Consider the following 230686-nt stretch of genomic DNA (forward strand, 5'->3'; position numbering starts at 1 on the left):
CATGTGTCAGATTGATGATTGTTTTGGTTAAAACTTAGAGAGAGAATGTCGTTTATGTTACATGTTTGAAAATGGTTAGCAAACGTTCAAACGAGTATAAAAGTAAGGTGTCCAAACAATTTTATCTTGTGCATTTTGTTCATTGACAAAATGATCTGTTCATTGTTATTCATTCTATTTACAATATAGAAATGAAAAAGCGGAGACATAAGTACCGCTTATATCTCCGCCTTCATCATCTTCCAAAATTATTTCACTCTGTACACCGGATATCGTAAATACTCCGGTTCTGCATAAGGTGAATTTTTATAGATAAAATTCAGTTGTGCATCAGCGTTATTTGCGAACGCACTATCAGTTGCTTTTTTCTTATTCAGTGCATCCTGTAACTCTGGATGCTGTTGTAAATAAGCTGCGCCGGTATCTTCAAAAACATAAGGAGAATAGCCTTCTTTTTGTCCGAGTATGGCGTCGAAAAAATTCCAGGCGAAATAAGAATCTCCTGCAGTAGGTTCCAGTGTTTCCATCAAAAAGCGGTTGGCGGTTTGATTCATCGGGATGTAATAATCTCCTTTGCGGAAATGGATGGAATCCATGCTGCTGGTCACTTTAATGTTGGTATGCAGGTAGTGTTTTTCAAATGGTTTGGGATAGGTTTGAAAATCGGCAATGTGGTATACTTCTACATACACGGTGGTATCGTGTGGTAGCGGTTGTAGTTGTACATTATTATTTTTCAGGAGATGGATAACGCTCCACCAGCCCTGTGGTACGATATAGGCGCGGGGCTTCTCTACAAAATTTTCTTCCGTGGAAGTATTGTAGAATTTTACCTGCCGGGTATATGGCTTATTGCGATCGTAGTATAAACGTGGTAGTCCTGAAATAGCGCTGGGCTTATGTCCTGACTCAAATCCGCGGAAGGTGATCAGGCTGTAGGTGTTCATATCTGCCCGCCAGGATAACGGAAATGTTTTTTGTGTGATGGCGGTTTGTTTGGCTTGTTCCCGCAGTTGTTTGATGGTTTCACTGTGGATGGAAGTAAACCGGATGAAGCATTCCATCAGCGCGTAAGTAGCTTTTACGCGGGCGGGATAAGGCTTCAGCATATGTGTTTCCGGTACAAATCCGAAAGTATGGAACAGGGTAGTGTAGCCGGTGGAATAGCGGGGGAGGTCTGCAAATTCTACCCATCCGCTATCGGGTGTTTCGCCGAAATGATTTACATAGGGAACGAGGTCGTAGCCTTTTGTTTTCATCAGGGCGTACAATCCGGGTTCAAATGTTTTATTCATGAATTCGCCCATGGCGCCACCAAGTTTATTATGCTGGGTGGTAAGCAGGGTCATGATATGCTGATAGTCGGCGCCATTGCTGACATGATTATCCACAAATACATCCGGATCGGTGAGGTGATAGATTTGCTGGAATGCCAAAGCGTTCCTGGAATCGGTTTTGATAAAGTCGCGGTTCAGGTCCAGGTTTTGGGCGTTGCCCCGGGAGCCGAAGGCATCGGGACCGTTTTGGTCCACCCGGTACCAGGGGGAGCGGTTGAGCATTCCGCCGATATTATATACAGGGATTACGGCCAGGATGATATTGTCAGGAAGTTTCACTTTACCCAGGGCGATATCGCGGAGGAGCATCATGCTGGCGTCTACGCCATCGGGTTCGCCGGGATGGATGCCGTTATTGATGAGGATAATGCGTTTATTCTTTTTATGGAGGCTTTTAAAGTCGAAATCCTTTTGAGGAGAGTAGGTGACCAGGTGCAGGGGAAAGCCGGCGTCGGTGTTGCCAATGGTTTGGAGGTGAATTTGCGGGAAGCGTTTGGCGAGTAGTTGGTAATATTGGATGACTTCCGGGTAAGTCGCGGTTTCCTGGCCGGCGGTTTTCTCGTAGCGGGTAGTCAGGTCCTGTGCGTAAGATAATAATGGGAGGAGGGTGGTGAGGAGTATAATTATCTTTTTCATTATACGATAGTAAATGGAAAAACAAAAAGCCCTTCCTTTGAGAGGAAGAGCTATAAATATTGTTACTGAAAGAATTAAGCCAGGGCTAAAACGCGCTTAGCCAGCTTGCTTTTCAGATTTGCTGCTTTATTCTTGTGAATAACGTTACGTTTAGCAAGTTTGTCCAGCATAGAAGCTACCTCTGCTAAATCTTTCTCCGCTGTTGCTTTGTCAGTAACCGCTTTCAGGTCACGGATTGCGTTACGAGTAGTTTTACCGTAGTAACGGTTACGCTCATTGCGCTTTCTGCTTTGACGTACGTCTTTTTTCGTTGCTTTATGGTTTGCCATTTTTCAAATTTCAAGTTTCGGACGGCAAAGGTAACTATTTCCCAAATAGAAAACAAACTAAATGTAGTTTTTCCGTCAAAGGGCAAATATAAGCTCCTTTTATCACAGATAATCACTTGATTTTTTCTGATTTTTTCCACCCGGCGTATCGAAAAACGAGCGATATTTGCAATCCCATATATTAATATATTGGGACCAACAGAAAAGTATTTGAACTGAAGATCAGCAAAACTCGTTGTAAATGAAGGACTTCTCATTCGTCACCAACTCACATCCTGCTTACATTGAATCGTTATACCAGGATTTCCGCAAAGATCCCAACTCTGTAGACCCGGATTGGGTTAAATTTTTCGAAGGATTTGATTTTGCAGTATCCAATGTAAACGGTAAAGCGGCAGCATCAGCGCCAGTAGCAGGAGGCAGCACTTCGTTGCCGGTGAGCGACGACCAGTTGGCGAAAGAACTGGGCGTATACCGCCTGATACAGGCGTATCGTAAAAAAGGCCACCTGATTGCCAAAACCAACCCCATCCGTGAAAGAAAAGACAGGAAAGCCAATCTCGATCTGGCCAGCTTTGGATTAGGGGACGCTGATCTCAAAACAGAATTCTTTGCCGGCACCGCTATTGGTGTGGGTAAAGCTACCCTCGAGCAAATTGTTGCCTACCTGAATAAAATCTATGCAGGTTCAGTAGGATTGCAATACACATATATCAACGACCGGGATAAGGCGAAGTGGATGGAGAAAGAGTTTGAGAAGGTGATGTCACAGCCTTTATCATTGGAACAGCGCCGTCGCATTTTACAGAAGCTGAACCAGGGCGTTATTTTCGAAAAATTCCTCCACACCAAATATATCGGACAAAAGCGTTTTGGGCTGGAAGGTGGTGAATCCACTATTCCTGCACTGGATGCGATCATTGATGTAGCTGCAGAATATGGTGTACAGGAATCTGTGATTGGTATGGCGCACCGTGGACGTTTAAACGTACTGGCTAATATCCTGGGTAAAACTTACGAACAGATCTTCAATGAATTTGAAGGCCTTGCCGTACCGGATATGACCATGGGTAGCGGTGACGTGAAATATCACCTCGGCTTCCGTTCCCAGGTAACCACGCCTTCCGGCAAACCTGTTAACCTGCAATTGATGCCTAACCCTTCCCACCTGGAAGTGGTAGACCCTATTGTAGTAGGATTTGCACGTAGTAAAGCAGATGTGATTTACGACAGCGATTATGATAAAATATTGCCTATCCTCATTCACGGTGACGCCGCCGTTGCCGGTCAGGGTATCGTGTATGAAGTAGAGCAAATGAGTAAACTGAAAGGCTACTACGTAGGTGGTACCATTCACTTTGTGATCAACAACCAGATAGGATTTACCACCGACTTTGATGACGCACGCTCTTCAGACTATTGCACCAGCGTAGCTTCTATTGTACAGGCACCGGTATTCCATGTGAATGGTGACGATGCAGAAGCAGTGGTGAAAGTATCCCAGCTGGCTGCCCGTTACCGCCAGGAATTCAATGAAGACGTATTCATTGATATGGTTTGTTACCGCAAACATGGCCACAATGAAGGGGATGAGCCTAAGTTCACCCAGCCTAGTTTGTATGCATTGATTGATAAACATGCTAATCCGCGTGAAGTATATACCCAGTTCCTGCTGAACAACGGTGAACCTGATGCCGCTGCATTAGCCAAGGAAATGGAAAAAAGTTTCTGGGATGATTTGCAGGCACGCCTGGATGAAGTAAAACAACATCCGCTGCCTTATGCTAACCAGAAGCCGGAAGAATGGTGGCAGGCCCTGCGTAAATCTACGCTGCAGGACTTCGACGCTTCTCCGGTTACGGCTATCAAAGAAGACGACTTCAAACGTTTGTTCGATGCCCTGATGAAATGGCCGGATAATTTTGTTCCCCTGCGTAAAGTGAGCAAACTGCTGCAGGACAAGATCAAATTATACCAGGAAGAAGGTAAGGTGGACTGGGCTACCGGTGAACTCCTGGCATACGCCAGCCTCCTGATTGAAGGCAAAGATGTTAGAATGAGCGGAGAAGACGTAAAACGTGGTACTTTCTCTCATCGTCACGCTGTATTGTTTGATGAAAATACCAACGAAACCTACAACCGCCTCAGTCATCTCCAGGAAAAACAAGGCAAATTCAGAATTTATAACTCTTTACTGAGTGAATATGGCGTATTGGGCTTTGAATATGGTTATGCCATGGCCAATCCTAATAGCCTGGTGCTGTGGGAAGCGCAGTATGGTGACTTCGTAAACGGTGCACAAACAGTGATTGATCAGTACATCAGCAGCGCAGAACAGAAATGGACGACGCAGAATGGCCTGGTTATGTTATTACCTCATGGTTATGAAGGTGGTGGACCAGATCACTCCAATGCCCGTCCGGAGCGTTTCTTACAACAGTGTGCAGAAGAAAATATGGTGATCACCAACATTACTACTGCCGCTAACTTCTTCCATGCGTTACGTCGTCAGTTGACCTGGCAGTTCCGTAAGCCATTGATTAACTTCTCTCCAAAGGCGAATCTGCGTCACGTGGGCGCTTATTCTACTACAGAAGAATTTACACAGGGTGGATTCAAGGAAGTGCTGGATGATCCGTTTATCGATGATGCCGCAGTAGTGAAGAAAGTGTTGCTGTGTTCCGGTAAAATGTATTTTGACCTGAGCGATAAGCAAGGTAAAGATGACCGCAAGGATGTAGCGATTGTTCGTCTGGAACAGTTGTATCCACTGCCGGTTAAACAATTGGAAGTAATTGCGCAGAAATACAAAGGCGCTACTTTCTTCTGGGTACAGGAAGAGCCACTGAATATGGGTGCTGCAGCATACCTGCAAATGAACCTGAAGCAGATCAATTATGGAGTTATTAGTCGCAATCCGAGTGCTTCTACTGCTACCGGTTTTGCGAAAGTACACGCACGTGAGCAGCAACAGATTATTGATACGGCTTTTAACATCTAAAAAAAATAAAAGTATAAAACAGTATAACCAGGATTTGCGTTAAGCTAAAGGCTAAAAGCTAACCGGGTATCACCATCAACTGATTAAATATGGTTATCGAAATCAAAGTCCCTACGGTAGGAGAATCTATTAGCGAGGTAACAATTGCAAAGTGGTTGAAGAAAGATGGAGATTATGTGCAGCAGGACGAGGTATTATGTGAAATGGAGTCTGAGAAAGCCACCTTCGAACTGAATGCAGAGAAAGCGGGTGTTCTGAAGATTGCTGCGGCAGCTCAGGAAGGCGCTACTTTGAAAATTGGAGATGTAGCTTGTACCATCGATACCGATGCAGCTGCACCTGCCGGTACGGCAGCGCCAGCAGCAGCTCCGGCAGCACCTGTGGCGGAAGCCGCTCCGGTTGCGGAAGCAGCACCTGCGGTGAACAAAGGGACGATTGAAATGAAAGTGCCTACAGTAGGAGAGTCTATCAGTGAAGTAACACTGGTAAAGTGGATCAAAAATAATGGTGATTATGTAGAGCGTGATGAAGTAGTATGTGAACTGGAATCAGAGAAAGCTACTTTTGAGCTGAATGCAGAAGAAGCAGGTGCATTGATTACCGTAGCCAAAGAAGGCGATACCTTGAAAATCGGCGATGTTGCCTGTAAAATAGATACCAGCGTAGGCAGACCGGCAGGCAAAGCTGCACCAGCAGCAGCACCGGCGGCACAAGCGCCAAAAGCGGCGCCGCAACCACAGCAGGCTCCGGTTACCAACATACCAAATGATCTGAAAGCATCTCCGGTGGCAGCAGCAGTGATTGCTGACAAGCATGTAGACCCATCCAGCATCAAAGGTTCCGGCGCTCATGGTAAAATCATGAAAGATGATGTAATGGCTGCCTTGCAAAATCCAGGTGTAGCTATTGGCCAGGAAATGTTTAGCCGTCAGGAACGTCGCGAAAAGATGAGCAACCTGCGTAAAACAGTTTCCCGCCGCCTGGTGGAAGCTAAAAATACTACGGCTATGCTCACTACCTTCAACGAGGTAGACATGACCGAAATTATGGCGCTGCGTGCCAAATATAAAGAGGTATTCAAGAAACAGCACGACGTGAACCTGGGCTTTATGAGCTTCTTCACCAAAGCATGCTGCTTCGCATTACAGGAGTTCCCGTCTGTAAACGCTTACATTGACGGAGAAGAACTGGTATACCACGATTACTGCGATATTTCCATCGCGGTATCTGCTCCGAAAGGACTGGTAGTACCGGTGATCCGCAATGCAGAAAGCCTGGATATGGCGGGTATTGAAAAGGCAGTAGTAGAACTGGCTACCAAAGCCCGCGATAACAAATTGACCATGCCGGAAATGACCGGTGGTACCTTCACTATCACCAATGGTGGTGTGTTTGGTTCCCTGATGAGTACACCTATCATCAACATTCCACAATCTGCTATCCTGGGTATGCACAAAATTCAGGATCGCCCGATGGCAATTAACGGCCAGGTAGTGATTCGTCCGATGATGTACCTGGCACTGAGCTACGACCACCGTATTATTGACGGTCGTGAATCAGTTAGCTTCCTGGTACGTGTGAAAGAAATGCTGGAAAATCCTGAACAACTGCTGTTCGGTAAAGATCCGCTGAAAGCATTACTGAAACTGTAATCTTATCATTTATAAATGAGAAAGGCCGGTACGATGAGTACCGGCTTTTTTGTGAATCAAAGTGGCATCAGGATTAGCCGTATCTTCGCGTATGACCCGTTGGGAAAATTATTTAGCATCAGCAACAAAGATTATAGGCGCTTACCAGGGTAGCCTGCCATTACACCATTTTCTGAAATCCTTTTTTAAGGAGCATCCCTACATGGGTGGACGCGACCGACGCTGGATTTCGCAACTGGTTTATCATTATTTCCGTTTAGGACATTGGGGTGCCTCGTTGCCCGTTAACGAGCGGGTAATTGCCGGTGCATTGCTGTGTGAAACAGCGCCGAATGATTTCATGGCGGCGGTAAAACCTGAGTGGAATGCCGCTACTACAAAGTCGTTGGAGGAGAAAGCAGCTTTGTTATCAGCGGCATTAAAACCTGGTGATATCTTTCCTTTTTTGGAAGATTTATCAGCAGGAATTGATGCTAACACCTACGCCTATACGATATTGAAGCAGCCACGTTTATTTATTCGTGTTCGTAATAACAAACTGGATAAAGTATTTCAGCTATTGGATAAAGCAGCGGTGGTATACGAAGTGTTTGCGAATAACAGCACAGTAGCGTTGCCGAACGGCACTAAAATAGAAACGATAGTGCCGGAGAAAAGCTGGTATGAAGTACAGGATGCTTCCAGCCAGCAAACCGGTGAATTGTTCAAACCAGTAAAGCAGCAGCGTTGGTGGGATTGTTGTGCTGCCAGTGGCGGGAAATCCATCCTCCTGAAAGATCAGCAGCCAGGTGTGCAATTGCTGGTATCAGATGTGAGGCGCTCCATTCTTGAAAACCTGCAACAACGTTTTGCCGCAGCTGGTGTGAAAAATTACGAAGCGCGGGTAGCGGATCTGACTTCTCCACAGTTCCCGGCTTCTATGGGCAATCAGCAGTTCGACGGCATTATCCTCGATGCGCCGTGCAGTGGCTCCGGCACCTGGGGACGTACACCGGAAAGCATTTCTTTCTTTAAAAAGGAAGAAATAGGCAAATTTCAGCAATTGCAGCAACGTATAGCCCATAACGTAGTCCCGTTTTTAAAGAAGGGAGGTAGTTTGATTTATATCACTTGTTCGGTGTTTAAGCAGGAGAATGAGGAGGTAGTGAAGTATATTGAAAGTATCAGTGATTTGAGGCAACAGGAAGGTGGAGTGATTGCCGGGTATGATAAGGGCGCGGATACGATGTTTGCGGTAAGGATGTCGTAAGCAAAGGTCTGAGTTTGACAATAAGTTTATTCTCGAAGTACGCCGGATAGCATTTTCATCTGAAGTATACTCAAGACGAAGTAATAAAAAAGGGTGAGAAAACTTTCGTCTTCCCACCCTTTCATTTATCTATCTTATGAATTAATCTAAAATCCTATTGGCATAGCGCGCTGAATAATTCCGCCACCTACAACATCATCGCCTTCATAGAAAACGGCTGACTGTCCGGGGGCAATTCCTTTTACGCTTTCATAGAAGCTCACTTTTACCTGGCCATTTTCATTATACAGATTACTGAGTGCACCTTTATCCTTGTAGCGGATTTTGGTGATGGCTTCCATACCTTCCGGGATGGTATCATATTTACCCATATTGATACCGCTTACCATCATGTCGCTTTTCTGCAGCTCATCTTCATTACCAAGTACGACAGTGTTGGTTTCCGGGATAATTTCTGTAACGAACACCGGGCGTCCAAGGGCAATATCAAGCCCTTTACGCTGCCCAACGGTATAGAAAGGGTAACCCTTATGTTTGCCTACGATAGTGCCATCTGCGAGCACAAAATTGCCTCCGTTGACTCTTTCTTCCAGACCTTCTACTTTCCGCTTCAGAAAACCGCGGTAGTCGTTATCGGGTACGAAGCAGATTTCATAGCTTTCTGCTTTTTTAGCGAGTTCTGGATAACCGAAGTCAAAGGCCATCTGGCGGATTTCCGTTTTGCGGTAAGGGCCCAAAGGCAGCAGGGTGCGTGATAATACATCCTGTTGAATACCCCAGAGTACATAGCTCTGGTCTTTGGTGTCGTCAAGTCCTTTGCTGATGACGTAACGGCCGTTGGTATGCTGACGGAGTTGTCCGTAGTGACCAGTGGCAATGAATTCACAGTCCATGGCATCGGCACGTTTCATCAGTGCGCGCCATTTTATATGGGTGTTACAGAGTACACAAGGATTAGGTGTACGTCCTGCAATGTATTCATCAACAAAATTATTTATAACGAAATCACCAAATTCATCGCGGATGTCCAGCACAAAGTGCGGGAATCCATGATGCACCGCGGCGGCGCGGGCATCGTTAAAAGAATCGAGGTTACAGCAGCCGGTTTCCTTTTTACTGGAACCCGCAGATGCATAATCCCAGGTTTTCATGGTGATACCCACCACTTCATACCCCTGTTCATGCAACATCAGCGCTGTAACAGTACTGTCTATACCACCGCTCATGGCTACCAGCACTTTACCATGCTTGCTCATTTGAAAAAGTTTAAGGATGCAAATTTACTGAAATTCCGGCCAACCGCCATCTGCCCATTATTGATACTGACAATGAGCCAATTGATTCTGACTATACCATTGATATCATTTTCACGTCTTTTGGCGATTATTTCCCGAAAACTATAAATTCTTAATTGTGAATTATATATTTATTAGTTTTAGCAACCTTTTAGCATAAAACTATCGTGATGCTACCTATATTAAATAAAGAGTACATATTAAAAAAGCCCCATTCCGGCGTTCATGAAAAAATGTTCAACTTCCCGGAAAAGATCCTGCAATTTGGTACCGGCGTGCTTTTGCGCGGACTGGTCGATTACCTGGTAGACAATGCCAACCGGCAGGGGATTTATGAAGGAAGAATCGTGGTGGTTAAATCTACTGACGGTGATACCACAGAATTTTCCAGCCAGGACAACTTGTTTACCACCCATATTAAGGGAGTTTCCCAGGGAGAACTGGTAGATAACGTGCTGATTAACACTGCAATTAGCCGTGTTTTGCAATCGAATGCAAATTGGCAGGAAATTTTAGATGCGGTGCACCAGCCCGCTTTACAAACGATCATTTCCAATACCACCGAAGTGGGAATTCAGTATTTAGCGGAAAAAATAGGCGAAAATGCCCCTGTTTCTTACCCGGGTAAACTACTGGCGGTGCTATGGGAACGCTATACTTATTTTGAGGGCAGGGCGCACACCGGCTTCGTGATTGTACCTACTGAACTGGTGGTGGATAATGGCCGCTTATTAAAAGATATTGTACTACAACTGGCGGCTTATAATAACATGCCTGCTGCCTTTATAGACTGGATTCATGCGGATAACCATTTCTGCAATTCACTTGTTGACCGTATTGTACCCGGCAAGCCCCGCAACCTGGCGGAAATAGCTACTACTGCCGGTTACACGGATCAATTGTGGATAGAAGTAGAGCCGTATTTATTATGGGCCATAGAAGGAGATGAATATGTTCGTAGCATATTGTCTTTTGTGAAGGGAGATGAAAACATGTTCATCGTTCCTGATATCACCCCGTTTCGTGAGCAGAAGCTGCGCTTACTCAATGGTAGCCATACGGCCGCTGTACCACTGGCTTTCCTGTTGGGGTTGAATACCGTATATGAAGCTATGCAGGACGAATACATGCGTGATTTCTTCCGTGCTGTGGCCTTACAGGAAATACTGCCGACTATTGTGGATACCTGTCCTACCGCTACCGCATTTGCTTCGGATGTGCTGGATCGTTTTGCTAATCCATTTATTGCGCATAAGCTGATCAGCATTACATTCCAGGAAAGCTCCAAAATGAATGCCCGCAACGTACGTACGTTGTTGCGTTACCAGGAGAAATTCAACGCCCTGCCGCCGCATATGTGCCTGGGCTTTGCCGCAATGCTGGTATTCCTGCAGCCGGTAGGAGAAGAGAACGGAAAATACTTTGGGAACAGGGGCACGGAAGAATACGTTATTACCGACGACAACGCCGCTATTTTTGCGGCATGGTGGCAGCAGGATTCCAACATTCATGAAATGGTAGCCGGTATTTGCAGCGACCAGCGTTTATGGGAAACAGACCTGACGGCCATCCCCGGCTTTGCAGCGAAAGTAGCTGATGAGGTAGTGGCCCTGAAAAGTAATGGCGTGAAGGGATACATACAATCACAGCTTTTCAAAAAATAATCATTACCATGAAGACTTTTTTATCTGAAGATTTCTTACTTCAAACGGAAACGGCTAAACGATTATATTTTGATTATGCTGCTTCCATGCCGGTCATTGATTATCACAATCACCTTCCACCGGATGAAATTGCAAATAATAAAACGTTTGAAAATCTCTATGCCATCTGGCTAAAGGGAGATCACTATAAATGGCGGGCTATGCGCGCCAATGGCGTTGCGGAAGAATTTATCACCGGAACCGCCGACGACTATACGAAGTTTCGCCACTGGGCAGCTACAGCACCATATACCATGCGAAACCCTTTGTATCACTGGTCGCACATGGAGTTGAAAAATCCATTTGGCGTTACCTCCCTGCTGAGTGAAAAAACGGCCGAGAAAATATACCAGGATTGTAATGCCCAATTGCCTGGTTTATCTACACAAACTCTATTACAACATTATAAAGTAGATACACTGTGTACCACCGACGATCCTGCAGATTCACTGGAGCATCACCGGGCTATTGCCAGTCGGCCGTTTGGTACGCGCGTATTGCCTACGTTCCGGCCTGACAGGGCCATGGCCGTTGATAAGCCGGAAGCGTTCCAACTGTTTGTACAGCAGTTGTCGGAGGTGGTGAACAAGGATATACAACGATTTGACGACCTGCTGGCAGCCTTGCAAAGCAGGCATACTTATTTCCATGAAGCGGGGTGCCGCCTGAGCGATCACGGATTAAGTACTTTCTATTTTACACCGGCTACCGACAAGGAGCTGGAAACAATTTTCAATAATGCACGTCATGGTATTGCGGCCACACCGCATGAAGATGCGCAGTTTAAAACGGCGGTACTGCTGGCTGTTTGTCGCTGGAACCATGAGCGCGGCTGGGCGCAGCAGTTTCACGTAGGTGCTATCCGCAATAATAACTCTCGGCTGTTAAAGCGTTTGGGTGCTGACGCAGGTGTGGATTCTATCGGCGACTGGCGCGTAGCGGAGGCGATGAGTGCTTTCTTTGACACACTGGACAAGCAGGATCAGTTGGCAAAAACAATAGTATACAACCTGAATCCTTCTTACAATGAAGTTTTTGCTACCATGGTGGGTAACTTCCAGGACGGTACGGTACCCGGTAAAATGCAGTTTGGCTCCGGCTGGTGGTTCCTGGATCAGAAGGATGGCATGGAAAAGCAGATAAACGCGTTGAGCAATATGGGTTTATTGAGTCGCTTTGTAGGTATGTTAACAGATTCCAGAAGTTTTCTATCTTATTCCCGACATGAATATTTTCGCCGTATTTTGTGCAACCTGATTGGCAGGGATGTAGAAAATGGCGAGTTACCAAATGATATTGCCTGGTTGGGGAAAATGGTACAGGACATTTGTTACTATAACGCAAAAGCATATTTTGGATTTTAATGAAGCCGGTAAAAGTTATCACATTCGGAGAAATATTATTGCGCTTGTCGCCAGAGCTGGCGCATAATACGGCCGCAATTTACGTGGGTGGCGCAGAAGCCAATGTAGCGGCGGCGCTGGGCCGGTGGGGCACAGACGTTGCCTATATCAGCAAGGTTCCGGACAATGGATTGTCCAGGGATGTGCTGCAACAACTGAGTCATCGCGGGATTCATACTGACCGTGTATTATGGGGCGGTGCGCGTATTGGTATTTATTACCTGGCGCAGGGCAGTGACCTGAAGCATGCGGAAGTGGTGTACGACCGCGCCTGGTCGTCGTTTAGCCAGATTGTACCGGGCACCGTTAATTGGGACGAGTTGCTGGGTGATGCTGAATGGTTTCACTGGAGTGCTATTACGCCGGCGCTCAACCCGGATGCAGCCGAGGTATGCAAGGAAGTATTGCAGGCCGCTACCCGTAAGGGCATGATTATTTCTACGGATCTGAATTACCGCAGTAAGTTGTGGCAGTACGGGAAGAAGCCGGCAGATGTGATGCCGGAGCTGGTGCAATATTGTGATGTGATTATGGGAAATATCTGGGCAGCCAACAATATGTTGGATACGGCGCTGGATACGGTGGCGCTGGAAGCCAATACCAAGGCGGTTTACCTGCAACAGGCAGAACAGGTAGCGGCGGAAATCACGAACAGGTTCCCTCGTTGTAAGCGGGTAGCTTTTACGTTCCGTTTCAGTCATGCGCCTACGCACAACCTGTATTACGCATTTTACTATCATGCCGGCCAGGTGAGTATTTCACGTGAATATGATACCCATGAGGTAGTAGACAGAGTAGGTAGCGGGGATTGTTTCATGGCAGGGTTGATACATGCACAGTTGCAGGGATTGGATGATCAGGGGATCATTTCTTATGCTGCGGCTGCTGCGTATTCTAAATTTTTTGTGAAGGGGGATTTTAACACCACTTCTGCTGAAGACATAAAAAAACTGATTTAATATGGCACCAGGTACAGATGTAATTATAGCTGCGTTTGAGCAAACCGGGATTATTCCTGTTTTTTATCACGATGATGCGGAAGTATGTTTGCAGGTGTTGCAAGCGTGCTACGATGGTGGATTACGGGTATTTGAATTTACCAGCAGGGGAGAAAATGCGCGTAAAAATTTCGCTATTCTCCGCGATAAGAAGCTGGCGGCGATGCCTGATTTATATCTGGGTATTGGTACCATTAAAAATGCAGCGGATGCTGCAGTATATGCCGGTATGGGCGCTGATTTCATCGTATGTCCTATCACGGATCCTGAAACGGCCGCGTTTTGTAAGTCGGAAAATATATGCTGGATTCCTGGTTGTATGACGCCAACGGAAGTATCGGTAGCAGAAAAAAATGGCGCACAACTGGTGAAGCTGTTTCCGGGTAATGTGCTGGGGCCGGGTTATGTAAGAGCCATTAAGCCACTGTTCCCACAAATTAAATTTATGCCAACGGGTGGGGTAGAACCTACGCAGGTAAGCATGGATAGCTGGTTTGATGCGGGTGTGGTATGCGTGGGAATGGGATCTAATTTATTATCTAAAGCCCTGATTGACAGTAAAGATTGGTCATCCCTGAAAGAGAAAATAGTGCAAACGTTTGCATTTCTCAAGGCGATGAAGTAACTTATGCTCTCTATAAATTCCAATTAGAATGAATTCCACAACTTTAGGTAAGTATCGCTGGCGGGTATGCGCGCTTTTATTTGTAGCCACGACGATCAACTACATCGACCGGCAGATACTGGGGTTATTGAAAACTGATTTATCCACTGAATTTGGCTGGTCGGAGAAAGACTATAGTAACCTGGTGATGGCCTTTTCCGCGTCTTATGCGGTGGGCCTGTTGTTTTTCGGTGCATTGGTAGACAAGATAGGATCCAAGCTGGGTTATACTGTTTCTGTAGTGGTATGGAGCATATCAGCGATGGCGCATGGTTTGGTGCGTTCAACGCTGGGTTTTGGCGTAGTAAGATCCATTTTGGGAATCAGTGAGGCGGGTAACTTTCCTGCGGCGATTAAAGCCACGGCGGAGTGGTTTCCTAAGAAAGAACGGGCATTGGCGACAGGGATTTTTAACTCGGGGTCTAATATAGCTGCCGTAGTAGGGCCATTGATGGTATATTGGCTGGCTAATAACCATGGCTGGAGAAATGCTTTTGTGTGGACGGGCGCCATTGGCTTCATCTGGTTGATTTTCTGGTGGGTGATGTATGAAGTGCCTTCGCGTCATAAGCAATTATCAAAAGCGGAGTTTGATCATATCCATTCTGACCAGGAAGTAGAAGCGGCTCAACCAGTGAAAGTAAAATGGGTGAAGTTATTGGGCATCAGGCAAACATGGGCGTTTGTATTTGGTAAACTGTTGACAGATCCTGTGTGGTGGTTTTTCCTGTTCTGGTTACCGGGATACCTGGAATCAATATTCCATGTGAATATGAAGTCCAACCTGGGCTTACCGATCATTATCATTTATTCTATTTGCAGCTTTGGCAGTATTGGCGGAGGATGGTTATCTTCTCACCTGATCAAAAGCGGGTGGCCGGTGTTCAAAGCACGCAAAGTGTCCATGTTGGTTTTTGCATTATGTGTGTTACCGATTGTTATGATCCAGTATTCCAACAATGTATGGCTGGCGATAGCGCTGATTAGTTTGGCAACGGCAGCACACCAGGCCTGGTCTGCTACTATTTTTACCACGGTGTCTGATATGTTCCCCAAGCGTGCGGTGAGTTCTGTGGTAGGTATTGGTGGTATGGCGGGTTCTATTGGCGGTACTTTATTTCCTATTGTGATAGGTACTATGTTGAATCACTATAAGCTGATCGGGAATATTGGCGTTGGTTATAATATTCTCTTCTCTATCTGCGCAGTGGCTTACCTGGTGGCATGGGGTGTGATGCATTTGTTTGCGCCTAAAATGGAACAGGTACAATTAGATTAATAGTTATTTGTAAGATATAAAAAGAAAACGTCCGGGCAGAAGTCCGGACGTTTGTTTTTATTCTTATGAGTATCAAAAATTAGTCGATGACAGGTGATGTTGCGTTTAGAGCGACACGCCTCTTTTCCAGGGGATGAAATCATCCTGGTTGAGTTGTTCTGCTTTGGTATGCACTTCACCGCTGGCGGTTTTGATCACGTATTCGAGAATTTCTTCTCCCATTTCCGCGATGCTGCGTTCACCGCTGATGATAGTACCGGTATTGATGTCGATAATATCTTTCATACGGGTAGCTAGTTTGGTATTGGTAGCCAGTTTCACAACCGGTGCAATGGGGTTACCAGTAGGGGTACCCAGGCCGGTGGTAAATAGTACTACGTTGGCGCCGGAACCTACTTCAGCAGAGGTAGATTCTACGTCGTTGCCAGGTGTACATAAGAGGTTCAATCCTGGTTTGGTCACATATTCTGTGTAGTCCAGTACGTCTGTTACGGGCGAAGTACCTCCTTTTTTTGCTGCCCCGGCGGATTTGATGGCATCGGTAATGAGGCCGTCTTTAATATTTCCGGGAGAAGGGTTCATGTAAAATCCGGAGCCAACAGATTGCGCCTGGTTTTCATACGCACGCATGATGCGGATAAATTTGTCGGAGGTTTCTTCTGTTTGGCAACGGTTAATGAGTTCCTGCTCCACGCCGCAGAGTTCGGGGAATTCGGAGAGGATGGAGGTGCCGCCTAATGCTACCAGGAGGTCGGAGGTATGTCCTACGGCCGGGTTGGCAGAGATGCCGGAGAATCCATCGGAGCCGCCGCATTCCAGTCCGATCACGAGTTTAGAGAGAGGGCTTGGTTCACGTGTTTGTTTGTTGGCTTCTACCAGTGCCAGGAAAGTATCTTTAATGGCGGCAGATAACATCGCGAATTCTGAGGCGCTCTTTTGTTGTTCGTATACCAATACCGGTTTGTTGAAAGCCGGGTTGAGTTTCTTTAATGATTCCTGCAAAATGGATACTTGTGCATGTTGACAGCCCAGGCTCAGGATGGTAGCACCTGCCACGTTGGAGTGGTGAATATATCCTGCCAGCAGCGCGCATAAAGCGTCGGAGTCCTGGCGGGTACCACCGCAGCCACCTTCATGGGTAAGGAATTTAATACCATCTATGTTAGGAAATACCACATTGCGTTTAGCCGTATCCGTTATAGCATCTGCTTCGTAGTTTTTAACGGCGTCGAGGTTACCACTTTTGTAAAGCGATACGAGGTCGGCCACCTGTTCGTTATATACTTCGGCGGGCGCAAATCCAAGGCCTTTTTCAAAGGCGGTTTTAATCACGGTCACGTTCCTGTTTTCACAGAATACCAGTGGAATCACCAGCCAGTAGTTGCGGGTACCTACCTGTCCATCGCTGCGACGGTAGCCCATAAAGATGCGGTTTTTCCATTTGCTCACATCAGGCGCCTGCCATTCCAGGGAACTATCTTTTTCATGAAATGCGTTGGCATCATGTATTACGTTCTCAGTCGTAATACTTTCACCCTGCAGAATTTTTTTGCTCGCTTTGCCTACCAGTACGCCGTACATGGTAATGGGTGCGCCTTCCCCGATATCTGTGATGAGGAATTTATGTTTAGCAGAAATATTTTGCTGAAGTTGAATGTTATGGCCGTTGAAGGATATATCGGTTCCTGCTGGTAGATCCTGGAGAGCTACCAGTACGTTGTCGTCAGGATGAATTTGTAAATAAGCGTTCATGACTGCTAAAGTAGTAAATATGCTTACTGGTCGATGATACTAAAATATTAATCCATGATGTCATTTTGACTATTTGATAAACCCCCTGAAAACTCAGGTGGTAGCATGTTAGGAATGAATTATAAAATGTTAAATCGCTATCAGCATGAGGCGGTAACAGCCCCTGGTGGATTCATATCTCCCGAAAAAATATTTATGCAAACGTTTGTAATTTTCAATTTATTCAATAAATTTGAATTCAGCAGGTGTCCATCACCAGTGAGCAAATGAGTATTAAAGCTGTAATTAACGTAACAATCAATTAGTTAGGAGTTTTTCAGGCCAAAATTTAAGTAATTCTAAATCTATCACACACAACAGTGAACAATGCGCCATCTTCCAATCATGATGCCATTACTTCATTAATTTAATGCAAACGTTTACATAAAAACACGTGTATGAAAAGACTGCTAGGGGCTTCACTATGCATATGGGGAATATGTGTAGTTCAGACAGCTATTGCCCAGGAAAAAAAATCTATTAAAGGAATCGTTAAAGATGCACAAGGCGCCACCATTCCCGGTGTAACGGTTGGCATAAAGCATTCATCTGTTGGCACCGTTACCAGCGCCGACGGGGTATTCCACTTAAATGCATCCGAAAAAGACACACTGGTACTCAGCTTTATCGGATACGATAAAAAAGAAATTCCTGTTGCCAAACAAACCGACCTGCACATAAAACTGGAGGCTACCGCTACCAGCCTGAATGAAACGGTAGTAGTAGGGTATGGCGTGCAAAAGAAAGTCAACCTCTCCGGCGCTGTAGCCAGCGTGAACTTCGATAAAACCATGCAGGCCCGCCCGGTAACAGACCTTAGCACCGCCCTGAGCGGCATGGCCCCCGGCGTAAGCATCTCACAGGCTTCCGGTCAGCCAGGCCGTGAAACCGCCACCATCCGTGTGAGAGGCGTAGGTACCCTCAACGATGCCAATCCCTTTATCCTCGTAGATGGTATTGAAAGTAATATGAGCGATGTGAACATGGCCGATGTGGAAAGCATTTCCGTACTGAAAGACGCATCAGCGGCCGCTATCTATGGTTCCCGCGCTTCCAACGGCGTTATTCTCATCACTACTAAAAAAGGAAGAAAAGGCAGAACTACCGTATCGTACAACGGCTACTACGGCGTACAGAAAGCGACCAAACTATTTGATATGGTCACTGATTACGCTACGTATATGCAGTTAATGAACCGCATCGCTACAGCAGACAATCCAGCCGCTGCACAGCCGTTTAAACCCGCTACCATCGACTCCTGGAAGAATGCGACCGATAAAACACTGTATCCTAATACCAACTGGATGGATGTACTCTTCGGCCAGGGACAACTCACCGGACATACCGTATCCGTTTCCGGCGGTTCTGATAAGACTACTTATTATATGTCGCTCGACTACCTGCACAATGAAGGTATCATGAAAAATACCAAACAGGACAGGTACATGGTGCGTATCAATGCAGATCATGAAATCAGCAAAAAAATAAAAGTAGGTGCCAACATCGCGCTCACGTGGAAAGACCGCAAAGAGCCACAGGATGTAGGTACCATTCTTACCAATGCTGCCAGTACTACACCCGGTATGACACCTAAGATAGTTGATGCCAGCGGTACCCGCTATGGTGGCCGTAATACAGACGATGAAAACGGACAACTGGATAACCCACTGCAATACGTGGAAACCTGGAACCGTCCTAACCGTCAGCAAAGAACTTTCGCGAAAGTATATGGTGAATGGACTATCCTGGAAGGATTGAAATTCCAGTTGAACGGCGCAGCAGACTTCTTCAACGTGGCACAAAAAAGTTATGCTTTAGCCGGCGCTATCCAGAACAGGTGGAACTTCCAGAAAAATGTGGTTGCACAGCAACTGGATCAGCAACCTGCTACACTGGCACAACTGGATAGTACCAACCTGCACCTGACTTCCTTTGCTACTTTAAACTATACCAAAAACATTGGAACCGATCATCATTTCAATGTACTGGCCGGCGCCAGCCGCGAGTCTATCAAAGGTACCCTGTTTACCGGCAGCATCCAGAACTTCCCCACCAATAATACCTGGGAACTGGGTGCTGGTTTGGAACAACCAAAAGTAGGCGGTACTTCTGATCTCTATACTATTATTTCTTACTTCGGTCGCGTTAACTACGACTATAAAAATAAATACCTGCTGGAGGCCAACCTGCGTAGAGATGGATCTTCCAAGTTCCGTTCCGGCTTGCAGTATGGTACCTATCCTTCCTTCTCTGCTGCCTGGCGTATGCTGGAAGAGCCTTTCCTGAAAGATGCGATCCCTGGTTGGGTAAACAACTTAAAACTGCGTGCTTCCTGGGGTAAGCTGGGTAATGATCGTATCAGACCATTCTCTTACCTGAATTTGTATACTGCGGGACAAAACTATTCCTATGGCGGTACCATTGCAGCGGGATTAGTACCCACTATTATGGCGAACCCGGATATCACCTGGGAGAAAACAACGACTACCAATCTCGGTTTGGATGCAAACCTTTTCCAGGACCATTTCAGTATGAGCTTCGATGTATTTAATCGCCGTACTTCAGATGTATTGGTGCAATTGCCGTTATCTTCTTTATATGGTGGTTTAACTACGCCATTCCAGAATGTAAGCATTGTGGAAAACAAAGGCTGGGAGCTGACCATGACCTACAACAATAAAGCAGGGAATTTCAGTTATGGTATATCCGGTAACGTTAGTAATATCAACAACAAAGTAGTGAAGTTCCGCGGTGATGCCTTCAGCCCGATTGCGGGTGCAGCCATTATCAAAGAAGGCTGGTCTATTGGCTCTTTATACGGTTTCCAGACTGCTGGTATCTTCCAGAGTGATGATGAAGTAAAAGCCTGGGCAGCGCAGCGTAGCGCAGGTTTGAATAAACCAGGTGACCTGAAGTTTATAGATATGAACGGCGATAAAGTAGTGAATGGAAGTGATCGTGTAAACATGGGTAACACCATCCCTAAATGGTATTATGGTCTTAATCTGAATGCAGGTTATAAAGGCTTTGACCTGGCGTTGTTATTCCAGGGCGTAGGTGGTGTAAACCGCTACTACCAGGATAACTGGTATACCACAGGGATCCGCTCCGGACGTGAAATTAACGCCGACTTCCTGAATGCGTGGACACCAGACAATCGCAATACCAATATCCCGCGTCTGACTTCTGCTTCCAATACAGATAATACGCAGGCGAATACTTTCTGGGTACAAAATGCATCGTTTGTACGTTTGAAAAATATACAGTTGTCTTACACCTTTCCAAAGTCAATGTTTAAGAGCACCCTGCAAAGCGTTCGTGTATACGTGAATGCGCAGAATGCCTTTACCTGGACTAAATTCAAAGGATTGGATCCGGAAGTAAGTGATTACACCCAGCCTGGTATTCAATATCCTAATGTGCGTGTGATTACCGGTGGTGTAAACGTGATCTTTTAACTATTAAACTGTAAGAAATGAATAAGATATTAACCGCCATCTGTGCATGCAGTTTATTAGCACTGGGCGCCTGTAAAAAAGATTTCCTGAATGTAACGCCTACAGATAAGGTATCTGACGCCGGTTTCTGGAAAACAGAGAAAGATGCGAATGCCGGTGTAAGCGCTATCTACAATGATTTGCAGAACAATGATATTTATGGTTTGTATGTGTATAACGATGGATTAACACCTTCTGCTTATATCTGGGATGATGGTGGAACAGGCTATGGACCTATTTCGAAAGGTAATATGAATCCTTTCACCTCTTCGGTAGCCAATAAGTTCAAAGCATTGTACAACGGCGTGTATCGTGCAAACCTGGCGCTGGAAAAGCTCCCGGGCGTAACCATGACGGCTTCCACCAATCACCGGTTGATTGCTGAAGCTACTTTCCTGCGTGCCTTGTTCTATTATCAGCTGACTGATTTTTATGGAGATGTACCACTGGTAACTAAAACATTGAAGTTAGGCGATCCTTTGCCGGGTAAGGAAACCAGGGCTAACCTGCTGGCTTTTATCATCAGGGAAGCAGGTGCTGCGGCTGATTCTTTGCCAAAGAGTTATCCTGCAGCATTGGTAGGTCATGCTACACAGGGCGCTGCCTTAACGCTGAAAGCAAAAGCACAGCTGATGGCAAAACAGTATGCCGAAGCTGCTGCTACCTGCCAGGCGATTACCGGGTTGGGATATGATCTCTATACAGATTATAGGAACATGTTTATTGCTACTGCCGCAGAGAATAACGTAGAAGTGATTTTTGATGTGCAGTATGTAGGACCTGGATTGGGCCAGGGTAGCCTGTTAGATAAACGTTTATCTACCCGTAGTTCTTTCTCCAGCGGTTGGAGCAATGTGTATGCTTCTGTTAACCTGGTGAATAATTATGAGATGACCAACGGTAAGTCCATTACTGATCCCACTTCCGGCTACGATCCTGCCAACCCTTATAATAACCGGGACCCAAGGCTGGACTATACGGTGGTACGGCCCGGTGCTACCTGGAAAGGTATTCCTTATGCTAATTTGCGTTTAGATAATGCGGCTACATTTACCGGTTATCTGACCCGGAAGTATGTGTTGGAACTAGATGGTTTTGGTCCGGGTGATTCTCCACTCAACTTCATCATTTTCCGTTATGCAGATGTGTTGCTGATGCTGGCGGAGGCGCAGAATGAAGCAGCAGGTCCGGATGCTACGGTGTATGCAGCTATCAACAAAGTAAGGGCGCGTAAAGGTGTAGATATGCCACCCATACCAGCGGGTAAGTCGAAAGAAGAAATGCGTAATATTATCCGTCATGAGCGCATGATAGAGTTTGCGATGGAAGGCACTTACTATTCCGATATCCGTCGCTGGGGCATTGCTACGCAGTTGATGAACGGACTGGTGGTGACCAACATTGCAGGAACGCAGATAGACAAGATAAATTTCGTGGATGCCTTTAACTTGTGGCCTATTCCACAGGTAGAAATTGATCTGAACAGCAACCTGGTGCAAAATCCAAACTATGTTAAGTAAAGCAATATCCGTGAGAGACTAACCGAAAGATGCCCCCGTTTGCAGCGGGGGCATATCTTTTTTATCTTACTTAAAATAATTATCCTATGTACATTAAAAAGATAGTTGGTATCGTTTTGTTTTGCTCCGGTATAGGGTACTTGCCTGGTGCCCATGCGCAGGAAGGGAAGAAGGAACGCAACTACCTGTACAATGAATATCAGCATCGGGGTGGTGAGGCGGTTTTCAACGGGCTGGCGCAGTGGCGGCAGGAACGTTTGCAGTTCATTACAGATAAAATGGCGGCGCTGCCGGAAGCCACCAAAGCCGCTTTGCTAAAGGAAGCGGATAAAGCAATGTCTTTTACATGGCCCGCTTTGCGGGCAACGTTGTACCTGGAATACCGGGATAACGGGAACCGCAGCAACTTTGAAGCGGCGCAGTCGGAGCGCCGCAGAATGCTTACTTCCCTGGTAGTAGGGGAGCTGGCAGGTGGTCATGGAAAATACCTGCCACAAATTGTGAATGGATTGTGGGCGATACTGGAGGAAAGCACCTGGGTATTGCCGGCGCATGTAGGTGTGCAGAAAGCGGGGACGGGTTTGGCAGATCCTGCGGAGCCCATTGTAGACCTGGTGGCAGGTGAAACGGCAGCTACCCTGAGTTGGGCGCAATTCCTGCTGCATGACGGGCTGGATAAAATATCACCGATGGTGAACAAACGTATTACCTATGAATTGCAGCATCGTATTGTGGAGCCTTACCTGCAACGTAATGATTTCTGGTGGATGGGCTGGAGCGGCCGGCTGGTGAATAACTGGAATATCTGGATCAATACCAATGTATTGCAAATGGCTTTGTTGAGTATAAATGAGACGGATACACGCAGTAAGGTGATTGAGAAAACGATCCGCAGTGCAGACAATTTCGTGAATGGATATCCCGATGACGGTGGTTGCGACGAAGGTCCTACTTACTGGGGACATGCCGGTGGTAAGCTGATAGAGTTTATTACGTTGTTGAACAGTGCATCCGGCCATCAGTTGAACTGGCGCAATAATGAGCTGATTCACCAGATAGGTGCCTACATTTATAAAATGCATGTGGACAGCAGTCGTTTTGTGAATTTCGCAGATGCTTCGGCGATTACCATTCCGCCGCCGCATACGGTGTATTTATATGGCACTGCCTTCCAGGATCCTTTGCTGGTGAAATTTGCAGCGTATTTGTCGCGGTTGGATAACCCGGACAGCATGCAGATTAAATCGCCTTCCCTGGCATTTTTCATTTACAACCTGGAGTACCGGGATGCGTTGCTGGCGGCTACGCCGGCGGCGCCTTATACCGCCGTGAACTGGTTGCCCAATTTGCAGGTACTATCGATGCGTTCGCAGGCAGGCACTGCTAAAGGCCTGTTTTTCGCGGCTTTAGGCGGGCACAATGCGGAGAGTCATAACCACAATGACGTAGGAAATTTTGTGTTGTATATGGATGGCAAACCGGCGTTGATAGATGTAGGGGTAGGTACTTATACAAAACAGACTTTTAGTGCGGACCGGTATAAGCTTTGGTTTATGCAATCGCAGTGGCACAACTGTCCTACGATCAATGGTGTGCAACAACAGGACGGGCGGCAGTTTCAGGCAAAGGCAGTGCAGTTCAGCAACAACAGGCTGAGTATGGATATCGCGGCTGCTTACCCGGCTACGGCGATGGTGCAGTTGTGGAAACGTACTTTCACTTTTAATGCTGCGAAAACATCGTTGGACCTGGCGGAAGAGTGGCAGCTCAAAGAATGGAAGGAGCCCTTCCTGTTGCATTTTATGACTGCTTTACCGGTGGATACCCATTCGGCGGGCAAGGTAGTGTTAAAGGGTATTACTGCTAATTTAACGATGACATATGATCCTGCTTTGTTTGAGGTAACAGAGGAACAACAGGCGGTGACGGATGGGCGTTTATCGCCGGTATGGGGTGATCATGTGACCCGTATAAGCCTGAAGGCGCGTCAGCAGGCGTTGCGTGGACAACATACAGTGAAGTTTGTGATGAGTCGTTGAGCATTACTTTAACATTGGCTGCTTTGCTAAAGCCTGGTGGCAATGGGAAACGCTTGAGGAGAAAGGGATACAGGGCGTATGTATCTCCTGAAAAAATATAAAAACAGGTGGTGAACAGCAAATTTTTAAAATAATGCTTGATTTTTGCAAACGTTTGCATTACTTTAGAGCTTCAGCCATACCTGTATTACGCAAATAACTATTTAACTACATCAAAGTAATTCTACCTTGGAACGCAGAAACTTTATCAAAATAGCGCCATTGGCGGGCCTTGCCGGAGCCATGGCCCCGGGCAAAACACTGGCATCCGCCGTGAATGGAACTGTCGTAAATCCTGCAGCAGCAGCTATACCGGACCGGCAATACCAGGTAAACCTGTTACAGCGTATAGCCCGGCCCGTAGTAGAAAATATGAGCAAGGGTACGTTGAAAAAGAATATGCCCCTGGAGAAAGGCCCGGGATATGGTTTGGCAGTGGAGAAAGTGACTTACCTGGAAGCTTTCGGGCGTTGTATTTCCGGGCTGGCGCCGTGGCTGGCATTGCCGGATGATGATACGGCGGAAGGAAAGGCGCGTAAGCAAATACGGGAGCAGGTATTGCAGGGCATTGTAAATGGTGTAAACCCTTCCTCACCGGACTACCTGAACTTCCGGTCGGAAGCACAGCCGCTGGTTGATGCCGCTTACCTATGTCAAACATTTATGCGTGCGCCGGAAGCCTTGTGGGCTCCGCTGGATAATGCCACCAAAGCCAATGTGATCAAGGAATTGAAAGAGCTGCGACGGATTCGTCCTGCTTATAACAACTGGTTATTATTTGCCGCTATGGTAGAAGCTTTCCTGTTATCTATCGGGGAAGAATATGAACCTATGCGCACCATGGTAGCTACGAAGAAAATACAGGAATGGTATGCAGGCGACGGCTTTTACAGTGATGGTCCGCAGTTTTCGCTGGACTACTATAACGGCTATGTGATACATCCGATGTTTACGGATATGCTGAAAGTGCTGATGAATAAGAACCAGGGCAGCAAGGCAGATTATGATCAGGCGATGAAACGTATGCAACGGTTTGCAGAACTGCAGGAGCGGATGATTGCGCCGGATGGTACTTACCCCGCGCTGGGCCGCTCTATGACTTACCGTACGGCGGCATTTCAGCCGTTAGTACAGCTGGCGCTGCAGCATCAGTTGCCGGAAGCGATTAAACCTGCGCAGGTACGTTGTGCCATGACTGCCATTATGAAAAATATTTTCGAAATGGAAGGCACCTTCGATAAGCAGGGCTGGCTGCAGTTGGGCATTTGCGGGCATCAGCCGGAAGTGGCAGATGTGTATACCTCTACCGGTAGCCTCTACATTTGCACCAATGGTTTCCTGGCACTGGGATTACCTGTTACCGATCCTTTCTGGGCAGATCCAGCCGCAGAATGGACCGCACAAAAAGTATGGTCAGGTAAACCGGTTAAGAAAGATTACCACGTTAACTACTAGCAGCTAGCTGTTAGCTAATGCGGCGGAGGATTATTGTTTTATTATAGTGATTAAAAATTTATTATTAACAGTTGTTGGCGGCGGTGAATATATAAGTATTCGCTGCATTAGCTAAATGCTAATGGCTGACAGCTAAAAGCTCTTTTATGAATACCACGTTTGATTCAAGGTATGCCAGCAGTCCAACAGAAGTGAAGCAAATGGATACTGCGCAGTTGAGACAGGCTTTTCTTATAGAAAATATTTTTGTGGCAGACCAGGTTAGCTGGACCCATACACATTATGATCGTTATCTCACTGGTGGCGCTATGCCTGTGAATGGCCCGGTAGCACTGGTGACCATCGATCTGCTGAAAGCTAATTATTTCCTGGAAAGAAGAGAACTGGGGATAATCAATGTAGGAGGTGCAGGTATAGTGGAAGTGGATGGAGAAACATTTGAACTCGACTATAAAGAAGCATTATATATCGGTAAGGGAAAACAACAGGTGATATTTCGCAGTAAAAACGCGCAGACACCCGCTAAATTTTACCTGAATTCTACGCCGGCGCATCATACTTATCCTACCCGCAAAGTGTCTAAAACAGAGGCGGAAGTAGTGACACTGGGCGCCCTCGAAACCTCTAATCACCGCACCATTAACAAGCTGCTGGTGAACAGCGTACTGGACACCTGCCAGTTGCAAATGGGGATGACGGAGCTGAAGCCCGGCAGCGTATGGAATACAATGCCGGCGCATACACACGACCGCAGAATGGAAGTTTATTTCTATTTTGAAATACCGGAGGGACAATCAGTGTGTCACTTTATGGGACAGCCGCAGGAAAGCCGCCATGTGTGGATGCAGAATGAACAGGCCATTATATCACCGCCATGGTCTATTCACAGCGGTGCAGGCACCAGCAATTATACTTTTATCTGGGGCATGGCCGGAGAGAACCTGGATTATGGAGATATGGATCATTGCAAGATCACGGAACTACGTTAATAACCTCATAATAGCTGCTATCATGATGAAAAAAATTATCGCAGGAGGCTTGCTGGGCTTGTCTGTTCTGCATGCCAGCTTACCGGTTTCTGCTACGGGACCGGCAACGGCCATACAGGCTACTTTCGCTGAGCCCTATACGGCGCAGGCAGTGCGGGCTCAGATGGAAAAGGTGGCGGCCTGGCAGTGGCGGTATATTACCAATAAAGGCTGGAACCATGCGCCTACCGACTGGACCAATGGTGCTATGTACGCCGGTATGTTCTCACTGACACAGGTAACCGAAAATCCGTTTTTTGTTGACCGCCTGGTACAGGTAGGAAAAGATAACCAATGGAATACAGGACCGGATCGTTTTTTTGCAGACGAGTACTGCGTAGGGCAGTTGTATTCGCAATTATATAGTGTGTATAAGGAACCGGTGATGATTGATAAATTCCGCAAACTGGCAGACAGCATTGTAGCAGCGCCACATACGGAATCGCTGGAATGGAAGAATGGTATCCACCACCGCGAATGGGCCTGGTGCGATGCCCTGTTTATGGGCCCGCCGGCATTGGCGTATTTATCCACTGCTACCGGCGATGTACGTTACCTGGAAACAGCGGATAAATTATGGTGGAAAACGACGGACTTCCTGTATAACAAACAGGATAGCCTTTACTATCGCGATGGCAGCTATATCGGGAAGAAGGAAAAAAATGGTACCAATGTATACTGGAGTCGTGGTAACGGTTGGGTAATGGGTGGCCTGGTGCGCATGCTGGACAATATGCCTGCTGGTTATGCCGGGAAACAACGTTTCCAGGAATTGTACAAGCAAATGGCTTATCGCATTGCAGCGCTGCAAACCGCTGATGGTACCTGGCACGCCAGCCTGCTGGATCCGGATAACTATCCTGCCAAAGAAACCAGTGGCACCGGCTTTTACGTGTATGCATTAATGTGGGGTATCAACAATGGCTTGTTGCCGGAGAAAACATTTTTGCCGGTAGTACAAAAAGGATGGGATGCGCTCACCAGTTGTGTACAACCCAGCGGTAAACTGGGCTTTGTGCAGGAAATAGGCGCTGCTCCCGGAAAAGCTACGGCAGACGATACAGAGGTATATGGCGTAGGTGCATACCTGTTAGCCGGCTCTGAACTGATTAAATATGATCTGCGCAAAAATGCCGCTGCTGCTATTGTCATCTCCAATAACACTGGTATTCACCGGGAAGGAGACCTGGTGGAAATTTCTGCTGTGGAGCTGATAAGTAAAATCGTCAGGAAAGCACAACCATCATTTAAAATTATCAATGTGGTTAGTGGGCAGGAAGTTCCTTATCAACTGTTATTTGAAGGTGCTAAAATGGCACAGAAAATATTATTACAGGTAACAGTGCCAGCCGGCGCCCGTATGTATGCTGTTATGGTGGAAGGTACGCCCGCTCCTGTAAAAGCAGCTGCCTATGGCCGTTATGTACCGGAACGTAAGGATGATTATGCCTGGGAAAACGATCGCATGGCGTATCGGATGTATGGCAAAGCATTGGAGCAGGTACCGAAGGAAATGGCTTATGGCATTGATGTATGGGCGAAGCGTACCGATGATATGGTGATTGATACCTGGTATAAACTGGATAACTATCATCACGACAACGGGCAGGGGCTGGACTACTACAGCGTAGGTTTAACGCTGGGAGCCGGTGATACTGCGCCTTACGGCAAAGACACCATCTATTATCCAAAGAATTACCGTCAGTGGAAAAGGCTGGACAATGGTCCGTTACGTACCAGGTTTGCCTTAACGTATGATAGCTGGATGGCGGGTAATATACCCGTTACCGTTACCAAAACTATTTCGCTGGATGCTGGTTCGCAGTTGAACAGGATGGAAATACAGTATAATTTCAAAGGGAAAGATAAGCTTCCGGTGGTGACGGGTATTGTGAAACGTAAGGAACCCGGCGCCGTGTTACTGGACGAGAAAACCGGTGTTATGGGCTATTGGGAGCCTACTCACGGGGAAGACGGTACGTTGGGCACCGGCTGTGTGTTTGCGCGGGAAGTACCGGGTATGAAAACGGATAATGTGCATTTGCTGAGTCCTGGTACGGCGGATAATCAGCAACCCTATGTGTACTACTTTGGAGCAGCGTGGACCAAAGGTGGCCGGATTACTTCGGCGGCAGACTGGTTCAGCTACCTGGAAACATTTGCACAAAAGATCAAACAACCTTTACAGGTGACTATTCAATAATTGTTGGTACCCGGGTGTGTATATTCGGGTACCTGTTAATATTTTTATCATGGATTTATTTCAGTTAAAAGGTAAAACAGCGCTGGTAACTGGTTGTAAGCGTGGCATCGGCAAGGCGATGGCGGTAGCGCTGGCAGCGGCGGGCGCAGATATTATCGGCGTTTCGGCATCGTTGGAGTTGACCGGAAGTGAGGTAGAGCAGGAAGTGAAGGCATTGGGTCGTAGTTTTAAAGCTTACCAGTGCGACTTTTCCAACCGGGCGGCCTTGTATGCATTTATACAGCAACTGGAGCAGGAAGTGCCGGTAGTGGATATCCTGGTAAACAATGCGGGCACTATTTTACGCAAGCCGGCAGCAGAGCACCCGGACGAGTATTGGGATGAGGTGATTAACATCAACCTGAATGCTCAATTTATCCTTACCCGTGAAATTGGTAAAGGAATGATTGCCCGTGGAAATGGAAAGGTTATCTTTACGGCATCTCTTCTCACCTTCCAGGGAGGTATTAATGTGCCGGGATATGCAGCCAGCAAGGGTGCGGTTGGTTCACTGGTGAAAGCGTTTGCCAACGAGTGGGCATCCAGGGGAGTGAATGTGAACGCCATTGCGCCGGGATATATTGCCACCGATAATACGGCTGCACTCCGGGCGGATCAGCAGCGGAGCAGCGCCATACTGGATCGTATTCCGGCAGGGCGCTGGGGACAACCGGAAGATTTTGGAGGCCCCGTAGTGTTCCTGGCATCCAAAGCGGCTGATTATGTACATGGTACTATTCTTACCGTGGATGGTGGCTGGATGGGAAGATAACAGAACATATTACAGCTAATAGTTGCTATACATGAGTAAACAACGTACTGAAAAAACGATCGTGGATATTGCGGAAGAACTGAAGCTCTCCGTATCTACTGTGTCACGCGCACTGAATGACAACCCTAACATCAGCGCACGTACGAAAGACAAGGTAAAGAAGATGGCCCGTAAGCTGGGATATCGTCCCAATGCGCTGGCGGCAGGTTTGCGGAACAATAAGAGCAAAACCATCGGGTTAATAGTACCCCGCATTTCCATGTTTTTTCCGGCGGCTATCAGCACCATTATCCAGAATAAACTGCAGGAACATGGCTATAACCTGATCATTTGCCAGTCGAACGACTCCTATGAGCAGGAAGTAACCCTGGTGAATACACTTTATTCCGCCAGGGTAGATGGCCTGGTGGTATCTACTACTTTATATACCACCGACTTTTCCCATTTCGATGTATTCAAAGACAATAATATTCCGCTGATATTTTTTGACCGGGTGCCCAAAGATTACAATGTAAAAGTAATTAAGGGAGATGACTACCTCGGTGGTCATACCGCTACCACGCACCTGATCGAAAGGGGGTGTAAAGATATTGTGCATATCTCAGGCCCGTTAACCAGCAATTTATACGTAGAAAGAGTAGCCGGTTATAAAAATGCCTTGCAGGAGAATAAACTGGCATTTAAAAAAGCACGTGTTTTCTATCATGAGTTAACGCGTGAAAATGCGTGGCAGACCTGCGAGAAAATTTTCGCGCAAACACCTTACCCGGATGGCGTTTTCGCCTCCAATGATACTACGGCCATCACCATTATGGAATATTGCCGTAAAATAAATGTACGGGTGCCGGAAGACCTGAAAGTAGTAGGTTATTCCAATGACCCGCGTACGGAAATTGTTACACCGCCTGTTACCAGCATAGACCAATATCCTGCTATGATGGGAGAACGAGTGGTCGCTGCTTTAATGGAACTGATCAATACGGCACCTTCCAGTGTACCACGTTATTCACAGGAAATAATACCTATTCAACTGATAGCACGCGAATCTTCTGCCGGTACGGCAAAGACCAGCGCCAAAAAGAAATGATCATTTTATAATCACGTTATTTATGAGAAAGAACCTGTTCTTGACGGTAATGTTATTGCCGGTAATGTTGATGCAAACGTATGCACAATCCGGTAAAGCCGACAAAGCCCTGCTCGCAAAGGCAGATGCAGCGCTGCAATTTGCAGCCAGGCAATATAAATTGATGATGACGCACGTACCGGACAGCTTATTACCACGCACTACCAACACCAAAGATGGCAGCCTGATGACGTCTAACTCCGGCTGGTGGACTTCCGGTTTTTATCCCGGTACCAACTGGTACCTGTATGAATATACCAAAGACCCGGCGTTTAAGGCAGAAGCACTGAAACGCATGGCACTGGTGGAAAAAGAACAGTACAACACCCGCACACATGATCTTGGTTTTATGATGTATTGCCCTTTTGGCAACGCGTTGCGTATTACCAAAGACCCTGCATATAAAGCCATTTTGCTGACCAGCGCAAAGTCATTGTCTACCCGCTTTAATCCTACCATTGGTTGTATTAAATCCTGGGATCATGGAAGCTGGAAATTCCCGGTGATCATCGACAATATGATGAACCTGGAGTTGCTCAACTGGGCCACCCGCGAAACCGGTGATCCACAGTTTGCGAAGATTGCCCGTACACATGCCAATACAACTATTAAGCATCATTTCCGTCCTGATTACAGCTCTTACCATGTGGTAGACTATGATCCGGCAAACGGGTCTGTAATAGCCCGTAAAACGCACCAGGGAGCGGCAGATAGCTCTGCATGGTCCCGTGGCCAGGCCTGGGGTTTATACGGTTATACCATGATGTATCGTGATACCAAAGACAAAGCCTACCTGGATCAGGCACGCCACATTGCGGAGTATATCCTGAGCAATCCTACTATGCCGGCCGACCTGGTGCCTTACTGGGACTATCAGGCGCCTGGTATTCCGAATGCATTGCGCGATGTATCTGCCGCAGCGGTAGCAGCATCTGCGCTGCTGGAGTTGAGTCGCTATACCGATAAAGCAACAGGCAAACGTTACTGGAATGCAGCAGAAAAAATGCTGACCAGTTTATGCAGCCCGGCGTACCTGGCGAAGGAAGGAGAGAACAATGATTTTATATTGATGCACAGTGTGGGTTCTTTGCCACATCAGTCGGAAGTAGATGTGCCACTGACTTATGCCGATTATTATTTTGTAGAAGCGTTGCTGCGTTATAAACAATGGGCGAAGTAATACCGAGATAATTATTTTAAAACGGCGGCAGATATTTCTGTCGCCGTTTTTTATTTGTCTTTTTGAGCATTGCCAGGAAACAGCGGCAGTGGCTTTTGTCCATCTTCCGTGAGCCATTTTTCATATACCAGCCGCACCGGTTGATAATCTTTCGATGCCAGGAATTGTTGCATCCGCAAATTGTTGGCGAGGGTATATCTTACTATTCTCCTGATGCCCTTTTGGATATAGATTTTTTCCAGTTCTTCATTCATGAGCCGGTAAATGCCCTGGCGGCGGAATTCCGCGGCTACATAGCCATCTGATACATAGAGCGTATCGTTTGTATAATCTTCAATCCGGCTTTCATCGGCTTCTTCGAGGTAGGCGAAAATGAATCCGGCGGGCACGTTATCTACATGCGCGAGTAAGCAGGTACCGTCGCACTCCTCCTGCATCTCTATCACATGTTGCATGTAATTGCTGGCAATACTTTCCCAGGAAGCTGTTTTTAGAAAGAAGGATTTTTCGGAGAGATGTAATTGCTCCATCATGCTGCTGATCAACGCGTAGTGATCGCGAATTCGTATAGGCGTAATTGTTACCATGGATGCAATGTGTTAACAGGATGCTACGATAGGAGATTTTTTTCAGCGCAGTAATGCGGTGGTATCCATCTCCCTGAAACTGGTAAAATACTGGCGGGGGAAAAGTTGTTTCCCCGCCAGTATCCTATGTTTAAGCAGGTTTCACCGGACTACCTGTCCAGGTGGTACCAGGTTGTAATTTTTCTCCTTTCATGACAAGTGAGAGTGGTGCGATATTTACATCGTCGCCAATTTCACTGTCGTATAAAATGATGGATCTGGCGCCGATGCTGCTTCTCTTACCAATTTTGATGGCGCCTATTTTCATCACCCTGTCTTCGAATAAGTGTGTTTGCGGACCGCTGTCTTCATTTAGCACGCTGTCATTGCCTATTTCCACCATGTCAAATTCTGTGATATCAGCGGTGTTCAGTATTACACGCCGACCGGTTTTTACGCCAAGCAGGCGGAGTAATACCGGCAGCCACGGTGTGCCTTTCAGGTATTCCAGCAGGAATGGAATAGAGAGTGCTTCGTAGGTAGACGTGATGGCTTCGCTGCGCCATACTTTGGAGGTCCACATAGGGCTTTGCAGTGGTTTATACACACCTATCAATATCCATTTCAGTACTACCGTAAACAGGAAAGCCGGTAACCCCAGGAAGAAGAGGTAATAGAATGGAAACTGCAACAGGATCATCCACCAGGGTTTGTCGGTTAGCAGGTCATGTGCGTATGCAATGAACAGGATACTGCAACAAATCACCACTGTTTCAGGGATGAGTATACGGATAAATTCTACCAAAGCCCTGGCCAGGCGGCGTTGCGGAGAAGGCGTGGTAGTCAGCTCCGGAGGAAAGAAATGACTTTCCTGGCGGCGTGGGAGGGCAATAGCAGGAGAGCCAAACCAGTCGCGCGCCGTGCTTCCCGCCAGTTGCTCTTTCGACGGCGGTGTGGATAATACACCGATGAGCATATTTTCCGGCAGTTCATATCCCTGTGGTATCAGGGCACTGTTGCCCACAAAGCTGGTGTTGTGGATAATTGTTTTTTCAAGAATCAATTGCTGACCACGTACATCGGATTCGCCCAGGGTTACAGCATCTGCAATGAAGGCGCCATCGCCTATTTCCAGTAGCGGATGGGTCACACTGCTGGCAGTGGATACCTCGGTATTCTTACCAATTTTAGCACCCAGTGCACGGAACAGGGAAGAAATATAAACGGTGGCGAAAATGGGATGTATGACAATCAGCGACAGTGACATCAGCTGATCAGCAAACCATTTACGCGCGTAGAAAATGCTGTAAATCGGATAGGTACCGGGTTTGATACCCCATTGTAACAGGCGTGTAAGTACTACTGTTTGTGCAGTAAATAAAATGATATAACTCAGTGCCAGCGCGGGAGTGATCACCATGTAGTTAAAGTTATAATCCGGCGCCGCATTATCCATTTGGTTCAGGGTAATGATGGTGGGCAGCAACGGCAACAACACGGTAAATGGAAATACCAGCAGGAATAAGGAAAAGATGATGCTGTATTTTACGCGGGTGGCTTTGGATACTTCCAAAGGTTGTGGCAGTTCGCTGATACTTTTAGTGACTTTCAGTTCTGCGGGGCTGCCTTGCCATACCTCGCCGGTTTTCGCGTGGCTGTTAGGCGGAAGAAAGCTAAGGTCCTGTAATTCGCTCCAGGCGTCCATGATGGTATTGCCGCCAATGATGGCACTGCTGCCGATGTACGCGTGGTCACCCAGGTGAACGGTGCGTAATTTCAGGAGGCCATCTTCAATGAAAGCGTTGTTGATAACGGCCTGGGAGCTGATACTTACATCGCTGCCGATGGTGACCAGGTCTTCCGCGCCAATGGTCACTGCGCCCAATTGTGCATCCGGCGCTATTTTCACGCCAAGCATCCGGAGATAGGTGGGATACAGGGGAGTACCGTTAAGAAATTGGGAAGGCATGAGTCGTTGGATGGTTTTCACCAGCCACCAGCGGAAATAGTAGGTACCCCATACCGGGTAGTCGCCTTCTTTCATTTTGCCGATCACCAGCCATTTGGTGAGGATGATGAGTGCAGAGAAAGCAGGCGGTAGTAAACAGAACATCACCAACGCTGTGAGGATAGCGTATCCCAGGTGGCTGGTGGCTTGTTCAACATAGTAATAACCGAGATAAGGCAGGTAAATCTGCATGGCAAATAAACCATAAATTACCAGGATGGCAATGGTTTGTGCGCTCCAGCAGGTAAGATGTCGCCACCACGGCACTTTATTAAACACCCGTTTTTCCTGTTGGCCTGCCTGTGGTTGGGCGGCCCAGGTATCTGCCAGTTTTTGCAGCGGGCGGTGTATGTAAATATCTTTGAGAGATGCCTGTGGCACATTGGCCTCCCGCCTCAAACGTGATACCATGGCTGCTGCCAGCAGGGAGTGGCCTCCGAGGTCTGTAAAGAAATCCTGTTGCAGATCAATCTGCCGGTCAGGAAATACTTTAGAGAGAATGATGAGCAGCTTTTCCTGTAAAGGCGCATCCGGATCAATGGCTTCGTGGGTGGCTACCTGCGTAAAGGCAACGGGTACCGGCAGTGCTTTACGGTTTATTTTACCACTGGGCAGGCGGGGCATATCGTCCAATACCTGGATGATACCGGGCACCATATAAGGTGGCAATACTTTGGCGAGATGACTTCTCAGTATAGACTCATCAAAAGGTTGATCATCTTCCTTTACAATATATCCTACCAGTTGATCCTGGTCGTTGCTATCTTTTTTTACGGCTACTGCAGCGGCAGCTACGCCGGCGATGCTATGGAGCTGGTTTTCTATTTCACCCAGTTCAATGCGGTAGCCACGTAGTTTGATCTGGTCGTCGAGGCGGCCCTGGAAATCGATGCTGCCATCGGGTAAGATGATGGCGGCGTCGCCGGTACGGTATAAGCGGCTGCCGGGCAGTTCGGCCATCGTCGCTGGTTTATCCACAAATTTTTCGCGGGTAAGGTCGGGGCGGTCGATATAACCTGCACCCACACCGGGGCCGGAGATCACGAGTTCACCGCGTTCACCAACGGGTAAGATGTCCAGTTTTTCATCTACTACGGCCATGTTGTAATTGGGTAATGGCTGACCGATGGTGATATAATCGCCGGGTTTTAATGCAGCAAAGGTGGCGCTTACGGTAGTTTCCGTAGGGCCGTAACTGTTATAGAACAGGCGGGGAGGTGCGGCCCAGCGGGCCAGTACCTGTGGTGTACAGGCTTCTCCCCCGGCATTGATTAAGCGGAGGGTAGGGATGTTATCGTCCATGATAGCCAGCAGGCTGGGTACGGCATGGAGGACCGTAATTTTTTCGCGGCGCAGTACATCACCCAGCTCATCAATGGCTTTGGCGGTGGTGGCATCGGCTACCCAGAGGGTAGCGCCGTTGAAGTAACTGAGCCAGGTTTCTTCGCACCACATATCGAAGGATACGGAGAAGCCCTGGTATACTTTATCGGTAGATTGAATGTTTAAAACCGTTTGTTCTGCACGGATCAGGTGACAGATTTGCCGGTGGCTGATGGGAATACCTTTGGGTTTGCCGGTACTACCGGATGTATACAGTACATAAGCGAAGTTGTCCGGCCCGGGACCTGCGCTGAGCTGGAAGGTGGTAGTGCTGTCGGGAACCGGGGGTACCGTTAATACAGCGGCTTCCAGTTGCAGCGGTGTTTCGCTGAAACAGGCGGCGGCTTTTACTTCCGTGAGTACTACTTCCACGCGTTCGGCGGGCATTTCCCGGTCCAGCGGTACATAGGCGGCACCTGCCTTGATAATGCCCAGTATGGCTGCATGCAGCTCCAGGCCACGAGGCCACCAGATACCCACTACGCTGCCAGGACCAATTCCCCTGGACTGTAAATCCGCAGCGATTGCATCACTCCAGTGATCCAGTTGTTGATAGGTAAGTGTTTGTTGCTGGAATATCAACGCCGTATGGTGGGCGTGTGCCTTCACCGTTTGTGAAAAAATATCTGCCAGGGTTTCTTCGTGGAGCAAATCTGGCTGTTGGGGCCCCTTAACTATACTGTAAACATTCATAAGTTCGCGTTCCCGTAGGTTCATTGGTGTTTCGTAGCCACAAAGTTACTTTTAAGAATCGGTGTGGCGCCTTAATATACCCTTAAAAAATAGGCTGTCTGGGAAAAATCGCCTATAATCTGAGAAGGTAATATTCATCTTTTCCCGTATGGTAAATGCTACATTACCGGCTGGGCTAATAAACTTTTTCCTTGCTGTCGTAGGTGCATTACTGTTATATAAAACAATCCAATACAGGTTCTTGTTCGTCAGATTTGTTCACTTATTTTATCCAGTACATTTTCCCAGTAAGCTTTCATGCGTTCCCGGTCAGCTTCATTTTGCAGGTGTTCCTGGTGGAAGCTAACCGTGGTTTTTTCTTTTACCGGGATCACCCTTATTTGTAATATAGACGCAGTGGGTTCGTTTTCCCTCTGCCATTTCATGCGAATTACTTTGGTGGTGGTAACAGCGGTAACGGTGATATGGATGCCGTTGGAAGTGGTATAGCTATCGCCTTTCTGAAAAGCAATATTTGCGTTATTATCCAGCCAAACGCCGAGGATAGGAGGGGTGAATAACAGCTCCCATGCCTGGTGGATGCTGATAGGAAAAGTGCGACGGATGCCCATTTCCCAGCCCTGGGAACTGGTAAGTCCTACGGGTGTTTTTTGAGAGGCCATGTTTTTTTAAGTTAAGGTACAGAAAAAGGGAGATATTGGCATATGTAATCTATTGATAATAAGTATTCTTATTACTAATGTGCCGTACTCTTTGAAAAGCTGGATATTTATACGTGAAAATGTAAAATATTTTTTTATTTTTAAGTAAGCTTAGAGAAAGAGTGAAACATTTAACAGGAAATCTGACAAACATCTAATTTAAATCTAACTGGAATACGAAGAACAACTGTATCCAGCGCGTTATCGGGGCAATTCATTATAAGCAGAGCACAAGTATTTTAATTTAAAAGAAGTAAACCAAAATCTGACTGCACATGAGTAAATTATTACGCATGCCCAATTGGTATTCATTACTTATCATCTTATTTGTGGCCTTATACCTCGGGTAAAAGAAATTATTCTCGTCTAACCGGGCATGCGCTTTTCAGTGCGGGTCCTTATTTTCATAAGCAAAAACGGGGCTGTCCTTCACAAGCGGGCAGCCCTTCTTTATGAGCTGAAAGCAGAAGGCAGAAAGCAAAAAGCTATTGAGGCGAATGATTACAGCGTAAAGATATCCGCTGCGGTCATTCGCCTCAATAGCTTTTTGCTTTTTGCTTTCCGCTTTATGCCTTCTGCTCCTGGGCTTGCGCTGCTTCCCACCCTATCATCGCATTTTTGCGGGTGCTGCCCCAATGGTACTGACCATATTCACCGGTAGCTTTGATGACGCGGTGACAGGGAATCAGGAAGGCCACGGGATTTTGGCCTACGGCTGTTCCCACGGCGCGGGAGGCACCAGGGTGTTGGATGTCGGCCGCCAGGCGGGAATAAGTAGTGAGATTACCCATCGGTATTTTCAGCAGGGCTTCCCATACTTTCAACTGGAAGTCGGTTCCTTTTAAGTGCAGTTTTATTTCAGACAGCCGGCTCCAGTCCTGTGTAAAAATATACAGGGTATTTTGCTGGATGAGGTCTACCATCTGCGTGAACTGTGCATGCGGGAATTGTTCTTTCAGCGCCTGCAGGGCTGCTTCGGGGTTGTCGGCAAAAGCCATATGGCAAATACCTTTTGGCGTAGAGGCCACCAGGATATTGCCAAAAGGACTTTCTGCAAAGCTATAGTTGATTTGCAGGGCTTTGCCGCCATTGCGGTATTCGCCGGGTGTCATGCTTTCGATATTAATAAAAAGATCGTGTAATCGCCCGGTACCAGAGAGGCCCGCTTCAAAAGCCGCATCAAATACAGTCACTTTTTCTTCCCTTAATATATTCTTTGCATAATCCAGTGTGAGGTATTGCAGGAACTTCTTAGGAGTAACGCCTGCCCATTCGGAAAATACCCGCTGAAAATGAAACGGGCTCATATGCACGGCTGCTGCCACTTCCTGTAAATTAGGCTGTGTTTTAAAATTGTTTTTGATGTAGTCTATTGCCGTTGCAATTTTATCATAATTGTTCATGGCTGTTAATTTTAAAACAAAGGTAGCTGCAGTAGTATCTCTAAAAAACCCGGTTATTGCTATCTGTGTTTTGCCTGCTGTTCCTGGATTTTTATGCGGGAAGCAGGAATTTAGTTAAATTCGAAATTACGATAATTTCAGCCGATGCTTATGTGTGTACCCAACTGAGCGAATCGCGATGAAATAAAATATCCACATATGAATATGCCAAAATTTGCCACCGCCGCATTGATTTGTTTAGCCGCTTATCTGCCATTACCAGGCTTTGCACAGCAAGCCGATCCACCTGTTTTTTTATTGAAATCAACTGTATTGCAGCAACGTAAAGCGGCTGTTGCGCAACATGATCCGCAGGCCGAAAAAGCACTGGCGGACTTGTTGCAGCAGGCTGGCCGAGCATTGCAGCATGGTCCCTATGCCGTGACACTTAAAAGTAAGGTGCCTCCCAGCGGTGATAAACATGACTACATGAGCGTGGGCCCTTACTGGTGGCCAGACACCACCAAGGCGAACGGGCTGCCGTATATCCGTCGCGATGGGGAAACCAACCCGGAACGCTACGCCGTGAAAGACGACAGCTATTTTAACGCACTATGCGGAGATGTGAAAATACTGGGCCTGGCCTGGTTTTATACTGGTGATGAAAAATATGCTGCCTACGCTGCAAAGCTGCTGCACACCTGGTTCCTGGACCCTAACACCCACATGAATCCTAACCTGAACTATGGACAAGCCATTCCCGGTATCACCGAGGGCAGAGGTATTGGTTTAATAGACACCCATGCAGTGGTAGCCCTGATAGATGGTATGCAGCTGTTGAAAAATTCTCCTGCTTTTCCTGCCGCTGATTTCGCCGGGATACAGGATTGGTTCCGCCGCTTTCTTACCTGGATGCGTACCAGTAAAATAGGGCAGGAAGAACTGGTGGCTAAAAATAACCATGGTACCTGGTATGATGTACAGGCTGTGGCCATTGCCTTGTTTACTGAACAGCCACAACTGGCGAAACAACTATTGCAGGAGCAAACCATGCCACGCATAGACCGTCAGCTGGAAGCTGATGGCCGGCAGCCACTGGAACTGGAACGCACCCTGTCCTGGAATTATTCTTACTTTAACCTCGCCGCTTTTTTTGAACTGGCTACTATGGCAGAACAGGTACAGGTGGACTTGTGGCATTATCAAAGTCCCGGTGGAAAAAGCCTGCGCAAAGCATTTACCTGGATGTTGCCCTTTGCCGCTAACAAGGCCACCTGGCAGTACCAGCAAATTAAACCCATGAACACCGATGCTTATATAACCCTGGCGATGATTGCGGCGGATAAATATCATGACCTGGATTTATCCGCTTTATGGCAGGTACATCCCCAACAGCCGGATTATATTTACCTGCTCACCGGCTGGGGCAGCTGATAGTTTGCGTACAGGGATTCCATTCTTTATTGCCGGAATCCCTGTCATCATTCACCCTTTCTTTTTTTTTCGTGTCATCAGGATGTATCAATGAATCATCATGACAGCGAAACTGAAGTTACTGTTACTACTATTGGCAGCCAGCATGCCGGTATTTGCCGGACAGCAGAACCCGGATAGCGTGCAGGCAGCACGGAAAAGTATTATCAGGCTGGTGGTAGCCAGACTGGAAAGAGATCACTATTCCCCCAAGGAATTGGATGATGCCTACTCAAAGGCAGTATGGAAGCGGTTTATTACGGCCATAGACGATTATCGTTCATTATTCTTACAAAAAGATATTACCCGGTTACAAGCCTACGAAACCACGCTGGATGACGAGTTGCGCCAGGGAGATGTACAGTTTTTCAATGTGGCTTTTCCCCTGTATCAGCAACGGGTAAGGGATATGATCCGCATCACCGACAGCATTTTACAACAACCGGTATCTTTTAAATCCAATGAGCAGGTACTGTTAAACCGCCATGAAGCAGCCTTTCCGGTGAATGAGAAGGACCGGGCCAGCATTTGGGCAAAGCGGCTTACGTATGAAGTATTTAGAAAAATACAGGAGTCTGCGGCCACCGATAGCATTGGGAAATTACCCCTGGCACACCAGGAGCAATTGGCCAGGGCTAAAGTACAGCGCTGGTTTCAACGTTCCTTCAGTAATCTGCTGGTAGCTGCTGCGGAAGATGATAAGTTTGCCTTGTATGTAAATGCCGTAGTATTTGAAATGGATCCGCATACGGCCTATAATCCACCGGCAGATGCGCGGATGCTGCAGGAACAGATGGCCCATCGATATTATGGATTGGGAATGGAATTGGGTATAAAGAATGATGAAGTATTTATTAAGCGTTTAATCAGCGGGGGGGCTGCATTACGCAGTGGACTGGTACAGGAAAATGATAACCTGGTACAGGTAAGTAGTCATCGTGGCGAAATGGTAGAAGTAGCAGGGATGCCGTTGAATGATATCTCCCGCCTGATCCGCGGTGATAAAGGCACTATGGTAAAACTGGTACTCCGTAAAAGCAATGGCCATGAAGCTATGGTAACCATAGAAAGAGGAATTGTGAATGAAGATGAAACCGGCGCCAGAAGTGCCGTGATTCATCAACAACAACAAAAGATCGGGTACATTTATTTGCCTGCTTTTTATGCTGATTTTGAAAGAAAGGATGGAGTGCATTGCGCGGAAGATATTGCCAGGGAAGTGAGGCTGTTACAAAAAGAGCAGGTAAGTGCGATGGTGATGGACCTGCGTAATAATCCCGGTGGTTCCCTGGATGAAGTGGTAAAAATGCTGGGACTCTTTCTGCCGCCGGGTCCCAAGGTACAATTGAGAACGCGGGATGCCGTATCTGTATATAATACGGACTCCACACAACCATGGCTGTATAAAGGACCACTCACTGTATTGATTAATGAGAACAGTGCTTCTGCTGCGGAAATTTTTGCAGCTGCTATCCAGGATTATCATCGTGGTATTGTGATTGGCAGTGCTTCTTCCTATGGAAAAGGTACGGCGCAGGCCACGTTGCCCATGGGTAAAGCCGGTGATCCGGATAAAGGAATTCCTACGCAACTGTTCGGTAGCATCGCATTAACACAGCATAAATTTTATCGTGTTAGCGGGTCTTCCACCCAACTGAAAGGCGTTATTCCGGATATCCTGTTGCCGGGAGTAACGGCTTATCGCAAAGTGCAGGAAAGAGATAATGCTACTGCTTTAGCGTGGGATACTATTCCGCGTACTTTGTATGCAGACATGCACCGGTCGGAGAAAGAGCAGCAATTGATTATGGATGGAAATAACTTATGGAAGAACGACAAAGTATTCACCGGTATATTAGAAAATACCAACTGGATGAAGCAGCACCAGGATGACCCGGTGCCTTTGTCGTTCGATAAATTTAAGTTGCATCAGCAGCAGGTGCAGGCCCACCTGGATACGTTGGGTGAAATATGGAAATTGCCGGCAGGGAAACAACTGACACTAACGGGTACTACTATACTAACAGATAAGATTTTACAGGAGCGTTACGAAAAATGGATGGCATCAACCGGTGAAGATGCTTACCTGTTAAAGACCGTAGAAATTATGCAGCAGATGGACGGCCTCCAATAAAAAATGTTTTAGCATGAATGCGGGCTTTTCTGTTCCTTTTTATATTTTGTGGATATAACGTATCAGATCAACCAGTTTTCATGAATAAAAATCTTCGGGGTTATGGAGGAATATGATAATGATGAGTTGTCGCCCTCCATTGATTCAGCGACCTTTGCCACATTATTCCGCCAGCATTATTCTCATTTATGTACCGTTTCTTTTCGGGTAGTTGGTGATAAAGATATCGCCAAAGATATTGTACAGGATTTCTTTCTTCACTGTTGGAATAAGCGAACCGCATTACCTGTTGTCAGGAATTTCGGCAGTTATGCTTTTCGTTCGGTGCGGAATGCTTCTTTAAATTATCTGCGGCAGTCGGGGTCCGTTTCTTTTGAGTTAACAGATGCAGTGGATGTGGCGGTGCCGCAGGAGGAGGAAGCGCCTCCGCGCGAGGAGCTGCACCGGCGGCTTTGGGAAATTATTGACCAGTTGCCGGAGCAGCGCCGCATTATTTTTTTACTCAGCAACCGGGATGGACTGAAGTATACAGAGATTGCCAGTAAGCTCAATATCTCTGTTAATACTGTTAAAACCCATATCCGGCTGGCATACCAGGTGCTCCGTAAGGAATGTATCTGGTTGATCCGCTGGTTGTTGTTATTTTTTTTGATGAATTAAACAGGGGCGTTCACCCTTTCTTATAAATGAGTGTCTATAACGTATATGGATATGCCGGAAAAAGATATTAACTGGGAAAAACTGCTGCAGCAGTTGGAGAAAGGTGCGGAAGAAGCGCCATTATCTGACGCAGAGGCAGAAGTAGCGAAGCTTTCCGGCGCTGTACATGCCTATTTGCAGGAAGCTGCGCAGGAAGAACAGGAATTCCCCATGGCAGAAGGTTGGGAACGGTTTCAGCGTTCCGTACCGGAAGCAGGTGAGTTACACCCACGGCCCGCATTGAAAAGTGTGCGCTACCTGCGTTGGGGAGTGGCAGCTGCTGTAGCGATTTTATTAACTGTTGCCGGTGTATATTTTTTACACTTACGCCGGGAAACACCTGCCGTAGCTATTGCTAACCTACCCCCCAGTTCAAAGGTACGGTTGTTATTATCCAATGGTAAAGAAGTAGCGCTGGGTAGCGGATCACAGCAGTTGAGAGAAGCGGGTGGTACAATCAATATCAACGATACCATGATTGTATATCAGCAGGGAATAGGGGCTATCAAGGCCGGGGAAGCAAATATACTGGATGTACCACGCGGTCATCAGGCAAAACTGGTGCTGGCAGACGGCACACAGGTATGGGTAAACGCTGACAGCCGGTTAGAATATCCTGCCGCCTTTAATGGCAGTACCCGCGAGGTGAAGATCACCGGGGAAGCCTATTTTGAAGTAGCTGAAAAAGCCACGCAACCCTTTATTGTAAAAGCCGGCGATATGCAGGTAAAAGTATTGGGTACCGCGTTTAATGTGAATACTTACGACCAGCAGATTCATACTACCCTGGCTGCCGGAAAAGTGAGCACCAGCGTGCAAAACCAGGCACTGATATTATTGCCGGGAGAACAAGCCACTTATAGTGCAACTGTACCGGTGCTTAAAAAACAACGGGTAGACACCCGGGTATATACTGCCTGGAAAGATGGAGATATTTATTTTGAAGAAGCCACGCTGAAAGAGATTGTTCATAGCCTGGAGAGGGAATATGACTATACTATTCACTTTGATGACCCTGCCCTGGAGCGCCTGCATTTTACGCTGGATATACGTAAAACAGGCGCCTTACAGGATGTACTGGATAACATTGCCGGTACAACAGGTAAAGTGAAATTCAAAACAATGAACAGGGTAATTATTGTAAGTAAAAAATAAACGCATCATCATCATCTATCAACCATCGAAAAAGCGGACACTGATTCTCGTATAAGCGGATCCGTTTTATTTAAAATCGCTGTACAACAATGAACAGATTATTAAAGCTGACATCAGCCGGAAGGGCTGTGCATGGCGTAGCTATGCCTATTTTGCTGCTACTGTTGTGTCTCTCCCTGTCGCCACATTTATCTGCCCAGAACTTTCCTGCGCTCGATAAGAAATTTACCTACAAGGCGGTGAAAAAGCCGCTGCCTGCGGTGCTGAAAGATATTCGTATACTCGCCGCTGTTAGGTTTACTTACAACGTGGAAGAAGTAGAACAGCAGCCACCTGTTACTATAGATGTAAAGAATACGCCGTTAAGAGAGTTGTTGAAACAGTTATTAGAGAAAACTAACCTGGAGTATAGCACAGGTATGGCGGGCATTATTATTTTCCCAAAAGTACAGCCGGAAGGACAACCGGAACGTAAGGGGTTCTTTTTAAGCGGGCAGGTAACCGATAAGCAGGGCGTAGCTTTGAGCGGCGTTACCATACAGGGAATAGCCTCTAAAGTAGGTACCAACACCACAGAAGACGGGATGTTTTTCCTGGTAGTGGAAGAAGCGGATAAGATCCGTGTTTCCCGGTTGGGCATGAAACCTATGATAGTGGCAGTAAAGAAGGGCGAGTTTGCGAAAATCGCTATGGACTCCGTGATCCAGGAAATCCGGGAAGTTGTGGTGAATGGTTACCAGGTGATTGATAAAAGAATGTCTACCGCCGCTGCCTTTAAGCTGGATGCTGCTGATATCATACAACCGGGACAATCAAGTGTAGATAAGATGTTACAGGGAAAGGTGCCCGGACTGATGATTGTAAATAACTCCGGTAGTCCTAATGCCGTACCTAAAATGAGGATCCGTGGTACTTCTACTTTTATTGGTAATGCGGCGCCGGTGTGGGTTATTGATGGTGTGATCAAAGAAGACCCGGTAGATCTCACGCCTGCTCAATTGAATGAAGCGATGGGTGGTGCACAGGGTGCAAATTTTTCTATCATCGGGAATGCCGTATCCGGCCTTAACCCGTATGATATTGAAAGCATGACTTTCCTGAAAGATGCGGCTGCTACTGCTATCTACGGTATTCGTGCAGCCAATGGCGTTATAGTGATTACAACGAAGAAAGGAAAAAGCGGCCCTGCTCAGTTGTCGTATAATGGTACCTTAACTTTTCAGGCCAGACCTTCTTATGCACAGTATCAACTGATGAATTCCCGGCAGCGTGTGGATCTATCACGGGAACTGATGGCAGATGGCCTTAATAATTACAACGTCCGTAACGTAGGCTATGAAAGCCTGGTGCAGCAGTTTCTGAAAAAACAAATCACCCTGGATGAACTCAATGCCCGTACCGCAGCGATGGAAACCATGAATACGGACTGGTTTGCCCGTTTGTTTCGCCCGGCAGTGAGCAACAACCATTCCCTGAGCCTCACAGGAGGTAACGATAAAACAAATTATTATACCTCTTTTAACTATGCCAACAATGGTGGCGCTGCCAAAGAAGATGGCAATAAGCAGTATAGCGTTTTGTTAAACCTGCACTCCGCCATCACAAAAAGACTCAGCATAGACATCGGCGCCAACGCCAGCTATCTTAGGTCCTCAGGCTATTACAACGTGAATCCGTTTGATTATGCGGTAACGGCTGCGCGCACCATTGATCCGGAACTGTTAATTGACAAAGGTATTTCGGGGTCTTTGCATATGCCGCTTACCTACAACATACAAAATGAAATTAATCAAACTACCAACACCGCCACCACAACCAATACCATGTTAACTGCCGCCCTGCATTACCAGGTGGCTAATGGCTGGAGGTGGACGACCCTACTCAGCGGACAGTTAGGGAGCACAGAAGGCATGCAGGCCGCCTACGATCGTAGCTACCTGGTATCTGAGGCGCGGGGCTATGATTTTGGTGCAGCAGTGAGTGACAGTATCAGAAAGTTATCCGTGTTCCCTTATGGAGGCCTGGCCAATATTAATCATGAAAACCTGGTGGTATTGAATATGCGTAACCAGTTGGAATATAGCTGTAGCCTGTTTGGTGCACGGGATCGTGTATACGTGATGGTGGGAAATGAAATTAAGTCCCTGCAACGTAAAGGGTTTTCTTCTGTAGAGTTGGGATATTTCCCCGACAGAGGCCAGACCTTCTTTTCAGGCGAGTACAATGTAGGTGGCGGCGCAGTGAAAGGCGGTACCTATTATCATACACCGATCATTGTGAATACGCTGAATAATAACATGGGATACTATGCTTCCGCTACTTATTCTTTAATGGGCAAGTATGTGTTGAGTGTAACCGGCCGGGCAGATGGTTCCAACAGGTTTGGGCAATATTCCAATCAACGGTTTTTACCAAACATGGTGTTTTCCGGTAGCTGGGATGCAGGTAGTGAGCCATGGTTGACTGGCAGTCGTATTATCAGCGGACTACGTTTCCATGCTTCCTATGGCACACAAGGGAATGTGGTGGACCAGGTAGGACCACAGCTCATTGCTACTTATCCTTCTTCCCCAATAGACGAAGGCAGTGGAGAATACATTCTGCATACCAAAAGCCTCGCTTATCCCGCACTGCGATGGGAGAAGACGTACCAGTCGAATGCCGGGGTGGAATTGTCGCTGTTTAACGGCCGGGTGAATTTTAACGGGGAAGCCTATATGAAAAAAAGTGTGGACTTACTCGCTACAAAAGAACTGCCTTTTGAATATGGTGTGAACAGCATGTTGGTGAACGCCGGGAATATGACGAATAGCGGGCTTGACTTGTTTTTGCAGGTAGTACCCCTGCGTACCAGTAAAACAGAAATCTCTTTTGATCTTACCTGGTCAAAGAATTATAACAATATCGTTAGCAGTCAATACAGTAATCTGTATACCAACTACCTGGCAGGAACTGCCCTTATTCCGGGTCGTCCTATTAATAGTTTGTGGTCATATCATTACACAGGGCTTGACCACAATACCGGCGTGCCAAAGTTCAATAATACGGGTGTGTATAAAGATGCTACGGCAGATCCGGCCAGCTTCCTGGTATACTCCGGTAGAAAGGACCCGTTGGTGACCATGGGGTTCAATCCCCGTGTGCGTTACGGCGCCTTCACACTTAACATGAATATGTACCTGAGCTACGGCAACTATAAGCGCCTGAATGCTATTTATAACAATGCCTTTATTTCCGGTGGTGCACCATTGCCGGAAAAGAATATGCCGGTTATACTATACCAGAGATGGCGTAAACCCGGTGATGAAGCCTTTACAAATGTTCCCGCTTTTGGTGGCGACAGACCCGTGTTGATCCCCGTTTCGCAATCAGGCGTGAGCCCTTATACGATGTACGATTTGTCAGATATACGCGTAGTGAATGCCAGCTTTTTACGTTGCCGTATCATCAATGTGTTTTACCGGGTACCTCAATCGATATGCCGTAGTGTGTATGTGAAGGGCATCAACCTGGGTGGCGCTATTACCAATCCGTTTACCATTGCCGGCAAAGAGTTAATGGGACAGGATCCTGAAACATTGGGCACCGGTACCACTGCATTACCAGTTACGAAATCCTATTCTTTCACCCTTAATGTTATGTTCTAATGAGAGGGATACAAAAAACAGGAATCATTTTTTTCCTGGTAATGGTAACAGGATTGACTTCCTGCAGAAAATTCCTGGAAGAGAAGTCGCAGACAGATATGACGCCAAAGTCGACAGAAGATTACAGTGAATTATTATTTGGCGATGGTTATCCGTTAGGCAGCACCTTATTGCAGCCGCAGGTGCAGTTTATGGATGACGATGTAGCATGTTATAATAGCCCATTGCTGGCGAATAACCAGCAGGCAGTATTTGGCAATATGCCGGCCTTTACCTGGCAACCGGATTTTTTAGAAGCGGTAGGAAGAAATAATAGCCCGGATGTTGCTGCTTTTAATTCCTGGAGTGCTTACTATAAGCTCATCCTGGGCTGTAATGTGGCATTGCAGGCAGTGGATGGCAGTATTGGCAATGAGGTGGCGAAAAGGTACCTGAAAGGACAGGCCCTGGGGTTGAGAGCATACTATTATTTTATGTTGGTGAATTTATATGGAAGGCCTTACAATGATAGTACAACTACACCTGACAAAAGCCTGGGAGTACCGCTGCGTCTTGATGCCAACTTATATGAAACTTATCCGGCCAGGAATACTGTAGCGGAGGTATACCGGCGTATCAGCCAGGATATCGACAGCGCCTGTATCCTGTTGGATGCAGATAAAATTAATAAAACGCCTTACCGTTTTAACTATATCGCAGCGCACTTCCTGGCATCGAGGGTGGCGTTGTTTATGGAGCAATGGGATAAAGCAGCCGCCCAGGCCAGCATTGTAATGCAGTATCATCCGGCGTTGATGGATCTTCCTTCCATCCAGTTGGAAGAGGGGCAATTTATATTGAATACTGTTACTACAGAAAATATATGGTTGTTTGGCAGCACGGAAGAGCGCAAGTCGTTAGGGGTGAATGCAGCGTATGCTTTTTCTGCGTCTTTGGGTAAGACCTACCAGCCGGGAGATTTGAGGTCTTTTGCCTATTACATGGAGCTGCCGGATTTTCTGAAGCCTGTTTTTGGCATGGACTACGTACAACGGAAGTTTGATCCTAATGTGGAGAATATACGTGGCATGGCATGGCGCAGTGCAGAGATGTATCTCAACCGCGCGGAGGCCAATATCCAGTTGTATAAAACAACGGGTAAGGCCACTGCAGCACAACAGGCACTAACGGATTTGAACACACTGCGTCAGCACCGGTTTGCCCCCTGGGTTTATCAGCCGCTGCAGATGGCCACTGCGGAGGTGATGCTGCAATGGTGCAGGGACGAGCGTCGCAGGGAATTCTTTAATGAAGAAGGACATCGTTGGTTTGATTTGCGGCGGTATGGCATGCCTGCAATGACACATGTGTTTAAACCTTCTATGAGCACGGTTGCCGTGTATCAGTTGAAAGCCAAAGATCCGCAGTACGTGTTGGCAATACCGGGCGTGGTATTACAGCGTAATCCGTCTTTGGTTCAGAATCCACAAAGCACCGGCGTGAGATTGCCGGAGTAATTATCACCATTAATCACTTTCGTATGTCCAGATATATTCGTTTTTTTCGCACTAATGCTTTGTGGCTGTTAGTGTTGCTGACAGGTGTTGTGGCTTGTAAGCGGGAAGCCGTGCCTATGCCATCGGGTGAGAAATATGGCTACCGGCTACCCCAGGGAAATCAGCCGTTTGATGCGGATATCACCGCCTTTTACAAAAAATATCACTGCTATATTTTATATAAATATTCACCGGCAGATTTCAGATATGCGATTGGTACATCTATTAATGATACCTCCTGGCAGCCGGATCCTGCAAACGTTGCACCTGCACTGAGCTTCCTGATGAAGGAATGTTTACAACAATACCCGGATAGTTTTTTACAACAGGTACTGCCCTACCGTATCCTGTTGCCGGAACGGATTGATTCTTTCGTATCACGTAACGGAGATGGTACTTCGAATAACTATGTTGGCAGCAATGGATTTGCAGCTACCGATTATATGATGGCTTTTGGCTGGGCTAACAAACAGTTGCTGCAACAAACACCGGCGCGGTTAAAAGCGCTGCGCGGAGGACTGCACCGGTGCTTATGGAAGCGGGCCTTTAATGCACAGGAACTGGAGATGCCGGATAGTTTTGCATTATATCAGCCGGATTATCTCAACATGGATGAGGAAGCCTACCACGCCGCAGGCCTCGTAACCCGTATTCACAACGCATATATGTTTAATAATCCCTACTGCCTGGGCCAGGACTTTTTGGATTTTATCGGTGTTATTACCAGCACTTCTGCAGAAGAAATGGAAGGCACGCTGCTTTCACCACAGGTGGATGTCAGCGGTTTAATAAGAGTAAAGTACGATGTTATCCGGCGGTATTACCAACGCAAATACAACATTGATCTGCAAGCCATTGGTAACCGGCCCTGAACTGTTTTAAAAAAATATATTTTATGAGATACCGATTAATGTTGTTACTCACCTGTTTATACGCCCAACTCACGGTGGCGGCTACACGCGATGATGCTATGGTGAATGTCAGCGTGACCGTGCAGGGCCTGAATATGTTCAGCATCCGCTACCTGGATGAAGTGAACCCAATTGCTGCCATCAGCATGGCGGAAGGGATGAGCGCTACGAAAGTATGGACCGGCAAACTGAAGATGCCACTGGTACAAGTCATGAATATTAACAATGTACCTGTATTAGTACATCCTGGCGACCAGGTAATCGCGAAGCTGAGCCCACGTCCCTTTAATGAAGGATTGGTGCATTGCGAAAATGCGGTTATTACCGGTACACAGCCGGCGCGTTTGCAGTTGCTGTATAAACTGGATAGTATGTATCGTTTCCGGGATAGTGTGGTGTTGCATACCGACTTCGAATCATTCAGGGCAATGATGGATAAGAAAAACGAGCAGGCCATGCAACTGATTACCAATGCGCATTTAACGGGAAAGGAAGATTTTCCGGTTGCACAGTTGTACCTGAAAATGCTGAAGATGAAGGTGAAGAGCTATTATGCCAGTCGCTATAAAGCAGAGAATGTATATGCCGCTAAAATCCCCGTACAGTTTAAAGCCTGGCTGCAGCAGGAAGCAGAAGTAGATCATCCCTACCTGTCGCGCATTGCGGAGGAGTCAGTTGTGTCCGGATATGTTAGCAGCGCAGTGCCGGGAGATGGTGATGAACGCGTTGCTTATTTGCTGAGTCATTTGTCGGGCGACCGGTTGAAGCACCTGTTGGTTTGGAATGATGTGGTAGGTACCGTACGTTACCACGGCGCCAACGAGCATTTCATGGATGTCTATGAAATGGTACAGAAAGAAGTGCATCATCCTGCTATCAAAGCTTTATACGACTCTATATATCACGCTTATCAGCCGCTTAATTTGGGCCAGCAGGCGTTTGATTTTACACTATATGATTTGCAGGGCAAGCCGGTGCGCTTATCTCAATTCAAAGGAAAAATGGTGGTGCTGGATTTCTGGGCTACCTGGTGTGCTACCTGTATCGCGGAGCTGCCCAACTTTGAACGGTTTGCTGACTCGCTGCATACGGATACCGGTATTGTATTCCTTTCTATTGCCTGGGATGAAGACGTGGTATGGAAGAAATACCTGGACAAACATCCTCAAAGTGAAGCCATTACTTTAAGATTATCTCCCGATGAAAGTGATAAAAACATGCAGGAGTTTGTAAAACATTATCAGTTAACGGGTGTGCCGCGCTATATGATGATTGATGCCGAAGGTAAATTCCTGACAGCCTTTGCGCCACTGCCATCAGATCCGGTCTATAAGGCGTTGCTGGAGATGTGGATGAAAATGAGAAAATAAATTTTATATAATAATCATGTTTATGAAGAGAATAATAGCCCTGTTGGCCATGGGTGTGGCATTACAAACATCCGCACAGAATAAGATAGTCATATCAGGAACCTTACCTGATTTGCCGAATGATACCATGATGCGTTTGTGGACACCATTCCAGGAAGGATATGACTCGACTGTCATTAAAAATCACAGCTTTACTTTTACTAAAACACTTACCAGCGGTAATGGTGGTGTATTTATTATTGCGGTAGGAGATGTGAAAGATGAGAAAAAAGGGACGGTGCTTTTCCTCGAACCAGGAGAAGTGAAAATTACCGGTAAAGGGCCTTTTTTTCAGAATGCTACTTATAGTGGCTCGCAGTTTATCAAAGACTGGGTAGACATCTGCAGCAATATTCTTGATACCGCTGCTGCATTTTCTGAAAAGAGAAAGCTGAAAATGAGGCAGGAAGAAGCGGAGAACGTAGGAGACATGCTTACATCCAACGAACTGCAACCGCAGATCGCGGTGTTTGAAAAGCAGCAGTCAGAATTGGCCAAAGTGTGGATCAGCAAGCATCCTAAATCAACCGTATCTGCCTATCTCTTTGCCAATGTACTGAACAGAACGATGCCAAAAGATGAGTGGCTGGAGTACCTGGGTAAGCAGCCGCTGAATGTACAGCGCGCCGCATCTGTTAACTTCGTGAAAAAATCGATGGGTGTAGGTATGGAAATCGGTACTATTGCACCCGGATTTACTTTGCCGGATGTAAATGGTAAACAGGTGTCGCTGTCTGACTACAAAGGAAAATATGTGCTGATTGATTTCTGGGCCAGCTGGTGCGCTCCCTGTCGGGCACAAAATCCTTATCTGAAGGCAGCCTATGAGAAGTTCAAAGATAAAAACTTCACCATTCTCAGCGTATCTGCAGATGAAAAGAAAGATAAATGGCTGCAGGCAATGGAAGAAGATAAACAACCCTGGACGCAGGTGTGTGATCTGAAAGCCTCTATGAGTCCCGTGGCACTGGATTACCACGTGATAGCTATCCCGGTGAATTACCTGGTAGGACCTGATGGAAAGATTGTGGGTATGGGTTATATGAATGAACGATTAGAACAGAAGCTGGCAGAATTGCTGAAATAGTATTGTCTGTATTTATCCTGGTAAGCCCCGCTACTAAAAAGTAGCGGGGTTCTATTTTTCACTTGTTATTAAAGGCTTAACCTTCTCTTTATTTCCGTACGGGTGAATCCTGACTTTTTGAAAGGATGCGCCTCAGTATTGAATACGTATTTTTCCAATGTAATATCCGGGTTGCCATTAAACAGCAAGTAGAAATATTTCATGGTTTCCGCAAAAAAGAAGGTGGGTAATTCGTTGTTCTGCTTCATGGTGCGTACGTCTGCCACAGAAGAAAACGCAATATCTGTTTTGCAGTATTTCAGCATGTCTTTATAATACTGTTGCCCCATTTTCAGGTATTTCGGATTTTTCGTATAGTTGTGCAGGTACCAGGCAGACTCAATAATCTCCGGATTCAGGTCGTACACCGGGTAAGTGGGTTCTTCCTTTTTATAATCGTAGATCATTGGTTCCAGGCCGTATTTATTCCACAGGCCGTTCCAGGTATCCTGGAAAGTTTCGGCTCTTTTGAAATCACCTGTCAGCGAGATGAGTGCGGGCCAGAATGCATCATATAAAGTAACAGACGATTTGGTTTTTTCTCCGGTATCCATATTTACGTGGCCATACCACACACCGGTGTTAGTTTTTTCCGGAATATATTTATTGATGGCCGCAATGCTCTTATCCCAGATAGGCTTGAGTTGCGGATCTTTAAACAGTAACCAGGTTTTCAGCAGGTATTCAAAGTAAGAATCTGCGCCGGCGCCAATGTAGCTGTTGCGATCTTTCCATTCGCCTGTTTCATTGTTGATCACTTCCCCTACAAGATCTATTTTTGAGCGTTTATTCCAGATATACAGGTTTGCTTTTTTAGCTGCCTGGTAGTATACCGGATTTTTGGTGTAATAGCTTAGGATACCCATTTCAAACATATAGGAGGCAGCTTCTGCTGTGTTGACTTCTGCTCCTTTGGTTTCACCTGTTTTCAGGTTTACCCAGTAGTAGGGGATACCGGTAGGGGAGTTAAATGCTTTCAGCATCCGGTCGCCGAAGTCCTTTGTTTGCGCCAGTATCCGTGGATCCTGGGTATATTCATACATACAAAGCAAACCGCCGAGTACCCGGATATTTACTTCAAATGTTTTTACAAAAATATCTTTATCGAAGCTGACGCTGTCTTTGATATATTGTTCTACTTCTTTGGCAAAATCATCCAGCTTCATCACTTTCATAGTGCTGTAGGCATCAATGGGTGAAATGTGCAGGGATTCTTTATACCAATCGGAATTTGTTTTAGTGAGTGGTAATAACACGTCATGTCCCCAGGCATACTGTTTATAAGCAGTCCAGGATCTTACAAATTCATCTTTTACATTTTGTGCGGTAGGCTCGTTGCTTTGCTGTGCGTATGCGGAACAGTACAGTAAACAGGCAGCAGCGGCGCTCAATAAATACTTCTTCATGTTGTGCGATGTTTTTTTGGTGACGATACCTGCTACAGGTATATCAGCGGATTATTGCCATTGTTGCCACCTCTGCAATGATAAATGCGGTGGTGGATATTGTTGGGATGGGTACGGTTCAGTGACAAGTCGGTACTGAAATAGCGCATGGTGTAGCCGGTGCGGCGGGTATCACTGTTGTTGGCGTTAGCGCCGTGAATGATCCTGGAATCATGCAGCGAGTAATTGCCTTTTTGTAATTCGAACCACACAATTTTGTCTTTCGCTATTTTATCTTTTATTTCTATGTTGAATATTTTATGCTGGTTATTGGCGATTTCCTGGTATTCTGAAAAGCCATTTTGATGAGATCCCGGTAATACGCCCATGCAGCCATTGGCTTTGGTAGCCTGATCAATGGCCAGCCAGATAGTGACAATATTATCGAATTTATCGAAACGACCTTTCCAGTAGGCGCTGTCTTCATGCCAGGGCGTATTCTTACCGGTTCTGGGTTCTTTGCAGATGAAATGGCTGCTCCATAGGCCAATGTTAGGACCAATGATCTTTTCCACTACATCGAGCACTTCATCAGCCAGGAGAAATTCAAATAGCCGGTCATCTTTATGATGGGGAACATCCAGTTCATCGGGTTGTAACTCGCCGCGGTTTTGCAGGTGTTCTTCAAAAATATTGAACAGGCGATTGAATTTATCGTCGCTGAATAGTGGTCTTCCTGGTAGCAGGTAGCCGTTTTCTTTGAAGAAGCTGACTTCCTGTGGTGAAGGTATTTGTGTCATGTTAAAAGATTTTCAGTTAAATAGTTTTTCATAAATAAATTTAGCTCCCACTGTATGGCTACGGGCGCCCTGGTAAATGGTATTGCCGGCAAATAAGGCGTAGGGCCAAATTCGCAGGTAATAGTGATGCTGGTTTTACCCTGTTGGCGGTGATGTTGTACCAGTTGTTTCCACCATTGCATATGTGCCTGTAGTGCCGACTGGAATTCACTGGCGGCGGGGTGTGATACTTGTGGGCCCTGCTCATATCCTACGCGGGCATGGAGGTGTATGCAATGTGGTATCACCTGGTCCATGAAAGCACTTTGTTCTTCGAGCAATGATTCGGATACCACGCACCAATGTGAAAAATCTGCAGTGAGCAATAGTGATGGAAATGCTTCCAGGTATTGCGCGGTGGCAGTGGTACAAAAGCTAAACCTGCCACGATGAATTTCGTGTGCTACCGGTATTCCATATTGCTGTGATAAGCCTGCTGCTGCCTGCAGGAAGGGAAGATTTTGTGCCACGCTATAGTAGTCCTTCCCTGTATGACAGTTCACCAGTAAGGGTTGCAACTGCAGGATCTTTTCCAGTTTAGTGGTATAATCTTCCAACAAGGCGGCAGGTGTAGTGCCTTTCGCATATGGATGTTGTGCCAGCAGTAAAAGGCCATATTGATCACATAACGTGGCGGCTTGTTCATATCCTGCTTTATTGGGATCGATGGCCAGTTCTATGCCATGATACCCAGCTGCTTTAATTTGTTGTAATGCCGTTTCGAGCGGCAGGTGTCCCATTCCCCAGTATGGACAAAAGAATTTTATCTCCATTGAAAATCGTAAAAAAACGCGGTTGTATTGCCCAATAAAAGTAGTGGGAAATACTATGGTAATTACGATGTTTTATTGCTGTATTATGATTAATTGTTACGGTAGGACGACTTTATACAATTGTCTGATGTTGCCGCCTGTATTGAGAAGGGGTGAGGTGATAAATGTCGCGGAATGTTTTGTAAAAATGACCGAGGTTATTGAAGCCACAGTCGCTGCAAATAGTTTTGATAGGTACGTTGGTAATGGATAATTGTTTGGCCGCAAAATTCATACGCAGGGTGGTGACCAGGTCGCTTAAGGTTTTATCATAGTATTTGCGGACCATGCGGTTTACATGATCAATATTGCGGCCGCAGAGTTCTGCAAATCCGCGTGGGCCCTGGCTGAATAATTCGTTGGTGAAAAAGTCCTGTATAGCATTTGATAGCCAACTGGGAATTTGCTGATCATCAGAAACGCTATCGTTGCCATCTACCAGGCGGAAAATGAGCAGTAGCAGGCTATCGAGGTACAGGTGCGACTGTTGGAATTTCCATACACGTTCTGCATTTTGGGAAATAGTTTTTATTAGTGCCATATCCAGCGTGGTTTGATAAGGCAGGAAGTTAGTGGACCAGAAATAGCTGTGACTATCTGCGAAGTAACGGTCACGCAGATGCGAAAGTGTGTCCATGGAGAAGGCCAGGTTCATAATGGTAAGGCCTTGTTTACTCCCTGTAAAGGTGTGTTGGTCATCTGGTCGCATCATCACCAGGTGTCCGGGTTTCAGGGTGGATTTTTGCCCGTTGATCAGGTGCGTGCCACTACCGGCTTCTACCCAGAATATTTCGGCATAGTCATGATTATGCATGGAAAGATCCTGCCGTGAGTGGATTTTTACCCTGGCAAGATGGAAAACCTCCTTGTTGCTAATGAAATGTTTGAGAAGAAATCGCCGCACCATTTATCAAATTAAGCAAATTAATGGCAGAGTGCAAAAGCAGAAAGCAGAAAGCAGAAAGCAAAAAGCTATTGTAGTGGTTGACCATAGCGAATAATTATACGCTTTACTCACTCGCTACAATAGCTTTTTGCTTTCAGCTTTCTGCTACTTCAGCACACCGCTGTGCATCTTGTAGCCAATAACAGGGGTGAATGTGCCAGTAGCAGGATTGAACACCTGTTTGGTTCTGACAATATCATACCATGTTTTTCCTTCTGCACATAGTTCCCAGTACCTTTCTTTCCATACTTCGGTACGGAAAGCATCTTTGTTTAGTCCGGATAGTGGGGCCAGGCCTGCGCGGCTGCGGGGTGCCTGTTTCGTGAATGGTTACGCCAGGTAGTGGTGTGTTGTTTTCATCCATTACAATACCTTTTATTTCACGTAGGTCCGATAACGTTTTGGCACATACGAAAACAGGCAACACGGCCAGTAGTGCGAATGATAGCAGTGTTTTGTAAACAGCTGACTTTTTTCGGTTCATAAAGTGGTGATTAAGCGGATAAATGTTAATGTTTATGCAATACAGTTCTGATCAAGTGATTAGCTTGTCACGTGCGTTGGTGTTGGATAATAAATGGATGTCAGGCCATACTGCTGGCGGAGTGGGCAGGGTTGTTACCTGGTACCTGCTTCATAACGTTGTTGATTTACTTAGCAAAAGTATCCGTTCTGTTTCACGCAATGGCGACGTATTTTTATCATATAATGTACGTTCTTTACGTTTTAACGATGTGCTCAGGGTGAGGTGATAACTGGTGGCGGAAAAAACGCTCCCTGAATAATAACTACCTATTATTCTTTTTTGTAGATTCCCTTCCGGAAGGAAGCATTTATTCTACTTATTTAAACCCATGGTCATGAAAATCAGGAAAAGTTTTATAGTAGTGGCGGCACTATTGGCGGCTGGCACACTATGCTCACTGGCACTACCCCAGGAACCTGAAAAGGCGCAAAATTTGAAAGTATTGCCTAAAAACATCAGTCATGAAGAACTGATTACCGTGATGCGCGGTTTCAATGCGGCACTCGGTGTAAAATGTAATTTCTGTCACGAACCACGGAAAGACGATGCCAAAAAACTGGATTTTGCCAGCGATGCAAATCCGCATAAAGGCACTGCGAGAGACATGATGCGGATGACCAAACGTATCAACAAGAAATTCTTCAAGGCTACCGAAGTAATGGCAGTAAGCTGTTATAGCTGTCATCATGGGGATGAAAAACCCAAGATCAAGCCTGATCCTGCGCCGGAAGGAGCGAAGTAGTTCCTGAGAGCTAAAAGCAGAAAGCAGAAAGCAAAAAGCTATTGCAGCGAATAATTAAAGCGTATAAATATCCGCAATGATCATCCGCTGCAATAGCTTTTTGCTTTCTGCTTTTTGCTTCCACTCATATATTATTTTTTTAATCTATTAGCGCTTGCTCCGGAAAATTCAGTATCTTTGCCCCCGTCTGTTGAGTTAAAAGCATAAAGCACAGAAATATCTATTCTCTCCAGTCCGGAAATCTTTTCTTTACTGCTCTCCTCAATTGTGATAACGCTAAAGATGAAGAAGCGTTATTTTATATTCATTACATCAGATATATCAACATGTTATTTGAGCAATTAGGGCTTATTGAGCCTATTTTAAAAGCAATAAAAAACGAAGGCTATACCACGCCTACTCCCATACAACAGCAATCTATTCCCATTGTACTGGAAGGTAAAGACCTGTTGGGCTGCGCGCAGACAGGCACCGGTAAAACGGCCGCGTTTGCTATCCCCATTTTACAGTTATTATACAATAGCAAGCCAGCCACCCAGGGCTTTAAGCATATTCGTACACTGATCCTGACTCCTACCCGGGAGCTGGCCACACAAATCGATGAGAGCTTTGGTGCCTATGGTAAATACACCGGTTTAAAGCATGATGTGATCTTTGGTGGGGTGCCGCAACACCGTCAGACTATTGCCCTGCGCAACGGTACCGACATCCTGATAGCTACGCCCGGTCGCCTGCTGGACCTGATGAACCAGGGCTATATTTACCTGAGTCACCTGGAAATGTTTGTGCTGGATGAGGCAGACCGCATGCTGGACATGGGTTTTATCAATGATATCAAGAAGGTAATCCGGGAACTGCCGCAACAGCGTCAAACCCTGTTCTTCTCTGCTACCATGCCGCCAAGTATCGCGCAACTGGCCAATTCCTTACTGTATAAGCCTGAAAAAGTGACCATCACGCCGGTATCTACTACCGCTGAAAGAGTGGAGCAATCGGTTTATTTTGTGAAGAAGAAGGATAAGCAGTCGTTGCTGGATCATATTTTGAAAGATAAGCGCATTGAACGTACCATTGTATTCACGCAAACCAAACACGGTGCCGACAGGATTGCCAAAAACCTGAAGAAGCGCAATATCAACGCCGATGCCCTGCATGGGGATAAGTCGCAAGCTTCCCGTCAGAATACCCTGAACAACTTTAAAAACGGTCGTCTCCGTGTATTGGTCGCCACCGATATCGCTGCCAGGGGAATTGATGTGGATGCGTTGGAACACGTGATTAATTATGATTTACCGAATGTTTCCGAAACGTATGTACATCGTATAGGCAGAACCGGTAGAGCAGGTGCAGCGGGCTACGCCCTCTCTTTCTGTGATACTGAAGAAAGACCTTACCTGCACAGCATCAATAAACTTACCCGGCAAGTTATTCCATCGGTGCCGCATCCTTTTGAAGAAGCAGCTATCATGGAAGCCAACGCCGTTAATCCTGATATGCCCAAAGCAGAACCAAGAAGGCCTAAGCCAAGGAATAGAAAGAAAGGACAGGTAGATAAACGGGATAGAACGTTCTAACGAATTTTGCCTGGAAACAGGATTAGACTGATTTTTATTTTAAAAGATAAAGGGAAGATGTAAGCAATTATCTGCTTATATCTTCCCTTTATCTTTTAAATCTTACGTCTGCCCTAATTACTATATTTACGCTCAAATTGTGCGTGTATGGATAATACAATATTTATCGCAGCGGCTCTTAAAGAGGATATTGGCAATGGCGACCACTCTACACTAGCCGCTATAGATAAGGCGGCAAAAGGGAAAGCAGTACTAAAGATAAAACAAGATGGCATACTGGCCGGAATTACACTGGCACAGGAAATATTCCATTATCTCCAACCCGGGGCAACATTTACCTTATACAAAAAAGATGGCGACCACGTACAGAATGGTGAGATAGCATTTGAAGTAGCTACCGATGTGCATACCATACTAATGGCCGAAAGGCTGGTATTGAATTGTATGCAACGCATGAGCGGCGTTGCTACCCTTACCAATCAGTATGTAGAAAAAATAAAGAACTATAAAACCAAAATATTGGATACACGGAAAACTACCCCGTTGTTTCGCGTGTATGAAAAAGAAGCAGTACGCCTAGGCGGCGGCACCAACCTCCGTATGGGCCTCTACGATATGGTGATGCTCAAAGACAATCATATTGATTTTTGCGGCGGCATTGAAAAAGCTATTGAAAAAACGGTAGCCTATCTGCAAACAAATAATTTGGATTTAAAAATAGAAGTAGAGACCCGCAACCTGGATGATGTAAAACGCATATTGAGTGTGGGTAATATACATCGTATCATGCTGGATAATTACGACCTGCCCACGTTAGCCGAAGCTGTGCAATTGATAGGTGGTAAATATGAAACAGAAGCATCAGGCGGCATAAATATAAATACGGTAGCAGACTATGCGGCTACGGGAGTAGATTATATATCGGTAGGTGCAATAATAAACCATGCTGTAAGCATGGACCTTAGTTTAAAAGCGCAATTGGTATAAATGAGCATTATTCAGCAAAAAATAGAAATAAGTATCATCAATCTAATCCTGTAGCCAGACAAAAAATCGCATTATATTACTTCGGCTTTGAGTTTCCCGGCTTTAATAGCTTTCAGAAATTCGCTATAATCTTTCTCTGTCTGATCCGCATAAGCTACTGCAAATTTGCCAATGGCTTCATCTGCGATATCGGATTTTCCGAGGTAGCCACTGATCACATCCCCGGGACCTGTTTTAGCATGAGCCCTGGCTAACACCCTGCCACAGAGACCTGCGTAGGCAGCCATTACCTCTTTATCGAAATGTTCTACATCAGGCGCTATTTTCCGGTCTCTCAACTGGCGTAAATAGAAATGCCTGTTTTCCATGCCGGTGCTCCAGCCCAGGAACATATCGCTGGCTGCCTGCACAAGCCGTTGTCCCTGTACGATACGTTCGCCGTTATGCCGGTATTTACTTTTCTCTGTATAAGCTTCTAAAACGCTGGTTCTGGCTTCTTTTACCTGCATAAACAGCGGTTCATCTTTGGCATTCATCAGCAGGGCAACAAGGCAACGCGTGCCTACACTACCCACGCCCACTACTTTAAGCGCAATATCGATAACACGATATTGGCTGAAAAGAAAACGCCGGTCATCCTGCAGGGTGTCCAGGTATCGCCCGAGGAAATCATGCACCATTTTCTTTTGTTTCACCAGGTCAATAGGATGATAGATGAGCGGATGCTGATCCTGGATTTCGAAGTTACCCAATACACTTTGGGTGATTTTATAAAATACTTTTTCGGGTGTGCTTTTCTGTGCCTTGTCCATGGCGTCTCTCAGCATGGTCTTCACCTTTTCACTGCGCGCTTTGTTGAGCAGGTCCTGCATTTCAAACTTCATGTACCATAGGTCAAGGGTATTCATCTGCGCATATTCTGCCATAGCGGTTCTATAGGCGAGCACCAGGTCTATGGCCATTTGTTTTGCATCTGTTTCGCGCATATTATTATGCCGGGCTGCGAGCACAAAGCTGGTGGCCAGTCGTTTGATATCCCATTCCCAGGGAGCGGGTAATGTTTCATCAAAGTCGTTGGCATCAAAGATAAGGTTACGCTCAGGTGTAGCAAAGCCTCCGAAGTTCATGAGGTGGCAATCGCCCATCGCCTGTACCTGTAGCGACGTATGTGGCAGGCTGGAAAGATCGTGCGCCATAATATCCGCAGTGCCCCGGTAAAAGGCAAACGGGGAAACACTCATCCGGCCGCATCGAATAGGAATCAGGTCTGGTACCCGGTCGTGATTGGAGGCATTGATGGCCTGTAAAATAGTGGGGCGTTTAGGAGATAGGGTAAAGTCGCCCTGGGAGGTCCGGGGCACCTGGTCCCTGATTTTTTTACCCGGGTTGGGGGAGATGATAGCCATATAAAAGATAATTAAGCATCAAACGTAAAACAGGCGGAAGTTGTTTTTAAAAGATACGTTTTTCATCGCATTTTAATGTAAACGATTGCAAAAGTAAGATTTGGTAAATCGGCTTTTTTATTTTAGGTTTGGTTAAGAGACACTAAAATTATTTAACCAAGACAGTATTGAAACGTTACACTTGTTACATGTAATATCAACCAATAGCAGTACGTAATGAAGTTATTTTTTGCGCGATAGAAAATGTTCACTTGTCGTTTTACCTGAATTCCATTTACCATAAAACAAGTACATCATCAACCGGTTGATCTGCAGGAAATTGCTGTAGGTATACTGATCATCGGAAAGTTTTAATTTTTTATCCTTCATTAGTTATCGCTCTTTTTTTACTTGTCTTATTAACAGGAGAGTGCTTTTCATCAAAATTATCACATTATGGATAAGCGCCCTGTTCCTACATGGAAATACCTATTGTCGTAGTAGCACGACAATAAGATTTCGAAAGAAGAGTTACCGGAGCTACTGCATAAGGCACGAGAGAAGAAGGATATGGAGATGCTCACCATCGTGCTGAAAGAGCAGTGGGAGGCTGTTGCTGATAACAGTGACACCGACCAGAATAACAATGCCGCTGCCTGTAACGACAACGGATAAACGTAAAGATATTGCACCTGGTGTAACGGGTGGTATATTGGTGCTGGCAAATGGCCAGAGGATCCCAGAGGGCAGCGTCGCCAATGGATGGCTGTACAGGGGAGCGCCAGGTTACCAACCAGGGGAAAATTTATTTATAATGCCTCCCGCGGGAATAGTGAACAACTATTTAACACGGTAATAACCCCAAGAAGCAAACAGTATCAGCTGGTATTGGCTGATGGAAGCAGTGTTTGGCTAAATGCTGCTTCCTCTGTTCGCTTTCCGGCCGCCTTCTCCGGCGATGCCTGAAGAGTAGAAATCGCCAGTGAATCAACCCTTTTGTTTTTGAAGAATGGTGGCTTTAACGTGATCCTGTTTCACAATGATGCCTCTTTTTCTTTTGCGGAATACCCGGAATCCACGCATGATCCGCGCATTGGATTTATGATCCGGCAGAATGATATGGGGAATAACAGCAACCCGTATCTGACCGTGAAAGTAAATGCCAATGCGGCGGCAGCTTGTTGGGATATACAATAAACGTTGATAGGAGCAAATACATGTTGAGAGCAACCGGGCATGCTAATATTGGTGTGCCCTTTGTTTTTATAGAGGCAGAAGGTTACTTTTGACGTGACTGGGCCCTGTACTATTAGCGTATATGCTTTACAGTTGTACTGCTTCTGTTCAACATTTATCAGGATGATTTCACAAGATAAGATCTATTGGTAGTTCCAAAGAAAGCCGGATGGCCTGGCTATTAATATGATAGATTTTTCGATATATTAACTATATTTGATATGTAAAGGACTATGAAAAAACTTTTCCGTAATTTTAATCGTAAATAACGGAGGACCAATCCATTTAGCCATTACCCTAAACCGATCCTTATGGACCAACAGCATTCTATGGACCACTACTGGCAGCGCCTGCGTGATATAGGATTTACAGAAGAAGCGATTGCGATGTACAAGCAACAGATGGAACAGGCGATCTCACATGATAAAGACTGGAGTGAACAAATGAATACATTCGCTGAGAATATAAAGCAGTTTAATCAAATGTTTTCTGGTGATGATGCAGATGTGAACGATGCGGAGGATGAACCACTGCAGGTGGTGCTGAACCCTGCTACCCGCCTGAATGCGGCGGAGCAGTGGGCAGTGGCTTGTGGCGCTGATATTGCGTTTTTAAACCGTCAGTTCCTCAATGATGTTACTACGGGTATGGATAAATATGTTTGCCGGGAACAGTTGTCGGAGTGGTGGGAAATAGACAGTGCAGAAGAGTTGCATGAAATGATTGCCTGGCTGCAGGAGAGTGGACATCGCATTGAGTACGATATTATATGGCAGGCCATTAATACCGTGTCCATGAAAGAAAGCAAGGCATTTTTGAAGGAGTACATTGCTACTAGTCCATTGGAGCAGGAGGTGGTGATGAAGCGTTTGCGGAATACCCGTGATGCGCTGGACCTGTTCCGGGAAAGAAAGCTGATTGATAAGGATTTACAGCCGGATATGCTGATCTGGGATTTTGGCCGTATCATCAATTTAAGCCGTGCAGGCTATGATGCAGGATATATCAGCTATGAGCAGGCCCTGGAATATATTATGTGGGGTATGCCGCTGATTAAGCGCACCTATAGCTCCTGGAGGCATCTTTCTTTATCGTACCAGTTTGCCCGTTGTGTATGGAATGGCATCGAGATGGCCAGCATTGAGGCCTTGTATAATAATATGGAATACCTGCTGGTGGCGCCGGATAGTCCCTGGAAGGTATTATCATTCAGCAACACCGAGCAGTTATCTTAGTGTGCGGTGATCCTGTTTAGCTCAATATCTTTCAGGTGCGGCAGGAGATGTTTAGGCAGTAAAGGGCTGTCGAAGGCCAGATCTACAGAGGCTTTCTGGAAGTCTTTTACTTTTGTTACCCGATGAAATATTTCAAAGAGCGCAATAGGCTCTTCATTAAAGCTCACACAAGTACTCACGAAGTTCAGTTCATTAATAGCGGGTCCGTTTTTTTTCAGTTTGTCTTCCACATCTTTTATTCTTCCGATGAAATGACGTTGACGGATAAACGTAGTACTGTTCATAATAATGAAGATGTAGTTGGCATAGGAAGTTATTTTGCCATAGTACATATGATTGTCTCTCCCGGTACGCTCCACGAGGTATTCATCTCCTGATTTATAAATTTCCAAGGAAGAGCGCCAGATTCTTTCCGGTTCTTTTTTTCCCGCTTTTAGTGGCAGGTTGCGGTTATAACAATACCAGTATCCTACCAGGTGATCGAGCAGGGCTTCGTTGGTAGCGGCCAGCGGAATATTGATCTTCAGCTCATGAAAGGGGAATAGTTCCGTTGCGTTGTTGATAAAGTCGATGTAGCTGTCGAACCCCAGCACTACCGCAATAATATTGAGTTTGGAAAAGTTGGGGCTGCTGATGGAAGCCAGTGCGGTATTGTTTTTCGCTGCTTTTAATTTACGGATAACGAGGTGTTCGTAAAAGTAATTATCGCCAAAAAAGGGAGGCGGGCTACTGATTTTCTTTTGGCGTTGCTGTTTTTCAATAGCGGTATTGAATTCTGTTACAATAAAGCTCCATTCTGTTTTTGAAACATCTTCCCAACTGAGCTTTTTAAGATATTGATGCGCCATATAATTCATTAAGCGCTCCAGGTTAAGCAATTCTTCCTTACTCATGATAATACGATTATAATACGGAAATAGGTCGCTGTAAGATAGGCAGAATACTTCAGTCTTGTTGCTTTTTCAGACATTTAAATCAACAAAAAAAGCAAACGTATATGATTAAAAACAATGAATTTGTAGCCTTATCGCCGGGCACGCTGCTATGGCAGCAAATTGATGCTTTCCGGATGGATGACCCTGATGCAGTGATTCCCTTTTCTAAAAAGCTGGCCCGGGAAAATCAATGGGATAAAGGGTTTACTCAGAAAGCTATCCAGGAGTATAAGCGATTTATCTACCTCTGTTGTATTTCTCCCACCGGTGCTTCTCCATCGCCAATTGTAGATAAAGTGTGGCACCAGCACCTTTTATATACACAAAATTACTGGGAGGAATTTTGTGAGAAAACGCTCCAGCGAAAAATCCACCACTATCCTTCTTCCGGTGGTGTGGCAGAAAAACAAAAATACCTGGCCTGGGAGGATGATACCCGGCAACAGTACCGGCGATATTTCGGAGAAGATCCACCGGCAGACTACTGGCCCTGTAATACTCCTCCTGCTGTAGTAAAGCGACGCTCCCTGTTTCGCAAATCCTGGTTAACCTTTCTCTTCTTTCTCTTTTCTTTCTTCTTATTTCCCGGCTGTAGTAACGACAGCGCACCGTTTGGAGTGATCATCATGATTGTTTTCTGGGGATTTGTGATTGCCAGGGCTATCAACAGGGATGATAAGCCTGGTCAAAAATCCCAATCCGATAGCAGTAGTGGTGGTAGCTGTGGTAGTAGCTGCAGCAGCGGTAGTAGTTGTGGCAGCAGTTGTGGTAGTGGCTGTGGCGGTGGCTGCGGTGGATGTGGTTCCTGAAAATTTAAAATGAGATCATATGAAACGACTTACTTTAAACCCTGTTGGGGGATATATTTACGCCATTATTGCCGTTTTTTTACCTTTTTTGTATTTGTATAGAGTTACCTGTCAATGGAATCCATTTGTGATACGGGGGCCATTGTTTGTGGCTTTTTATGCGCTGTGCGTGGGCAGTAGTGTAGTGACGCTGTTGGTGTCTCGTTTGTGCCAGTTTCCTGCGGGAGGCTATGTTCCGTTCAGGGGCCTATTTATTTTTATGTTGGGAATAGGACTTGCGAGGCTTTGTCAGGGTATATATCATCAGAAGCCGGTAGGTTACCTGGTGGGGATGCTGATAGCGGAAGTATTCCTCTGGCGGCTGGGAGAGCTGGGATATAAAAGAGAGAGATAGACGGACGTCTATCTCTTCAGGAGTTTAGGAGCTGCAGGGGATTCTCATAGTGTTTACATAGAATAGAATAACATGAGCAGGTAGATTTATGATATCCTCGCTCTTATTATTTAATTTTTTTTTGGAGTGAACGTTGGATAAAAATGCTAGGTTTTCTGACCAGATTGGTGTAATATTATTAAATTAGTTTATGTAAAAGTGACAATGGTAACAACAATGGATGAAAGTATAATGACCGCAAGTTGTTGCGCAACTTCATCCTTGTTTTTATGATTTTCCAAATAAAGATCTTCTCGTCACTGTTAGCCATCTGGTAACAACTCAAAAGTCAGCTTTATCCGGGATCCTTTTAAACTTATTAGATGAAGTGACGCATAAACGCGATGAAAGTGCGGTTGTATCCAACATTGTAAATGGGGTGGGCTATTCGAAGCGGCTGTCAATGTGTAAGTTATAGACTAAAAGTGATATTTGTATAATTATAATATTTTATATGAAAGAGAAAATTCAAATTGATAATGTACTTTTATATTACTTGCCTGTACTTAGTGTAAAAAATTATATATAAGGGATCAATGCTAGCTTTTTTCAGAAGTAAAACCGGTGGAAAATCACCTGATGTTGGCAGGAGATTAATGGAATGGCTTTCATTCTTTTTGTCTGATAGATACAATGCCACCAGTATCCGGGTGTGGGCGCATGTGATCATGTGGCTTTTCATGGCGGTGATGTATTGCTTTATGATAAGGTCCAGCTTTATGGTGTCATTTAGCGTGAGCATTGTTTTTATGATCCGGAATGTGGTGGGTGCCATGTTCTTTTTTTATGTTGGTTTTTACTTTATCATTCCCAGGGTACTGTTGAAAGGATATATATTTCTGGCACTGTTATGTTTTTGCGTACCATTTGTATTCTGGTCGGTGATCAATTACCTGTGTTCGGCGTACATCGTGCGGTTTATGGTAGTGGAAGATGTTTCTCTCCGGGAATTCCTCCAACGGACCGTTGCATCAGGCTGGGCTGGTGTGTTTGAATTTAGCCATTTTCTGAAGATCATCTGGCCGGTGTTAATGACGATAGGCCCCGTTTTATCACTGAAGCTGGTATTGGATGTGATACGGGTTTCCACCCGCACATTGCGGCTGGAAAGAGATAACCTTAACCTGGAGGTGAATTTCCTTCGTTCCCAGTTAAACCCGCATTTTTTGTTCAATACCTTGAATAATATTTATTCATTGTCCATCAGGAATGATGCCCTGGCTTCAGACCTGATCATGCACTTGTCGGAAATGATGCGCTACACCTTGTATGATTCAAATGCGGAAAAGGTGCCATTGAACATGGAGGCAGAATTTCTGCAGAATTATGTGGAACTGGAAAGTGTGCGTTATGGTAAAAATGCCAGCATCCGGTTTGACTGTGATATAGATGGGATGGGAGATCACCTGATTGCTCCTTTACTTATATTTCCATTTGTAGAGAATGCCTTTAAATATTCGCATAGCACCAATTCAGATAAATGTTGGGTACATGCTTCCCTGGTGGTGGAAGAAAAGCAACTGAGATTTGAAATTACGAATAGCAAGGGTGAACAACCGGCGGTCAAAAAAGGACAGGGAGGAATTGGGCTTAGCAATACCCGTAAACGGCTTATTTTGTTATATCCTGACGAGCATACTTTATTTATAGAAAATAATCCCGAATATTACAAAGTTGCCTTGACATTAACGTTGAACTAAAAAATATGGATCAAATAATTACCTGCCTTGTTGTGGATGACGAGCCATTTGCAAGAGACCTGATGGAGAATTACATAGGGCGGGTGCCTTATCTGCGGCCGGTCGCATTTTGTGAGAATGCGTTTGATGCCATCAACGAATTACAACGACAGCCCGTAGACCTGTTGTTTTCAGATATACAGATGCCTAATATCAATGGAATCGAAATGATTCGTTCATTGAGTAATCCGCCGTTTGTTATTTTTACTACTGCTTCAAGAGATCACGCTATTGCGGGTTTCGAACTGGATGCGGTGGATTACCTGGTAAAGCCCATTTCATTTGAAAGATTTCTGAAGGCAGTCAATAAGGCCCGTAATCATATGGGGCAGCGTCAACAGCAACAACCGGCAGTTGTTTCGGAGCCGGTAAAACCTAAAACAGCACCCACTAATCACCTTTTTGTAAAAGACAATAATAAGCTCACTAAGATCCTTTTTGATGATATTTACTACGTGGAGGGGATGAAGGATTACATCAAAATTGTTTGTCGTGACAAGAATATCATAACCTATATGCGAATGAAAGTAATGGAAGACCTGTTGCCGGCAGACCAGTTTATGCGTATTCATAAATCCTATATTATCCGTCTGCAGGCTATTAAATCCATTATGGGAAATACGGTGGAAGTGGTAAACGGGCAAACGGTAATTATCTCCAAATCATCCCGGCAGGAACTTAAAAGATTACTTGGCATCGCCAACTATAATGACGACGACGAGTAACAGTCTCTACCGGCTAATGGCGGCTGTTGGTCGAAAATAAATGTATTTACGTCTAATAAACTATGTGATTTGATATTGATGGCCGAGTTTCGGTAATTGATATCAATCGTCAGTTTTTCTTAAACGGAATTTTATGCAGAAAAATAATATGAATGGCCGCCCGATGTTAACATTAGAAAAGGAAATTATCTCAAAAGCCGACATTGCTACCATTGCAAATATAAATGCCCCGGGCACATCAGACGGCCAGGATACTACGAGTACAGGTGGTATGCCTACTGTCCCACCAACAATTGGGTCTACAGTGTTCACAACAACAAGACCCTAATGGTGAATGTTTACTATTCCTAATTGTTTAACCCTTAGTAAAAATGCAATACAGATGTGCCATAGTAGATGACGAACCATTGGCCTTGGACATACTGGAAAGCTATATCCAACGAACTTCCTATCTGAAACTCGTAAAGAAAGCGTCAGAGTTATCTACTATTGATCGCCTGATCGCTGAAAGAAAAGTGGATGTTGTTTTTCTGGATGTTAACCTGAGAGGTAATGCGCAGGATATTATAACGCAGTTTCTTAAAAAGGACTGCGTTTTTATTCTTGTAACTGCTTACTCCAGCCGCGAAATAAAATCCCTTTGTTGGAAAGAAAAACAAGGGTACCTGGGTAAGCCTGCCAGCTACAAGAAATTTGTAGAGGAAATGGAGCGTGTTATTCCCGGTGTAAAAATAGGTGTTACCTGACATCAGTGAAACCTTTTTTATCTTTATTTAGGCATACTGGCCGGGGAACTACTATTTCCCCGCTAAAATGAAGTATGTTTAAAGGATATGTCCGTGCTAACTACCTGCGGCTTCTACCTGCTTAGGATGCCGCTATTGTCATGTGAAGACGCGATCCGCCTGCATCGCAGGAGTCAAAACCAGGAAGCGTCTTTTACTGCCGCGATTAGAGAAATCTATGCCAGTCCACTGCTACAGGAAGCAGTGTTCCTGGCCAGCCCTGCCCTGCATACAGAGATGATGAAATGGCTGGAACAGCCCGATCACACGCTAAAAATGCCATTGGCATTGTACCGTTACCTGCTGAGAATGACCGCCCGCTGTACACCTTATGGCTTATTTGCCGGCTGTGTTACCGGACGCGTTGTACCAGCACCCTCCCGCTTTTCGCCTGCTGCTGCCAACCGACATAAGGTGACCCGGCTGGATATGGAATATTTATCTGACCTGGTGAATGAACTGGTACAATGGCCCGGATTCCGGGAGCAAATACCATTTTATCCTAATAATAGCCTGTATCCACATGGGCAATCCGCCCGATATTTTGAGTACCAGCTATGTGATAAAAAACGCCGTTATTACCTCAGCGCTTTTACGCAAACCGATTATACCAGGGCCGTACTCCAAACGGCTGCATCTGGTGCCACCATCGCGGCATTGATAGCTACCCTGGAGCAACTGGATATCCCCACCACAGAAGCCCGGATTTTTATTGAATCCCTCATTACCAACCACATCCTGGTAACGGGTTTAACCCCCGCTATCACGCGCCCACATGGCTTGCAGGAACTGGTCCGGGAACTGAGCGTGATTGCCCCTGCATTGGATTGTTTGCCGGCGTTACAGCGCATTGGGGAGCTGTTGCTATGGCAAACTACCGGGGTGGCACATTACCAGGAAATAAGGACGCTGCTGACCGCAAATTTTCCGGAGATCCCCGTGAAAGATCCCGTACAGGTTGACCTTTTCTTTGAACCAGCGGTAGCCGACCTGTCTGACAAAGTGACTACCTTATTATCTCAACAGCTGGAACGCCTGGCGGTGCTGGGAAATCAGCGAACGCCCCAGGATCTGGAAACATTCAAGCAGCAATTTATTCAACAATATGATCAGAGGGAAATCCCGCTGATGCAGGCCTTAGACAGTGAGTCGGGTATAGGCTATGGGGTTATTTCCGGAGATAAGTCCAGTTATACCCCGCTGATCGACGACCTGGTGATGCCCGCCAGCCAGAAGGATGAATCGTTTTACTGGAACGCCCAAACGAAATTTGTACAGGAACAATTCCTGCAGGCCCGGCAACAGCAACGCCGTGTTATCGATCTAACGGATAAGGACCTGGACACATTACGCGATGCCGGTACGCCGGTGTCGCTGCCTCCATATATGACTTTACTGGGCGCGCTCATCGCTACAGATGCTGCTGCATTAGACTGCGGCGACTTCCAGTTGCAGCTTCGTTCTTGTAATGGACCTAATGCCCTGGCCCTGATGGGACGGTTTGCTGCGGGCAATGACACACTGCAGACATATCTGAAGGCATTCGCTGACAGCGAGCAGGCATTGGAAAAAGACCGTATCCTGGCAGAAATAGTACACCTGCCGGAAGGCCGTATTGGGAACGTATTATTACGGCCCAGACTATACGATTATGAAATTCCTTTTTTAGGCAAGTCCGGGGTAGATGAAGCGTTTCAAATACCGGTCAGCGACTTATACGTATCTGTGCGGCATAACAGGGTGATATTACGTTCTGCACGGCTAAACAAAGAAGTATTGCCAAGGCTTACCAGCGCACATAATTATCACCGGGGATTAGCTGTGTACAAATTTCTGGGTGATCTGCAACAGCAGCAATCATTTTCCCTCGGCTGGAACTGGGGGCATCTCAGCACGCAACCATTTTTGCCCAGAGTGGTATACCAGCAAGTGATATTGGAAAGAGCCAGGTGGTATATTTCGCAACCTGTTTTCCAGGAGTTACTCCGGGAATACACACCTGCGGAGGCCATACAGCAGCTAAAGACCCGGTATCATATGCCAGACCTGGTGATGCTGACAGAAGGAGACAATGAGCTCTTGATTCAGCTGAACGATGTATTTGCCGTGATGCTGCTAACCGACAAGCTCAGGAAAGGATCTGTATTATTGTACGAACAGTTGTTTAATGAAGGCAGCCGTTTACTGGCCAATGAAAGCGGCTTTTTTTGCAATGAAGTCATCATACCGTTTTATAATAAAACATATCATCAGCCCCTGTTACCTTTGTTGGCAGCTGAGACCAAACCTGCTGTCAGACGGCATTTCCCGCCGGGAAGCGAATGGCTGTATGCGAAAATTTATTGTGGCGCCAAATGGACGGATAAGCTGTTAATAAAGACATTGCTGCCATTGGTTCATCAGTGGCAGGCGACACAGTTAACCGATTATTGGTTTTTTATTCGCTACCATGATCCGGAACATCATATCCGTATCCGTTTTCATTTGCCGGATTATAAAAAAAGCAGCCCGGTTATTATCCAGCAGTTGCAGGAGGCGCTCTTATCCTTCCTGGATGATGATATTGTGCAAAAGATCCAGTTTGATACGTATACCCGTGAGCTGGAGCGGTATGGTGCAGGTACCATGGTATTTAGCGAGCAATTCTTTTTCCACGACAGTATTGCTGTGAGCCAGTTACTGTTGTTGATTGGTGCTGCAGAAACGAACGAGCGCTGGCTGCTGGCGCTGAAAGGAGCAGATGATCTGTTGACGGAATTTGGCTATACCCCACGCATGAAATGGGAGTTGTTCCGGCAATTACAGCGACAATTTTTTGAAGAGCATCATGGTGATGATAACTTACAATTTCAACTGAATAACAAATACCGCGCAGTTGCGCGGCAAATTGCCCATGTGCTGGATGATAACGGGCATGATTATACGTTACCGGCGGGTGCCGCTGAAATACTATATGCCCGGCGGATGGCTATGAGGGAGCTGGCTGCGCAAATCAGGACGGTTGAGCCACTGGCAGCCACGGCGCTGATGCCGCATTACCTGCATATGTTCCTGAACCGGATGTTTAGCGCCAGCGCCCGACTGCAGGAGCTGGTAATATATCATTACGGGATGAAGTATTATGCGTCGAAAATAGCGAGGGGCTGACGCCGGCCCAGCCATTTATCCAATATTTACGGATTAACTAAAAACCTTGTTATTTTTACAGCATAAGAGAACCCGCTTATTTCATTGAAAACATAATAGCATGAAAACAAAAGTAGTTTTGCTGGGATGCTTGTCTGTGATGACCTTGTCTGCGCCGAGTTTTGCATATACCGGCGACAGCACGGTGCTGCATCATCGTGTCACCGAAGAACCAGGCAATGCAGGCCTGAAGCTGCCGGCAGGTTTTAAAGCCCAGGTAGTGGCAGATAACCTGGGAGGGGCCCGTCACATTGCTGTAACACCGGAGGGCGATATCTATGTAAAAATCCAGTCGTCCAAACCCGGTAAAGCCATTGCCGTAATACATAATGGCGCTGCCAAAACTTTTGGTACCTACAGGGGCACCGGCATGGTGATCAAAGGCAACTACCTCTATGCTTCTTCTGATGAAGAGGTCTATCGTTATAAGCTGAATGATAAACACGAAATTATTAATCCGGAGCATCCGGAAAAAATAGTGACCGGGTTGATTAACCGTCATCAGCACGAGTCTAAATCGCTGGCATTGGATAATGCCGGTAATATCTACGTAAACATTGGTGCTTATTCCAACTCCTGCCAGGTACAGGACAGGGCCAAGGGTTCCAAAGGTATTCCCGGATGTCCGATACTGGACTCTGCTGGCGGCATCTGGCAGTTTAAAGCTGATAAATTAAACCAAACGTATCGTGATGGGGTACGCTATGCCACCGGCTTGCGTAACGTCGTGGGCCTGGATTGGAATACAGAACTGAATCAGTTGTTTGTAATGCAACATGGCCGCGATGGTTTGTATGATATGTTCCCGGAACATTACAACCTGGAACAGGGTAATGAATTGCCGGCGGAATGTATGTATGCTCTGAAAAAAGGCGATGATGCGGGATGGCCGTATATCTACTATGATGGCATCAAACATAAGAAAATGCTGGCCCCTGAATATGGTGGTGATGGTGTTAAAACCGGTGGAGAGAAAGCAATAGATCCGGTGGTTACATTCCCTGCGCATATGGCGCCCAATGGGCTGTTGTTTTATACTGGTCACCAGTTTCCGGAGAAGTATAAAAACGGCGCCTTCGTTGCGTTGCATGGTTCCTGGAACCGTCAGAAAGGACAAAAAGGTTACCTGGTAGCATTTGTACCGTTTAAAAATGGCAAGCCTTCCGGCCCATGGGAAATATTTGCGGATAACTTTGCGGGTGTGGCAAATATACAATCACCCGGACAGGCGAAGCATCGTCCATGTGGACTGGCACAGGGCCCGGATGGTTCCCTGTATGTAACAGATGATGTAAAAGGAACAGTCTATAAAATCAGTTATAGCGGTAAATAACAAGTATGAAAAAAATGATCTTTACAGGTGTTGCACTTTGTGCAACACTTTCTTTTTTATCCGCGCAAACCCCGAAGAAGCCCGGTGGTGGCCAATCGGTCAGCAGGGGGAAGAAAGTGTATGAGCAATACTGTTTAACCTGTCACCAGGTTGACGGCAGTGGTGTACCTCACTTAAACCCACCACTGATAAAGACTTCATTTGTGCTGGGCAACAAAAATAAACTGGTGCAGGTGATATTGAAAGGTATGCAGTCGTCTGAACCTATTGATGATGAGTATTATTCCAATAACATGCCGCCGCATAACTTTCTGAAAGACCAGGAAATAGCGGATGTGTTAACGTATGTGCGGAGTAACTTCGGGAACAAGGCCAGTGCGGTAACAGTAGCGGATGTACAGAAAGCGAGAGCCGGGAAGTAGCCGGAGGTATTGATTATATTTTCATGACCGGGAATATCAGTAGCCTCTTTTTATACGCTTTTTAAAGTAGCGGGCCATCAATACAAAAAATAGGGTAAAGCTGGCAAAAATCACGGTGGCGATGATCAGTCCGGATGTTTCCTCTGGTTTGCCATCTGAGAATACAGCAACCAGTGAAACAATGGCGGCAAGACCTGCAGGTACAGAAAATATGATGGCTAACACCCGTCCAAACTTCAGCCCCGTCATAGAAGTTCTTTCTGTTGGTGCTGCGGGGGCCTGCACAATATATATCTGTGCAGGTGGTGGTGTTGGCGCTTCCGGCTTCACCATGTTCACCGAGGCGTTTGTCTGGTATTTGGAGCCGCAATGGGTACAGGTAACCGTTACCGTAGGATTATTGCCGGCGAGTAGCCAGGCCATTTCATCGATAACCGGTGCAATAAATTCAGCACTTCCACAGTTCGGACACTTCGCTTGTTGACGTTCCATTCACACATATTTGCGAAAAAATAATGTAATATTTTTTGCCATCAAAATATTTTGTGAGATAGATACCGCCGTGCGCCTGCTGTGGCGGCGGATATTGCCCAGCCGGTAGTCATCTCCCTATAATAATATTTTCAAGATCTCCAATCACGGGAAAAGAAAGATTGTCTTTTAAAGTTTATTTAAACTTATAATTTTGTGCTCCGATAAGCGCAACAGCAGGCTATTTAAAAACAAATCCGTGAGTAAAAAGTATTATATTATTGATTTCGACAGCACCTTCACGCAGGTAGAAGCACTGGATGAACTGGCGCGCATTTCGTTGCAGGAGCACCCGGAGCGGGAACAGATCTACAAAAAAATAGAGGATCTGACGAACCTGGCAATGGAAGGAAAATTGTCGTTCCGCGAAAGCCTGGCAGGAAGGGTGCAGTTACTGGAAGCCAATAAAGACCATCTGAAGCAGTTGGTAAAGCATTTAAAAAAACAGGTATCTACCTCTTTTTCCAGGAATAAGCATTTCTTCAAACAGCATGCAGATGATGTACTGATTGTATCCGGTGGTTTTAAAGAGTTTATCACACCAGTGGTACTGCCGTTTCATATCAAAAAAGAAAACATTTACGCCAACACCTTTGTGTTTAACAAGGAAGGAAAAATAGTGGGGTATGATGAAAATAATCCATTATCCAACGAAGGCGGGAAAGTGAAGCTACTGAAGGAACTGCAGCTGCCCGGAGAAATTCATGGTATCGGTGACGGCTACTCGGATTTCCAGTTGAAGGAATCTGGGATGATCAAGAAATTTTATGCGTTTACGGAAAATATAGAACGTAAATCTGTTACAGAGAAAGCGGATCATATCACGCCCAGCCTGGATGAATTCCTGTACCTGAATAACCTGCCCGCTGCTATTTCCTATCCTAAAAACAGGATACAATGCTGGGTAGTAGGCGATGTGCCGGATGCTGCAGTTAAGTACCTGAAGAAAGAAGGCTTTACGGTGAAACATACTGCCAAGCTGGAAGACAAGCAACTGAAAGAAGCTGGTATCATTTTGCTGGGTCATAAGGAAACCATTGCGCCGGAGAAACTGGCTAAGGCTACCCGCCTGAAAGTGATTGGCTACCTGGGCAACAGCAAGAAATATATTTCGCAGGAAACCTGCACCGATATGGGCATTGTTATTTTTGATAACATCAAAAAGGCGGAATCTGTAGCGAAGCGAATCGCCGATTTTATCAATACCGGCGATGCTTTCAAAAGCAGTAACTTCCCGAATATCCAGTTGCCTAAAGTAAAGAACGGGCATCGTTTTGTACATATACACCGCAATGTGCCCGGCATGATGGCAAAGGTAAACCAGGTACTGGCCGATCATTCCACCAATATTGTGTCGCAGTTCCTGATGACCAATGAGCGCATTGGTTATGTGATTACAGACATCAGTGCAGAGTATGATAAAAAAGTATGGCAGGACCTGAAACAAATAAAAGATACCATCAGTTTCCGGGTGTTATATTGAGTATATTTGATAAGTTATAAAGAGAAGGAGCTGTTTCATTTTTTGAGGCAGCTCTTTTTTAAACCGGTATCAACATGTTACTAAGGCTGTGTTTATGGTTACTCTGTGCTGGCGGGTGCTTATCTGCCATGGGACAAACCTATGAACGAACAACGCTCCTTACCAAAATGCCTGCCTTGAAAAAGGAAGTCACTGGCGGATTTACCGTGTTTGTATTTTTATCTCCTGAATGCCCTTTGTGTAAAAACTATAGTGTAGTATTGAAGCAATTGAGTGAGCAATACGCAGGGCAGGTGCGCTTTGCAGGCATTGTGCCGGGAAAGGCTTATTCAATGAAGGATATCCGCCGGTTCCGGAAGCATTACGCCATTCCATTTGCGATATACCGGGACCGCGACAGAGTGGTGAGTACTTACCTGGAGGCCACTGTTACGCCGGAAGTGTTGCTGATAAATAACACGGGCATCGCGCTTTACCGGGGCGCCATCGACAACTGGGTAGTGAATCTCGGTAAAAAAAGACCAGCGGCTACGGAACATTACCTGGCGGCTGCGATCCAACAAAGTTTACAACAACAGCCGGTAGTATTATCCCGTACAACGCCGGTAGGATGTTTAATCAATGATTTCTAGGGTAGCTCTAGTGGCAATGTTTCATCGCCTGGTTCATAAGGCATTGCCAGCATTACAAGGGTGAGCATTTCATCTGTACTTTTCATATCTCCACTTGAATAAATAGTTTGCGGCGGATTAAATGGATTGTTAGGATTTTCCGCGGTATTGTCGTAAGTCCCTTCTACAGTGAGTATGGAGCCACGTGGTATTTTTACCAGGTGTTTAAAACGATAAAGTTCCTGCCATTTAAAATCCCAGTCTGCGATGTTCACCAGCCGGATGGTATCGCCTTGTGGTGTAACCGCATAGGCGGTGAATTTTTTTCCCAGCAGGTGCATATGTGGCCATACATATAGCAACGACTGATCCATCGCCGGGGTAGTTACTTTCACGGTAAATGTTTTCACGCGGTTGGGTTGAATATAAAAGTAGGGATCGATATCTTTTTCACCGATGCCACCGGAGCCGATGCTGATCAGGTTTATTTTACGTTTCACCGGTGTTTTGGTGAAGAAGATATTCAACCCGCTGATATCTTCTTCCGGCCTGCCTTGCGGGGCATAGTGCATAGTGAGGAGGATAGCGCCTTTGCGGGGCATTACCCAGCCCATATCTTTTGGGTAGGACTCGTACGAAGCGCCGGGAATCCATCCGCCGTAATAAATCATGTTTTGCTGTAACGGGCGGTATTGTTCGTTTTTGCGGCGGTCGTCTTCTGTTACGTTGATAAAGTCGTCGCCGGCGTTCGGATCAATTCCCGGAGGGGCTGCGCATACGGCGTAGTTGGCATGGTGTACCAGTTTTTTATTACCGGAAATGAACTCAATAGCTTCCACATTCATGGAATCCGCGAGTTCGAAAGGGATGCGGAATACAACAAATCGTTCGAGGTTATCGCCTTTGATGAGAAAGGGTTTGGGCATTTTCAGCACCAGGTCGGGCTGGCGATGGTATTGGGTGCCGGTGGTAAAGGTGGGGACGTCGTTTACTTTACCGGGCTTACCTTTGGGCGCTTTATTATTTACCCAGTCAGCAATCAGTTGGATATCGGCATCGGAGAGCCTTCTTTCGTTGGCGAAGGAAGTGTAGTGTGCGTCCGGTTTCCAGGGTGGCATGTAGCGGCTTTCCGTTACTTTTTTGATGAAGTTGGCGCGGCGGGCTACGTCTTCATAAGTGATGAGCGGGAAGGGGCCTGATTCACCGGGGCGGTGACAGGGCGTGCAGTTGCGGTGGATAATAGGAGCGATATCATTGTAAAAGGTGGCCTGCTGAGCGAAGCTGGCGAAAGAGAGCAGGAAGAGAATCAGTACCGGGAATATTGTTTTTTTCATATGGCTGTTAAAGAAGCAGGTTTGAGCGGGATAGAAAATATCTGCTCAAACCTGCTGTATGAAATGGATGTCAATGACTATTTTTTATCCCACCAGATCCTGCCGAACATATCGGTTGGTAAACCGAAGTCAGGATCTTTGCGCATGTCGTCGATCGCTTTTGTCCTGTTGGTGTAGTTGAGGTCACCACCCAGCGGGTAGTTGATCACGTATCTGCGTGGCATGTCGAGTGGTTGGCCGTCACCTTTGAGTGCTTCCAGTGCGAGGCTGGTAGTGGTGTTAGGCATACCGGTTCTCTTGATCAGCGCCCAGGCTTCATTAGGCTGTTTGAAGTAAGTGAGATACTGTTGTATCGCTATTTGCTCCAATGCTTTGGCCGGGTTGAAAACGATGTTGGGTTGTTGTTTATAGGCATCGATTTCTGCAGGTTGTACCGGGGAATAATCTGGCAACTGAGCGGCTTTGCCCATACGGTCGTATAACAAAATAGAGGCTTCTATTCCTTTGTTGTACCAGTCAGCGGCAGACTCGGTAGTCATACCTCTGGCGGCCAGTTCGGCGCGCATGAAGCAAACATCGGCATAGGTAATGAGTGGGAAGGAAGTGAAGCCTTTACCACCATTGTATTCTGCCTGAAATAATCTTTGCTGAATTGGAGAGATGGTATCCAGTGTTAGGTCATTGTTGCCGTCTTTGATAACGATGTTGGCAAAGAAGCGTTTTTTATCATCATCTTTACTGGCATCCGGGCTGGCGTATTGACCGTAGTATTGGCGCGGATTCCATACGGCGTTGGCATCTATTTTATTTTGTTGTTTAGCCGCATCGAAATTAACCTGCGTCCAGCTGTTCTTGCGGAAAAATAGACGTAGTCTTGGATCCTGGGTATTCCACAGGAAGTCTACGGTATTTTTTTCACCAGAGAAGCCGGCATCTGGATAAGGGTTCCAGTTACCGCCCTGGGTAAAGCCGGATCCACCAACGAATATCCATTCTTCTGCGGCATTGCTAATAATGCCTACATTATCGGCCAGTACTTCTGCAGCGATGGCTTTTACTTTTTCAGGATCGCGTTTGGTAAGGCGCATCGCCATTTTTAAACGCAGGGTATTAGCCACTTTGATCCATTTCTGAATAGAAGCCTGGTCGCCCTGGAAGTACAGGTCAGAAGGCCCGAGTAATTCCTGTATAGCAGCAGGTGTTGATTTCAGCACCGCTACGGCATCCTTCAGTTCTTTATCAAAAATGGTATATAATTCCTGTTGTGATTGATAAGCCGGCGTGATAGTTCCGCCCTGGCGTGCCTTGATAGCATCCACATAAGCCAGGCTGCCGTTAGGATCTGATACATACCAGGCATAATATACTTTCAATATGCCGGGAATAACACGCATGTAAGCATATTTTTCTTTCTGGCCGGCAGGCATCAGATCTATTCTTTGTTGTGCATCCACCAACAGCGGCGCTACATTGGTATAGAAGTTACCGTAGCGAACATTGGTACCACCTGCGGTGGTAGTAAAGCTAACGCCATTCCCGTTTTTGCGGACAAACTGTTGCGTCCAGTTAGAGATACAGCGGATGTTATCATAAAATGCCTCGAAGTTGTTATCGTGCATTTTAACAGTGGCTGTAGCGATCAACGGTTTGGGAGATATATTTAATATTAGTTTTGGATCGGTATTATACTCTGCCATTTTTTCCCGCTTACAGGAAACCGCAAGCATACCCAGCGCCATTGTTGCAACTGCACAGGACCGGGTGTTATAAAAGTATTTTTTCATTTTCATACTTAATAATTTAAATCAACTTCAATCAGCCAATTGTTTAGAAACTGGCGTTAACAGTAAAGTACATAGTACGTGAAAGTGGTGTGCCACCACCCAGGAAGGCAGCACCAGAACCGCTGGAGATATAATCTTCCGGATTCACCTTGTCAGGCAGGCTATTGTATAAGTACATCAGGTTTCTGCCACCTACTGTTAGTCTTAAACCATTGAATTTAATTTTTGAAGCAAAGCGTGCAGGCAGGTCATAGCTCAGTGACGCATCGCGTAAGCTCACCCAGGATGATTCATGGGCAGATCTTTCGCGGATACCGGCAAACCAGCTGAAGGCGTTGTTATAATAAGCGTATGCACGTAACGGACGTACAATACCTTTGTCATAGGCTTCCTGGTAAGTCATGCCACCTACGTTGTGATTCTGACCATCAATACCCAGTCTTACAGTTCCATCTGCAAAAACACCATCCGGGATAATACCATCTGTACGGGTAACACCTGCCGCATCTTTGAATTCAATACCGCCCAGGTCTTTGGTACGGCCAGGTAATGTATTCTCCAGCATACCCACTTGTGAGCCATAGTTGTAGCTATTTGAGTACACATAGCCACCAAATTTGGAATCCAGCAAGAAGGAAAGAGAGAAAGATTTATAGTTGAAAGTATTTCTCAGGCTTCCCATGAATTTAGGTACAGAAGATCCGATCACTGCTTCTTTGTCGGTAGCATTTGGATTGTCGGTTTGACGTAAGAATACCCCGTTTGCTTTTAACACCGGTTTGCCATTCAGGACGCTGTTTACAGGCTTGCCGTCTGCATCTTTTGCCTGGTAGCGTGCATAACCATAGGCTGCTACCATGGTGCCATATTCGCCGCCACGGATGGCTACCGTACGGATACCATCATCTCCCTCCAGACCTACTTTATCTACGCCGGGTGCAAGATCTATGATTTTGCTACGATTACGGGTATAGTTAAAATATACATCCCAGGAGAAATTTTTATTTTTTACCGGAGACCCATATAATGCCAGTTCAATACCCTGATTTTGTACGTTACCGCTATTAATCAGTGCATTTTCCACGCCTGATTCTGAGGGAACTTTCAAGGCAATGATCTGGTTTTTGGTATTTTGTTTATAGTAGGTCAGATCTGCGCCCAGCCTGTTCTGGAAGAACTTCAGTTCTGTACCGAATTCCATTTTATAGGATCTTTCCGGTTTCAGGTGAAGGTTACCAAGGGTAGAGGATTGAAAGTTATATCTTTCAATGCTGTTACCATAAGGGTCATTGTAATTAGGGTTTGTTACATAAGCACCGGTGTTGGTTGTGTATACGGTGGTACCGTTGCCTGCAATAATATAGGAAGCTCTTAATTTACCATAAGTAACATATTCAGGTAATTTGAAAGCTTCTGTAAATATCCAGGCCAGATCTGCTCCGGGATAGAAGTACGAATAATCTCCGTGCCCATCAGGATATAAGAGCGTAGAGTTCCAGTCGTTACGTCCATAGATATTCAATGTTAACATGTCTTTCCAGGAAACACTACCCTGGAAAAATCCTGATACCGTCTGGTATTTATTGGGAGAGCCTTCTTCTGCATAGGGATCGTCCACTGAGTTGCTCAGGCGATATACCATTGGTATTTTAAGACCATTCCTGGTATAGCCCACGTTGGATTTCGTTTCTGAATTGTTCAGTTCCGCACCTACCTGCAAAAAGAGATCAAACGCATTGATTTGTTTATTGAAATTCAGGTTTCCTTTCAACCGCGTTTGCAGTATTCTTTTAAGCGAAGTATAGTAATAACCGGCAGGACCAGAGAAGGCAGAATCACGGCCCAATTTCATCTGATCGTAGGAAGTAGAATACAGGTTTACGCCGGTGCTGCTTTCAAACGTTAACCAGGGTGTCAGGTTTATTTTTGAAGTCAGGTTACCACGGTAGTTATCTTCAATTTGCCGTTGGTTATCTTTATTCAGTGTAAACCATATGCTGGAGTTACCAACAGGATCGTTCTTATTAATACCACCATTTACAGAGTCGATATAATGATTTCTCCAGTAATCGAGATTATAGTTTCTGGGGATACCAAATGCAAGGTTATAGATCATATTGTTATCACCGCTCGCGTAGTTGGGATTGTAGGCATTACTGCGTACATAGGCTACATTCGCATCTAACAGGATGGATTTGGATAAACGGTGGGTGGCGCGCAGGTTAAAACTGTTGCGTTTGAAATCGTTCTTAGGAGTGGTACCTGCACTACTGTTGTTGGAATAGGAGAAGCGGAAGGTAGTGACTTCATTACCGCCTTCTACTGCCAGGTTAGAGTTGATGAACTTGCCGGTACGATAAAGGCTTAATACGTTTAACGGAACGTTTTTAATGATCATACCGTTGATATCCTTTATCGGTTCTCCCTTCATTTCAGGGCCATAACCAAAGCCATATGTGTTAGGATCTATTCCTTTTATACCATCAGGGCCGGGGGCAATAAAGTTTTCGGGGCTGGTACCTGATCCAAAGCGATTCTGATAAGCGATAGTAGCATATGGTTTATCATATGATTCTGTATGATTAAAAGAAACGCCCAATCCTTTTTTGGAGTAGCCTTTTTTAGAGGTAATCAGGATAACGCCATTAGCGGCTCTGTTACCATATAATGCGGTTACTGCTCCACCTTTCAGTACGGAAATAGAGGCAATATCATCCGGGTTAATATTTTTCAGGATGTTACCAAAATCCTGTTCGCCGCCCCTGTTAGGTAATACTACCTGGTCGTCCATCACAATACCGTCAACTACAATGAGGGGAGTATTTCTGAATGCATCCAGGGAGGAACTTCCCCTGATCAGAAAACGTGGAGTAGCTTGTGGACCGCCATTACCGGGTGTTACCTGTAAGCCGGGTACCAGTCCTTGTAACGCTGCGATAGGATTTACCGAATTGGCACGGGTAATATCTTCTCCTTTGATTTCTGTTACCGCATAGCCGAGAGAACGTTTTTTACGTTCTTCTCCAAAGCCTGTTACTACTACTTCATTCAATTTCGATTCATCTTCCTGCAGCACTATATTCAGGTTATTTCTTCCTTTGGTAGCCGTTTCCGAAGCCGTGAAACCTAATGCACGAAACATTAATACAGCGTCATCTGCCACATTATTTACGGTGAAATTACCGTCCGGGTTAGAGATTGCACCCGTAGCTTTCCCTTTAACGCGAATGGAAACGCCTGGAATAGGACGGCCTTTGGCATCTCTTACGCTACCGGAAACAGATTTGGTAGTGGTATCTGCCATTGCCAGCAGTGTAGCTCTTTCCGGCATTTTCAGTTTTACCAGGATGTTTTTTTCCATGACTACATAGTCCAGTGGTTGTCCCTGGAATATGGCAGTCAGCGCATCATTCAGAGGTGCGTCTTTCATGTTGACATTAACCGGGTTGCCGGCTGCAATGACATTTTTTTTGTAGAGAAAAAGATAGCCTGTTTGCTCTTCAATTTTTTTAAAGGCTTGTTGCAGGGAGAGGCGTTGGCCCGTTAATGTAACCTTTTGGGAAAAGGCGGTTGCACTCACGTGCAGGGCGCCCACCAACAAAAGTATTACAGACAATTTCACAACCATCCATGTTTTAGAGTGTAAAAATGCGGTGCCGCACTTGTTTTGGCACCAAGCGGTAAAAATCATACATTTGATTTTAGGTAAGGAAATATGTGTTTCGCGACGATATTTAATTGCCTGTATAACCGGAGATGCGCTAACATCCCCGGTTTTTTTATTCGGCAACAGTTAATGTTGGTTACTGTTTATAAGGCATACGTTTTTAAGGATGAACAATAGCTTTTGGTTGTACATATCGTTGACACTCCGGGTTAGCGGAGGTATATTTTTGGTTGACAAATATTATATATAAGATTCCTGGTGGGGGAATGCTTTGAATGCGTTTGTTAAGTACTCACTTAGTTATAAATAGTTACCTTATGCCCGTCTACCGAATATTTGATACCGGCGGTATATTCCAGCATTTTTAACACCTGTGAGATGTTGTAATTGCGGGAAATTTTACCGCTGATTTCATCTGTTGCCGGTGTGCCTGCATATACAATTTCCACGTCGTACCATCTGGCAATCTGGCGCATAACGGTGGGCAGATCAACATCCCGGAAGGCGAACTGGTCGTTTTTCCACGCAACGGCTTCCTCTGTGTCCACTGTTTTTACCTGGAGGTTTCCATTGTTTGTGTTGACGTTGGCTTGCTGGCCTGGTGATAAAATAGTTTGTCCATTGTGGCTGCTTACTTTTACTGCTCCTTCCAGCAGGGTGGTCAGGGTCGCTTTCTCATCAGCATAAGCATTGATATTAAAATGAGTACCGAGTACTTCTATGGTGGATTTATTGGTGTGTACGGTAAATGGTTTGGCAGCATTGGCAGTCACTTCAAAGTAGGCTTCTCCGGAAAGCTCTACTGTCCTGGTGTTTCCCACAAAAGCAGTGGGATATTTCAGGGAGCTGGCAGCGTTTAGCCAGGCTTTGGTGCCATCGGGCAGGGTTACCTGGTATTCGCCACCGCGGGGCGTGGTCAGTATGTTATATTGCACTGTTGCATTGGCGGCGGCAGTGCCGTTGTAGGCCAGTTCTCCACTGTTGGTTTGCACGATATTTACATTCCCCTGCCGGGCCAGCGTGCCAGTATGGCTGCTATCCAGTGTAATCCGGGAGCCATCAGCCAGTTGTAACGTAGCTTTGCTAATGCCAGGGGCGATATCGTTTTTTACCTGGCTTTGGCCAGCCAGTTTTACGGGTGCCGGTGTATGGCTGTTTTGCCACCACCAGGCGCCGGCAGCCAGCAATAATACGCCGGTAGTCACTGCGGCTACCATCATGCCTATACGCCGTTGAGGTTTTCGGCTACCAATGGTTACTGCCCTGGTAGCCAGTACCTGTTGCAGTATGGCGGCACTCTCTGCTTCGCTGAAGTGTGGAGCTTCCGGCAGCTGTTCTTCCCAGGTTTCATTCATCAGCTCTTTCACAAGCGCATCGTTTTCCGGCTGCGCCATGAGCGCCATGAGCTCCTGCTTTTCAGCCGGAGTAGCCATTTTGTCGATATACCGATGAAATAATGCGATAAGCCTTTTGTCCTTCATGCTACGTGAATTAGCTGCCGTGTTTATGGTAAAGACACAGCGAATTAAAAAAAGGGGGTATTGCCCCGGAAATTTTTTTTATAATTTATGATAGAAGCATAAAAAAACGGGTGCCAGCAAGGGGGCGTTGATTTTAATAAAGTGGGCAATCGCCTTTACGGAGAGCTGCACGTACTTCTTGACCGTTTCTTTTGAAATGCCCATCTGGTGAGCAATTTCGGCGTGTTTAAGTCCTTCTTTGCGACTCAGCAGGTATACCTGCTGTTGCTGGGGAGGTAGTTGTGCTACTGCACTGTCTATTAAAGAAAAATAATCCGTGTCGGCAGTTGGGATTTCTGTGACCGGCGACGTAGCCGTGCTCACATATTGCCCATATTGAAGATGCTTTTTACGGTCGTTGGCCGATTTGCGCAAGCAGTTAAGCGTATAATTGCGGGTAAGTATAAAAAGATAGGCTGTAAACTTTTCCACAGCGGATAGCTCCTGCCGGTTCATCCATATTTTGATAAAAACGTCCTGCACTATTTCTGCCGTCATTTCCGGGGATTCCGTCAGTGTCATTACAAACGTTCCCAATGGTTGATGATAGGCATTAAACAGGGTGGTAAAAGCCTTTTCATCTCCTCCGGCTACCTGGGCCAGCAATATTGCTTCATTATGAACAGACGTTAGCGCCAATCTTTATGAAATGGTTTTTGATAAATTTAGGAAAAACGATAAAATAGTTCAAAACTGGTTGATAATTGTATCCGGTATGCTTTCGGGGACTAAATATAAAACCTTAATCCGGAATTATCACCCGGCTGTTAATGTAGCGTGGGAGGGAAACGTAGGGGCAATGTTGTTGTACAGGTACATAGAAAAGCCCCCACCGCTATGTGTGGGGGCTGCAAAACAAGGGAAACGATTATTTTTTACCGATATCACAAAGCATATCTGAGTGGATATTCAGCGCAATATTGGTCAGATTATATAAATGTTCGCTGCCCACCAGCCATACGATCTCACAAATTTCCCTTTCTGAATAATATTTGGAGAGCTGTGCAAACGTATCCTGATCCATTTTTTTCTCACGGGTAAGGAGCGTTACATAATCCAGCGCAGCCCTTTCTGCGGCGGAAAAAAGCGGACTGGTGGGGTAATGCTGCAGTGCATCAAATTTGGCTTCATTCATCGATTCCTGTATAACGCTTAGCCGGGCAGCATCCATGCAAAACAGGCAGATGTTCAGGCGGGCCACCTGTTCCCGTATCAGCATCACCGTTTCCCGGGGTAATACCAGCTTTTTATCCAGTTGGGAAACTTTCCCGTAAAACATACCAAAAGCCGCAGGAAGCCTGACTGAGTGCACCTTCAGCGGCATCAGTACTTTACCAAATTGCCTGCGGGTAAAGAAATAAGCGATTTTCATCATCAGCCCTGCGGGCTTCTCTATGGGAGAAAGAAAGGTATCCATGGTGTAAGTGTTTTTAATTGTTATATCCTAATAAGGACTGAACAATTAAAAACTGGACAAAGGAGCCAATAATTTTTTTTAATTATTGTAAGAAGTCGGTTATTTCTGTGATGGTTTGCCTGGCGGTGCGACCTACACCAATAATAGTGGCAGAGGCAAAGCCGGTCCAGGAGCCGTATCCCATGAGCCACAGGCCATCAACAGCTGTAGCACGTGTGCCCTGCGTCTGAATTTTTCCATCGCCTGGTATAATATTTAAGGGCGCCAGGTGGGAGAGGGCAGGCTTATAGCCGGTGCAAAAAATTACCGCATCAGCAGGTTCTTTCCAGCCGCTGCTCCATGCTAATCCTGCTTCATAAAAATGATCGAAAGGAGGAAGTGCATTTTCATAGACGCCTCTTTCACGGGCCTCCTTCACGGAAGGGACCATTACAATTTTGCCAATAGACAAGGGCTGGTAGTCTTTTCCCTGCTGTTGTGCTTTGTATTGTTGGGTAGCAGCGTCAAACAGGTCTTTTCCATCTATATCATCCGGCAGGAACTCCGGTGGCTTGCGGGTGATCCACACCGTTTCGGCTACCTGTGATATTTCTGCCAGGATCTGTGCACCGGAATTGCCTTCGCCTACAATGGCCACCCGCAGGCCGGTAAAAGGCGCCGGCTCCTGGTACTGCGACGCATGTATTAGGGCACCCTGGAAAACGTCCATACCGGGTATTTGCGGCGTATAGGGATTGGTATAAATACCGGTAGCGCTGATCACGGTTTTGGCAAAATAATTTCCCGCGGTAGTGGTGAGCTCAAAAATATCGCCTTCTTTATGTACGGCGGTTACCTTCACTGGTCTGACTACCGGGAAGTGATACCGGGCCTCATATGCTTGCAGGTATTGCAGAAATTCCCCGCGGGTGGGATAATAATGTTGTCCGCCAGGCATTAATACGCCAGGGAGAGAGCTCCATTGCGCCGGAGAAAACAACGCGAGGGATGCCCAGCAATGTTGCCATGCGCCACCTGGTTGTGTTTCACTATCGAGTATAAGGTAATTGAAATTTGTTCTGCGGAGGTAATAAGCCGCTGCCAGGGCGGTTTGGCCGCCACCTATTATGATCACATCGTATATCGTGCTGCCTGCTGTTGTCATATCGCCGAAGTGTTAGGTACTCCTGTGAAGATAAAAACCTTTATGCGGAATGCAGTTCTTTTTATCTCCGGAAAGCGATTATTACCAAATTGTTAACCCATAAAAACGACTAGGAACATTTTAATCCACGAACGTACTCTTTCTGAAAACACCCAAAGCAGGGATATGGATAAACAGTTACTTGAAAAGTATTTTAAAGGAGATTGTACCGAACAGGAAGTCATTACTGTAGAAGGATGGCTGAATGGAGGCGATACCCCATTACTGGACGAGTTTATGATGGAGCAATGGCAGGCTGTGAATGAGCCGGTGGTGATGGCACCAAAAATATACCGGCGCTGGTATGGAGCAGCAGCGGCTGCAGTATTAGGCGCTATTGCGGTTGCCACTTTTTTCTGGCAGCAACAACGTATCGCACCACGCCCGGTAGCCGTGAAATGGGATACCCTGAGTAATAAAACCAGCAACATACAATTATTTACCATGACAGATGGTAGTGAAGTATGGTTAAATGCCCATTCTGCGGTTATCTGTGAACAGCAATACAATAAAACAAAACGGGAGCTGTGGCTGAATGGAGAAGCCTATTTCAAAGTAGTGAAAGATGACCAGCGTCCGTTTTTGGTACATACCGGCAGTATCACTACCACCGTACTCGGTACTTCTTTTAATATTGCTACTGCCAACAAAGCGGATGGCAGCATACAGGTAAGTTTGGTGGAAGGAAAGGTAGCAGTGAGTATGCCTGATAATGCAGATAAAATATTGTTACCCGGCCAGATGCTGCAGTATGCACCAGGGAAAGATCCGCAGTTACTGGCATTTGCGGACAATGAAGTACTGGACTGGAAAAAAGGAAAAATATATTTCGATAATACCCTGTTAGCCGATGCGCTGGCGAAGTTACAGCAGCGCTATGGTTGCAAAATTGTACTGGAAGAAAAACGATTAGCCAGGAAGAAGATCTCAGGTGAATTTAGCCGGGATATGCCATTGGAAAGCATATTATCTACCCTGGAATATGTGCATAACCTTGCATTTGTACAGGCAGATGATAGCACATTCCATGCACGCAGCAAAAAGTAGCATTCATCATTTAAATCAACATAAAAAATAAAGTATCGCCTTATGCAAAAATCTACAAATGGATTTTGTACAGGAAGAAGTGTGTCTTGTCATGTGACCTTTCTGTTAGTTTTATTGACCGGCTTGCTGCCATTGAAAAGCGTGGCGCAGTCTTATAAATCGCTTACCGATAAAGTACAGTTACAATTAGCCAGAACAAATGCCGCCAAGGTGGTGAAGTCGTTGCAGCAACAAACACGGTATACTTTTATTTATGACCCGGAATACCTGCAGCAGTGTGAGTTAAGCGATGTGAGATTTTCCGGGACACCATTAGGCGAAGTATTGAACTATATAGATAATAATGCACCCATTGATATTGAATTGACGAAAGATAATGCCATCACATTCCGAAAAGGCGCCAGCAATAAAGCAGCCAACAGAAATGGCGGACGTATTACCGGGAAGGTGGTGGATAATAAGAATGAACCGCTGCCGGGAGTAACGGTAGCTGTACTGGGAGGGCAAGGAGCGGTAACAAATGTAGACGGTACTTATGATATTGCATTGCCTGCAGGGGTATACAATATTACGTTCAGCTACGTTTCTTTTGAAACGCGTAAGGTAACAGAAGTGACCGTAAAAGAAAACGGCGCTACCCCGCTGAACATCATCCTGAAAAGCAATAGCTCTCACCTGAAAGAAGTGACAGTGACCGCCAATTACCGCAAGGCCTCTATTGAAGGATTGTATGCTATACAGAAAAATAATGCAGCCATCACCGATGGGATCAGTGCTGAACAGATTGCCCGTACACCGGATAAAAACATTGGTGAAGTGTTGAAGCGTGTAAGCGGATTGGCTACTATGGATAACAAGTATGTGGTAGTGCGCGGGCTGAGCGAACGCTATAACCAGGCGGTGTTGAATGGACAGGTAATGCCCAGCACGGAACTGAACAGGAAGAACTTCAGCTTTGATATTATTCCTTCCAATATCGTGGAGAATGTTACCGTGGTGAAAACGATTACACCGGATCGTAGTGCGGAATTTGGAGGTGGCTTGATAGAAGTAAATACACTGGATATCCCTACTACTAATTTTTTGAATGTTGCCGTAGGCGGAAGTTATAATGATAAAACAGTAGGGAAAGATTTTTTGTCTTTGCCGTTGAGTGGGAGTGAGTACAGAGGTAGTGTAAATGATAGCCGGAAGTTATTTGGTACGCTTGACTGGAAAGACAGGGATGATATTATAAAGAAGTATGAGGAATCTGGGAAAACATCTTTCCCATTGGCTAATAACTGGGGGATTACAAGATTTAAAGCGCCGGTATCTCCTAATTTCCAGGCATCAGTGGGACATATCTTCCGTGGTGGCGGTGGCCAGCAATGGGGAATAATAGCCTCCGCCAGTTACCGGAATACGCTGGCTACGCAGGATGCCATATTAGGCCGGGAGGGGTTTAATATCGGCGAGCGTACAGATAGCCTGGATGCCAGGTTATTCAAAGGAAAACGTTATGGCTTTGCTACTAATCTTGGAGGTATGTTTGGCATTGGCTTCCGTACCGAGAAGACCCGGATAGGCTTTCAATCGTTGTATCTCCGTACACTCGATCAGCAACTCGTATTTGGAACCGGACCCAATGCACGTGTTGATCCCGATCATACCCTGGGATATTTTGACAACACCATGCAAACAACTTTATGGCAGAATCAACTGAAGGGCGAGCAATCATTGGGGAACCATGGTATAAAGCTGAAGTGGACAGGCAGCTATTTGAAGCTGGACAGGCAAAAGCCCGATAATCACCAGATGTTGGCAGATTACAGGCAAATAGATGGTGCCGCCTCAAATGATTATAGTATTAAAGGTTATGGTAGTAGTCTTTCTGAAGGCGCTTTACGCTGGTGGAGCCGGGCTATGGAGAACAACTATAATTGGGATGCAGCAGTGTCTGTTCCTTTTAAGTTCAATGCAGGTAAAGTACCGGTTGAAAATACCTTTAAAGGTGGATATGCCGGTTGGGTGAAAGACAGGATGTTTTTTGTGCTGAATACTGCTTCCACATTTGAGAATAAAAATGATAACTACATTCCGCTTTCAACGGCATTTAGCGCAGAGAATAATGTGAAAACAACCGTAAGCCAGTTTGGAGACAATTTTAAACGGAAATCGGCGGCTTTACATGCACTCTTCGCAATGTTCGATCATAAGATCGGCGATAAATTGAGATTGGTATGGGGCGTAAGAACAGAGTTTTATAATCTGAACAAAGTAAATGATGTATTGGATTCTACTTTCAAGCGTTTGAAGCGGGCGCCCGGCGAAGAATTAGACTACACAGATTTGTTGAACAGGGAACCTGATTGGCGTTTCTTCCCATCTGCCAATATTACCTATTCCCTGACGCCTTCCATGAATTTACGTGCCGCCTATTCAACAAGTATTATACGGCCCGATCTGAGGGAGTTATCCAATTTCAGGGAGTATGATTTTGAACTGGGGGGTGAGTATATTGGCGGCCTGATCAAGTCTACTACGATCAAGCATTACGATTTCCGTTATGAGTGGTATCCTGGACCAGGGGAAATTATTTCGGCCTCTTTATTTTATAAAGACCTTGCCTATCCCATGGAAATATTTAAGCAGTTAGATAATAACATTTTTGAGCTGAAGAATAGTAAATCGGCAAAGAATTATGGATTTGAAGTAGAGGTAAGAAAATCACTTTCCTTTATCAGGATACCCGTAATACGCAATATCACTTTATACGGAAATTTTACCTACCTGGATTCGAAAGTGAAGCCAATGGCACTGGATGCGAGATTAACAGATCCGGCTAATCCGTTGAAAGTGGTGGTAACGGAAACGGTTGGTGAAGAAGTACGCCGGCCACAAATGGGTGCCAGCAACTATATGATGAATGCCGGCATCTTTTATGACATGAAGCCGCTTACCATTAGCCTTGTTTATAACAAAGTAACCAACCGCGTTTTTATACCTAATGCCGTGTACTATCAATCTACCATGGAAAAACCATTGGAAGTACTGGATGCACAGGTTGGTGTACGATTATTGAACAATAAAGCCTTGTTGAAATTGAACGTGGCAAATATCCTGAATAATTTCTCTGTCATTTACCAAAATGCTTTTTCAGAAGAGGAGAATAATGCGTTTAAGGAACGAAAAGCAAATCCTACCAAGTCACAATTGAATTACCAGGCGGGAAGAGATATGATGAGTTATAAACTAACACCCGGACGTACTTATAGCGCCACTTTTAGTTATGAATTTTAACAAGGTAGTAACCAGGAGCGGCGACACAAATTTTTTACGCGTAATCAAAAATATATCCTGATCAGGTATTGTTATCCTTCATTATTTATTGATTTGTTTAAACTTAAAAAAAAGCGAAATCCCATGAACAAGAAGCCCTTGGTGGTAACCCTCCTGTCTGCAGCAACTGTGCTGGGCATGATGTTAGGTACTTCCTGCAAAAAAGAACACAACGTAACAAATGATCGCCCGGTTTTGGCTGGTGGCCCTTCTGGTGCTTCCGGTACCTGCGGTGACAGTACTATTACTGGTGTAATTACCAGCAACCTTACGCTGAAAAGCTGTAAAATTTACAAATTAGATGGTCTGGTGTATGTTAACAGCGGTGTAACTGTAACCGTTGAAGCAGGTACTGTGATCAAAGGTATTAAAGGCACTCCTCCTTCCGGTACCAACCCAGGTACTCCAGGTGGTGGACTGATTGTTACAAAAGGAGCGAAGTTGATTGCCGTAGGTACTCCTACCGATCCTATCATCTTTACTTCTAACGAAGCAGTACCTGCTTCCGGTGATTGGGGTGGTATCGTATTGTTAGGTAAAGCACCTACCAACCATCCTGATTCTGTACTGGTAGAAGGTATCACTGGTCTTACGCCTGCCAGCGCTTATTATGGCGGACCTACCAATAACGTTGCTGCCGATAACTCCGGTAAGCTGGTTTATGTAAGAATTGAATATGCTGGTTATGAACTGGCTACTGACAATGAGCTGAACGGTTTAACCCTGGCAGGTGTTGGTAGCGGAACTCAGCTGGATTACATCGAAGTGTACAAATCTAAAGATGATGCATTTGAATTCTTTGGTGGTACTGTGAACGCCAGTCACCTGATCGCTGTTGATCCATTGGATGATATGTTTGATACAGACAACGGCTACAGAGGTACTATCTCTTATGCTATTGGTATTTCTGATCCAAATCGTGCTGATAAGAGCCAGTCTAATGGTTTTGAAAGCGATAACAACGCTACAGGTCTTACCTGGACTCCGTACACTCATCCTACTTACAGCAACGTTACCATCATTGGTCAGCCTACTGCTGCAGCAGCTTCTATTACAAATGGTCTGCCTTCTGGTAATGGTAAATATGGCCGTGGTGCTCACCTGAGAAGAAATGCTGAATTTGCTATCAGCAACTCTATCTTCCTTGGTTTCAACTACGGTATATCTCAGGATACTGCATTGCCTACTATTCAGCCGCCACATACACTGTCTAAATACTGGGCAGGTATCTCTACGCTGAGCACTAACTATGTACATGCATATGTTTATGCGTTCTCTAAAGAGTTTAACAACACTGCATATTCAGCTATCACTCCGTTGGGTACTACCAACAAAGGATATGTGAACGCAAATCCAAATGCCAGCATCCAGTTAGCAAATCCATTCGGTTCTCCCCGTTCTTTCAGCAACTATGTTCCTAATGCACTTTCTCCTGCTAAAACAGCCGGAGCATTTCCTACAGGAAACACTACCTGGGCTAACGGTTGGACAGTATTGTAAGATTTTTTCCCAGATAACGTATAGGAGGGATTCCTCCTATACGTTATTATCTCTAATGAATTTATAAACAGCGTACACGTGAATAAAATGACATTTGCTGCGATGAAATATTTAGTACTTTTCTTTTCTGTTTTGATATTGACGGTTTCCTGTCGTAAAGGAGACTTACCGGAAGCGCATTATTTTGGTAAGGTACACATTGACCTAATGAATCTTCCTAATACCCCTACCGTAATGATGTATTTAGATGGTAAGCCGCTGGATACTATTAAGATCATTGGTGGTACTTCGTTTGACATTCCTGCTAAAGAGAAGGCCAAATTATCTGCCTATGATGCTAAAAGTAAAGAATGGTTGGCGGATACCCTCCTTACTATTGTGCCTAATGGAAAGCAACAATTGAAATTTGCCTATAGTACTTTGTTCGGGCTGAAGGGATTTATAGCAGAAGGAGGTAACTCCACGGTGCCAGCAGATTCTTTAGATGTACGTTTATTCAATAATTTAAGTGCTGCTTTTTATCCCCTCGAATCTTATGATTTATCTTTTCTTTATTTAGATCCTGTTTCCGGCGAAATCATGGAATCCAGCGCGGTGGTGAAAGGCTGGGGACGGAAACAATTGTCTCCGGTATTAAGGTTGAAAGTAGTGGCAGATAATGGAGGTCAGTATACATACGTTGCTCAACTAAGAGACCCGGCTACCGGAGAGGTAGTATCACAGCCGGATGGATCGGTATTTTTTGTGATGACAGGTACTGACCTGGGAGGAAAGACAAGGATCACAACGGTGATCGATGATAATACAGGAAGTATCTCTTTCAATGAAATAGATCTCTGATAAAACCATGCACCCCGCTAAAAAACATATAACCCGTTTACTTCCATACCTCCTGTATGGAATAGGCAGCTTATCCGTTATAGCGGCCGGCTGCAAAAAGAGTGACGAAGTAAAACCACCTTCCTCACCAGACATCAAAATGGAAATGATCCCTGTTTCCGATACCCTCCGCCATGTGATTGCCACCAATACGTTATTGACCGCTAACCATCCCTGGTATATTGATGGTTGGGTGTACGTTACTAATGAGGCCACATTAAGAGTGGAAGCAGGAGCTACTATACATGTATTGCCTTCGGCCGTTAATAAGAAAGATGGCAGCGGCAGCGGTGGATTGATTATCACCCGCGGTGCGCATATTTACGCCTCGGGTACTGCTGACCGGCCCATTGAAATTAATGTGGCGAAGACAACAAAAAATGGCGCCTCCGGTATCATTGTGTTGGGAAAGGCAGCCGTGGAAAAGAAACATATGACACTGGACAACCCCGACGCACCTACGCTCAATCACCTGAGCTATGGCGGTAAAGAGCCGGACGACAGCTCCGGTGTACTGAAACATCTGCATATTAACTACTACCGTATAGCGGGAACAGGATTCATCGGTGGCTTATTGCTGCTGGGAACCGGCAACCGCACCACCGTTGAAGATATTACGTTAGCTCCTTTATCTGTGAAGCAGCCGGTATTGAAATCCGCCAGGTTGCATTAAGAGACACAAATAAATTGGAACCCCTATTTGCACCTTTACGCATATGCCGTTGTTGTTAGCCCCTTTTCCCTTTTTTATTTTGGTAAGATGATCAAACTATTGATGGCCGCCTGGCGGCGCGCATCATATACGTGGATACGTGCCGGTAAGTTGCCTTCCGGTGCGGTGCGGCCATTGCCGGCAATTACGGCCAGTGCTTTTGCCAATAATGGATCTTCTGTATTGCCCAGTGGTAGTAGTGGCTGGCGGCTCATTTCATCTACTGTATATTGGGGAGTAATACCTGCAGTGTAATTGCCGTTGCCATTGGCATTACTCAGGCGGTAAGTAAGTGGATGCATGATCCACGGAATGCGTTTGGGACTACGCATATCATATACAACCACTGCACCTTTATCTTTTCCTACGGTAGTTTCTCCAATCTGTATGACCTGTGTATAGGGTTTGAGGTTATTAATTAATAGCTCTGCGGCGGATACGGTTTGATGGCCGCTGAGAATAAATACCCGGGGTAATTGAAGCTGTGCATTAGCGAGGCTGCCAAAAGGAATGACATCGCCGTTTTCAGGGACCGACAGTGTAGTGGCGAAATCCAGGGTTCTGGTACCCATGCGCCCATTGCCACTGTATTTTACAAAGGTACTGGTGGCAGTGATGGCAGGAGCTGTCATGGCGGTGATCATAGCGGCCGCAGCAAGACTGCCTCCCACATTATAACGCAGGTCAATTACCAGGTCGTTGATGCGGTTGGTTTTAAATTCCTGGAAAGCGGCCAGCAGGTAGTTATTATAGCCGTCTGCAAAAGCATTATAGAAAAGATAGCCTACTTTTTTGTTGCCGCTGTTAATCACTTGTGACGTGTACACCGGGTTTTCTGTTTGCCTGCCCGCCTGCAGCAGTACCAGCGGGCTTTCTGTAATTACATTGCTATTAATGATAGCAGGGGTAATGGTACCGGAAGTAGCTGTGCGCAGTTGTTCGCTGAGGGTGGCACTGTTGGCGGTTGTTAACGGTATTTCATTGATGCGGGTAAAGTAGGTGCCTCTTTTTAATCCGTTGGCGGCGGCATGGGAGCCGGGTATCACCAGCTTGATTACTCCTATGACCCCACCTGTAGCGGATGGCCAGTTGATAATACTAAAGTCTATCCCGTATTTATATAGCATATCGCTTTTGACAGATGCCGGTTCGGCAGGATTATAGATCAGGGAGAATTTATCTTCCGGGCTTTTGATACGATCAAAAAATGCCTGTGTGGCTTGTGTGGCATCTGCCTGTTGTGGTAACTGGTCATTCCACAGGTAAAATAATCGCATGCTGTCCAGTATCCATTGATTGATTTCCTGTTGGGTAACGGGGCCGGTGGGCACGGTGGGGGAATCGTCTTTTTTATGGCAGGCAGCCAGCAGTACAATGATGCACAGTACAAACAAAGTGTTAGGAGGTCTCATGTTTAAAATTTAAGAAAGGTGGCAGACAGGGCTATTTCCGTCTTTCTATATCTACATAAAAATGATGGCTTAATTCTTTCCGGATATATTGAAGGGCAGCGGTGAGGTGATTTTTAACGGTAGCAGGGGAGATGGACAATTCCTCACCTATTTGTTTGTGGCTATAGCCATGGTCGCGGCTTAGGGTGTATACATGACGGCGCTGTTCCGGCATTCTTTCTACCAGTTTTACTAACTGCGAGCTGAATTCTTTTTGAAGAAATACATTTTCACCGCTGCCAGTGCTGTGAGGCTGATCCTGTGCAGCTTGTGAGAGCGCCTTTCTTTCCCGGTACAGTTTACGGCTTTCATCTATCACCAGATGTTTCACATATACAAACAGCAAAGGAAAAATGTCCTGGTCTTTTTTCACCTCGTTGATGTTTTCCCACAAACGAACAAAACATAACTGGGTGATTTCCTGCGCTCTGGAAGCATCGTTGGTTAACTTAAATGCAAACCGGTAAACTTTCGCATTGTTCTCCTCAAATATTTTTTCAAAAAGTGCTTTAGGAGGGCTGTCAGACATAGTTCGTGGTTGTAACATGATCCGGATATAAATATAAGCCGGCTATGTTACACGAATGTTAAGCCGCCTCTTTTTCCGGAAAATGAGCGGGTGATGACAAAGAATTCCACTTTGTTATACCGTACTTTTCCGGCGGCGCCCACCTTGAACTGCTGTGTAGGAAGATGGCCAGCTAAAGATTGTCTAATACTTCTTTATAGCCTCTTCCAACAGGTAGCTGGATGCCGTTTAGTTCTACCATTTCGGCTGTATAGGCGTCAATTTTATGTACGGCTACAATGAACGACCGGTGTATACGTTTGAAGGCATTGGCGGGGAGTAGCGCTTCAATTTCATGTGTACTCATTTTAGAGAGGTATTCATTTTTGAGGGTGACAATTTTTATATATTCCCGCTGGCTTTCAATGTATAAAATCTCTGAGAACAACACTTTTACTTTCCGCTTTTGTACATTCACGAAAATAAAGTCCCTGGCTTCGTCGGGGACTTTTTGCTGTGCAGCATTCACTTTATTGACAGCTGTCAGGAACCGTTCAAATTCAATGGGTTTTAGCAGGTAGTCGGTAACATTCAGGTTGAAGCCTTCTACGGCATATTGGTGATAGGCGGTGGTAACAATCACCGCCGGCGGATTGGCCAGTGTTTTCAGGAAAGCCATTCCTTTGAGTTTAGGTAGATGGATATCTAAAAAAATAAGGTCGGTGGTATGTTGTTGGAGGAATTCGGTAGCAAGGATAGCATCTTTACATACCTTTTGCAATTCCAGGAAGGGCACATCTGAGATATAGTCGCAGAGTACTTTAGCGGCCAGTGGCTCGTCTTCTATAATGATACACTTTATTTTAGACATGATGTGCGAGGTTTATTTTCAGCGTAGCGGTGAATACAAAATCACCGGGTACAATATTGAGTTGATAATCGGTGTACATAAGTTGTAACTGCCGCCGCAGGTTAGCGAGACCAATATTCTCTTTGATGGGTTGCCCACTGGCCGGATCGCCGGTGGAATTTTTTACGATGAATAACAACTGTTTGTTTTTGATGGAGAGATGGATATCCACAAAGGGATGTTCTCTTGTTTCTGATACCCCATGTTTGAAGGCGTTTTCTACCAGTGGGATCAGCAGCAGGGGCGGCAACGATTGTTTCTGATCATCGAGGTCGTAGTTGAAGTTGATGCGTAATGAATCGTCATAGCGCAATTTTTCCAGGGCAATGTAGTCGTCAATAATTTTAAGGTCCTGCTCCACGGCGATGTATGGACCGCTGGTTTCGTATAGCATATACCGTAGTATTTTAGATAACCGCAGGATGGACTCTGGCGCCAGATCCGACTTGTCTCTTGCCAGCGAATAGATATTGTTGAGGGTATTGAATAAAAAATGTGGATTCGTTTGGGACTTCAGGTAGTTCAGCTCGGCCTGTTGACTTTCGATACGTAATTGCTGTGCGGTTTGTTTCAATCTTACATAAGTATAAATATGCCGGATCACGCCAAAAAATATCAGGGAGCCGATGCCATACCCGGTGAGTTGACCGATCCTGGATTCGATAGACATGGATTTGCCCAGCGGGGTGTATATATGCAGGGTTACTCCCAGCGTGCGCCACAGGTAGAATCCCACTGAAAAAATAAACACGTAAGGTAATAAGGAAAGGAAAGAGCGGATCCAGTGTTGCCAGCTTAATTTAGACAGGGTACGTTCAAACAGTTGATAGTTAGCGATGGATAAATAGATAAGCAGCCACACTTCGTTCACTATCTGCAGTGTAAAGTCAGTAGCGTCGTGCGTCATATCCGCCAGCAGGTTTACCAGCAGGAAAGCTGGTATTAGCCATACGTATAGTTTAAATTGGGGAATGTCGGAAAGCTTCTTCATGTGAATGTTTGCTGGGATAAATGTCGATAAATATTTCACATCCTCCTAATCTCTTCCCGTGGTATACGATATACGGTTGTTCGTTTACCAATACCTGTTGTTCGTTGATAACGCGCTATAGCAGTGCCTCTTATTTGCTAACCTTGTACTACAAACAACCAAAAATATGAGCAAGCTAATACAGTTCGGCGAAATAGTAGAGGGATATGATATCCCCGTGCTGAATGAAAGGGAAATCAGGGCCGCTGCAGGCATCCTGTTTCTACTCACCTATACCTCTTTGATGTTTATTCTTTTTGATGGTAATTTTTTATTGGTAAAGTATTTTATTCCCATCTTCCTCCTTGATTTACTGATACGGGTATTTATTAATCCACGGTATTCTCCTGCCTTGATTATAGGGCGTTTCATGGTACGTAATCAAACACCGGAATATGTAGGCGCACGGCAAAAACGGTTTGCCTGGAGTATTGGTATTGTGTTGTCCTCGGTGATGTTTACTTTCCTGGTTATCGTCAATGCTTATAGTCCTATTACAGGTATCGGCTGCCTGATATGCCTGGTGTTCCTGTTTTTTGAAGCGGCATTTGGTATTTGTTTAGGTTGCCTGGTATATCCGCTGTTTTTTAAAGATAAAGTACAGTATTGCCCGGGAGAGATTTGTGATACCAGGCTTAAACAACCTATTCAAAAGATCTCTATAGCACAGTGGGGGGTATTGTTATTGTTTGCGGCGGCGGTATTTTTCTCGCCGCGGGTGTTGCAAAAAACATTCAGTAAAGAGCCACATAATTTATTTAAATCCGAAAAAAACAGGTAAGTATGGAACCACTGTGCTTTACCTGTGGCAGCAGCCTGGAAAATTATTTTGCGGTTTACCGGAAAAATATCCTCGGGTATCAACAGAAATTTGACTCACCGGCTGGAGAACAAACGCTGCTGTATGCCGACTGGACTGCCAGTGGCCGTGCCTATGGGCCTATTGAACGGCATCTGCAGGAGGAGATATTACCTTTCATAGGTAACACACATACCAATACTACGGTAACGGGCACACGAATGTCGGTTGCTTATGCGCAGGCGAAGCAAATTATTAAATCGCATGTGAATGCCGGTGAACAGGACGCTTTGCTTTTTTGCGGGAGTGGTATGACAAGCGCCGTTAATAAGTTGCAGCGTATGCTGGGATTGCGTGCTCCCTGTGAAGAGGAGGAAAGGCCAGTGGTGTTTGTAACACATATGGAGCATCACAGTAACCATTTGAGTTGGCTGGAAACCAATGCTATAGTGGAAATTATTGATGCAGATGAAAATGGAAATGTGAGTTTGCATCATCTCCGCTCTTTATTGGAGCAATTCAAACATTGCCGGAATAAAATGGCGGCGGTAACGGCGTGCTCCAACGTGACTGGTATTTACACGCCTTACCACGATATCGCCGCGCTGATGCATCAATACGGCGGCCGGTGTTTTGTAGACTTTGCCTGCGCGGCGCCTTACTGTACTATTGATATGCATCCTGCGTTGGAAGATGCCTGCCTGGATGCTATTTATTTTTCCCCGCATAAATTCCTGGGGGGGCCTGGTACCCCTGGTGTTTTAATTTTTAATAAGAAGATGTACCAAAGCGGAGTTCCGGATCATCCGGGCGGCGGCACGGTGCTTTACAGTAATCCGTGGCGTGACCGTATTTATACAGCAGATATTGAACAGCGGGAAGATGGTGGCACGCCGCCATTTTTACAGGGCATCAAAGCCGCGATGTGCATACGTTTAAAGGAAGCAATGGGGTTGGATAATATTCTGCAGCGGGAAGCGGAATTACTGGAAATAATTTTTGAAAGAGCTGCAACAATACCGGGATTACACTTGTTGGAACCGCATGCTACACAAAGGGCTGGCGTGGTATCGTTCATCGTGGACGGAGTACCTTATCCGTTAATTGTAAAACTGCTCAACGATAAATTTGGGATCCAGGTGAGAGGTGGTTGCTCTTGTGCCGGTACATACGGGCATTGGTTGTTAGAGGTAGATAAGTCCTCGTCTTATGCCATCAGGACCGCGATTCTTTCCGGAGATTTATCATGTAAGCCGGGCTGGGTGAGGTTATCGGTGCATCCTGTTATGACCAATGCGGAGATTCATTTTATTATGGATGCTATTGAAACAACGATAGCGTATGCCGCAGCATGGGCAGAAGATTATGTATATGACGCTTCTTCCAATGAGTATTACTTTAAGGCAGCAACTGATAACGGGCAGTTAGTGATAGAACGATGGTTTGACCCGGCCACGTGGTAAATTATACGTTAGCGTGCTGCTATTTTGGAAACCTGTCATGTGAAGAATAAAAGTGGGGATCACTTTAACTTGAAAAGCCGGCGCGGTATTTTACGTTATTTGAAACGACGCGCATTCCCATTATAATAAGCAATGGCACGCTGTTTTGATGGAAATGCCTATCCTGAGGTACAATATTCGTAGACCTGATTAATAGCTATTACCTACCTTGCGTTTTATATATATTCTGAACTATGTTTAAACGTATGTTTTCTATACTGGCACTGACTGCCGCCAGTATCTTTGTAAATGCGCAAACAACAGCTCCGGCAGTGACGATTAAAGGGAACGGTTATACGCAAACAACGCCCTTAATGACCTGGGACGAGAGCAATTCGTCTGATCGCCTGATCGGTTTTGGTATCAGGCAGGAAGGTGGGGTGAAAACCAACGTATTACTGTATGGAAAACGGGCCTTTGATTATCGGGCTTCTCTGGATGATTCTGCTACCAGTTATGTGGACCTGGATATACAAATGAGCCGTAAAAACGCCAGTAGTTCCTGGTTAGATAACGACTTTATTCGTTTGAGACGATCTAAGGTGCAACCTACTGCCACTATTAATGGCTTTATACTTGCCTTTGATATCCCGGATTCTATTATAACGGATATGCGTGGCTGGGAGCTGAAACGCTTTTCTAACACCATTCCCGGGAACGAATCCCGTTATACAACTACCAGCAGCAGAGGAGTTCCGGAGAAAGTATCTAAAATGTTTGCAGCTTATTTGCTGAAAATTCCGGCGGGTAAATCCTGGTTCGAACCTGTTGCACCTTTTGCGAAAAACAAGATTCCGCTGACGTCTTTATTTCACCAGTCCCCGGAATATATAAAGGGGGTATTGGGTGCGCCGGTATTAGACACCAATCGGAATGGTACAGTATGGGTACGGCATATTACCAAACATGGCACTTATGAATTAGAGTATAAAGATAACATGGTGGTAAGGATTCGTCTTGTGCCTGCATATCGGTTTTATCCTATACATTATTCCGAGGAAAAGCAGAAATCTCCTTTCGAAACTATACCAAGGCCCGCTGAGATTGACCCATTGGGGAAAAGTTCCTGTCAACATACCGCTCTTTTCCCCAGGCGTTTAAAGATGAGCCCATACATAGGTATGGAGCGGAATGAACAGAGTGAAGATGAAGAAAAAAGACGGTATATAACGCTGGTTGAAGTGAAGGAAGAGTATTAACTGTAGTATAGCAAAAACAAGGAAGGGATAGATTGGGATCTATTCCTTTCCCGTTTTACTTATACCACGGTTACTTTTACGCCCAGATCTTCCATTCGTTTCACCACATGTTCAGAAATGCCACCGTCGGTAATCACTTCATCGATATCTTCCAATCCACAGATCCTGCCGAAGCCCCTTTTGCCAAATTTGCTGGAATCTGCCAGCACTACGGTTTTCTGGGCAGTTGCCATCATTTTCTGATTCAGGTGTGCCTCCATAATATTGGTGGTGCTTAATCCAAATTCCAGGTCAATACCATCTACGCCGAGAAATAGTTTACTGCAGGAGAAGTCTTCCAGGATTTTTTCTGCATAAGGACCTGTTACAGAGGTAGAGCTGTTACGAAGATGTCCGCCGAGTTGTATCACTTCAATTTCCGGCCGGCGTAGCAATTCCAGGGCTACGTTGAGTGCGCCGGTAATAACGGTGAGCTTCCCCTTGGGATGTATATTTTTTGCGAGCGATAATACAGACGTGCCGGAAGCAATAATGATAGCATCGTTGGGAACGATGAGCGCTGCCGCTGTTTGAGCGATCAGGTTTTTTTCTTCCTTACGGATATTTTCTTTTTCGTTGACCGATTTATCAATTGTATAAGGGTTTTGTACGGTGGCGCCTCCATGCGACCGGTACAAAAGTGCTTTGTCTTCCAGCAGCTTGAGATCTTTTCGTATAGTCACACCTGATACATCCAGTTCCTTACACAACTCCAATACATTGACATATCCTTTTTCATGCAGTTTACTCAGGATAAACTTATGACGTTCAGCAATATTGATCATAGACATATCAGCTAAAATTAACGCATTAAAATGGGTCTGCACAGTTTATTTATGAGCCCGTTGTAAATATCGATTAATGGATTCTATATTATTATTTATGGTTTCATTTTAATGTAAGTTTAACGATTTGTTTTTAGTTTATTGGAATATATGAAACAATTTGAAATGATTTATTGTACAATTTTATGTCATTTGTAATGTGTAAGTTATTCATTTATTAACAATATGATAAAATACTTTTCTTTCATTTCCGCTTATCAATCTATTTCTTTGCTTTTTCATTTTATTTTATATTTTGGTTTCGAATTGGTTCTTTTTGTTTTAAAAATGACCGTACTGGAAGTAAATGAAATAAATAATAAGGTAGTTAAGTAATAAAATGAAACGAACGGAATCGGTAAAACAGCTAAAAGCAGCAGGAGATCAGCCATGGGACCTGATCATCATTGGAGGAGGCGCCACAGGCCTGGGGATTGCCATGGACGCTGCTACCAGGAACTACAAAACGCTGTTGCTGGAACAGGCAGATTTTGCGAAAGGTACCTCCAGCCGGAGCACCAAACTGGTGCATGGCGGTGTAAGATACCTGGCGCAGGGCGACATTGCCCTCGTACGGGAAGCCCTATACGAAAGAGGTTTATTACTGAAAAACGCCCCGCACCTGGCGCATAATCAACAGTTCATTATTCCACATTACAGTTGGTGGCAGGGCCCCTTTTATACCATCGGTCTTAAAATATATGATCTGTTATCCGGAAAATTAAGCCTGGGCCGTTCCCATCACATCAGCAGCGCCGAAGTGATCAACCGGCTGCCAACGATTCGTAAAAAAGGGTTGAAAGGCGGCATTGTTTATCATGATGGCCAGTTTGATGATGCCCGCCTGGCAATAGACATTGCCCGCACCGCTGCCGAAAACGGCGCCGTACTGATGAATTACTGCAAAGTGAACGGGTTGCTGAAAACCACGGCAGGCAAGGTAAACGGGGTGCGCGCACAGGACCTCGAAACCGGTGAAACATTTAGCCTGTCCGCCAAAGCCGTGATTAACGCTACCGGGGTGTTTGTAGATGAAGTATTACAACTGGATAATCCCTCCGCTCCTAATATGGTGAAACCCAGTCAGGGGGTACACCTGGTGCTCGACGCCTCTTTCCTGGACAGCAAAAGCGCTATCATGATCCCTAAAACGGATGATGGCCGTGTATTGTTTGCAGTGCCCTGGCATAATAAAGTACTGCTGGGCACTACCGATACACCGCTGGATGAACACAGTCCGGAGCCCATTGCATTGGAAGAAGAAATCAGCTTTATCCTGAACACTGCCGGGAAATATTTATCACGCCCACCTGCCCGGAAAGACGTACTCAGTGTATTTGCAGGGCTGCGCCCACTGGCCGCACCACAAAAGAATACCGGCAGTACCAAGGAAATTTCGCGTAGTCATAAAATACTGGTAGCACCTTCCGGGCTTATTACCATTACCGGTGGTAAATGGACCACCTTCCGCAGAATGGCAGAAGATACCGTGGAACAGGCCATTAAAACCGGCGGACTCACTCCGGCAGCCTGCAAAACAAAAGCACTGCGTATCCACGGATACCAGCAACGCCCTTCCGCACCCGCGCCTTTGGATATATATGGCAGCGATGCCGGTCATCTCCAGGCTTCCATCAGTATGCGCCCGGAACTGGCCGCCACGCTACATCCGCGTTTACCTTATATCAAAGCACAGGTAGTATGGGCGGTACAATATGAAATGGCACAAACCGTGGAAGATATACTGGCACGACGTTTACGTGCACTCTTCCTGGATGCCCAGGCCGCCATTGATATGGCGCCTGCTGTTGCCGCTATTATGGCGGAAGAAATGAATAAAGACGCAGCCTGGCAGGAACAACAGGTGAACAACTTTATACAGGTAGCACAACATTACCTGCTCAACAATGAAAGTATACATCAGCAACTGAAAGTAACTGTATAGCATATACGAAAAAATAGACCACGTAATATCCACGTAATAAAAAAGAGAAACATGATCAAATACGTTATGGCGATGGATCAGGGCACCACCAGCTCCAGGGCCATTATATTCGACCAGGCTGGCACCGTTATTTCCACGGCACAAAAAGAATTTACCCAGCTATTTCCGCAACCCGGCTGGGTAGAACATGATCCGGCAGAAATCTGGAGCAGCCAGATCGGCGTGGCTACAGAAGCTATGGCCAAAGCAGCATTGGAAGGAGGCAACATCGCCGCCATTGGCATCACCAATCAAAGAGAAACTACCCTGGTATGGGATCGTGAAACCGGCAAACCCGTGTACAACGCCATCGTTTGGCAGGATCGTCGTACTGCCGCATTTTGCGACGAACTGAAAGCTGCCGGTCACGAAACCATGGTGCGTGAAAAAACCGGGCTGGTCATCGACGCCTATTTTTCCGGCACTAAAATCAGGTGGATACTGGATAACGTTCCCGGTGCACGGGAACGCGCCAACGAAGGCAAACTGGCCTTTGGTACCGTAGATGCCTGGCTGGTGTGGAACCTCACCCATGGTGAAGTGCACGCCACTGATGTCACCAACGCTTCCCGTACCATGCTGTTTAATATTCACACGCAGCAATGGGATACGGAATTACTGGCATTGCTCAATATACCTGCGTCTATGCTGCCGGCGGTGAAGCAATCCAGCGAAGTATGCGGACAAACAGCCCCCGGTATTTTCGCTGTACAGATCCCTATTGCAGGTATTGCCGGCGATCAGCATGCAGCCCTCTTTGGCCAGATGTGTACTGCACCCGGCATGGTGAAAAACACCTATGGCACCGGTTGTTTTATGCTCATGAACATCGGCAGCAAACCTATTATCAGCAAGAATAATCTCCTCACTACAATTGCCTGGAAAATAAACGGAGAAGTACAATATGCACTGGAAGGCAGCATCTTCATCGCCGGCGCTATTGTGCAGTGGCTACGGGATGGACTCGGCATCATCCGCGCTTCTTCAGAAGTGGAAGCCCTGGCAGCCAGCGTTGCGCAAAACGACGGCGTTTACCTGGTACCTGCGTTTGCCGGTTTAGGCGCGCCGCATTGGGACCAGCACGCACGCGGCACTTTGGTAGGTATGACCCGTGGTACCAATGCAGCACACATTGCCCGCGCTGCCCTGGAAAGTATTGCCTATCAAACAATGGATGTACTGAAAGCCATGGAAGCCGATGCAGGTATCAGCATCCGCGAATTGCGCGTAGATGGCGGCGCTACCGGGAATAACCTGCTGATGCAGTTCCAGGCAGATATCCTGGAATCTACCGTAGTACGCCCCGGTATAACGGAAACGACTGCACTGGGCGCCGCTTATCTCGCAGGACTGGCTACCGGTTACTGGAAAGATATCGCTGCCATCAGCAGCCAGTGGCAAATGGAAAAATCCTTTACACCAACGCTGGCTTCTGAACAACGGACGCTTTGGATCAACGGCTGGAATAAAGCTGTGCATGCAGCTAAATCATGGGCTCACCAATAAATCATCTTTCATTATGTATCCTTATTTAGCAGAATTAATTGGTACTGCCCTGTTACTCCTCCTGGGCAATGGTGTGGTAGCCAATGTGGTGTTACACAACACCAAAGGCAATAACAGCGGATGGATTGTTATTACTACCGGATGGGCGCTGGCGGTATTTGTAGGCGTAGTGTTCGCTGGTCCGTATAGCGGTGCACATCTCAATCCCGCTGTTACCCTGGCTTTGGCCACTGCCGGCAAATTTCCCTGGGGAGATGTACCACTGTTTATTGCCATGCAGTTGCTCGGCGCTATGATCGGTACCAGCCTGGTATGGCTGAACTATAAAGACCATCTCAATAAAACTACCGACATCGGGCTGCAACGCGCTGTGTTTTGTACGGAGCCGGCTATACGAAATCCGCTGCGCAATTTTATTTGTGAAGTTACCGGCACCTTCGTACTGCTGTTTACTATTTTTTATTTCACCGACGCTACTGTGGGCGCGGAGAAAACGCCTATGGGACTGGGTTCCCTCGGTGCTTTGCCCGTAGCTCTGCTGGTATGGTCTATTGGTTTATCGCTGGGTGGCACCACCGGTTATGCTATCAACCCTGCGAGAGATCTGGGGCCACGTATTATGCATGCGCTCTTACCTATCAATGGAAAAGGCCATAGCGATTGGTCATACGCATGGGTACCGGTACTGGGTCCTGTAACCGGCGCTGTACTCGCCGCTGTTTTATATCAGCTGTTAGCTGTTAGTCATTAGCTATTAGTTTCCTGTTTGTAGCATATTTTAAAAATGAACACAATGAAAAATATGAAATCTCTTGGTGCGATAGGATGTGCAGTGGCCCTGTCGGCCATATCCCTCCTTCATGCCTGTAAAACAAGTAAGTCCATCACCACCGCCGGCAATGGCTACCCGGCTTTTTACAAAGTAGGTCACCGCGGCACCCGCGGACTAATGCCGGAAAATACCATCCCTGCCATGTATAAGGGATTAGCTACCGGTGCCAATACCATCGAATTTGATGTGCATATCACGAAAGACGGACAGGTGGTGGTATACCACGATGCTTCCTTTACACCCTCGTATACTACATCTCCCGATGGGAAAGATATACCTGCAGAAAAGCGGGCAGACTATATTTTTTACCAGATGAATTATGCGGATATCCGCCCGTTTATTATCGGCGAGAAATTTTATCCTGCCTACCCGGAACAACAAAAGATGCGCTCTTATGCACCGCTGCTGGGAGAAATGATAGACTCCGTAGAAGCCTATACGAAGGCAAATCATTTGCCGCCGGCTTACTACCTGCTGGAAATTAAATCTTCCGAAAAAACAGACGGAAAAGAGCAACCGGCACCGGAAGAATATATCACTAAATTGATGGCAGTAAAGCAGTTGCAGCCATTAGGCAAACGTTTGCTGGTGCAGTCGTTCGACATGCGCCCGCTACAGGTAATGCACCGCCGCTACCCGGATATTAAGCTCGGCTTCCTTACAGACGACAAAAAGAATGGCTTTGAAGAACACCTACGCCAGTTGGGCTTTACACCGTTTTTTTACAACCCACATTATAAACTGGTAACACCGGAACTCATCGGGAAATGCCACGATAAACATATTCAGATTGTTCCATGGACGATAGATGATGTTACGGAAATGAAACGGCTGAAAGCTATGGGCGTAAACGGTATCATCACCGATTATCCCAACAGGTTACAGGCTGCAGGAATATGACCACTTTTTAATCAACCTACTAACAAAAAACACATATGAAATTGCTTGCACGATTCCGGCTGCTAAAGCCGGCTGTATTCCTGTTGCTATGCATAGGGATCATCGGTAGTAAACCTTTAATGCTTCAGGCGCAGGATCTTCCTGTAAGGGGAAGAGTAACCGGTACCAACGGCACCCCACTCATCGGGGTAAACGTACTGGTGGCCGGTACCAACCGCGGTGCCGCCACAGATGTCAACGGGGCATTCAAACTCAATGCTCCGGCCGGCGCCGTATTAAAACTCTCCTTTATTGGATATCTTCCAAAGGATGTAATAGTTACCGGCAAACCTTTGCAAATAATACTGCAGGAAGATGTACAGAAACTCAATGATGTGGTAGTGGTAGGTTACGGTACACAAAAGAAAGCCTCCCTGACCGGCGCTATCACCACTGTAAAAATGAGTGATAAAGCAGGTCAGCCTATCACGAATGTGAGTAATGCCCTGCATGGCGTACCCGGTGTATTTGCCAACCTCAGTAACAGTCAGCCGGGTGTTGACCGCAGTACCATCCGTATCCGCGGCGTAGGTACACTCAGCGGCAACGATCCGCTGGTGCTGGTAGATGGTATCGAATATTCCATGGATGAACTCAATCCGAACGATATTGAAACCATTACCGTACTGAAAGATGCCGCCGCCGCTATTTACGGCTCCCGTGCCGCCAACGGTGTTATTATTGTGACCACCAAAAAAGGAAAAGGTACTTCACATGTGAACTACAGCTATTTCTACGGTCAACAAAAAGCGACTTACCTCCCGGACGCTATCAATGATCCCATCGTGTATATGCGACTGAAAAATCAGGCGTTGAAAAACGAAGGAAAGGCGGCAGAGTACAGTGATGCCGATATCGCTGAATATGAAGCCGGCATGAAAACAGATCCTTTCACCTATCCTGCAAACGATTGGTATAAGATAGCACTGAAAAATGGTGTGATCCAGAAACATGACCTGAGTGTAGCCGGTAGCGGCGATAAATACCAGTATCGCCTGTCGCTGGGTTACCTCGACAGAGATGGTATTCTCTTTGGTCCCGGTAACCATGAGAAGAAGTATTCTGTAGGCCTGAATGCTACTATGGATGTGAGCAAACGCCTGCGCGCCGGGATCACTTTAGATGGTTATTATCGTAATTATACCACGCCTTTTTATTCCGATAGCTGGGCATATTTAGCACGTACCCTGCCTATTCTGACAGATACCCTGAAAGATGGCCGCTATGGTAATTCATGGATGAGAACTACCGGCCGTAATAACTGGGAAAACCCGCGTATGCTGGCTTTCAACGGGCTGCAGACAAAAGTGGTACAACGCTTTCTGACTACCGTTTTTGCAGAATACAAGCTGCCGTTTGATATCAACTACAACATCAAATTTGGGGTAGATAAATACGACGGTATACTCAGTGGCTTCACTCCACGTATGCAAACCTTTGATCCAAAAACATTGAAGCCGACCAACTGGAATAGCCCGGCTACGGCGCCCAGATCCGCCAAAACGGATTATAACAATATGAATATCCATTTTTATAACACGCTCGATTGGAGGAAATCGTTTGCGAAGCACAATGTCAGTGTAATGGCAGGAGCCAGTTATGATAATATGGATGCTGACTCCTGGGCTGCCAGCATGTATGGCTATCTCGATGGAAGACTGGATGCGTTAAGCGTTGGTACTACGTGGAATGCTACCAGCGGTAATGTTACCCGTGATGTACTGGAATCTTATTTTGGTCGCGCTAACTACGACTACGACGGCAAATATTTAGTGGAAGCCACTTTCCGCTATGATGGTTCCGGCAGGCTGGGTAAGCAAAGCCGTTGGGCATTTTTCCCATCTATATCTGCCGGCTGGCGTATTGATAAGGAAGCTTTCTTCCAATCCGGTTTTGTGAATTTCCTGAAGCTCCGCGCCTCTGCTGGTCAAATGGGTAACCAGGCAGTTGACCTGTACAGCACACAGGCAGCTGTGTTGCTGGGAGAAGACTATAGCTTTGGTGGTGTCCTGAATTCCGGGGCAGCAAAAAAAGCGGATGCAGACTCCTCTCTCAGATGGGAAATCACTACTATCTATAATGCAGGTGTGGATATCAATATCTGGAAAAATCGTTTAGGCTTTACCGTGGATGCCTATCATAAAATGACCAATGGTATTCTTCGTTCCGTGGCATTACCTTCACAAGTGGGAAATCTTACCGGGGCTAAGCAGAACGTAGGCTCCGTGAGAAATATTGGCCTGGAAACCACTGTACAATACAATGATCGTTTCGGTGATCTCGATGTAAATATTTACGGAAGCTTATCGCTGAATAAAAATGAAGTAACCGACCTGCATGGCGAAATTATATATGGTTCCGGTACCATCACCCGTGAGGGATACCCGATTGAATCCTATTACCTGTTGCAGGCAGATGGTATTTTCCAGTCGCAGGACCAGATCGATCACAGTGCGAAACAATCCGCTAACACCAAGCCGGGTTATATCAAATTTAAAGATGCCAAAGAAGATGGTATTATTAATGGAGATGACCGCGTAATTGTTGGCAGCTCTTCCTCTGTTCCTAAAACCACGTACGGTTTTGGCTTCAACCTTGGCTACAAAGGTATCACGCTCACTGCAGCATTTCAGGGCATTGGTGGTATCAAAGCATTACCGGTAGCTAACCTGGCATTCCCTTTCAACAACGGCGCCAACGCTACCTGGGAGTGGACCAGGGATGCCTGGACACCAGACAATCCTAATGCACGCCTGCCGATAGTGACTACCAGCACTGGTAGTATCGATAACTTCCAGCGTTCTACTTTCTGGTTAAGAGATAACTCTTACCTGAGATTGAAGAATATACAACTGGGATATTCACTACCGCAAAGTGTATTGTCGAAAGTGAAAATACAGAAGGTGAACTTTTTTATCAATGCAGAGAACCTGCTGACATTCTCCCGTTACAAGGATTTTGATCCGGAGTCCGTACTGAATCAAACCGATCTGTATTCTTACCCGATGTTGAAAACCTTTAACGGCGGTGTTAACATTACGTTCTAAACCATCAAAGATTATAACATGAAGAAGATATTTCTTTTTATTTCCTGCGCGGGTTTCCTGGCGGCAGGTTGCAACAAAAGCTTGCTGGACACAGCGCCGCATGACCGGTATATGGAGGAAACATTTTGGGAAACACCGGAAGCGGCAGCCGCCGGACTCACAGGTTGTTATTCCGTATTACGCAATGCTGGTGTGTATGGTGGTAAAACTTCCAATAATGCTACTGCCTTATGGGAGGAAACTTTAACTCCCAATGCCTACAATCAAACGGATGCGCTGAGCTTTAACACCATTGCCAGGGGTACGCAGATGTCCAGCACCGGCGGTATTGTCACCAGCCGCTATTCAGATTGTTACGCGGGCATTGGTCGCTGTAATACCTTCCTGGTGAAGGTAGACGAAGTGGCTGCCATTGAGCCTGCTTTAAAAAGAAGAATGAAAGGGGAAGCTTATTTCCTGCGTGCGCTCTATTATTTCATGTTGCAGAACTATTATGGAGCAGTGCCGTTGATATTAGCGCCACCAGATAAAAGTACACAGAAAGACCTGCCACGCACGCCACGTGCGGAAGTAGTGAACCGTGTGCTCATTGACCTCGACAGCGCCGCCAATATCCTGCCACTGAAGTTCACCAGCGCCGCCGATATGGGACGCGCTACCAAAGGTGCCGCCATGGCGTTGAAAGCAAGAGTGCTGTTATATGAAGCCAGTCCACTGCTGAATACCACCGGTGATATTACCAGGTGGAAAGCGGCTGCGGATGCAGCAAAGGCGGTAATAGACCTGCCCGGCACCGGCTATGATCTCTTTGCGGACTACAGGGGATTATTTCTGCAGCCTAATGAAAATAACAAGGAAGTTATTTTCGATGTGCAATACATCTTCCCGCAACAAGGAAGCTCCTTTGACCTGATCTGTTCACAATACAATACTAATGCACCGCTGCTGGATCTGGCCAGGACTTATTACACTAACAAAGGCCTGCCAATCACCGACCCTGCCTCAGGCTATAATCCTGATAGTCCTTACCTGCGTCGTGATCCGCGTTTATACGGCACCTTTACTTATCCCGGCGACATGTACCAGGGCGCCATCATTAAACCTACGCGCTTCGCTATCACCGGATATGGTATGAAGAAATATAGTTTGTATGACAGCATAGCACCACCTAAAGATAAAACCGATCTGAAAGACGGGCAATCTGATATTAATTTTATTGTGTTGAGATATGCTGATATACTGATGATGTATGCAGAAGCACAAAATGAAGTGAGTGGTCCGGATGCTACTATCTTCGCCGCGCTTAACCGTATACGCGATCGCGTGAAAATGCCGCATATTGATGCTACACTCACTAAAGACGCGCTGCGTGCAGAGATCCGTCATGAAAGGCGCGTGGAGTTTGCAGGCGAGGGCTTGTATTACAGTGATATCCGCCGCTGGAAAACAGCGGAAACCATCATGAATGCTACCATCCAGAATTACAGTGGTAAGAACCTGGAAACACGCAGGTTTGATAAAAATCGTGACTACTGGTGGCCTATTCCATTAGGAGAACGTGATTTGAATCCTGCGCTGGAACAGAATACAGGATATTAATTGTTCGTATATAGAAAGCGTGTCTGTGATAACTTCGGTTATGGCAGACGCGCTTTTTTATGCCAGGTATCCGCATCCACCGAAAAACTGGTTAAATACGTATATGTGTTTTTTGATGTAACCACCAGGACCGCTATTCAAAGCATGCATCCTGCGGGCAGGAAAACCTCCCTGCATTGTTTTTTTTCTTTACTTTGTCCATAGAAGCAGCTAATCACATTTCACTTTATGTTCCACGTAAACGAGATAAAGGAATGGCAACGTCGCATTGGCTTATATGATGACGAGGTAGCGTACAGGGAATTGTTCCTGCACTTCTATAAGCCCCTGCTCAGGTTCGCCACGTCTTTTGTAAAGTCTGCCGAAACTGCGGAAGAAGTAGTGTCTGATGTGTTCATCAGCCTGTGGGAACGCCGCCAGCAGTTGGAAAACGTGAATAACTTACAGGTATATCTGTATGTAAGCATAAAGAATACTTCTCTGAAATACCTCCTCAAGCAAAAAAAGCAGTCTGCTATTACCATTGATGAATTATCTGTGGAGCTGGCAAGTCCGCACCAGAACCCGGAACAGTTGCTGCTTACGGCAGAGATGCTCGCCCGCATTGAGACTGCCATCGAAGGACTGCCGCCCCGTTGTAAGATCATTTTTAAACTGATCCGTGAAGACGGCCTGAAGTATAAGGAGATAGCTGAAATCCTGAATGTGTCTGTTAAAACGATCGATAACCAGTTGGCTGTTGCCCTCGCTAAAATAGCCAGGGTATTGAATGTGCAGTTAAAGAAATCGCCCCGCTGATACCCCATCCCAAAAATATTTTTGTTCCCTTTAGTAGATATTGCTTTCAGATGGTACCTATATACTGAGTAGCTATCGAAACGTTATGAATAATAAGCGCATATGGGAACTGATAGGCAGGAAACTGGCCGGAGAAGCGTCTGCAGAAGAACTGCAGGAGCTGGAAGGCTTGTTGCGTGCTTCGCCTGATCTTCATTTTCCCGTGGAAGCCATTGCAGATATCTGGAAAACCACGCCTGATCCAGCGGAAAGGGTGGAAGGAGAGCATGCGCATGCCCGTCTTATCAGTCGTATGCAGGAGAAAGGGATAGCTATTGGTTTACAGGCAGAAGAACAACAGCCAGCTATTTTCCAGCTTGAAACCCGGACAAGAAGTCCCTGGTTGCGTTACCTTGCTGCCGCAGTAATGGTGGGCCTCCTCGTTACAACAGCGATCTGGTGGTGGTGGCCCGGCGGAAAGGCGGCTCATTCTCCCGCTATCAGCGAAGTAACCACCCGTAACGGTTCCCGCACTTCCATACAACTGCCCGATGGCTCCCACGTATGGCTCAACGCCGGCAGTAAACTCACTTACAGCAAAGACTTTGGCAACAACAACCGCGAGGTTACCCTCAGCGGCGAAGCCTTTTTTGATATCGCTAAAAACGCCGACTACGCTTTTATTATTCACACCGCCCGCATGGATGTGAGAGTATTGGGAACCCGGTTTAACCTGAGGGCTTATCCGGGCGATAAAATGACCGAAGCCACACTGCTGCAGGGCAGCATTGAAGCTTCTTCCACCAGCCGTCCTGGTGAACGGATCATCCTGAAACCCATGGAAAAAATCCTTGTATCAGATGACTCCTTACATACAGTAAAAAGGAACGACCCGGTGGTGGCCGTGAAACATCTTACTTATTACGCAGAAAAAGAAGATGCGATCGTAGAAACTTCCTGGATGGAAAATAAACTCGTATTCCAGGACGAGTCTTTCGCATCGCTGGCCGCCCGCATGGAGCGCTGGTATGGAGTAACTATCCGGTTTGCTGATAAAAGAAAAGAAGAGATTCGGTTCACAGGTGTGTTTGCACAGGAAAATATTCAACAGGCGTTGCAGGCATTACAAATGACTGCCGTATTTAATTTTACCATCCACGGTACTGAAATTATTATTAACCAGTAATTATTTCCGTTATGAAAAAAGGAAGCAAATTTAATTCGTCCTGAGCCACTGGTAACTGAAAAGGGAAATGCGCCAACATTTCCCTCCTGAAGCATAACAGGAAGCTTCGCCAATCCTTGAAAACAGCTGGCTTCCATTTTATTACCTCTGAATCTAAAAGTATGAAAAAATCGCTAACAACTGCGAAGCGACCCTCCCATGCCTTCAAAAAAGTCTTATTAATTATGAATTGGACCGCTGTACTGCTGCTGGCAGGTGTGCTCCAGGTAGCTGCCAATGCGAAGGGGCAGGGAACCATTACGCTCCGGCTTAAAGAAACGGAGATCGCCAAAGTGCTCAATAGTATTGAAAAACAAGGCGAATACCGGTTCCTGTATAACAATGCATTGAAAGATATCAGGAAGAAAGTGGATGTGGATGTCACCAACACTCCTCTGGCCGACCTCATGAGCGAAATACTCAACAATACCGACCTGAAATATAAAGTGATCGAAAACAACCTCGTGGTCATCATGGCCAACACCGGGGAATTGCAGGACATCAAGGTTACCGGTAAAGTAACCAGCAAAGATGGAAATATGCCGGTACCCGGTGCTACCATCAGCGTCAAAGGAACCTCCCGCGGAACTGTTACCGGACCAGATGGTACTTACACACTTACTGTTCCGGAAAACGCCACCCTGCAGATCTCCTTTATCGGTTTTGCCAGCCAGGAAATACCGGTCAACAGCCGCTCTGTAATCAATATATCCCTGGTAGAATCAGTGAGCATGGTAGAACAGGTAGTAGTAGTGGGTTATGGCGTACAACGTAAAGTAGATGTTACCGGCGCCATCAGCCAGGTGAAAGGAGAAGAGATTAACAAACAACCCGTTAATAACGCCGTAAGCGCCCTCCAGGGAAAAGTACCCGGGGTCACCATTACTAACATGGGAAAACCCGGCGCCGCGCCTGAAATAAAGATCCGCGGTGTGGGTACGGTACACGGCAGTCCCACTCCTTTATATGTGGTGGATGGTGTATGGTACGATGATATCAACTTCCTCAACCCTGCAGATATCGAAAATATGAGTATCCTGAAAGATGCCTCCAGTGAAGCTATTTACGGGATACGTGCGGCAAACGGCGTGGTGCTCATCACTACTAAAAAAGGAAAACCCGGTAAGCCAGTTGTGAATTATAACGGTTATGTAGGCTATCAGAAAGTAACCAACGAAGTGAAAATGGCTGATGCCAGTCAGTATGCCACACTGGTAAATGAACTACAGGAACGTAACGATAAGGGGCCGCTGTTTGACGATCCTTCGCAGTATGGAAGGGGCACCGACTGGTACCATCAAACCCTGCGGAATGCACTCGTTACCAATCACCAATTATCTATGAGCGGTGGTTCAGAAAAATCTACCTATAATTTCTCGGTAGGCTACCTGCACCAGCAAGGCCTGGTGAATACCAATGATTTCACCCGTTACACTGCCCGTTTACAAAACGACTTCCAGGTATTTGAACCACTGAAAGTGGGTTATACAATTACTGCATCTGCCAATAAATCAAATGATATTCCCGATTTTCTATGGCGCCAGCTGTACAGTGCCGGCCCGGTAGTACCCGTACATTATGCTGATGGTACGTATGGCGATCCAAACGATTATAACCTCGGTGAAGGCGCGAACTTCAACCCACAGGCAACTCTCGACTTTTTCAACCAGGTCACCAAAAAACAAACCGTTACCGGTAGTGTTTATGCCGACCTGCGGTTTGCCAAACACTTTACTTTTCACTCCAGCCTTGGTGGAGAATACAGCGAAAACCTGATGCGCAACTATGTACCCGTATTTACGGCTACTATCGCGCAACGCGCTAACAACAGTAAACTTACCCGCGAAAATACCGATACCCGTAACTGGATCGTAGAAAATACACTCACCTATCAGAATAAATTCAAAGACCACGACCTCAAAGTATTGGTAGGTCAGGGCGCACAACGTTATCAAACCTATAAGCTCACTGCCAGTGCGCCTAACGTACCTAATAACAGTGAAGGAGATATGTACCTGAGATTGGGCAGCACCGATGGCAGGCAAATAACAGATGAAGGAACTGTCTATACTGTGTCGTCGTATTTCGGAAGGATCAATTACTCCTTTAAGAACAGGTACCTGCTCAATACTTCGCTTCGCGCCGATGGCTCCTCCCGTTTCTATGGCGATCAACGCTGGGGTTATTTCCCTTCTGTTGGGGTGGGCTGGGTGATCAGTGAAGAAAGCTTTATGAAGCAACAGCATTTCTTCGATAACCTGAAACTGCGCGGTAGCTGGGGCCAGGTGGGTAACGCGTCTGTTCCTTCCGATATCTCCGTGTTGAAGGTAGCGCAGGACCCTTACCTGACAGCTATCTTCGGAGGTAATGTGAACACGGGCGCCAGCATTAATTCTGTTGTGCCCCGCACTACCTATTGGGAAAGAGGCGTTGGTACAGACATTGGGTTGGAAGCCAGCATGCTCAGTAACCGCCTGTACCTGGAAGCAGGGGTCTACAATCGCAAAACAAAACGTGCCATTTTTGATGTAAATCTCCCGGGGAACCTGGGTACCAACTCCGGTACTATCATCGCCAACCAGGCCGATTTTCAGAACCGTGGCGTTGAACTTGCATTAAGCTGGAAAAGCCAGGTAAAGAAAGACTTTACTTACTCCGTTGGAGGTAACGTTGGGTTTAACGAAAACAAAGTATTAAGCGTGGTGTCTGGTAAAAATCCCATCTATGGCGGTGGCGGCGGCCTCACCAGTGGTGCACTCAGTACACGTACTATGCTCGGCAGACCTATAGGCGAGTTTATAGGTTATATAGTAGATGGAATTTTCCAGACAGATGCGGAAGCAGTAGCTTCTGCACAGCCCAAAGCAAGAGCAGGAGACTTTAAATACAGAGATGTAAGCGGTCCTAAAGGTGTGCCAGATGGCGTTATTGATGCGAACGACCGCGTGCCGCTGGGTAATCCTAATCCCCGCTTCAGCTACGGTATTAATACCTTCTTTGCCTGGAAACAATTTGATCTTACCCTCGATTTTCAGGGCGTTGCAGGGGTGGATGTTTACAATGTAAATCTCGGTGCGCGCTTTGGTAATGAAAATTTCACAAAAGATTTTTATGATAAACGCTGGCATGGACAAGGCACTTCCAATACCTATCCTTCTGCTTTCATCGGCGGCCGCGATAACTACCTGCCCAATTCTTTCTTCGTGGAAAATGGCAGCTACTTCAGGATCAGGAACATACAGTTGGGATATAACTTCCCCGCTGCTATGACGGAAAGATGGGGTATGAAAAACCTGCGCGTATTTGCCAATGCACAAAATGCATTCAACTTCTTCCAATACCGGGGATTTACACCAGAAATTGGCGGCAAGCCAAGGGAAGCCGGTATAGATACCAACGTATACCCGCTCTACGCGACCTACAATTTTGGTGTAAATGTTACTTTCTGATAATAAAGCAGACTTGTTATGAAACGAAATACTCAACTTAATATACAACGTTTAGCCGGTGGCGTTATATTGCCGGTATTACTGGCCATCGCAGGTTGCGGGAAATCTTTTCTCGATGTACCGCCACAGGGACAGCAACCCAGCGAGCAGTTCTGGAAAAATGAAGCAGATGCCACCAAAGCGGTGAATGCTATTTATGCCAACCTCCGCGAATGGAAACAGGTAGGATTTGCCGCCGTTGCTATTGAAAGCCTGGGTTCTGATGACGCCGAAAAAGGAAGTAACGCATCCGATGCCAGCTTCCTCAATAAATACGACGACTTCACTGTAACCGCCACAGAAGGACAAATCCTCGATTTCTGGAAATCACAATACCAGGAAATTAATTTCTGTAACCAGGTACTGGTTAATATTCCTGCCATCACAATGGACGAAGCATTGAAGGCCCGTTACCTGGCAGAAGCTAAATTCGTACGTGCGTATGCGTATTTCCGGCTGGTGCGCGCCTTCGGTGATGTGCCCCTGCGTTTGAAAATAGCCGTGGATGCCAGCGAGTATAATTTACCAAGAACACCAAAGGCAGAAATATGGGCGGCTATTGAAAAGGACCTCACAGAAGCCGAAGCGATATTGCCGCCTGCTTATCCCGCCTCCGAGGCCGGACGTGCCACCAAAGGCGCTGCACTGGCGCTTCATGCAAAAGTGGCCATGTACCTGAAGAAATGGCCGGATGTGCTCAACTATACCAACCAGGTAATGGCACTCGGATATACCCTGTATCCCAACTATGAACAGTTGTTCCGCATCGCCAATGAAAATTCTAAAGAGTCTGTATTTGAAATTCAGTGTCAGCTGATCCTGAATAGTAAAGACGCCTCTAATTCCCAATACTCACAGATACAAGGCGTGAAAGGCGCTGTAGGCGGTGGCTGGGGCTTCAACGTACCCACGCAAAGCCTTGTAAGCGAGTATGAACCCGGTGACCCGCGAAAAGATGCGACCATTATCTTCAGGGGAGAAACCACACCGGAAGGCGATCTGATTGCTCCTACCGGCGATAACCCGATGTTCAACCAGAAATCGTATGTGCCTTTCCGTTTGTTTGTAACCGGTTACACAGAAGGCGCCGATCAGAACGTTCGCGTGATGCGTTATGCGGAAGTGCTGCTGATGAATGCAGAAGCCGCCAACGAACAAGGCAATACAACCCTGGCACTCTCCTCGCTGAACGCTGTAAGAGCCCGCGCCCGTGGTGGCAACACCGCCATTCTTCCGGACGTAACCACTACTGCTAAAGAAGCATTGCGTAATGCGATCTGGCATGAAAGAAGAGTGGAGCTGGCAATGGAAAACGATCGTTACTTTGATGTAATCCGCCAGGGAAGAGCTGCCACCGTGTTTGGGCCCAAAGGCTTTGTAGCCGGAAAGAACGAAGTATGGCCTGTTCCGCAGAATGAAATTGATATCAGCGCAGGTACACTCACTCAAAACCCAGGTTACTAATCTCTAATACTACTACCATGAACTTCAGATATCCATCATACATACTCTTCGCTGCTATCATGCTGTTTGCATCATCCTGCTATAAAAAGTTTGATGCCAACAGCTATAAACCGGCCTTGTCTATAGGTGGCTATACCAGCGCGTCCGAAATAGCTTCAGGCAACCTGGTGGCCTATTGGGGATTTAACGGCAACCTCACCGACAGCGTCTCCAAAACAAACTGCGAAAACAAGGGTACTACTTTCGCTACCGGTATCAAAGGCAGCGCCCTTAAAGGCGCCACCAAAGCATACGCGCTGTTCACACCAGGAACTGCTATCACCGGCCTTAAAGCATTTACTATCACCCTGTGGGTGAATAATCCGCAGAATACAGCCGGTATCGTGGAACTGCTGAACCTCAGCAATACCAAAAGCTTCTGGGGCAATATCGATATCTTCTTTGAAAACGGCAGTACCGACACAAAGGCGGTACTGAAAATGCACATAGCCAGTGCACAGGGAGAAACATGGCTGGGAAATTATGATGTGCAGAATATATGGGACAGGTGGACCAACCTTGCAGTGTCCTACAACGGTGTAGACTCATTTAAAGTATATGTAAACGGATTAAGGATCGCCACACATGTAATGGCCGGAGCCGGCCCAATCCAGTTCCTCAATCCGGGTAAAATGGTGTTTGGTACTTCCCAGTTTCAAACTGTTCCCAGTCTCACTTCTGAAGCTACTTCACAGGACTGGGCCAGCTACCTCACCGGTAGCCTCGATGAAGTGAGAATTTATAACAAAGCATTGGAAGAAGCAGATGTCAGCGCCCTCGTTAAACTGGAAGGGAGGGGTAAATAGTTTTATATGAAATGGATAGCTTGTTTATTATCGATTATAACAGCAGGCTGCAGCAAGAGCGGGGGCGACAATACGTCGCCTCCGCCCGTTACGCCGCCTTCATTCAGCTTTCAGGCGCTGAGCATTGATAGCGTGTCTGCCGGGTTTTCTTATTATGGTACCGGCACACAACCCGTTATCAGGATTTCTTTTTCAGATGCAGTACTGCGTAGCACCGTTGCGGCTGCCTGTTCTTTTGCCGGTAAAAGCGGTGGTAACGTGCCGTACAGTGTAGCATATGAACATGGCGACAGCACCCTTGTGCTGAAGCCCACTACACCGCTGTCTAACCTTACCGCCTATACGATCGAGGCAGGCGCCGGTTTACGGTCGGTGAAGAACGCGAAAATCCAGGCGGCCGTGTCATTGTCGCTGCTGACCGCCATAGACACCACCGATAAGTTCCCCCGGATCTCCGATGATGCACTGCTCACGCTGGTGCAACAGCAAACTTTCAAATACTTCTGGGACTTTGGCCACCCGGTAAGCGGCCTTGCGCGTGAAAGAAACACCAGCGGTGAAACCGTAACTTCCGGTGGCTCCGGGTTTGGTATTATGGCCATCATCACAGGAATAGAGCGCCACTTTATTACCCGCAGCGAGGGACTGGCACGCATACAACAAATAACCACTTTCCTCGGCACAAAGGCGGCGCGTTTTCACGGCGCCTTCCCACACTGGCTCAACGGCAGCACCGGCGCAGCTATTCCCTTCAGCACAAAAGATAACGGCGCCGATTTAGTGGAAACATCCTATCTCATCCAGGGACTTTTAACCGCACGACAGTACTTCAAAAATGCAGATATAACGGAAACGAAGCTACGGGATGATATCAACACTATTTGCAATGCCGTGGAATGGAACTGGTTTAGGAAAGACAATGCAAACGTGTTGTACTGGCACTGGAGCAACGAATATAAGTGGGACATGAATATGCCGGTGAAAGGATGGAATGAATGTCTTATTACTTACATTCTTGCTGCCTCCGCGCAAACACCTGTACCAAAAACTACTTACGACAGCGGCTGGGCAAGCAATGGCGCCATACGCAATAATAATCTCTACTACAATATCAAACTGCCGCTGGGACCCGCTTTGGGCGGCCCCCTGTTTTTCTCGCATTACTCTTTCCTGGGCGTCAATCCCAGGGGATTAAAAGATCCATATGCAGATTATGAAGAACAGGTGGTAAATCATACCCGCATCAACTACGCTTATTGCGTTGCCAACCCGGAAAAGAATTATGGTTATGGCGCTGAGTGCTGGGGGCTCACCGCCAGTGATATCCCCAACGGCTATACGGCAAGCTCGCCCACCAATGATGTAGGCGTAATTGCACCCACTGCTGCGTTGTCGTCTTTTCCATATACTCCGCAGGAATCCATGCGGGCGCTGAAATTCTTTTATTACAAACTGGGCGACAAGATCTGGAAGGAATATGGTTTTACAGACGCATTCTCGCTTCAGCATAGCTGGTTTGCCAACTCATTCCTGGCCATCGATCAGGGACCGGTAATAGTAATGATAGAAAACTACCGCAGCGAATTATTGTGGAACCTGTTGATGAGCTGCCCGGAAATAAAAACCGGTATGCATCACCTGGGCTTTACCAGCCCCCATCTCTAAAAAAAATAAAAATGAAATATATACTGTATATCGGCTGTTTATTTTTCCTGCTGCAGCCGGCAATGGCACAAAAGAAGATTCCTGTTGTCCGCGAAAAAATGTCGGACGAACAATTATTAGAGCTGGTACAAAAACAAACCTTCCGCTACTTCTGGGATTTTGGTCACCCGATATCTGGCATGGCGCGCGAACGCAGCAATAAATCTTTTGATTATGGCGATGAAGTAGTTACCACCGGCGGTACCGGCTTCGGTATAATGGCGATCATCGTGGCCGCGGAACGTAAATGGATCACCCGGGAAGCCGCAGCAGAAAGGCTCCTGAAAATAGTGAACTTCCTCCGGAAAGCGGATAGCTATCATGGCGTGTTCCCGCATTGGCTGAATGGCGCCACCGGGAAAACAATCCCCTTCAGCCGTAAAGATGACGGCGGCGACCTGGTGGAAACATCTTTCCTGTTCCAGGGACTTCTTTGCGCGCGTCAATACTTCAACAACAACACACCAACAGAAACGGATATACGAAATAAGATCAGCTGGACCTGGAACGAAACAGAATGGAACTGGTATACACAGGGCGGTCGTAATGTATTGTACTGGCACTGGAGCCCCAACAATGGCTGGAGCATGAACCACGAAATCAGAGGATGGAACGAATGTTTGATCACCTATGTGCTGGCCGCATCAGCTCCCCGTTACTCCATCGACCCGGAAGTATATCACCAGGGCTGGGTAAATAATATTTATTTCAGAAACGACCGCACCTTTTATGACATCAAACTCCCGCTGGGATTTGATTACGGCGGACCCCTGTTTTTCTCCCAGTACTCTTTCCTCGGTTTAGATCCGCATGGATTGAAAGACCGATACGCCGACTACTGGGAACAAAATTTGCATCATACGCTGATCAACCGGGAACACTGCGTTCGCAATCCAAAAGGATTTAAAGGTTACGGCGCCAACTGTTGGGGACTCACCGCCAGCGATACATATGATGGGTACAATGCTCACTCGCCCGCAAATGATTGGGGCACCATCACACCCACAGCGGCATTATCAGCATTTCCATACACACCTGAATATTCCATGCAGGCATTGAAACATTTTTACTATGACCTGGGTGATAAGATCTGGACAGAATACGGCTTTACCGATGCATTCAACGAAACGAAGCAATGGTACGCCTCTTCACACCTCGCCATTGACCAGGGACCCATTATTGTGATGATAGAAAACTACCGCACCGGGTTGTTGTGGAAGTTGTTTATGAGTTGCCCGGAAATTAAACAAGGACTAAAGAAACTTGATTTTGAAACTACGGTAAAATAGTGATGATGAAAAGATGGATGTATGCACTGTTGATCATGTTCATAAGCATAGATACCAGTGCGCAAACTACCTATTGTAATCCGGTGAATATTGATTACGGCTATTGTCCTATTCCCAACTTTACCACCTGGGGAAAACACCGCGCTACCGCCGATCCGGTGATTGTAAATTACAAAGGCGACTACTACCTGTTTTCCACCAATCAATGGGGATACTGGTGGAGCCCGGATCTGCTCAACTGGCATTTCGTGGAGCGGAAATTCCTGAAGTCGTATCATCATGTATACGATGATCTGTGCGCACCCGCCGCATGGGTGATGGGCGATACTTTGCTGGTGTTCGGATCTACCTACACCAGCGACTTCCCCATCTGGATGAGCACCAATCCCAAAGGAAATGAATGGAAAGAAGCGATCGACTCATTGCAGACAGGCGGCTGGGATCCCGCTTTTTTTGCCGATGACGATGGTCGTTTGTATATGTACAATGGCAGCAGCAACCGGTACCCGTTGTATGGCGTGGAAATGAATCGCAGCACGCTGCAACCAAAAGGTGCCAGGAAAGAAATGTACCTGCTGGAGCCAGACCGCTATGGCTGGCAACGGTTTGGGGAAAATCTTGATAATACATTCCTGGATCCCTTCATTGAAGGCGCATGGATGACAAAACATCACGGAAAATATTACCTGCAATACGGCGCTCCCGGAACAGAGTTCAGTGGTTATGCAGATGGAGTTGTGGTAGGCGATCATCCACTGGGGCCTTTTTCCCCTCAGTCCGACCCTGTTTCGTATAAGCCTGGGGGTTATATCCGTGGGGCGGGTCATGGCGCTACATTCCAGGATAACAAGGGATACTGGTGGCATGTATCTACAATGGTAATTGCTGTGAAAAACAGCTTTGAACGCCGTATCGGTTATTGGCCCGCCGGCTTTGATAAAGAAGATGTGATGTTTTGTAATACATCTTTCGGTGATTACCCGCACTATACCGCCCGCAGTGCCGATACCACCGGTTTTGATAATGCCGGGTTTACTGGCTGGATGCTGCTGAATTATAACAAACCAGTTACCGTATCTTCTGTGCATGGTGGTTATCTTCCCAATAACGCAGTAGATGAAAACATAAAAACATACTGGAGCGCCGCCACGGGCAATAAAGGCGAATGGATACAGACCGATCTCGGGAAAGTAAGCCGTGTAAATGCGGTGCAGGTGAATTATGCGGATCAGGATGCCCCCTTTTTAGGTAAGCAAACGGATATTTATCACCAGTATATACTTTGGTTTTCGGAAGATGGAAAACAGTGGAAGATGCTGGCCGATAAAAGCAAACAGCGGAAAGATGTACCACACGATTATATTGAATTGGCAAAGCCGGTGCAGGCGCGTTATATCAAAATGGAAAACATCCATATGCCCGGTGGAAAATTTGCACTCAGCGGATTAAGGGTATTTGGTAACGGCAACGGCACTGCACCGGACACAGTGAAAGAATTACTGGTGCTTCGCACGGAGAAGGATAAACGAAGTGCATGGATTAAATGGTCGCCGGTAGATAACGCATATGCCTACAATATTTATACCGGTACCTCACCGGATAAATTGTACAGCTGTATCATGGTGCATAACAACAACGATTATTATTTCAAGGGCATGGATAAAAACCATCCTTATTATTTTTGTATAGAAGCCATCAATGAAAACGGTGTATCTGCCAGAACAAAGGTGATAAAAGCAGAATAAGACAAGCTGTATGAAAGATAAACAAGCTCTTTTTAAGAGTACGCTGGTGGCGTATTACGCTTCAAAATAAAAAAACCGGACAACAGGTTGTCCGGTTTTTTTTGAGTGGGCAGGATAGGATTCGAACCTATGAAGTCGTAGACAGCGGATTTACAGTCCGCCCCATTTGGCCGCTCTGGAACCTGCCCAATTATTCAAAGAAAAAGGAATAGAAAAATATCTATTCCTTTTTTAGTCCTTGCGGACCGGACGGGACTCGAACCCGCGACCTCCGCCGTGACAGGGCGGCATTCTAACCAACTGAACTACCGATCCTTACTACAGACAAGCCTTTCAGCCATTCCGTATCCCCCGTTTGGGGTTGCAAATATATAATAATTAATTTCAAATCACCAAATATTTCTACTTTTTATGTTCCAGTAATGCCAGGCGTGCATAGTGATCTGCTAACCGGGTCGTTTCCGGTAACCGGTACTGGGTGCACATTTGAAGTACTATGTTGGTAGCCGTGGGGAGAGAAATTTTATGTCCTACAGAAACAAAAACAGGGTTTATATTATCCTGTGTTCTCAATGCATTGCCGATTTGTTCCGGGTCCATCAACGGTGCAATACTTCCCCTGGCAGCGCCCAGGTCCTGGTATTCACCGCAAAGTTTTGTTTTACCACAACCAATCACCGGCTTATTCAGCGTTACGCCGAAATGTGCTGCCAGCCCAAATCTACGCTGATGTGCAATGCCCTGGCCATCACAAATGATCAGATCGGGTTGTACCGGTAATTTTTCGTAGGCTCGTAACAGTGAGGGCATCTCTCTAAAGGAAAATAACCCGGGGATATAAGGAAAAGTAGCTTCCATACAATGAGAGGCCACCGCTATTACCTGCAACGTAGTATAGTCCAGCAGCACTATGCTGCCGGCAATCAGGTTGGAATCTTTGTCGTATTCCACATCGGCGCCTGCAATAATTTTTATCGGATCAGGCAATATATCTGTGGCGATCACCTGCGATTTTAGTGCTTCCTGTATCGCTATAGCTGCGTCTTCTGTAAGCATTTCCCGAATGATTTATGTCAGGCGACAAAGCTAGCAGAAATTATTATAGTTTGCCGTGTGTGCTGAAAGCTTATATTTGATAACGAATGAAAATCCCCATTTTTTATGGAACCTGTAACTGCCAACCGGCTTCAACAAATTCCAGCGTTGAAGGAGGTACCATTAGAGCAACTGGAGTGGCTCCTGCAACAATCAACCGAAAGGCTCATACCAGAAGGAGAGCTGATGTTCAAAGCCGGAGATCCCGTGGTATCTACTAACATTGTGATCAGTGGAAAGGTGCGTATTTCCGGTAGTATTAACGGACATTACCGGGAACTGGCGGAGCTGAATGACGACAGTATCACCGGATGGCTGCCGTTCTCGCGCGTAAAAAACGCATTGGGAACAGGTGTGTGTTTGAAGGAAACACGTGTCATTTCCTGTCATGCAGATATTCTCAAACAAAATATAGAGCAGCATTATGAGCTCACAGAAGCGCTGGTACATATTATGACCAGCCGTGTGAGAGACAATACTTCCTTCCAGCAGCAGAACGAAAAAATGATGGCGCTGGGAAAGCTGTCTGCCGGCCTCGCCCATGAATTGAATAACCCGGTAGCCGCCATCACGCGCGGTGCGGCGGGTTTATGTGATAATATTACGCATCTCCCGGAAATATTCAGGGAGATGGCCGCCATTTGCCTGTCGGAAGAAGAAGCCGGCGTACTGGTGGAGCAACTGTTGCAGATGCGGGAAAGCCGCCCGGAAAAGGCATTGGGCATGCTGGAATTATCCGATAAAACCACCGCGCTGGAAGACTGGCTGGATAGTAAAAACATCCCTCAGCCGGAAATTGCAGAGGTGTTAGCGGAGTATAACCTGGACGTAGCCACCCTGGAAAAATTCAGTGAACAATTTCCTGAGCGGCAGTTGCCGGTCATTTTCAATTGGCTACAGAGCTCACTGGTGGCTTATCGCATGATCCACGACCTGCAACTATCTGCCAAAAGAATAGCCGACCTGGTTACCTCCGTAAAAAGTTATACTTATATGGACCAGGAGCCGGACCGGCAATTTATAGATATCCACACCGGCTTACGGAATACGCTGGCCATGCTGAACTTTAGAATACGCAAGGGAAATATTGACCTGGTGGAAAATTATGATACTACGCTGCCAAAAATTAAGGCGCTACCCGGGGAACTCAACCAGGTGTGGACTAACCTTGTGGATAACGCTATTGATGCCATGGAAGCCAATAAGAAAGGAAGCCTGGAAATAGCCACCACGCAGGATCGGCAATATGTACATGTAACCATTACAGATAATGGCCCTGGTATTCCAGCCGACATTCAAACAAGAATATTCGAACCATTTTTTACAACGAAAGAAATGGGAAAGGGCACCGGCCTTGGATTAGATGTAGTGATGCAGATCGTAAAACGGCATCATGGTATGGTGAAATCCACCTCAGTTCCGGGGAAAACTACTTTCACCGTTTCCTTTCCCATAGAAAATAATTAATTTAGAAGATATGAGTTTGCCTATAATATTTGCTATTGACGATGATCGACAGGTGCTGAATGCGATTACACAGGACCTGAAAACCTATTACAGAAAATCTTACCGCATTTTAAGTACGCTATCTGCCGAAGAAGCATTGAAAAGCCTGGTGGAACTGAAGAACCGGAATGAAACCGTAGCGCTGTTTATCTCTGACCAGCGCATGCCGGAAATGGAAGGGGTGGATTTTTTACAACAGGCCATCGCTATCTATCCCGCCGCCAAAAGAGTACTGCTCACCGCTTATTCTGATACCAGTGCGGCGATTAAAGCAATTAATGAATTAAGACTGGATTATTACCTGATGAAGCCCTGGGATCCACCGGAAGAAAAATTATACCCGGTGATCAACGATTTGCTGGATGACTGGCAAACTACCTACCGGCCAGAGTTCCAGGGTATCAAAGTGATTGGACGCCCGTATTCCTCCAAGGCTTATCGTATTAAAGAATTCCTGGCCAGCAACCTGATACCTTATCAATCTATAGATGCCGGCGCGGAAGAAGGGAAGGTGCTGATGGATATCAACCAGTTGGACAACGCAGCTTTGCCGGTAGTGATTTTTGAAAATGGTGAGGTGGTATCTTGTCCGGGTATTATTGATATTGCTGCCAGGACGGGTTTGAATCCGACGCTGAAAAATGAAATTTACGATGTGGTGATCATTGGCGCAGGGCCGGCGGGGCTGGCGGCGTCGGTGTATGGGGCTTCAGAAGGACTGAAAACCTTGCTGATAGAGCGGCATGCGCCGGGAGGCCAGGCAGGTACCAGTTCGAGGATCGAGAACTACCTGGGCTTTCCTTCCGGGTTGAGTGGGGCGGAGCTGACCCGTCGTGCCATTACGCAGGCCACGCGGTTTGGAACAGAGTTTTTGTCGCCACAATCGGTGAAAGAAATTAAGCTTAAAGCAGATTATAAAATTGTTTGCCTGGAAAATGGTAAAGAGATCAATACCCGCTCTGTGGTGATTACTACCGGGGTAGATTACCGTAAACTGGAAACCGCCGGGATAGAGCAATTTACAGGTGCCGGTGTTTATTATGGTGCGGCGATGACAGAAGCTGCGTCCTGTAAGGAAAAGAGTGTGTATATTCTCGGTGGGGGTAATTCTGCCGGGCAGGCGGCAGTGTATCTTTCCCGCTTTGCGAAGGAGGTGTTTATTGTGATCCGGAAAAGTGATCTCACGGCTACCATGTCATCTTACCTGATTGATCAGATCAGTGAAATACATAATATTGTTATCCTGAGCAACACGGAAATTGTAGCCGCTACGGGCACGGACAGGCTGGAAGGGTTGAATATAGAAAACCTGCAAACCAAAGAGGTGAAGGCGGTAGCAGCGGATGCGTTGTATATTTTTATTGGTGCCAAACCTTATACGGAGTGGCTGGGTGATCTGATTATAAAAGATGAGAAAGGCTTTGTGCAAACTGGCAGGGAAATGAAGTCGTTCGAATATTTTGGTAAGTTATGGAAGTTGGACAGAGAACCATACCTGCTGGAAACCAGCTGCCCCGGTATATTTGCAGCGGGAGATGTGCGTTCTGGTGCTATGAGCCGGGTGGCATCCGCGGTGGGAGAAGGTTCTATGAGTATTAGTATGGTACATAAATATTTAGCAGAAGTATAAATTGTTTTTTATGTCTGTATGTTCACATCTCGCCGCTATTACGGCGGTTAAAACCAGTGAGGAATACGTATGTGAAGAATGCATAAAGCATGGTGGGGAGTGGGTGCATTTGCGTACCTGCCAGACCTGTGGGGTCACTTTATGCTGTGACGACTCACCCTCCACACATATGACGAAGCATCATCATGCCACCGGGCACCCGGTGGTGGCTTCTGCAGAGCCGGGAGAACAATGGTTGTGGTGTTATATTGATAATGCGTTTGTAGAATATTAACCGGGAGAATATCCTCATACCGGCAACTATCTTGTTATAAAATTTTCGTTATTCGAAAAGTAAATTTATATTGCTATCAGAAAATGACAATATGCACCTGTCATGTAAATAATACGCTTAATCAACCATCAGCATTTTCAATCTTTTTTTAGTCTTTTTTTAGTCAATCAAAATATTAAAACACGTTATTTCAGATACTGTAATTCAATAGTATTATCACTTGTCGAATCATAGCTAAATCGATTTTTAACAGAAGAATCAGCCAGGAATCAGTAAAGTTAATATCCACGTAATATTAGGCAATTACATTTGCAGGACTTGTTATATTCCTTTTATGGCCGCGCATCAGCATTTATTTCTCCAGGATATGTCCGCCACTGTACGTCAGGTGGAGTTTGAAGCATCAGTAGCTACCTATTGGGATAAGCTATTGGGCATTGCGGTGGCCAAAACCAACGCGCATGATGCATTTGACATTGTGCAGGATGTATTGCTTTGTTTGTGGGAGAAGTGGGACGAAGTGCCGAAAGATAAAACACTGGAGTTTTACCTGCTCAACGCCCTGAAGTTCCGGATATTTAAATATTACCGTACCAACGGCCGTTATCAGGCGCACCTGAAAAAGCTGGAAGTATTGCTCAATGATACCCTTGAAGCACCCGGTGCCCTGGCGCAGGAAGAACTGCATGTGCTGAAAGATACTATTATAGCGGAAGCCATGGAGGTATTATCGCCCAGCCAGCGGCAATTATTTGTGTTACGTGTACAACATCATTATTCCTACCAGAAAATAGCTCAACAATTAGGCATAGACCCAGCCTCCGCAAGGGTTTTATATAGCCGCGCCCTGAAACAGGTAAAAGCACACATTAAGGAAAATCCTGCCTTATCTGCCAGCCTCGTATCTGCATTTTTGCTGTTTACAATTTCTTAACATTCGATCGGGTTAACATTTTTCGGTCTCCGGGTATTCATTAGTAGATGGCACCGAAAAAATATCCAAGGGCCCATGCCCTGTTAGAAAAATTTCATGCAGGCAAATGCACACCTGAAGAACTGGCCTTATTAGACAGTTGGTATGACGGTTTGCAAAATATTGAGCCAATGCCTGCGGCAGATGTAAGCCAATACCAGCAACAGTTCCTGGCTAATTTTCGTAGCCGCTTACCAGTTGCTAAAGTGGTATGGTGGAAGAAAGCGGCCGTGAAATGGACTGCTGCTGCAGCGAGTGTATTACTACTGGCAGGCGCCGGATTTGTGTGGCTGCAACACTCCACCGCATCCGGAGATAAGAGTGCAACAGATAAAACATTCCTGGTGACGAATGAAACTAGCGCGGTGAAACTGGTGGTATTACCCGACAGTTCGCATGTATGGCTGAACACTGCTGCGTCGTTGCGCTGGAAAGAAGATTTCAACCGGAAAGTACGTAGCGTACAACTCACCGGGGAAGGTTTCTTTGATGTACAAGGGCAAACAGGCAAGCCTTTCACGATCCATACAAGGGATATGGCGATACAGGTGTTAGGCACACAGTTTAACGTGGAAGCCTATCCTGCTGAAGGATTAACACGCGTATCGCTGGTACAGGGAAAAGTAAAGGTGCGTGTTGGAAAAGAGAATGCTGTACTGAAGCCTGGTTATGCAGCCGCCTATAACAATGGAGAAAAAGGCCTGACGGTTAGCGAAGCAGATGCCGGCAGGGTAGCAGCCTGGAGAGAAGATGCTTTCAGCGCTACTGATTTACCGCTCCACGATGCCTTTGCACGCCTGTGTAATCGCAACGGATACACGGTTCGCTGGGAAAATATGCAGGGCGCAGATAAAAATATTTCTGTCATGTTCAGAAAAGAGGCCTTTACCAAAATGCTCGACAATCTATGTTATATCAGTCGTAAGCGATATCGCATTACCGAAAAACAGGTTACCATTTATTAATACACGTGTGAACACTCCTGAAAAAATCAACACATGAAAATGAAATGTACCATTTCAGATCAGTACTCCCGTAGAAGCGGGCCAACTGCATTCCGCCTTAAAAGATATCTTTTATTGGGATGCGCCCTTTTGCCGGCCACTTTTGGCTATGCACGGCAAAGCGGGTTGAACGAAAAAGTAAAACTGGATATTTCACGCGCCTCGTTGTCACAGGTGCTGACTGCCCTGGGCTCTCAGAGTACTTTTACGTTCAACTACGTAAAACAGGACTTCGATAAAATCATGATCAGTGATTTTAAAACAGACAACATCACGTTAAACGAAGCACTCAACCTGCTCCGGAACAAATCCGGCATTGAGTACAGCGTTAGCGACAAAGCAATCCTGCTGAGAAAAGCAGAGAAAGACCCGGTGGTACAAACCACGCAGGTGGCAGATCATAAAATCAGCGGTAGAATTACTACTGAAAATAAAGAACCTATACCAGGTGTATCTGTATGGGTGAAAGGAACAAAAATTAGAACAGTGACCAATGTTGATGGTCGTTACGAGATCACAGCAGAAAATGAGAAGTCAGTACTGGTGTTCAGCTACGTAGGTTATGAAACCATTGAAACCGTAGTAGGAAACGCAGAAACACTGAACTTCAGCCTCAAAGTAAGCAGCAGCGGATTGAATGAAGTAGTAGTACTGGGTTATGGTACCGCTAAAAAAGGAGACCTGTCTGCCGCCGTATCTGTAGTACCGGATATGAAACAAATTAAGGAGCGCCCGGTAATGGATGTGGCTAACATGATCCAGGGTAAAGTGCCTGGTATTACCGTAACCAGTAATGGTGGCCATACCAGTAATTCGAACAATATCGTGATCCGTGGTATGGGCTCCCGCAGGGATGAAGCAGTGTTGTATGTTGTAGATGGAGTACCAGGAGCGCCTTACAACCCTGCTGATGTTGAGAATATTACTGTGTTAAAGGATGCGGCTTCTGCTGCCGTTTATGGTGCTTATGCCGGTTCTTCTGGTGTAATATTGATCACTACCCGTCAGGCAGCTAAAGGGTTACCTTCTGTTCAATACACCGGTTTTGTTGGTGCGAAACAAGCATGGCGTACTTTGCAGTCGCTCACAGCAGAAGATGAAGCCAAGGTAGCTAACCTCGCCCAAACCAATGCTGGTAACCCATTGCAGGAAGGCTGGGATCCGGTAAAGAATCCTTATGGTGCAGTAACACGTACCAACTGGATGAAGGAAATTTTCCGTACTGGCATGATTCAAAGACATAACATTAGCGTAAACGCCGGTACAGACAAATTTTCTACCCTTTTCCAGGCGCGTTATGAAAATGAAGAGGGTACCCTGTTGAATACCTACAACAAAAACATTTCCCTGAGATTTAATGCGAATTACGAGTTTTCTAAAAACATAAAACTACGTCAGGAAATCTTCTGGAATAATAATGATAACAGGGATGCTGAAACTGCCAGTGGTTATACAGGTGTAATTACCTCCGCTATTTATATGCCCCGCTCTGCCACCCCTTACTATGCAGACGGAACGTTTGGAGGTACAGGCCCAAGAGATGGTGCCTACAATGGTATCTATGGTGACGCGGTGAATCCCGTAGCCACGCTGCTCCGTAACCAACCTTTTAATAAGAAAAATGATCTGCAGTCAGTAACAGAATTTACGATTTCAAATATCGTTCCCGGTCTGACTTATTTATCCCGTTTTGCTTATCGGCAAAATAACGCTTTGTGGAAAAACTTCGAGCCGAAAAGAACAGAGCCAGGTAAACCTAATGACCAGAATAGGTTAACTTATTCTACAGATAAAGGATATAACTGGATATGGGAAAATACCCTGAACTATACCAAAGTGATCAACAAACATAGCATCGGTGCTATGGCATCTATCACCGGACAGGAAGCAGGTAATCGCTACTTCTATGCTGCAGCGCGTGGTTTCGAAAATGAAGCCGATTGGGCACAATATTTTGTAAACGCCACCATTTTTGATAAAGACCAACCGAAAGATGATCGCTGGATAGATCGTGGCGCTTCTTATGTAGGAAGATTGTCTTATAGCTGGGCAGACCGCTATTTCTTCACAGGAAGTTACCGTTATGATATGGCTGGTCGTTTGACAGTAGGCCATCGTGGACAAGGATTCCCTGGTTTGACTGCTGCCTGGAAAATCAGTTCTGAACCATTCTTCCATATAGCTGCTGTTGACCTCTTGAAAGTAAGGGGTAGCTGGGGTAGAATAGGTAATATGCTGTCTATTGGCCGCAACTATGGTTACCCAACACTGACACCTGGAACTACTTATCAAATTGGCAACGGAGCTCCCATCTCCAACTCCCTGTCAAATAATGCTGCATTTAACCCGGCATTGGGCTGGGAAACCTCCCAACAAACCGATATCGGATTGGATCTCAGCATGTTCAAGCAACACTTGAACGTTACTGTTGACTACTTCGATAAGCTGACCTATGATCTGATCAAGCAACAGGATAGTAAATGGCCCAACACTTTTGGGTTTGATGCTCCTTACCTGAATCAGGGTAAGATTGGTAACAAAGGTTGGGAAGTAGCTGTTTCCTGGAACAATCACATCGGTGAGGTAGGTTATAATCTTGGTGCTAACATTGCTACTTTGAAAAACAGGGTAGTATATATTGATGAGAATGAAGGCTCCTTCTGGTTACATAACGATAGTTATAGAGGCGTATTAACTCCTTACCGCTCCAAAGTTGGAGAGCCATATTTCTCGTACTGGTTGATACAAACAGCAGGATTATTCCAATCTGATGCAGAAGCAGCTGCTTACCAGAAAGATGGTAACAGGATTCAGCCGAATGCTAAAGCAGGTGATATCAAATTTGTAGATCGCGACGGAAATGGAAAAATTGATGATGGAGATCGTGTTTACATGGGTAGCGCTTTCCCTAAGCTGACTTATGGATTTAATGCCAGCTTCACCTGGAAAAATTTCGATCTCAGTCTGTTTATGCAGGGTGTAGGTGGTGTAAAACTGTTCAACGCTTTCAAGATGACTACCTTAAGTGGTTCAGAACAAGGATACAATCGTTGGGATAAAATTAAAGATGCGTGGACACCAGAGAATACAGGTTCCAATATTCCCCGTGTGCGTGCTAATGATCCTAATGGCAACTTCGGTACTAACTCTGACTGGTACCTGGAAAATGGTAACTACCTGAGATTGAAAAACCTGCTGATAGGTTATACTTTCCAGAAGATGAGCTGGAACAAAGGACTGCGTGTGTATTTCAGCGGCGATAACCTCCTCACCTTCACCAAATATACCGGTATGGATCCGGAAGTAGGTGGTATTGGTCTTGATGGTGGTCAATTCCCGGTTTCCCGTGTGTTCTCTGTGGGTGCAAATGTTAAATTCTGATCAAGCCAAACTGTATTATTATGAAATCAAGATTCAATTATATATGCTTACTGGCATCGTTCGCAGCCGGGTTAAGTAGCTGTACAAAGTGGATAGACGCCAAGCCTTACGGAGCGCCTTCTACTGCTTATTTCTGGCAGAGTGATGCTGATCTCAAAAAAGCCACTGCCTCTTTGTATGAAACTATGCCCAATGAATCAACCTGGGGTAGAGATCTATTCTGGGTGCAGGATGCCAGCGATGACCTGATTGTAGGAAGATCCAAAGCCAATGCCGAAAATATCAAGAACTTCATTCCAAGCGGCCGGGAAGGCTACCTGACTGCAGGTTGGGAAGATCTGTATAAAACACTCAACAGAGCCAACCAGGTTATTCAAAATGTACCTACTTCTAAAAATACTTCAGAAGCTGCCCGCAATCAGGCACTCGGTGAAGCCTATTTTATGAGAGGGTTTGTGCATTTCTGGATCGCTTATGTCTGGGGACATAAAGACCAGGGTGTTCCTTTTGATGGACCGGAAAATGCGCAGTTTGGAAAACGTATTCCTCCACAGTTACCATCTGTAAAAGACAACTATGCACAGGTAGTTAGCGATATGCAAAAAGCAGCTGATCTGTTGCCACTTTTCGAAACATATGGTGCTGCTGATCAGGGAAGACCACATAAAGCAGCAGCATGGGGCTATATGGTAAAAGCTTACGCTTACTGGGCTCAATATGATCAAAGCAAATGGGCGTTGATCCCCGCTTTGTGTGATAAAATCCGGGATGAAGGGCATCGTGCATTGATCAAAGACAAAGCAAACGGCAAACAAAACTATAAAGCCGTGTTCTCTATTGCTGGTAACTGGAGCTCTGAATATATGTGGTCCGTTACTTCCGGTACACAGGGTGGTTCCGAATTCCCAGGTGTGGTACTGGAAAATACCGGATGGAATATGTTCAACGGCTGGGGATATTTCCAACCGACAGAAGAATTGTATGACGAATACGAACCTAATGATCCAAGACGCGAAGCTACCATCCTGAAATTTGGAGATAAATTCACCTACTTCGGATTAAACTTCACCTACTATTCCAATAACAGCTTGTCTGGTTTCCAGATCAATAAATACATGGAACCATACTCATATGGAACAGATGGTAAGTCAAGTACCAACCCTAACATTAACCAAAGTCCTGACTATCCCACAACTGCCCTAAACCTGCCTTTAATGCGCTATGCCGAAATACTGTTGTTTAAGGCTGAAGCATTGATTATGCAAGGTAAAAGTGGCGAAGCAGCAGCTCCTTTAAATGAAGTGCGCAACCGTGTAGGATTGGCCAGCATTCCCAGCCCAACTATGGCTGACTTGAAACACGAGCGCCGCGTTGAATTAGCCTGTGAGTGGACTGACAGATGCCAGGACCTGAAAAGATGGGGTGACTTTGACAAACTGAGAGCGCCATTGCACGGGCGTATTCATACTAATAAAGCTGATCCTGCCTCACCTTACACTATCAAAGAAGTATGGCGTGCGCGTAATTTTGATCCAGCCAAACATATGGCCTGGCCAATGAATCCAGACGTAGTTATTAAGAGCGATGGAGCTTACAAACAAACACCAGGATGGTAATATAACGCCAGCTAAAAGCTAAAAGCAGAAAGCTGAAAGCAAAAAGCTATTAAAGCAAATGACCAGCGCAAATGAGTAATTTAAATACTCGCGCTGGTCATTTGCTTTAATAGCTTTTTGCTTTCAGCTTTTGGCTTTATATAAAATTATTCCTATTTTCAGTGGCAATGCTACTCACCATGCCAAAGAAACTATTCTTTGCCGCCGTTTTATACTGCGTTATCTCCCTGCAAACAGGCTGCGCTACCCCTGAAACTATTCCGCACCCCGATACCATTCCCGTAGCCATAAAACCCCTGTTTAAGGACTTTATGGGCGTCAATGGACATGTCACCTTCCGGCCGGCGCTGCATGGCCAGGTGTGCCGCCTGGTACGTAGTTATCATAATATGGACTGGGATGCCAACGCCCCCGGTGATACCCTTCATATACCCGTTACCGTTAATCAGCTCAACTGGAAAAATGATGTATATGGTCCCTGGAAGAACGCAGGACTGGAAACCGATATCTGTTTGCAGTTCCGGCTCTTTGGCGTAGGTGCCCCACGTTACCGGCAATTGTGGAAAGGACATGAACAATGGGCCTACGACTATGGAAAGGTGATGGCTGCTTATTATGGCCCTTCCGGGAAGGAACAGCTGTGCACCTCGCTGGAAATAGATAATGAACCCGGTAACCGCTTTGAACCAGCCCTGTTCCAAACCCTTTTTACAAAAATGGCACAAGGTATCCGCCAGGGAGATCCCCGGATGAAGATTGTAACACCCGCTGTGGTAGCGGGTAAAGGAGATAATTATTCACAGGGATTAGATGATTTTTATGGAGATAAACAGGTACTCCCCCTATATGATATCATCAATCTGCATACCTATGCCACCATGGAAAAATCTGCGACCATTGAAAACACCTGGCATAGAAGTTTCCCGGAAGATCCTTCCCTGCGCTATCTGAAGGTAGTAGATGAAGCTATTACCTGGCGCAATCAACATGCTCCCGGTAAGGAAGTGTGGATCACGGAATTTGGTTACGATGCCTGTACCCCCGCAGCTATGAAGCAGCGGAAAGACTGGGCACTGAAACTCAACTGGCAGGGAGCTACAGACCTGCAACAGGCGCAATACCTGGTACGCTCTTTCCTGGCTTTTGCAGTGCGTGATGTACAACGCGCTTATCTCTATTACTATAATGATGAGGACGAGGCCTCTTTCCACGCGGCTTCCGGGCTCACACGAAACTTTGTACCCAAACCTGCTTTCTGGGCCGTGCGGCAGTTGTATCAAATGCTGGGTGAGTTCCGTTTTCACCGGGTGGTAAAGCAGGAGGTAGGCCAGTTGTATATATATGAATTTGAAGATGGGAAAGATCCACAGTCCCTGGTATGGGTAGCGTGGTCGCCCACTGGCGCTGATACACAGCATAAAGACAACTACCAGCCACACACTATTACCACTACGCTGGATCAGTTGCCGGGTAAACCTGTCCGTATCACAGGCATGGCTACTACAGATACACCTGCGCCGGCAGTAGCCTGGGAAAAATCCGGCGACAATGGTATCCGCCTGACGATTCAAGAAAGCCCGACCTATATCATCTTCAAAAAAAATAAAAAAACACTCCGTTAGCCACGGTTTTTTAAATTAGTGGGATGAACAACCAACATACCAGTATAAAACGTCCATTTGTGTTATCCGGCGGCGGCGCCCGCGGTTATGCGCATTTGGGGGTATTGAAAGCCTTTGCGGAACAACAGGTTTTCCCCGAAGCCATTGCTGCTACCAGTGCCGGATCTATTGCGGCCGCTTTTATCTGCGATGGCTACAGCACCGATGAAGTGAGAGAAATATTCAAAAAAAATAAGTTGGGCCTGTCTATGCAGTGGAAGAACTGGCGCGCAGGTTTCCTGTCTCTCAAAAAAGTAGCAGAAGTATTGCAACAAACATTGCGGCACAAAACTTTTGAGTCACTGAACATTCCCCTATATATTACCGCCACTAATTTTGCCAGCGGTGAACAAACTATTTTCAGCGAAGGAGACCTGATTCCGGCTATCCTGGCGGCATCTTCCGTACCGTTGTTATTTCCGCCGGTAGAAATAGGTGGTATACAATATGTAGATGGCGGCTTGTCCGGCAACCTGCCTATAGAGCCGCTGTTGGGACAATACCGGGATATTATCGGGGTCCATGTAAATCCACTTACACCTTATAACCCGGCCAGTGGTTTCCTGGCTAATGTGGAAAGAACATTGCATCTCGCTATCCGTGAGCCGGTACTGAAAAATAAACAACTGTGCAGCTATTTTATTGAACCGGCTGAATTAGGCCGGTATGGCATGTTTGAGTTTAATAAGCTGGAAGATATCTATACTACCGGCCTCGACTATACGCGGAAATTGTTGCAGCAGGAGGAGGTGGTATAATTCGTATAAAATTAAATTCCCTCATATGCGAACCCTCATTTTATTACTATGTACCCTTTCCTGCTTCGGGCAGCAACATTTCCCCAAAGTAAAATTATTAACCGCCGATAGGATGAAAGACTGGCTGCAGCAGTTGACCTTGAAGTAAGTAATTGTTAAACCAAGTAGTATGAAGAAAATGATATGGGGCATTGTAGGGCTTTTATTAGCGTTAACGGGAATGGCACAACGAAAAGAAGTGCCGGTGTTTGTATCAGGTACCGATGGATATAAAACTTTTCGTATTCCCGCTATTATCCGGTTGCCCAACGGTGAGCTGCTGGCCTTTGCAGAAGGCCGCCTGGATGGCCTTGACGATTACGGTAACATCAACATGGTGATGAAGCGAAGTACGGATCAGGGTCGTACCTGGTCAGCGCTGCAGGTAATAGCAGGTTCCGGGGATATGCAGTTGTCGAACCCCGGTCCGGTAGTAGATCTAACAGATCCTGCCTATCCTGGGGGGAGAATATTTTTCTTTTATAATACCGGCACTGCTAAAGAAAGTGATATTCTCCGCGGCAAAGGTATTAAGCGTTGCTTTTATAAAACTTCTGCAGATGGTGGTCGTACGTGGGATACACCGGTAGATATTACAGGGCAGATACATCGTTTGAAGCAGCCCGCGGTGGACCCGGCATTTAATTTTGCGGAAGACTGGCGCTACTACGCCAATACCCCCGGGCATGCGATGCAGCTACAGGAAGGACCTTTTAAAGGACGTATTTTTGTGGCCGCCAATCATACCGCCGGGCCGCCGGTGGCCCACGCCGCACATTATGTGGCCCACGGATATTATACAGATGATCACGGCAAAACATTTAAAACAGGAAATAGTATATCCGTTCCCGGTAGTAATGAATCTATGGCAGCAGCGCTCTCCGGCGGGAAGCTGATGATGAATAGCCGTAATCAAAACCGTGAAGATATACATCGGAGAGTGGTGTCTGTTAGCAGCGATGGCGGCGCCACCTGGGATACCACCTACCGGGATCCACAATTAATAGATCCTGTTTGCCAGGGCAGTATCCTGGATATCGGCAGGGCCGGCAAAAAAAATATATTGGCATTCTGCAATGCGGCCGACTCACTGCACAGAGATAATCTTACCCTGCGTATCAGCTATGATGATGGGCAAACGTGGAAGCAGCATTTTCTAATTTATAAGGGAGATGGCAAACGAAAAGCGGGTTATGATTATGCGGCTTATTCAGACATCGTGGCACTTGGAAAAAAGCAAATAGGAATATTGTATGAAAAGGATCAATATTCCGCTATTGTATTTACGACCGTGAACTGGCGCAGATAGGGAGAGCAGAAAGCGGAAAGCAGAAAGCAAAAAGCTATTGTAGCGAATAAAAAAATCGAATATATAATTTTAATACCCGCTACTATCACTCGCTACAATAGCTTTTTGCTTTCTGCTTTCCGCTTTCTGCTCTCTTTAATATTTCACATATTTTTCATCGAAGGTACCGTCTGCATACAGGTCAATCAAACCATATCCCGGCGCGGTTTCCCGCTTGTTACCTTTCCACCAGGCACCGCTTACGGCACCATTACACAGGTAGGTCACGTTGTTGTATACTACTTTATCACGCAGGTGAATATGTCCGCTCAAACATAGTTTTACGTTCGGGTGTTGGTAAAATAGTTTGATAATAGCGGCGGTATCGGTATGCATATCACCGCCCAGCATTTCCCATTTATTAACGATACCATCTTCAATCATTAAAGTGGCGGTAAGGATGGGAATATGCGACAATACACAAACCGGTGTACCGGGTGGCGTGTTTTTCAATTCATTTTCCAGCCATACAAACTGCGCTTCGCCAAGTTTACCAATGTACCAGGTGGCATCAATATCCAGGTGTACACTGTCCAGGCAGATAAATTTCCAGCCATTTTTCTGGAAGCTGTAGTAAGGAGTGGTTAACTGCAGTTGATCAAGGGCATATTGTTTGCCATAAACGGCGGAGTTTTTATTTTGTTCTTCCCACCAGATATCGTGGTTGCCGAGTACGTAGTGCATGGGCAGTTTACATTCTGCTGCCGCCACGGAATGCCACAACCGCCACTGGTCGCGGATATTGGAAAGGTTTTCCTTGTTCATGTCAAATACAATATCGCCGCCGTTGAGGATCAGGTCTACTTTCGGTGTTTGTTGCTGTACATGATGGAAACATTTCGCCAGGCGGTTAGGCGCATCTAAATCATTGTACAGGTGTATATCGGTCAGGTGTGCAATTCTCAGCGTAGGTTTACTTTTAGCGGCGAATGCGGAATAAGGAAGGGCCGGCGCAAGTAACAGGCCGCCCATTTTTTTCAGCAGCGATCTTCTTTGAATCATGTGTGGAGCGATTAAGTATTAAAAAAAACAGGCAGCTCGTTACAACTGCCTGCAAAAAATAATTTACCAGTTAATCGTGCTGGTTAACGCGCAAAGTTAAAAATCCGAAGTGTCCCGGTGTATTATGATCCTGTTAATAAATTATTCTTTTACCGGATCTGGTAAACGTTCCTGTTTTGACTTATAGATATATGCGGCAATACCGGCAGCTATCGTGGATTCTACGACGAGGTATACCACTTGTCTGACCAGTTGCGTTGGTGCATATAATGAGCTGCTGATCTCAGAAAAGCGTCCGTGATATTCCAGGAAGAAAAGCAGTTGCCATAGGAGGGTGTGTGCTAATCCAACGCAAAATGTGAATATGATGGCGTTCTGGAATACCTCGTTTTTTTTGATGCTGGCCTGGATGCGCTGCAGATACAGGTAGGTCATATAACTCAGTAGTGATACCGCAATCAGGGAAGTAATAATCATCATCACCCAGGGAAACAAACTTTCGCTGTAAGGAATGATATTGTTGGCAGTGAGCGCGTTGAGAATCTGAGAACAGGCGTTGCCTGCAAAGTGCAGGGCCAGTACTGTTTTGATCATATACAGCACCTTCAGTGTTTGTCCTGTAGCTGTGTTAGACCGGTACTGTATGAGCAGAAAAAAAAGTAGGAGCAGCGGGTACATGAAGTAGTTGGTACCACCCAATCCTTCTTCTGCGAACATACCGCTATAGGCCATGCCCAGGTCTAAAAACAACCATATGATGGCGCATATCCAGGCAATGGTTTCCAGTATGGCGTTTTTGTTAAAGAAGAGGATGATGGCAAGAATAAGACCTACCAATAAGATCAGGGTAGCGGCGCCGCCCAGTAAAAGAAGAATGGATAAGTCTCCGTACATGTACAAAACGGTTTAAACGATGAATGAAATGCCTGTAAAATACACATAGATACAATAAAATACTTATAGTTAAACACTTGTTTTTATAAGACTTCTGTATTTATTATATTAAATAAATATATTAATTAATATTTATTTAATAAGATACCTAAAACTTTTAGGTAGTTCGGCATGATAAGTGTATATTGGGCGTAATTAATTTTTAAAATAATGCAACAAGGTAAAGTTAAATTTTTCAATGAATCCAAAGGATTTGGTTTCATTACTCCGTCCAATGGTGGCCAGGACATTTTCGTTCACATTTCAGGTACTACCAGCCAGCTCCGTGAGAATGACATGGTAACGTATGAAGTAGAAAATGGTAAAAAAGGATTAATTGCAGTTAACGTGAAAGTTATCTAATTTTATATCGAAAGTTACTCATTGAAGAAAAGGTACGCGGAAGCGTACCTTTTTTTATGTTTTTTTGCTGATGAATCGGAAGTAATGCTTCCGTATATTATAGTAAATGATGGGGCATAGCGTTTAGCAACATGTATTCCCGTTGTTTTCCGCTGAAGCGCTGCCCTTCAGCTTCCAGTGTGACCGGCCGGATCACCAGCAGTTCATCACTGATCACTACACCGTTTTTAAAGGAGGTGTATCCTGTCCAATGTGCGGTGCCGGGAGTAACCGTTGCCTTTAACTTTTTAGCCTCTTTCGTGGTGATGGGTAATTGTTGCACATCGTGATCGAAGAAGCCTTCGCTGGTATCTTCCCGTTGCAGCGTAATGGTAGCATGCTGTGGATCCAGGGCTATCACTTTCACGGTTTGTGTACCGGGGCCGCCTAATTCCCACGCCTGCGAAATAGTATGCTGCCACGTATCGCCTTCGTGTAGCTTTGCCGGAATGGGACCCCATATAAATTCACTGTATAATAAACCGCTGGCATTTGGATTTAGAAACGACTTACCGGCAAATACATTGGTGCCGTTAAGACCTATCGTCACCTCTGCATGGGTGTCTGGCTGTTCATCATAAATATCCGTTTCCGTAAAAGAAGGATTTCTTGCATCGTTGTTGGTAACAACATAGGAGCTGCTGCCGCTTACACGGTATACTACCGGCTGGAATTGATCGCCGGTAATAGCGATGGTCCGGGAGTAGATGTTGGCGAGTGTATCTCCTTTGGTTAATCTGAGGGTAAGATATCCTGGATGTTGTTGTGCCTGGCTATAGTAGGAAATGATGGTAAATACAGAAAGATAGCAGAATAATAGTCGTTTCATAAAGATGGTTTAACGACTTGAAGGTGGACATAAAAACAAGAGTGGAAAAATCATTTAAACAGGTGGTGATATATTTTCAACCGGGGTACCCAGCTGTTCAACCGGTATCATAAAAAAAACAGCCCCGCCACGGCGGGGCTGTTTTCTATTTAAAAGAAATGTGACAGTTATTGTTTTACGAAGGTACGTACAGAAGTACCGAAGTTTGGGTTATTTACCACCCATTTCAGTGTCACGTCGGTGCCATTACGTATGATACTGGTGCTGGACAGTGTCAGCCCACCAAGCGGCGTATTCTGGGTAGGACCTTCAAAGGTGGATGCATCTGTAAACCCGATGTAGTACGGAAATATGAACGCAGGGTTGCCGGCAACACCACCCGGATTATCGACGGTGTACAGTCCTGTTCCTTTTTTCACAACATGTACTTCCTGTCCGTTGCTGGTGCGTTTATAAGTACCGCTGATATCGTCCGCAGGGGAAATAGTGGTTACTAACACGAGTCTTGATCCCAGTGTTCTGTATCCCCACAGGTTGATGGTTTGAAAGTTTACCACATAGAAGCCTGCATTAGCTGCGTCCACATTGTTAGAGGTGGGAGTGAGCTGTGTGGTGGTATTGGTAAGACTGTCGTATCCGGTAGCACCGGCGTCCGTATAAGAGCCGCCAACGCTCAATGTAACTACAGGATCACCTTTCAAAGTAAGGACGGGGAAAACGGGTGTCACCATTTTGGTGTACACGTTTTCCGATTTTTTCGTGCAGGCGGTTAGCATCACCGCGCCTGCCAGGAAGATATATAATAACGCTTTCATGCCAAACAATTAATTGTTAAAAGAATATTGTTGACACGCCTTCGGCGTGTCTCTTAATTAGCCCACCAAACTTTATCGTACACTAAATGGTTGGTTTTAGGCGCATTTGGATTCCTGGTCAGTTCTGAAGATGGATACAGGAATATGCCAGGCCATCTGTTGGCGCCAATAATAGAAGCTTTAGAAATAACGAAGAAGGAAGGATAACCGGTTCTTCTCCATTCTGTCCAGGCTTCTATGGTTTGGTTACCGCACATTGCTGCCCATTTCTGTGTAATGATGGCCTTTACCTGTGTTTCTACATCTCCGCCTGCTGGATAGGCAATGGCGGGTTGTGCCATGTAATCAGCAGCACCATCTACTCCGTAAGCGGTAAAGTTATCGGTAATACCCTGGTTATACATATCAGCTGCTGTGGCACCAGTGAGCCATCCTCTGGCGATGGCTTCAGCCTGCAGGAAGTCAGCTTCGTAATCTGTCATCAGTTTCACAGGAGCAAATGCGGAATTAGCATCTGTTGGATTGGCACCTGTAGCAGCTGATGGGAGTGATACGGTGGTAGTAGGAGGGTTATTGAAACTGCCCTGGGGAATTCCCACAACGGCACTACCTACTTTATTGTAAAACGCGTTCAGCCTGGGATCACTGTTACCACTGAAGAAATTAACAGCAGTAGAACTGGCCACCAGATTGGTTATTCTGCCTAATACGCTACCTGCCATCGCGCCATACAGCGGGTTGGTTTGACCACCAGTAGAGTTGAAGTTCTGAAGGGCAGATTCTCCCGGTTGGATAAAATCAGCACCCTGCAGCGTTTTAACGATGTTACCAGCCCTGGTAGCATCTTTCTTTGCGAGGCGAAGTCCTACTCTTAACTTGAGCGTATTGGCAAAATGCAACCATTTTGTCATATCGCCTCCGTAAATCAGATCATCACCACCCGGAGCATTCGGATCATCTGGATCAATGAGCTTGGTAGCATCATCAATGAGCTTCACGATGCCGGTATAGATGTCGCTTTGTGTATCAAATTTTGGATACAGGATTGGTGTAGTGGCATCCCCCTGTGTAGCCTGGGTGAAAGGTACATCTCCCCATAAGTCGGTGCTCAATTGGGCGGCATATGCCTTTAACAACATACCAATGGCTACATATTGCTTCTTATTGGTGGCGTTACCTTTGTCGATCACTTTCTGGAGGTTCTCCAGTGCATCTACCTGGATGTTGAACCATACGTTTCCAAAATCACCTTCTGAGGGAGAATATTGGTCCAGGTTTTTATATTGAGAAGAGGTAGGACTCTGTGTCCAGTACTGTCCCCAGATGCCGCCATCAATGGTGAGTGTATTACCAAGAGCAAAAGTCAGCCCCGATTGCGCGGAGGGCAACAGTACGTCTACTGTTACGTCCACCGCATGGTTGGGATCTTTATTAACATCCAGGAACTTTTTGCACCCTGGTGCTGAAAGCAGGAGGGCAGACAAAAAGGCTAGTGTGATTATATTCTTTTTCATCAATTTTCTTTTTTAGGCCTGGTTTAAATTAGAATGATACGTCCACTTTAATACCCATGTTTCTAAGAGAAGGGTTGGATAAGAACTCATATCCCTGTACGTTGCTGGCTCCCTGACCGTTGATTTCAGGATCCGCAAATTTGTTGGAGCCGGGCACCCACAGGAAGAGGTTATTACCATAGAGTACTATTCCTAATTTGGTAAATGGCGTACGTTTTAACATGGACTGGCTGAAGGTATAACCAATAGAAGCTTCACGCAATTTAATATAACTGGCGTCTATGATATCTTCTCCCGCTGGTTTAACATTGGTCCAGTAGTTATATGGATGGAATTTGATGCTGGTATTAGGAACCATTTTACCGGTACCATCATCATATACAGAGTTCGGGAACACATAGTCTTGCCTGTTATTAGCGGCAGTTTCCAGTGCATATCCACCAAAGTCAATCAGGCTCTTGGTATTGGAATAGAATACACCACCTTGCTTGGTATCAAACAGGAATTTCAGCATAAATCCTTTGTAGGAAATGCTACCACCGAAGGAAGCCATATAATCAGGCAGGTAAGAACCAAAATAGCGGGTAGCATTAGCAATCGGTAACCCGGTTGCCTTGTCTATTACCACATGGCCATTGTCATCTACTTTCAACCCGGTACCATAGAAAGTACCATATTTTTTTCCTTTAGCTGCTACCTGAGACATGGCAGTAGTACCACTGATACCAGCGGAAATAGCTACCTGTTGCAGGTCGCCGTTGATATAATCAACGTTGTTATCCAAATGGCTGTAGGTACCAAACAGGTCTACTCTTAATCCATAGGAAGTATTTACCGGCGTTGCCTTTAAACCGATTTCCAGGCCCTTGTTGGTCATTTGTCCAACGTTCATAGTTTTGAAACTAAAACCGGAACTGTTAGGAATGGGCACATCTACAATCTGGTTGGTAGACTTGGTATTGTAGTAAGTTACATCCAGGTTGATCATGTTTTTAAGGAAAGACAGCTCTGTTCCTACTTCAAACGAAGAGGTAAACTCTGGTTTCAGATCAGGATTTCCGATCAAAGTACGGCGGGAGAAACCAGGCACAATATTACCATTGCTGGTAATTGGGAACAGGATCTCACCAAAGTCAGCGCTGATGTCTGTTTTAGTGTAGGTGGTCTGCAGGCGGTAAGCAGGAGCATCAGCACCTACTTTTGCATAGCTGACCCTCACTTTACCGAAGCTGAGGATGTCGCTGAAAGCGTTGTCTTTATACAGCTCAGAGAAAACAAACGCAGCATTTACGCTGGGATATACGTAAGAGTTATTGTTGGTGGGAAGGGTAGAGGAAATATCATTACGGATAGTTCCACCCAGGAAGAGCATATTCTTATAATCGAAGTCTGCTTCTCCATAAAAACCATACAATCTTCTTTGTGTCAGCGTATTGGTGGAGTTAATAGGCCCCTTGGAATTATCCAGGTTGTAGAAGTCGGGTACTATCAGACCGCCATTAGTATTGGTAGCTGCAAACAGGTTATTACTGGTGACCATCCGCACGTTATTACCACCCAGTACTTTCATATTGAGGTCTTTGGTCAGCGCGCGGGTGTAAGTGATGATCAGGTCATGGTTAATCTGGCTGTAGTTATTAACATCCTGGGAATATTTACCATTGTCTGACCAGTTGTTGGTTCCATAAAACGGATCAAATGGTTGGTAGAAGTATTTAGCTCCTTTTTCATATCTACGGTCACTATAGATGTCCGCACCGATACGCTCTGTGATATCCAGGCCTGCAATAGGTTTATAGCTCAGTGAAACCGTTCCCTGTACACGTTCTACGGTGTTATTGTTTTTGTAGTTCTGTATCAGGAAGTAAGGATTTTTCGTATAGGCGCCATAGTAACCATAGTAGGCAGTACCATCTGCGCCGGTGAAGGTGCCGTTATATGGATTGCTCAGGTCTTTGAAGTCTACGATAGGAGCATCCCTTGGCTGCTGGAATATAGAGGCGTAAGTAGAGTTGGTTTGTCCGCCCAGTGGCAGCTGGCTGGAGATATTAGTATATCCCACAGAAGCCTGGCTGGAGAACTTTTCAGAGAATTCAGAAGAACCACTCACCCTAACGCTGTACTTGTTGTAGTTGGTAGTTGGAATAATGCCTTTGTTATTTAATGCGCCTACGGACAGGAAATAAGTTGATTTCTCATTACCGCCGGACACAGTCAGGTTGTTATTAAAGGTTTGGCCTTTATCAAAGAAATGCTTCACGTTGTCAGGGATCGCTTCGTATTTCTTTAATTGTTGTTTACCATTAATCACCTGGCCCCAGGGTCTTTCCTTGCCATCAAAAGGCTCACCCCAGCTGAAGTTTTCTCTTCTGTCGTCAGGAATTCCATCCAGGTTACCTTCTCCAAACTGGTTCTGGAAAGTGGGGTATTTCAGGATTTCTGACAGTTGATAGCTGGAGCTGAAGTTGATTTGTGCAGGAGAGTTTTTCTTTCCTTTTTTGGTGGTGATAAGGATTGCACCGTTAGAAGCGATACTACCATACAAAGCGGCGGCAGCAGGGCCTTTCAGAACGGTAATACTTTCGATATCGTTCGGGTTGATATCATTACCCCTGTTACCATAGTCTACCTGGTCGTTCAGGAAGTCGGCGTTACGGATGTTATCATTACTTACCGGGATACCATCCACCACAAATACCGGTTGGTTATTACCACTGAAAGAGGTAGGTCCGCGGAGTGTGATCCTGGAAGAAGCGCCTGGCGCATATCCGGAAGTAATGTTCAAACCAGCTACCTTACCGGTTAAGGCGTTGATAGGGCTGGTATTGTCACCGATGTCTTCTTTATTAATGGTAGCTACGGCGTAACCGAGACTTCTTTTCTCTCTTTTCACACCCTGACCTGTTACCACAATTTCTGTGAGGGCAGTGCGAACAGATTGTAGCGATACATTGTATTTGGTGGCGCCGGTAACAGTTATTTCCTGGTCGTTGTAACCAATAAAGGAAAATACAATGACTTCGCCTTGTGAAGCGGTTATGGAATAGTTTCCTTTAGGATCTGTGGCGGTACCGGTGTTCGTGTTTTTAATTCTCACGCTTACACCCGGTAATGCAGATCCATCTTCCTGCGCCGTCACTTTACCGGTTATCTTTTGCTGGGCAAAAGTCAGTAAGGGCACTATTAACATAACCAGCGCCAGGAAAGCTCTATGAAAAGCTTTTTTGGATTCCTTGCGGGCGCCCGAGATGAAAATAATGAGATGAGTTGTCTTTTTCATCATAAACTTGATTTTGGTTGTGGTTTATTTAATAATTTTTTTGGTCGTGCTGGCATGTGCAACTCGTAATGAGGTGGGCCATTAGAGGGTGATAGTGTGTTGTAAAATGGGATCATTTATTGATCATTTAGAGATTAGCGCGGTCTGGTGATTTAGTGACTATTTTGTTGTAATCATTATACAATGAAGCCTTACGTAAAGGCATAGCACAGCCTCTACAGCTTTATAGCTGAATTTTTTCCGAATAAATTACGAGGTTACAGTATAGCCCGTTGTAATAACGGCAACGGCTATATGATAGACAACACAAGCGTAAGCGGAGGGCTGCTTTTAATGCGTAGACAATTTCTCACAAGCAATATAAATTCTCATAAGCCAATTCTCATAAGCAATTAAAAGCAATGCAGTGGCTAAATGCACGGCTACCTTTAGGATACGTTCGTTCGTCTGCTAGGTTAAAATGGTAATAACACTGCCTGTAGTTAATAGCTGATGTTGATTATTTTGCTATTAATAAGCGTGGTTGCTTTTGGTATTCAAATTTTGGTAGTTGTTAAGCGCAGGATATTTCATTAGTTGGAAACATCTCATGCCGATATTAGATTTCGTTTTGTTGATAAAAAATATAAATACTTGTTTGCTGCCTCTTTATTTTCTCTAAGCTTTTCTGACTTTGACTTGCTCTCTGAAAGTTTGTTTAAACCGATTAATGACTTTCTTTTTAAAACAAGTAACAATTGATTCGATGCACTAAGATAAGCCTTTATTAGCAAAAAAATAACATCATGGCAATTTAATCTGTGGTAGCAAGGGTTTCCGCGTAAATTATTGATAATAAATTATTTATATGCCACATGGAGAAATGTCTGAATTTTTATTACATAAAACAATGGTAACGAATGATGTAAACGTATACTGCTTTTGGCTTTTAACGTTCCCCTTGTTATCTTCCGGATATGAACCATATAAAAGCAGCATTAGCAGGATTGGCAGTAGGAGATGCCCTGGGAGTACCGGTAGAGTTCAGGGAACGGGAAGGATTAGAACGGCACCCGGTAACAGACATGGTAGGGTATGGCACACATCAGCAACCAGCCGGTACCTGGTCTGACGACAGCTCCCTGGCCTTTTGCCTGGCAGAAGCCCTCACAAAAGATTTTAGTTTGCAACAACTGGCGCAATACTTTGTCGACTGGCGCTATAAGGCATTCTGGACCCCACATGGCGAAGTGTTTGATATAGGCATAACTACCCAGGAATCTATAGAGCGACTGGCAAAAGGAATAGATCCTGTTAAAGCAGGCGGATTTTATGAATCCGAAAACGGGAACGGATCATTGATGAGAATTTTGCCGTTATTATTTTATATAAAAGATAAGGACATCACAGAAAGATTCGAAATCACGAAGAACGTGTCTTCACTTACCCATGGGCATATGCGCGCCGTGATAGCCTGTTTTTATTACCTGGAGTTTGCCCGGCAAATATTGTTGAAGAAAGATAAGTTTGCCGTATACCAGTTATTGCAGCAAACGCTTCCCGCTTTCATCAAAAAGCAAGGCATCCATCCGGATGAGATGTCGAAGTTTAACCGGCTGTTAAAAGAAGATATCCATTTTGTAGCTACCACTACCATCAGCAGTGGAGGTTATGTGCTGCATACGCTGGAAGCATCGATCTGGTGCATACTCACCACCGACAACTACGCTGATGCCGTTTTAAAGGCAGTTAATTTAGGTCGCGATACGGATACTACCGGCGCGGTAACCGGTGGTTTGGCAGCACTCATCTACGGACTGGAAGGCATTCCGGAGAAGTGGATCGCCGCATTAGCCCGGCGGGAAGATATCCTGGAGCTGGCAGAAAGAATGGCGCATTACCTGCAGCAGTAGTTATAGCACCGCTTTATTATCTGCCTGAAATAATTCCCAATTCTTATTCAGCGATTGTTGCCGGCAGAAGTCAAGCAGTTGCCGGAGCCTTTTTTTATTATCATACCTGATATTCCAGTATAACTTTTTTTGACAATCACTGCAAAGGCGGTTAGGGGCATTATCTGTTTCGGCTAAACTGTTGCTGCCATTCATTACGCATCTTGCAAAAATGCAATGGTGTAAAGATAGCATATGTCCTATTTCGTGAGAAGAGATATTCGTTAGCCTGCCTATACACTGCGAAAAATTGGTAGTGTCCAGCTGTTTGTTTTGTAGCCGGTAAATGGAAGTAACGCCCACTCTTTTAGTATAGGAAGCCAGGCCAAATACATAGTTCCACGACGGTTTAGGGTAAAGATCTTTTGCACTGATGGCCATCAATGCGATGCCGCTGGCGGGCATCTGATCCGCCAGCAACGTATCCAGTACATAAGGCGCCAATAGTTGCAAATGATCTGTTTGAAACCGCCCGGGAACGCTGGTATCCGGGATAGGTTTCAACAACACCGTTTCCAGTTGAAAGAAAAGCGCCACATATTCACGTGTAAGCGACAATGCCCGCTGCTGTAATGCCGTAAATTCACCCACGGGCAACAGATAAATAACGGACCGGTTGGGAGTTGGCTTTACCGGTTTTGCTTTTTTATAGGCTTCAAAGGTTTGTCCGCCTTCCTGGTGCTCAAACAACCATTCACCTTCCTTAGGGGGAGATAGTTGGATATCATTTTTTGCAATTGCCTTGAAATAGTTGTTCTGGGCGCGTATTACCGGATCTTCCTCCGGGTTGTTATGGCAGGATAATAGTATGCATAATAACAGTAAGCGTAAAGGTTTCATTGGGTATAGGTCTAATGTACTCACGTTAAGTATCGCTTGAATTATTCCATTTCTTCTATCATACCTTCCGTTTCTCCCAGCTCCCGCCCCCATTGGGCAATACTTTCAAGGGGTGCAATCAGCGTTTTTCCAAACGGGGTTAAGGAGTATTCTACCCGAAGCGGAGGTTTGGTACCGAAGGATTCCCGTTGGATGAGGCCATCTTCTTCCAGGGTTTTTAACTGGAGACTTAACATCTTCTCTGTAATATCCGGCATGCGTTGTCGTAGCTCTGTAAAGCGCATGGTGCTGTTTCGCAGGTACCACAGGATAACGCTTTTCCATTTCCCACCGATATAACTCATTGTAATATCCATGGCGCAGTGGTAGGTTTTTCCATGAAGCCTGAATCCAAATTTTTTGCCGTTAATAATCATATTGATTTTTTGTACCTGTCAGAATTGATAGTTATTGTGTGTAATACAGCAGCGATTTACCTTTGGTGCTCTTAATAATTATTCAAATTTAAAAAATGAAAACAAGAATTCATACTTATACCTCGCAGGAACCTATGTTGAAGGTAAATGCTTTCATCGTGGAAGGCGCCAAGGAGTTGGTGGTAGTAGATACTACACTGACAAAGAGCGACAGTATTGCATTGCGCCAACAGGCAGATGCCCTGGGTAAGCCGGTGGCAGGCATTATTCTTACACATGGCCATCCTGACCACGTAGCAGGTACCTGGCATGTGAAACAACAGCAGGATATCCCGGTGTTTGCAGTGCCTGCGGTGAAACAACTTATGCAGGACACAGAACAGGCGAAACATGCACAATGGTCTGGTATGTTTGGCGATGAATGGATACCACAATGGTCCTATCCTACTGAATTAGTCGGTAATGGTGACCAGGTGCGTATTGGCGGGATGTCTTTCTCCGTGCTGGATATTGGAGCCGGCGGCGATTGCGATGCCAACTCCATCTGGTTACTGGAAGATGAGAATAAAACTGCTTTCGTTGGTGACCTGTTATACAAAAACAACCATACTTATATGAATGATGGTGGTATCCTGCGCTGGCTGGGAAACCTGGAAACCCTGGCGCCGGCGTTGAAAGATTATACCAGTTTCCATGTAGGACACGGACCGGTATGTGATATCAAAGATTTCGACCAGCAACGTGCTTACTTTCTCCGGTATTGTTCAGAAGTATTAAAGGCCACTAATGGCACCGGCATTTTTAATGACAACAGCCGGAAACAATTCGAACAGGTAATGTTAACTGCGTTTCCGGATTATGGTTGCCAGTTTATGGTAGGTCTTTCAGCAGATCGTGTAGGGAAAGAATTAGCAGGTATTCATCATCAGTAAAAAAATAAAAGGAAACATGAAAAAGGTAGGGGTATTGGGAACAGGGATGGTTGGTAACACTATAGCCACAAAACTAATCCAGTTGGGATACCATGTAATGATGGGGTCAAGAACGGCCGATAACGAAAAAGGACTGGCGTGGGCAAACGCTAATGGCGCAGATGCCAGCACAGGAACATTTGCAACAGCTGCCGCCTTTGGAGAGATCCTGTTTAATTGCACCCAGGGAGAAATATCCCTGGAAGTGATGAAGCAGGCGGGAGTTGATCAGCTTCGGAATAAGATATTAATAGACGTGAGCAATCCACTTCAGTTTATTCCCGGCAAAGCGCCGGTACTGATCCCGGAGTTATGCAATACGAATTCCCTGGGAGAGGCATTGCAACAATTTTTGCCGGATACGCAGGTGGTGAAAACGCTTAATATCGTGAACTGCGAGGTAATGGTAGATGCCAGCAAATGCGGCGGTGAAGCCACCATGCTGCTGGCTGGAAATAATGCAGCTGCCAAAGCCACTGTTACCGGCATTTTGCAGCAGTTTGGATGGAGCGATATTATTGATCTGGGGAATATTGAACATGCCCGCTCCACAGAAATGATGCTGCCGGTTTGGTTAAGTATTTATATGGCTACTAAAAATGGACATATCGCTTTTAAAATAGTGAGATAGCCGCATTATAAGATTAGAGGGATTGTCGCCGCACAACGGAGACAATCCCTTTTTTGTGCAGATAACTCTCATCTGTTCACAGGATAAAGCCGGGTGCCTTCATTGATTTAATACCGCTAGTTCCAGCTTATTTGGAATTCGTGTAAGCATCAACTTTATAGTGTTTTTAATGGTGTGCCAGATACCGGAGAAGTTCCGTTTATTGTTGGGCGAGTATTTTACGAATTGATGTGCAATTGTTTCAAAGTCTTCCGGCTCCCTTCCTGTCAGGCGTTTTACCACATCCGTTGGTCCTCCTTCCGCAAACCTGCCTTTCCGGAACTCTTCCATGTAAAAGGAGATCTGTACGGCGGTGAAAGGGTCGAATCCTGCAGAGATCAGCGCTTTCATAAACATCTTTTCTGTGATGGGCATTACCTTAACTTTTCTGCCGGTTATTTTTGAGTAGATGGCAGCCATCTCAGTGGCATCTATTGACCTGGGACCGGTAGGATGTATTTTCTGTCCATAAAAGGGTACCGGATTTTTTAATAGTGCGGCAATCACCCTGCCCTGGTCGGCACCGGATATCCAGGGACATTTCCCCTCGCCAAACGGAGAAGGCATCATGCCCAGTTGTACAATACTCTCCGTTAACGGGATCACATTTTCTGCAAAGAATCCGGGATTATAGTACACTACATTGAGGCCTGATTCACTGAACATCTGGCAGGCGATTTTCACATGATTGGTATGCAGGCTTTTTTGATCGTCAAACTCAGCCAGCCACTGCCCCATGAAAACCACTGATTCAACTCCGGAGGCTAAAGCCGCTTTGATAAACAGCGCAACGTTTTCAATCATGCCTGGTAAATAAGGAGAGTTGTAATAGACTTTTGTTACACCGGTCAACGCTTCCAGCAGCGCTTCATAGTTGCCCAGCTCACCGAAGGCTATTTCGGCGCCGAGTTGTGCCAGCGCCCGGGCTTTCTGATTTGCTGACCGGACATAGATCCTGACAGGGTATCCTTCCTTTAGTAATTCGCAGGTGGTGGCGTACCCGGTTGTGCCGGTTGCCGTAGTAATGAGTATCATCGCTTTTATTTTTAGATAATAATGATGTAGATCATTTTATTAACAATTGCCTGATGGCCGCTACATGAGAATACAGCACCAAAGGCACCAGGCAGCCGGGAAGCAACATAAAAGGGAAATAGCCAATGGCAAATGGTGTGAATGTGCTTGCGGCGGCATGTATTGAAATAGCGACTATATTTAGTAACAGGGCAAGACAAGCCAGGTTCCATACCAGGAGAAACGTCTTATTCAGTCGGCCTTTCACTATTCCCCAATACCAGATAAACGGAGCAGACAACCCGGAAAGGATATCGAAATTCCTGCCCTCAAAAGTCATTACTGCCGGAATAGTTTTGTGAATAAATAACCAGTACAAAACAATTTCAACTGGTATTCTGACCGTGTGTAATAACGTTAGCGTACCTACGTGCAGGTTGTCAATAAAACGCCGGCCGGCGGGAATTGCCAGGAGCATCATCAGCAACAGCAAGGGTGGTACGGCGAGTAATAAAAACCTGGGAGGTACTGTATTAATGATATAAAAATTATTCCTACCCAAAATGGATTGAAGTATCATCCAAACAGCAATGATAAGCAGCAACGGTTTTGAATAATGGGCCGCTCTGAAAAATAAGCCAATCGCTGTAATAACAGTTAAAATAAAAACAGCATACACGTAAAACGGTAAGGCTTGCATCGGTCTGAGGTTTTATCGTTTATACAAAGAACGACTATCGATGCAACAATCCACTTGTCAAATGACAACTAATGACTACCTGTTTGTTTTTTTGAGAACTCTCTGCGGATGCGGCTCAGGGAGGAGTCGGTAATGCCTAAATAAGATGCGATGTACTTGAGCGGCACATGCTGAAATATTTCTTTACTGGTATTTATCAGGTCACGATATCTTTCTTCTGCAGTTTGGTTAATAAGAGACAGGGTTCTCTTTTTATAGGCTGTAAATTCTCTGACAAGCATGGCACGTCCAAACTCACGAAACTCCGGTACCGAATGAAATAATGTATTGAGCTTTTCAATGGAAAGGAAAAAACCGTGGCAGGCAGTAATCGACTGTATATTTTCCATTGAACGGGTTCTGCTGAAAAGCGAGGTAATCTCAGAAACATGACCGTTTTTAGTGAAAAAATAAGTGGTGACTTCTTCTCCTTCCGTGTTATTTATAAAGGTGCGCATAAAGCCATCTGTCATGAAAAAACTGCCTGTACTTACCTGGCCTTCTTTTACAAACAACTCATTTTTATCAAAACTTTTAGGCTCAAAATGGCTGGCTATCTCTTCCAGTACCTGACTGGAAGGAGAAAGAGGGGAAGACGAAAGCGTGTTCCGGATAGATATGATGAGTGGTTCTTTATCCATTTGACACTAAATATAACCAGATTCGTAGTCACAACCTGTTATTGCCCGGGTAATAGGAGTAGATAATTTCAATTTTAACCGGATACTCCCGGCAGACCATTTCCTGTCCTCATCTTTTATCATCTTTTCTATATCCTTAACTATTTACTAACATTAGTTTCTTTCTTTTGCGGCGGATTTGTAAACATGCATCCTCATCAGCCGCACGATAATAGCTATTCCAACCCAGCTACCGGAGATACCGGGAGATTACCCGCATATCTGTCGTCCGATCCGGTTGCAGCAACATTTAACCAGATTTTCCTGGATACTAAAGACCGGATGTACCAGTTTGTAAGAAAGCTCACCCACGATGAGTCCGAAATAAAAGATATTGTACAGGATTGTTATGTTAGTCTTTGGCAGCATATACACGAAATAGATCTGGAACAGGAAGTATTGCCACTATTGTTTACCTATGCCCGTAACCGCGTAATTGATTATCTCCGTAAAAGAACGACCCGCCAACAGCTCCTGCAGGAATGGCAACCAGCCGATGGTGATGAAAGTCCCGCAGAGCAACTACTCGATTATAAAGAACGGCTGCAGCAATTGCAGGTGTCTATTAACCGGCTGCCATCGCACCGGAAAAAGATTTTCACGATGGTGAAGCAGGATGGATTCTCGCATAAAGAAGTTGCCGAGCACCTGGGCATTTCTACAGCTACCGTTAAAAAGCAAATTGGTCTTTCGCTCCGTTTTTTGAAAGAACAATTACCCCGTTAATTTTTACAATGTTACCAAAAGGTTAACTCCGCTTTTCCGCTTACTCCTTTCTTATTGCACATACGTGATATAGACAATCATCAAAATAAAAAGGTTGTCGCAATGGCCATAGACCGATCACTACTGGACCGTTTTATTCATCATCAATGTACGCCGGAGGAAATGGCCGAAGTATCCCGTTTGCTGGAGGAGTCACCGCAGTTGCTGGATGATTACCTGCAGGAAATGTGGAATGAAGAAGTGACAGCACACATGCCGGAGGATATGATGCAGGCCATTGCTGCACACCTGCAAATAAACGGGGCTGACGCTGCGGTGCCGGCTCTACATAAGCGGAGATCCTGGATAGGATGGGCAGCAGCAGCTGTACTGTTGTTATTAGGCTTGGGAGGATGGCTATGGCAACAACGTAATACTACCACACCTAATCACCTGCTGGTAGTGACAACGGCAGCAAAAAATTACCAACTGGTATTACCCGATAAAAGTACTGTATGGATGAAGGCCAATAGCCAACTGGCTTTTGATACGATTGATTTTGGTAGGTCAAACCGTACCATCACGTTATTGAATGGAGAAGCTTTTTTTGATATTGAACAGGACGCCGCTCATCCCTTTGTAGTAGTAAGTGGTAAAGTACAAACCCGCGTATTGGGTACTGCTTTCAGTGTGCGTCATGCATCGCCGGAGGAAGTGCTGGTGACCGTGTCTGCCGGAAAGGTAGCGGTAGACCATCTTCAGCAACAGTTGGATATACTCTTGCCGGGTAAACAAATAACAGTGAACCAGCAAACAGGTCGGTTCTCAGAGCAGCAGGTACCGGTATGGCTCGCCGCTGCGTGGAAAGAATCCCGCCTGCAGTTGGACAATGCCAGTTTTGCGGAGCTGAAAATGGCCATGGAAATAATGTATGGCATACGCCTGGAATCCAGTAACGACAAAGTGCGCCGGCAAACCTATAATATCCTGTTGAATAAATATATGCCTGCACAGGAGGTAGTGCGGGTATTGGGACAGTTAAACCGGCTGGCTTATAAACAGTTGACTGATACTACATTCTTAATCTATTAAACAAAACGCGTAGAAAAATTTTTACCACCAGTAAAAAATAAAAAGGACGCCTGTTGAAGCAGACGTCCAGGAACAAGGCATGAAACAGGATTGCTGCCTGTTGCATTGTTGCTCTCTTTACTTTAAAACAAAGATCAAAATTATGGAAAAAAATGTTCTTAAACGCCTGCGTTTAAGTGGCACTGTATTGTCATGGATAGTGCTGCTACTGGTAGCGCCGGTGACGAACACACAAGCACAAAACCGGTTACTTAACAAGGTAACCATTAGCTTTAATAAGCAGACGTTGGGCAAGGCTTTACAGCAATTGCAGGAGCAGTCTAAAAGTTATTTTGCATTTATTCCTGCAGATGTACAGCGCTATTCTGTACCTGCTGCTACTTTCACCCAGGCGCCACTTTCAGACATATTAAAGGCACTGTTAAAAAATACGGCCCTTACATTTAAAGAAGAAGGAAACTATATTATCATCGCACCGGCAAAACCTGTAGCTGATATTGAAGCAGGAAAAGGGGAAGGCCAGATACGTGGCCGTGTGGTGGACTTTGAAACCTCGCAGCCGCTACCTGGTGCAACGGTGTTAATCAGTGGCAGTAAGATGGGAACGCAAAGTAATGAGAAAGGTTTTTATGAATTAAAAAATCTTCCCGCTGGTAAATATACCTTAGAGGTTCGCTATATCGGCTATTCTCCATCCATTTTAAGTAACGTAAGTATCCAAACCGGCAAAGAGGTGGTGATGGATGTGAAAATGGAAATTTCCAATAAATTGAATGAGGTGGTGATAGGCGCCGGTCCCCGTAAAGTAAAATCAGTTACGCATAGTACGGAAGCTCAGTTAATCGATGAAATACGTCGTGCTACCGGCGTGGTATCTGGTATCTCCAGTGAGTTGATTACCAAAACGGCCGACCGGAACGCTGCTGAAATCGTAAAAAGAATATCCGGGGTAACGGTAGTGGACGACCGCTTTATTGTGGTGCGTGGTATGAACGAACGTTACAACCTTACTTTTCTGAATAGTAGTCTCGCACCTTCTACAGAACTGTATAGTAAAGCATTTGCCTATGACCTGCTGCCCAGTAGTGTGATAGATAAGATCCTGGTGTATAAATCGCCCGTAGCAGACCTGGTGGCAGATTATGCCGGCGCCGCTGTAAAAATCAGCACAAAAAATGCCATGCCAGTGAAACATTTTGATATGGGACTGCAATTTGCACATCGTGAAGGCTCCACCTTCAAAAATAGCATTAGCTACAACGGTGGAAAATATGATGTGCTGGGATTTGATGATGGAGGGCGGAAGTTGCCTTCTTTTTCTCCCGGAATATTTGAAAGTAACCGGCAGGTAACAAATGTAAAGCAGTCTGAATGGTTATCCGCTATGTCTCCTGTGCTGGATTATGGCTCCAGGTATAGCTTACCGGATATGCAGGTGTTTGCCAACTATTACAATACCTGGAAAGTAGGCAGCGCCAAATTATATGATCTCACGGCCATTACCTACACCAAAGAAACCGTAGGGTATGATGTATATCTTCAGAAAGGAAATACAGACCAGCCTTATATCGGCAGGGGAAACGGCAATGCAGGAGGAAGTTTACTGGATAATAACAAAATCAGCAATGGTCAGCAATCTTCTGAAAATGCCAAAATCAATATCCTTGAAAATCTGACATTGAAATTAAACGACCGGCATCAGTTATTTCTACGGAACTTTCTGGTGAATGATGGCCGCCGCTTCTCCAGTGTCAACACTACGCATCCGAATGAGCCTAAAGGAATAGGGTTGAATATAAATCAATACCGCACAAGAGATATTGTGTTGTCATTTCAGCAAAGAGCCTTATATGCCGGCCATTTAGGCGGATCGCATCAACTGGGTACAAAAAAGCAACATCAGTTGGAGTGGAATGCCGGTTATACTTATGATCTGCAGAATTTGCCGGATCAGCGTATTATTCACCTGTATGATTTCTCCCTGGATAGCGATACCAGCTGGAGAACAGTTAGAACCAACTACCTGGGGATGATCAGCCGTTTGTATATCAGGAACAAAGAACAGATTTATAGTGGCGCCATTGATTATACTTTCCAGGCCCGGCCTGATTTTTCACTGAAGGCAGGTACCTACAATTCATTTAAAATAAGAGAGGTAGGACGGCGATTCTTCCGCGTAAACAGGGCGGGGCTCACGAATGATCAATTCGTATCTCCTAACCAGGATGATTTGGGCTGGTACAACGATCATGGTAATATTAACCCGGAGTTACTTCGCTACAGTCAGCAGGATTTACCGAACGTGTGGAGTAGTACTTATTTTAAAAACGACAATACCGGCCTCGGTATTTATGATGCTACAACGCCGGTAGACGCCTATGTGGGCAGCGAGCAATACCATGCCGGTTACGTGATGGCGGATTGGAAGCCTGCAGCAGAAAAGTTAGTGCTGAATGGTGGGTTGCGCCTGGAATATGATTATCAACGGTTGTCTGGCGCCAAAGTAGGGTTTAATGGCAATCACAGTTTACAGCCTATTTATGTGAGTCGTCCTAAAACAGTATTGTTGCCGTCTGTGAATATCAGCTACGTTCCCGTGTCCTCGCTGGTATTCCGTGGTAGCTATGGCCGTACGGTGAACAGGCCGGATTTCCGTGAGCTGACACCCTACAGCGATTTTGATTTCCAGAATAATGAAGACATTGTAGGTAACCCGAATATTGTAACAGCAGTTATAGATAACTATGATGTGCGGGCAGAACTATATCCTAAGAAGCATAAGAACGAAATGTTGAATATCGGCTTCTTTTATAAACGCCTGCAGCATCCTATTGAACGTTTGCGCAGGGAAACTGCTGCTTCCGACTATAGTACTGCTTTAAATTTTACCAATATCACCTATATCAATTCTGTGAGTGCAGAGATATATGGAATAGAAGCAGAGATAAAAAAGAGTTTGTCTTTTATCAGGGGAAACCTTTTCCGTCATTTATCGGTGGTGCTCAATGGTTCCATGATAAAGAGCAGCACGGTTACCCATGGCTTTAATATGATTTATGTCTTGGATAGTATTCATAAGAAGGGAGAGCCATTACAGGGGCAGTCCCCTTATGTAGTCAATGCAGGGCTGTTCTATGAAAACCCTTCCCTGGGTACCAAAGCAACGTTGGTATATAACGTTAGTGGTCCCCGTATCTATGCAAAGAGTCAGCGTACTAAAGAAGATACGCTCTGGCAGGATAGTTATATCCGTCCTGATCTGTTACAACTCCCCATGCACCTGTTGGATTTTTCTATTACCCAGCGTATCGTGAAATCGCTGCAGGTAAAGTTTAGTGTACAAAACCTGCTGGATCAAAGTTATCGTATTGTGGAAGATGATAACTACAACCAGCGGTATGATGCTGAAAAGCTGAAGAAGCAACCGGATGGCACCATGCTTTGGAAGGGCGATAATATCTACAAAAAATATAAACCCGGCCGGTACTGGTTGTTGCAGTTTACTTATTCATTTTAAAAAAGAAATCTCATGATCGTTTATATCCGGAAAAAATTTTTGCAACCCTTACTCGCTTTTTGTCTGCTGGCTGGCAGCTTATTGTCTGCATGTACTAAGGAGGTAACGCCACTGCCGGGGGCGGAAAGAGGCAACATGTTCTTCTATAATGCCTCTGTGGCATTGACCGGGCAGGTAGCCTCCCCTACCAGGCGAAGGGTTAATTTTATACTAATGGATAGCCAGGATAGTAATTATGTATGGGATGCGGACCGTGTTTCAAAACATCCATATTTCGAGGGCGGTAAGATTGTTTCCTTCCCGGAAATGGTGAATGGCTGGGCTACCTATTGGCCGGTGCTAACCGGGCCGCATACACTGAGATTACTGGATAGTTCAGGAACGGTATTGCTGACCGATAGTGTCAATTTAGACAAGCAAAATGCCGCGCAGGTATTTTATACAGATAGCTGTGGCTATTTCCGCAGCGTGGTAACCACAGATCCTTTCATGTCAAAAGAAAAGCAGATCGGGATGCGGCTCATTAACCTGAGTCCGGGAAATGATAAATACTTCCTTACTATTAATAAGAAGATTCCGGCAGAATTACCAGCCGCCACACATTATGGGGATCATACCGGTTATATCGCGATGAATAGCGACCGGCAGGATACGTTGGCCATAAAAGTTTTTTCTGTGTCAGACAGCACCAATGCCATGTCCAGGGTATCCCTGATAGTGACACCCGGCCATGCCTATACGTTGTTAATGAGTGGTTACCCGGAAAACCATCCCGCTTCTTATAAGGATCCGCGCACCGGTAGAATAATATCGCTGCAAACAACTTTCGTTATTCAGGCATTGAAGAATTATTAAAACGCTTACAACATGAGAAAAATATTTTCTGTTCATACAACTTTATCCTTAGTGATATTGCTTTTGTTGCTGAATGCCTGCCGTAAGGTAGATGAACATAAAAAACTGGTAGAGTCGCAGCCCTGGCTGGCAGACACTTATACGTTGAATGGCAGGTATGGAATATACGAATGGCAATATCCGTCGTTATGGGTAGTAGGTGATACCGCTATGCTGATCGGAAAGTTTTTTACCAATACACCAGGAAGTGATATCCGGGTGGGAGGTGTGTCGGTAAAAGTGGTAGAGCATGTGGAGATAGATCCTAATAAACTGTACAATACCGGTGGAATTCAGATGGAGACGCTTGACCTGGTGCGCTTTGTTGTCACTAAAGAAATGGGAATAGGGCAGCAACGCCCGGTAGTCATCACCGCCAATGGAATTACCATCAGCGGTGCGCCGTTATCTATACAGGATTTTGCTGCCAGTGTAGGACGAACAGATACCACGCTGGTGGTAGATAAGCTGTTACATTGGGTCCCCGCAAATGCCGATGCGCTTAATAAGAAAGGATATGCCTTTTTGCGTACGGTTCACTGTGATAGAAATGGAGCTATCTGGTTCGATAATGCACTAAGTATTAACGTAGTCACCGGTGGGCAGGTAAATGCTTTTCTGAGTGCAGGTGATAAGATAACAGATGATAAGGGAGCGGCATTCACCATTAAACACGTACTGAGCAGCGCTATTTCCTTTGATGGCAATACCTTGTTTTTTTCTATTGAGGATAAGGAAGCATCCACAGATACCGTGAATAATTACATCTTCCGCTTGTGTAAAATGGAGGTATCTTCCCGGAGCGTTACTACGCTTAACCGCACATTGGTGTTAAACAAAACAGCACTTTTAGATGAAGATGCCGCTCCGTTCCAGGGAAGTATTGATCGTTTGAAGACGGTAGCCATGTATCTCAATGCTGATCTGCAGAACAATCTTACCTATACTAATTATTATGCACCACCCAGCGTAGCTGAGGACCATTCCTACTGGATGTCCGTCATTGGCGGAGGGCAAATCAATATGGAACCGTATGGTAATAATGTGGCGCTTATCTGCCGGCTGGATATAAATGGTAAAGTAACGGCGCTGATGGGGGCCGGCTATATGGGTGACGCCAAACCTTTCATTCTTACACCAGGGATACATGTGGCCAGTAGTCTTTGTTTTGTAGATCCGTCAGGTAAATATGTATATGGAATGGCCAATGTGGACGACTGGCGTACACAACTCCTGAAGTATGATGTGCAACAGGAAGATGTAGTGGCATCGGTCAGGGCTGCAGCTGCCATTTTCGTGCTGCACTCGTATGATACCGTGCCCGCCACTAAGGGAGTAGGCCCAATGAGTATAAGCGTGATTGACTGGACGGGCATGACCTATAATTTCAATACCCTGATGGTGTTGTCAGATGGGTCCTTGTTGGCCGCAACAGGAGGCTCACTGTTTAATTACGACATGGAGCAGCGAACGGTTTATTGTTATGCTGGTGTAGAGAATGCCTTTGGGGCTTCGGCACCAGGACAGGATAAGCTCACCGGTAAAGCCAAATGGGTGAATTTTGGCGGTGCCGCGCTGATCGGGCAGGATAAAACAAATGCGATCTATTACTGCCAGGGAGCATTGGGTACCGACGGCATTGATTTTTATAAACTGCATTCCGAAGGGAAGTAGATGGTATCATACCGATACCGATATGGTATACTATGAAAAGGGATAAATCACGCGTGTGATTTATCCCTTTTTTATGGAGAGATATTTACAAAACCTGAAAAGTTACCGGAGAAACCTTTGTTTTTGACTGGTGGGAACCGGGCACTGTGATTAGCTTTGTATAAAAATCATCATGAATAACAATAGTAAACACGCCGTCTTCCTGGCTTTTACGCTGATCTTTATAAACATGCACGTGGGATTCAGCCAAAGTCACCAACAGGCCTCCAACAACCAGGTGATGGCACAGACTATCACACCCAACAGCTCATCCGACATACAATATTTTACCACCGGCGACGGCGTTAAGATTGCCTATCAGCTGGATGGTGCCGCTGATAAGCCAGTATTGGTACTGGCCAATTCCATGGCCACCGACCTGCACATGTGGGATGACCAGGTTCCCACCTTTACTAAATACTTCCGCGTGCTGAGGTTTGATACCCGCGGCAGCGGCGCCTCTGACGCTCCCGAAGGCGATTATTCCGTAGACCGGATGGGCATGGACGTGATCAACCTGCTGGATGCTCTTCATATTGATAAGGTAGATTTCATAGGCTTATCATTAGGAGGGTGGATCGGGCAATGGATGGGCATACACGCTTCTTCCCGCCTCAATAAACTGGTATTAACCAATACCTCTTCCTACCTGGGCCCGGAAAAATTCTTTAATGAACAGATCCAATACCTGCGCGGCGGTGGCAGCCTGGAACGCTATGGCGACATGTTTATCCACAACTGGTTTGATGAAGGTTTTGATCCTGCGGTAGTAGCGAAATTCCGTAAGATGGTGCTTTCTACGCCGCGTCTTGGCCTGGCCAGCACATTTGCTGCGGTACGTGATGCCGACTCCCGCCGGACGATATCACTTATCACTACCCCAACACTGGTGATCGGAGGTATCAATGACAGAGCCACTCCCGGGGAACACAGCAAGTTGATTGCGCAAACAATTCCTCATTCGAAACTGGTGATGCTGCCGGTTATTCACCTGTCGAATATAGAGGCAAAAGAAACGTTTGAAAAAACGGTATTGGATTTTCTGTTGAAGTAATGCGATATGAAATTAAAAGAACGAGGGCGAATATTCCCAATATTCGCCCTCGTTCTTTAATGATACAACATTTATTGCTGCAATGAAACATAGAATGTGGATCCCTTCCCTGCCTGGCTTTCAAACCAGATGCGTCCTCCGTGAGCTTCAACAATCTGTTTGCAGATATAAAGCCCCAGGCCAAAAGAGGGTTCTCCGGAGGTGCCTTTTCGCTTAATGTTACTTTCAAAAGGCTCAAATATCCTGGCGGCAATTTCCGGCGGAATGCCCATGCCATTGTCACGTACCGAAATGGTAACGGTACCGGGTTTATTATTTGCTGCGGGTGTTTCTTCCGCCATGATCTCAATTGTGGCTCCTTCGGGACTGAATTTGATGGCATTGCCCACCAGGTTATCTATTACACGGGATAGCTTTCGTTTGTCCGCCACAATAAAAGAAGGGGGTGCTTTGGGCGAAATCAGCGCCTGTTTTTTTTCTTCAGCACGATAGGCCAATAGCTGTGCGGACTCCTGCAATAAAGCAATGACATCTGTGCTTTCTTTCTGCAAGGGTTGGTTGCCGATGTCGAAATCTGTTTCCAGCAAATCAGTAATTAGCTGTAAGCATCCTTTGCTGGCCTGATCAATCAGGGCGATCCATTCTTTTTCCCAGGTAGCTGGCGGGCTCTCCAGCATCATACTGGTAAAGGCATTGATGGCGCCTATAGGATTACGTAAATCATGTGCCACCACCCTAATGAGCCGGGCGTAATTCTTGTTGCCAGCCTCCAGCGCGGTACTGATCGTGGTGAGTTGTTGATACTGTTTTTCCAGTGTAGCGTGTACACGGGCATCTCTCTTTTTATTTCGCCAAAGCAAATAGATAATCGCGCCAGCCAGCAAACAAGCAATGCCCACCAGTAGGAGCAGGCGATTGGCATACACTTTTTCTTCCCTGATAATTTCCAGTTGCTGGTCTTTCAGGGCATAGCTGATATAGTCGATCCCGGATTGATTTTCCAGGTCCTGTTTGGTTCGGTATAGCTCCAGCAGCGCGGCACTATATTCATATGCTTTTTGCTGGTCGTTGCGGGCTAAATAAAAATTATATAACCTGTTGTCTATACTCAGTTCATAACTCTTGTAATTTTTCGTTTTTGAAATGTTTAATCCCTGCAGGTAAAAATTAACAGCTTTAACAGAGTCCTTGCCCGCATACAGGTCTGCCAGTTCGATCAGCAGATCGAGACTCATAAAGTTCAGGTTTTCCCGCAGCCCTCCTGATAATGCGCTTTCCAGTAGCCGGATACCGTTGGCAGTATCTTTTTTCTCCAATAACCGGTTTGCCTGCAATTGTTTCACCGCCAGCAGTACACGGATATCGTGATATTTTTCAGCGATGTTGATGATTTTATGAATGTACTGGTCTACAGAGTCAGGGGAAAACTGTTGTGGATATTGAAGAATATAATTATAAATGACCAATGACATGATGGAGTCGTGGCGAAGGGTAGCGCCCAGGTTCATAGCTCTTTTGAAATGGCTCAACGCTTTTTCAATATTGCCATTGGTATTATACACCATCGCAATATTCATCAGCACCTGTACCAGGTTAGAAGAATCCCTGATGGCACCGTATTGGTTAAAGGCATCGCCGTAATAGCGTAGTGCAAGCTCACTATTGCCTTTTATATCGAAGTAAATCCCCAGGTTGGTGGTAGCATCCGCGATGCCTTTTGGATAGTCAATTCTTTCCGCTATTTCCCGGGCCGTTCTGGCATAGAGCATCGTGGAATCGGCATCCTGTTCATAAGACAGGGTACTTATTTTGTTCAGAATATCTACATATTGGGCACTATCCGTAATAGCCGGCAGTGCTTTCTGAAGGGAATGAACAAGGTCTTCCTGGCAGTGTGCAGTACCGGAAAATAGTAGTAATATAACAAGGGGGACAATCGCTCTCAAGGATATCGTTTATAACAAAATAATATTTATAATGGTTAGTTCAAAATAATAATATGTAAAAGTGGGGTTTGGTGGTAGGTGGGGTGTATGGAAACAGTAAGGAAGAAAATATCAGCAGGTAGCAAAATTGTTGAATCAGGTGAGCAACAGTGCCATACATGATCCGTTTCGCATAGCATAGCTATATTGCCAATGCAGACTCTAAGTATATTTTAAAGCTTAATAGAATTAAACGGCATAATTCCTTAAATTTAAAAACGTGTCCCGTTTAATCGCATTAGAATACCCAACGAAATTTGTAAACCAAACGACCATGAAGAAAAGTAAAAAATACGATACTGTGGCCGGGTTGAGAAAGATCTATGAAGCGTTAACCCTGAATAATAGTATCCCGATACATGGAAAAATTATCACTGTACTATTACTATTTATTCACCCAATCGTTTTTGGGCAGCACCCACAGCCGGCCAACATAGGGCAGCGCACTTTTCATTTTAAAGATGAGAAACGTAACCGTCCTTTAGTGACGGAACTATGGTATCCAACAACAGATACACTTAAAGCAAGTGATAAAAGATTTTCTCCTTTTTTACGCCGTTACACGGTACGCGATGGAAGCTTACCCACAGGCAAATTGCCCCTCATTATGGTTTCACACGGAACCGGTGGAAGCCGGACTTCGTTGGAATGGATAGTACAACATTTGGTTCAATCCGGTTTTATAGTAGCAGCGGTTGATCACTGGGGAAATACATCGGATAATAAAATCGCGGTGGAATTTATGAAACCCTGGGAAAGGCCGCAGGATATCAGCTTTGCGCTTACGCAGCTGCTGAAGGAAAAGGAGGTTAATGCAGTGATAGATACAGTACGAATTGGCGCATTGGGCTTTTCATTTGGAGGTTATACCGTCATTGCTTTGGCCGGTGGAGTGATTGATTACCCGGTGCTGATACATTATTACCGCACAATAGGTCACCGCGAGGTGGAGGTTCCCGAATACCCGGGGTTAGGTCGCTTATTGTACGACAGTACGTTGATTGCGGCCACTAAACATGTTCCCAATTTAAAAGATAGCCGCATCAAAGCCTTCGTTGCATTATCCCCGGGCACGGGGCCTGGCTTTGTCCGTAAAGAGCAGTTTAAAGATGTTCATGGCGCCGTTTTTATAACCGGCTCACTGGCAGATAGTATAGCGCCTGTTAAGAGTAATGCAAGGGTATATCATAAGCTGATCAAAGGTGCCGACTATTATGAGTTTGGCGGTAAAGTTGGACATTATGTAATGTTGGGCGAAGCAAATGACGAACTAAAACAGGAAGCCCCGGTTCCATTTGTAGATGATCCTTCTGTAAACAGGCATGAGGTACATTTAAAAGTAGACAGCCTCGTCACAGATTTTTTTAAAAGAAATTTGAAATGATGCCGGTAATTTTTTTGAAAGAAGAAAGCCTTCAAATCTCATGGATTTGGAGGCTTTCTTCTTTCATGCATATGCTACTTCTCCGATAATAAAGAAAATAGCTTCTCGATATTATTAATATGGTGATAATCTTTAAAAAGATTTTTTATATCATTCATAATATTTTGTTTGAGGTTATAAATTTCCTGCACGAAATCATTATAATTAAGTGCCACTTTCTTTTTTCTATCCAGCTTTAGTAACACATTATCAGCCTCCATTTTTATTTCGAATTCATAAAGCTCATACATGTTATATAAGTGATAGACGGACGCTTTGTTTGTTTTTAATTTTTTCAAAACATCATACACATCATAGGAAAACTTAATTATATCTGCCTTGAAAGACAAAGAAGCATTATCGTTTCCTACTATTAAAACATCTCCCCAAATTAAATTCTCTCCTAAAGTAGCCACTGAATAATTCGAAATATTTTTCTTGCAGGTTTCCTGGTGATGTTGCAAGTCTATTTTATACGATAATTCCATAATAAATTCATTATTCTTTTATGACATTATAAAGGATAGGCTGATCTCACCCATCCATTAGGATCTGTGTGAACTATCATTTGTTTCGTTGCATTTCCAAATCGATCAGTGCCAATAGTATGGTCAAAAGTATGAACAAAAGTTTTAGTACCATCGGCTGCTGTGCTAAGTAAATTCTCTGGTTTAACAGCTTCATCAACCATGGCTCGTACTTTTTCTTTTGTGTTTATATTTTCTCTGAACTTACTTTTTCCAGCTGGTGCCCTGTGAAATGCATGCTCTTTCCAGATGTGATCAATGGCTTTCATTTCACCGCCATTGGCATAATCATGGGTACCCCACTTGGCTTTACAATGATTTTTGACGAGCCCTAAAATGTCCACCCATTCATTCGGATCATGCACATACCCATACAACCTGCTCCCGCCATTTAGCCCGATAGGATCCTGCGATATATACCGTCCTTCCTCACTGTCGTAGTATCTGAATCGATTATAGCATAACCCGGTTTCCACATCCGCTACCTGTCCCTGATAAAGGTACCCACAAAATCCGGCATCTCCCTGTAACATCCTGACATTTCCAAAGCTATCAATTTCCCGCTGCCAGATTAACACTCCGGTCTCGTCGTACCCCTGTATGGGCGTACCTAAATGATCAGCAACAATACTATATTTTTTGTCCCCTTTGATCTTGGCTGTTGGCGTGAAATTATCTTCATTAAACACCCAGGTGATCAAATCATCCGCACTGCTTTCCCTGGCATCAAATTCTTTCCATTCGTGCAATGGTTTATTGCCATCCCATACCCAACGGGTGATGGTATGTTTATATCGTTTCTCAATCCGCCTGCCTAAAGCATCATATTTAAAATTCACCTTCTCTCCATCCGGCCGTAACACACCTGATAGCATACCGGCGGCATTCCATTCATATTCCCATACCCGGCCGCTAAGTTCTGTTTTGCGTACCAGGTTGCCCAGCTGGTCATATTTGTAAGTAGCTTTTTTACTTTTTAGCAATCTGCCACCTCTATCATAGGTCCGGTCTTTTTGCTCAGGGGTATCAAACAAATTTCCTACGGCGTTAGGTGTACGATATTCCACGCTGCCGTCACCATAAATTACTTCAGCGAGGTTACCATAGGTATCATGCCTGAATTGTTTGGCGCCGGTGGCGCTGTCGTGGATACCCGATAGCCGGTCTCCGTCCCAGGAGTAGCGCCGTTGCAGCCGTTTATTGCCCTGGGTGGTTACCTGGTCTACCAGCCGGCCGGAGAGATCGTATTGGTTTTGCTGGGTTACGCGCCCGGTCATTGATCTTTCGGTTACCTGGCCCTGGTTATTGTATTTTAATTGTGCCTGCCACCCATTCGCCTCCATTTGTTCCAGCCAGCTCATGGTGTTGTTATACTGCATACTTAATGCGGCGCCCATACTGCTTTTAAGTGCGGCGCGTTGTCCCAGCTGGTTATATTCGCTGTTGAGCACTATTCCATTACTGGTTTCCTGTGTAACTAATCCCAACGGATCACGCTGCAACTGTACGGATGCATGGCTGTTCTGTGCACTGATAAGTTGCCCCATCGCATTATAGCCAAAGGTTTCAGCGCTGCCGTCTTTTTCATAGTATACTGTTGCCACCTGTCCGGCGGACGTATATTCGTAAGCCTGCTGGCTGCCATCGGGCAGAATGGCGCGCATTACCTGGCCCCCCGCATTACGTATATACTGACGCGTTAGTCCGTCAAAGCCTTTTTCAGTAACAACATTGCCTTCTTCATCCAGTTCAAAACTATAGATTTCCCGGTGTTCATTGATGATATGAACTAATTGCCCTTCTTTATTATAGCCAAGTTGAATAGCGGTGTTTCCTTGCCGTCGTTCTACCACATCTCCGAAGAAATTATAACGAAAGGCGACCGACTGATGCCGGTCTTTGACAGCAATGGTATTGCCCATGCTGTCGTATTGCAGTTGCACGATATTACCACTACTGTCTTTTGTCTGAACGGGGTTGCCGAGGAGATTGTATTCCCGCTGAAAAACAGCCCCGGCAGGGTCTGTAATCGTTGTTAGCCGTCCCAGGAGATCGTAGTGATATTTAACCCTGCCGTTATTGGGTAAAGTAGCATCACTCAGCAATAGCTGATTGTTATATTGCAGATGGGTAACTGCTCCAAGCGGATTGATGATCCTGCTTTGCAGGCCATCAGTATATTCAAATTTAGTGGTGGCTCCCAGTGGATTGGTGCGCTGCACCAGGTTACCGTTATCATCATATTCATACTGCCATACCCCTCCATTAGGCAGTGTAATAGTAACAGGTTGTTGCCATTGATTGTACGTGATCTCGGTTGTTCCTAAACCCGGCAACTGCATGCTTGTCATGTTGCCTTTTTCGTCGAAGGCATAGGTAGTGGCTACTCCCAGTTCATTGGTTTCGGCTACCTGGTTATCTGCTTCGTCATAGGTAAATAGTTGTGTGGCACCATAGCCATTCACTATTTTGCTGACGATGCCGCCGGTATGATAATACGTTTTTTTATGCGCCAGGCTATTGGTGGCTACGGTAAAGCCTTCCAGGTACTCAAATGTATAGCTGTATAGTCCTTCAGGACCTAACGCTGCTGTGCATCGTCCGTGCCGGTCGTAATGAAATGTAAAGGTGGTGCCATCATTGAAGCGGCGGGAGATAATATGCCGGCCCTCCCATTGAAAGGCATTATAATACCCTTCGGCATTATACATTTCTTTGAGGTTGTTTTTGTTGTCGTAGGTATAACGCACCATCTCCACCAGTATGCCCCTGTCTCCTAATTCCGGATGAGGCACTTGTACCGCAGTGATCAACCTATCCTCATTATACCGGAAATGAATATCGCGGCGTGAACTGTCCGTGATCTTTTCCAACAGGCCGTCCGGACTGTAATAAAACCGGATCGCAAACCCGTTACGATTGGTGATGCTGCGCAATTTACCATGACCCTGATCATGATATACCGGGCGGTTAAAATGATATTGTAACCCGGTTTTATCACTTACATAATATTCCCCTGTTTCCGAGCGATGCAGTTCATATTTTTCTTTTGGATTGTAAAAGCTGTTTCCCCGCTCCAGTAATGGGAATACTATTGGCCGGCCGGCAGCATCATTCATTACCACCAGCTCATCTTCTTCGCTTACCAGCAGGGAGATATCGTAACTATGATAAATATTTTTTCCGAGTGGGCCATTGTAGTGGCTGTCGCTGTAGTAATTGGCTTCCCAGGTAAAAGGAATAGGACCTGGTAAACTAAAGCCTTCCAGGTAGCTGGTCATATGACCACTGGCTGCATCTACCGGTTCCCCTAAATACTTGCAGATAGATGGCTGTACTGCGGCCCTGAATTTGTCGAATTTAGGAAAACGGGATTCTATTTTTGCCAGTACTTTAGTCAATAGTTTCCCCAACATCTTTAATGAAAGCTTCAGTCCATGTACCAGCCCTAAAAAGAACAGGGCATTCATCAGGTCTGATAGTTTCAGCTGTTGTTCTTCTTTGGGACCACCTATCAGTACCGGTTTGCCAAGCGGTAATACCACCATTACTGCAGTGAGGAAGTTGAGATAGAAGCCGCCAATAGGATTGTTCATCAGGATTTTCCCGATATCCTGGCAGGAGTAAGCCCGGCATAGCCAGGTGCTCTGGTACATGCCCTGGCTGAGCACTGTTTTGCTGCCATGCGATAATTGCCCCTCATGTGGGTGGAAGAACTTTGGCAACAGGAACAAGGGATGTGGTATCACGGAATGCAGCAAATTAAGTTTGCTGACCACTTTACCGAGGCCTTTGAACTTTCCCATGAAAGGCGGTACCGACGGCATTCCCCAGAGTGCTCCCTGTGCCACGCCTTTATGCATGCCGTTGAAATATACGGTTCCTCCCATGGGTACATTCCGCGCAATTTCAAATCCCTTTTCGGGAGTATACACGGGAATGGCAGGCAGGGTGATATGGATGTAATCCATCGGGTCAAAGATCAGCGCCACAAAAGGTGTAATAGGACAAGGCGTAAATGGCCATGGCACTTTCAACATGTGAAAATCCAGTCCGAGTACAATATCAAAATGTTTTGCCACCGGCTTGGGGTCAATCGACGGTGGGGGCGTTAACGGGGTATTCTTTACTCTTATGTATGCCATCAGGAAATTGCTTTAAGGTAATCTGAGTACAACATCCTCCTCAGGATTAGCAGGGTTGTAATACACGGCAACCGTGTCTCCGGGCGTTAAGTTGGCACCCAGTTCTATATTGGATGCAAAATGTTCTTTGCCGTCTTTTGTTTTGAATGCAATATGGTAACGGGTAGGTTTGGCGCCGTACCGGCTGGTTCTTCCAGCCAGCTTATCTGTAATGGTGGCCGTTACCGGCTGATAGTCCTTGTATTTCTTTTTGTCGGGTTGCCGGCCGCTAATGCTGCAGGCAGTATAAGCTACTGAAATAAGCACAGCAACTACAATGAGATAATCAATTGTTTTGGATTTTTGCATGGTTAAAATACTTTATGGCTTTCGGTGCGACGCCGATAGTCTGGGCCGGACAAGCCAATTCTAATTAGTGGTGATAGAAAATGCTTAGCCTCAAGGCAAACATGCTGAACTGAAATACGGGGTTACCATTATACTAAATATGGCATCTGTTAACTGGGTCATAAAGAAGCGGGTTTAAATCAATACAACTGGTGAACGGTTTTTCAAACGGGTATAAAACTACGTTAAATAACAGAAACTACCCGCGCAACAGGTAGACTTTTTTTTAGACCGTTAGTAGCCCAAACTGCCGGATAGCCGTTTTGCGTTAAAGGAAATGCACAAGGAAACTTTTGATAAGGTTTATCCCTGTTATATTTAAGCAACCGGGCAAATATAGGTGAGGTACTGGAAGATTAATGAGGGCTGGCAGCAGAGAAATGATTTTTAAAAAATGGATATTTTACGTATTTCCGGAAACTATACAAGAACCCGGGAATGCTTCACTAGAAGCATTCCCGGAGATTTATCAGTTAATGATGAGTTTCTTAGTGGAACTAAATTTTTTCGATTCTATCGTCACAATGTAGAATCCTGCATGAAGCCGTGAATCGATTTCTATCTTTTTATTGCCGTGAGTTTTCTTTTCGTAAAGCTTTCTGCCATGGTTATCATAAATTCTTATGAATGCATTTTCCGGAATTTCCGGGAGAAGAATCGTAAACTTTCCTGTGCTGGATGGATTCGGGTACAGGCTAACTTCGTCTTCATTCGTGCTGACATCCGATGATAGTTTGGCGGTTAAAGTACCATTTGTTTCCATGGTGAAGGGAGAGAGGTAGTTACCGGCGATTACCTGTTGTGAAATGCCGGGGCCTTGCCAGGATACTGCTACATTATCTCCGCCACTGCCTTCTTTATGCAGCACTTCAATATAATATTTCTGCCCGGCGCTCAGGTTAATGGAAGCGGATTGCTGTGTGCCGTACTTATTCCATTCCCTGGAGTTGGTCCATCCATCTGCATAGGCTATCCTTGATTTATTAGCCGGGTTATCGGTGGTGCTGAGGTATAATTCTGCGTTATCGTCTCCCGCTACCCAGAAGGTGTAGCTGCCGCTTGCAGGAGGATGGATATATCCGCGGATCCTGGTGCCATAGTTATCCGCCCAGTTAGTGGGGCCTTCCAGGCTGGTGAGCTGATCTCTGCCTGTAGGGTTGTTGGGATAATTGCCATTGGAATTCAGGCTGCTGATAGTAGTTCCGTTGATCCCGGTCCAGGATTCCCGCTGTATAGAGCCGGTCAGGGCAATATTAAAGGTTTGTGTACTCTGGCATCCTCCGCTATTGGTGTAGGTGGCCACGTAGTTGCCAGCCTGGTTGGCCTGGATATTTGAAAGATATATTTCCCGGGAAGAAGCACTAAAATTATTGGGCCCGCTCCAGCTCCATGATCCTCCCTGCGTAGGCTGAGGACCTAACTGAACGGTGCCGCCTGCAGCTAAAGAAGCATTGGCTGTTTGTTGCCAGGTTCCGCCATTGACCTGTACGTATGGGGTAATGGCAGTAGGTGTACAGGAGGAAGAGGGATCTCCATAAACGATGCCTCTGCCTGCTGTACTCATATATACTCTTCCGAAGATATTCATATCCCCCTGTACGAATTGCCCGTTACCCGGACCGCCAAATTCATGCGTATCATCATTTACACGAACCCATGAAGCTCCCTGGTCTGTAGAGCGATAAACGCCCCTGGCATTATTGAAGGTAGCCCAAATATAAATCGCAGGATAATTTGCCCCGGGAGCAGCCACCCCAAAACCAACAGCTCCGCAATTACTGACGCCGCTTATGGTGGAAAATGATTGCCCTGAATTAGTTGAACGTGCCAGTCCTCCATTGTTCAAAGCTATCCAAACATGACCTTCCCTTCCGGGTGCCAGGCGAATGACTTTTGAGCCGCCGCTTGCAACTGAACCAGCCTGGGAAAACGAAGCTCCTCCGTTGGTACTTACCATTACGGCTCCATTTCCGGGATTATAGGCATAGAATTTATCGGAATTGACCGGATCGCCAACCGCCCGTGCCTCATTAAAACTTAAACCACTTACCGCAGACCAGGAGGCTCCATTATTGGTTGACCGGTAGGTAGTGGAAGATTCTTTGGGAGAATGCAGTACAGTATTACCATTAGCTGATAATGCCACCTGTCCGTGAGAGCCATTCATGCTATTTTGAGTCCAGGTTACTCCCATATCATTGGAATAATACATGTTGTTTCCTACCCTGACAATTTTGTTTGTATTTTGAGCAGCTACTGCCAATCCGCTGGTGGTGCCCATTTGCGGATTATGAATAGGAGCATATTGGCTAACATTGGTAGTGTGTCTGAACCCATCATAGTCGCCAATAACAGAAATTACGGGACCATTGGGAATACTTTCCAGTCCAAGTGGTACCGTTTCTTCCAGCCCTCTTACTGCAAACCGCCAGGTGCCGCTGGAACTGATATTATCATTTCTAAAAACACCATTACCTGAAGTAACCCAAACCTTTTCGGTATTGAAAGGGTCGAATTCTATGGACCCTGCCCAATGGATGGCATGACCGCTAACCCAGGTGATACCATCCGGATCCATGGTAAATCCCCTGTCTACCACATCCACCCAGCTTGAACCACCGTTTGTACTCAGGAACATCCTGTCGCCCCAGGCGCCATTCTGGTTCATGTAGGTGTTGATGGTACTGGCCACAATCCTGTTGGGGTTATTGGGATCAACACTGATGCCTCCGAATGCCTTGTTGAAACCGGAAGGTGTAATGTTTGTCCATGATCCGGTGGAAATGCTGTACCGCCAGATCTGTCCGTTATCCATAGGTTCCGGTTGCGACCAATGCCCGGTTGGGCCTGCGCCATTGGCATAAGTGAGATACAGGTTGCCATTACTTGCTAAAGCAGCCCGATGTGGCATATAAGTGGTGGTAGCACCGGAAATAGCAGAAAAAGATTGTCCGCCATTATCACTTCTGTACAGGTTGGTACTCCCGCTGCGTGAAACGCCAACAATGATCCTTTGGGTAACTCCTCCTGAAACACTGCTCCCGTCTAAAACTACAAAGCTTATCCCGTTTTCATTAGGAGTTGTGGTTACATCCAGAGAGCTCAGCCTGCTCCATGTAGCGCCAGCGTCGGTACTTCTGAATAATCCATTCCAACGGGTGCCACAGTATAGAATATTGCTGTTGTGAGGGTCTACTACCAGCTTTTCGCCGGTTTGCCGTCCCATTCCATTGCCATGGGCCTTGAATTGTGAAGTAACATTTGTAACGGCAAAGGTATTACCGTAATCGTTAGACCGGAGTATCGCTGTTTTTCCTCCATTGAAATAAGAGATACCTACCAGCATATAGACCCTGCCAGGCAATTGGGGATCTATGGCCAAAGACTCAACGCCGAGGAACCCGACTTCATCGTCCGATACCCAATCTAACAACGGAACCCAACTTGAAGTGGGTGCATTCCAGCGGTAAGCACCTCCCACGTCTGTCCGGGCATAAACCAGGTTTTGCTCGGTTTTACTCGGGATGATAGCGGAAACAAATCCGCCACCACCAATAGCTACATTCTTCCATGTGTAGCTGGCTGTGGATTGGGCCTTCAGTTCATAGCCGTGGAACATAATAACAAGGGGAAGTAAACAGAGGAGGGCAAGTGGCAGTTGCCTGAACTTCGAAAATGTTCTGATGGATTTAAAAAGTCCGGAATCCGGGAGAAGCATAATCGTTTGTTTAAATAGAGTCTGTGATGTTGTTTTCATAAAGGTTAAATGGTTTAATAAATTAAGCCGGGAAAGGCACCATTGAAAAGATAGTAGTGCTCTTTACCTGTCGCACTTTATCCCGGCTATGAACAAATTAATTGCGTACATAATGACTACAGAAACACCGCATCCCGTCCGTTTAGAACAGGATTGCAATTTGGAATGGAAAAGAGAAATGGATTTTGTGTGGAGAAAAATTGGTAAAACGATTAGCGCTAACCTTTGTTTGGGTATACAACGAAGGTTTTGATAACATGTGAATACACAAGGGTATGCCCTGACGTATCAATGGCAGCAGACATATTTTCATAACGGGAGTCTTTCTCTTAATCGAATACTATAAAATTACTGCGGTTATCTTTGGGGGAGGGTATTCAAATGTCACAAATTAGGGGCGGAAATGATACAGAGGCGGATGATATCCTGATAGTCTTATTCCGGACTGTAACAACATTGTTTCTGACTGTCATACCTGTAGGGAGGTGCCATCCAACCATCTTTCCGCTAACAAATCCATAATTCCCATCAGATAGTGCCAGTCACTTTTTTTATGATAACAGATATTTAAGTGTCAAAATGACATATGTTTTGCCTGCTATCTATGAGGTTGAAAAAATATTGGCTATTCTTTTTTTCTTTTTATAATTTCAGCACAAATTAATTTAATAAGGGAAGTGGATATCATACAAACCACCGATGAGAAGGAGCTGTTACGTAGGTTGCAGGAAGGGAATGAGTTTGCTTTTAAAGCCCTTTATGACATCTATGCCCCCCGCCTGACTATGAAGTTACTTCAATTGCTGCGGTCGGAAGAATTAGCAGAGGATATTCTCCAGGATCTGTTTATTAAGATCTGGGAGGTCCGGCATAATATCAATCCGGAACTTAGTTTTGGTGCTTTAGTATTTAAAATGGCGGCCAATCTTTCAAAAAATGTATATAGAAGAAGCGTATATGATCAGTTGATGCGCAAGCAGATTAATCCGGATGATAGTCATAACCCCATCGAAGACTCCCTTAATCAATCTGAAGCCAAAGAGTTACTGTATGCTGCGTTAAACAAACTAACACCGAGACAGCGGGAGGTATATACCATGCATAAGATAGATGGACTCAGCTACCAGGAAATAAGCAGCCGGTTGAATATTAGTGCCTCTGCTATCAATCATCACATACAAGAAGCTAATAAGCAGCTAAGGAATATATTAAGATCCAACTACATTTATTTGATTGCAGCACTGGTCCCTGTTTTTTTTGAAAAATAATTTTTTTCAGGGGTGCTATTTTTTATTTCTCGTGTGTATTTATCTGTAATCATGCATTAACAGGGCTGTTTGCTAAGATGGAAAACATTAATATAGAAGAACTTTTCAAAAAATATATTGAAGAAACAATTACCGACGAGGAATTATTTCACCTGTATGATTTTTTCCGGCGTAAAGAAAATCAGGCAGAACAGGATGCCCTGCTTATATCCCATTTTTCAGGGGAGAACAACATATCATCATTACTGGATACAAGCGCCAGGATAGTTAAAGATCAGGCGTGGCAGGGTATCCGGGAACAACTGGGAACAACGCATGTGCCAAAATATAAGCAGTTGTCATGGTGGAAGGGGGTAGCCGCCGCCGCAGGTTTGCTACTGGTATTGTCATCCGGATTTTATTTTTATAAAGAGTTTGCACATAACCGATACACCACCTCGCAGTTGGCCAGCCGTGATATTCCTCCCGGTACAAATCGTGCAACCCTTACCGCATCAAATGGAAAGGTATATCAGTTGAATGGTGAGAAGCAGGAAATAGTAATAGACAAAGAAAGTATTCATTACAAAGATGGTGATATCCTGCCTGTAAAAGAGTCTATAGAACAGGTCACCTTAACTACGCCACGGGGAGGACAATACCGCGTTACCTTAAGTGATGGGACAAGGGTATGGTTGAATGCAGCGTCTTCGCTTTCATATCCAACGGTATTTAATGGAAAAGACCGACGGGTAATCCTGAATGGGGAAGCGTATTTCGAAGTAACACAGGATGCCTCCCAACCATTTATTGTGCATACCTCCAACCAGGATGTAACAGTGTTGGGCACTGGGTTTAATATCAACTGTTATAAAGACGAGAACAATACAGTCACCACACTTGTAAACGGCAGCGTAAAATTAGATAGCCGGGGAGGAGCAGGGCCGGTACAATTGCATCCGGGAGAGCAGGCCGTACTGGAGAAAGCAAATTTCGATGTAGCAGTTGTTGATGTATCATTGTATACTGCATGGAAAGAAGGGGATTTCCGCTTTAAAGCTACACCATTGACAGAGGTACTGCGCCAGGTAGCCCGATGGTATGACCTGAAGGTAGACTACACGGGAGTTCCGGAAGATATTAAAGTTCACGCATCTATCAGGAGAGATAAAAAATTGTCAACTGTGCTGCACGCACTTGAAAAAATAGGAGATATAAAATTCGAAGTAAAGGAAAGGAATATTAGCGTAGTGCATTAGCAAATTACCAAAATCGTTTATTGGCTTCCATTTGGAGCTGCATGTTGATCGCATGCCAGCTGGTGGGAATCTTATATTCATAATCAACCAAAAACCAACTATTCATTTATGGGCTCTTCCCTTTTTCGCAAAGGCAAAGGAAGGCATGTGCTTTACCGTAAGCATTCAACAAAGAACAAAGATGGTAGCACATTATCCCTTCCGCACAAGTTTTTTTCTATCCTTATTCCTATTCTGATCTTACTGTTCGCGTCCGTAAGGGCGCAAACAGTTACCTTGAATGTGAAGAATGCTCCCTTTGTGAAGGTGGCAGAAGAAATCAGTAAACAAACGAAGTATGATTTTTCTTACAATGACCGCATTCTGAAAAAGACCAGGCCAGTTACACTGAAGCTGGTAAAAGAGCCGCTTACAGGTGCGTTGCAAAAGCTTTTGTCAGAGCAACCATTGAGCTATGAAATCAGGGACGGTTTGATCATCATTACAGAGAAAAATCAAACCATTGCAGATCAGAATGCCGGGTTATTATCTGACGTTAACGGTCGTGTTACCAACGATGCGGGACTACCACTGGAGGCGGCTACCATAAAAGTCAAGAATACCAGCTTCGCTACAAGAACAAATAAAAACGGCGAATTTATTATTCCTGGCAAGTATGCCAATGATATCCTTCAAATACATCTGCTTGGATATGCAGATTTGGAGATAGGCGCCCAGAGAGCCCGGATAGTCACCCTTGCACTGACTACCGCTGACCTTAACGAGGTAAACGTGGTGGTGAATACAGGTTATCTGAAAATAGACAGACGCCATCTTACGAGTGCTGTTACTACTCTCAGGATGGACGATATAAGAACTCCGGGTGTGAACACCATTGACAAGTTGCTGGAAGGCAGGGTACCTGGAATGATATTCATGCAGAACTCAGGACAGGTAGGCGCAGCTCCCAAACTAAGAATACGCGGAACATCCACCATTCTTGGTAACCGTGAACCGCTCTGGGTGCTTGATGGTATTGTACTGACTGATCCTGTAAATGTAGATCCGCAGCAGATCAATGACCTCGATTTTGTGAACCTGCTGGGTAATGCAATTGCAGGTCTGAATCCGGACGATATTGAGCAGATAGATGTGCTGAAGGATGCGTCTGCAACTGCGTTGTACGGTGCAAAAGCCGGCAATGGTGTGATTGTAATCACTACCAAAAAAGGGAAGCCCGGAAAACCTATGATATCTTACTCCCTGTCATCCGGGTATACGCGCCGGCCAAGATATACTGATAGAGGCATGTATATGATGACATCCAGGGAACGCATGGATGTATCCAAAGAAATGGTGGAACGTGGCATGCATTATAACAATATAACGCAATGGTCAGGATATGAAAGCGCCTTGCAGGATTACTACGAAGGCAAGATTCCCTATGATGAATTCAAACGCTTAAGCGATTATTATGCGAATGTGAACACAGACTGGCTGGGACTCATTACACAAGACGCTTTTACCCAAAATCATACGCTAAACCTTTCAGGTGGATCAAATGATATCAAGTATTATTCCTCGGTTGGTTATCTCAACGAAAATGGCGTGATCAATGGTGAAAGTAACAAACGTTACTCCTCCATGCTGAATGTTACTGCCGACTATAAGAAGTTCATGGCGCAGATTGCATTTAACGGCAACTACCAGGTCAGGAATTATACGCCGTCGGATCTGGGTATCATGAACTACGCTTATAATACCAGCCGTACGATCCCGGCTTATAACCCGGATGGTAGTCTCTTTTATTATCCACAAACCAATGGTTTGTTAAATTATAATTACAATATCCTAAACGAGCGTGACAACAGTAATGATCGTACTGACCTCATTTCTGCCAACATCAGGGCGCTGTTAAAATGGCGGATAATAAGGGGATTAGATGTGGAAGGCACTTTCGCTTTTGGCATCAGTAACAACAACAGGGAATTGTACTATACCAAAGATTCTTATTACATATTTAAACTGCGCGCTGATCAGACAAACAGATGGGACCTGGCCCCGGTTGGAGGGGAACTGCAAAAGTCTGAAACGCGGAATAAAAATTATACCGGCCGTTTGCAGGTAAATTACATAACAACATTGGATAAATCCGGCAGGCACTCTTTAACTGCTACTGGTGGTGTGGAAGTAAAATCCAATGGATATGATGGGTTCAATATTACCAGGAGAGGCTATTTCAGAGAGATGGGTGGGTACTTTGATATTGTGCCTACCACCTATACAGGATATTATCAGCAATGGATGTCAACAAAACCTGCCCTGGGATATTTTAACCGCCAGCTCACCAATGATTTTGCCTGGTTTGGTACAGCGGGTTATTCCTACGATAACCGCTACCTGCTGAATGTCCATATCAGGGGGGAACAATCCAACCTTTTCGGGTCCAGAACCAACAACCGCTTTCTGCCTATCTGGGCAGTTTCTGGCCGGTGGAACATGAAGAACGATGTACTTAGTGATGTAGCCTGGATCAATGATCTTGCTCTCAAAGGATCCTGGGGCTGGCAGGGGAATATGTTGCCTGGCCAGTCTGCCAGCATGGTGATTCGCCAGAACCTAAATACAAATCCCTACTATAATGAAACATCTTCCAATATTGTAAACTTCCCTAACCCGGATCTTAAATGGGAAAAGACTTCATCCTTTAATGCCGGCCTGGAATTTTCCATCTTAAAAGGAAAGCTCAACGGATCGCTGTCATATTTCTATAAGAGAACCAAAGATGCATTTCTTAACAAAACAGTATCTGAGATCAATGGAGTAGAAAAGTATGTTATCAATAGCGGTACCCTTGAAAATAAAGGCATAGAGGTAGCGTTGTCAATAAAGGCAATTGATAACGCTTCTTTAAGTAGCTCCCGCCGCGGATTTGTATGGCGTATAGATCCGCAACTGGGGCAGGTATTGAACAAAGTTTTGAACAGGGCTATTAATAACAGGAACAATGTGCTGGTGGACAACATTACCTATAACGACTTTCTGAATGGTACTGTACAATTGTCCGGGAAGCCGATCAATACTTTTTACTCCTATAAATTTAAAGGTCTGAGTCCAGTAGATGGTTCTCCCATCTTTTACGGTGCAGAACCGGAGCTGGCAGGTGAATACAATAAGAAATACTCCCAGATGAAAAGGGAGGATGTATATCTGTCTGTGATGAGTGAGTCTGGTCGCAGAGAGCCCTTTATACAAGGTGGTATCTCCAACTATTTCGGCTGGCGTAATTTCGGGTTGTCCTGTAATATTACCTATTCCCTTGGGAACAAGATCAGGATGCTGAAAATAGCCTCCGGATATGCTTCTGCTATTACCTATCCACAGCAAAATCTGCGAAAGGAATTTGTAGACAGATGGCGCCGGCCAGGTGATGAGAACTATACCAATATCCCCGGTTTACAGGCTACTAACAATGTTAACATTCCCTGGTGGAATATTTATCCGGCAAGTGCTTATTCTTTTGCAGGCAGCATGTACGACATGTATGACAACTCGGATGTAAGGCTGGTAAGCGCTAATTATGTGAAACTTCAGTCCGCCTCTTTCAGATACAACTTCAATGAAAAAATGATGCGGAAGTTAGGATTTGCTTCAGCTTATGTCAGCATTACCGGAACAAACCTGTTCACTATCACCAACAAGCTGTTAAAAGGTCAGGATCCGGAACAGTCGGGGGGATCTCCCAATATCAACCTTTCGATAAGACCTTCCTATACCGGTAGTATTAATGTTTCATTTTAAAATATAAGCACCATGAAAAATGTATTTGTTCTGCTTACGTGCTTACTATTGTTGTCATCATGCAGCAAATTCCTGGAGGAATATACTACAGATCAAAAGTATGCCTCCACCACGGCGGACCTCGAGAGCCTGATGATCGGTGAAGCTTTTATAAATAATGTACAACTATCTATCTACAGCCAGTCCACCCTGTCGGATATATCATCAGAATTGAGCGTTTTCGCTCCATGGCTGCATGTAATGGATGACGACAGTGAAGCATTTGTAGCGGACGTGGTAGAAACAAGTCAGGCCACTCCACTTTACAAATTGTCTGGTTTTCATAACTGGGGCCAGGTGCCTGCTGTTGATATTCTCAACGCCACATGGGAAGAAACTGCCTGGCGCAGATTGTACAAACGTATTGGCGCTTTGAATGCAATTCTTTTCCAGGCGGCTAAACTCGCTGACGGCTCCGCCCAAAACCTGCAGTTAAAGCATTTACGCGGGGAAGCTTATTTTCTCAGGGGATACTATTATTTTATGTTGCAAAATATTTATGGAGCGCCCTACCGAAAAAGTACTGCTACAACAGACCAGGGGGTACCTGTAAAAGTTTCTGAAAAGATAGACGACAAATATTTTACCCGTGATAATAATGAGAAGGTATACACCCAGATCATAGCAGATCTTAATGAAGCGGCTACCTACCTGGAAGGGTATAATCCAGACAACAGGATAAGGGTGGGCATTGCGGCTGTTAAGGCTTTGCAAAGCCGTGTTTACCTGTATACCGAGCAATATGATAAAGTTGTTGCAACAGTGAAAGACTTTGAAACAATGGGCTACAACCTTACTGACCTCAATCAGTATGTAGCGGGCAACAGCTTTTCCTACCGGGGCGCAGGGGAGTCTATTTTCACCATGGGCTCATATGTGATTCCCGGCGTTTTTATGAACGATTCACTGTCTCAGTGGAGCGGTAATGATAACCGGGTTTCTGCCTTCAAGGCTTCTAATGATTTAGTGGGTACTTATGACACGGCTGATCTGAGACGTGTTGCTTTCTTCAGCAGGGCTACTAAAAGTAAGTCCTGGCTGCCGGCCAAATACCGCGCCTGGAGCACGTATAATGATCCTAACCAGGTATCCTGCATTTTCTCTTTCCGCTACGCAGAGGTAATACTGAACCGCGCAGAAGCATTGGCTATGATGGGCGCAGACGGCGAAGCCCGTGCTGAATTACAGCGGCTGCGCATGAAACGCTTCAGGGATGCCGGTACAGGTCAGCTTCCTTCATCCAATGAGGCGCTTGTTAATTTTATCCGTGCTGAACGGCGTCGTGAACTGTGTTTTGAAGGACATCGCTGGTTTGATCTCAGGCGTTATGCGGTGAATTCAAAATATCCATTGCCATCTTCCTTTGTCATCAAACATCCTGTTTACAGTTATGATGCGCAGTCTAACACGTATACGCCGGTAGGTAACTATGTACTTAAATCTATTGCGGAAGACGGTGCAGGCTGGCAGGTCCCCATCCCTGACTATGCCATAGAATTCAACCGTGGCGCGCTTACTAATCCAATTCGTCCTGTTCGTCAGATTCAACCACTATAATCCAGTGCACATGAAAAATAAAATATCTCTGATCGCCTTTTCTTTATTGACTTTGGTGGCATCATGCAGAAAGGAGGAAGAAACAGTTTTTCCTGACTATGATAAAAACTGGCTGGTGGTGGCGGATGATCCAAATGATGCAACGATTCATGCCAATTATCTTTTCTACAAGGAAACCGGGATACCTATATACATCAATGATACCATTGGTTCCCAGCAGCGGCGGGATGTGTTTGGACATGATTATACTTATTATGAAGTGTTGTCGATGAGCTACTCATTGGGCGGCCTGCAATCCGGGGCGCCACCAATAGTGCAGTCATTTACTTATTGTTCAAAGGCAGATGTGCCGGCTGCATTGGATTTTCTGAGGACAGAGATCATACCGGTACTGCCGAAGGGAATACATATACCGAGTATCCTGCTCGTGGATACGCTGAGCAGCAACGCGTTTGGTAAATATGCCTTCAAGGGATTCAATACAATTGTGATAGGCGCTGTGCCACAAATTCCTGGTATGAACGAAGCTACCAGGGCTGCTTATAAAGGAGCTATCCTGCGTGCCTTTCTTACCAATGCAGTACTCAGTGATAAATACAGCACCATCCTGCAGAAATTTTACAATGCCTCCAGGAAGTTTGTGACTTCGCGTGACGTATATGGCGTGTATCAATTCCAGCTTGCCAGCCTGGTAACAGGTCTGCCACCAGGGGTAACGGCCACGCCACAGGCCATTGGATTCCTGGGCACCGATCCAAGAAATACGTATTACACACCTATTTCAACATGGATGGATGTGTGTATGTACCTGGAGGCGGTGCTGGGTAATTCAGAAGCGCAGTTTAAACAGCTTTATGGAAACCAGGAGAATATCATGATCAAATACGGTTATATCAAACAGATACTTACTGATATGGGAGTGCCTCTTAAATAGCCGATAATGGAACCAATCCTGGCAAAAACATATTATAAGTAATAATTAAAATCAAATATGAAAAAGACAGTTTTATCTATCCTGCTGCTGGGTATTTCAGCGGCGGCCTGGGCACAGCATGCCGTGATCAAAGGTAAGTTTGTGAAAGAAAATACCAGTACCATGGGCGGCAGCCAGATTTATCTTTTCAAGGCAGCAGATGGAGGTATGGTGCCTGTGTCTATGATCCCGGTAGCCCGGCAAGACCATTCCTTTCAGGCGCAGCTGGCAGACAGTGATCTGAATGTGATCCGTTATATTGGAATCGCTGATGAAGTATACCCGGTATATATGCGGAAAGGCGACTCGCTGACGATCGATGCCGGCTTTGGAGAGATCACCTACTCCGGCAAAGTAAATGCGGAGAATAAGGTGTTTGCTGATTGGAATAAAATAGTGGCGCCACTCAGAAATTTTACTTATACCAAAGATGGCTGGAAACGAGCAGCGAATGGTTACGCTCCTGCACTTGATTCCCTGGTGAAACCTGCCGAAGCATTTGTGAATAATATCAAAACAGACAATACAAAATTTGACCGCGATGTAAAATTCATGCTGCCATACAGTTTCCGATACGATGCTTTAGGTCCGTTTTTACAAGGGTTGGGATATACCCGGCATGATCAATACCCGGCTTTTATTTCCAACATATTTAAAACAGAGAATTATGCAGATCAGCAGATATGGACACTCCCTTTTGGTTATAGTTATATCCAGAATTCAGCATTTGTAAAACACTTCATTTATAATTTAGAGAATGGATACCTGGAGAACGTCATTGTTCCCGAGATCACTAACCCAAAGATGAGAGCTGATTATGTACTCACCGCATTAGCTCGCAAGGAATATCAGAAAATGGCTGCTTTTGTAAGCAAAAACAAACAGTACATGGTCACAGACCAGCAGAAGAACAGAATGAACTTTTTTGAGAAAAGAGCCATTTTGAAGGAACCAGGCGGCGAGTCAATTGATTTTGCATATCCCGACAGAGATGGTAAAGTACATCATCTTAAAGATTTCCGGGGCAAGGTAGTATTGGTGGATGTTTGGGCTACCTGGTGTAAGCCTTGTCTTGCAGAACAGCCGGCGCTGGAAGCACTCGAAAAATCATTCGAGGGGAAAGAGGTTGTTTTCCTCAGTATTTCAATAGACACCGAGAAAGATAAATGGAAAAATATGATTGAGACAAAGAACTTGTCGGGCATTCATTTATACTCCAACAACCAGGGAAGTTTGATCCAGGATTACGAAATAACAGAAATACCACGGTTTATCCTGTTTGACAAAAACGGTAAAATGGTGAGTTATGATGCCATCAGGCCTTCTGATCCGAAATTAAAGGAGCTAATCCAGTCAAAAATTTAATACTTAACCGCGTATGAAATTATTTTTCATTTCCCTTCTGTTAACAATAGGCATTTTAGGAAAGCAGGATACTATTGCACAGGGAATAATATTCCAGGATCTGACGCTTCAACAGGCGATGTCGAAAGCTGCTGATCCGGCAACGCCAAAACTGATCTTTGTTGATTGTTATACCAGTTGGTGTGGACCTTGTATTGAAATGGCCAAACAGGAGTTTCCTAAAAAAGTATCGGGAGACTTCTTCAATCCTAAGTTTATTGCTGTCAAATTCGATATGGAAAAAGGAGAGGGAATTGATATCGCGAAGAAATATGATGTTAAGATGTTCCCGACATTCCTGATCCTCGATGAAAAAGGGGACGAAATAAACAGGGTAGTAGGAAAAGCAGGCGCAGAGGAGTTCATTGAAAAGGTGAAGGTGGCTTTAAATCCTGATAATTCAATGGCAAAGTTGAAGGCAGCTTACGGGAAGGAAAAAAATTTCCGTACAGGATTGCCTTATGCAAAGGCGCTGTACGAAAATGCCAAAGATCCGTCTGTTGTGCTGAGTGAGGTTTTTGACGTTGCAATGGATTATGAGCGGTTCAGTGTTGACTATTTAAAGTTAGCGCTGGGAGCGGTGGAATTTGGCAGCCCTTTTTTCAGGAAGCTGATGTTAGATAAAAGTAGCATTGATAAGGCATTGGGTGCGGAGGTTGCGAACGGGATGATCTTTGACAAGGTCCGTAAGCATATGTACCTGATCGCAAATGAAAATGGTGCAAAGTATAATGTCTTTTACACGCCCCAACAGGTGGAGGATATAGCATATACCATTGCATTGCTGAAGCTGGATCCAATGAAGCAGGAGGTCCACATGTGCAGAGTTGCGTTGTATGTTGCTAACAAGGACCTGAATGGGATGATTGATTACTATAAGCGGTATATAGTGCATTTGCCGGATAATGATGTATTTAAAGGTATACTGGATGGTATCCTGGCGGGTAAAGTATCCAGGGCTACAGATGCCCAGAAAGCGGCTATCAGGGAATATTTTCAGGTGGGAAGCAGGAACGCTGAAAGGCTGGCAAAGTATTATAAGTCGCAGTTAGAGGGCATCAGTAAATAAACGGAGGCATGAAGATGCCCGTATTTTAAAAGAAGTCAAAATGAGTTTTTTTTCAAAAGGATATACCATCAAATGGATCGTTGTATTGGCAGTGAATATTTTATTTATAGCTGGTATAGCGGTCGGACAGACGTTTACGGACGATGCAAAGATAGCTGCCGGCTTCCTGAAATCTTTCGATTCCTTATCTGCAAAAGGAGGAAGCATTAGTGCAGAAGAGGTACAAAAAGCACTTATTGCAGAACGGAGTGGTGTCACATTAGACCTGGTGAAGCCGGCTTCAAAAGAGCTGGCAGCCCATACCCTGTATGAAAAAGTAAAAAGTGCTACCGTTATTACCGGGGTGGCCTATCTGTGCCCCAGGTGTGAAAACGTGCATCTGAGCGAATCAACGGGATATATCATTGATCCCAGGGGGATCATGGTTACCAATTACCATGTGGCGGCTTCCTATGCCTTTATGAAAGACGGCAATAAACCCAAAGGGTTTGTAGCGCGTATGGCCGATGGACGGACCTATGCAGTAAAGGCCGTCCTTGCATCGTCTAAAAAGAATGATCTTGCCATCCTTCAATTGGATACACATGGTGACGTTTTATCCGTTCTTTCGCTGGCTGATTCAGTGGGAGTGGGCGACAAGATCTTTATACTTGGTCATCCCAAAGGAATACATTATTTCTTTTCCCAGGGAAATGTGAATAACAGGTATTTGGAAGAAGTTGGTGAGGGCGACCAAAAATTCTTCCGCGAGATGATAACGGTATCAGCTGACTATGCCACCGGTTCCAGTGGTGGTCCTGTAATGGATATTTACGGTAATGTGGTAGGCACGGTAGCCAACACACGTATGTTTTTGCATAGTGATATAAATGCCGGTGTACAAATGGTGCTGAAAAATACGGTGCCTGTTGAATCATTGTGGAAGCTGATACGGAAATAGTTTTTATGTGTGGGAGGTTTACCGGATCTCTTCAAAGTACTAAAACAAATGAATGCTTAATTTTTATAAGAGAAAGGTGTTTAGATTTCACCTGATCCCTTATAAATAAAAATAAAAGAGACTGTATTATCCTTAAATGATACAGTCTCTTTTTATTTGAAGATTATCATAGACGTCTGTTGTTATTAAATGAACAAGAGCCAGGTTCTTGAAAAGATATCGTGAAGTATCCCCCGGCGTCTTCGTGTTGCCTGCATTTTTTTTACATACCCTGGGTTGCTAATATTATTTCTCTTTAATTTTTATTCTATGCTGCTTACCCCATTTAATCATTTCTTCAATAATGGGTTGCATGCTAAGACAATAGGTTGTTGGTTTGTATTCAATCCATAGCGGATATTCGTCGTGAATTATTCTTTTAATCAGCTTATTTGCTTCCAGATCCTTGAGCTCTTTGCTTAGCATCCTTGTGGTGATCCTGGGGATCTTTTTGTGGATTTCCATAAAACGATTATTCCCATTACATAGGGAAAAAATGATCAGCAATTTCCATTTGCCACTTAAAACATAGAGGGTGTCCTGCACGTAACACATTTCCTTTTCGGTATAAATCCTTTTCGTGGTCAATGACATAACTTTTTGGGTTTAGTATACAAAAGTATACTCATATCAAAAGTATACTTCAGCGGATTAATTTTGTTCTGTACAAAAAATAAAAATATGAATTTTGAAAAAGAGTTACAATACCTGCAAGACCGCATACATATCCAGGATACTATAAGCAGGTATGCGATTGGGCAGGATGCACACCAGGGAAATGACTGGAATGTGCTTGAACAATGGAAAGATACATTTACTTCCGATGCTATGTTGGACTTTACAGTTTTTGGTATACCGGTATGTTCCTATGAACAACTCGCTTTTTATATGCGTGGGAATGAAACACAAAAAGGCAAAATGAATGAAGTGTTTTCAAACTGGCAGCATATGCTAGGCCTACCACTGGTTAGCGTGCAGGAAAATGAAGCAACCGCAAGAACCGACGTATGGGCCACACATAATAGTATTACAAACAAGGAGGTGTCTCCTTATTCTCTATATGCAGCCGGTGCTTTTCATGATAAACTGGTAAGAACGCCCCAGGGCTGGAGAATACAATTAAGACGTATGGAACTATATTTCATGAATACGATATCCGTTGTTGCAATGCCGGGTAATGTAGTGGATGTTATAAGCGGAACCTGATATGATGGCAGGCAATAAGATGACGCTTGCAGTATTCGCGTTATTCGTTAGCCTGTTGGATAATGCCGGCTCAAACGAAAAGAGGGCTGCAAGCAGTGTGACTAAGACCATCGATGGACCGGACCAACCAATGCAAATTCGTAGTGCTTCAATGTAAATGTTCTAAACTGGGATACCAGGCCATAAAGAAGCGGGTATAAATTAAAACAATATACCGTTAAAAGAACAACCAGTCCTCCTGGGAGCCGGTTGTTCTTATTACCTGTTGTGTGGGCCTTAGTTGATCTTGATACGGGAGATCTTACCGTCAAGGCCGTTATTCCGGATAAAGGAAACCACTACGTACTCATCTTCATAGCTCCGTTCGAAGGTATCGACGGTATACTCAGGAGAGATCCTTTTTACATTGATGATAGTGAAATCATCGGATGTAGAGCCGTCGGGAGAATCATATGCCATAATCTCGCAACCTGGTCTTACGCCATACAATTTGCAAGATCTGATCTCGTCATTCTTTACCGGGCGGAAGTTCTGTCCAGGTGTATCTTCCACGGTCTGCACAATGTTTTGAGTGCCATTGTTGCCTTCATAAAAAACGATAATACCCATAATAGATTAAATTTTGAGAGAGTGAATAAATATAATTAACAGACAATCCTGCAGGATATAACATTAGCAGCCAACAGCGCCTTAGCTTACTTTCATGATTAACAAAAAAAATCATCAATATTACCGCCAAACGGGTACGCTTTGCAGTTTATAATGGTGATAGTCAACAAATAGTGAGGTGTAAATCAGGTTTTCAGGATTTTATACCATGGTTATTTTTTATTTCGAGGTTTATGCTATAGAATAATGTCTGTATGAAAATAAGGAGAATGTTAGAAATAAAAAAATTATTAGTTGTCCTAACATGGTGTTGGTGGTTTATATCCTTTTTTAACGGGTGTTTTAACAATGCTGGCAGGATGGCAGTTGTTGAGTAATTTGCAACTGGTAAACAAATTAGCCTAAATAAAGTAATATAAACTGACCGGGGAATATTAAGGGGAGATCGATTAACTAATCGGCCATAAAAGAAAAAGCCGCTCAATGTGCAGCTTTTTTCGAATTTCTTCGCGGGCTGCAGGGGACAAATATCGTACTTTTTTGTCTCCGATTTGAAGAAAGTGTACCAGTGTTACAGGCAAGTTTTATAATTATATCTAAGGGAGTAAAAATAATAAGGCGTCAATGGCGCCTTATTATTTTTTACCAATGAATCTCATCTAAATGGGGATTTACGGTGTTGACAATCTTTTGTCTTCCCAATCAATAATTAGTTTTCTTTTTACAAATAGCCATTGATTATTTTGGCGGGTATAAGTATCATAATAGCGAATACCTTCGGTTAGTAATATCCTTTTTCCATCTTCAAACAAAATATGATGGGCAAGACATTGAACAACCCCGGTTGTGTCATCCCCGAATTTGATCAGGTTCTGCCCGTTAAGGTGAAATGTCATATTGTATTTTTCCAGGCCCTTGAACGCTTTTTCTAATTCTTTCCGCCCTTTTAATACGATAACAGGCTTGCTTGTATCAGGCTCTGACCGATAAACTTCCAACGTACCATTTTCAACAAAAAGAGCTGCCTGCCGTTGAGCTTTAGTCCTGTCCGCGTAATATGCAAAACTGTCAATTAACTCGCGTATAGCGATGTCATTTCTGAATGCATTTGAATTTAGTCGCCGTGCGGAGTCCGGTGCGGACTGCGATTTTACAGACAATGTCTGTATTATAAATAGCAGAATGATGGTTACATTTTTCACATAGTGGATTTGAGGTCAGGGTTTATATTTTCGTTTGTTTCAATGACTGCTAATGTCCTGTTAGTGGATCGTTGTTATTGTCTGTCCACTGTGTAATTCAGTTCAGTTACCCCACAAGTAAATTGTCTGGTAGTCAACAGGTTTAGTTTTATTTTGTCTTTGATGTCTACAAATAATGGAATGCCTTGTCCAAGAATAATTGGATTAACGAATAGCCAATAGCCATCAATTAAGTTCTGTTGAATAAGTGAATGTGTGGCTGTCGGGCTACCAAAAAGCAGGACTTCTCCATCTGCCTGTTGTTTTATTTCGTTTATTTTATCTGAAATATTGTCGCTAATAATTGTTGTATCAGTCAAACCCGCGTCTTTCATTGTTTTCGATAAAACAACTTTGCGAACTTTGTTATACCACTTTGAGTGTTGAGTGTCGTGCTTGGTCGCATTAGGCTTGTCTCCTGCGGTAGGCCAGTAATTTTCCATCATCTGGTAAGTTACTCGTCCGTATAATGCCGTATCGGTTTCGCCGATCCGCTTGCCAACATGATCAAAAATTTCTTCACCAAGTTTGATCCAGTTCATCTCTCCGTTCGGTCCTGCTACAAAACCGTCAAGCGAAATGTGCATAAATGAAATTATTTTTCTCATATTTTTATTATTTATGGTTTGTTGCTTTGTAATATTTTAATATAGTTTTCAAGTCGATTTAAAGTCTGCTTGCCACCTTCAATGGCATTTATCCGTCTATTCAGTTCTTCAATAATTTCTTTTGACTTAAATACTGACTTCATTGTCAGTAATGTTTTTTCTTCAACCTCTTCAAATAAAATTGAAACTATGAAATCATAATCTTCGCTTTCGCCAAAATGTTTATAGGATAAAAGGGAAGGTTTTTCTACTGCCAAATACTCAACTTTGCTATCCCAATCCTGTCCCCAACCATGCATAACAGAATCCCAGGTTTTACCAGGTTCTACATTCATTGATTTTATAGTCAGCGAAAAACCGTCTGGCCCCCACCATTCTTTTATATGCTCCGGGGTGGTCCATACTTCCCAAACCAAATCCCTTGGAGCATCGAGGATTCTCGTATGTATAAGACTGTTCCCTTCCTGTTTGAATGTATTGTACTTCTCCATCTATCTATTTTTTCTTGTTTTGAATTTTAGCCAGATAATTTTCCAATGAGTCTAATTTATTGTCCCAATAGTTTCGATATTGATCTACCCAGTCTGTTACTTCTTTTAATCTTTCGAGTTTGGCTTCGCAATATCTTTCCCTGCCCTGTTGTTTGATTACAATCAGGCCACAATCGTTCAGAAATTGTACATGCAATGAAACTGCCTGACGGGTGATATCAAACTCTTTGGCAATAGCATTAACATTTAGTGATTTCCGAGCCAACATACCAATAATTTGCCTGCGGGTTGGATCTGCTATTGCCTGAAAGATGTCTTTTGTTGGTGCCATATTGCGCAAGTGATTTCTTGCAAATTTATATGCAAGTTTTGACTTGCGCAAATTTATTTTAACTACTTCTATAAAAAAACATTCAATCGAATTTTTTGAGCTTCCAAAATCTTGTTCGAAAGGGAGTGCAGGTTCGATTCCTGTTCTGGGCACGAAAAAAGAAAGGCTTTAAGTCATTGGACTTGAAGCCTTTTAGTTTACACAAATTGCGCTTTTGGGAGGACTTAATATTTAAGTCGTTATAAAGAATAGTTTGTGGTTCGATTCCTGATATGGAGTAGCGAAAGTTTTTTTTCGGAGTTTATTCTTCCAGAATACCATGTAACGGTTTAAGGCTTTGTGTTGTGGTTGGAATTAAAGAACATTATCCCAGCCCATAGCTAAAAGCCAAATTGAAAACTAAAAATAATCTTTGTTGGTCAGCCCGACATAATACAAAACCACTGTTGCCTGTTGTTATTGGTCTTCGCCCAAATACTTCGCTTTGATAAATCTTGTGCAATCATCTTTAAATTCGTCAGTATAGTCGAACAGTATAGCTGAACCGCCTGATTGAACTACCGTTTTTACAAAATTATAAATTTGTTGTCCACCTTGAGGATCAACCCCTGCCAAGTCAAAAATGATTTTGTCTGTCCAGGATAAAGTTGCATAAAGGGAAAGTTGTCGTCTGGGAGTTCCTGCCAGTGTTTGTATTTTGGTCTTTGGCATAATCCATTTTGTGTTATAGATCATGTTACAAACTGGATTTGACTTGTTGGCATACTTGTCAAGATAGCCGCCAACGGTCATAGGAAAAAAGCGATGCCAAAACGACTTTTCTGCTATGTGTTCTACATATTTTAATGGTGTATTGATTTCAATTAAGTCATTGTATTGTTTTCCTGTCAGTATATCAATCATTTTCAGTTCAACGGGTCGAAAATAGGGTCCGCCAGGAAGCTGAATAATTATAATGTCACCCTTTGTTAAAATGAATGAGGGAATATAAAATTTGTCAACAGTCTGTTCAGAAAACTTTATCAGCATAATGGTTAGTATAATAGCAGGTAACGGTTTCGGGCTTTGCGTTGAACAATGCGAACTACCAGACCTGAAATAGTCCAGCCAGATTCATGAACAACGAAGTTTGAGTGTGTTTCATTCATTTCATAAACAATAGGTCTGCAGAGAATTCGGATGGGGCCCCAGCTATACGTTCTGCAGAATATTTGAAAACGTCTGTCGAAGTTAGCACTAAAGTTTGATAGAATTACTACAATTCCTGATCTGGTCGCCCGCTTACCGCAAGGCAGCTTATTAGTTGCTGGGATGTTCGTTCAGTCTGTTTCATGACCAGCTGTTTTGTAAGCCCGCAAAACATGACGGAGTAGTGGCGTGGCATCAGGAATTCTCCTATTGGACATTCACTAAACCCATGCACCACCTGAACTGTTGGATTGGGCTGGACAATGCCACAACAGAAAATGGCTGTCTGTATTATGTGCCCGGCAGTCACAAATGGGGCCTGTAATGTAATAATCCCCGGACGAACCTTCACCAGGTCTATTCCGTGCAATCTGCGCGGAGAGCGGATAGGGAAGGATAGCATTCGCCTGATCAATAATTCTTTTTCATTTAGGATTGGCGCAAATCAACCGGCAACATTCATACTGCAATAGCAATTTTTGTCCTCTATTATATTGAATGAAGTTTCAGACTGCCGGCAATGGCAAATAAAGCATCGGAATTTGTCAAATTGCAGGATGTTTTGAGAGAGCATTAGTCATAAATTTATTACATCGCAATATCTATGATCAATTACCAATCTGATGGAATGTGCCAATGATTATAATGAGCAAGCACTACTAGCGATGGTCGCCTTGGGTAACGAGTCGGCATTCCTGAAACTTTTTAATCATAACAAAACGAAAATTTACTCAATACTGCTGACCATCACCCGTTCCCGGGTACATGCAGAAGAGTTACTGCAGGATGTTTTTCTTGTCATATGGAAAAGAAGGAACTGTCTTGAATCCATCTCCTGTTTTCAATCTTACCTGTTTATTGTTACCCGTAACAAAGCTTTTAAAGCGTTACGACGTATAGCCAAAGAACAACTTACTGCATATCAGCTTCCGGCGGAGGAATTATATCATGATGATGTGAGAGAAGCTATGCAGGTGCTTGAGCAGCGCCGGTTGTTACAGCATGCGCTCAGCTGTTTATCGCCCCAGCAACGGCAGGTCTACCAACTGATGAAGATAGAAGGATTCTCCAGGGAGCAATCTGCACAAGTAATGCAAATAAGACCTGAAACAGTTAAAGCGCACCTGGCAAAAGCCGTAAAGTTTGTGCAGGCGTATTGCCGCGCCGGTATCAGGTTAATGATCTTAACTATTCCAATCATATTCTTCAGGATAAAATAATTTTTCAGCTGCACTAACCCTTTTTCTTTTTCCTGGTACTCCTTGTAATTAATAACTCCTATTTGAAACATGGAACAGGAAAGATGTCAATATCTCTTTGATCGCTATGTATGTAGTAAGGCAACAGTAGAAGAGGAGCGGGAGTTCATGGAAATGGTAATTCGTCCGGAGAATAAGCAGATCCTGATGGAGATGCTGCAGCGCTATATGCAGGGCGATTTTACATCTGTCGTTCCGTCCGATGCTGTGGAGGATAAGCTGCGGGTATTGATAGCCTGTGAGCAAACAGCGCCACAGGCGGTGATAGTCCGCGCAAAAAGGTGGCTGTGGGCTGCGGCCTCTGTTGTTGTACTGGTCACTGCTACCTACCTTTTCCGGCATAAGCAGGTTCCTGCCACATCGCAGGCTGTAATAGTGGTGGATGCGCCGGCAGCAAAAAATGGTGCTGTACTTACATTGGGAAATGGAGAAGTAATCCAGCTGGACGATGCTGCCAACGGTGCATTGACTTCCCAGGGCAAAGTTGCTATCAGCAAATCGTCTGATGTAGTAACCTATAAATTGGTTGGCAAGGATAGTGGCGCAGTGACATATAATACACTGAGAACACCCAGGGGCAGACATATGTCTATCGAACTGGCTGATGGCTCAAAAGTATGGTTGAACGCAGCCAGCAGTATACGCTTTCCATCAGTTTTTAAAGGCAGGGAGCGGCATGTGGACATAACAGGGGAAGTATATTTTGAGGTTGCCCGCATGTTGATGCCAGATGGGAAGCATAAGCTGCCGTTTACCGTTACCGTGGGCGATATGAACATAGAAGTGCTGGGTACCCATTTTAACGTCAACGCCTATCCCGATGAACCATATGTTGCAACAACTCTGCTTGAGGGTGCGGTGAAGGTAAAACAAGGTAACCGGGAAGCAGGCCTGCTGCCAGGCCAGCAATCACTATTACAGCGCAATGAGGGGCAAACACTAACCATAAACAAACATGTTAATACCGCAGAAATAACGGCCTGGAAAGATGGATATTTTCACTTCGAAAGTACCACGCTGACATCAGCCCTTCGTCAATTTTCCAGGTGGTATGATGTGGATTTCATTTTTGAGGGGCGCGAACCTAACGATAAAATATTTGCGATTATTAAACGCAGTAATAACCTTTCCACGGTATTAAAGGCACTGCAAACCACCAATTCACATTTCACGATTGAAAAAAGAAGTAACGCTGGTACAGGAGAAAAACTGATTGTACGAATGCAATAATTGATCTGGCAGCATTATGCCGGCCCAAAAAAAGCCAGGAGTGGCCTTAACACCCCTGGCAGGAATGGGCTATTAAATACAGTATCGAATCAGATTTACACACCCAAACATTGCAAAGTTATGCAATTAATTCCTGTTTACATTTTATCAAACCAAAGGGCGCCACGGCCCTCTCAAAAAATTTTGAGGATCATGAAAGTTGCATTGTTCCTGATACTCGGCGCCTGCCTGCAATCTGCAGCCAGCACGAATGGGCAAAATGTTACATTGTCGGTCAGAAATGCGCCGGCGAAAGAAGTGTTCCGGGAGATCCAGCAACAAACAGGTAAAAGCCTGGTGGTTGGTGAGGAGGTGCTTTCCAAAATTGGCATGCTCTCCCTGAATGTCAGAAATCAACCAGTAGAGAAAGTACTGGAGCTATGTCTGAATAAGAACAAATTTACCTATGCTGACATAGACGGCATTATTGCCATTTCTGCCAGAATAGGAGATAGGCTGCCGGCTGAAGCCCCGCCGGCAATTGATACGCCTGGAATTGTAATCACCGGTAAGGTAATAGATGCCAGTGGTCATCCGCTTCCTGGAGCATCCGTGTCAAGGGAAGGCAGCCATGATGGTACCGCCACAGATGCAAACGGTAATTTCAGGTTGAGAGTACCGGCAGGAAATGCGGTATTGCTGGTAAGCTATATTGGCTATCAGCAAACCCGTTTGACAGTCAGCAAAGCGGGTTTCCAGTCTGTTACGCTGAAACCTTCTGAGTCGAAGGTAGACGAAGTAGTAGTGGTTGGGTATGGCACGCAGAAAAAGGCCAGCCTCACATCCGCAGTCACCACAGTGGACGCCAGAGAGATGACCAATATCGCAACAGCCAACCTGTCTAATGTGCTGGCAGGACGCGCCTCCGGCACCTTTGTGCAAACAGGAACCGGCGTGCCGGGGAAGCCATCCGCCGTTCGTATCCGTTCCTCTTCTTCCTGGAATAGCGCAGGACCGCTGATTGTTATTGACGGTGTGGTGCGAGACCAAACTGCATTCGATGCGCTTGATCCTAACCAGGTACAGAATATCACTATCCTGAAAGATGCGGCATCAGCCGCCATCTATGGCTCCCGTTCATCAGACGGGGTACTGTTGGTAACAACCAAAACAGGAAAGTCCGGAAAATCAACAGTTCAGTTTAACTCTGTATTCGGCGTATATAGCAAACCGGAAATTGATGTGAAATACCTGAGTATGGACCAGAGTATGGATATGTATAATTCCACGCACAAAGGAGCGGCCGACTTTCGGTTCAATCAATACGATCGGGACTGGATCCATCAAAACAATCCCAAGGGTAACCTGCACTACGATGAACTGTATCAGAACCCATTTAACCAGCGCCAGTCACTCAATATCTCTGGTGGTACAGACAGGGTTACATATTTTGTTGGTGGTACTTTCTATGATGAAAAAGGATTTCTGCCTCAACTGTCCTATCGCAAATATAGCATGCGCAGTAATGTGCAGGTGGCGATTACAAAAGACCTGACAGTGGGCCTCAACCTGAGTTATAACAATGGGCAACGCCACAGTGTACCAGGGCAGACGGACGACCTCTCGGGCCTTTATGAAAAGCTGAAGTATATCATGCCGCCCACCACCTATGCCTATATTGATGGTAAACCAATGGCCCCTAACTGGGTAACCAATCCGGTGGAGTTCATGAAGAATGGTGGCTATACACGTGTCAACAAGCAATACATGGATGGAATCATCAACCTGGAGTATAAAGTGCCTTATGTCAAAGGACTATCGTTGAAGGGAATTGTGGATCTGTATAACGGCAACGACTTCTCCAAATCCTACGCTATTCAGCCTCTCCTGTATCAGTTTAAAATAGACCCCAAAAGCGGTATACAGCAGATCTACACCAATGAAGTAATTGGTACCAAAGTTTCCACTTCTCCTGCACAACCTTATATCGGTAATGAAAACGGCAGAACTAATTCCTACCAGCTGAATGCCATTGCTAATTATGAAGGTCATTTCGGTAAACATAACCTGAATCTCACCGGCGTATACGAACAGTCGGATGGCTACTATACCTATTCAAGTATATATAAGTATAATTTTCCTGTATTTACCACCGATCAATTTCCTTTCGCCAGCCGCTCATCAGGGGATACTAAAGCCGATGGTTTTGAGAACTACCTGGATGCACGTGTTTCCTATGTGGGCAGGGTAAACTATGACTATGCCCACAAATACCTGGTGTCGGCCTCACTGCGGGCAGACGGATCTTCCAAATTTGCAAAAGATAAGCGTTGGGGATACTTCCCTGCGGCATCTTTCGGTTGGGTATTGTCTGAAGAAAATTTTCTGGCTGGCATGAAAAACAAAGGCATTGATCTGTTGAAATTGCGCGCCTCCTATGGCGCCACTGGTAATGATAATATCCCCAACTGGTTGTACAAGGAGATTTTCAATGCCTCTTCATCCTCTTTTTACCTTGGAGATCCCGGTAATCTGAAATCAATACTTGCCTATAACGGTATTGCACAAACGAATTATACCTGGGAAGGCGCTAGGTCCTACAACGTAGGTTTGGACCTTAATTACAGGCAACATTGGAATTTTGTTTTTGATGTTTGGACGAAGAATACGTTTAATATTCTCGGACAGCGCCTGCTTGAAACGCCTGTTGAGTTTGGATCCAGCTATCCGATTGAGAACTATGGCAAAATGAGCGCCAAAGGGATGGACATTGAACTGGGATATATTAACGGCCAGATAGGGAAAGACTTTACCTTCGACGTAAAAGCAACCTTCGGTCTTGCTACTACGAACGTGCAGGTAAAGGATAAAGCGTTGGGCGCTACACCTGCTGAAGATCCGGTAGGTAAGCCGTTAAACTACCAGGTAGGTTACCAGACAGCCGGCATTCTCCGCACAGATGCTGACGTTGCCGCCCTTCCTTCAAACTATACCATCTTTGGTGTGAAGCCGGAAAAGGGAATGATGAATTTTGTAGACGAGAGCGGTCCCAATGGTAAGCCAGATGGCGTGATTGATAGTTACGACAAAGTAGTGGTAGCAAAATATTCCAATGCACCGATCCTGGGAAGTCCCAGCAATGGTGGTACTGCGCAGGCTAACAATGCACCCATCAGCTATGGTCTGAATATCAACCTGGGTTATAAACATTTTCACCTCAACATTTTGCTCGCAGGGCTGGCGGGTTACAAAGTGATCTATAATGACCCATGGGGCAGGAATGGCGGTAATATTCCATATCCGGCGTATTATGATGATGCTTATTCCGACAGTAACCCGACCGGAAAGTTTCCAAAACTATATAATGCCAGCGGAAATCAACGGCAGGACTATTCAGTCGTTTCTTCGCTGAATATTTTCAATGGCGATTTTCTTCGCCTGAAAAACCTGAATCTTTCCTATGATTTTTCGCAATCCTTACTGAAACGATCCGGCCTGGGGACCGCACAGATATTTGCGGGCGCCACTAATTTGTTCTGCTTCAGGAAATTTAAGCTGTACGATCCGGAGGTTTATTCCTATGGCAGCTACCCCATCATGACAAATGTAACCCTTGGCCTTAACGTACAGTTCTAATGCAAAAATGTGCAATCATGAAAAGAAATCGTCTTAATTATATTTTGATGGCCTTGTTGGTAATCGCCGGCTTCACGGGCTGTAGGAAGATCCTGGAACGGGAACCTTTGAGCGCGCTCACAAATAGCCAGGTCTGGGCCTCCGATCGTGCTGCCACCGCTTACCTTGATACGGTATACTACGACCTGATGCCTTGCTGGCCATACGGAATGGCCAATGCCGGTGGCTGTTCCCGTGTATATAATAACTGGTTCTGGGACGGCTGGGTAAAGAACTGGCAGTTCGTGAATTTTGGAAATGGTAACGGTACAGATGAGGCGATATCTCCACATCGCTACTCAGATAAAGTACTGCTGGGTACTGCCACTTACGATTGGCTGGAGAACTATGATAATGCTGCTGCGGGAGTGCATTTGAGCTGGGCAGTAAATACTTTCGGTGATATCCGTACCTGTAATAACGTGCTGGCAAATGTTGATAAGGCAACTTTTGCACAGCAATCAAAAGACCTGATCAAGGGGCAGGCATTATTCTGGCGCGCATGGGCTTATTATAAACTGGTGAAAGATGTAGGCGGCCTGCCCCTTATACTCACACCACAACAGGCAGTCAATGATCTTTCGCAGGTGCAGATGCCCCGTAACAAAACATCAGAATGCGTAAAACAAATTTTGAAAGACCTGGATGATGCCATCGCGTTGTTGCCGGACAGCTGGAAAGGTGCAGACCTTGGCCGTATCGACAAAGGGATTGTAATGGCTTTCAAAGGGAGAGTGCTGCTGTTCTTCGCCAGCCCGTTATTCAACGGTCTGAATGGTATAGCCACCTGGCAAATGGCTTATGACGCCAACCTTGCTGCAAAAAATTTCCTGACAGGCATGGGCAAAGGCCTCTATCCCGTTTACGGAGATATCTGGAATAATGAACAGAATAAAGAACAGATCATGGTACGCCGCTTTACTTTTCCTGATGCCTATTATGCAGCTCCCGGAAATGCACCACTGCGTTACTCTGCTGATGACTGGGACAATGACATGCCTTCCCTGGAGCTGATAAATGCCTTCCCTATGAAGGACGGAAGCCGCTTTAATCCTTCAGCAGCCAATTATCCTACACTCTTTCAGAACAGGGATGACCGTTTTTATGCTTCCATCTATTATAATGGCGCACCGGTACAATTTACGCCCAGGATGACCAGTAAGAATGAATATTACTGGACCTATCTTACCAATCCAACGTTTACACCTGCAGGAGGCGTTACCGGTACACTGAACAGCATTGTCACAGATGGTAACTGGATAGGCCAGGGTATGGGGGAATTGAACTGTTTCTTTTTAAAGCTAAAAGGTGTAGACAGAGATGCCGCCAGTGTGGAGCAGTCTGATGTTGATTGGCCGGAAATCCGGTATGCAGAAGTATTGATGAACTATGGAGAAGCTGCAAACGAATTGGGTAAAACCAGTGAAGCGTTACAGGTTTTATACGACATCCGCCAACGCGCCGGCATAACTCTCGGATCAGGCAACTACGGTATTACTGCTGCAAGTCGGGAAGAGATTCGTACGGCATACCAGGATGAACGTTTCGTTGAATTTGCTTTTGAAGGAAAACGTTGGGATGATTTAAGGCGCTGGAAAAGATTTGACCTGCTGAGAGGTAAGCAACGGCATGGGCTCGCTGTTACCCTGAAGCAGGGAGAAACAGATCCAACTCCTATGGCTGATATTAATAAGGTTTACAACAAATTCAATTACACTGTAATTACCACAGATGCTGCCAATCTCTCTATTCCGGACAAAATGTATATATATGGGTTGCCATTTAGCTTCCTGTCCAGGAATCCAAAGTTGCAACAGAACATGATGTGGGGAGGGACTTTCGATCCATTTCAGTAATATCCTGATTCTCATATATTGATAGAATAATCACGGTGAAATGGCCTCCTGTTCCCAGGAGGCCCATTTTTTATAGTTGTAATTACTACATAGTTTGCCCGATATGGTTATGCTGTCATTTCCTTCAAAAAACCAGACAATCCCATCCCGAAAAATGGACAATATTCACATATGCTGATTTTTATTAATTCGAATATTGGAAATAACTTTGTTTGAATATTTTCAAGTGTAATAATTGCCGATACAGGAGTATGCCGATACTACGGTTAACACCGGCGGATATACGTAATTACCTCAGGAGCCTGTGCACCCCTCTATTGGAACTTTATTTTTACATGGTATTATTAATGCAATAGATAGGTGTTCATGAATTGAATACATGCCAGCAGTAAGCACTGGCGGACTTTCTATCCGCTGGCTTAATATTTAATATTGGTTAAAACAGACAGCAAAGTAAATGAAACAGAAATTATTGGATACAGACCATGAAATGAAGCCAACACGGTTGCCCTTAGCTCATTATTCGCTATGACCAGAATTTTACGTATTTCCATATTAATCACCACACTAAAACATGCCCTGATGCCAGCTTGCGATGGATAAGCGCCGGCTATATCCATGATGTATCCGCCTCAAATTCAAACTTCTCATTTCACTTCCTTTTATAGTTAACAAAAAATAGCAGGGTATTATAATATACGGAAATGAATACACTTGTTCCCAATCTATTTTAGTGACACCTTACAACTGGCGGGGGAGAGGTAAATATCAGTAATATTATTTGTAGCTTAGTAAGTGATAGTTAACCTTAATCAGGTAGCATAAAAAACGAGGAGAGAATTAATCGGAACTCGACTAAATACTCGACTTAAAATAGAAAACCCGCGACTAGCGCGGGTTTCTTCGAGATTTTGCGGACCGGACGGGACTCGAACCCGCGACCTCCGCCGTGACAGGGCGGCATTCTAACCAACTGAACTACCGATCCGTAATACCATAGGGCTTTTCAGCCGATTTGTATTCCCCTTTTGGGAGTGCAAATGTAGCAACATTATTTTCAATCTTCCAAATAAATTTCTGAAAAAAGCGAAATTATTTTTTCCAGGTAGTAATATCCGGGCAGCTACTCATCGCTGCCGCAAAGGCTGCGGTACTATTATACCGCGAGAAAAACACCTGCTCATACGGAGAATGATAATGCAGGCTGGATGAATGAGTGGCCGCATCACAAACCGCCAACATCACAGTAGCCTGTGCAGCCAGCTCCTCATTATTGCCAGCATAAGTAAGCACCTGCTGATACATACGAATGGCGTTGACACAGCGAAAATAGGGTCGCTGATAAGTTCGATCATTCGGGTAAAAGGTATACCACGCCCAGCGATGCCTCTGCCACCATTCGTCCTGATACATTTCTTCAACGTTACTTTTACCATAACTAAACATCATCCAGGCAGATCCCGGCCTGGAAATATTAAAGTAGGCATTGCCCAATAACAGGGATAGCCGCGCTTTTTCAGCAGCAGATGTTGTCACAGACAATGTATCCATTAACTGGATCATATCCTGTAGAATAAGTTTCTTGCTGACATAGGGATACTTTTTATAGGGTGTTTTATCAATCCCTTTCAACGCTCTGGTGGTACCAATATAACGTAAGGGCAACCCTTCGGTATAAGCATAGTTCTCCTTCCAGAAAAGATCCGGAATACGATTAAACGTAGCCATGGCCGCCTGATATTGTTGCTGCCGCAACTGGATGGTGCCCTTTAGGTCCAGGTAGAAATCATCCGTCGACCAAACACCAGGCGAAATCATTTTCTCAAAGGAGGTTTTGTGGGCACGATGTTTAAGCGCGAGTAATTTGTCTATGTCTGCCGGCTGAGCGTATTTATCAAAGAAAGCAATCCTGTTATAGCAGATGGTATCAGTGGGCGAATTGCTATAGCTGTCAGAGAAGCCATAGTAATCATTTACCAGCACATTCGCTTTTTGAAATAGTAATCCGGCTTTCACGATGTCGCCTTTATTTTGCATTTGCCGGCTAAGCAGGAGATACAGTTGTGAAATAGCAGTGTAAGGGCTGGAAGTATCGAAGAATGTTTCATACTGGTAGCTTTCTTCCCCGGAGCGGATAACAGCGGAAAGTTGTTTATATAAAGCTTCCTGTATATCCGGGCGGGTAACATCTGCGGTGTAAATAAGCTGGATGGTGCTGGCAATAGCTTGTTGCTTAAGGTACCGCGGCTGCCGGGTATGAATAGTTTTCAGGTAGGAGGCAGCTTCTCCGTATTGTTGGTCCATCTGGAATAAATGAACGATAGCAAGTTTCAACAGGGTTTTATCTGTCCCCGGGTACTTTAACATGTTAATCAACTGTGTACGCACCTGCCGGAGATATAGCAGGTCTTTCTGGTTGTTTTTTAGCTGGTAGGGGCCAGCAGAAAAGTCTTGTTTGGTGCCGCCAAAGCCCAGCAGCCTGGGTGATAGCAGCCAATCTTCCAGCTTATTGATTTCCCGGCAAATGAGCAGAGGCAGATATTTATTGGTAGGATCGGCAGCACTTATTTCCTGTATTGTCTTTAACCCTCTGCCAAAGTTTTTAAGACCTGCTACGGCATCAATTAATCTGCGTGTAGCCGGGTCTGTTACTGTTGGTTTTAAGGCCAACAGCTTTTTGGTGGTAAAGTATTTGTCTACATAAGCTTTCTTTTCGTCGCTGCGGTCAAATGCCTGTAGCAGCAATAATAACCGGCTGTTTTGATCTTTTTGTGCGTCGGCGTAATAGATCAATCCCCAATCTGCAACGATTGTTTTTTTATGCAACAGGTATTGATCATAACAGGATTGGATGCGTTCAAAAAGAAGAGGCGGCGCCGGTTCGTTATTGCTGTAGATAGTATAGGAAAGTATTTTAAGCACCTGGAAAGCGTAACGTTCCTGTAAAAAAGGAAGCGGAATGCTGCGGCATCGTTGTTCGCCATAAGTAGCCAGGGAATCAAGAAAGTGGTTGCTGTAAATAGGACCATCTGTTTCCCATGGATCTGCACTGGCTGCTGCCGTAGTGTATTCGATTGTTTTGGCAAAAGACAAATAGTCTAAAGTAGCGCGATGTTCCGGCTGCAATAGCCATTTAATAAAACTATTGTCTGTACTGCTTCCTGTTTGTTTAATGGTGTACAGGAAGTCGTCGGGCGACATCGCATATTGTACTTCGTAAATATCCTTGAGTGCTACCTGGGGGCCGGTAAGCTGTTGCCATTCCTGGCAGTTGCGGTGGTTGTCCGTTTTCAACGGGTCTGTATCGATGGCACTTGTAAAGGCGAGTGTATAATTAAACGGTTGCAGATGATCCAGCCCGCTTAGATAACTGCGGAACAGCATAATCCTGGCTTCGTCCGGATAAATTCCCGGAGGACAGCTGTCAGTGGGGTGGTAAGTAAAAAGTAGAAGCAGCAATGCACTAGTAGCGATCAAAAGTTTCCCGGATAACGCTTTCATAAGTGGTAATTGAAGGAAGATTCCAATAATAAAATGCAATATGCTGGTAGCCTGGTACCTTGTTGGTCATCAGGGCCACTGCGGCGCTGAGTGCCTGTGGGTCGGGATATTCCATGCGTAAGAGGTCACCTTCCCTGAAATAAAGATCATCTATCACCGTATCCCGCAGAAAGCGATAGCGATGTTCCTGCTCACGGATAAATACTGTTGTATCTGAAATGAAAGTTTCATTTTGGTATACAATCCGTTTAAACTGCTGATCCCGGAACCAGGTGTACCAGCCAAATACGGGAAAAGCCAGGTCTAACGGTAATGGATACGTTTTATCGCTCAGATATTGCCGGAGCTCCTGCAGGTCAAAGATGGAGTTCTGTGTAGAAAGATTGGTTATTTTACCGAGATTATAACACATCAACATCCCTCTATCTACAGGAGGAACACCCATTTTTTCCGGATACTTATAAGGATATAAACGAATAGTGGCTGATATCGCGATACCGGGATTGGCTTTCTTAAACGCTTCCAGGAAATGGAAGTATCGCTCCCGGGTGCCCGCTGTCCAGTCACAGTCAATTTGTATTTCGGGTACGGCATAAGAAGATATGCTGGCTTTCATCCGGGTAGTTACCGCTTTTATTTTGGCCGTTATTTTATGCGCCAGCTCTCCGCTTCCGTCGGTGGTCAACTGTTCAAATGTCCGGTTGGTAATGAAAACAACCGGGGTAAAGGAAATGAAGGAAAGGTATTTATCTTCATAAATATCATTTCTGATAACTGCTTTGGGAATAGCCATTTTAAGTGTTTCACTCCAGTCTACATCAAAGTAATGCAGGTAGAGATGAGTCGTTTTTAATTGTGCCAGCTTCCTATCTTCTTCATCCGATATGGCAAAACCGGATTTCCAGTAATAGAAGGAATGGAGGGGAGGATGCTTTTTTTCCGGCTTACAGGAAAAAAGCAGTATCAGCAAGGTATACAGGCAATACCGGTAGGGAAACATGATGGAAAGGAGTATAATCCAAAGCTACGGGAATTAATATTGATAACCTCCTTGTTATCTAGTATGATCCCTCCCCACATTTTGATATATTTGAACTATTCCTCATATTGCAGTGACGTTTGAAACCTGACCCGTCAAAATCTCTGTACCATGAATAACACCGGCTTCATCACCCTCGGTATCGTTATCGCAAATATCTTCTTCTCATACAGAGGATTCAAAAATCGCGCATTCTTCGATAAATACGCTTTTGTAGTGGAAAGAATACGGCTGTTTAAAGAATACTGGCGACTAATTACATCAGGTTTTCTGCACGTAAGCTGGCAGCATTTGCTGTTTAACATGATCTCCCTGTTGGGCTTTAGTTTGTTGTTGGAAGAAGGATTAGGCAGCATGGCTTTTCTATTGATTTACTTCGGTAGTTTAATCGGAGGCGATTTATTATCCCTATACATACACCGGAACAACAGCGATTATAGCTCAGTAGGCGCTTCGGGCGCGGTTTGCGGGGTGATCTTTGCGTCGATCGCTTTATTCCCCGGTATGTCTGTTAGTTTCTTCGGATTATTTCCGGTGGCAGGCTGGCTGTATGGACTGATCTATATCTTATATGCGATTTACGGGATTAAGTCGCGCAAAGACAATATAGGACACGATGCCCACCTGGGCGGAGCGCTGGTGGGAATGATGATCGCAATAGCACTGGAACCGCAGGCGATGATAGAAAATTTCGCTACTGTGGTGATTATCGCAGTACCGGCTATATTTTTTATGTATGTCATCATTACCAAACCACATGTATTGCTGGTAGACAATTTCTTTTACCGGCAGCACCACGTATTTGCGGATATCGACGATAAGTACATTGTTGACCGGGCCAACCGGCAGCGGGAACTGGATGCTATCCTCGATAAAATCCACAAGAAGGGCATCCATAGCCTGACAAAAGAGGAAAAGGAAAAACTGGAACGCTATTCCCAACAAATCAGTTAATCTTATCAGGAGCCTTGTATCCGCCCAATTTTTTATTACTTTAGCAGGGATACCACCAACCATTTAGAAAATTATTCCAGTAGCCTGCTAACTATAATGCACGATCACAACGATATTGACAAAGCATTGTTTCAACGCATCTCGGAAGGTGATGAGGGAGCGTTTGGTGTCCTGTTCAATACCGCTATGCAAAGTTTGGAGCCATTTATTCAGAAAATGGTGAAGTCGCCGGAGAATGCAAAAGAAGTGATACAAGCCACTTTTTTACGGGTGTGGTTAAGTCGCGACAAGCTCACAGATATTGACTATCCCAAAGCCTGGCTGTACAAAGTAGCCGCCAACGAATGTTATACCTACCTCCGGAAAGAAGCTACTGAATATCGCTTGCGGGAAGCGGTGATCACCGTAGCCGATGAAATAGATACCCCCAGCCGGCAATTGAGCCTGAAAGAACTGCACGTACTCATAGAAGAAGCGGTGCAATTATTATCTCCCCAACGGCGACGCATATTCCAGATGAGTCGTAATAAAGGCATGAAGATCCCGGAAATAGCCACGGAGCTGGATTTATCTCCCCATTCTGTTAAAAATGCGCTCGTCTTTTCCCTGAAGTCGATCCGGGAGCACCTGCGCCGTTATGGTCATACCATCCCGCTTGTGTACCTCCTTTTTATCTGTAAATAATTTTTTTTAGGAAGATAGGTCCTTTCTGCCGGCAGCTCATTCTTAATATTGGGTGTACTGTTAAATGGGCCCCTATAAGCATGGAGGAGCAAAGGGTTAAGTATTTATTGCAACAACGTCTTTCCGGGAAGGAAACTGCCGAGGAACAGGAAGAATTGTATCATCTGCTCAGGAATGATGATCATATGGAACTGTTTATGGCGGCGTTAACGGACCTGATGTGGCAGGCGCCGGCCAATGAAATGCCGGATACAACAACTCATCAGGCGTTGCTGAAAAGCATTACAGCCGCTGATGTTACCCTGCCTTTTGTGGAGTCTGTACGCCCCGTTCATCACCTGCGCTGGTGGTGGGCGGCTGCTGTAATGGGTGGAATACTGCTGGCAGCCGTTGGCTATTGGTGGATAAAGCCGGCTACTACGGTAGCGCCTATACCGGCAATAGCGCAGCGGTATAAAAATGACGTTGCACCCGGTGGCAATAAAGCAACGCTGACACTTGCCAACGGGGCAGTCATTACCCTCGATGAGGCCCAAAATGATACCCTGGGCAAACAGGGAAACACCACCATCATCAAACTACAAAACGGACAGGTACAATATAAAGCAGGAGGAACAACGGACGAGGTGAGCTATAATACGTTAACCACTCCACGCGGGGGACAATACCAGCTTACCCTGCCCGACGGTACCAAAGTATGGCTGAATGCAGCCAGCTCCCTGCATTTTCCCACTGCCTTCAGAGGTAATAACCGGGAGGTAATACTTACGGGAGAAGGATACTTCGATGTAGCACCATTGCCCGGTAAGCCATTCCGGGTGAAAGTAAATGAAACAGAGATCGCTGTGTTAGGTACGCAGTTCAATATTATGGCCTATCCCAACGAAAAGGTAATGGCGGTGACCCTCTTGGAAGGAGCGGTGAATGTCAGCCATCGTGGTGTAGTGAAAAAATTACAACCAGGGCAGCAGGCACGGATGGCCGGCAACAACAGTATCGCCGTTACACAGGTGGATACACAGGCCGCGGTAGCCTGGAAAAATGGATTTTTCATCTTCGAACGGGCCGATATTGCCACGGTGATGCGGCAACTGGAACGATGGTATGATATAGACGTGGTGTATGAAGGAACACCACGTGAAATGTACTTTGGTGGCGGGATGCAGCGTAGCCTCCCTTTGTCACGCGTATTAAATATTCTCGAGAGAAACCAGGTGTTATTCAAAATAGATGGTCGGAAAATAACTGTACTACGATAGTAAGCACACCATATTTTTTAACATACTAAAACCAACACGCCTTTGAATTAAGAAGTCATTGCTAAAAACCAACGCCATTAAAAAACCAGTGATGGGCAAACATCACTGGTTACAGGCAATAAATTACTCGTGTAAACTCATTTTTATCACCGAAATCAAAAGTATGATTTTAACTGCTTTGTTCCAAAACAGAGGCGGGGAAGCCTATGCGCATAATCATCAACCAGATTATCCCCGCAACAATACCTTAGAAACGCATCACCACCAATGCAGATCTTACCCGCCGGTGCATACCGGCGCAATGAAAATAAATAGTCAGCCAACCAAAATTTGGAGGATCATGAGATTATCTGCTTTACTACTAATGGCGGGCGCTTTGCAAATCAGCGCCAAAGGACTGGCGCAACGGGTGACCATGTCCGTCAGAAATACGCCGCTGTCAACGGTTTTTAATAACATCAACCGGCAAACAGGATACATTGTTTTTTATAATTATGAAGCACTGGAAACTACCCGCCCGGTGACTGTAGAAGTGAAAAACGCTACTATCCAGGAACTGTTACACTTATCCCTGATGGGGCAGGGGCTGGAATATGCGATCGAGGATAAAACGATTACCGTTACTAAAATCATCCCCAGCACGCCTGCACAGCCGGCATTGCCTGCACAGATAGTGGTATCCGGCCGTATCACCGATGAAAATGGTATCCCCCTGGCAGGTGTGTCTGTAGTGATAAAAGGCACTAATAAAGGCACGCAAACCAATACCAACGGAGAATATACCGTGGTGGTAAAAGATGAAAATGCGGTGCTGTCATTTACCTATATCGGTTTCGAAAAACAGGAACTGGTAGTAGGCAAAAATGCGGTGATCAGCCTGCAACTGAAAGCTTCCAACAATAAGCTCACCGGCGTAGATGTGGTGAACACCGGGTACCAGATGATTTCGCGGGAAAGAGCTACCGGCTCCTTTTCAGTCATCGACCCCTATCGCCTCCGCAGCAAATTAAAACCAGACGTGAAGTCCGCTCTCGAAGGACAAGCCACCGGCGTTGTCCTCACCAAAGAAGGAAACCTGGAAATCCGTGGCGTATCCACTATGCTCGGTACCGCTGCCAGCGCGCCGCTGCTGGTGATCGACGGTTACCCCACCAACGCCGGACTGGAATCACTGAACATCGATAACATCGAATCAATTACGATCTTAAAAGATGCGGTAGCTGCTTCTATTTACGGCGCCCGTTCTTCCAATGGCGTAATTGTAGTGGCTACCCGCCAGGGCAGAAAAGGCGCCCTGCAGGTGGAATACAAAGGCTCTACCGGCATCACCCTGAAGCCGGATCTGAAGTACCTGAACAGGGCTTCTTCGGCCGACTATGTAGACGCGGAAATAGAACTCTATAACCTCGACCCCAACGGTAACCTGAACGACTATAACGACTATAACATCAGCTCAAAAGTAAACTATCTCATGATCGCAAAGTCACAGGGATGGCTAACCGAAAAAGATGCAGAGGCACAACTGGATGTCCTGAGAAAAAGTGATGGACAGGCGCAGTTGCAAAAGTATTATTTCAGGAACCAGTTCACCCAGCAACATAATATCTCTTTATCCGGTGGCAGCGAGAAAAGCATGCTGAATGCCGCAGTGAAATATATCTCTAATCAGAATAACACCATCCGCAATTCAGACAACCGCCTGATCTTCGACATGAAGAACGACTGGCGTCCAGGCAAGCGCGTGGCTATACGATTGTTCTCTAACGTGAACTATGCCACTACTACCGCTCCGGTAAAAGGTTGGCAGGATATGCTGGCGTATACAAATACTTCTCTCTTACAACCCTATGACCTGGTGGTAGATCCGGAAACAGGAACGCCGCTGACCCTGGATTATAAGAATGCCAGAAAACGCGACCGCTATGCAGGCATCGCCGGTATGAAGCCGCTGTACTATAATCCGCTGGAAGACCTGGCGCTGGAAAATACGACCACTAAAACCCTGCAACTTCGACTTGGCGGTAGTATCAACATCAAACTACTGGAAGGACTAAACGTAGAAGCCGGTGGCTCCTGGAGCAGAGGGGATATGCTGGGTAGAAGCTTATACGATAAAAATGCTTACCGGGTAAGACTTTGGTACGATGATAACACTTCTATATCCAATCCATCTAAACACTATGTGCCAGATGGCGCCGTGGTAAATGAAGACCGCAATTTTAGTCAAAGCTATATGTTCCGTACCCAGCTGAACTTTAGTAAACTCATTGGCTCCCGTCATCGCGTTGCCGCAATCGCCGGAAATGAGATCAGCCGCAATACCACAGATAATAATAGCCTGCCTACCCGCTTCGGCTACAACGATCAGGCAGGTACCTTTGCTACTTTCAACTATGCCGATTACAACGCAGGAAACTACAACGCAGACAAACTGGGCGTCAACAGTCCTTCTGCCAGCATAGGCAGGTACCAGTTCCAGGATAACCGTTTCGTTTCCTGGTATGCCAACGGCTCCTACGAATACGATAATCGCTTTATCCTCAGTGGTAGCATCCGCCTGGATCAAACCAACTTCTTTGGTACCGATCCCCGCTATCGTTATAAACCACTGTGGTCTGCCGGAGGTACCTATAAACTGGCAGAAGAAAAATTTTTCCAGGTGCCTTTGATTGATCGCCTGGACCTGCGCGCATCATATGGTATCAACGGAAATATCTCCCTGAACTCAGGTCCGTTCCTGATCATCACGCCGGGCAGTTATTCTACATATACCGGCGATATATCTTATGGCATTACTTCTCCGCCTAACAACTCATTACGCTGGGAAAAAACAAAAAGTACCAACCTGGGTGTAGATGTGTCTTTGTTGAAAAGAAGGATCAATGTTACGCTAGATTACTACCTGCGTAATAGCAGCGATCTGCTCGCAGCAGATGCCATTGACCCTACCCGCGGATTTAGTTCGCTTACCAAAAACGTAGGACAGGTACGTAACCAGGGCTACGAAATATCCATAGATGCAGATGTGATCCGCAAAAAGGGGCTGGTATGGAATACCTTCCTGAACTTCAGCTACAATAACAATAAAGTTATTACCTATAATGTGACTTACCAGTATCCATCTTCTGTTACCAACGGCGCTATTAAAAAAGCCGGTGACCCGCTGGATGCCTTGTATAGTTACCGGTATGCGGGCCTCGATAATAACGGTGTATCACAATTCTACTCTGCCAAAAACGAGAAAATAGGCGGAGGAAATGTGGCCGTAGCGGATATGGTGTATAGTGGTACCCTGCGTCCTAAATATGCTATCAGCTTGACTAACTCCGTACGTGTGAAAAACTTCGACCTGTCCTTTATGCTCATTGCAAAAATGGGAAATGTGCTGAGGAGAGATGCCTTCAGCGGATCGAATATTTTAAATAAACATGTAGGGGAAAGATGGCGTAAGCCCGGTGATGAAGCAAAAACAATCTATCCCAAACTCAGCGACTGGAACATGGATATGTTCTATTTCCCATATTCGGATATCCTGATTGAAAGCGGTAACTATATGAAGCTGCGTGATATTACCCTCACCTACGATATCAACCCACGGATCTTAAAACAGATTGGTTTTACCAATGCCAGGATATACCTGCAAAGCCGCAACCTGCTGATGATTACGGCCAACAGTGATCACCGGGATCCGGAAACATCTGAACTGAATCTCACAGGAGGCACCGGCGCGTTTACAGAGCAGGGCTTCAGCTCCCTGCCGCTGCGGCCTGAGTTTTATGTGGGGTTATCATTTACTCTTTAATATTTAATTGTGGCGATCATGAAACAGCATATACTTATTCTATCCACCATCCTTGCTACCAGCCTGGTTTCCTGCAGTAAATTCCTGGATGTAAAACCTAAAGGAAAACTGATCCCTACCGAAGTAGCGGATTTTGATCACCTGCTCGACAATTCCAACATCGCACAATGGGCTTTTGTGGACAACAACAATGGATGTAACCTGGGCTATCTGACAGATAACCTGTCGTTGTCGGAAGGTATCGGGAATATCAGTTACAAAGCCAATAACCATCCTAATATCGATCGTTACTGGGCATACGTATTCCGGCAGCCATATAAAAATCCGGCTACTTCCGATTACTTCTGGGATTGGGGTACCTATCGCTCTATGGCTTATTTCAATAACGTAATTGAAGGGGTACGCGCTATCCCCAACCAGACCGCGGAAAATCAGCAATACGCCAAAAGAGTGGTTGCACAGGCGCTGGTAAACAGGGCCTGGTCGTACTTCATTTCCACCATGGTATATGGGCCGGTATATAAACCAGGTACACCGAATGATACTAAAACGATCCCGTATGTAATCAGTGCGGACGTAGGTGCGCAGTTGCCTGATTTATCCACACAGGCGCAGGCTTTTGACCTGGTATCAAAAGATATACAAACCGCATTACCTGATATGCCGGATGTAACCAACTGGCCATCGCGTCCTAACAAAGCAGCAGCACAGGCATTGCTGGCCTACTATCACCTGTTTACACAGAAGTATGACAGCGTGGTGTACTACGCCAATCTCGCCTGGACCGCTGCCAGCGCCGGCGGAACAGATAAGATCATTTACAACTACAACAGCTTTTCGTGGACGGATCCTAATAACATCGTCAACAGTACCATCAAGGCGCCAGATGATTTTCTGACTGCTGCCAACAGCCGGGAAAATTTATTCTATAGAAACCTGGATGCCGGAGCCGGCAGATCATCCTCCTCTTATCCTTCAGACGAAGTAATTGCTTTGTATGACCAGGCTAACGATCTGCGCTTCAAGTATTTCTTTTTAACAGCGCCCGGCTATAAAACAACCTATAACAATGTCACCTATGACGACGGCAACCGCATACAATACTATCGCGGCTCCAAGTCAAGAATGACCGCAGGCTTTACCTATCCCGAACTGCTGCTGATGCGCGCCGAAGGATATGCACGTACTAACCAGCTGGCAGCAGCAATAGCAGACCTGAATACGTTGCGCCGTTACCGTTATAAAACAGGTACGCCTGAATTGACCGTAGGATCGCAGGTGGAAGTAATTCAACAGGTATTGGATGAAAGAAGAAGGGAACTGCCATTAGGTTCATTCAAACGCTTCCTGGACCTGAAGCGCTTCTGTACTGAAACAGGCAAACCCTGGAGTAAAACGAAGATCACGCATAAAATAGGTACAGAAATACATGAGGGTACCATCGACTCAAAAGATTTTATTCTCACTATTTCTAATCCTGTATTGAAATTTAATCCACAATGGAACATTCCATTAGATGGAAGAGCATTCTAAAATCAAAAACAACACCATATGAACCGCATGTTATTTGCCCTGCTGGCGTTATTGCCAGCCACCTTATTTGCCCAGGAAGGCGCCTTTGTGCTGAAAGGAAAAATCGGTACGCTCGATGCCCCGGCCAAATTGTTTCTTACCTATCGTGCCAATGGAGAAGTGATCCGCGATTCCGCCGCCCTGCAAAATGGTGCGTTTGAATTCAAAGGAAAAGTAAACGATCCTGTGAGAGCCACGCTGGTACTGCGTCATACGGCGCCTACTACCATGATGTCTTATAAATCCGATATGCTGGCAGTATACCTGGAAAAAGGTACCATCACACTCACAGCAAAAGACTCTGTATATAATGCTGTATTAAAAGGCTCCCGCCTCAATGATGATCAGCAGCGTCTGCAGGCCCGGCTGAAAAGTACAAGCGCACAGCGGGACCAGTTGACAGAAGATTATATCGCCGCTTCAGAAGAAACACGTAAGTCGGAGGCGTTTAGAAAATTGTATGAAGAGAAGAGTACCGCCATACGTGCCACAGAAAAAGAGATCTACAAAACATTTATAAAAGACAACAGCACATCGCCCGTAAGCCTGGATGCATTGCAGAGCTTCGCCGGTTCTGTTCCTGATAATGTAGAGGAAATTGCTACCCTGTACAGTAACTTATCTCCGGCTGTAAAAGATAGCAAAAAGGGGAAAGAAGTAGCGGGTATTATCAACGGTTGGAAACAAACGGCGGTAGGCGCCATAGCGCCGGCTTTCACGCAGAACGACACGCTGGGCAAACCCGTAAGCCTGTCTGATTTCCGTGGAAAATATGTGTTGGTAGATTTCTGGGCCAGCTGGTGCGGTCCTTGCCGCGCAGAGAATCCACATGTGGTGGCGGCATTCAATAAGTACAAAGACAAACAGTTTACTATCCTCGGTGTATCCCTGGATCAGGCAAACGGGCATGATGCCTGGCTGAAAGCCATCCACACGGATCAACTCACCTGGACGCATGTATCCGACCTGAAATACTGGGAAAACGAAGTGGCAAAATTATATGGTGTAAGAGCCGTACCGCAAAACTTCCTGCTGGATCCCAACGGAAAAATAGTAGCTAAAAATCTGCGGGGTGAGGCACTGGATAAGAAGCTGGCCGAGTTATTACCTCACTGATCTTTGATCCATTAGCAGTTAACCTTTCACGAGAAACGCAGCGGATATAAGCCCATTCAAAATGGTTTATATCCGCTGCGTTTTTTGAATGCCTGTAAGCGCATCATCATTTAATTTTCTTAAAAGAATAATGCCCTTTTATATATTTATTGAGATAGGTACCTTTTGACCCCGACTGCTTCATCGCCATGTAAACAGTCTCCGGCACATCCTGGTAATCGTATATCATTCCTGATACGAAGATGATTCGCAGCGTACGTGTACCGGCATCATAGCTCATATGTGCAACCACAGACGATGGCATATAAACCGGTCCTCAATTATCATACCGCAGGAAAAGCACATTAAATTGAATGACTTCGCTTAAATTTACCTTGTAAAAGCTCCGCATTACTTTTTAATAACGCTACGAATGTCTGATGCTGTATCACTCCTTAACTATGGAGGTCTGTTGTTTTTGTTCCTTGTTGTTTTTGCGCAAACCGGATTATTTTTTTGTTTCTTCCTCCCCAGTGGTGGATTTATGTTTACCGCAGGCGTATTGGCGGCTACCGGCAGTTTGCATTACAATGTAATACTGGTATGTGCGGTAGCGGCGGCAGGTGCTGTTGTGGGAAGTATAACCGGGTATGTGTTTGGTCGCAAAACCGGTCCGTTATTGGCAAACCGGCCGGATTCCCGCTTTTTTCGCAAACAATACCTGGTGTCTGCCGAGCAATTTTATCATAAATATGGCGCCATCGCATTGACAGCCGGCGTATTTCTACCCCTCATCCGCACCTTTGCCCCCATTGTGGGGGGGATGATCCGCCTCGATTTTCGCCGGTTTCTGTTATTGGTAACACTCGGCTCCATCGGCTATGCACTTAGTTTTGTATTAGCAGGCTATTTAATTGGTGCGATGCCTTTTTTAAAGCCGTATCTCAAATATTTCATCACGATTATTATTGTGGTGGTGACAATTCCTGTGGTGATAAAGATTGTGCGGGAGTTTAAGAAAGGAGCTGCATAATACGGGCTTGTAGCTCAGTGATATGTTATCTGTAGAATAAATGGTTATCTGTTGCTTAAACACTATACCTGTATGGAGTCCCATGTAGCAAAACAAATTGGGGGCAAAATAGTATTGAAAGCCCAACTTATTGCGATACTGTCATTATATTTTCTATGGATGCTGATAGTAACTGTGCCTGGAGATTTTGCCAATAACATCATTTTCTTCATTGCGGATCAAATGCATCCGCTGGTATTACTCTTTTTTATACTTCTTTTAGGAATGAGTTATTTATTAGGCAGAAGAGCCGGCACGGATATATTAATGAAGTCGCGCGGAACTGCGATCACTGTCATAAAATATGCCCTGGCAATGAGCCTGTTGATGCTGTTTTACCTGCTGGGCGCCTACTTTCTTTTTAATGGATCCAGAGCTGGCTGGAATATCGTCCTGTGGCCAGCTTTTTTAACTGCAGTAACTATCGTATTGGCCTGGGTTTGGGCCATAAAAAAGCTGGAGTTGAGGAAGAAGGTATAAATCTTACTAATTAATAACCCATGCCAAAAGGATATTATAAATACATTCCTTACTTCCTGGCCACAGTTTGGATCGTAAACGGTTTACTCTGTAAAGTGTGTAATCTCGTACCCCGCCATCAGTTGATAGTCGCCAGGATACTGGGTGCAGCATATGCCCCGCTGTTAACCAAAGTCATTGGCATACTGGAATTGTTAATGGCAGTGTGGATATTGTCCCGCATAAAACCAGTATGGTGTGCCATCGCACAAATAATCCTGGTGATGACGATGAATATCATTGAGTTTACCTTAGCACCTGATTTGTTATTATTTGGAAGAATAAATATGGTGATAGCTGTATTGTTTAGTACTTTTGTGTATTGGTTCCAGTTGCGGCCAACTTACTCAAAACTTAGTAGCTGATGTTAACCTTTTTAAAAAATCATCCCTTTGCCGTATCGGCTTTTTTCGATAGTTCGCTGGTACTTACTTATGCTATTCCGGCCGAAATAATACGGCCACTGTTGCCAGCCAGGCTGGAACCCGACCTCTTCCAGGACAAATGGGCTTTTATAGCCATCGCGGTGGTACAAACCCGGCAATTAAGACCCAGGGGCTTTCCGGCTTTTATGGGAAATGATTTTGTGCTGGCCGGTTACCGGGTTTTTGTACGATATACAACAAGTCAGGGAAAACGATTACGCGGATTATATATCCTCAAATCTGAAACTGATAAAAAGAAGATGGCTTTCCTGGGGAACCTGTTTACGCACTACAATTATACCAGTACAGATATCGAAGTGAATAACCAGCAAAATAGTATCCATGTAAGATCCCTGAAATCCGGTGTGGATATCCTGGTGAATACAGATAATGTGAATGCAGCATTACCCGTTACCTCTCCCTTTGATAACTGGAAAGAAGCCAGGCGGTTTGCAGGGCCACTGCCATTTACATTTACCTGTAATGATGCAACAAATGAAGTGCTGATCATTGAAGGAGTACGGGAGAACTGGACTCCCAGGCCAGTAGAAGTGGTTCGTGCTGAAATCAGTTTTTTGGAAAATGCCCGTTTTGAAAACGCGGTACTGGCAAACGCATTTCTTATTCAACAGATTCCCTATTACTGGAAAAAAGGAAAACTAGATATATGGACAGCCTGACGCGCACGCCTTTTCAGGGTCTGACGAATATTATCCGGTTTAACTGGCATTTCTATGTGTTGTCGGCATTGCTGGTAGTAGCAGGTTGCTTATTAAGACAACTGTTTTTTGTACCGCCGCTGTTGGTACTCGCCGTGCTCAGTATTTTCCTGTCACTCGTCGTCTCCTGGTATATCTATGATGGTAGCAGGTTATACGGCTTGTCCTGGCTGGATGCTATCATTGTGTCACCGGGGCAGCGGATCGTCAATATTCATGCAGGGTTTGATGAAACAAGTGCTTTGTTACACAATAAATATCCCATGGCCAACATGCTGGTCTTTGATTTTTATGATCCGGCGAAGCACACGGAAATATCTATTGAACGCGCAAGAAAAGCATATGCGCCTTATCCCGGAACGATACGGATGAATACCGCGGAAGTGCCTTTGGAGCCGGCATCTGTGGCGGTTATATTTTTATTATTTGCTGCACATGAAATCAGGAACGAGGAAGAAAGAAAGCATTTTTTCAGGCAATTACAACATAACCTGCAGCCGGGAGGAAAGATTATTGTGTTGGAACACCGGAGAGATATACCCAACTTTATAGCTTATAATATCGGTTTCCTTCACTTTTTCTCCACAAAAACATGGAAGCGAACCTTTGCCTCGGCCCAACTTAGCATAGAAGAAGAAATAAAAATTACACCATTCCTGTCAGCTTTTATTCTCGGAAAAAATGGAACTGCATCTTAATATCGTAGGTTATCTGCTTATTTTATTATCCTTGCTGCATTGTTTCTTTCCCACTTATTTTAACTGGAAGAAAGAGTTCGCAGCAGTGAGCCTTTTAAGCCGGCAGATCATGTACGTGCATACTTTTTTTATTGGACTCATCATCTTCCTGATGGGTATTTGCTGTATCTCTGCTGCAACAGATCTGCTGCAAACGCGGCTGGGCCACCTGTTGGCGTTGGGCTGCTTTATCTTTTGGGTGATCCGGCTACTCTTCCAGTTTTTCGTGTATTCGCCGCGGTTATGGAAAGGGAAACGCTTTGAAACATATATACATGTGATCGCCTCCCTGCTCTGGTGTTATCTGAGCATAGTTTTCTTCCTGGTATACCTGCATTAAAACAGACGCTACATGCCTGAGCAGGTAGCGTCTGTGGATGTTATTGAATGAACAGGAATGAAGCCGGAGCGTATTTAGGAAGATGAAAATTGAATACGCCATTCTTTACTGCAATCGCTGCTCCTGTTTTATTACCACGCAGGTCAATCGGTATTACCGCTTTAACATTGGGTTGATGATTCAAGGTTATTTTACAGTTGCCCGAAATACCCGCCTGTTCCCATACCCGCAGAATAGTGCCTTTGCCATCCGGATTTTCGCCGAAGGCAGTGATTAATACACCTGTTCTGGAAACTGCAATCCCTTCCTGCTTTGCCGGCAATTTACCAGGATCGCCGGTTGCTGTTGCTGTTAATAGTGGTACACGTGTTTCCCAGGAATGTTGTATTAAATTGGGAATAGTAGCCGTACCTTTTTCAAGTGGCCAAACACGCACGCTTTCACTCCATGAACCATCCTGCCATAATGGGAAATTAGTATTCCACATGTTGTTATAAAGGTTCACAAATACTGCAGGTGTTGTTGGAATATAATCCATATCATACTTCCATAAACCGGGCATGCCAGGGCTGATTAAAGGTGCATCCGCTGAAGATAACGCCATACCGGATTTATCTGCCTGTGTAACCGCCACACCGGAGTTTAACGCCATCAGGTAGCGGTTGCATCCCGGTATAATATCCGAGGCAGGGTTGATGGGCGCACCCATACGACCAATAGTGAAAGAAGGCGCTTTTACGTTGAACGGAAAACAGAGCCAGCCACCTTCGGGTTGTTTATCCGGCGTTTTTGCGTTTACAGCCCATGCTACCTCTACATACGGGGCATTGGCAGGAAAGGTAAAGGTGAGGGTGTAATCTTTTGCATAGCCCGCTGTTTCCTGCGCTGTTAAGGTAATCACATCAGCAGTACCGGTATGTGCCACATTTATTTTCCATGCAGGTGGTGTATAAGCTACATAAGGGGCTTTTTCAGCGTCCAACATTCCCGGTTTCCCAAGATCATTTAATCCCCAGCCATCTTTTATCCGGCTGTAGGCATTGAACCATTTGTCTACTTCATGAGTACTAAAGCGTTCGTGTAAAAATTGTCCCATCACATAGGATGCAGATGTATCCACCAATTCGCGGCCTGTTGATTTTTCTATCAAAGACGAAATACCACCTCGTTTCAGATCCATTGTCACGTGGTAATAGGGGGTACTGATCGTGGTTTGTTCACTGTTGACGATGGACTGTTGCATGAGTTCATCCTGTGAAAAAGACACATAGCCGGATGCAGGAATATCTTTGATATAGCAGTAATTCCCTTTATTCCAGGGATCTGCTATCATACCGGATCTTTTCCACGGGAGGGGATTGTATACTACCACGCGTTGCCCTTTTTTATTAATGGCTGATGCCAGCAGATCCAGGCGTTCCTGTAGCGCTGGTTGAACAATCGCATTGGTATTGCGGATGTACTGCCGTTTTACGTCATAAGAATAAAGCCATTTCCTTTTGCTGCCGGTGGCCGTATGGTGTGCGTCACTGTTTTTTAGTGCCGCATAATTATCATTTTCCGGAATTGGCTCTGCGGCAGCTTCAGCCATCCATTTTTTCCAGTCATCACCATAACTGTAGCGGGGACCATATTCGGCGTTCATGCCCCAGGTATGCTCTCCGTACAGGAGACTTTGCTCATATGCTTTCGCCAGCTTTTCTGAAACCGGCGCGGTGGGAATGCCCCAGGCATTCATTTGTGTGTTTAACGCATCAAGCGCAGACTCCAGCGGACGGATGTTTCGTGCCGTTTTGGTTTCCTGCGGATTGGACTGGATGCCATGAATCCAGGTATCAGGGCAATCACCTTTTACGGTTGGTAAATCGGGATGTTCAGCTAAAACAGCTTTGGTGAAATCATCCAGTGTACCAAAATGTATTTTAACACCCGGCATCTCTTTGGCTGCATAGGCCAGGAGCTGATCTATTTCTGCGGAAGTTGGGGGACCGTGGTTATCTCCTGTCATTTGCATGGCGAGGTAGTTTTTACAAGGCCAGTTGGGTGTAGGCCGGATGTCGGATCCATAAACAGCAGTATAGTTGCAAAGTACTTTTGAACCATCCGGGCCTTCCCACCAGAACAGTTCCGGAAACCGGGGAAATTGACTGGCAGGATTACAGCCTAACTGCAGGAATTTTATGCCTGCATGATGCAGCAGGGTAGGCATTATCCAGGAATGATCAGGTACGTCGGTCATCTTTGCGCTGATAGTCAAGGGCAGCCCGTATTTACGGGTAATAGCAGAGGAGTATCCCAGGCCCCGCACCAGGTCTTCATAATCCAATGACTCCGTATGCGTGGTAAAGGGCAGACCATGCACCACCAGCGCACCTGTTTTAATGGCCTTTTCAATTCTTATTCGTTGTTCCGGTGTTTGCAGGGGACCGAGTATCTGCGCCTGTAATGGCCAGCCGGAAACGGTCCAGGCAAAACGTTTTTCGGGAGCTTGCGTGGCGCTTTTCTCTATAACGGCTAAAGCGTTATCCATCATTTCGCCCCTGTAACGTTTGAATACGTTTTCCGGCAGGTCAGTGAAGCCAAGGTCAAAATGTGTTTTAAATACTACCCAAATGTCGGTTACCCGTGAGTGGGTGCCGGCTTTGGGTGACTGTGCCATGGCCGTGGACACACCGATTAGCAGCAGCAAAAAGGAAATGTTTATAAATCTGGTTGTCTTCATAACGTGATGAAAAGGGATGAGCTATTTTATGTATAAACATACGTACATAGTTTCAATTATTGCTAATGATTTTTGCGGTAAAAGGAATTTGCGGCGATTGTCACGGGTATACAAAAAGAAAACCCGCTCATAGAGCGGGTCTCTTCTCATTTTTGTACCGCAAATTCTAAACTAATAAACATCATATGGCGCCTTCAGCGTATAATACCAGTTTAACTGTGCCAGATCACCCTTGGTAAAAACATAAAACGGGTTTGTCCCCGCATCAAAATCGGCAGGCGCACCACTATACCCTGTGAGGGAATAAAGGGAGTTATAGCTCGACATCAACGCCTGCAAAGGATCCTGCGTAGTATTATGTTTATTGGGGATTGCCATTTCTTCTACATTGGCATCGTAGTCACCTCCTGATACAGCACCGGTGTGGCCATAACCAAGTGTGTGTAAAAACTCATGAACAAGTAATCGCGTATAATATACATGCGCCCAGCTTAAGCCGGTTTGATTTAAATCAAGGTTGATCGACATCAAATCACCCACCTTTCCGGTGCCATCCGGGATATGTGCCCAGGCAGGGGCAGCACCTGTGCCGCTGTTATCTGCCCTGATCACCACATCATAAGTAGTGCCCGGCGCCGGCAGCACATCACCCCAGGTAATGCTGGTAATATTGATATTGGGAGATATCGAACTGAGATACTTTTGGGCCACAGGTAGAGCTTCTTTGATAGCTTTGGCTACAACATTCCCATCAGCGCCGGAAAGCCTGTTATCAACAAATACAGTAATATTCTTGCTCTTGGCGAAATCTACTTTTTTATTAAACCAGATATTGTCAGATGGCTTAATAGTGGTCAGGTGGTTGTCGTAAGACAACTCTGCTTGTTGAGGTGCTTTAGAGCAGCTGGTGCAAAGTGCCAATGCTGCTGCAATAATATATTTAGGTTGCATAAAAACGTGTTCCAGGTGAAGAGATAGTTTAAGGTCTGTCGCGTACAAAAGTCAGGTTGTCGTAGAACCATACTTTGCAGCCTTGCCATCCGCCTTTGAAATTACCATCATACATTAAGTAGTATACTTTTATGTTCCGCGTAGCCGGATCCCATTGAGACGCAGCAGCTTCATTGGGCGCAGGACTTATCGTGGCGTAACGTCCTCTTACCGGGTCTGGTTGCCCGAAGTAATTGGTGACACGGATGATTTTTCCACTGCCATTCGGATCAAAGTGTAATACCGGGCAGAAGTAGCCATACCAGGTCCAGGTATTGTTGGCCGCATTCCAGAACAGCTTTCCATTTAATGGATTACCATAAGGATCGGTGTTCCCGTTGGCAAAGGCGTAAGCGTCTCTCATAATACAGGTGGAATCATCTACCGTTACCAGGTCTACTGTGGTGTTGCTGATAACAACATTCGTTGACACCTGGTAATCAGTCATACCACCTGGCCGGAAGTTATAGAAACCATCATATTTGTTTCTAACCACCAGCTTGTAATACACATAAAAGCGGTCAGCACTGATAGACAGGGGCTTGGGTACTTCTATAATATTGTAGGCCACCATGAATTTGTCCTCTGATTTTACATGAGATGTATTCACCAGCAAATGAAAGTACCCCACATTTTTACCGGCAGGTATCGTCACTTTTAAGTTCTCATTGACAATTGTGCTATCCGGGAAGAAAGCCCAGTGAGTACCTTTAGCCAGGTTATATTTGGTGATGGCAGCAGTATCCCGTGCAAGCGTTACCGTTATATCCTTGTTGGACGGACCAGTGGTGCTGGCCAGGTATACGGGGATGGTAATGGTATCTACTGCTTTTAATGTAGATGGCAGCCGGTTAATCGTTTTCATTCGACTGTCAATCGACGTGGTAGCACCATCATCCAATGGTGCCAGCTCTACGATGTTGGTACCCGGAATATCTGCCAGCGATACGCCTTCTTTGTCTTTCAGGCAGGACTGAGTAGCCAGTGCCAGCAGACTTATATATATCAGGTTAAAGTGTTTTTTCATCTTTCAATATTTTGTAAATACAATTGGAATTATCTACCCCAGAATATTTTTTTAGTGAGTACATCTTCACCCTGTGCTTTTACGTTATCCGTATTGGTGGCATATTCCACGCTTGGATAAAATACTCTTTTAGGTAAAGGCGGTGCGCCGGGATATTTAGAACCATAGATATATGTAGGCCATCCTGTACGGCGGAAATCTGCATAAGGTTCAAAAGGATTCACCCCGTTCATGGCAATCCATTTTTGAGATAAGATCGTTTGCAGCGGATCCGTCGTGAGGTCTATATTGAAGTTGTTCACTTTACCGGTGGTTTGTGCCATATAACCATCGGCGTCTGCAATAGCGTCGTTGGGCTGGTAGAACTGACTGCCGGATGGATCAGGCAAAGAGCCTTTGTAGAGATACGTAAAGTTGGCGCGAACTCCCGCTTTGTACAGCGCTTTATAATCTCCCGGGATAATATTTCTATAAGCTGCTTCCGCCTGCAGAAAATAACTTTCGAAAGTGGTGATCACAGGTATAGACTGGTTCACATTTTTGATAATACCAAAACCATTTGTACCGGAGAAATTACCATTTACCTTATCTCCCCAGGAGAAGCCGGATAAGGTATCATTATTGGCAGTAGGTACGCCAAAATAGCCACCTTTAAAGTGATCCGGGTTATTATCGTATGGCGCATATATTCTGTACAGTCGCCAGTCGCCATAGCCATTGAAGCCATCCCAGTAGAAGTTCACTGCTGCAGCATTGGCACGGAAATAATTGTAACTGGATGTCTGTTGATTTTGGCTGATGTTCCAGAATCTCTCTACAAAAGGATTACCTTTTCCACTTTGATTAAAGAACCCGGGGTTTACATTCCCTTCGTTTTGTACACCTGAAATGTAACCATCTGCTGCGGCACTGGTAAGCAAATGCTGAAGGGCAGTGGCGTAATACGGCGGTTTGGTGCCCAACTGGCTCACACGCAGTATCAGCCTTAACTGGAGCGTATTAATAAACCTGATCCAGTTGGCCTTGTTGCCATTATACATAATATCGCCTTTGGGCAGGTTACCAGTCCAGTTTTTAATCAGGTCTCTGGCGCTGTCCAGTTGCTGGTATAAGTCGTTGTAAATAGTAGCTGCATCATCATATACCGGCGTAGGGTATTTATCAATCTGCAATGCCTGGGTATACGGAATGTTTCCAAACAGGTCAATCAGGTTGTGATAACAAATTACATTCATCGTTTTCACAATGCCCCTGTAAAAGTTATTGCCATTGGCATGCTGATCTATATACCGCAGGTTCCCCAGGTAGCCGTAGTAGCCGGTCCACATACCCTGGAACCATTTGTTGTCGAAGCTATAATTGAACACATAGGAGTTCACAAAGGAACCGCCACCGATGGTCCAGTAGCCCATCCAATACGACATATCATTCGACCCCATGTGCTGGAGATAGGCAATGTTATTTAGTTGCGGAGACAGTACCAGGTCGATGTCTACATTGTTTGGATTATTGGGATTATTATCATTGATATCAAAGTATGATTTTGAGCAGGCCGACATTCCTGTTGTAAACAACAGAACGAGCAAATATTTAGTGAGTACTTTCATTTTGTAAAAGTTTCCGGTTGAAAAAATTAAAACCTAACATTCAGGCTTCCACCTATAAATCTGGTTGGCGGCGTTTGTCCCGTATTATTGGTACCATCTGCGTTATAACCACCACCAAGATTAAATTCAGGATCTGTCCAGATATTTTCTGCGGGTCTCCACATAAATAAATTCCTGCCGGTAACAGCTACTGAGGCGCCTTTGATAGTTTTAAATCCATTGAATAAAGAAGCGGGTAAGGTATAAGACAATACCACTTCTCTGAGTTTCCAGAACGCATTGCTGGTAACATAAGGTGTTCCCAGAGTGCTATACGTTTGCCAGAATTGATACACGTTCGCAATTTGCCTGGATTTATTATCCACATAATGTCCGCTTCCATCATCGTAAACGGAATTCGGGAACACAAAGCGCTGACGGTCGCCGTAGGTAGAGTGTGCAGAAGAACCTGTCCAGTCCAATGTTTGACCAATCTGGTTAAACAATACACCACCGCCTCTGTAGTCGGCTACCACGGTGAGCCCGAAGTTCTTGTACGCAACAGACGTGGTCAGGCCCAGGCGATAAGGCTGGAAGATCGCGCCCATGAATTTATAAGCGGCTGCACGGGTAGGGTAACCATTCCCATCAACAATTACTTTTCCGGTTGCCGGATCCCTGTTGAAATCAGTCACTTTTAAGGCAGGGAAAGCATAGCCTACTACGGCATACGCATCATTCGTCATCGACAGATCCGCGCCGCCATTAGGCAGGGACACTACTTTGTTGTGGATATAAGTGAAGTTAGCACCTACATCCCACCTGAATTCGGTTGTTCTGTTATCAATGAGTGTTACTTTAAGATCTGTTTCTACGCCGAAGTTGGAAGTTTCACCACCATTCACCAACATAGCATTATAGCCTGTTGTGGGAGATACCTGTGAAGGAATCGTTTGGTTTTTGGTATGTTGGTTGAAAACTGTTCCATTGAAATTAATCCGGTTCCTCAGGAAACTCAGTTCAATACCGGCTTCTATTTCTGTGGTGCGCTCATCTTTCAGGTTAGGATTAGGCGCCAGTGAATTTCTGCTGTAGCCAACACTGTTATTATAGGGATAGCCTGCTGCTACATTGAAAGAGGAAGATGTCAGGTAAGCGCCGTAGGTACTGATGTTGCTAAGGTTTACCTGGCCTGTCTGGCTGTAGGCAGCTCTTACTTTGGCAAAATTTACCACATCATTACTGAAGAATTTAGGCAACGCATCAGAAAGTACAAAGGCAGCATCTGCGGATCCATAGGAGAATCTTCTGTTAGAAGCGGTCAGCACAGAGGTCCAGTCAAAACGATAACTGCCGT

At 45.4% G+C, this 230686-nt stretch carries 172 protein-coding genes and 3 tRNA genes (2 of these 175 only partly in view); 111 read left to right on the top strand and 64 right to left on the bottom strand.

Going from position 1 to position 230686, the window contains the following annotated elements; genetic code table 11:
* The 3 genes from J7623_RS18305 to rpsT form a co-directional block, all read right to left on the bottom strand.
* A protein-coding gene (locus J7623_RS18305; RefSeq protein WP_291923001.1) for a PDDEXK nuclease domain-containing protein crosses the window boundary here: on the bottom strand, nucleotides 1-3 show its beginning. Its footprint begins 1026 nt before the window's first position; 3 of the gene's 1029 nt are visible here — the first part of the coding sequence; it begins with the start codon at nucleotides 1-3; its stop codon lies off the left edge, out of view.
* A 245-nt stretch (nucleotides 4-248) separates the two neighbouring features.
* Nucleotides 249-1973: a M14 family metallopeptidase gene (locus J7623_RS18310; RefSeq protein ID WP_291923002.1), complete on the bottom strand. Its 1725-nt coding sequence runs from the start codon at nucleotides 1971-1973 to the stop codon at nucleotides 249-251.
* Between the two features lie 74 nt (nucleotides 1974-2047).
* Complete coding sequence (gene rpsT, locus J7623_RS18315) at nucleotides 2048-2302, bottom strand: 30S ribosomal protein S20 (RefSeq protein ID WP_291923005.1); 255 nt, start codon at nucleotides 2300-2302, stop codon at nucleotides 2048-2050.
* A gap of 241 nt (nucleotides 2303-2543) precedes the next feature.
* Here rpsT and J7623_RS18320 point away from each other — a divergent pair, with 241 nt between their 5' ends.
* The 3 genes from J7623_RS18320 (at nucleotide 2544) to J7623_RS18330 (ending at nucleotide 8204) form a co-directional block, all read left to right on the top strand.
* Nucleotides 2544-5303 (top strand): 2-oxoglutarate dehydrogenase E1 component, encoded by a 2760-nt coding sequence (locus tag J7623_RS18320; protein WP_291923007.1) that lies wholly within the window; start codon nucleotides 2544-2546, stop codon nucleotides 5301-5303.
* Nucleotides 5304-5392: 89 nt separating this feature from the next.
* Nucleotides 5393-6955, top strand: coding sequence for a 2-oxoglutarate dehydrogenase complex dihydrolipoyllysine-residue succinyltransferase (gene odhB, locus J7623_RS18325; RefSeq protein WP_291923009.1), 1563 nt, complete (start codon nucleotides 5393-5395; stop codon nucleotides 6953-6955).
* 91 nt (nucleotides 6956-7046) lie between these two features.
* Nucleotides 7047-8204, top strand: a complete 1158-nt coding sequence (locus J7623_RS18330) for an Fmu (Sun) domain-containing protein (protein WP_291923011.1) — start codon at nucleotides 7047-7049, stop codon at nucleotides 8202-8204.
* 146 nt (nucleotides 8205-8350) lie between these two features.
* Here the strand turns inward: J7623_RS18330 and mnmA are convergent, their stop codons facing one another.
* The gene (gene mnmA, locus J7623_RS18335) at nucleotides 8351-9460 is read right to left on the bottom strand and encodes a tRNA 2-thiouridine(34) synthase MnmA (protein ID WP_291923013.1); all 1110 of its coding nucleotides are present in this window, start codon (nucleotides 9458-9460) and stop codon (nucleotides 8351-8353) included.
* 209 nt (nucleotides 9461-9669) lie between these two features.
* On the opposite strand from mnmA, the gene J7623_RS18340 reads away from it, so the two are divergent.
* Genes J7623_RS18340 through J7623_RS18360 form a run of 5 tightly spaced genes read left to right on the top strand, consistent with a single transcriptional unit; the run spans nucleotide 9670 to nucleotide 15546 of the window.
* Entirely contained in the window at nucleotides 9670-11163 is a 1494-nt protein-coding gene (locus J7623_RS18340) for a tagaturonate reductase (RefSeq protein ID WP_291923015.1), read from the top strand.
* An 8-nt stretch (nucleotides 11164-11171) separates the two neighbouring features.
* Nucleotides 11172-12566, top strand: a complete 1395-nt coding sequence (gene uxaC / locus J7623_RS18345) for a glucuronate isomerase (RefSeq protein ID WP_291923017.1) — start codon at nucleotides 11172-11174, stop codon at nucleotides 12564-12566.
* A complete protein-coding gene (locus J7623_RS18350) occupies nucleotides 12566-13564 on the top strand; it encodes a sugar kinase (protein WP_291923019.1) in 999 nt (332 codons plus the stop codon). Before uxaC ends, J7623_RS18350 begins: the two co-directional genes overlap by 1 nt.
* A gap of 1 nt (nucleotide 13565) precedes the next feature.
* Nucleotides 13566-14228 carry a bifunctional 4-hydroxy-2-oxoglutarate aldolase/2-dehydro-3-deoxy-phosphogluconate aldolase gene (locus tag J7623_RS18355; protein ID WP_291923021.1) on the top strand — a complete coding sequence of 221 codons (663 nt, stop codon included), beginning with the start codon at nucleotides 13566-13568 and terminating at the stop codon, nucleotides 14226-14228.
* A gap of 28 nt (nucleotides 14229-14256) precedes the next feature.
* Nucleotides 14257-15546, top strand: coding sequence for an MFS transporter (locus J7623_RS18360; RefSeq protein WP_291923022.1), 1290 nt, complete (start codon nucleotides 14257-14259; stop codon nucleotides 15544-15546).
* A gap of 105 nt (nucleotides 15547-15651) precedes the next feature.
* On the opposite strand, the gene J7623_RS18365 is transcribed toward J7623_RS18360, so the two are convergent.
* Nucleotides 15652-17298: a UxaA family hydrolase gene (locus tag J7623_RS18365; RefSeq protein WP_291923024.1), complete on the bottom strand. Its 1647-nt coding sequence runs from the start codon at nucleotides 17296-17298 to the stop codon at nucleotides 15652-15654.
* Nucleotides 17299-17735: 437 nt separating this feature from the next.
* Here J7623_RS18365 and J7623_RS18370 point away from each other — a divergent pair, with 437 nt between their 5' ends.
* The 9 genes from J7623_RS18370 (at nucleotide 17736) to J7623_RS18410 (ending at nucleotide 32235) form a co-directional block, all read left to right on the top strand.
* Nucleotides 17736-20795, top strand: a complete 3060-nt coding sequence (locus J7623_RS18370) for a TonB-dependent receptor (RefSeq protein ID WP_291923025.1) — start codon at nucleotides 17736-17738, stop codon at nucleotides 20793-20795.
* Nucleotides 20796-20812: 17 nt separating this feature from the next.
* On the top strand, nucleotides 20813-22354 hold the full coding sequence (locus tag J7623_RS18375) for a RagB/SusD family nutrient uptake outer membrane protein (RefSeq protein WP_291923027.1): 1542 nt from the start codon (nucleotides 20813-20815) through the stop codon (nucleotides 22352-22354).
* An 86-nt stretch (nucleotides 22355-22440) separates the two neighbouring features.
* A complete protein-coding gene (locus J7623_RS18380; protein ID WP_291923029.1) occupies nucleotides 22441-24393 on the top strand; it encodes a heparinase II/III family protein in 1953 nt (650 codons plus the stop codon).
* Between the two features lie 228 nt (nucleotides 24394-24621).
* Nucleotides 24622-25887 carry a DUF2264 domain-containing protein gene (locus tag J7623_RS18385; RefSeq protein WP_291923031.1) on the top strand — a complete coding sequence of 422 codons (1266 nt, stop codon included), beginning with the start codon at nucleotides 24622-24624 and terminating at the stop codon, nucleotides 25885-25887.
* A 146-nt stretch (nucleotides 25888-26033) separates the two neighbouring features.
* The gene (gene kduI / locus J7623_RS18390) at nucleotides 26034-26876 is read left to right on the top strand and encodes a 5-dehydro-4-deoxy-D-glucuronate isomerase (RefSeq protein WP_291923033.1); all 843 of its coding nucleotides are present in this window, start codon (nucleotides 26034-26036) and stop codon (nucleotides 26874-26876) included.
* A 22-nt stretch (nucleotides 26877-26898) separates the two neighbouring features.
* A complete protein-coding gene (locus J7623_RS18395; protein WP_291923035.1) occupies nucleotides 26899-29118 on the top strand; it encodes a glycoside hydrolase family 88 protein in 2220 nt (739 codons plus the stop codon).
* A 46-nt stretch (nucleotides 29119-29164) separates the two neighbouring features.
* Nucleotides 29165-29929 carry an SDR family oxidoreductase gene (locus tag J7623_RS18400; RefSeq protein ID WP_291923447.1) on the top strand — a complete coding sequence of 255 codons (765 nt, stop codon included), beginning with the start codon at nucleotides 29165-29167 and terminating at the stop codon, nucleotides 29927-29929.
* Nucleotides 29930-29960: 31 nt separating this feature from the next.
* Nucleotides 29961-31016, top strand: coding sequence for a LacI family DNA-binding transcriptional regulator (locus J7623_RS18405; protein WP_291923037.1), 1056 nt, complete (start codon nucleotides 29961-29963; stop codon nucleotides 31014-31016).
* Nucleotides 31017-31038: 22 nt separating this feature from the next.
* Entirely contained in the window at nucleotides 31039-32235 is a 1197-nt protein-coding gene (locus tag J7623_RS18410; RefSeq protein WP_291923039.1) for a glycoside hydrolase family 88 protein, read from the top strand.
* A 50-nt stretch (nucleotides 32236-32285) separates the two neighbouring features.
* Here J7623_RS18410 and J7623_RS18415 read toward each other — a convergent pair whose 3' ends face one another.
* The 4 genes from J7623_RS18415 to J7623_RS18430 form a co-directional block, all read right to left on the bottom strand.
* Nucleotides 32286-32822, bottom strand: coding sequence for a GNAT family N-acetyltransferase (locus tag J7623_RS18415; protein ID WP_291923040.1), 537 nt, complete (start codon nucleotides 32820-32822; stop codon nucleotides 32286-32288).
* A gap of 130 nt (nucleotides 32823-32952) precedes the next feature.
* The gene (locus tag J7623_RS18420; RefSeq protein WP_291923043.1) at nucleotides 32953-36843 is read right to left on the bottom strand and encodes a Pls/PosA family non-ribosomal peptide synthetase; all 3891 of its coding nucleotides are present in this window, start codon (nucleotides 36841-36843) and stop codon (nucleotides 32953-32955) included.
* Between the two features lie 290 nt (nucleotides 36844-37133).
* Nucleotides 37134-37547, bottom strand: coding sequence for an SRPBCC domain-containing protein (locus J7623_RS18425; protein WP_291923045.1), 414 nt, complete (start codon nucleotides 37545-37547; stop codon nucleotides 37134-37136).
* Between the two features lie 605 nt (nucleotides 37548-38152).
* A complete protein-coding gene (locus J7623_RS18430; protein ID WP_291923047.1) occupies nucleotides 38153-38989 on the bottom strand; it encodes a methylated-DNA--[protein]-cysteine S-methyltransferase in 837 nt (278 codons plus the stop codon).
* 198 nt (nucleotides 38990-39187) lie between these two features.
* On the opposite strand from J7623_RS18430, the gene J7623_RS18435 reads away from it, so the two are divergent.
* The 9 genes from J7623_RS18435 (at nucleotide 39188) to J7623_RS18475 (ending at nucleotide 53018) form a co-directional block, all read left to right on the top strand.
* Nucleotides 39188-40402 carry an alginate lyase family protein gene (locus J7623_RS18435; RefSeq protein ID WP_291923049.1) on the top strand — a complete coding sequence of 405 codons (1215 nt, stop codon included), beginning with the start codon at nucleotides 39188-39190 and terminating at the stop codon, nucleotides 40400-40402.
* Nucleotides 40403-40502: 100 nt separating this feature from the next.
* A complete protein-coding gene (locus J7623_RS18440) occupies nucleotides 40503-42575 on the top strand; it encodes a carboxy terminal-processing peptidase (RefSeq protein ID WP_291923051.1) in 2073 nt (690 codons plus the stop codon).
* A gap of 102 nt (nucleotides 42576-42677) precedes the next feature.
* On the top strand, nucleotides 42678-43235 hold the full coding sequence (locus tag J7623_RS18445) for an RNA polymerase sigma-70 factor (protein WP_291923053.1): 558 nt from the start codon (nucleotides 42678-42680) through the stop codon (nucleotides 43233-43235).
* Nucleotides 43236-43280: 45 nt separating this feature from the next.
* Nucleotides 43281-44429, top strand: coding sequence for a FecR domain-containing protein (locus tag J7623_RS18450; protein WP_291923055.1), 1149 nt, complete (start codon nucleotides 43281-43283; stop codon nucleotides 44427-44429).
* An 89-nt stretch (nucleotides 44430-44518) separates the two neighbouring features.
* Nucleotides 44519-48076: a SusC/RagA family TonB-linked outer membrane protein gene (locus tag J7623_RS18455; RefSeq protein ID WP_291923057.1), complete on the top strand. Its 3558-nt coding sequence runs from the start codon at nucleotides 44519-44521 to the stop codon at nucleotides 48074-48076.
* Nucleotides 48076-49572, top strand: a complete 1497-nt coding sequence (locus tag J7623_RS18460) for a RagB/SusD family nutrient uptake outer membrane protein (protein ID WP_291923059.1) — start codon at nucleotides 48076-48078, stop codon at nucleotides 49570-49572. The genes J7623_RS18455 and J7623_RS18460 overlap by 1 nt, the downstream gene beginning before the upstream one ends.
* Nucleotides 49573-49595: 23 nt before the next feature.
* Nucleotides 49596-50483, top strand: a complete 888-nt coding sequence (locus J7623_RS18465; RefSeq protein ID WP_291923062.1) for a hypothetical protein — start codon at nucleotides 49596-49598, stop codon at nucleotides 50481-50483.
* Nucleotides 50484-50506: 23 nt separating this feature from the next.
* The gene (locus J7623_RS18470; RefSeq protein WP_291923063.1) at nucleotides 50507-51892 is read left to right on the top strand and encodes a TlpA disulfide reductase family protein; all 1386 of its coding nucleotides are present in this window, start codon (nucleotides 50507-50509) and stop codon (nucleotides 51890-51892) included.
* Nucleotides 51893-51914: 22 nt separating this feature from the next.
* Entirely contained in the window at nucleotides 51915-53018 is a 1104-nt protein-coding gene (locus tag J7623_RS18475; protein WP_291923065.1) for a TlpA disulfide reductase family protein, read from the top strand.
* A gap of 68 nt (nucleotides 53019-53086) precedes the next feature.
* On the opposite strand, the gene J7623_RS18480 is transcribed toward J7623_RS18475, so the two are convergent.
* From J7623_RS18480 to J7623_RS31775, 5 genes are all read right to left on the bottom strand, one after another.
* Complete coding sequence (locus tag J7623_RS18480) at nucleotides 53087-54463, bottom strand: glycoside hydrolase family 47 protein (protein ID WP_291923067.1); 1377 nt, start codon at nucleotides 54461-54463, stop codon at nucleotides 53087-53089.
* Nucleotides 54464-54495: 32 nt separating this feature from the next.
* Nucleotides 54496-55242, bottom strand: coding sequence for a phytanoyl-CoA dioxygenase family protein (locus J7623_RS18485; protein ID WP_291923069.1), 747 nt, complete (start codon nucleotides 55240-55242; stop codon nucleotides 54496-54498).
* Nucleotides 55239-56054: a sugar phosphate isomerase/epimerase gene (locus J7623_RS18490; RefSeq protein ID WP_291923071.1), complete on the bottom strand. Its 816-nt coding sequence runs from the start codon at nucleotides 56052-56054 to the stop codon at nucleotides 55239-55241. Before J7623_RS18490 ends, J7623_RS18485 begins: the two co-directional genes overlap by 4 nt.
* Before the next feature lie 112 nt (nucleotides 56055-56166).
* A complete protein-coding gene (locus J7623_RS18495) occupies nucleotides 56167-57000 on the bottom strand; it encodes a helix-turn-helix domain-containing protein (protein ID WP_291923073.1) in 834 nt (277 codons plus the stop codon).
* Nucleotides 57001-57144: 144 nt separating this feature from the next.
* Nucleotides 57145-57333: a RagB/SusD family nutrient uptake outer membrane protein gene (locus J7623_RS31775; RefSeq protein ID WP_366839402.1), complete on the bottom strand. Its 189-nt coding sequence runs from the start codon at nucleotides 57331-57333 to the stop codon at nucleotides 57145-57147.
* Between the two features lie 566 nt (nucleotides 57334-57899).
* Here J7623_RS31775 and J7623_RS18505 point away from each other — a divergent pair.
* The 3 genes from J7623_RS18505 to nadC all read left to right on the top strand — a co-directional run bounded on the left by J7623_RS18505 (nucleotide 57900) and on the right by nadC (nucleotide 60868).
* Complete coding sequence (locus J7623_RS18505; protein ID WP_291923077.1) at nucleotides 57900-58307, top strand: c-type cytochrome; 408 nt, start codon at nucleotides 57900-57902, stop codon at nucleotides 58305-58307.
* A gap of 326 nt (nucleotides 58308-58633) precedes the next feature.
* Entirely contained in the window at nucleotides 58634-59881 is a 1248-nt protein-coding gene (locus tag J7623_RS18510; RefSeq protein ID WP_291923078.1) for a DEAD/DEAH box helicase, read from the top strand.
* 147 nt (nucleotides 59882-60028) lie between these two features.
* On the top strand, nucleotides 60029-60868 hold the full coding sequence (gene nadC, locus J7623_RS18515; RefSeq protein WP_291923080.1) for a carboxylating nicotinate-nucleotide diphosphorylase: 840 nt from the start codon (nucleotides 60029-60031) through the stop codon (nucleotides 60866-60868).
* A 71-nt stretch (nucleotides 60869-60939) separates the two neighbouring features.
* On the opposite strand, the gene J7623_RS18520 is transcribed toward nadC, so the two are convergent.
* Nucleotides 60940-62274 carry a DUF2252 domain-containing protein gene (locus J7623_RS18520; protein WP_291923082.1) on the bottom strand — a complete coding sequence of 445 codons (1335 nt, stop codon included), beginning with the start codon at nucleotides 62272-62274 and terminating at the stop codon, nucleotides 60940-60942.
* A gap of 975 nt (nucleotides 62275-63249) precedes the next feature.
* Here J7623_RS18520 and J7623_RS18525 point away from each other — a divergent pair.
* Both J7623_RS18525 and J7623_RS18530 read left to right on the top strand, forming a co-directional pair.
* Nucleotides 63250-63450: a hypothetical protein gene (locus tag J7623_RS18525; RefSeq protein WP_291923083.1), complete on the top strand. Its 201-nt coding sequence runs from the start codon at nucleotides 63250-63252 to the stop codon at nucleotides 63448-63450.
* A 350-nt stretch (nucleotides 63451-63800) separates the two neighbouring features.
* Complete coding sequence (locus J7623_RS18530; RefSeq protein WP_291923085.1) at nucleotides 63801-64724, top strand: DUF1266 domain-containing protein; 924 nt, start codon at nucleotides 63801-63803, stop codon at nucleotides 64722-64724.
* Here the strand turns inward: J7623_RS18530 and J7623_RS18535 are convergent.
* Nucleotides 64721-65617: a hypothetical protein gene (locus J7623_RS18535; protein ID WP_291923087.1), complete on the bottom strand. Its 897-nt coding sequence runs from the start codon at nucleotides 65615-65617 to the stop codon at nucleotides 64721-64723. The two genes, J7623_RS18530 and J7623_RS18535, sit on opposite strands and share 4 nt — an antisense overlap.
* Nucleotides 65618-65721: 104 nt before the next feature.
* Here J7623_RS18535 and J7623_RS18540 point away from each other — a divergent pair, with 104 nt between their 5' ends.
* From J7623_RS18540 to J7623_RS18575, 8 genes are all read left to right on the top strand, one after another.
* Nucleotides 65722-66468 carry a hypothetical protein gene (locus tag J7623_RS18540; RefSeq protein WP_291923088.1) on the top strand — a complete coding sequence of 249 codons (747 nt, stop codon included), beginning with the start codon at nucleotides 65722-65724 and terminating at the stop codon, nucleotides 66466-66468.
* A 19-nt stretch (nucleotides 66469-66487) separates the two neighbouring features.
* Nucleotides 66488-66862 carry a hypothetical protein gene (locus J7623_RS18545; RefSeq protein WP_291923089.1) on the top strand — a complete coding sequence of 125 codons (375 nt, stop codon included), beginning with the start codon at nucleotides 66488-66490 and terminating at the stop codon, nucleotides 66860-66862.
* Nucleotides 66863-67437: 575 nt separating this feature from the next.
* Complete coding sequence (locus J7623_RS18550) at nucleotides 67438-68601, top strand: histidine kinase (protein ID WP_291923091.1); 1164 nt, start codon at nucleotides 67438-67440, stop codon at nucleotides 68599-68601.
* A 5-nt stretch (nucleotides 68602-68606) separates the two neighbouring features.
* Entirely contained in the window at nucleotides 68607-69365 is a 759-nt protein-coding gene (locus J7623_RS18555) for a LytTR family DNA-binding domain-containing protein (RefSeq protein WP_291923093.1), read from the top strand.
* Between the two features lie 371 nt (nucleotides 69366-69736).
* The gene (locus tag J7623_RS18560; RefSeq protein WP_291923095.1) at nucleotides 69737-70111 is read left to right on the top strand and encodes a response regulator; all 375 of its coding nucleotides are present in this window, start codon (nucleotides 69737-69739) and stop codon (nucleotides 70109-70111) included.
* An 87-nt stretch (nucleotides 70112-70198) separates the two neighbouring features.
* Nucleotides 70199-73297 (top strand): lantibiotic dehydratase, encoded by a 3099-nt coding sequence (locus J7623_RS18565; protein ID WP_291923097.1) that lies wholly within the window; start codon nucleotides 70199-70201, stop codon nucleotides 73295-73297.
* 100 nt (nucleotides 73298-73397) lie between these two features.
* Nucleotides 73398-74669 (top strand): PQQ-dependent sugar dehydrogenase, encoded by a 1272-nt coding sequence (locus J7623_RS18570; protein WP_291923099.1) that lies wholly within the window; start codon nucleotides 73398-73400, stop codon nucleotides 74667-74669.
* Nucleotides 74670-74674: 5 nt separating this feature from the next.
* Nucleotides 74675-75091, top strand: coding sequence for a cytochrome c (locus J7623_RS18575; RefSeq protein WP_291923101.1), 417 nt, complete (start codon nucleotides 74675-74677; stop codon nucleotides 75089-75091).
* A gap of 36 nt (nucleotides 75092-75127) precedes the next feature.
* Here the strand turns inward: J7623_RS18575 and J7623_RS18580 are convergent, their stop codons facing one another.
* Nucleotides 75128-75583 carry a hypothetical protein gene (locus tag J7623_RS18580; protein ID WP_291923103.1) on the bottom strand — a complete coding sequence of 152 codons (456 nt, stop codon included), beginning with the start codon at nucleotides 75581-75583 and terminating at the stop codon, nucleotides 75128-75130.
* Between the two features lie 238 nt (nucleotides 75584-75821).
* Between J7623_RS18580 and J7623_RS18585 the strand changes: the two genes are divergently transcribed.
* Both J7623_RS18585 and J7623_RS18590 read left to right on the top strand, forming a co-directional pair.
* The gene (locus J7623_RS18585) at nucleotides 75822-77105 is read left to right on the top strand and encodes an HAD-IB family phosphatase (RefSeq protein WP_291923105.1); all 1284 of its coding nucleotides are present in this window, start codon (nucleotides 75822-75824) and stop codon (nucleotides 77103-77105) included.
* 74 nt (nucleotides 77106-77179) lie between these two features.
* Complete coding sequence (locus tag J7623_RS18590; RefSeq protein ID WP_291923108.1) at nucleotides 77180-77737, top strand: redoxin domain-containing protein; 558 nt, start codon at nucleotides 77180-77182, stop codon at nucleotides 77735-77737.
* Here the strand turns inward: J7623_RS18590 and J7623_RS18595 are convergent.
* From J7623_RS18595 to J7623_RS18625, 7 genes are all read right to left on the bottom strand, one after another.
* Nucleotides 77734-79050, bottom strand: coding sequence for a cytochrome c (locus J7623_RS18595; protein WP_291923110.1), 1317 nt, complete (start codon nucleotides 79048-79050; stop codon nucleotides 77734-77736). The genes J7623_RS18590 and J7623_RS18595 overlap by 4 nt on opposite strands.
* A gap of 77 nt (nucleotides 79051-79127) precedes the next feature.
* Nucleotides 79128-80840: a SusD/RagB family nutrient-binding outer membrane lipoprotein gene (locus J7623_RS18600; RefSeq protein ID WP_291923111.1), complete on the bottom strand. Its 1713-nt coding sequence runs from the start codon at nucleotides 80838-80840 to the stop codon at nucleotides 79128-79130.
* A gap of 37 nt (nucleotides 80841-80877) precedes the next feature.
* Nucleotides 80878-84456: a SusC/RagA family TonB-linked outer membrane protein gene (locus tag J7623_RS18605; protein ID WP_291923113.1), complete on the bottom strand. Its 3579-nt coding sequence runs from the start codon at nucleotides 84454-84456 to the stop codon at nucleotides 80878-80880.
* Between the two features lie 341 nt (nucleotides 84457-84797).
* Entirely contained in the window at nucleotides 84798-85982 is a 1185-nt protein-coding gene (locus tag J7623_RS18610; RefSeq protein ID WP_291923115.1) for a FecR family protein, read from the bottom strand.
* Between the two features lie 78 nt (nucleotides 85983-86060).
* A complete protein-coding gene (locus J7623_RS18615) occupies nucleotides 86061-86660 on the bottom strand; it encodes an RNA polymerase sigma-70 factor (protein WP_291923117.1) in 600 nt (199 codons plus the stop codon).
* Between the two features lie 229 nt (nucleotides 86661-86889).
* Nucleotides 86890-87438, bottom strand: a complete 549-nt coding sequence (locus tag J7623_RS18620; protein WP_291923118.1) for a carboxymuconolactone decarboxylase family protein — start codon at nucleotides 87436-87438, stop codon at nucleotides 86890-86892.
* 82 nt (nucleotides 87439-87520) lie between these two features.
* On the bottom strand, nucleotides 87521-88582 hold the full coding sequence (locus tag J7623_RS18625) for an ArsO family NAD(P)H-dependent flavin-containing monooxygenase (protein WP_291923121.1): 1062 nt from the start codon (nucleotides 88580-88582) through the stop codon (nucleotides 87521-87523).
* Between the two features lie 165 nt (nucleotides 88583-88747).
* On the opposite strand from J7623_RS18625, the gene J7623_RS18630 reads away from it, so the two are divergent.
* The 5 genes from J7623_RS18630 to J7623_RS18650 all read left to right on the top strand — a co-directional run bounded on the left by J7623_RS18630 (nucleotide 88748) and on the right by J7623_RS18650 (nucleotide 96041).
* A complete protein-coding gene (locus J7623_RS18630; RefSeq protein WP_291923123.1) occupies nucleotides 88748-89668 on the top strand; it encodes a FecR domain-containing protein in 921 nt (306 codons plus the stop codon).
* A 42-nt stretch (nucleotides 89669-89710) separates the two neighbouring features.
* Nucleotides 89711-92950, top strand: a complete 3240-nt coding sequence (locus tag J7623_RS18635) for a TonB-dependent receptor (RefSeq protein WP_291923125.1) — start codon at nucleotides 89711-89713, stop codon at nucleotides 92948-92950.
* A gap of 123 nt (nucleotides 92951-93073) precedes the next feature.
* Nucleotides 93074-94489 (top strand): hypothetical protein, encoded by a 1416-nt coding sequence (locus J7623_RS18640; protein ID WP_291923127.1) that lies wholly within the window; start codon nucleotides 93074-93076, stop codon nucleotides 94487-94489.
* A 102-nt stretch (nucleotides 94490-94591) separates the two neighbouring features.
* A complete protein-coding gene (locus J7623_RS18645) occupies nucleotides 94592-95329 on the top strand; it encodes a hypothetical protein (protein WP_291923129.1) in 738 nt (245 codons plus the stop codon).
* Between the two features lie 7 nt (nucleotides 95330-95336).
* On the top strand, nucleotides 95337-96041 hold the full coding sequence (locus J7623_RS18650) for a hypothetical protein (protein ID WP_291923131.1): 705 nt from the start codon (nucleotides 95337-95339) through the stop codon (nucleotides 96039-96041).
* 74 nt (nucleotides 96042-96115) lie between these two features.
* Here the strand turns inward: J7623_RS18650 and J7623_RS18655 are convergent, their stop codons facing one another.
* The 4 genes from J7623_RS18655 to J7623_RS18670 form a co-directional block, all read right to left on the bottom strand.
* Entirely contained in the window at nucleotides 96116-97492 is a 1377-nt protein-coding gene (locus J7623_RS18655; protein ID WP_291923134.1) for a S41 family peptidase, read from the bottom strand.
* 31 nt (nucleotides 97493-97523) lie between these two features.
* Entirely contained in the window at nucleotides 97524-98078 is a 555-nt protein-coding gene (locus J7623_RS18660) for a sigma-70 family RNA polymerase sigma factor (protein ID WP_291923136.1), read from the bottom strand.
* Between the two features lie 154 nt (nucleotides 98079-98232).
* On the bottom strand, nucleotides 98233-98910 hold the full coding sequence (locus J7623_RS18665) for a LytTR family DNA-binding domain-containing protein (protein ID WP_291923138.1): 678 nt from the start codon (nucleotides 98908-98910) through the stop codon (nucleotides 98233-98235).
* Nucleotides 98903-99940, bottom strand: coding sequence for a histidine kinase (locus J7623_RS18670; RefSeq protein WP_291923140.1), 1038 nt, complete (start codon nucleotides 99938-99940; stop codon nucleotides 98903-98905). The genes J7623_RS18665 and J7623_RS18670 overlap by 8 nt, the downstream gene beginning before the upstream one ends.
* A 166-nt stretch (nucleotides 99941-100106) precedes the next feature.
* Here J7623_RS18670 and J7623_RS18675 point away from each other — a divergent pair, with 166 nt between their 5' ends.
* From J7623_RS18675 to J7623_RS18685, 3 genes are all read left to right on the top strand, one after another.
* A complete protein-coding gene (locus J7623_RS18675; RefSeq protein ID WP_291923142.1) occupies nucleotides 100107-100760 on the top strand; it encodes a DUF4395 domain-containing protein in 654 nt (217 codons plus the stop codon).
* Between the two features lie 2 nt (nucleotides 100761-100762).
* A complete protein-coding gene (locus J7623_RS18680; RefSeq protein ID WP_291923145.1) occupies nucleotides 100763-102241 on the top strand; it encodes an aminotransferase class V-fold PLP-dependent enzyme in 1479 nt (492 codons plus the stop codon).
* A gap of 233 nt (nucleotides 102242-102474) precedes the next feature.
* Nucleotides 102475-103479, top strand: a complete 1005-nt coding sequence (locus J7623_RS18685; protein WP_291923148.1) for a hypothetical protein — start codon at nucleotides 102475-102477, stop codon at nucleotides 103477-103479.
* A 59-nt stretch (nucleotides 103480-103538) separates the two neighbouring features.
* Here J7623_RS18685 and J7623_RS18690 read toward each other — a convergent pair whose 3' ends face one another.
* Complete coding sequence (locus J7623_RS18690) at nucleotides 103539-104309, bottom strand: DeoR/GlpR family DNA-binding transcription regulator (protein WP_366839345.1); 771 nt, start codon at nucleotides 104307-104309, stop codon at nucleotides 103539-103541.
* Nucleotides 104310-104682: 373 nt separating this feature from the next.
* Between J7623_RS18690 and J7623_RS18695 the strand changes: the two genes are divergently transcribed.
* From J7623_RS18695 to J7623_RS18760, 14 genes are all read left to right on the top strand, one after another.
* Nucleotides 104683-106287: a glycerol-3-phosphate dehydrogenase/oxidase gene (locus J7623_RS18695; RefSeq protein ID WP_291923151.1), complete on the top strand. Its 1605-nt coding sequence runs from the start codon at nucleotides 104683-104685 to the stop codon at nucleotides 106285-106287.
* Between the two features lie 51 nt (nucleotides 106288-106338).
* Nucleotides 106339-107832 (top strand): glycerol kinase GlpK, encoded by a 1494-nt coding sequence (glpK, locus tag J7623_RS18700; RefSeq protein ID WP_291923152.1) that lies wholly within the window; start codon nucleotides 106339-106341, stop codon nucleotides 107830-107832.
* Nucleotides 107833-107845: 13 nt separating this feature from the next.
* Entirely contained in the window at nucleotides 107846-108583 is a 738-nt protein-coding gene (locus J7623_RS18705; protein WP_291923154.1) for an MIP/aquaporin family protein, read from the top strand.
* 42 nt (nucleotides 108584-108625) lie between these two features.
* The gene (locus J7623_RS18710; RefSeq protein WP_291923156.1) at nucleotides 108626-109564 is read left to right on the top strand and encodes a glycerophosphodiester phosphodiesterase family protein; all 939 of its coding nucleotides are present in this window, start codon (nucleotides 108626-108628) and stop codon (nucleotides 109562-109564) included.
* Between the two features lie 35 nt (nucleotides 109565-109599).
* Nucleotides 109600-112650, top strand: a complete 3051-nt coding sequence (locus J7623_RS18715; protein WP_291923158.1) for a TonB-dependent receptor — start codon at nucleotides 109600-109602, stop codon at nucleotides 112648-112650.
* Nucleotides 112651-112668: 18 nt separating this feature from the next.
* Entirely contained in the window at nucleotides 112669-114249 is a 1581-nt protein-coding gene (locus tag J7623_RS18720; protein ID WP_291923160.1) for a RagB/SusD family nutrient uptake outer membrane protein, read from the top strand.
* 228 nt (nucleotides 114250-114477) lie between these two features.
* On the top strand, nucleotides 114478-115047 hold the full coding sequence (locus tag J7623_RS18725; protein ID WP_291923162.1) for an RNA polymerase sigma-70 factor: 570 nt from the start codon (nucleotides 114478-114480) through the stop codon (nucleotides 115045-115047).
* Between the two features lie 85 nt (nucleotides 115048-115132).
* A complete protein-coding gene (locus J7623_RS18730) occupies nucleotides 115133-116212 on the top strand; it encodes a FecR domain-containing protein (RefSeq protein ID WP_291923164.1) in 1080 nt (359 codons plus the stop codon).
* Between the two features lie 224 nt (nucleotides 116213-116436).
* Nucleotides 116437-119700 (top strand): TonB-dependent receptor, encoded by a 3264-nt coding sequence (locus J7623_RS18735; RefSeq protein WP_291923166.1) that lies wholly within the window; start codon nucleotides 116437-116439, stop codon nucleotides 119698-119700.
* 18 nt (nucleotides 119701-119718) lie between these two features.
* Nucleotides 119719-121203: a RagB/SusD family nutrient uptake outer membrane protein gene (locus J7623_RS18740; protein ID WP_291923168.1), complete on the top strand. Its 1485-nt coding sequence runs from the start codon at nucleotides 119719-119721 to the stop codon at nucleotides 121201-121203.
* Between the two features lie 17 nt (nucleotides 121204-121220).
* Nucleotides 121221-122048 (top strand): LamG domain-containing protein, encoded by an 828-nt coding sequence (locus tag J7623_RS18745; RefSeq protein ID WP_291923170.1) that lies wholly within the window; start codon nucleotides 121221-121223, stop codon nucleotides 122046-122048.
* Between the two features lie 6 nt (nucleotides 122049-122054).
* Entirely contained in the window at nucleotides 122055-123713 is a 1659-nt protein-coding gene (locus J7623_RS18750) for a glucoamylase family protein (protein ID WP_291923171.1), read from the top strand.
* 11 nt (nucleotides 123714-123724) lie between these two features.
* A complete protein-coding gene (locus J7623_RS18755; protein ID WP_291923173.1) occupies nucleotides 123725-125041 on the top strand; it encodes a glucoamylase family protein in 1317 nt (438 codons plus the stop codon).
* A gap of 5 nt (nucleotides 125042-125046) precedes the next feature.
* Nucleotides 125047-126786 carry a family 43 glycosylhydrolase gene (locus J7623_RS18760; RefSeq protein ID WP_291923175.1) on the top strand — a complete coding sequence of 580 codons (1740 nt, stop codon included), beginning with the start codon at nucleotides 125047-125049 and terminating at the stop codon, nucleotides 126784-126786.
* 106 nt (nucleotides 126787-126892) lie between these two features.
* Here J7623_RS18760 and J7623_RS18765 read toward each other — a convergent pair.
* The 3 genes from J7623_RS18765 to nfi form a co-directional block, all read right to left on the bottom strand.
* A tRNA-Tyr gene (locus J7623_RS18765) sits at nucleotides 126893-126974 on the bottom strand.
* A 53-nt stretch (nucleotides 126975-127027) separates the two neighbouring features.
* Nucleotides 127028-127101: transfer RNA gene (locus tag J7623_RS18770), tRNA-Asp, on the bottom strand.
* Nucleotides 127102-127188: 87 nt separating this feature from the next.
* Nucleotides 127189-127842, bottom strand: coding sequence for a deoxyribonuclease V (nfi, locus tag J7623_RS18775; protein ID WP_291923177.1), 654 nt, complete (start codon nucleotides 127840-127842; stop codon nucleotides 127189-127191).
* Between the two features lie 105 nt (nucleotides 127843-127947).
* Here nfi and J7623_RS18780 point away from each other — a divergent pair, with 105 nt between their 5' ends.
* From J7623_RS18780 to J7623_RS18830, 11 genes are all read left to right on the top strand, one after another.
* Nucleotides 127948-129348, top strand: a complete 1401-nt coding sequence (locus J7623_RS18780) for an ATP-binding protein (protein WP_291923178.1) — start codon at nucleotides 127948-127950, stop codon at nucleotides 129346-129348.
* A 10-nt stretch (nucleotides 129349-129358) separates the two neighbouring features.
* Nucleotides 129359-131017, top strand: a complete 1659-nt coding sequence (locus tag J7623_RS18785; protein ID WP_291923180.1) for an FAD-dependent oxidoreductase — start codon at nucleotides 129359-129361, stop codon at nucleotides 131015-131017.
* Between the two features lie 10 nt (nucleotides 131018-131027).
* Complete coding sequence (locus J7623_RS18790) at nucleotides 131028-131291, top strand: UBP-type zinc finger domain-containing protein (protein ID WP_291923182.1); 264 nt, start codon at nucleotides 131028-131030, stop codon at nucleotides 131289-131291.
* 334 nt (nucleotides 131292-131625) lie between these two features.
* A complete protein-coding gene (locus J7623_RS18795; RefSeq protein ID WP_291923184.1) occupies nucleotides 131626-132225 on the top strand; it encodes a sigma-70 family RNA polymerase sigma factor in 600 nt (199 codons plus the stop codon).
* A gap of 47 nt (nucleotides 132226-132272) precedes the next feature.
* Entirely contained in the window at nucleotides 132273-133229 is a 957-nt protein-coding gene (locus J7623_RS18800; RefSeq protein WP_291923186.1) for a FecR family protein, read from the top strand.
* A gap of 33 nt (nucleotides 133230-133262) precedes the next feature.
* Complete coding sequence (locus J7623_RS18805) at nucleotides 133263-136649, top strand: TonB-dependent receptor (protein WP_291923188.1); 3387 nt, start codon at nucleotides 133263-133265, stop codon at nucleotides 136647-136649.
* Nucleotides 136650-136669: 20 nt separating this feature from the next.
* Nucleotides 136670-138265 carry a RagB/SusD family nutrient uptake outer membrane protein gene (locus J7623_RS18810; protein ID WP_291923190.1) on the top strand — a complete coding sequence of 532 codons (1596 nt, stop codon included), beginning with the start codon at nucleotides 136670-136672 and terminating at the stop codon, nucleotides 138263-138265.
* Between the two features lie 179 nt (nucleotides 138266-138444).
* The gene (locus tag J7623_RS18815; RefSeq protein ID WP_291923192.1) at nucleotides 138445-139887 is read left to right on the top strand and encodes a hypothetical protein; all 1443 of its coding nucleotides are present in this window, start codon (nucleotides 138445-138447) and stop codon (nucleotides 139885-139887) included.
* A gap of 23 nt (nucleotides 139888-139910) precedes the next feature.
* Complete coding sequence (locus tag J7623_RS18820; protein WP_291923193.1) at nucleotides 139911-140684, top strand: patatin-like phospholipase family protein; 774 nt, start codon at nucleotides 139911-139913, stop codon at nucleotides 140682-140684.
* 25 nt (nucleotides 140685-140709) lie between these two features.
* Nucleotides 140710-140832 (top strand): hypothetical protein, encoded by a 123-nt coding sequence (locus J7623_RS18825; protein WP_291923195.1) that lies wholly within the window; start codon nucleotides 140710-140712, stop codon nucleotides 140830-140832.
* A 21-nt stretch (nucleotides 140833-140853) separates the two neighbouring features.
* Nucleotides 140854-142032: a sialidase family protein gene (locus J7623_RS18830; RefSeq protein ID WP_291923197.1), complete on the top strand. Its 1179-nt coding sequence runs from the start codon at nucleotides 140854-140856 to the stop codon at nucleotides 142030-142032.
* A gap of 135 nt (nucleotides 142033-142167) precedes the next feature.
* Here the strand turns inward: J7623_RS18830 and J7623_RS18835 are convergent, their stop codons facing one another.
* Nucleotides 142168-143073: a metallophosphoesterase gene (locus J7623_RS18835; RefSeq protein WP_291923199.1), complete on the bottom strand. Its 906-nt coding sequence runs from the start codon at nucleotides 143071-143073 to the stop codon at nucleotides 142168-142170.
* Nucleotides 143074-143214: 141 nt separating this feature from the next.
* The gene (locus J7623_RS18840; RefSeq protein WP_291923201.1) at nucleotides 143215-143967 is read right to left on the bottom strand and encodes a hypothetical protein; all 753 of its coding nucleotides are present in this window, start codon (nucleotides 143965-143967) and stop codon (nucleotides 143215-143217) included.
* 210 nt (nucleotides 143968-144177) lie between these two features.
* Here J7623_RS18840 and J7623_RS18845 point away from each other — a divergent pair, with 210 nt between their 5' ends.
* On the top strand, nucleotides 144178-144369 hold the full coding sequence (locus J7623_RS18845) for a cold-shock protein (protein ID WP_366839355.1): 192 nt from the start codon (nucleotides 144178-144180) through the stop codon (nucleotides 144367-144369).
* 97 nt (nucleotides 144370-144466) lie between these two features.
* Here J7623_RS18845 and J7623_RS18850 read toward each other — a convergent pair whose 3' ends face one another.
* The 4 genes from J7623_RS18850 to J7623_RS18865 all read right to left on the bottom strand — a co-directional run bounded on the left by J7623_RS18850 (nucleotide 144467) and on the right by J7623_RS18865 (nucleotide 150849).
* Nucleotides 144467-145237 (bottom strand): hypothetical protein, encoded by a 771-nt coding sequence (locus J7623_RS18850; protein WP_291923203.1) that lies wholly within the window; start codon nucleotides 145235-145237, stop codon nucleotides 144467-144469.
* A 167-nt stretch (nucleotides 145238-145404) separates the two neighbouring features.
* The gene (locus tag J7623_RS18855; protein ID WP_291923205.1) at nucleotides 145405-146052 is read right to left on the bottom strand and encodes an immunoglobulin-like domain-containing protein; all 648 of its coding nucleotides are present in this window, start codon (nucleotides 146050-146052) and stop codon (nucleotides 145405-145407) included.
* A 53-nt stretch (nucleotides 146053-146105) separates the two neighbouring features.
* Nucleotides 146106-147566, bottom strand: coding sequence for a SusD/RagB family nutrient-binding outer membrane lipoprotein (locus J7623_RS18860; protein ID WP_291923207.1), 1461 nt, complete (start codon nucleotides 147564-147566; stop codon nucleotides 146106-146108).
* Nucleotides 147567-147594: 28 nt separating this feature from the next.
* Nucleotides 147595-150849: a SusC/RagA family TonB-linked outer membrane protein gene (locus J7623_RS18865; protein ID WP_291923209.1), complete on the bottom strand. Its 3255-nt coding sequence runs from the start codon at nucleotides 150847-150849 to the stop codon at nucleotides 147595-147597.
* A gap of 953 nt (nucleotides 150850-151802) precedes the next feature.
* On the opposite strand from J7623_RS18865, the gene J7623_RS18870 reads away from it, so the two are divergent.
* A complete protein-coding gene (locus J7623_RS18870; protein WP_291923211.1) occupies nucleotides 151803-152738 on the top strand; it encodes an ADP-ribosylglycohydrolase family protein in 936 nt (311 codons plus the stop codon).
* On the opposite strand, the gene J7623_RS18875 is transcribed toward J7623_RS18870, so the two are convergent.
* On the bottom strand, nucleotides 152739-153617 hold the full coding sequence (locus J7623_RS18875) for an archaemetzincin (RefSeq protein WP_291923212.1): 879 nt from the start codon (nucleotides 153615-153617) through the stop codon (nucleotides 152739-152741).
* Nucleotides 153618-153658: 41 nt separating this feature from the next.
* Entirely contained in the window at nucleotides 153659-153973 is a 315-nt protein-coding gene (locus J7623_RS18880; protein ID WP_291923214.1) for a helix-turn-helix domain-containing protein, read from the bottom strand.
* Nucleotides 153974-154128: 155 nt separating this feature from the next.
* On the opposite strand from J7623_RS18880, the gene J7623_RS18885 reads away from it, so the two are divergent.
* Both J7623_RS18885 and J7623_RS18890 read left to right on the top strand, forming a co-directional pair.
* Nucleotides 154129-154965, top strand: a complete 837-nt coding sequence (locus tag J7623_RS18885; protein ID WP_291923216.1) for an MBL fold metallo-hydrolase — start codon at nucleotides 154129-154131, stop codon at nucleotides 154963-154965.
* Between the two features lie 16 nt (nucleotides 154966-154981).
* Complete coding sequence (locus J7623_RS18890; protein ID WP_291923218.1) at nucleotides 154982-155635, top strand: NAD(P)-binding domain-containing protein; 654 nt, start codon at nucleotides 154982-154984, stop codon at nucleotides 155633-155635.
* A gap of 99 nt (nucleotides 155636-155734) precedes the next feature.
* Here the strand turns inward: J7623_RS18890 and J7623_RS18895 are convergent, their stop codons facing one another.
* From J7623_RS18895 to J7623_RS18905, 3 genes are all read right to left on the bottom strand, one after another.
* Nucleotides 155735-156709 (bottom strand): NmrA family NAD(P)-binding protein, encoded by a 975-nt coding sequence (locus J7623_RS18895; RefSeq protein ID WP_291923220.1) that lies wholly within the window; start codon nucleotides 156707-156709, stop codon nucleotides 155735-155737.
* Nucleotides 156710-156740: 31 nt separating this feature from the next.
* Nucleotides 156741-157388: a hypothetical protein gene (locus tag J7623_RS18900; protein ID WP_291923222.1), complete on the bottom strand. Its 648-nt coding sequence runs from the start codon at nucleotides 157386-157388 to the stop codon at nucleotides 156741-156743.
* Nucleotides 157389-157456: 68 nt separating this feature from the next.
* Nucleotides 157457-158068 (bottom strand): Crp/Fnr family transcriptional regulator, encoded by a 612-nt coding sequence (locus J7623_RS18905; RefSeq protein ID WP_291923224.1) that lies wholly within the window; start codon nucleotides 158066-158068, stop codon nucleotides 157457-157459.
* A gap of 186 nt (nucleotides 158069-158254) precedes the next feature.
* On the opposite strand from J7623_RS18905, the gene J7623_RS18910 reads away from it, so the two are divergent.
* From J7623_RS18910 to J7623_RS18935, 6 genes are all read left to right on the top strand, one after another.
* The gene (locus tag J7623_RS18910; RefSeq protein ID WP_291923226.1) at nucleotides 158255-158833 is read left to right on the top strand and encodes an RNA polymerase sigma-70 factor; all 579 of its coding nucleotides are present in this window, start codon (nucleotides 158255-158257) and stop codon (nucleotides 158831-158833) included.
* Between the two features lie 102 nt (nucleotides 158834-158935).
* Nucleotides 158936-159904 carry a FecR domain-containing protein gene (locus J7623_RS18915; protein ID WP_291923228.1) on the top strand — a complete coding sequence of 323 codons (969 nt, stop codon included), beginning with the start codon at nucleotides 158936-158938 and terminating at the stop codon, nucleotides 159902-159904.
* 142 nt (nucleotides 159905-160046) lie between these two features.
* A complete protein-coding gene (locus J7623_RS18920; RefSeq protein ID WP_291923229.1) occupies nucleotides 160047-163421 on the top strand; it encodes a TonB-dependent receptor in 3375 nt (1124 codons plus the stop codon).
* Between the two features lie 12 nt (nucleotides 163422-163433).
* Nucleotides 163434-164276 (top strand): hypothetical protein, encoded by an 843-nt coding sequence (locus J7623_RS18925; RefSeq protein WP_291923231.1) that lies wholly within the window; start codon nucleotides 163434-163436, stop codon nucleotides 164274-164276.
* Between the two features lie 12 nt (nucleotides 164277-164288).
* Nucleotides 164289-165989, top strand: coding sequence for a hypothetical protein (locus J7623_RS18930; protein WP_291923233.1), 1701 nt, complete (start codon nucleotides 164289-164291; stop codon nucleotides 165987-165989).
* Nucleotides 165990-166161: 172 nt separating this feature from the next.
* Nucleotides 166162-167082, top strand: a complete 921-nt coding sequence (locus J7623_RS18935; protein ID WP_291923235.1) for an alpha/beta hydrolase — start codon at nucleotides 166162-166164, stop codon at nucleotides 167080-167082.
* 71 nt (nucleotides 167083-167153) lie between these two features.
* Here the strand turns inward: J7623_RS18935 and J7623_RS18940 are convergent, their stop codons facing one another.
* Nucleotides 167154-169028, bottom strand: a complete 1875-nt coding sequence (locus J7623_RS18940; protein WP_291923237.1) for a tetratricopeptide repeat-containing sensor histidine kinase — start codon at nucleotides 169026-169028, stop codon at nucleotides 167154-167156.
* 313 nt (nucleotides 169029-169341) lie between these two features.
* Between J7623_RS18940 and J7623_RS18945 the strand changes: the two genes are divergently transcribed.
* Nucleotides 169342-170451 (top strand): hypothetical protein, encoded by a 1110-nt coding sequence (locus tag J7623_RS18945; RefSeq protein WP_291923239.1) that lies wholly within the window; start codon nucleotides 169342-169344, stop codon nucleotides 170449-170451.
* A 74-nt stretch (nucleotides 170452-170525) separates the two neighbouring features.
* Here J7623_RS18945 and J7623_RS18950 read toward each other — a convergent pair whose 3' ends face one another.
* From J7623_RS18950 to J7623_RS18965, 4 genes are all read right to left on the bottom strand, one after another.
* Nucleotides 170526-170978: a hypothetical protein gene (locus tag J7623_RS18950; RefSeq protein WP_291923240.1), complete on the bottom strand. Its 453-nt coding sequence runs from the start codon at nucleotides 170976-170978 to the stop codon at nucleotides 170526-170528.
* Nucleotides 170979-171004: 26 nt separating this feature from the next.
* Nucleotides 171005-175162 (bottom strand): RHS repeat-associated core domain-containing protein, encoded by a 4158-nt coding sequence (locus J7623_RS18955; protein ID WP_291923243.1) that lies wholly within the window; start codon nucleotides 175160-175162, stop codon nucleotides 171005-171007.
* Nucleotides 175163-175174: 12 nt separating this feature from the next.
* Nucleotides 175175-175510, bottom strand: a complete 336-nt coding sequence (locus J7623_RS18960; RefSeq protein WP_291923245.1) for a DUF3592 domain-containing protein — start codon at nucleotides 175508-175510, stop codon at nucleotides 175175-175177.
* Nucleotides 175511-176018: 508 nt separating this feature from the next.
* Entirely contained in the window at nucleotides 176019-179267 is a 3249-nt protein-coding gene (locus J7623_RS18965; protein WP_291923247.1) for a T9SS type A sorting domain-containing protein, read from the bottom strand.
* Between the two features lie 716 nt (nucleotides 179268-179983).
* On the opposite strand from J7623_RS18965, the gene J7623_RS18970 reads away from it, so the two are divergent.
* The 8 genes from J7623_RS18970 (at nucleotide 179984) to J7623_RS19005 (ending at nucleotide 191574) form a co-directional block, all read left to right on the top strand.
* Nucleotides 179984-180574, top strand: coding sequence for a sigma-70 family RNA polymerase sigma factor (locus tag J7623_RS18970; RefSeq protein ID WP_291923248.1), 591 nt, complete (start codon nucleotides 179984-179986; stop codon nucleotides 180572-180574).
* Nucleotides 180575-180651: 77 nt separating this feature from the next.
* On the top strand, nucleotides 180652-181812 hold the full coding sequence (locus J7623_RS18975; protein ID WP_291923251.1) for a FecR family protein: 1161 nt from the start codon (nucleotides 180652-180654) through the stop codon (nucleotides 181810-181812).
* 282 nt (nucleotides 181813-182094) lie between these two features.
* Nucleotides 182095-185592: a SusC/RagA family TonB-linked outer membrane protein gene (locus J7623_RS18980; RefSeq protein WP_291923452.1), complete on the top strand. Its 3498-nt coding sequence runs from the start codon at nucleotides 182095-182097 to the stop codon at nucleotides 185590-185592.
* 12 nt (nucleotides 185593-185604) lie between these two features.
* Nucleotides 185605-187188, top strand: coding sequence for a RagB/SusD family nutrient uptake outer membrane protein (locus tag J7623_RS18985; protein ID WP_291923253.1), 1584 nt, complete (start codon nucleotides 185605-185607; stop codon nucleotides 187186-187188).
* A gap of 10 nt (nucleotides 187189-187198) precedes the next feature.
* Nucleotides 187199-188122, top strand: a complete 924-nt coding sequence (locus tag J7623_RS18990) for a hypothetical protein (protein ID WP_291923255.1) — start codon at nucleotides 187199-187201, stop codon at nucleotides 188120-188122.
* A gap of 57 nt (nucleotides 188123-188179) precedes the next feature.
* Complete coding sequence (locus tag J7623_RS18995) at nucleotides 188180-189526, top strand: TlpA disulfide reductase family protein (protein WP_291923257.1); 1347 nt, start codon at nucleotides 188180-188182, stop codon at nucleotides 189524-189526.
* Between the two features lie 13 nt (nucleotides 189527-189539).
* Nucleotides 189540-190634 (top strand): thioredoxin family protein, encoded by a 1095-nt coding sequence (locus tag J7623_RS19000; protein WP_291923258.1) that lies wholly within the window; start codon nucleotides 189540-189542, stop codon nucleotides 190632-190634.
* A 40-nt stretch (nucleotides 190635-190674) separates the two neighbouring features.
* Nucleotides 190675-191574 (top strand): serine protease, encoded by a 900-nt coding sequence (locus J7623_RS19005; RefSeq protein ID WP_291923260.1) that lies wholly within the window; start codon nucleotides 190675-190677, stop codon nucleotides 191572-191574.
* Between the two features lie 285 nt (nucleotides 191575-191859).
* Here the strand turns inward: J7623_RS19005 and J7623_RS19010 are convergent, their stop codons facing one another.
* Entirely contained in the window at nucleotides 191860-192207 is a 348-nt protein-coding gene (locus tag J7623_RS19010; protein WP_366839369.1) for a helix-turn-helix domain-containing protein, read from the bottom strand.
* 87 nt (nucleotides 192208-192294) lie between these two features.
* Between J7623_RS19010 and J7623_RS19015 the strand changes: the two genes are divergently transcribed.
* Nucleotides 192295-192819, top strand: a complete 525-nt coding sequence (locus J7623_RS19015; protein ID WP_291923262.1) for a nuclear transport factor 2 family protein — start codon at nucleotides 192295-192297, stop codon at nucleotides 192817-192819.
* Between the two features lie 276 nt (nucleotides 192820-193095).
* On the opposite strand, the gene J7623_RS19020 is transcribed toward J7623_RS19015, so the two are convergent.
* From J7623_RS19020 to J7623_RS19045, 6 genes are all read right to left on the bottom strand, one after another.
* Nucleotides 193096-193428 carry a hypothetical protein gene (locus J7623_RS19020; RefSeq protein ID WP_168739869.1) on the bottom strand — a complete coding sequence of 111 codons (333 nt, stop codon included), beginning with the start codon at nucleotides 193426-193428 and terminating at the stop codon, nucleotides 193096-193098.
* Nucleotides 193429-194099: 671 nt separating this feature from the next.
* A complete protein-coding gene (locus J7623_RS19025; protein ID WP_291923267.1) occupies nucleotides 194100-194630 on the bottom strand; it encodes a nuclear transport factor 2 family protein in 531 nt (176 codons plus the stop codon).
* Between the two features lie 74 nt (nucleotides 194631-194704).
* Nucleotides 194705-195277, bottom strand: coding sequence for a dihydrofolate reductase family protein (locus J7623_RS19030; RefSeq protein WP_291923270.1), 573 nt, complete (start codon nucleotides 195275-195277; stop codon nucleotides 194705-194707).
* 11 nt (nucleotides 195278-195288) lie between these two features.
* On the bottom strand, nucleotides 195289-195768 hold the full coding sequence (locus tag J7623_RS19035; RefSeq protein WP_291923272.1) for an SRPBCC domain-containing protein: 480 nt from the start codon (nucleotides 195766-195768) through the stop codon (nucleotides 195289-195291).
* A gap of 4 nt (nucleotides 195769-195772) precedes the next feature.
* A complete protein-coding gene (locus tag J7623_RS19040; RefSeq protein ID WP_366839373.1) occupies nucleotides 195773-196252 on the bottom strand; it encodes a metalloregulator ArsR/SmtB family transcription factor in 480 nt (159 codons plus the stop codon).
* A gap of 303 nt (nucleotides 196253-196555) precedes the next feature.
* Nucleotides 196556-197128, bottom strand: coding sequence for a hypothetical protein (locus tag J7623_RS19045; protein WP_291923274.1), 573 nt, complete (start codon nucleotides 197126-197128; stop codon nucleotides 196556-196558).
* Between the two features lie 274 nt (nucleotides 197129-197402).
* Here J7623_RS19045 and J7623_RS19050 point away from each other — a divergent pair, with 274 nt between their 5' ends.
* The 5 genes from J7623_RS19050 to J7623_RS19070 all read left to right on the top strand — a co-directional run bounded on the left by J7623_RS19050 (nucleotide 197403) and on the right by J7623_RS19070 (nucleotide 205286).
* The gene (locus J7623_RS19050) at nucleotides 197403-197612 is read left to right on the top strand and encodes a phytanoyl-CoA dioxygenase family protein (RefSeq protein ID WP_291923276.1); all 210 of its coding nucleotides are present in this window, start codon (nucleotides 197403-197405) and stop codon (nucleotides 197610-197612) included.
* 298 nt (nucleotides 197613-197910) lie between these two features.
* Nucleotides 197911-198507 (top strand): sigma-70 family RNA polymerase sigma factor, encoded by a 597-nt coding sequence (locus J7623_RS19055; protein WP_291923278.1) that lies wholly within the window; start codon nucleotides 197911-197913, stop codon nucleotides 198505-198507.
* A gap of 69 nt (nucleotides 198508-198576) precedes the next feature.
* Nucleotides 198577-199776, top strand: coding sequence for a FecR family protein (locus tag J7623_RS19060; RefSeq protein ID WP_291923280.1), 1200 nt, complete (start codon nucleotides 198577-198579; stop codon nucleotides 199774-199776).
* Between the two features lie 192 nt (nucleotides 199777-199968).
* Nucleotides 199969-203391, top strand: coding sequence for a TonB-dependent receptor (locus tag J7623_RS19065; RefSeq protein WP_291923282.1), 3423 nt, complete (start codon nucleotides 199969-199971; stop codon nucleotides 203389-203391).
* Nucleotides 203392-203408: 17 nt separating this feature from the next.
* The gene (locus J7623_RS19070; RefSeq protein WP_291923284.1) at nucleotides 203409-205286 is read left to right on the top strand and encodes a RagB/SusD family nutrient uptake outer membrane protein; all 1878 of its coding nucleotides are present in this window, start codon (nucleotides 203409-203411) and stop codon (nucleotides 205284-205286) included.
* A gap of 914 nt (nucleotides 205287-206200) precedes the next feature.
* On the opposite strand, the gene J7623_RS19075 is transcribed toward J7623_RS19070, so the two are convergent.
* The 3 genes from J7623_RS19075 to J7623_RS19085 form a co-directional block, all read right to left on the bottom strand.
* Nucleotides 206201-206274: transfer RNA gene (locus J7623_RS19075), tRNA-Asp, on the bottom strand.
* A 104-nt stretch (nucleotides 206275-206378) separates the two neighbouring features.
* Nucleotides 206379-208787 (bottom strand): hypothetical protein, encoded by a 2409-nt coding sequence (locus tag J7623_RS19080; RefSeq protein ID WP_291923286.1) that lies wholly within the window; start codon nucleotides 208785-208787, stop codon nucleotides 206379-206381.
* Nucleotides 208750-209787, bottom strand: coding sequence for a hypothetical protein (locus J7623_RS19085; protein ID WP_291923288.1), 1038 nt, complete (start codon nucleotides 209785-209787; stop codon nucleotides 208750-208752). Before J7623_RS19085 ends, J7623_RS19080 begins: the two co-directional genes overlap by 38 nt.
* A gap of 150 nt (nucleotides 209788-209937) precedes the next feature.
* Between J7623_RS19085 and J7623_RS19090 the strand changes: the two genes are divergently transcribed.
* The 6 genes from J7623_RS19090 to J7623_RS19115 all read left to right on the top strand — a co-directional run bounded on the left by J7623_RS19090 (nucleotide 209938) and on the right by J7623_RS19115 (nucleotide 219213).
* Nucleotides 209938-210780, top strand: a complete 843-nt coding sequence (locus J7623_RS19090) for a rhomboid family intramembrane serine protease (RefSeq protein WP_291923290.1) — start codon at nucleotides 209938-209940, stop codon at nucleotides 210778-210780.
* 96 nt (nucleotides 210781-210876) lie between these two features.
* Nucleotides 210877-211464 carry a sigma-70 family RNA polymerase sigma factor gene (locus J7623_RS19095; protein ID WP_291923292.1) on the top strand — a complete coding sequence of 196 codons (588 nt, stop codon included), beginning with the start codon at nucleotides 210877-210879 and terminating at the stop codon, nucleotides 211462-211464.
* A gap of 80 nt (nucleotides 211465-211544) precedes the next feature.
* Nucleotides 211545-212723 carry a FecR family protein gene (locus J7623_RS19100; RefSeq protein WP_291923294.1) on the top strand — a complete coding sequence of 393 codons (1179 nt, stop codon included), beginning with the start codon at nucleotides 211545-211547 and terminating at the stop codon, nucleotides 212721-212723.
* A gap of 340 nt (nucleotides 212724-213063) precedes the next feature.
* The gene (locus J7623_RS19105) at nucleotides 213064-216525 is read left to right on the top strand and encodes a SusC/RagA family TonB-linked outer membrane protein (protein ID WP_291923296.1); all 3462 of its coding nucleotides are present in this window, start codon (nucleotides 213064-213066) and stop codon (nucleotides 216523-216525) included.
* An 18-nt stretch (nucleotides 216526-216543) separates the two neighbouring features.
* Nucleotides 216544-218058 (top strand): RagB/SusD family nutrient uptake outer membrane protein, encoded by a 1515-nt coding sequence (locus J7623_RS19110; protein WP_291923299.1) that lies wholly within the window; start codon nucleotides 216544-216546, stop codon nucleotides 218056-218058.
* 18 nt (nucleotides 218059-218076) lie between these two features.
* On the top strand, nucleotides 218077-219213 hold the full coding sequence (locus tag J7623_RS19115) for a TlpA disulfide reductase family protein (protein WP_291923301.1): 1137 nt from the start codon (nucleotides 218077-218079) through the stop codon (nucleotides 219211-219213).
* 106 nt (nucleotides 219214-219319) lie between these two features.
* On the opposite strand, the gene J7623_RS19120 is transcribed toward J7623_RS19115, so the two are convergent.
* On the bottom strand, nucleotides 219320-219517 hold the full coding sequence (locus J7623_RS19120) for a KTSC domain-containing protein (RefSeq protein WP_291923303.1): 198 nt from the start codon (nucleotides 219515-219517) through the stop codon (nucleotides 219320-219322).
* Between the two features lie 108 nt (nucleotides 219518-219625).
* Between J7623_RS19120 and J7623_RS19125 the strand changes: the two genes are divergently transcribed.
* The 6 genes from J7623_RS19125 (at nucleotide 219626) to J7623_RS19150 (ending at nucleotide 223004) form a co-directional block, all read left to right on the top strand.
* Nucleotides 219626-220225: a VTT domain-containing protein gene (locus J7623_RS19125; RefSeq protein ID WP_291923304.1), complete on the top strand. Its 600-nt coding sequence runs from the start codon at nucleotides 219626-219628 to the stop codon at nucleotides 220223-220225.
* A 72-nt stretch (nucleotides 220226-220297) separates the two neighbouring features.
* Nucleotides 220298-220744, top strand: coding sequence for a hypothetical protein (locus tag J7623_RS19130; RefSeq protein WP_291923307.1), 447 nt, complete (start codon nucleotides 220298-220300; stop codon nucleotides 220742-220744).
* 20 nt (nucleotides 220745-220764) lie between these two features.
* Nucleotides 220765-221148: a DoxX-like family protein gene (locus J7623_RS19135; RefSeq protein ID WP_291923309.1), complete on the top strand. Its 384-nt coding sequence runs from the start codon at nucleotides 220765-220767 to the stop codon at nucleotides 221146-221148.
* Nucleotides 221148-221888 (top strand): DUF2071 domain-containing protein, encoded by a 741-nt coding sequence (locus J7623_RS19140; protein ID WP_291923311.1) that lies wholly within the window; start codon nucleotides 221148-221150, stop codon nucleotides 221886-221888. Before J7623_RS19135 ends, J7623_RS19140 begins: the two co-directional genes overlap by 1 nt.
* A complete protein-coding gene (locus J7623_RS19145) occupies nucleotides 221876-222625 on the top strand; it encodes a class I SAM-dependent methyltransferase (RefSeq protein WP_291923312.1) in 750 nt (249 codons plus the stop codon). The genes J7623_RS19140 and J7623_RS19145 overlap by 13 nt, the downstream gene beginning before the upstream one ends.
* Complete coding sequence (locus tag J7623_RS19150; protein WP_291923314.1) at nucleotides 222609-223004, top strand: hypothetical protein; 396 nt, start codon at nucleotides 222609-222611, stop codon at nucleotides 223002-223004. Before J7623_RS19145 ends, J7623_RS19150 begins: the two co-directional genes overlap by 17 nt.
* 40 nt (nucleotides 223005-223044) lie before the next feature.
* Here J7623_RS19150 and J7623_RS19155 read toward each other — a convergent pair whose 3' ends face one another.
* The 5 genes from J7623_RS19155 to J7623_RS19175 form a co-directional block, all read right to left on the bottom strand.
* Complete coding sequence (locus J7623_RS19155; protein ID WP_291923315.1) at nucleotides 223045-225726, bottom strand: hypothetical protein; 2682 nt, start codon at nucleotides 225724-225726, stop codon at nucleotides 223045-223047.
* Between the two features lie 171 nt (nucleotides 225727-225897).
* Nucleotides 225898-226677, bottom strand: a complete 780-nt coding sequence (locus J7623_RS19160; protein WP_291923317.1) for a hypothetical protein — start codon at nucleotides 226675-226677, stop codon at nucleotides 225898-225900.
* A 28-nt stretch (nucleotides 226678-226705) separates the two neighbouring features.
* Nucleotides 226706-227743: a DUF1735 domain-containing protein gene (locus J7623_RS19165; RefSeq protein WP_291923319.1), complete on the bottom strand. Its 1038-nt coding sequence runs from the start codon at nucleotides 227741-227743 to the stop codon at nucleotides 226706-226708.
* Nucleotides 227744-227772: 29 nt separating this feature from the next.
* Nucleotides 227773-229350 carry a SusD/RagB family nutrient-binding outer membrane lipoprotein gene (locus tag J7623_RS19170; RefSeq protein ID WP_291923321.1) on the bottom strand — a complete coding sequence of 526 codons (1578 nt, stop codon included), beginning with the start codon at nucleotides 229348-229350 and terminating at the stop codon, nucleotides 227773-227775.
* 26 nt (nucleotides 229351-229376) lie between these two features.
* Nucleotides 229377-230686, bottom strand: partial view of a SusC/RagA family TonB-linked outer membrane protein gene (locus J7623_RS19175; RefSeq protein ID WP_291923323.1) — the final stretch only. It continues 2110 nt past the right edge of the window; only the last 1310 of its 3420 coding nucleotides appear in the window; the start codon falls outside the window, past its right edge — the gene reads right to left on this strand; its stop codon occupies nucleotides 229377-229379.

Origin of the sequence: Chitinophaga sp. (assembly GCF_017745275.1) — a bacterium.
Taxonomy (GTDB): Bacteria; Bacteroidota; Bacteroidia; order Chitinophagales; family Chitinophagaceae; genus Chitinophaga.

What these genes read in the sequence shown, in the direction of transcription:
- glpK (WP_291923152.1), top strand. Translation starts at nt 106,339, where the DNA reads ATGATCAAATACGTTATGGCGATGGATCAGGGCACCACCAGCTCCAGG.
- J7623_RS18665 (WP_291923138.1), bottom strand. Translation starts at nt 98,910, where the DNA reads ATGTCTAAAATAAAGTGTATCATTATAGAAGACGAGCCACTGGCCGCT.
- J7623_RS19130 (WP_291923307.1), top strand. Translation starts at nt 220,298, where the DNA reads ATGGAGTCCCATGTAGCAAAACAAATTGGGGGCAAAATAGTATTGAAA.
- J7623_RS19140 (WP_291923311.1), top strand. Translation starts at nt 221,148, where the DNA reads ATGTTAACCTTTTTAAAAAATCATCCCTTTGCCGTATCGGCTTTTTTC.
- J7623_RS19015 (WP_291923262.1), top strand. Translation starts at nt 192,295, where the DNA reads ATGAATTTTGAAAAAGAGTTACAATACCTGCAAGACCGCATACATATC.
- J7623_RS18490 (WP_291923071.1), bottom strand. Translation starts at nt 56,054, where the DNA reads ATGGAGATAAAATTCTTTTGTCCATACTGGGGAATGGGACACCTGCCG.
- J7623_RS18875 (WP_291923212.1), bottom strand. Translation starts at nt 153,617, where the DNA reads ATGAAACCTTTACGCTTACTGTTATTATGCATACTATTATCCTGCCAT.
- J7623_RS19170 (WP_291923321.1), bottom strand. Translation starts at nt 229,350, where the DNA reads ATGAAAGTACTCACTAAATATTTGCTCGTTCTGTTGTTTACAACAGGA.
- J7623_RS18455 (WP_291923057.1), top strand. Translation starts at nt 44,519, where the DNA reads ATGAACAGATTATTAAAGCTGACATCAGCCGGAAGGGCTGTGCATGGC.
- J7623_RS18840 (WP_291923201.1), bottom strand. Translation starts at nt 143,967, where the DNA reads ATGTACGGAGACTTATCCATTCTTCTTTTACTGGGCGGCGCCGCTACC.
- J7623_RS18680 (WP_291923145.1), top strand. Translation starts at nt 100,763, where the DNA reads ATGGAACCACTGTGCTTTACCTGTGGCAGCAGCCTGGAAAATTATTTT.
- J7623_RS18780 (WP_291923178.1), top strand. Translation starts at nt 127,948, where the DNA reads ATGGAACCTGTAACTGCCAACCGGCTTCAACAAATTCCAGCGTTGAAG.
- J7623_RS18935 (WP_291923235.1), top strand. Translation starts at nt 166,162, where the DNA reads ATGAATAACAATAGTAAACACGCCGTCTTCCTGGCTTTTACGCTGATC.
- J7623_RS18480 (WP_291923067.1), bottom strand. Translation starts at nt 54,463, where the DNA reads ATGAAGAAGTATTTATTGAGCGCCGCTGCTGCCTGTTTACTGTACTGT.
- J7623_RS19020 (WP_168739869.1), bottom strand. Translation starts at nt 193,428, where the DNA reads ATGGGTATTATCGTTTTTTATGAAGGCAACAATGGCACTCAAAACATT.
- J7623_RS18815 (WP_291923192.1), top strand. Translation starts at nt 138,445, where the DNA reads ATGCCAAAGAAACTATTCTTTGCCGCCGTTTTATACTGCGTTATCTCC.
- J7623_RS18905 (WP_291923224.1), bottom strand. Translation starts at nt 158,068, where the DNA reads ATGGATAAAGAACCACTCATCATATCTATCCGGAACACGCTTTCGTCT.
- J7623_RS18965 (WP_291923247.1), bottom strand. Translation starts at nt 179,267, where the DNA reads ATGCTTCTCCCGGATTCCGGACTTTTTAAATCCATCAGAACATTTTCG.
- J7623_RS18470 (WP_291923063.1), top strand. Translation starts at nt 50,507, where the DNA reads ATGAGATACCGATTAATGTTGTTACTCACCTGTTTATACGCCCAACTC.
- J7623_RS18405 (WP_291923037.1), top strand. Translation starts at nt 29,961, where the DNA reads ATGAGTAAACAACGTACTGAAAAAACGATCGTGGATATTGCGGAAGAA.
- J7623_RS18900 (WP_291923222.1), bottom strand. Translation starts at nt 157,388, where the DNA reads ATGCAAGCCTTACCGTTTTACGTGTATGCTGTTTTTATTTTAACTGTT.
- J7623_RS18690 (WP_366839345.1), bottom strand. Translation starts at nt 104,309, where the DNA reads ATGTCTATGATCAATATTGCTGAACGTCATAAGTTTATCCTGAGTAAA.
- J7623_RS18715 (WP_291923158.1), top strand. Translation starts at nt 109,600, where the DNA reads ATGAAATTGCTTGCACGATTCCGGCTGCTAAAGCCGGCTGTATTCCTG.
- J7623_RS18710 (WP_291923156.1), top strand. Translation starts at nt 108,626, where the DNA reads ATGAAAAATATGAAATCTCTTGGTGCGATAGGATGTGCAGTGGCCCTG.
- J7623_RS18800 (WP_291923186.1), top strand. Translation starts at nt 132,273, where the DNA reads ATGGCACCGAAAAAATATCCAAGGGCCCATGCCCTGTTAGAAAAATTT.
- J7623_RS19135 (WP_291923309.1), top strand. Translation starts at nt 220,765, where the DNA reads ATGCCAAAAGGATATTATAAATACATTCCTTACTTCCTGGCCACAGTT.
- J7623_RS18750 (WP_291923171.1), top strand. Translation starts at nt 122,055, where the DNA reads ATGAAATGGATAGCTTGTTTATTATCGATTATAACAGCAGGCTGCAGC.
- J7623_RS19145 (WP_291923312.1), top strand. Translation starts at nt 221,876, where the DNA reads ATGGACAGCCTGACGCGCACGCCTTTTCAGGGTCTGACGAATATTATC.
- J7623_RS18370 (WP_291923025.1), top strand. Translation starts at nt 17,736, where the DNA reads ATGAAAAGACTGCTAGGGGCTTCACTATGCATATGGGGAATATGTGTA.
- J7623_RS18550 (WP_291923091.1), top strand. Translation starts at nt 67,438, where the DNA reads ATGCTAGCTTTTTTCAGAAGTAAAACCGGTGGAAAATCACCTGATGTT.
- J7623_RS18495 (WP_291923073.1), bottom strand. Translation starts at nt 57,000, where the DNA reads ATGGTGCGGCGATTTCTTCTCAAACATTTCATTAGCAACAAGGAGGTT.
- J7623_RS18890 (WP_291923218.1), top strand. Translation starts at nt 154,982, where the DNA reads ATGAAAAAGGTAGGGGTATTGGGAACAGGGATGGTTGGTAACACTATA.
- J7623_RS18845 (WP_366839355.1), top strand. Translation starts at nt 144,178, where the DNA reads ATGCAACAAGGTAAAGTTAAATTTTTCAATGAATCCAAAGGATTTGGT.
- J7623_RS18485 (WP_291923069.1), bottom strand. Translation starts at nt 55,242, where the DNA reads ATGACACAAATACCTTCACCACAGGAAGTCAGCTTCTTCAAAGAAAAC.
- J7623_RS18330 (WP_291923011.1), top strand. Translation starts at nt 7,047, where the DNA reads ATGACCCGTTGGGAAAATTATTTAGCATCAGCAACAAAGATTATAGGC.
- J7623_RS19165 (WP_291923319.1), bottom strand. Translation starts at nt 227,743, where the DNA reads ATGAAAAAACACTTTAACCTGATATATATAAGTCTGCTGGCACTGGCT.
- J7623_RS18450 (WP_291923055.1), top strand. Translation starts at nt 43,281, where the DNA reads ATGGATATGCCGGAAAAAGATATTAACTGGGAAAAACTGCTGCAGCAG.
- J7623_RS18835 (WP_291923199.1), bottom strand. Translation starts at nt 143,073, where the DNA reads ATGATTCAAAGAAGATCGCTGCTGAAAAAAATGGGCGGCCTGTTACTT.
- J7623_RS18310 (WP_291923002.1), bottom strand. Translation starts at nt 1,973, where the DNA reads ATGAAAAAGATAATTATACTCCTCACCACCCTCCTCCCATTATTATCT.
- J7623_RS19010 (WP_366839369.1), bottom strand. Translation starts at nt 192,207, where the DNA reads ATGTCATTGACCACGAAAAGGATTTATACCGAAAAGGAAATGTGTTAC.
- J7623_RS19155 (WP_291923315.1), bottom strand. Translation starts at nt 225,726, where the DNA reads ATGAAGACAACCAGATTTATAAACATTTCCTTTTTGCTGCTGCTAATC.
- J7623_RS18415 (WP_291923040.1), bottom strand. Translation starts at nt 32,822, where the DNA reads ATGGTAACAATTACGCCTATACGAATTCGCGATCACTACGCGTTGATC.
- J7623_RS18520 (WP_291923082.1), bottom strand. Translation starts at nt 62,274, where the DNA reads ATGGCTATCATCTCCCCCAACCCGGGTAAAAAAATCAGGGACCAGGTG.
- J7623_RS18360 (WP_291923022.1), top strand. Translation starts at nt 14,257, where the DNA reads ATGAATTCCACAACTTTAGGTAAGTATCGCTGGCGGGTATGCGCGCTT.
- J7623_RS18760 (WP_291923175.1), top strand. Translation starts at nt 125,047, where the DNA reads ATGAAAAGATGGATGTATGCACTGTTGATCATGTTCATAAGCATAGAT.
- J7623_RS18545 (WP_291923089.1), top strand. Translation starts at nt 66,488, where the DNA reads ATGAAACGACTTACTTTAAACCCTGTTGGGGGATATATTTACGCCATT.
- J7623_RS18790 (WP_291923182.1), top strand. Translation starts at nt 131,028, where the DNA reads ATGTCTGTATGTTCACATCTCGCCGCTATTACGGCGGTTAAAACCAGT.
- J7623_RS18895 (WP_291923220.1), bottom strand. Translation starts at nt 156,709, where the DNA reads ATGATACTCATTACTACGGCAACCGGCACAACCGGGTACGCCACCACC.
- J7623_RS18685 (WP_291923148.1), top strand. Translation starts at nt 102,475, where the DNA reads ATGTTTAAACGTATGTTTTCTATACTGGCACTGACTGCCGCCAGTATC.
- J7623_RS18925 (WP_291923231.1), top strand. Translation starts at nt 163,434, where the DNA reads ATGATCGTTTATATCCGGAAAAAATTTTTGCAACCCTTACTCGCTTTT.
- J7623_RS18410 (WP_291923039.1), top strand. Translation starts at nt 31,039, where the DNA reads ATGAGAAAGAACCTGTTCTTGACGGTAATGTTATTGCCGGTAATGTTG.
- J7623_RS18870 (WP_291923211.1), top strand. Translation starts at nt 151,803, where the DNA reads ATGAACCATATAAAAGCAGCATTAGCAGGATTGGCAGTAGGAGATGCC.
- J7623_RS18885 (WP_291923216.1), top strand. Translation starts at nt 154,129, where the DNA reads ATGAAAACAAGAATTCATACTTATACCTCGCAGGAACCTATGTTGAAG.
- J7623_RS18955 (WP_291923243.1), bottom strand. Translation starts at nt 175,162, where the DNA reads ATGGCATACATAAGAGTAAAGAATACCCCGTTAACGCCCCCACCGTCG.
- J7623_RS18995 (WP_291923257.1), top strand. Translation starts at nt 188,180, where the DNA reads ATGAAAAAGACAGTTTTATCTATCCTGCTGCTGGGTATTTCAGCGGCG.
- J7623_RS19090 (WP_291923290.1), top strand. Translation starts at nt 209,938, where the DNA reads ATGAATAACACCGGCTTCATCACCCTCGGTATCGTTATCGCAAATATC.
- J7623_RS18555 (WP_291923093.1), top strand. Translation starts at nt 68,607, where the DNA reads ATGGATCAAATAATTACCTGCCTTGTTGTGGATGACGAGCCATTTGCA.
- J7623_RS18600 (WP_291923111.1), bottom strand. Translation starts at nt 80,840, where the DNA reads ATGAAAATGAAAAAATACTTTTATAACACCCGGTCCTGTGCAGTTGCA.
- J7623_RS18910 (WP_291923226.1), top strand. Translation starts at nt 158,255, where the DNA reads ATGCATCCTCATCAGCCGCACGATAATAGCTATTCCAACCCAGCTACC.
- J7623_RS18475 (WP_291923065.1), top strand. Translation starts at nt 51,915, where the DNA reads ATGAAGAGAATAATAGCCCTGTTGGCCATGGGTGTGGCATTACAAACA.
- J7623_RS19115 (WP_291923301.1), top strand. Translation starts at nt 218,077, where the DNA reads ATGAACCGCATGTTATTTGCCCTGCTGGCGTTATTGCCAGCCACCTTA.
- J7623_RS18745 (WP_291923170.1), top strand. Translation starts at nt 121,221, where the DNA reads ATGAACTTCAGATATCCATCATACATACTCTTCGCTGCTATCATGCTG.
- J7623_RS19070 (WP_291923284.1), top strand. Translation starts at nt 203,409, where the DNA reads ATGAAAAGAAATCGTCTTAATTATATTTTGATGGCCTTGTTGGTAATC.
- J7623_RS18735 (WP_291923166.1), top strand. Translation starts at nt 116,437, where the DNA reads ATGAATTGGACCGCTGTACTGCTGCTGGCAGGTGTGCTCCAGGTAGCT.
- J7623_RS18435 (WP_291923049.1), top strand. Translation starts at nt 39,188, where the DNA reads ATGAATATGCCAAAATTTGCCACCGCCGCATTGATTTGTTTAGCCGCT.
- J7623_RS18660 (WP_291923136.1), bottom strand. Translation starts at nt 98,078, where the DNA reads ATGTTACAACCACGAACTATGTCTGACAGCCCTCCTAAAGCACTTTTT.
- J7623_RS18675 (WP_291923142.1), top strand. Translation starts at nt 100,107, where the DNA reads ATGAGCAAGCTAATACAGTTCGGCGAAATAGTAGAGGGATATGATATC.
- J7623_RS18350 (WP_291923019.1), top strand. Translation starts at nt 12,566, where the DNA reads ATGAAGCCGGTAAAAGTTATCACATTCGGAGAAATATTATTGCGCTTG.
- J7623_RS18755 (WP_291923173.1), top strand. Translation starts at nt 123,725, where the DNA reads ATGAAATATATACTGTATATCGGCTGTTTATTTTTCCTGCTGCAGCCG.
- J7623_RS18850 (WP_291923203.1), bottom strand. Translation starts at nt 145,237, where the DNA reads ATGAAACGACTATTATTCTGCTATCTTTCTGTATTTACCATCATTTCC.
- J7623_RS18785 (WP_291923180.1), top strand. Translation starts at nt 129,359, where the DNA reads ATGAGTTTGCCTATAATATTTGCTATTGACGATGATCGACAGGTGCTG.
- J7623_RS19005 (WP_291923260.1), top strand. Translation starts at nt 190,675, where the DNA reads ATGAGTTTTTTTTCAAAAGGATATACCATCAAATGGATCGTTGTATTG.
- J7623_RS19085 (WP_291923288.1), bottom strand. Translation starts at nt 209,787, where the DNA reads ATGTTTCCCTACCGGTATTGCCTGTATACCTTGCTGATACTGCTTTTT.
- J7623_RS18365 (WP_291923024.1), bottom strand. Translation starts at nt 17,298, where the DNA reads ATGAACGCTTATTTACAAATTCATCCTGACGACAACGTACTGGTAGCT.
- J7623_RS18590 (WP_291923108.1), top strand. Translation starts at nt 77,180, where the DNA reads ATGTTACTAAGGCTGTGTTTATGGTTACTCTGTGCTGGCGGGTGCTTA.
- odhB (WP_291923009.1), top strand. Translation starts at nt 5,393, where the DNA reads ATGGTTATCGAAATCAAAGTCCCTACGGTAGGAGAATCTATTAGCGAG.
- J7623_RS18920 (WP_291923229.1), top strand. Translation starts at nt 160,047, where the DNA reads ATGGAAAAAAATGTTCTTAAACGCCTGCGTTTAAGTGGCACTGTATTG.
- nfi (WP_291923177.1), bottom strand. Translation starts at nt 127,842, where the DNA reads ATGCTTACAGAAGACGCAGCTATAGCGATACAGGAAGCACTAAAATCG.
- J7623_RS18535 (WP_291923087.1), bottom strand. Translation starts at nt 65,617, where the DNA reads ATGAGTAAGGAAGAATTGCTTAACCTGGAGCGCTTAATGAATTATATG.
- J7623_RS18425 (WP_291923045.1), bottom strand. Translation starts at nt 37,547, where the DNA reads ATGGCCTCTCAAAAAACACCCGTAGGACTTACCAGTTCCCAGGGCTGG.
- J7623_RS18705 (WP_291923154.1), top strand. Translation starts at nt 107,846, where the DNA reads ATGTATCCTTATTTAGCAGAATTAATTGGTACTGCCCTGTTACTCCTC.
- J7623_RS19105 (WP_291923296.1), top strand. Translation starts at nt 213,064, where the DNA reads ATGAGATTATCTGCTTTACTACTAATGGCGGGCGCTTTGCAAATCAGC.
- J7623_RS18560 (WP_291923095.1), top strand. Translation starts at nt 69,737, where the DNA reads ATGCAATACAGATGTGCCATAGTAGATGACGAACCATTGGCCTTGGAC.
- J7623_RS18810 (WP_291923190.1), top strand. Translation starts at nt 136,670, where the DNA reads ATGAAATCAAGATTCAATTATATATGCTTACTGGCATCGTTCGCAGCC.
- J7623_RS18355 (WP_291923021.1), top strand. Translation starts at nt 13,566, where the DNA reads ATGGCACCAGGTACAGATGTAATTATAGCTGCGTTTGAGCAAACCGGG.
- J7623_RS18830 (WP_291923197.1), top strand. Translation starts at nt 140,854, where the DNA reads ATGAAGAAAATGATATGGGGCATTGTAGGGCTTTTATTAGCGTTAACG.
- J7623_RS18620 (WP_291923118.1), bottom strand. Translation starts at nt 87,438, where the DNA reads ATGGATACCTTTCTTTCTCCCATAGAGAAGCCCGCAGGGCTGATGATG.
- J7623_RS18695 (WP_291923151.1), top strand. Translation starts at nt 104,683, where the DNA reads ATGAAACGAACGGAATCGGTAAAACAGCTAAAAGCAGCAGGAGATCAG.
- J7623_RS18460 (WP_291923059.1), top strand. Translation starts at nt 48,076, where the DNA reads ATGAGAGGGATACAAAAAACAGGAATCATTTTTTTCCTGGTAATGGTA.
- J7623_RS18740 (WP_291923168.1), top strand. Translation starts at nt 119,719, where the DNA reads ATGAAACGAAATACTCAACTTAATATACAACGTTTAGCCGGTGGCGTT.
- J7623_RS19120 (WP_291923303.1), bottom strand. Translation starts at nt 219,517, where the DNA reads ATGCCATCGTCTGTGGTTGCACATATGAGCTATGATGCCGGTACACGT.
- J7623_RS18530 (WP_291923085.1), top strand. Translation starts at nt 63,801, where the DNA reads ATGGACCAACAGCATTCTATGGACCACTACTGGCAGCGCCTGCGTGAT.
- J7623_RS18465 (WP_291923062.1), top strand. Translation starts at nt 49,596, where the DNA reads ATGTCCAGATATATTCGTTTTTTTCGCACTAATGCTTTGTGGCTGTTA.
- J7623_RS18625 (WP_291923121.1), bottom strand. Translation starts at nt 88,582, where the DNA reads ATGACAACAGCAGGCAGCACGATATACGATGTGATCATAATAGGTGGC.
- J7623_RS18430 (WP_291923047.1), bottom strand. Translation starts at nt 38,989, where the DNA reads ATGAACAATTATGATAAAATTGCAACGGCAATAGACTACATCAAAAAC.
- J7623_RS18440 (WP_291923051.1), top strand. Translation starts at nt 40,503, where the DNA reads ATGACAGCGAAACTGAAGTTACTGTTACTACTATTGGCAGCCAGCATG.
- J7623_RS19055 (WP_291923278.1), top strand. Translation starts at nt 197,911, where the DNA reads ATGGAATGTGCCAATGATTATAATGAGCAAGCACTACTAGCGATGGTC.
- J7623_RS19160 (WP_291923317.1), bottom strand. Translation starts at nt 226,677, where the DNA reads ATGCAACCTAAATATATTATTGCAGCAGCATTGGCACTTTGCACCAGC.
- J7623_RS18565 (WP_291923097.1), top strand. Translation starts at nt 70,199, where the DNA reads ATGTCCGTGCTAACTACCTGCGGCTTCTACCTGCTTAGGATGCCGCTA.
- J7623_RS18580 (WP_291923103.1), bottom strand. Translation starts at nt 75,583, where the DNA reads ATGGAACGTCAACAAGCGAAGTGTCCGAACTGTGGAAGTGCTGAATTT.
- J7623_RS19065 (WP_291923282.1), top strand. Translation starts at nt 199,969, where the DNA reads ATGAAAGTTGCATTGTTCCTGATACTCGGCGCCTGCCTGCAATCTGCA.
- J7623_RS18990 (WP_291923255.1), top strand. Translation starts at nt 187,199, where the DNA reads ATGAAAAATAAAATATCTCTGATCGCCTTTTCTTTATTGACTTTGGTG.
- J7623_RS18380 (WP_291923029.1), top strand. Translation starts at nt 22,441, where the DNA reads ATGTACATTAAAAAGATAGTTGGTATCGTTTTGTTTTGCTCCGGTATA.
- J7623_RS19035 (WP_291923272.1), bottom strand. Translation starts at nt 195,768, where the DNA reads ATGGAGAAGTACAATACATTCAAACAGGAAGGGAACAGTCTTATACAT.
- J7623_RS18960 (WP_291923245.1), bottom strand. Translation starts at nt 175,510, where the DNA reads ATGCAAAAATCCAAAACAATTGATTATCTCATTGTAGTTGCTGTGCTT.
- J7623_RS18975 (WP_291923251.1), top strand. Translation starts at nt 180,652, where the DNA reads ATGGAAAACATTAATATAGAAGAACTTTTCAAAAAATATATTGAAGAA.
- J7623_RS18950 (WP_291923240.1), bottom strand. Translation starts at nt 170,978, where the DNA reads ATGGAATTATCGTATAAAATAGACTTGCAACATCACCAGGAAACCTGC.
- J7623_RS18650 (WP_291923131.1), top strand. Translation starts at nt 95,337, where the DNA reads ATGCACCCCGCTAAAAAACATATAACCCGTTTACTTCCATACCTCCTG.
- kduI (WP_291923033.1), top strand. Translation starts at nt 26,034, where the DNA reads ATGAATACCACGTTTGATTCAAGGTATGCCAGCAGTCCAACAGAAGTG.
- J7623_RS18860 (WP_291923207.1), bottom strand. Translation starts at nt 147,566, where the DNA reads ATGAAAAAGAATATAATCACACTAGCCTTTTTGTCTGCCCTCCTGCTT.
- J7623_RS18445 (WP_291923053.1), top strand. Translation starts at nt 42,678, where the DNA reads ATGGAGGAATATGATAATGATGAGTTGTCGCCCTCCATTGATTCAGCG.
- J7623_RS19110 (WP_291923299.1), top strand. Translation starts at nt 216,544, where the DNA reads ATGAAACAGCATATACTTATTCTATCCACCATCCTTGCTACCAGCCTG.
- J7623_RS18930 (WP_291923233.1), top strand. Translation starts at nt 164,289, where the DNA reads ATGAGAAAAATATTTTCTGTTCATACAACTTTATCCTTAGTGATATTG.
- J7623_RS18820 (WP_291923193.1), top strand. Translation starts at nt 139,911, where the DNA reads ATGAACAACCAACATACCAGTATAAAACGTCCATTTGTGTTATCCGGC.
- J7623_RS19150 (WP_291923314.1), top strand. Translation starts at nt 222,609, where the DNA reads ATGGAACTGCATCTTAATATCGTAGGTTATCTGCTTATTTTATTATCC.
- J7623_RS18730 (WP_291923164.1), top strand. Translation starts at nt 115,133, where the DNA reads ATGAATAATAAGCGCATATGGGAACTGATAGGCAGGAAACTGGCCGGA.
- J7623_RS18505 (WP_291923077.1), top strand. Translation starts at nt 57,900, where the DNA reads ATGAAAATCAGGAAAAGTTTTATAGTAGTGGCGGCACTATTGGCGGCT.
- uxaC (WP_291923017.1), top strand. Translation starts at nt 11,172, where the DNA reads ATGAAGACTTTTTTATCTGAAGATTTCTTACTTCAAACGGAAACGGCT.
- J7623_RS18395 (WP_291923035.1), top strand. Translation starts at nt 26,899, where the DNA reads ATGATGAAAAAAATTATCGCAGGAGGCTTGCTGGGCTTGTCTGTTCTG.
- J7623_RS19060 (WP_291923280.1), top strand. Translation starts at nt 198,577, where the DNA reads ATGGAACAGGAAAGATGTCAATATCTCTTTGATCGCTATGTATGTAGT.
- J7623_RS18320 (WP_291923007.1), top strand. Translation starts at nt 2,544, where the DNA reads ATGAAGGACTTCTCATTCGTCACCAACTCACATCCTGCTTACATTGAA.
- J7623_RS18985 (WP_291923253.1), top strand. Translation starts at nt 185,605, where the DNA reads ATGAAAAATGTATTTGTTCTGCTTACGTGCTTACTATTGTTGTCATCA.
- J7623_RS18645 (WP_291923129.1), top strand. Translation starts at nt 94,592, where the DNA reads ATGAAATATTTAGTACTTTTCTTTTCTGTTTTGATATTGACGGTTTCC.
- J7623_RS18725 (WP_291923162.1), top strand. Translation starts at nt 114,478, where the DNA reads ATGTTCCACGTAAACGAGATAAAGGAATGGCAACGTCGCATTGGCTTA.
- J7623_RS19030 (WP_291923270.1), bottom strand. Translation starts at nt 195,277, where the DNA reads ATGAGAAAAATAATTTCATTTATGCACATTTCGCTTGACGGTTTTGTA.
- mnmA (WP_291923013.1), bottom strand. Translation starts at nt 9,460, where the DNA reads ATGAGCAAGCATGGTAAAGTGCTGGTAGCCATGAGCGGTGGTATAGAC.
- J7623_RS18655 (WP_291923134.1), bottom strand. Translation starts at nt 97,492, where the DNA reads ATGAGACCTCCTAACACTTTGTTTGTACTGTGCATCATTGTACTGCTG.
- J7623_RS18670 (WP_291923140.1), bottom strand. Translation starts at nt 99,940, where the DNA reads ATGAAGAAGCTTTCCGACATTCCCCAATTTAAACTATACGTATGGCTA.
- J7623_RS19000 (WP_291923258.1), top strand. Translation starts at nt 189,540, where the DNA reads ATGAAATTATTTTTCATTTCCCTTCTGTTAACAATAGGCATTTTAGGA.
- J7623_RS19095 (WP_291923292.1), top strand. Translation starts at nt 210,877, where the DNA reads ATGCACGATCACAACGATATTGACAAAGCATTGTTTCAACGCATCTCG.
- J7623_RS18570 (WP_291923099.1), top strand. Translation starts at nt 73,398, where the DNA reads ATGAAAACAAAAGTAGTTTTGCTGGGATGCTTGTCTGTGATGACCTTG.
- J7623_RS18540 (WP_291923088.1), top strand. Translation starts at nt 65,722, where the DNA reads ATGATTAAAAACAATGAATTTGTAGCCTTATCGCCGGGCACGCTGCTA.
- J7623_RS19045 (WP_291923274.1), bottom strand. Translation starts at nt 197,128, where the DNA reads ATGCTGATAAAGTTTTCTGAACAGACTGTTGACAAATTTTATATTCCC.
- J7623_RS18825 (WP_291923195.1), top strand. Translation starts at nt 140,710, where the DNA reads ATGCGAACCCTCATTTTATTACTATGTACCCTTTCCTGCTTCGGGCAG.
- J7623_RS18640 (WP_291923127.1), top strand. Translation starts at nt 93,074, where the DNA reads ATGAACAAGAAGCCCTTGGTGGTAACCCTCCTGTCTGCAGCAACTGTG.
- J7623_RS19100 (WP_291923294.1), top strand. Translation starts at nt 211,545, where the DNA reads ATGGAGGAGCAAAGGGTTAAGTATTTATTGCAACAACGTCTTTCCGGG.
- J7623_RS18915 (WP_291923228.1), top strand. Translation starts at nt 158,936, where the DNA reads ATGGCCATAGACCGATCACTACTGGACCGTTTTATTCATCATCAATGT.
- J7623_RS18945 (WP_291923239.1), top strand. Translation starts at nt 169,342, where the DNA reads ATGAAGAAAAGTAAAAAATACGATACTGTGGCCGGGTTGAGAAAGATC.
- J7623_RS18630 (WP_291923123.1), top strand. Translation starts at nt 88,748, where the DNA reads ATGGATAAACAGTTACTTGAAAAGTATTTTAAAGGAGATTGTACCGAA.
- J7623_RS18635 (WP_291923125.1), top strand. Translation starts at nt 89,711, where the DNA reads ATGCAAAAATCTACAAATGGATTTTGTACAGGAAGAAGTGTGTCTTGT.
- J7623_RS18340 (WP_291923015.1), top strand. Translation starts at nt 9,670, where the DNA reads ATGCTACCTATATTAAATAAAGAGTACATATTAAAAAAGCCCCATTCC.
- nadC (WP_291923080.1), top strand. Translation starts at nt 60,029, where the DNA reads ATGGATAATACAATATTTATCGCAGCGGCTCTTAAAGAGGATATTGGC.
- J7623_RS19080 (WP_291923286.1), bottom strand. Translation starts at nt 208,787, where the DNA reads ATGAAAGCGTTATCCGGGAAACTTTTGATCGCTACTAGTGCATTGCTG.
- J7623_RS18575 (WP_291923101.1), top strand. Translation starts at nt 74,675, where the DNA reads ATGAAAAAAATGATCTTTACAGGTGTTGCACTTTGTGCAACACTTTCT.
- J7623_RS18375 (WP_291923027.1), top strand. Translation starts at nt 20,813, where the DNA reads ATGAATAAGATATTAACCGCCATCTGTGCATGCAGTTTATTAGCACTG.
- J7623_RS18855 (WP_291923205.1), bottom strand. Translation starts at nt 146,052, where the DNA reads ATGAAAGCGTTATTATATATCTTCCTGGCAGGCGCGGTGATGCTAACC.
- J7623_RS18610 (WP_291923115.1), bottom strand. Translation starts at nt 85,982, where the DNA reads ATGAAGGACAAAAGGCTTATCGCATTATTTCATCGGTATATCGACAAA.
- rpsT (WP_291923005.1), bottom strand. Translation starts at nt 2,302, where the DNA reads ATGGCAAACCATAAAGCAACGAAAAAAGACGTACGTCAAAGCAGAAAG.
- J7623_RS18510 (WP_291923078.1), top strand. Translation starts at nt 58,634, where the DNA reads ATGTTATTTGAGCAATTAGGGCTTATTGAGCCTATTTTAAAAGCAATA.
- J7623_RS18865 (WP_291923209.1), bottom strand. Translation starts at nt 150,849, where the DNA reads ATGATGAAAAAGACAACTCATCTCATTATTTTCATCTCGGGCGCCCGC.
- J7623_RS19125 (WP_291923304.1), top strand. Translation starts at nt 219,626, where the DNA reads ATGTCTGATGCTGTATCACTCCTTAACTATGGAGGTCTGTTGTTTTTG.
- J7623_RS18720 (WP_291923160.1), top strand. Translation starts at nt 112,669, where the DNA reads ATGAAGAAGATATTTCTTTTTATTTCCTGCGCGGGTTTCCTGGCGGCA.
- J7623_RS18805 (WP_291923188.1), top strand. Translation starts at nt 133,263, where the DNA reads ATGAAAATGAAATGTACCATTTCAGATCAGTACTCCCGTAGAAGCGGG.
- J7623_RS18880 (WP_291923214.1), bottom strand. Translation starts at nt 153,973, where the DNA reads ATGGATATTACAATGAGTTATATCGGTGGGAAATGGAAAAGCGTTATC.
- J7623_RS18795 (WP_291923184.1), top strand. Translation starts at nt 131,626, where the DNA reads ATGGCCGCGCATCAGCATTTATTTCTCCAGGATATGTCCGCCACTGTA.
- J7623_RS18595 (WP_291923110.1), bottom strand. Translation starts at nt 79,050, where the DNA reads ATGAAAAAAACAATATTCCCGGTACTGATTCTCTTCCTGCTCTCTTTC.